186 protein-coding genes, 1 tRNA gene, 1 other RNA gene and 1 pseudogene (1 of these 189 only partly in view) are annotated in these 209,612 nt (G+C 39.5%); 97 read left to right on the top strand and 92 right to left on the bottom strand.

The window, feature by feature from the left end; genetic code table 11:
* Positions 1-923: 923 nt before the first annotated feature.
* Entirely contained in the window at positions 924-1,994 is a 1,071-nt protein-coding gene (locus ESY88_RS07260; protein WP_147085856.1) for an endonuclease/exonuclease/phosphatase family protein, read from the bottom strand.
* Between the two features lie 272 nt (positions 1,995-2,266).
* Here ESY88_RS07260 and ESY88_RS07255 point away from each other — a divergent pair, with 272 nt between their 5' ends.
* The 3 genes from ESY88_RS07255 to ESY88_RS07245 all read left to right on the top strand — a co-directional run bounded on the left by ESY88_RS07255 (position 2,267) and on the right by ESY88_RS07245 (position 7,964).
* Positions 2,267-3,013 (top strand): DUF3891 family protein, encoded by a 747-nt coding sequence (locus ESY88_RS07255; RefSeq protein WP_147085855.1) that lies wholly within the window; start codon positions 2,267-2,269, stop codon positions 3,011-3,013.
* 220 nt (positions 3,014-3,233) lie between these two features.
* On the top strand, positions 3,234-6,212 hold the full coding sequence (locus ESY88_RS21370) for an Eco57I restriction-modification methylase domain-containing protein (protein ID WP_147085854.1): 2,979 nt from the start codon (positions 3,234-3,236) through the stop codon (positions 6,210-6,212).
* A gap of 882 nt (positions 6,213-7,094) precedes the next feature.
* On the top strand, positions 7,095-7,964 hold the full coding sequence (locus ESY88_RS07245) for an alpha/beta fold hydrolase (protein ID WP_147085853.1): 870 nt from the start codon (positions 7,095-7,097) through the stop codon (positions 7,962-7,964).
* A gap of 1,114 nt (positions 7,965-9,078) precedes the next feature.
* Here ESY88_RS07245 and ESY88_RS07240 read toward each other — a convergent pair.
* A complete protein-coding gene (locus ESY88_RS07240; RefSeq protein ID WP_147085852.1) occupies positions 9,079-10,386 on the bottom strand; it encodes a GIY-YIG nuclease family protein in 1,308 nt (435 codons plus the stop codon).
* An 83-nt stretch (positions 10,387-10,469) separates the two neighbouring features.
* Here ESY88_RS07240 and ESY88_RS07235 point away from each other — a divergent pair, with 83 nt between their 5' ends.
* A complete protein-coding gene (locus tag ESY88_RS07235; protein WP_147085851.1) occupies positions 10,470-12,506 on the top strand; it encodes an ATP-dependent helicase in 2,037 nt (678 codons plus the stop codon).
* Positions 12,507-12,788: 282 nt separating this feature from the next.
* Here the strand turns inward: ESY88_RS07235 and ESY88_RS07230 are convergent, their stop codons facing one another.
* The 8 genes from ESY88_RS07230 to ESY88_RS07195 form a co-directional block, all read right to left on the bottom strand.
* A complete protein-coding gene (locus ESY88_RS07230; RefSeq protein ID WP_147085850.1) occupies positions 12,789-13,994 on the bottom strand; it encodes an NAD(P)/FAD-dependent oxidoreductase in 1,206 nt (401 codons plus the stop codon).
* A gap of 337 nt (positions 13,995-14,331) precedes the next feature.
* Positions 14,332-15,819 (bottom strand): hypothetical protein, encoded by a 1,488-nt coding sequence (locus tag ESY88_RS07225; protein WP_147085849.1) that lies wholly within the window; start codon positions 15,817-15,819, stop codon positions 14,332-14,334.
* A gap of 637 nt (positions 15,820-16,456) precedes the next feature.
* Positions 16,457-18,028 (bottom strand): T9SS type A sorting domain-containing protein, encoded by a 1,572-nt coding sequence (locus ESY88_RS07220; RefSeq protein WP_147085848.1) that lies wholly within the window; start codon positions 18,026-18,028, stop codon positions 16,457-16,459.
* Between the two features lie 296 nt (positions 18,029-18,324).
* Positions 18,325-18,780 carry a ferritin-like domain-containing protein gene (locus ESY88_RS07215; protein ID WP_147085847.1) on the bottom strand — a complete coding sequence of 152 codons (456 nt, stop codon included), beginning with the start codon at positions 18,778-18,780 and terminating at the stop codon, positions 18,325-18,327.
* Positions 18,781-19,161: 381 nt separating this feature from the next.
* Positions 19,162-19,341 (bottom strand): DUF1328 family protein, encoded by a 180-nt coding sequence (locus ESY88_RS07210; RefSeq protein ID WP_147085846.1) that lies wholly within the window; start codon positions 19,339-19,341, stop codon positions 19,162-19,164.
* Between the two features lie 134 nt (positions 19,342-19,475).
* Complete coding sequence (locus ESY88_RS07205) at positions 19,476-19,964, bottom strand: hypothetical protein (RefSeq protein WP_223270753.1); 489 nt, start codon at positions 19,962-19,964, stop codon at positions 19,476-19,478.
* Between the two features lie 52 nt (positions 19,965-20,016).
* Positions 20,017-20,448 (bottom strand): hypothetical protein, encoded by a 432-nt coding sequence (locus tag ESY88_RS07200; RefSeq protein ID WP_147085845.1) that lies wholly within the window; start codon positions 20,446-20,448, stop codon positions 20,017-20,019.
* A 12-nt stretch (positions 20,449-20,460) separates the two neighbouring features.
* On the bottom strand, positions 20,461-21,537 hold the full coding sequence (locus ESY88_RS07195) for a hypothetical protein (RefSeq protein ID WP_147085844.1): 1,077 nt from the start codon (positions 21,535-21,537) through the stop codon (positions 20,461-20,463).
* 170 nt (positions 21,538-21,707) lie between these two features.
* Here ESY88_RS07195 and ESY88_RS07190 point away from each other — a divergent pair, with 170 nt between their 5' ends.
* From ESY88_RS07190 to ESY88_RS07180, 3 genes are all read left to right on the top strand, one after another.
* Positions 21,708-22,232: an RNA polymerase sigma factor gene (locus ESY88_RS07190; protein WP_189702545.1), complete on the top strand. Its 525-nt coding sequence runs from the start codon at positions 21,708-21,710 to the stop codon at positions 22,230-22,232.
* A 48-nt stretch (positions 22,233-22,280) separates the two neighbouring features.
* Positions 22,281-23,186, top strand: a complete 906-nt coding sequence (locus tag ESY88_RS07185; RefSeq protein ID WP_147085843.1) for a FecR family protein — start codon at positions 22,281-22,283, stop codon at positions 23,184-23,186.
* Positions 23,187-23,364: 178 nt separating this feature from the next.
* Positions 23,365-25,674, top strand: a complete 2,310-nt coding sequence (locus ESY88_RS07180; protein ID WP_189702544.1) for a TonB-dependent receptor — start codon at positions 23,365-23,367, stop codon at positions 25,672-25,674.
* A 423-nt stretch (positions 25,675-26,097) separates the two neighbouring features.
* Here ESY88_RS07180 and ESY88_RS07175 read toward each other — a convergent pair whose 3' ends face one another.
* On the bottom strand, positions 26,098-26,298 hold the full coding sequence (locus tag ESY88_RS07175; protein ID WP_317128670.1) for a DUF1328 family protein: 201 nt from the start codon (positions 26,296-26,298) through the stop codon (positions 26,098-26,100).
* 257 nt (positions 26,299-26,555) lie between these two features.
* The gene (locus ESY88_RS07170; RefSeq protein ID WP_147085841.1) at positions 26,556-26,954 is read right to left on the bottom strand and encodes a VOC family protein; all 399 of its coding nucleotides are present in this window, start codon (positions 26,952-26,954) and stop codon (positions 26,556-26,558) included.
* Positions 26,955-27,231: 277 nt separating this feature from the next.
* On the opposite strand from ESY88_RS07170, the gene ESY88_RS07165 reads away from it, so the two are divergent.
* The 3 genes from ESY88_RS07165 (at position 27,232) to ESY88_RS07155 (ending at position 29,772) form a co-directional block, all read left to right on the top strand.
* On the top strand, positions 27,232-28,152 hold the full coding sequence (locus ESY88_RS07165) for a hypothetical protein (protein ID WP_147085840.1): 921 nt from the start codon (positions 27,232-27,234) through the stop codon (positions 28,150-28,152).
* Positions 28,153-28,634: 482 nt separating this feature from the next.
* Entirely contained in the window at positions 28,635-29,261 is a 627-nt protein-coding gene (locus ESY88_RS07160) for a hypothetical protein (RefSeq protein WP_147085839.1), read from the top strand.
* A 4-nt stretch (positions 29,262-29,265) separates the two neighbouring features.
* Positions 29,266-29,772 carry a photosystem reaction center subunit H gene (locus ESY88_RS07155; RefSeq protein ID WP_147085838.1) on the top strand — a complete coding sequence of 169 codons (507 nt, stop codon included), beginning with the start codon at positions 29,266-29,268 and terminating at the stop codon, positions 29,770-29,772.
* Between the two features lie 132 nt (positions 29,773-29,904).
* Here ESY88_RS07155 and ESY88_RS07150 read toward each other — a convergent pair whose 3' ends face one another.
* Positions 29,905-30,525, bottom strand: a complete 621-nt coding sequence (locus ESY88_RS07150; protein ID WP_147085837.1) for a DUF998 domain-containing protein — start codon at positions 30,523-30,525, stop codon at positions 29,905-29,907.
* Between the two features lie 394 nt (positions 30,526-30,919).
* Positions 30,920-30,993, bottom strand: a tRNA-Met gene (locus ESY88_RS07145).
* Positions 30,994-31,120: 127 nt separating this feature from the next.
* On the opposite strand from ESY88_RS07145, the gene ESY88_RS07140 reads away from it, so the two are divergent.
* Together ESY88_RS07140 and ESY88_RS07135 are read left to right on the top strand one after the other, a co-directional pair.
* On the top strand, positions 31,121-31,513 hold the full coding sequence (locus ESY88_RS07140; RefSeq protein WP_147085836.1) for an START-like domain-containing protein: 393 nt from the start codon (positions 31,121-31,123) through the stop codon (positions 31,511-31,513).
* 69 nt (positions 31,514-31,582) lie between these two features.
* Complete coding sequence (locus tag ESY88_RS07135; protein ID WP_147085835.1) at positions 31,583-32,434, top strand: aminotransferase class IV; 852 nt, start codon at positions 31,583-31,585, stop codon at positions 32,432-32,434.
* On the opposite strand, the gene ESY88_RS07130 is transcribed toward ESY88_RS07135, so the two are convergent.
* From ESY88_RS07130 to ESY88_RS07110, 5 genes are all read right to left on the bottom strand, one after another.
* Positions 32,425-32,985, bottom strand: coding sequence for a YqgE/AlgH family protein (locus ESY88_RS07130; protein ID WP_147085834.1), 561 nt, complete (start codon positions 32,983-32,985; stop codon positions 32,425-32,427). The two genes, ESY88_RS07135 and ESY88_RS07130, sit on opposite strands and share 10 nt — an antisense overlap.
* A 176-nt stretch (positions 32,986-33,161) precedes the next feature.
* A complete protein-coding gene (locus ESY88_RS07125; protein WP_147085833.1) occupies positions 33,162-33,434 on the bottom strand; it encodes an HU family DNA-binding protein in 273 nt (90 codons plus the stop codon).
* A gap of 194 nt (positions 33,435-33,628) precedes the next feature.
* Positions 33,629-34,582, bottom strand: coding sequence for a methionyl-tRNA formyltransferase (gene fmt, locus ESY88_RS07120; protein WP_147085832.1), 954 nt, complete (start codon positions 34,580-34,582; stop codon positions 33,629-33,631).
* A 106-nt stretch (positions 34,583-34,688) separates the two neighbouring features.
* On the bottom strand, positions 34,689-36,599 hold the full coding sequence (locus ESY88_RS07115; RefSeq protein ID WP_147085831.1) for a RecQ family ATP-dependent DNA helicase: 1,911 nt from the start codon (positions 36,597-36,599) through the stop codon (positions 34,689-34,691).
* Positions 36,600-36,601: 2 nt separating this feature from the next.
* Positions 36,602-37,141, bottom strand: a complete 540-nt coding sequence (locus ESY88_RS07110) for an AAA family ATPase (protein WP_147085830.1) — start codon at positions 37,139-37,141, stop codon at positions 36,602-36,604.
* A gap of 249 nt (positions 37,142-37,390) precedes the next feature.
* Here ESY88_RS07110 and ESY88_RS07105 point away from each other — a divergent pair, with 249 nt between their 5' ends.
* The 3 genes from ESY88_RS07105 to murA all read left to right on the top strand — a co-directional run bounded on the left by ESY88_RS07105 (position 37,391) and on the right by murA (position 39,756).
* Positions 37,391-37,684 carry a DUF493 family protein gene (locus ESY88_RS07105; protein ID WP_147085829.1) on the top strand — a complete coding sequence of 98 codons (294 nt, stop codon included), beginning with the start codon at positions 37,391-37,393 and terminating at the stop codon, positions 37,682-37,684.
* Positions 37,685-37,770: 86 nt separating this feature from the next.
* Positions 37,771-38,430, top strand: a complete 660-nt coding sequence (locus tag ESY88_RS07100) for a DUF4290 domain-containing protein (RefSeq protein ID WP_147085828.1) — start codon at positions 37,771-37,773, stop codon at positions 38,428-38,430.
* A gap of 9 nt (positions 38,431-38,439) precedes the next feature.
* On the top strand, positions 38,440-39,756 hold the full coding sequence (gene murA, locus ESY88_RS07095) for a UDP-N-acetylglucosamine 1-carboxyvinyltransferase (RefSeq protein WP_147085827.1): 1,317 nt from the start codon (positions 38,440-38,442) through the stop codon (positions 39,754-39,756).
* Positions 39,757-39,849: 93 nt separating this feature from the next.
* Here murA and ESY88_RS07090 read toward each other — a convergent pair whose 3' ends face one another.
* The 7 genes from ESY88_RS07090 to pepT form a co-directional block, all read right to left on the bottom strand.
* Positions 39,850-40,242 (bottom strand): hypothetical protein, encoded by a 393-nt coding sequence (locus ESY88_RS07090; RefSeq protein WP_147085826.1) that lies wholly within the window; start codon positions 40,240-40,242, stop codon positions 39,850-39,852.
* Positions 40,243-40,300: 58 nt separating this feature from the next.
* On the bottom strand, positions 40,301-41,608 hold the full coding sequence (locus ESY88_RS07085) for a cryptochrome/photolyase family protein (RefSeq protein ID WP_147085825.1): 1,308 nt from the start codon (positions 41,606-41,608) through the stop codon (positions 40,301-40,303).
* A 43-nt stretch (positions 41,609-41,651) separates the two neighbouring features.
* Positions 41,652-42,119: an SRPBCC family protein gene (locus ESY88_RS07080; RefSeq protein WP_147085824.1), complete on the bottom strand. Its 468-nt coding sequence runs from the start codon at positions 42,117-42,119 to the stop codon at positions 41,652-41,654.
* 30 nt (positions 42,120-42,149) lie between these two features.
* Entirely contained in the window at positions 42,150-42,611 is a 462-nt protein-coding gene (locus tag ESY88_RS07075; protein ID WP_147085823.1) for a TspO/MBR family protein, read from the bottom strand.
* A 137-nt stretch (positions 42,612-42,748) separates the two neighbouring features.
* Complete coding sequence (locus ESY88_RS07070; RefSeq protein ID WP_147085822.1) at positions 42,749-42,919, bottom strand: Lacal_2735 family protein; 171 nt, start codon at positions 42,917-42,919, stop codon at positions 42,749-42,751.
* 4 nt (positions 42,920-42,923) lie between these two features.
* Entirely contained in the window at positions 42,924-43,466 is a 543-nt protein-coding gene (locus ESY88_RS07065) for a glutathione peroxidase (protein ID WP_147085821.1), read from the bottom strand.
* A 662-nt stretch (positions 43,467-44,128) separates the two neighbouring features.
* Positions 44,129-45,370 (bottom strand): peptidase T, encoded by a 1,242-nt coding sequence (gene pepT, locus ESY88_RS07060; protein WP_147085820.1) that lies wholly within the window; start codon positions 45,368-45,370, stop codon positions 44,129-44,131.
* 117 nt (positions 45,371-45,487) lie between these two features.
* Between pepT and ESY88_RS07055 the strand changes: the two genes are divergently transcribed.
* Positions 45,488-46,522 carry a quinone-dependent dihydroorotate dehydrogenase gene (locus tag ESY88_RS07055; protein WP_147085819.1) on the top strand — a complete coding sequence of 345 codons (1,035 nt, stop codon included), beginning with the start codon at positions 45,488-45,490 and terminating at the stop codon, positions 46,520-46,522.
* A 46-nt stretch (positions 46,523-46,568) separates the two neighbouring features.
* Here ESY88_RS07055 and ESY88_RS07050 read toward each other — a convergent pair whose 3' ends face one another.
* A complete protein-coding gene (locus ESY88_RS07050) occupies positions 46,569-48,317 on the bottom strand; it encodes a zinc-dependent metalloprotease (RefSeq protein WP_147085818.1) in 1,749 nt (582 codons plus the stop codon).
* Positions 48,318-48,937: 620 nt separating this feature from the next.
* On the opposite strand from ESY88_RS07050, the gene ESY88_RS07045 reads away from it, so the two are divergent.
* From ESY88_RS07045 to guaB, 8 genes are all read left to right on the top strand, one after another.
* A complete protein-coding gene (locus tag ESY88_RS07045; RefSeq protein WP_223270752.1) occupies positions 48,938-49,564 on the top strand; it encodes a LysE family translocator in 627 nt (208 codons plus the stop codon).
* Positions 49,565-49,602: 38 nt separating this feature from the next.
* Positions 49,603-50,466 carry a hydroxymethylglutaryl-CoA lyase gene (locus ESY88_RS07040; protein WP_147085817.1) on the top strand — a complete coding sequence of 288 codons (864 nt, stop codon included), beginning with the start codon at positions 49,603-49,605 and terminating at the stop codon, positions 50,464-50,466.
* A gap of 736 nt (positions 50,467-51,202) precedes the next feature.
* Complete coding sequence (locus ESY88_RS07035) at positions 51,203-52,405, top strand: DUF4856 domain-containing protein (protein ID WP_147085816.1); 1,203 nt, start codon at positions 51,203-51,205, stop codon at positions 52,403-52,405.
* A 71-nt stretch (positions 52,406-52,476) separates the two neighbouring features.
* A complete protein-coding gene (locus ESY88_RS07030; RefSeq protein WP_147085815.1) occupies positions 52,477-53,595 on the top strand; it encodes an imelysin family protein in 1,119 nt (372 codons plus the stop codon).
* Positions 53,596-53,661: 66 nt separating this feature from the next.
* Entirely contained in the window at positions 53,662-55,029 is a 1,368-nt protein-coding gene (locus ESY88_RS07025; protein WP_147085814.1) for an HTTM domain-containing protein, read from the top strand.
* A complete protein-coding gene (locus ESY88_RS07020; RefSeq protein ID WP_147085813.1) occupies positions 55,010-57,436 on the top strand; it encodes a TonB-dependent receptor domain-containing protein in 2,427 nt (808 codons plus the stop codon). Before ESY88_RS07025 ends, ESY88_RS07020 begins: the two co-directional genes overlap by 20 nt.
* A 224-nt stretch (positions 57,437-57,660) precedes the next feature.
* Positions 57,661-57,909, top strand: coding sequence for a hypothetical protein (locus ESY88_RS07015; protein WP_147085812.1), 249 nt, complete (start codon positions 57,661-57,663; stop codon positions 57,907-57,909).
* A gap of 169 nt (positions 57,910-58,078) precedes the next feature.
* Complete coding sequence (gene guaB, locus ESY88_RS07010; protein ID WP_147085811.1) at positions 58,079-59,551, top strand: IMP dehydrogenase; 1,473 nt, start codon at positions 58,079-58,081, stop codon at positions 59,549-59,551.
* 484 nt (positions 59,552-60,035) lie between these two features.
* On the opposite strand, the gene ESY88_RS07005 is transcribed toward guaB, so the two are convergent.
* Positions 60,036-60,620 (bottom strand): SET domain-containing protein, encoded by a 585-nt coding sequence (locus tag ESY88_RS07005; RefSeq protein WP_147085810.1) that lies wholly within the window; start codon positions 60,618-60,620, stop codon positions 60,036-60,038.
* A 48-nt stretch (positions 60,621-60,668) separates the two neighbouring features.
* Here ESY88_RS07005 and ESY88_RS07000 point away from each other — a divergent pair, with 48 nt between their 5' ends.
* Both ESY88_RS07000 and ESY88_RS06995 read left to right on the top strand, forming a co-directional pair.
* Positions 60,669-60,920, top strand: coding sequence for a hypothetical protein (locus tag ESY88_RS07000; protein ID WP_147085809.1), 252 nt, complete (start codon positions 60,669-60,671; stop codon positions 60,918-60,920).
* Between the two features lie 21 nt (positions 60,921-60,941).
* Complete coding sequence (locus tag ESY88_RS06995) at positions 60,942-61,391, top strand: hypothetical protein (RefSeq protein WP_147085808.1); 450 nt, start codon at positions 60,942-60,944, stop codon at positions 61,389-61,391.
* Positions 61,392-61,498: 107 nt separating this feature from the next.
* Here ESY88_RS06995 and ESY88_RS06990 read toward each other — a convergent pair whose 3' ends face one another.
* The 3 genes from ESY88_RS06990 to ESY88_RS06980 all read right to left on the bottom strand — a co-directional run bounded on the left by ESY88_RS06990 (position 61,499) and on the right by ESY88_RS06980 (position 64,053).
* Positions 61,499-63,286 carry a M1 family metallopeptidase gene (locus tag ESY88_RS06990; protein ID WP_223270751.1) on the bottom strand — a complete coding sequence of 596 codons (1,788 nt, stop codon included), beginning with the start codon at positions 63,284-63,286 and terminating at the stop codon, positions 61,499-61,501.
* Positions 63,287-63,368: 82 nt separating this feature from the next.
* A complete protein-coding gene (locus tag ESY88_RS06985) occupies positions 63,369-63,605 on the bottom strand; it encodes a hypothetical protein (protein ID WP_147085806.1) in 237 nt (78 codons plus the stop codon).
* Complete coding sequence (locus ESY88_RS06980) at positions 63,598-64,053, bottom strand: SRPBCC family protein (RefSeq protein WP_147085805.1); 456 nt, start codon at positions 64,051-64,053, stop codon at positions 63,598-63,600. The genes ESY88_RS06985 and ESY88_RS06980 overlap by 8 nt, the downstream gene beginning before the upstream one ends.
* Positions 64,054-64,358: 305 nt before the next feature.
* On the opposite strand from ESY88_RS06980, the gene ESY88_RS06975 reads away from it, so the two are divergent.
* The 7 genes from ESY88_RS06975 (at position 64,359) to ESY88_RS06945 (ending at position 73,847) form a co-directional block, all read left to right on the top strand.
* Complete coding sequence (locus ESY88_RS06975) at positions 64,359-66,299, top strand: peptidylprolyl isomerase (RefSeq protein WP_147085804.1); 1,941 nt, start codon at positions 64,359-64,361, stop codon at positions 66,297-66,299.
* 37 nt (positions 66,300-66,336) lie between these two features.
* Positions 66,337-67,158: a peptidyl-prolyl cis-trans isomerase gene (locus ESY88_RS06970; RefSeq protein WP_317128671.1), complete on the top strand. Its 822-nt coding sequence runs from the start codon at positions 66,337-66,339 to the stop codon at positions 67,156-67,158.
* Positions 67,142-68,575, top strand: coding sequence for a peptidylprolyl isomerase (locus ESY88_RS06965; RefSeq protein ID WP_317128667.1), 1,434 nt, complete (start codon positions 67,142-67,144; stop codon positions 68,573-68,575). Before ESY88_RS06970 ends, ESY88_RS06965 begins: the two co-directional genes overlap by 17 nt.
* Position 68,576: 1 nt before the next feature.
* Positions 68,577-69,530: an AAA family ATPase gene (locus ESY88_RS06960; RefSeq protein ID WP_147085801.1), complete on the top strand. Its 954-nt coding sequence runs from the start codon at positions 68,577-68,579 to the stop codon at positions 69,528-69,530.
* 24 nt (positions 69,531-69,554) lie between these two features.
* The gene (locus ESY88_RS06955) at positions 69,555-70,691 is read left to right on the top strand and encodes an acyltransferase family protein (protein ID WP_147085800.1); all 1,137 of its coding nucleotides are present in this window, start codon (positions 69,555-69,557) and stop codon (positions 70,689-70,691) included.
* A gap of 230 nt (positions 70,692-70,921) precedes the next feature.
* Positions 70,922-73,186, top strand: coding sequence for an aconitate hydratase (locus tag ESY88_RS06950; protein WP_147085799.1), 2,265 nt, complete (start codon positions 70,922-70,924; stop codon positions 73,184-73,186).
* 70 nt (positions 73,187-73,256) lie between these two features.
* Positions 73,257-73,847 (top strand): TlpA family protein disulfide reductase, encoded by a 591-nt coding sequence (locus ESY88_RS06945; protein ID WP_147085798.1) that lies wholly within the window; start codon positions 73,257-73,259, stop codon positions 73,845-73,847.
* 147 nt (positions 73,848-73,994) lie between these two features.
* Here ESY88_RS06945 and ESY88_RS06940 read toward each other — a convergent pair whose 3' ends face one another.
* The 11 genes from ESY88_RS06940 to ESY88_RS06890 all read right to left on the bottom strand — a co-directional run bounded on the left by ESY88_RS06940 (position 73,995) and on the right by ESY88_RS06890 (position 84,257).
* Complete coding sequence (locus ESY88_RS06940) at positions 73,995-75,146, bottom strand: lycopene cyclase family protein (protein ID WP_147085797.1); 1,152 nt, start codon at positions 75,144-75,146, stop codon at positions 73,995-73,997.
* Between the two features lie 186 nt (positions 75,147-75,332).
* The gene (locus tag ESY88_RS06935) at positions 75,333-75,782 is read right to left on the bottom strand and encodes a sterol desaturase family protein (RefSeq protein ID WP_147085796.1); all 450 of its coding nucleotides are present in this window, start codon (positions 75,780-75,782) and stop codon (positions 75,333-75,335) included.
* 5 nt (positions 75,783-75,787) lie between these two features.
* Positions 75,788-76,627, bottom strand: coding sequence for a phytoene/squalene synthase family protein (locus ESY88_RS06930; protein ID WP_147085795.1), 840 nt, complete (start codon positions 76,625-76,627; stop codon positions 75,788-75,790).
* A gap of 1 nt (position 76,628) precedes the next feature.
* Positions 76,629-78,092 (bottom strand): phytoene desaturase family protein, encoded by a 1,464-nt coding sequence (locus ESY88_RS06925; RefSeq protein WP_147085794.1) that lies wholly within the window; start codon positions 78,090-78,092, stop codon positions 76,629-76,631.
* 54 nt (positions 78,093-78,146) lie between these two features.
* Complete coding sequence (locus ESY88_RS06920; RefSeq protein ID WP_147085793.1) at positions 78,147-79,046, bottom strand: MerR family transcriptional regulator; 900 nt, start codon at positions 79,044-79,046, stop codon at positions 78,147-78,149.
* A 256-nt stretch (positions 79,047-79,302) separates the two neighbouring features.
* The gene (locus ESY88_RS06915; RefSeq protein ID WP_147085792.1) at positions 79,303-80,868 is read right to left on the bottom strand and encodes a hypothetical protein; all 1,566 of its coding nucleotides are present in this window, start codon (positions 80,866-80,868) and stop codon (positions 79,303-79,305) included.
* Positions 80,869-80,917: 49 nt separating this feature from the next.
* A complete protein-coding gene (locus tag ESY88_RS06910) occupies positions 80,918-81,373 on the bottom strand; it encodes a hypothetical protein (RefSeq protein WP_147085791.1) in 456 nt (151 codons plus the stop codon).
* Between the two features lie 68 nt (positions 81,374-81,441).
* Positions 81,442-81,777 carry a hypothetical protein gene (locus ESY88_RS06905; protein WP_147085790.1) on the bottom strand — a complete coding sequence of 112 codons (336 nt, stop codon included), beginning with the start codon at positions 81,775-81,777 and terminating at the stop codon, positions 81,442-81,444.
* 23 nt (positions 81,778-81,800) lie between these two features.
* Positions 81,801-82,523, bottom strand: a complete 723-nt coding sequence (locus ESY88_RS06900) for a carboxypeptidase-like regulatory domain-containing protein (protein WP_147085789.1) — start codon at positions 82,521-82,523, stop codon at positions 81,801-81,803.
* A 97-nt stretch (positions 82,524-82,620) separates the two neighbouring features.
* The gene (locus ESY88_RS06895) at positions 82,621-83,010 is read right to left on the bottom strand and encodes an acyl-CoA thioesterase (RefSeq protein ID WP_147085788.1); all 390 of its coding nucleotides are present in this window, start codon (positions 83,008-83,010) and stop codon (positions 82,621-82,623) included.
* 215 nt (positions 83,011-83,225) lie between these two features.
* Entirely contained in the window at positions 83,226-84,257 is a 1,032-nt protein-coding gene (locus tag ESY88_RS06890; protein ID WP_147085787.1) for a glutaminyl-peptide cyclotransferase, read from the bottom strand.
* An 87-nt stretch (positions 84,258-84,344) separates the two neighbouring features.
* On the opposite strand from ESY88_RS06890, the gene ffs reads away from it, so the two are divergent.
* From ffs to fsa, 3 genes are all read left to right on the top strand, one after another.
* Positions 84,345-84,443, top strand: an RNA gene (gene ffs, locus ESY88_RS06885) — signal recognition particle sRNA small type.
* Positions 84,444-84,630: 187 nt separating this feature from the next.
* Positions 84,631-85,434 (top strand): SDR family oxidoreductase, encoded by an 804-nt coding sequence (locus ESY88_RS06880; RefSeq protein WP_147085786.1) that lies wholly within the window; start codon positions 84,631-84,633, stop codon positions 85,432-85,434.
* Between the two features lie 297 nt (positions 85,435-85,731).
* Entirely contained in the window at positions 85,732-86,385 is a 654-nt protein-coding gene (gene fsa, locus ESY88_RS06875; RefSeq protein WP_147085785.1) for a fructose-6-phosphate aldolase, read from the top strand.
* Positions 86,386-86,522: 137 nt separating this feature from the next.
* Here fsa and ESY88_RS06870 read toward each other — a convergent pair whose 3' ends face one another.
* On the bottom strand, positions 86,523-87,938 hold the full coding sequence (locus ESY88_RS06870; protein WP_147085784.1) for a TlpA family protein disulfide reductase: 1,416 nt from the start codon (positions 87,936-87,938) through the stop codon (positions 86,523-86,525).
* 239 nt (positions 87,939-88,177) lie between these two features.
* Here ESY88_RS06870 and ESY88_RS06865 point away from each other — a divergent pair, with 239 nt between their 5' ends.
* Entirely contained in the window at positions 88,178-89,803 is a 1,626-nt protein-coding gene (locus tag ESY88_RS06865; RefSeq protein WP_147085783.1) for an ABC-F family ATP-binding cassette domain-containing protein, read from the top strand.
* A 149-nt stretch (positions 89,804-89,952) separates the two neighbouring features.
* Here the strand turns inward: ESY88_RS06865 and ESY88_RS06860 are convergent, their stop codons facing one another.
* A complete protein-coding gene (locus tag ESY88_RS06860) occupies positions 89,953-90,204 on the bottom strand; it encodes a putative signal transducing protein (RefSeq protein ID WP_147085782.1) in 252 nt (83 codons plus the stop codon).
* 252 nt (positions 90,205-90,456) lie between these two features.
* Between ESY88_RS06860 and ESY88_RS06855 the strand changes: the two genes are divergently transcribed.
* Both ESY88_RS06855 and katG read left to right on the top strand, forming a co-directional pair.
* The gene (locus tag ESY88_RS06855) at positions 90,457-91,113 is read left to right on the top strand and encodes a fasciclin domain-containing protein (protein ID WP_147085781.1); all 657 of its coding nucleotides are present in this window, start codon (positions 90,457-90,459) and stop codon (positions 91,111-91,113) included.
* Positions 91,114-91,323: 210 nt separating this feature from the next.
* Positions 91,324-93,576 carry a catalase/peroxidase HPI gene (gene katG / locus ESY88_RS06850; protein ID WP_147085780.1) on the top strand — a complete coding sequence of 751 codons (2,253 nt, stop codon included), beginning with the start codon at positions 91,324-91,326 and terminating at the stop codon, positions 93,574-93,576.
* Between the two features lie 148 nt (positions 93,577-93,724).
* Here the strand turns inward: katG and ESY88_RS06845 are convergent, their stop codons facing one another.
* The 5 genes from ESY88_RS06845 to ESY88_RS06825 all read right to left on the bottom strand — a co-directional run bounded on the left by ESY88_RS06845 (position 93,725) and on the right by ESY88_RS06825 (position 98,690).
* Positions 93,725-93,982 (bottom strand): DUF6952 family protein, encoded by a 258-nt coding sequence (locus ESY88_RS06845; protein WP_147085779.1) that lies wholly within the window; start codon positions 93,980-93,982, stop codon positions 93,725-93,727.
* Between the two features lie 274 nt (positions 93,983-94,256).
* Positions 94,257-94,565, bottom strand: a complete 309-nt coding sequence (locus ESY88_RS06840) for a thioredoxin family protein (RefSeq protein ID WP_147085778.1) — start codon at positions 94,563-94,565, stop codon at positions 94,257-94,259.
* 81 nt (positions 94,566-94,646) lie between these two features.
* The gene (locus ESY88_RS06835) at positions 94,647-95,291 is read right to left on the bottom strand and encodes a peroxiredoxin (protein ID WP_189702543.1); all 645 of its coding nucleotides are present in this window, start codon (positions 95,289-95,291) and stop codon (positions 94,647-94,649) included.
* Positions 95,292-95,502: 211 nt separating this feature from the next.
* Positions 95,503-97,176, bottom strand: a complete 1,674-nt coding sequence (locus tag ESY88_RS06830) for a Na+/H+ antiporter NhaC family protein (protein WP_147085777.1) — start codon at positions 97,174-97,176, stop codon at positions 95,503-95,505.
* 314 nt (positions 97,177-97,490) lie between these two features.
* Complete coding sequence (locus ESY88_RS06825) at positions 97,491-98,690, bottom strand: aminotransferase class I/II-fold pyridoxal phosphate-dependent enzyme (RefSeq protein ID WP_147085776.1); 1,200 nt, start codon at positions 98,688-98,690, stop codon at positions 97,491-97,493.
* A gap of 161 nt (positions 98,691-98,851) precedes the next feature.
* Here ESY88_RS06825 and ESY88_RS06820 point away from each other — a divergent pair, with 161 nt between their 5' ends.
* From ESY88_RS06820 to lpdA, 4 genes are all read left to right on the top strand, one after another.
* The gene (locus tag ESY88_RS06820; protein ID WP_147085775.1) at positions 98,852-99,316 is read left to right on the top strand and encodes an Lrp/AsnC family transcriptional regulator; all 465 of its coding nucleotides are present in this window, start codon (positions 98,852-98,854) and stop codon (positions 99,314-99,316) included.
* Positions 99,317-99,333: 17 nt separating this feature from the next.
* Positions 99,334-99,960, top strand: coding sequence for a CPBP family intramembrane glutamic endopeptidase (locus ESY88_RS06815; RefSeq protein WP_147085774.1), 627 nt, complete (start codon positions 99,334-99,336; stop codon positions 99,958-99,960).
* Positions 99,961-100,060: 100 nt separating this feature from the next.
* Positions 100,061-101,713, top strand: a complete 1,653-nt coding sequence (locus ESY88_RS06810) for a S41 family peptidase (protein ID WP_147085773.1) — start codon at positions 100,061-100,063, stop codon at positions 101,711-101,713.
* A 106-nt stretch (positions 101,714-101,819) separates the two neighbouring features.
* Positions 101,820-103,220, top strand: a complete 1,401-nt coding sequence (lpdA, locus tag ESY88_RS06805) for a dihydrolipoyl dehydrogenase (RefSeq protein ID WP_147085772.1) — start codon at positions 101,820-101,822, stop codon at positions 103,218-103,220.
* 187 nt (positions 103,221-103,407) lie between these two features.
* Here lpdA and ESY88_RS20925 read toward each other — a convergent pair whose 3' ends face one another.
* From ESY88_RS20925 to ESY88_RS06775, 9 genes are all read right to left on the bottom strand, one after another.
* Positions 103,408-103,557, bottom strand: coding sequence for a hypothetical protein (locus ESY88_RS20925; protein ID WP_189702542.1), 150 nt, complete (start codon positions 103,555-103,557; stop codon positions 103,408-103,410).
* 921 nt (positions 103,558-104,478) lie between these two features.
* The gene (locus tag ESY88_RS06800) at positions 104,479-104,784 is read right to left on the bottom strand and encodes a hypothetical protein (RefSeq protein ID WP_147085771.1); all 306 of its coding nucleotides are present in this window, start codon (positions 104,782-104,784) and stop codon (positions 104,479-104,481) included.
* Positions 104,785-104,950: 166 nt separating this feature from the next.
* A complete protein-coding gene (locus ESY88_RS21365; protein ID WP_223270750.1) occupies positions 104,951-105,442 on the bottom strand; it encodes a BsuBI/PstI family type II restriction endonuclease in 492 nt (163 codons plus the stop codon).
* The gene (locus ESY88_RS21360; RefSeq protein ID WP_223270749.1) at positions 105,439-105,969 is read right to left on the bottom strand and encodes a hypothetical protein; all 531 of its coding nucleotides are present in this window, start codon (positions 105,967-105,969) and stop codon (positions 105,439-105,441) included. Before ESY88_RS21360 ends, ESY88_RS21365 begins: the two co-directional genes overlap by 4 nt.
* Positions 105,944-106,336, bottom strand: coding sequence for a DNA cytosine methyltransferase (locus tag ESY88_RS21680; RefSeq protein ID WP_262713087.1), 393 nt, complete (start codon positions 106,334-106,336; stop codon positions 105,944-105,946). Before ESY88_RS21680 ends, ESY88_RS21360 begins: the two co-directional genes overlap by 26 nt.
* A gap of 68 nt (positions 106,337-106,404) precedes the next feature.
* Entirely contained in the window at positions 106,405-106,920 is a 516-nt protein-coding gene (locus ESY88_RS21350; RefSeq protein ID WP_223270748.1) for a DNA cytosine methyltransferase, read from the bottom strand.
* A gap of 250 nt (positions 106,921-107,170) precedes the next feature.
* Entirely contained in the window at positions 107,171-107,764 is a 594-nt protein-coding gene (locus tag ESY88_RS06785; protein WP_147085770.1) for a hypothetical protein, read from the bottom strand.
* A gap of 69 nt (positions 107,765-107,833) precedes the next feature.
* Positions 107,834-108,553: a LytR/AlgR family response regulator transcription factor gene (locus ESY88_RS06780; RefSeq protein ID WP_147085769.1), complete on the bottom strand. Its 720-nt coding sequence runs from the start codon at positions 108,551-108,553 to the stop codon at positions 107,834-107,836.
* Positions 108,537-109,601, bottom strand: coding sequence for a sensor histidine kinase (locus ESY88_RS06775; RefSeq protein WP_147085768.1), 1,065 nt, complete (start codon positions 109,599-109,601; stop codon positions 108,537-108,539). Before ESY88_RS06775 ends, ESY88_RS06780 begins: the two co-directional genes overlap by 17 nt.
* 327 nt (positions 109,602-109,928) lie before the next feature.
* Here ESY88_RS06775 and ESY88_RS06770 point away from each other — a divergent pair, with 327 nt between their 5' ends.
* Positions 109,929-110,384: a MotA/TolQ/ExbB proton channel family protein gene (locus ESY88_RS06770; protein ID WP_223270747.1), complete on the top strand. Its 456-nt coding sequence runs from the start codon at positions 109,929-109,931 to the stop codon at positions 110,382-110,384.
* Positions 110,385-110,505: 121 nt separating this feature from the next.
* On the opposite strand, the gene ESY88_RS06765 is transcribed toward ESY88_RS06770, so the two are convergent.
* Positions 110,506-111,285, bottom strand: coding sequence for a S1/P1 nuclease (locus ESY88_RS06765; protein WP_147085767.1), 780 nt, complete (start codon positions 111,283-111,285; stop codon positions 110,506-110,508).
* Positions 111,286-111,414: 129 nt separating this feature from the next.
* A complete protein-coding gene (locus tag ESY88_RS06760; protein WP_147085766.1) occupies positions 111,415-112,776 on the bottom strand; it encodes a DEAD/DEAH box helicase in 1,362 nt (453 codons plus the stop codon).
* An 83-nt stretch (positions 112,777-112,859) separates the two neighbouring features.
* Here ESY88_RS06760 and ESY88_RS06755 point away from each other — a divergent pair, with 83 nt between their 5' ends.
* The 6 genes from ESY88_RS06755 (at position 112,860) to ESY88_RS06730 (ending at position 122,075) form a co-directional block, all read left to right on the top strand.
* Positions 112,860-114,167: an anthranilate synthase component I family protein gene (locus tag ESY88_RS06755; protein WP_147085765.1), complete on the top strand. Its 1,308-nt coding sequence runs from the start codon at positions 112,860-112,862 to the stop codon at positions 114,165-114,167.
* A gap of 204 nt (positions 114,168-114,371) precedes the next feature.
* Positions 114,372-115,670, top strand: a complete 1,299-nt coding sequence (gene tilS / locus ESY88_RS06750) for a tRNA lysidine(34) synthetase TilS (protein ID WP_147085764.1) — start codon at positions 114,372-114,374, stop codon at positions 115,668-115,670.
* A 4-nt stretch (positions 115,671-115,674) separates the two neighbouring features.
* Positions 115,675-117,318 carry an adenine deaminase gene (ade, locus tag ESY88_RS06745; RefSeq protein ID WP_147085763.1) on the top strand — a complete coding sequence of 548 codons (1,644 nt, stop codon included), beginning with the start codon at positions 115,675-115,677 and terminating at the stop codon, positions 117,316-117,318.
* Between the two features lie 145 nt (positions 117,319-117,463).
* Complete coding sequence (locus tag ESY88_RS06740; protein WP_147085762.1) at positions 117,464-119,323, top strand: CocE/NonD family hydrolase; 1,860 nt, start codon at positions 117,464-117,466, stop codon at positions 119,321-119,323.
* Between the two features lie 784 nt (positions 119,324-120,107).
* Positions 120,108-121,067 carry a YheT family hydrolase gene (locus ESY88_RS06735; protein ID WP_147085761.1) on the top strand — a complete coding sequence of 320 codons (960 nt, stop codon included), beginning with the start codon at positions 120,108-120,110 and terminating at the stop codon, positions 121,065-121,067.
* Positions 121,068-121,079: 12 nt separating this feature from the next.
* Entirely contained in the window at positions 121,080-122,075 is a 996-nt protein-coding gene (locus tag ESY88_RS06730; protein WP_147085760.1) for an aldose epimerase family protein, read from the top strand.
* A gap of 144 nt (positions 122,076-122,219) precedes the next feature.
* Here the strand turns inward: ESY88_RS06730 and ESY88_RS06725 are convergent, their stop codons facing one another.
* From ESY88_RS06725 to ESY88_RS06710, 3 genes are all read right to left on the bottom strand, one after another.
* Positions 122,220-123,689, bottom strand: coding sequence for an SLC13 family permease (locus tag ESY88_RS06725; protein WP_147085759.1), 1,470 nt, complete (start codon positions 123,687-123,689; stop codon positions 122,220-122,222).
* Positions 123,690-124,184: 495 nt separating this feature from the next.
* A complete protein-coding gene (locus ESY88_RS06720) occupies positions 124,185-124,487 on the bottom strand; it encodes a HigA family addiction module antitoxin (RefSeq protein ID WP_147085758.1) in 303 nt (100 codons plus the stop codon).
* A 316-nt stretch (positions 124,488-124,803) separates the two neighbouring features.
* Positions 124,804-125,040: a type II toxin-antitoxin system RelE/ParE family toxin gene (locus tag ESY88_RS06710; RefSeq protein WP_147085757.1), complete on the bottom strand. Its 237-nt coding sequence runs from the start codon at positions 125,038-125,040 to the stop codon at positions 124,804-124,806.
* Positions 125,041-125,339: 299 nt separating this feature from the next.
* On the opposite strand from ESY88_RS06710, the gene ESY88_RS06705 reads away from it, so the two are divergent.
* The 9 genes from ESY88_RS06705 to ESY88_RS06660 all read left to right on the top strand — a co-directional run bounded on the left by ESY88_RS06705 (position 125,340) and on the right by ESY88_RS06660 (position 134,356).
* Complete coding sequence (locus ESY88_RS06705; protein WP_147085756.1) at positions 125,340-126,878, top strand: YifB family Mg chelatase-like AAA ATPase; 1,539 nt, start codon at positions 125,340-125,342, stop codon at positions 126,876-126,878.
* Between the two features lie 522 nt (positions 126,879-127,400).
* Positions 127,401-128,522, top strand: coding sequence for a DUF2891 domain-containing protein (locus ESY88_RS06700; RefSeq protein ID WP_147085755.1), 1,122 nt, complete (start codon positions 127,401-127,403; stop codon positions 128,520-128,522).
* A complete protein-coding gene (locus ESY88_RS06695) occupies positions 128,515-129,741 on the top strand; it encodes an Nramp family divalent metal transporter (protein WP_147085754.1) in 1,227 nt (408 codons plus the stop codon). The genes ESY88_RS06700 and ESY88_RS06695 overlap by 8 nt, the downstream gene beginning before the upstream one ends.
* Before the next feature lie 5 nt (positions 129,742-129,746).
* Positions 129,747-130,484, top strand: a complete 738-nt coding sequence (pxpA, locus tag ESY88_RS06690; RefSeq protein WP_147085753.1) for a 5-oxoprolinase subunit PxpA — start codon at positions 129,747-129,749, stop codon at positions 130,482-130,484.
* Entirely contained in the window at positions 130,484-131,224 is a 741-nt protein-coding gene (gene pxpB / locus ESY88_RS06685) for a 5-oxoprolinase subunit PxpB (RefSeq protein WP_147085752.1), read from the top strand. The genes pxpA and pxpB overlap by 1 nt, the downstream gene beginning before the upstream one ends.
* On the top strand, positions 131,217-132,059 hold the full coding sequence (locus tag ESY88_RS06680; RefSeq protein WP_147085751.1) for a 5-oxoprolinase subunit C family protein: 843 nt from the start codon (positions 131,217-131,219) through the stop codon (positions 132,057-132,059). Before pxpB ends, ESY88_RS06680 begins: the two co-directional genes overlap by 8 nt.
* Before the next feature lie 282 nt (positions 132,060-132,341).
* Positions 132,342-132,866: a hypothetical protein gene (locus ESY88_RS06670; protein ID WP_147085749.1), complete on the top strand. Its 525-nt coding sequence runs from the start codon at positions 132,342-132,344 to the stop codon at positions 132,864-132,866.
* A gap of 9 nt (positions 132,867-132,875) precedes the next feature.
* On the top strand, positions 132,876-133,583 hold the full coding sequence (locus tag ESY88_RS06665) for a hypothetical protein (protein WP_147085748.1): 708 nt from the start codon (positions 132,876-132,878) through the stop codon (positions 133,581-133,583).
* Positions 133,538-134,356 (top strand): sensor histidine kinase, encoded by an 819-nt coding sequence (locus ESY88_RS06660; protein WP_147085747.1) that lies wholly within the window; start codon positions 133,538-133,540, stop codon positions 134,354-134,356. Before ESY88_RS06665 ends, ESY88_RS06660 begins: the two co-directional genes overlap by 46 nt.
* 260 nt (positions 134,357-134,616) lie before the next feature.
* Here the strand turns inward: ESY88_RS06660 and ESY88_RS06655 are convergent, their stop codons facing one another.
* The 6 genes from ESY88_RS06655 to ESY88_RS06630 all read right to left on the bottom strand — a co-directional run bounded on the left by ESY88_RS06655 (position 134,617) and on the right by ESY88_RS06630 (position 140,360).
* A complete protein-coding gene (locus ESY88_RS06655) occupies positions 134,617-135,309 on the bottom strand; it encodes an RluA family pseudouridine synthase (RefSeq protein ID WP_394343949.1) in 693 nt (230 codons plus the stop codon).
* Between the two features lie 408 nt (positions 135,310-135,717).
* A complete protein-coding gene (locus tag ESY88_RS21675) occupies positions 135,718-135,849 on the bottom strand; it encodes a hypothetical protein (protein ID WP_262713084.1) in 132 nt (43 codons plus the stop codon).
* A complete protein-coding gene (gene panB / locus ESY88_RS06645; protein WP_147085745.1) occupies positions 135,830-136,648 on the bottom strand; it encodes a 3-methyl-2-oxobutanoate hydroxymethyltransferase in 819 nt (272 codons plus the stop codon). Before panB ends, ESY88_RS21675 begins: the two co-directional genes overlap by 20 nt.
* Before the next feature lie 357 nt (positions 136,649-137,005).
* A complete protein-coding gene (locus ESY88_RS06640) occupies positions 137,006-138,433 on the bottom strand; it encodes an L-serine ammonia-lyase (protein WP_147085744.1) in 1,428 nt (475 codons plus the stop codon).
* Positions 138,434-138,528: 95 nt separating this feature from the next.
* The gene (locus ESY88_RS06635; RefSeq protein WP_189702540.1) at positions 138,529-139,476 is read right to left on the bottom strand and encodes a T9SS type A sorting domain-containing protein; all 948 of its coding nucleotides are present in this window, start codon (positions 139,474-139,476) and stop codon (positions 138,529-138,531) included.
* A 353-nt stretch (positions 139,477-139,829) separates the two neighbouring features.
* Complete coding sequence (locus ESY88_RS06630) at positions 139,830-140,360, bottom strand: collagen-like protein (protein WP_147085742.1); 531 nt, start codon at positions 140,358-140,360, stop codon at positions 139,830-139,832.
* A gap of 199 nt (positions 140,361-140,559) precedes the next feature.
* Between ESY88_RS06630 and dnaK the strand changes: the two genes are divergently transcribed.
* On the top strand, positions 140,560-142,470 hold the full coding sequence (gene dnaK / locus ESY88_RS06625; RefSeq protein ID WP_147085741.1) for a molecular chaperone DnaK: 1,911 nt from the start codon (positions 140,560-140,562) through the stop codon (positions 142,468-142,470).
* Between the two features lie 335 nt (positions 142,471-142,805).
* Here dnaK and ESY88_RS06620 read toward each other — a convergent pair whose 3' ends face one another.
* The gene (locus ESY88_RS06620; protein WP_147085740.1) at positions 142,806-143,708 is read right to left on the bottom strand and encodes a Brp/Blh family beta-carotene 15,15'-dioxygenase; all 903 of its coding nucleotides are present in this window, start codon (positions 143,706-143,708) and stop codon (positions 142,806-142,808) included.
* 108 nt (positions 143,709-143,816) lie between these two features.
* Here ESY88_RS06620 and ESY88_RS06615 point away from each other — a divergent pair, with 108 nt between their 5' ends.
* The 4 genes from ESY88_RS06615 to ESY88_RS06600 all read left to right on the top strand — a co-directional run bounded on the left by ESY88_RS06615 (position 143,817) and on the right by ESY88_RS06600 (position 148,708).
* Positions 143,817-144,557, top strand: a complete 741-nt coding sequence (locus ESY88_RS06615; RefSeq protein WP_147085739.1) for a bacteriorhodopsin-like — start codon at positions 143,817-143,819, stop codon at positions 144,555-144,557.
* A 128-nt stretch (positions 144,558-144,685) separates the two neighbouring features.
* Positions 144,686-145,915 (top strand): class I SAM-dependent rRNA methyltransferase, encoded by a 1,230-nt coding sequence (locus ESY88_RS06610; protein WP_147085738.1) that lies wholly within the window; start codon positions 144,686-144,688, stop codon positions 145,913-145,915.
* Between the two features lie 355 nt (positions 145,916-146,270).
* Positions 146,271-147,218 carry an NAD(P)H-dependent flavin oxidoreductase gene (locus ESY88_RS06605; RefSeq protein ID WP_147085737.1) on the top strand — a complete coding sequence of 316 codons (948 nt, stop codon included), beginning with the start codon at positions 146,271-146,273 and terminating at the stop codon, positions 147,216-147,218.
* A gap of 209 nt (positions 147,219-147,427) precedes the next feature.
* The gene (locus ESY88_RS06600; RefSeq protein WP_223270746.1) at positions 147,428-148,708 is read left to right on the top strand and encodes a hypothetical protein; all 1,281 of its coding nucleotides are present in this window, start codon (positions 147,428-147,430) and stop codon (positions 148,706-148,708) included.
* 2,264 nt (positions 148,709-150,972) lie between these two features.
* Here the strand turns inward: ESY88_RS06600 and ESY88_RS06595 are convergent.
* The gene (locus ESY88_RS06595) at positions 150,973-151,482 is read right to left on the bottom strand and encodes a hypothetical protein (protein WP_147085736.1); all 510 of its coding nucleotides are present in this window, start codon (positions 151,480-151,482) and stop codon (positions 150,973-150,975) included.
* A gap of 163 nt (positions 151,483-151,645) precedes the next feature.
* On the bottom strand, positions 151,646-153,097 hold the full coding sequence (locus ESY88_RS06590) for a TonB-dependent receptor (RefSeq protein ID WP_147085735.1): 1,452 nt from the start codon (positions 153,095-153,097) through the stop codon (positions 151,646-151,648).
* 124 nt (positions 153,098-153,221) lie between these two features.
* Here ESY88_RS06590 and ESY88_RS06585 point away from each other — a divergent pair, with 124 nt between their 5' ends.
* From ESY88_RS06585 to ESY88_RS06575, 3 genes are all read left to right on the top strand, one after another.
* Positions 153,222-153,983, top strand: a complete 762-nt coding sequence (locus tag ESY88_RS06585; protein WP_147085734.1) for an MBL fold metallo-hydrolase — start codon at positions 153,222-153,224, stop codon at positions 153,981-153,983.
* Positions 153,984-153,986: 3 nt separating this feature from the next.
* Positions 153,987-154,490, top strand: a complete 504-nt coding sequence (locus ESY88_RS06580) for a hydrolase (RefSeq protein ID WP_223270745.1) — start codon at positions 153,987-153,989, stop codon at positions 154,488-154,490.
* A gap of 288 nt (positions 154,491-154,778) precedes the next feature.
* A complete protein-coding gene (locus ESY88_RS06575; RefSeq protein ID WP_147085733.1) occupies positions 154,779-155,930 on the top strand; it encodes a hypothetical protein in 1,152 nt (383 codons plus the stop codon).
* A 182-nt stretch (positions 155,931-156,112) separates the two neighbouring features.
* Here the strand turns inward: ESY88_RS06575 and ESY88_RS06570 are convergent, their stop codons facing one another.
* From ESY88_RS06570 to ESY88_RS06545, 6 genes are all read right to left on the bottom strand, one after another.
* Positions 156,113-157,579 carry an oligosaccharide flippase family protein gene (locus tag ESY88_RS06570; RefSeq protein ID WP_147085732.1) on the bottom strand — a complete coding sequence of 489 codons (1,467 nt, stop codon included), beginning with the start codon at positions 157,577-157,579 and terminating at the stop codon, positions 156,113-156,115.
* A gap of 52 nt (positions 157,580-157,631) precedes the next feature.
* Positions 157,632-158,918 (bottom strand): glycosyltransferase family 4 protein, encoded by a 1,287-nt coding sequence (locus ESY88_RS06565; protein ID WP_147085731.1) that lies wholly within the window; start codon positions 158,916-158,918, stop codon positions 157,632-157,634.
* Between the two features lie 204 nt (positions 158,919-159,122).
* The gene (locus ESY88_RS06560) at positions 159,123-159,464 is read right to left on the bottom strand and encodes a DUF2853 family protein (RefSeq protein WP_147085730.1); all 342 of its coding nucleotides are present in this window, start codon (positions 159,462-159,464) and stop codon (positions 159,123-159,125) included.
* Between the two features lie 86 nt (positions 159,465-159,550).
* Positions 159,551-161,317 carry a 2-succinyl-5-enolpyruvyl-6-hydroxy-3-cyclohexene-1-carboxylic-acid synthase gene (gene menD / locus ESY88_RS06555; RefSeq protein WP_147085729.1) on the bottom strand — a complete coding sequence of 589 codons (1,767 nt, stop codon included), beginning with the start codon at positions 161,315-161,317 and terminating at the stop codon, positions 159,551-159,553.
* Positions 161,318-161,465: 148 nt separating this feature from the next.
* Positions 161,466-162,599 (bottom strand): chorismate-binding protein, encoded by a 1,134-nt coding sequence (locus tag ESY88_RS06550; protein ID WP_147085728.1) that lies wholly within the window; start codon positions 162,597-162,599, stop codon positions 161,466-161,468.
* 2 nt (positions 162,600-162,601) lie between these two features.
* Entirely contained in the window at positions 162,602-163,027 is a 426-nt protein-coding gene (locus ESY88_RS06545; RefSeq protein ID WP_147085727.1) for a PaaI family thioesterase, read from the bottom strand.
* Between the two features lie 39 nt (positions 163,028-163,066).
* Here ESY88_RS06545 and ESY88_RS06540 point away from each other — a divergent pair, with 39 nt between their 5' ends.
* A complete protein-coding gene (locus tag ESY88_RS06540) occupies positions 163,067-163,717 on the top strand; it encodes an alpha/beta hydrolase (protein ID WP_147085726.1) in 651 nt (216 codons plus the stop codon).
* 851 nt (positions 163,718-164,568) lie between these two features.
* Here the strand turns inward: ESY88_RS06540 and ESY88_RS06535 are convergent.
* Together ESY88_RS06535 and bcp are read right to left on the bottom strand one after the other, a co-directional pair.
* Entirely contained in the window at positions 164,569-165,120 is a 552-nt protein-coding gene (locus ESY88_RS06535) for an HNH endonuclease (RefSeq protein WP_147085725.1), read from the bottom strand.
* Positions 165,121-165,356: 236 nt separating this feature from the next.
* Positions 165,357-165,812 (bottom strand): thioredoxin-dependent thiol peroxidase, encoded by a 456-nt coding sequence (gene bcp / locus ESY88_RS06530; RefSeq protein WP_147085724.1) that lies wholly within the window; start codon positions 165,810-165,812, stop codon positions 165,357-165,359.
* Between the two features lie 35 nt (positions 165,813-165,847).
* Between bcp and ESY88_RS06525 the strand changes: the two genes are divergently transcribed.
* Together ESY88_RS06525 and ESY88_RS06520 are read left to right on the top strand one after the other, a co-directional pair.
* Positions 165,848-166,504 (top strand): endonuclease III domain-containing protein, encoded by a 657-nt coding sequence (locus ESY88_RS06525; RefSeq protein WP_147085723.1) that lies wholly within the window; start codon positions 165,848-165,850, stop codon positions 166,502-166,504.
* A gap of 56 nt (positions 166,505-166,560) precedes the next feature.
* Positions 166,561-167,103 carry a hypothetical protein gene (locus ESY88_RS06520; RefSeq protein ID WP_147085722.1) on the top strand — a complete coding sequence of 181 codons (543 nt, stop codon included), beginning with the start codon at positions 166,561-166,563 and terminating at the stop codon, positions 167,101-167,103.
* 400 nt (positions 167,104-167,503) lie between these two features.
* Here ESY88_RS06520 and ESY88_RS20915 read toward each other — a convergent pair whose 3' ends face one another.
* Together ESY88_RS20915 and ESY88_RS06515 are read right to left on the bottom strand one after the other, a co-directional pair.
* Positions 167,504-167,650 (bottom strand): hypothetical protein, encoded by a 147-nt coding sequence (locus ESY88_RS20915; RefSeq protein WP_189702539.1) that lies wholly within the window; start codon positions 167,648-167,650, stop codon positions 167,504-167,506.
* 62 nt (positions 167,651-167,712) lie between these two features.
* The gene (locus ESY88_RS06515) at positions 167,713-168,297 is read right to left on the bottom strand and encodes an RNA polymerase sigma factor (protein WP_147085721.1); all 585 of its coding nucleotides are present in this window, start codon (positions 168,295-168,297) and stop codon (positions 167,713-167,715) included.
* A 232-nt stretch (positions 168,298-168,529) separates the two neighbouring features.
* On the opposite strand from ESY88_RS06515, the gene uvrA reads away from it, so the two are divergent.
* A complete protein-coding gene (gene uvrA, locus ESY88_RS06510) occupies positions 168,530-171,313 on the top strand; it encodes an excinuclease ABC subunit UvrA (protein WP_147085720.1) in 2,784 nt (927 codons plus the stop codon).
* Positions 171,314-171,644: 331 nt separating this feature from the next.
* Entirely contained in the window at positions 171,645-171,869 is a 225-nt protein-coding gene (locus ESY88_RS06505; protein WP_147085719.1) for a hypothetical protein, read from the top strand.
* 49 nt (positions 171,870-171,918) lie between these two features.
* Here the strand turns inward: ESY88_RS06505 and ESY88_RS06500 are convergent, their stop codons facing one another.
* Positions 171,919-172,980, bottom strand: a complete 1,062-nt coding sequence (locus ESY88_RS06500) for a DUF3667 domain-containing protein (protein ID WP_147085718.1) — start codon at positions 172,978-172,980, stop codon at positions 171,919-171,921.
* A gap of 357 nt (positions 172,981-173,337) precedes the next feature.
* Positions 173,338-174,423 (bottom strand): 3-dehydroquinate synthase, encoded by a 1,086-nt coding sequence (gene aroB / locus ESY88_RS06495; RefSeq protein WP_147085717.1) that lies wholly within the window; start codon positions 174,421-174,423, stop codon positions 173,338-173,340.
* Positions 174,424-174,516: 93 nt separating this feature from the next.
* Between aroB and ESY88_RS06490 the strand changes: the two genes are divergently transcribed.
* On the top strand, positions 174,517-175,698 hold the full coding sequence (locus tag ESY88_RS06490) for a proline dehydrogenase family protein (RefSeq protein ID WP_147088569.1): 1,182 nt from the start codon (positions 174,517-174,519) through the stop codon (positions 175,696-175,698).
* Between the two features lie 441 nt (positions 175,699-176,139).
* Here the strand turns inward: ESY88_RS06490 and ESY88_RS06485 are convergent, their stop codons facing one another.
* From ESY88_RS06485 to porX, 6 genes are all read right to left on the bottom strand, one after another.
* On the bottom strand, positions 176,140-177,264 hold the full coding sequence (locus ESY88_RS06485; RefSeq protein ID WP_147089832.1) for a DegT/DnrJ/EryC1/StrS family aminotransferase: 1,125 nt from the start codon (positions 177,262-177,264) through the stop codon (positions 176,140-176,142).
* A 75-nt stretch (positions 177,265-177,339) separates the two neighbouring features.
* Positions 177,340-177,720: a DUF4258 domain-containing protein gene (locus ESY88_RS06480; protein ID WP_147086518.1), complete on the bottom strand. Its 381-nt coding sequence runs from the start codon at positions 177,718-177,720 to the stop codon at positions 177,340-177,342.
* Between the two features lie 111 nt (positions 177,721-177,831).
* Positions 177,832-179,031 (bottom strand): alanine dehydrogenase, encoded by a 1,200-nt coding sequence (locus ESY88_RS06475; protein WP_147086519.1) that lies wholly within the window; start codon positions 179,029-179,031, stop codon positions 177,832-177,834.
* A gap of 66 nt (positions 179,032-179,097) precedes the next feature.
* Positions 179,098-179,658: a hypothetical protein gene (locus ESY88_RS06470; protein ID WP_223270744.1), complete on the bottom strand. Its 561-nt coding sequence runs from the start codon at positions 179,656-179,658 to the stop codon at positions 179,098-179,100.
* Between the two features lie 276 nt (positions 179,659-179,934).
* Positions 179,935-180,357, bottom strand: a complete 423-nt coding sequence (gene tsaE / locus ESY88_RS06465; protein WP_147086520.1) for a tRNA (adenosine(37)-N6)-threonylcarbamoyltransferase complex ATPase subunit type 1 TsaE — start codon at positions 180,355-180,357, stop codon at positions 179,935-179,937.
* A gap of 301 nt (positions 180,358-180,658) precedes the next feature.
* Complete coding sequence (gene porX / locus ESY88_RS06460) at positions 180,659-182,212, bottom strand: T9SS response regulator signal transducer PorX (RefSeq protein ID WP_147086521.1); 1,554 nt, start codon at positions 182,210-182,212, stop codon at positions 180,659-180,661.
* A 55-nt stretch (positions 182,213-182,267) separates the two neighbouring features.
* Here porX and ESY88_RS06455 point away from each other — a divergent pair, with 55 nt between their 5' ends.
* From ESY88_RS06455 to ESY88_RS06350, 23 genes and pseudogenes are all read left to right on the top strand, one after another.
* Positions 182,268-183,491, top strand: a complete 1,224-nt coding sequence (locus ESY88_RS06455) for an HD domain-containing protein (protein WP_147086522.1) — start codon at positions 182,268-182,270, stop codon at positions 183,489-183,491.
* A 537-nt stretch (positions 183,492-184,028) separates the two neighbouring features.
* Complete coding sequence (gene lpxD / locus ESY88_RS06450; RefSeq protein WP_147086523.1) at positions 184,029-185,057, top strand: UDP-3-O-(3-hydroxymyristoyl)glucosamine N-acyltransferase; 1,029 nt, start codon at positions 184,029-184,031, stop codon at positions 185,055-185,057.
* A complete protein-coding gene (locus ESY88_RS06445) occupies positions 185,044-186,450 on the top strand; it encodes a bifunctional UDP-3-O-[3-hydroxymyristoyl] N-acetylglucosamine deacetylase/3-hydroxyacyl-ACP dehydratase (protein ID WP_147086524.1) in 1,407 nt (468 codons plus the stop codon). The genes lpxD and ESY88_RS06445 overlap by 14 nt, the downstream gene beginning before the upstream one ends.
* 95 nt (positions 186,451-186,545) lie before the next feature.
* Positions 186,546-187,334, top strand: coding sequence for an acyl-ACP--UDP-N-acetylglucosamine O-acyltransferase (gene lpxA / locus ESY88_RS06440; RefSeq protein ID WP_147086631.1), 789 nt, complete (start codon positions 186,546-186,548; stop codon positions 187,332-187,334).
* Between the two features lie 88 nt (positions 187,335-187,422).
* Positions 187,423-187,989, top strand: a complete 567-nt coding sequence (gene efp, locus ESY88_RS06435; RefSeq protein WP_147086525.1) for an elongation factor P — start codon at positions 187,423-187,425, stop codon at positions 187,987-187,989.
* A gap of 311 nt (positions 187,990-188,300) precedes the next feature.
* Complete coding sequence (locus tag ESY88_RS06430) at positions 188,301-189,236, top strand: UDP-3-O-(3-hydroxymyristoyl)glucosamine N-acyltransferase (protein ID WP_147086526.1); 936 nt, start codon at positions 188,301-188,303, stop codon at positions 189,234-189,236.
* On the top strand, positions 189,237-189,641 hold the full coding sequence (locus ESY88_RS06425) for a nuclear transport factor 2-like protein (RefSeq protein ID WP_147086527.1): 405 nt from the start codon (positions 189,237-189,239) through the stop codon (positions 189,639-189,641).
* A 106-nt stretch (positions 189,642-189,747) separates the two neighbouring features.
* Positions 189,748-190,626: a succinate--CoA ligase subunit alpha gene (gene sucD, locus ESY88_RS06420; RefSeq protein ID WP_147086528.1), complete on the top strand. Its 879-nt coding sequence runs from the start codon at positions 189,748-189,750 to the stop codon at positions 190,624-190,626.
* A 257-nt stretch (positions 190,627-190,883) separates the two neighbouring features.
* Positions 190,884-191,630 (top strand): 3-oxoacyl-[acyl-carrier-protein] reductase, encoded by a 747-nt coding sequence (gene fabG / locus ESY88_RS06415; protein WP_147086529.1) that lies wholly within the window; start codon positions 190,884-190,886, stop codon positions 191,628-191,630.
* A gap of 67 nt (positions 191,631-191,697) precedes the next feature.
* Positions 191,698-192,312 carry a hypothetical protein gene (locus ESY88_RS06410; protein WP_147086530.1) on the top strand — a complete coding sequence of 205 codons (615 nt, stop codon included), beginning with the start codon at positions 191,698-191,700 and terminating at the stop codon, positions 192,310-192,312.
* Positions 192,313-192,408: 96 nt separating this feature from the next.
* Positions 192,409-192,582 carry a hypothetical protein gene (locus ESY88_RS20910; RefSeq protein ID WP_189702538.1) on the top strand — a complete coding sequence of 58 codons (174 nt, stop codon included), beginning with the start codon at positions 192,409-192,411 and terminating at the stop codon, positions 192,580-192,582.
* A gap of 40 nt (positions 192,583-192,622) precedes the next feature.
* On the top strand, positions 192,623-194,656 hold the full coding sequence (locus ESY88_RS06405; RefSeq protein ID WP_147086531.1) for a VWA domain-containing protein: 2,034 nt from the start codon (positions 192,623-192,625) through the stop codon (positions 194,654-194,656).
* 12 nt (positions 194,657-194,668) lie between these two features.
* The gene (locus tag ESY88_RS06400; protein ID WP_147086532.1) at positions 194,669-195,481 is read left to right on the top strand and encodes a prohibitin family protein; all 813 of its coding nucleotides are present in this window, start codon (positions 194,669-194,671) and stop codon (positions 195,479-195,481) included.
* A 259-nt stretch (positions 195,482-195,740) separates the two neighbouring features.
* Entirely contained in the window at positions 195,741-196,598 is an 858-nt protein-coding gene (gene hisG / locus ESY88_RS06395) for an ATP phosphoribosyltransferase (RefSeq protein ID WP_147086533.1), read from the top strand.
* A gap of 407 nt (positions 196,599-197,005) precedes the next feature.
* A complete protein-coding gene (gene hisD / locus ESY88_RS06390; protein ID WP_147086534.1) occupies positions 197,006-198,298 on the top strand; it encodes a histidinol dehydrogenase in 1,293 nt (430 codons plus the stop codon).
* Between the two features lie 66 nt (positions 198,299-198,364).
* Entirely contained in the window at positions 198,365-199,420 is a 1,056-nt protein-coding gene (gene hisC, locus ESY88_RS06385) for a histidinol-phosphate transaminase (protein ID WP_147086535.1), read from the top strand.
* Between the two features lie 30 nt (positions 199,421-199,450).
* Positions 199,451-200,584: a bifunctional histidinol-phosphatase/imidazoleglycerol-phosphate dehydratase HisB gene (gene hisB / locus ESY88_RS06380; protein WP_147086536.1), complete on the top strand. Its 1,134-nt coding sequence runs from the start codon at positions 199,451-199,453 to the stop codon at positions 200,582-200,584.
* A 114-nt stretch (positions 200,585-200,698) separates the two neighbouring features.
* On the top strand, positions 200,699-201,283 hold the full coding sequence (gene hisH, locus ESY88_RS06375) for an imidazole glycerol phosphate synthase subunit HisH (protein WP_147086537.1): 585 nt from the start codon (positions 200,699-200,701) through the stop codon (positions 201,281-201,283).
* A gap of 84 nt (positions 201,284-201,367) precedes the next feature.
* A pseudogene (locus tag ESY88_RS06370) lies at positions 201,368-201,730 on the top strand (four helix bundle protein).
* A 74-nt stretch (positions 201,731-201,804) separates the two neighbouring features.
* Positions 201,805-202,521: a 1-(5-phosphoribosyl)-5-[(5-phosphoribosylamino)methylideneamino]imidazole-4-carboxamide isomerase gene (gene hisA / locus ESY88_RS06365; RefSeq protein WP_147086538.1), complete on the top strand. Its 717-nt coding sequence runs from the start codon at positions 201,805-201,807 to the stop codon at positions 202,519-202,521.
* A 125-nt stretch (positions 202,522-202,646) separates the two neighbouring features.
* Positions 202,647-203,402, top strand: a complete 756-nt coding sequence (hisF, locus tag ESY88_RS06360) for an imidazole glycerol phosphate synthase subunit HisF (protein WP_147086539.1) — start codon at positions 202,647-202,649, stop codon at positions 203,400-203,402.
* 171 nt (positions 203,403-203,573) lie between these two features.
* Positions 203,574-204,173, top strand: a complete 600-nt coding sequence (hisIE, locus tag ESY88_RS06355; protein ID WP_147086540.1) for a bifunctional phosphoribosyl-AMP cyclohydrolase/phosphoribosyl-ATP diphosphatase HisIE — start codon at positions 203,574-203,576, stop codon at positions 204,171-204,173.
* Positions 204,174-204,306: 133 nt separating this feature from the next.
* On the top strand, positions 204,307-205,089 hold the full coding sequence (locus ESY88_RS06350; protein ID WP_147086541.1) for a tRNA pseudouridine synthase A: 783 nt from the start codon (positions 204,307-204,309) through the stop codon (positions 205,087-205,089).
* 264 nt (positions 205,090-205,353) lie between these two features.
* Here ESY88_RS06350 and ESY88_RS20905 read toward each other — a convergent pair whose 3' ends face one another.
* Both ESY88_RS20905 and tsaD read right to left on the bottom strand, forming a co-directional pair.
* Positions 205,354-205,512: a hypothetical protein gene (locus ESY88_RS20905; RefSeq protein ID WP_189702537.1), complete on the bottom strand. Its 159-nt coding sequence runs from the start codon at positions 205,510-205,512 to the stop codon at positions 205,354-205,356.
* A 128-nt stretch (positions 205,513-205,640) separates the two neighbouring features.
* Complete coding sequence (gene tsaD / locus ESY88_RS06340; protein WP_147086542.1) at positions 205,641-206,663, bottom strand: tRNA (adenosine(37)-N6)-threonylcarbamoyltransferase complex transferase subunit TsaD; 1,023 nt, start codon at positions 206,661-206,663, stop codon at positions 205,641-205,643.
* Positions 206,664-206,769: 106 nt separating this feature from the next.
* On the opposite strand from tsaD, the gene ESY88_RS06335 reads away from it, so the two are divergent.
* Positions 206,770-209,612 carry the 5' portion of a translocation/assembly module TamB domain-containing protein gene (locus ESY88_RS06335; RefSeq protein ID WP_223270743.1) on the top strand. 1,549 nt of this gene lie beyond the right edge of the window, so only the first 2,843 of its 4,392 coding nucleotides appear in the window; its start codon is at positions 206,770-206,772; its stop codon lies off the right edge, out of view.

Genomic DNA, 209,612 nt, shown 5'->3' with positions numbered 1-209,612 from the left:
TTTATCAGAAAGCAAAAATCTGCGAAGATCTGCGCAATCTAAGGGAAACCAACTGAAGCGCATGAATAATGCCCCCGCAGATGTCGCAGATTGACGCAGAAAAAACACCTACTTATCCTGCTTATCATTATAAGGAATAAAAAACGGCGCTAGATGCTGCGCTAAAAAGGCATGAAAGCTGTTGAGACGACACGCAATTGAGCTATTCAATTGTACATTCGTGATGTGTCAGAAAAAACACCTACTTATCCTGCTTATCATTATAATGAATAAAAAACGGTGCTAGATGCTGCGCTAAAAAGGCATGAAAGCTGTTGAGACGACACGCAATTGAGCTATTCAATTGTACATTCGTGATGTGTCAGAAAGAACAAATCTGTGAAGATCTGCGCAATCCGCGGGAAACAAACCGAAACGCATGGGAAATAGCTCCCGCAGATATCGCAGATTGGCGCAGAAAAGTACACCTGCTTATTTTATCAGAAAGCAAAAATCTGCGAAGATCTGCGCAATCTAAGGGAAACCAACTGAAGCGCATGAATAATGCTCCCGCAGATGTCGCAGATTGACGCAGAAAAAACACCTACTTATCCTGCTTATCATTATAATGAATAAAAAACGGCGCTAGATGCTGCGCTAAAAAGGCATGAAAGCTGTTGAGACGACACGCAATTGAGCTATTCAATTGTACATTCGTGATGTGTCAGAAAGAACAAATCTGTGAAGATCTGCGCAATCCGCGGGAAACAAACCGAAACGCATGGGAAATAAACTGAAGCGCATGAATAATTCTCCCGCAGATATCGCAGGTTGACGCAGAAAAAAACACCTGCTATTATTTTTTCGATAAACTGAAAATCGCCCTTTAATGCAACCATTTACAGCTTGGCGTCTGTATAAATACAATTGATGCATTTGAAAATTCAGGAATCTTCTTCCTTACCATCCTTGACTTTTTTAGATGCCCAGTCTTCCTCGTCTTGATTAACTTCCAATTTGTCTTGTTCCTCAGTTTTTTCGGGTGTGTAATTGAGTTTGATATACATGGGGAAGTGATCTGATCCAATATTCTTTTCTCGGGATATATCAATGAGCGTAAAGTCATCACTGTGAAACACATGGTCTAAAGGCCAACGCATGAAAAAATGTTCGGTACTGTAAGTGTTGAAAAATCCACGTCCGCGTCTCGGGTCCAACAAGCCGCTTACTTTTTGAAAAATTTTAGTGGTTCGGGACCAGGCGACATCGTTCAAATCCCCAAAAACCAAAGTGAGGCTGGGATCGGCTTCTATCTGTTTTCCTATCAACATCAATTCGGCATCGCGACCTGTGGAGGTCTTGCTTTCCGTAGGACTTGGAGGTCTGGGATGCAAGCAATGAATCCTGACTTTCTTCCCGTTGTCTAACTTGATATAGCCATGAATGGATGGGATATCGTCTTTGATCAAATACTTGACCTGCATGCCTTCTAAAGGCAGTTTAGAGTAGAGGTGCATTCCGTATAAATTATCGAGAGGCACTTTTATGGAGTGGGTATAGTCATCTTCGAACGGTTCTAGCGCTTCTTCCCATTTTTTATCAGACTCTAAAGTCAGAAAAACATCGGGATCTTTGAGTTTTATCAAATCAATAAGGCGGCTGTAATCCCGATTGGTCATTAAAACATTGCTAACCAGTATGCTTATTGGTGCTTTTTCAGTCTTGCCATCAAATTTCAAGGTTTGTTTTTTGGCAAGATAAGTATATGGGAAAATGAGCCAGCATTGATAAATTAAACAAATAACCAGCGCGCATACAATGATAAAGTGCCAAGGCTGCTGAAACGAATACACAAGCCCAGCCGCTATGAGATTTACACACAGCAAAAAAGAAATCTGTATTCTGGGAAAATCGAAATCCCGTACCAACCAATGATCAAATTTTGTGATCGAAGCTAAGGTAGGAATACAAATAAGGATATTAAAAACAAGCGTTATGATTTCTAAATAGTTCACTTTTATATTTTATTTAAAGAATTTTTGGGTCAGCTACAAATGGCAATCCAAGCGTGCATAGTTAAGTATATCTTCTCATTGAGGTTTGCAAGGTATTGAAAAAAAAGTAAAAATTTACCCTAGAAAAAAGGCTAGAACTTAGGAGATGAACATAGGTCAACTTTTTTCATATCTTTTAATTGAACCTTAACTAAAATGTGGATTATATTTGTATAAAGAGTGGGGCAGAAGGATTTTATGCCTTAAAATTCAACTTTAAATTTAGATTTAAAATGATTGTCAATAAATCGGTAGTAGGTATACACATCATTTCTCATGAAGCGCACGGCTTATTGGCGGGAAAAATTGCCAATGAAATCAAACCGGAATTTAGACCAAGGCACTGGTTCGAAACACTCATTGCCATTTGTGAGCATGATGACCGGCAGCTCAATTTCAAGGAGAAGGATTATTTGTCTGATATGGGCGTCCCGATGGATTTTAATGAAGAACGGTCTTCCGTTCATGAGGTAATGACTAGGATGCAGCGGGTCTTGAAGGCTGCTGGCGACAAATCATCATGGGTCAAGCTGCTCATTTCCTATCATTTGGAATTCATCTATGCCCACATGAAAGCAGACAGCAAACGAATAAGCCGTTTTTTTACTGAAGAAGAAAAAGCACGTGGGCACATTTTGGAACAGTTTAAGGTTTCAGATAAAACGGGGCGAACCTACTACGAGGTTTTGCGATTTTGCGATAGGCTGTCGCTCATTTTATGTAAGGATCAAGCACCTGAAGCCGAGCGGCTTTTAGAAATCAATACTTCCATCAATGGGGAGACCTACTTCATCAAAAAAACCGAAAACGGCGTGTTGACCATCACGCCATGGATTTTTAGTGCCACGGAATTTGAATTATCTGTAGAAGAACGCATCTTAAAGGAAACCAAATTCACGTCTAACCAACACTTTGAAACGGTTTTGATGGGCAGTAAGCCACAACCTAAAAAATGGCTGCTCAAGAAGTCCGAAGGCTGATTCTTTTGGTGTTATTCTGTGAAACCAGGATTTTAGAAATGCTTTGGTGTAGGTGTTTTTACCAATCAAAAAAACCTTTAGCTCTGGTTTGGAGTTGGACGCCTTCAGCAAAAAAAAATGTCGCGCTACTTTTCAAATCAATTAAAGCGGCCAATTGTTAAAATATCAATATCTTCATCCTCCTTGATCGTGCAACCAACTAACGATTCCTGTATGACTTATGGCATTATTTCAAGCTTCCGTTCTTAAATCACATCTCGCTTTGTTGGATCAATCTGCTGTTGATAGGGCTTACAAAAAATATCAAAACTACTTTTGGAACGCCAACATTCAGGACAATATAAAAAGTGCCAAAGAGGAGCAGTACCAAGCCTCATTTCTGCACGAGTTATTTGTGAACATCTTGGGCTATACGCTGTTTCCAAACCCAGATTCTAATTTAACCACTGAGTTTAAGAACGAGAAAAATTCGCGAAAGGCCGATGCTGCCATATTGAAAGATGGCGTGGCCATTGGCGTTATCGAGCTAAAAGGCACCATTACCAAGGACCTTGAAAGCATTCGCCTACAAGCCTTTGATTATAAGGCCAACCAAAAAGGCTGCGTGTATGTGATCACCTCCAATTTTGAGAAACTGCGTTTTTACATCAATGATGCCACAGAATTTGAGGAGTTCGATTTGTTCACGCTCTCGCAAAACAGATTTAAATTGTTGTATCTGTGCTTGCATATAGACAAACTTCTTAACAATACAGCGCTTAAAATCAAGGAGGCTTCCATTGTTGAGGAGGAAGAAATCACCAAGGCTTTTTATAAGGATTATTCGGTATTCAAAAGGGAATTGTATCGGGATTTGGTAAAAAACAATGCCAAAACGGTCAAGGCCAAATTGATTGAACAGGAGCGTGCCGAAGACCAGAACGATATCGTTCAACTTGAGAAAAATGTAAAACTGACCTTATTCAAAAAATCACAAAAGCTCATTGACCGCTTCTTGTTTATCTTTTTTGCTGAAGATAGAACCTTATTGCCTTCCAACTCCACCAAACAAATATTAAACAAATGGAAACACGACTGGGATTTTGGCGACGAACGCCCTTTATATAGTTTGTTCAAGCAATACTTTCTGTATTTGGATCAAGGCCGAAAAAGCACCCCAAGTCGTGCCGAAATATATGCCTACAATGGCGGTCTATTTAAACCGGATGCCATTCTCGATGCCCTGGAAATCAACAACGACTTGTTGTTTAAGCATACCAGCAAATTATCAAATTATGATTTTGAAAGTGAGGTGGATGCCAATATCCTCAGACATATTTTTGAAAACGCACTCAACGAAATCGAAAGTGTAAACGCCGAGATTGAAGGTGGTGATTTTGACCAGCAAACGATTAAGCGCAAAAAGGATGCTGTGTTTTATACGCCAAAATACATTACCAAATACATTGTTGAAAACACGGTAGGTAAACTCTGTGTGGAAAAAAAGATAGCCATTGGCTTTAAGGAAGCCGATTATTTTGAGGTCAAAAAAGGCACTCACCAAAGCACCAAAATGCAACTTTTAGAAACGCTTGACGCCTACCGCGAATGGCTACTGCAGCTTACTATTTGTGATCCTGCTTGTAGCTCGGGCGCATTTTTGAACCAGGCACTCGATTTTTTAATCAAAGAACATCAATACATTGATGAGCTTAAAACGAAGGTTTTGGTTGGCGGGCTGCAGTTTCCAGATATTGAAAACACCATTCTCGAGAATAATATCTATGGGGTGGATTTCAATGAGGAAAGTGTTGAAATCACAAAACTTTCCCTTTGGTTGCGAACCGCAAAACCCCGACGTAAACTCAACGATTTGAGTAACAATATCAAATGTGGCAACAGTCTCATAGACAGTAAGACCGTTGCGGGTAATAAAGCTTTTAACTGGTCCGAGGAATTTCCGCAGGTATTTAAAACCAAAGATCTAAAGGCCTATCACATCACGACAGCCGTGCACGACAGCAGAACTTCGGACCGGATGGTAAAATACGAGGTAAGAAAGAAACGGGACCTGGGCACAAACCCGTATCCAAACGTGGTCTATTTTACAGATGCCGATGATCTAATCATAAGTCAAACCATTGCCCAGATTGTAAAGGAAGATGGACTAAGGCTTTTGGCCTATAACATTTGCGGAGACCACATCCATTTACTCTTGGTTTGCGATATTGCGGATATCCCACGCATCATGCAGAAAATAAAATCGGTAACTTCTAAGATCCTAACGCGGGAGAAAACACAGGCACAGGGGACAAGGGAGCACGCTCCCTTGGCAGAGGAAACGGGGCGGGAGACAAGGGAGCACGCTCCCTTGGCAGAAGAGGAAGGGAAAACAAGGGAGCACGCTCCCTTGGCAGAAGAGGAAGGAACAAGGGAGCATGCTCCCTTGGCAGAAGAGGAAGGGGAAACAAGGGAGCATGCTCCCTTGGCAGAAGAGGAAAGAACAAGGGAGCATGCTCCCTTGGCAGAAGAGGAAGGAACAAGGGAGCATGCTCCCTTGGCAGAAGAAACAGGGAAAAAAAGGGAGCATGCTCCCTTGGCGAAAGAAAAAGCAAAAAAGCCCTTATGGGGACAAAAGTACAGTGTGCCAAAAGAGATCACCAGCACGCAGCAATTGGACAATACCCTAAATTACATACAGAAAAACAGAAGCAAACACGAATTGCCAGAACACAGTGCCCAACTCCAAACTGTGATAGATGGCATGCTCACCTCTAAAGCCGATGCCTTTAAAACGGAAATCACTGGTGGCTTTGATGTGGTTATTGGTAACCCGCCTTATGTGAGGAAACAAGGACTTATGGAACATTATCCTGAAACTTGTGTCTTTTATGAAAAGCGATATAAATCTGCCACGGCAAATTATGACATCTATGCATTGTTTATGGAAAGATGTTATGATTTGATAAATAGAAAAGGAATTGTTTCGTTTATTTTACCACATAAATTTTTGGTATCAGATTTTGGAGCAGGTATCAGACAGTTTTTTAAGGAAAAAACTGCGGTTAAAAATTTAATTCATTTTGGTTCGGAAATTATATTTTCAGAAGCTTCCACATACAACTGCATTATCGACTTAACTAAAAGTCGAAAAGAAAAAATTCAATTCAAAAACTTAAACCAGAAAATTTATTTGAGCCTTTTGTTTGGGACTCTATGAAATATGATACATTAAATGCAGAAAACTGGGATTTACAAAGTGAAGAAGTCTTGCATGTGATTGAAAAATTAAAAGAACAACCTTAACGAGTTGAGGATGTATTTAGTAGGATATTTCAGGGTATCGCTAGTGGAGGTGATAAATTTTTCACTGTAAACTTTTAAAGGACAATGGAAATCGAGGATTATTTTATTCAGGAATGTTGGGACAAACAGTGGAACTCGAATTTGATTTTTTCAAACAAATTTTAAAAAGAAATCAAATTTCCAAATATGCAAAACTCAAAACTGATTTATACACGCTGTTTCCCGTAAAATAGAAACGACAGGAGTAAATCGCTTTAGTTGAAGGCTCATAATGAAAACGAAATCATGAACAAGCGATTCACGACTTCCCCTGCAATAGAAACGACAGGAGTAAATCGCCATAGTTGAAAATTCATAATGAAAACGAAATCATGGACAAGCTATTCACGACTTCCCCTGCAATGGAAACGACAGGAGTAAATCGCTTTAGTTGAAAATTCATAATGAAAACGAAATCATGAACAAGCGATTCACGAGTTCCCCTGCAATGGAAACGACAGGAGTAAATCGCCATAGTTGAAAATTCATAATGAAAACGAAATCATGAACAAGCGATTCACGACTTCCCGTAAAATAGAAACGACAGGAGTAAATCGCCATAGTTGAAAATTCATAATGAAAACGAAATCATGAACAAGCGATTCACGACTTCCCGTAAAATAGAAACGACAGGAGTAAATCGTCATAGTTGAAAATTCATAATGAAAACGAATCATGAACAAGCGATTCACAACTTCCTGTAAAATTGAAGTTAAAGGACTAACTTGCCATACTCGAATCTTTCTTAAAAAAACAGATGCAAGAACAACCCATTCACGTACAAACCAAAGATGATGTAAGCATCGCAGTTTGGAAATCGAATCCAAAGCAAAGCAATGGCAAAGTTGTTTTTCTAACCCATGGCGCGTTTTCCAATCGGCAAATATTCAATGGTATTGTTGGCGCATTGACCCAAAACGGCTTTACCTGTTGGAGCATGGAGTGGAGAAATCACGGGGAAAGTGAACACAGTCCAAGTAAATTCAATCTCGAAACTGTAGCGGAGTTCGATTTGAGCGCTACCTTAAATTTTCTAGTAAACAAACAGGGTTTGAAAAGCTTCGATTGCATCACGCATAGCGGTGGTGGCTTGGTGCTGACTATGTTTTTAATCAAAAATCCAAGTTACCGCGCTAGCATAAAAAGCATTTCCATGTTTGGGGTGCAGGCGTTTGGTGCCGGATCTAAGTTAAAGAACCGGATGAAGATTTTTGCGGGAAAGTACGTCTCTGCAATGCTGGGGAAGGTGCCTTCAAAACCAGCGGGCTCCATCGAAAATAGCGAAAGCTATCACACCTTGAAACAGTGGTTCGATTGGAACCTGAAGAAAAATTTTGTGGGCGAGGACGGATTCGACTATCGTGAAAAAATGAAAAGCATCCAAATCCCCATACTGTCCATCTGTGCCAAAGGCGATCATTTCATAGCGCCCAAAGAAGGCTGTCAACAGTATTTGGAAGCCTTCGAAAATCCACAAAACAAACTCATCTATTTTGCCTTGGAAAACGGGAATTTAGAAGATTACAGCCACAGTAGGATCATACTTTCAAGGAATTCAGAAAAGGAAATCTACCCGGTGGTATTGAAATGGATCCATGAAAGCGCAAGTTCCAAAAGCAAGGCCTAAGCACATCCATCACAAAGAAGTTTCGGCCTATATCTTTATGCGTCATTGCAACCAAATTTGATTGATCCAGAAAATCTGCATTTTGGTTTTTGCTTCGGAAAAAAAATCAGCTTTTTTTTTCTGCGTCAATCTGCGAGATCTGCTGGCTAAAGTTCGTGTTCGCTTCTGATAATTCCATGAAAATGAGATTAATTTCCGCAGCTTCGGCATATATCTTTACGCGTCATTACAACCAAATTTGATTGATCCAGAAAATGTGCATTTTGGTTTTTGCTTCAGCAAGAAAACGCAGCTCTTTTCTCTGCGTCAATCCGCGATATCTGCGGGCTAAAGTTCGTGTTCGCTTCTGATAATTCCATGCGAATGAGATTAATTTCCGCAGCTTCGGCATATATCTTTATGCGTCAATCAACCAAATTTGATTGATCCAGAAAATGTGCATTGTGGTTTTTGCTTCAGCACGAAAACGCAGCTCTTTTCTCTGCGTCAATCTGCGAGATCTGCGGGCTAAAGTTCGTGTTCGCTTCTGATAATTCCATGAAAATGAGATTAATTTCCGCAGCTTCAGCATATATCTTATCGCGTCATTACAACCAAGTTTGATTGATCCAGAAAATGTGCATTTTGGTTTTTGCTTCAGCACGAAAACGCAGCTCTTTTCTCTGCGTCAATCTGCGAGATCTGCGGGCTAAAGTTCGTGTTCGCTTCTGATAATTCCATGAAAATGAGATTAATTACCGCAGCTTCGGCATATATCTTTACGCGTCATTACAACCAAATTTGATTGATCCAGAAAATCTGCATTGTGGTTTTTTGCTTCGGAAAAAAAATCAGCTTTTTTTTTTCTGCGGCAATCTGCGATATCTGCGGGCTAAAGTTCGTGTTCGCTTCTGATAATTCCATACGAATGAGATTAATTTCCGAAGCTTCGGCATATATCTTTACGCGTCATTACAACCAAATTTGATTGATCCAGAAAATCTGCATTGTGGTTTTTGCTTCAGCACAAAAACGCAGCCCTTTTCTCTGCGTCAATCCGCGAGATCTGCGGGCTAAAGTTCGAGTCCGCTTCTGATAATTCCATGAGAATGAGATTAATTTCCGCAGCTTTTTTTCAGGGTAATGAAAAAATGTGTTCTGCCTTGACCTTTCGTGACAAATCACTCAAAATCCGCGAGGTATCGTAATTATTGGTTTGGGGGGTCAAATGCCCAAGAATATCGTTTTCATTCGCGATGATTTCGGTTTTGTCAATAAATCCGTAACCTTCATAAATGCCATTGACCATATAAATAAAGGCGTCTTCTTCAGTGTGCCTGCCCTTCAGCTTATAGATCACACGGGATTTTCTGTTTTGAAACTGTTCAAAGGCGCGTTCAAATCGTGTGTTGTAATCTTCGGTCGATTCGGTACCGGCACACACACAAGCCTGATGTTTTTTGGTATGATTGCTACAAGGGCCTTTGACGCGTTCAAGGGCGCAATGCTTTCGGCATAACTGGTGTTCCGCACAAAATTGCTCCAAGGATTGCTTTACCGATGTTCTGTTAAAATACCGCTCGGGCATGTTGTTGACGATCTCCTTTCGGGTAATTTGAAGTTTATTTATGCCCGAAGCTGTTTTGCCTTTATTGATGATGTAAGGCGCAGGATCTTTCACTTGTTGCGTATTGTAGATGGGTTTCAAGGCTTTTATGTTCGCCGATTCCATAAGTTGCGCCATGAGATCGTTACCCGAATAGTCCACGTTGATGGCGTTCACTTCAGCATAATTGATATTGCTCAAGCTTGCTGTGGAAAAATGACTTTGCAAACGCTTCCTAATGTTCTTAGCCTTGCCAACGTAGATGACATCTTCAAAGGGATTCAGAAAATAATACACGCCGGCTGCCATTTTGTATCTGGAAAGGTCCAAACGGTTTGTGAGAGCTGCTGTGGGTTTTGGCGCTGGGCTATCCATATTCCGATTGCATAGAAACTGCTGCATCACCTCCAGAAAAGCTTCGGCATATTCCAAACTTTGGGCACAAAGGTTTCGAGCATCTCTCAAAACGAGTTCCACCGCATTTTCGGTATCCTTATCCGCACGGTGCCAAACAAATTTGGGGCGAACATTGAAATTATAACCAATGGCCTTGAATTGGGATTTGAGAAGTTTGAACTGCCGCACTTCAGAAAAAACAAGCGCTTGCTCTTGCAGCAATTCTATGAGCTCATCGGCAATATCGCAAAATGGAGGTGCTGCCAAAAGGGCCATGCGATCCAGATTATGTTGTTCATAAATGCGTTTGGGAACGGACACTTCCGGTCTAAAATCAAAAGACCGCACAGCCTGCGGATGCTCGTCATTTTTAAGGCTTATGCGGTAAGGGATTTCCGCTTTTTTACCGGTACTTAGGGTTTGAATGTAGATGGATGTCATTAGAGCAAAAATAAGAATTATTCAGGCTATTCAAAACATTCTTAAAGGCACAATAAATCAATATCTTTACAAAAAAGGGCATTTTGGAGAATCATAAACTTAACGAAAAACAGAAAAAAGCGGTTGGCTATGAAGGCAAGCACTTGCTTGTTCTTGCTGGTGCGGGCACAGGAAAAACACGCTGCATCGTAGGCAGGGCGGCCTATCTTATTGAGCAGGGCATCGCGCCAGAAAAAATACAAATCCTAACCTTTACCAAACGATCTGCCAGTGAAATCGTTGAGCGTGTCAAAGCCTCGCTCACCAATAACCAGGCGCAGAGTTTAAATGGGTCCACGTTTCACTCTTGGTGCAATCAATTGATTGTGCGCTATCCCAATCTTTTTGGAGCGGCTGGCTACACGGTTATTGATCCCGACGACCAATTGAGCGTCATGAAAATGGTGTGTGGCGATCAAATCATCGAGTATAAGGGGATTAGGATCAAGCCACAGCAGTTGATTGATATTTATTCCTACGGAAGGAATACGCGTCAAAACCTTAGTAATGCCATTCGGGAAAAGGTCTATAAAGGCAAAACCGATGCAGAAACCACCGATGAGATTGATATCATTCGGTCGCGGGTTGAAGTGCTGCTGAAGGCTTATCAAACCAAAAAAGGGGAGGGCCGATACATTGATTATGATGATTTGTTGTTGGTGGTGGCCAATCGGCTTAGAAACGATGCTGAAGCACGGGACATTTTGAGCCATCAACTCAAGCATTTATTGATTGATGAGTTTCAGGATACAAATCCCTTGCAATGGTATTTGTTGGAGCCCTTTTTAGAGATCGCAAAATTCTATTGTGTGGGCGACGATGCCCAATCCATTTACTCCTTTAGAGGTGCCGATTACAAAAATGTGCACCTGTTCAAACAGCGGGTACCCGAGTCTGAAATCCTAATCTTGGATAAAAACTACAGATCCACGCAGGAGATCTTGGATGTTTCCAATTGGCTCATTGCCCAATCGCCGTTGGACTACGATAAGGAGTTGCAGGCCTCACGTGGATCTGGCATGACCCCAAAATTGGTCAATGTTGCGAGCCAATGGGAGGAAGCCAATTTTATTGCAGAAAACATTCTGGAGAATTTTACAGAAAACAACAAGCAGTTTGCAGATCATCTCATACTGTCAAAATCCACTTATTATACCAAACCCCTGCAGGCGGTTTTCATTCAGAAGAAAATACCTTACGTGACTTATGGCGGAAGAAAATTCATGGAAGCGGCACACATCAAGGATGTGATCTCAGCCTTGAGGGTGGTCAATAATCATTTTGATGAAATTGGCTGGATGCGTTTTTTGACCTTTTGGGATGGGATTGGCGAAATAAAGGCTGGCAAGTACATCTCGCAGCTCGTGGCCTTTGAAGATCCTCTGGGATGTGCTCAAAACCTGGCCGATGTTATTGGTGGCCAGGAAGGTGAGACCATTGCCGATATCTACAATACCATTTACCGCAATGCTGGTAACGTCAAGCAGGCGCTTCAAGAAACCTATTCTAAAATGGAGCAGGCTCTGGCCTTCAAATACCGTAAGGATTGGGAGGAAAAACGCAAATCAGATTTCCCGGTGCTCGAGATGTTGGGCGATAATTATGCCTCTATTGGGCAGATGATTTCTGAAGGCATTTTGGAAAACGCGAAACAGTTGAATGGAAATCCCGTCTTGGAAGGCTCTCAAATCAGTGACAGCGAAATCAAGGATCATGTGGTTATTTCAACCGTACATTCGGCCAAAGGTTTGGAGGCAGACGTGTGCTACGTGCTCAACGTGTCGCCAAAAGTTTATCCGAGTGCATGGAATTTGGATAGTGAGGAAAAAGTGGAAGAGGATAGGCGTGTGCTTTACGTGGCTTTGACCCGGGCTAAAAATGAGCTTTACATCACGCGGGATACCAATTCCATAAACACCGTCAATAAAACGAAAAACGCCGGGTTCAGTTCCAAATACTTTTTGGAGGAATTGCCAAATCAACTCACAGAGCAACTCATAAATCCTTACAGCTTGATAAAACCCAGGGACATTTCAAAACCCAATAGCATCGACCTTTCCTTTGGGATGGACTTTTCCTAGGGATTGCTGAAGTTGGTTTGCTTCGGAAAAAATATTTCGCAAGCACTGGCATTGGTTTTTGATGAAAGAGCAAAAACGGAAGCCGTACAACACGGAATGTCTTGTGCTGAAAACAGCAGCTTGTTGGTTCTTAAATTTTCTGCAGATTTTTTCTGAATTTATAAAACAAGACCTCAACATCAAACAAGGCTTCGGAATGATGCTTAGTTTCTAACTCCACGGAAAATCGCTCAAAGTACAAACGCATCAAAGCATTTTGAAAGCGCTGGTTTATTCGAATTATTAGCGGCCGAATTGATAATATTTGGTCAACGGATGCTTTTTACCTTTTAAAAGCTGTGAGATGATGTCCATCCCAATTACCGAAAACGTGATGCCATTACCGCCAAAACCCAATACAAAATAAGTGCTTTCAAAATCCTTGTGCTTGCCAATATAGGGAAGCCCATCTTCGGTTTCGCCAAAGGTGCCTGCCCAGGCAAAATCATTGACAAAATCATAATCGGGTAGTATTTTTTTGAGATAGTTCTGGAGCTTTTCGGCTTTCTTACCTATGTTTTTGTTTCTCTTTTCAGGATTGACGTAATCCTCATCTTCCCCGCCAATCAAAAGTCGGCCATCATCGGTGGTTCTCATGTACATGTAGGGATCGGCGGTGTTCCAGAAGAGCGTGCCTGCCAACTGGTCTTGGTTGTCTTCCAGCTGTTCCCCTACCATGGCAAAGGTGCTGAGTAGCTTGACAAATTTTTCTTTGATGATGCTTGTACTTTCAAAGCCGTTGCAATAGAGAATTTTTTTGGAAGTGATGCTGCATCCGTTTTTAGTGATTGTGGTCACGCCATTTTTTTTATAGCTTACTTTTTCAATGACTGTTTTATCAAATATGTCCAGCCCTTTTTTATGATTGTAAGCCAGAATATCGTGTGCCAAACGGAAAGCATCAATGCTGCCGCCCTGTTTGGAGAGAATCCCACCATGGGTATTTTGCAGGCCAAAGCGTTTTGTGATCTCTTCCGCTTCCAACCACACTACGGGAAAGCCGTGCGTTTTTCTGGCCTCAAACTCTTTTTTGAGTTTCGGGACGTCTTTTTTAAAAGCAGCGAAATAGAGCGAGTCTTTCTTTTCAAAGCCACAGCCAGACTTGACCTGTTTTGAGATCTTTCCTAGGGTATCAATGGCTTCGGAACATCCTCTGTAATTCGCCACCGCAGCTTCAGTCCCAATTTTTTCGATCAATTCAAACAAAGGCACATCAATTTCATACTGAAGCATCGAGGTGGTTACCGAGGTGCTCCCGTGAGCGATTTCGCGTTTATCTATTAAAACAGTCTTGTAGCCATCTTTGATGCATTGGTGTGCAATGAGACTTCCCGTGATGCCGCCTCCAACAATTAAAATATCTGCCTTCACGTTTTTTCGCAAAGACGGGTAGGAGTGAAGGATGCCATTTTTTTCTAACCAAAAAGGTTCGCTTGAACGTAGTTTCATTTGGAGATTTTTTTATTAAAGCTAAGCAATTTATCCTCACAAAATGGACCGTATTTTTTTGAGTCAATCATTTATTGTTTTGGAGCTGAAATTAGATGAAACGGGATACTTTTTGAAAGTCTCTAGACAAAAACGGAATCATAAGAGACTGAATTGGAAACTTGAAATTATGGGTTTTTGGGTTTGGAGGAAGTCTTTAGTAGGCGTTTTGAAGTTATAGCTCGGCACTATTTTGGTTTGTAAAGACTCTTTAAAACAAAAAAAACCTTCGGTGTTTGAAGCCGAAGGTTTTGGGGTATTGTAAAAAATAAATAGGGTAATTTTAAATATATGATTATTACTGAAGCGTAACATTTAGGGATACGGTAAGCATGTCTCCGCCTCCTGTAAATCGCTCAGCCCAAACTTCAATATAATCGTCTGTATCTAATTCTATAGTGCCTATTATAGGAAGTGCTATAATATCACTTTCATCTGAAGCTCTTCCATAAACCTTAGTTTGAGTAATTACTGAAGCTGAACCTGTGCCTTTCCCTTTGGCAATGTATAGAATATAAATTGTCGGAATTGTGCCGTCTGTATTAGATGTCAAGTCCCTAGCCTGAAAAGAAATAGAGGCATTAGCTCCGAAAAATCTTGTTTTATTTCCTTTATAAATAATTCTGTTATTCCCGCTTTTTTCAAACCTAAATAATTCACCTGAAGCGGTAGTCCCAGTGACTTTTTTCCTAAACCCTGATCCTGTACCACTGAATGTAGTTAACTCGCCATTACCAACATTTGCCGAAAAATTAATATCGCCAGTAGCCACATCGTCGCTTTCCCTCGGGATGCCAGGAGCACTCACTGTCCAGGCATTACTAAAGTTATAACCTGTGTAAGAGCCAGAGGTATAGGCTTTAACGTATCCAGAAGACGCACTAGTAGTACCTGTAAAAACCGTGCCTTGCAAAACACCCGTTGCTACATTAGGATTGCTACTAACGTCTAACGCGACATCTGATCCATTGACTGAGCTAAAACCACTGACTTTTTCGATTAAACCGAAGTTATCGGAAAATGTTTCAAAAGTCCCGTTATTCGAATTTGGCCATGCTTGATTATTCAGTAGTAAATTCCCAATATTGGAATAGGTAATCCCGTTGGTATTATTCAAAAACTGAACGATGTTACCAAAGTATAATCCAAAACCTGAGATGCTTCCAACACTGTTCATCCCATCGATAATTGTGTTTTGTATCAAAAGGGAGGAGTTTGTCGCAATTCCAGGCCCTGCAATCTCAAAAGCTTTAGTGCCAATCAAAGTCACATTTCTAATGCTTCCTCCGGTGCTTCCTTTGAAAACGACTCCAGAGGAGGAGAGTACATCTTCATTGGGATCCATTCCAGCAACGTAAGCGTTGTTTAAATCAATTGGGCTCGATAATGCGATTGTTCCGTTTATTTCATAAAATGTATTGGTGTCCAATTTATAAGAAGACCCTCCACCCGCAGCTAATTCTACAGTTAAATCGGCAGCAGATTTTACGAGTTTATAATTACTGCGTTTGTCTGAAGTATCATTGGCCAATGCCGACCAAGAAGTCGTTGTGGCATTGTAGAAGTAAAACGTATCTTCATCGGTATCAAATACCAACAAACTCTCGGCAGGACTTTCTATATCCTCACGTTGTAAAGTGGTCATGCGTGGGGCTAACAAGCCTTGAGACTCAGATTTTAATTCTAACAACGCAGATGCATCTGGTTCTTCAGTTCCGATGCCAACTTGGGCATGGGAAAATCCGGTTAATAATACACTTAAAAAGAGTAATTTAATAGGTCTCATAAATTTGGGGATTTTGAGGTTAAAAATTATTTTAGTACAAATGTATACCATTCAGCCAATAAACAAGTATTATAACCTATAAATACCATAAAATCCATTTATTTTAACTAAATGAAATTAATAGTATCATAAAATATGTGAATACTCTTACAGGCAATCTTAAAACTTTGGTTTGTAGCCAATGCCGCATCTTAGCCGATCTATTACTTCTGTTAAATTTCCAAAGCTTAAATGGTCTCATTTTGGAAACAGGCTAAATTGCATCTAAAAATACTGGCGCTTTATGCTGCGAAAATCTGCGAAATCAGCGGGAAATGAAAAGGTGTTAAGGTGTCCCGCAGATGTCGCAGATTGGCGCAGACTTTTTTCTTTATTGGAGTTCAAAATACTGCCGGTGTAATGAAACAAAACATCAGACTTTAAATCCGAAGCATTCAGCAGCAGAATTTGTGATCCTTCTACAGCATTTTGATGTTATGGTAATTCACGGCGGTACTTCCGCAATGCTAAGTCTTAATTACTCCCAAGAATTTCTGAAGCGCTTTTATGAGTGCACATGGAAAGCGAAAGGTTCAAACACTACAAACAAAAAAAGACTGCTTAAAAAAGCAGTCTTTTACATCAAAAAAAATTAGATTTATTTGAAGATCACTTTCTTCGTTTGCTGTTGTGCTTCGTTATTCAACTTCACAACATAGATGCCGGTGTTGAGAGCCGAAGCGTCTATTTTGTTTAGGTCCGATGCTTCATCCAAGAAGGAAGTCATGACCAAACGGCCTTGAATATCGTAAATGGAGACCTTCGTTTCGGACAAAAGTGGCCCGTTGACAAAAAGTGTTTGCTTGCTTGCAAAGATTTGTAAGCTTCCGTTTTCAGGGACAATGTTTGATAGTGTACTGTTTCCAATCCTAAGGAAAAACCTGCCAGTTCCAGAAATGTTGCTGTTAGCGGTAAAGGTGTACTCAGAGGCATTCAATAAGGTAAAGGTGTTGGTTTGATTGTCTTCCAAATACACATCAATAGTTTCCGGCAGGGTAGAGGTCTCAATGCTGAAAGTGACTTGTTTTCCTTGAGCGGTTTTTAAGCCTAAGGGAATCGTGATGTCATTTAGATCATTAGATCCAAGGCTTTGGATGGCCATATTGCGGCCTTGGTTATTTTCCACCAATTGGGAATATAAGAAGAAATCACCACCAACACCGTTAAAGAGAGCAGCGTCATAGCCAGGATCTAAACCTAAAGTGGAATTGCCATTAAAGTAAATCTCAGTGGCAAAATCACCAGTGGCATGTTGCGCTCGCAATCGTAATTTCTGAACTTCGTTATCCGTTCTACCCAAAATAAAATCATCTGTTCCGGCAGAAGTCTGCATGGCGGTTGTGAAGTTTATCTGATGGGTGGCATTGTCGGGAGCATTCGCAACCAAAAATCCTTGTCCGGGCGCAATGTTGACATCTGTATTGGTTAAATTATTAATAACCGTAAAGTTGCCAAAGGTTCCAGAGCCTACTTCAGGATTAGTACCACTATTATAACCGTAGACTGCTGTGGCATTAGGATCTAAGGCTATTGAATTTTCGGTTAAGAATTTTTGAGAATCAATAAATGTTGGATACGGATTACCTACACCGTTCCAGTAATTGTTGCTTGTGGAGATCTCAACAGTTTCTGTAACGGTTGATACCGTACCTGTAAATCTTAGTGTTTGTCCGCTATTAGTAGCAGCAGCTCTGTAACCAACTCCTCTTTCCAGCAAAGCGGCTGCATTTGCAACAGCATCGTAGTTGGTGTAAGATTGGTTGCTGTTGTTATAAGGTCCAAAGGCATAAAGCGTCGTAGAATTTGCCAGCACATCTGAATTTATGTCTGAACCATTTGAATAGTCCAAGAACTCAACAAAAGTAGCATCTCCAGCCACTTTAACCGGCATTGAAATTAAGTCGTTGCCACCATTCACGCCAGATTGACCAACCTTATTGACATGGCGGTCATAATTTACAATCGTGGAGGCACCTAAGTCTCCTTTCAATAATAAAATCGCATAACTATTGGATCTGGATTTGAGATTTAAATTAGAAGGAGCGAGTGTTGTGCCTGAGGATACATAAACTGTAGATCCTGGTTTAACCGTCATGGTTGTTGAAAGTTCTTGGGCATTAGCGCTAAGACAAATCGCCACCGAACATAGGATAAGGTAATAATTTTTCATTTTTTTTAGATTTGGGGGGACTCGCAAGTAACAGCATAAATTCTAATTATTCAAATTTTATGTGCTTTAGTTTCCGAATCTGAGGTTTAATTAAGTAAGTTCTTACAGAATTGATGCTTGTTTTTTGATTTCAGACTGGAAAAGATATCTAGACTTTTATTTAAAATTTCAGATTTCAAGCATCTAAAGGAGTGTATTTTCGGAAGGGCATATGCAGAGACGAAGCATTAGATTTTGAAAACAAAAAAACCGATGGTTATGTTCCATCGGCTAAAATTTTTGAAAAAAAACTGGTATTAATTCAAATCCTCTAAACGTTTCACACGGTTGAGCGTGGCGTTGATTTTGGTCAATTGGTTTTGAACAGTTGATCTTAAATCGGCCGAAAGCGCGGGATAATCCTCTAAAAATTCTTCATATTCCTCTTTGCTGGCCTTGTCGCCACGAATGCATTCCTCTAAAAGTGATTCATCATCATCCATGGAAAGTGCTGCTTTGACATCCATCCAGGTTCTATGCATGGCTCCAGTGGCGCTGCCATCGGTATCCACATCAAACTCTGGGTTATAAGACTTCAAGCCCGAAGTCAGCTCAAGTGCAAAGGTTTTTCGCTCATTCGCTTGGTGCGACAGAAAAGTTACCAAATCCTTATGTTCTGCATTTTTAGCTGCTTTTTGATATCCTTTATCGGCATCGTTGTTTTTCTCGATAAGTGCATTTACTTTTTTTGATATTTCTTTGGTGTTATCCATTATAATGTGTTTTTAGTTATTGATAAGACGCAAATTATCTCTTATTACAACGAGCGCTTATCACTATACAACGAGTTTTTAGCCCAAAAAAAATGCAATACGTGATAGGGTGGTTAGACCAATTTATAGTTACTTGACAGATTCTTTACCACATAAACTTTTAAAATATCTATCAAAAAACGGCAACAGCTTTTGTATTTGAATGGGATCTAAAAATCGGGAAGTCTTATAAATGAAATGGCAGATTCCTTTGGGATGACTAAGAGGTTTCTGCGGAAGGTCTAATCTAATTTGTTTCAATTCATAACAGACAATACGAAGTGCATCAAGAAATTTAAAGCTTTCCTAAATGCGTAATAAGCCCTTCAATCTAATTGAGATTTAGGCGAAAGAGCAATAAATTTTTTTGAATGCCGGAAAGACAATGATGCTAATCATAATGAAAATCACGAAGATTATTTTTGCGATTCCTGCTGCGGCTTCAGAGATACCTCTAAAACAGAGTGGTAATAAAAATTTGACGCTCAAAAGAAATGCTGTCAACTTGTAATTGTATTTCATTTAGATTCAGCTAAAACCGACTTTCAAAACTAAAAAACCAACCATGAAAATAATCACGGTTGGTTCTCTAGTAATCAAACATTATGAGGCTGATAGAAAGGGGTGTTTGATTAGATTTCAGTTCTCTTTTTCACTTAATTTTTCTCAAAAGTCAGCAAATCTGTGCCACCATTTCCACCACTTATATCAATAAGTTCGATTTTGGTTGATGACGTTGATAAAATATCCCAATCATCATTTAGGTCTTCAAAGTCATTGGTATCTGGTACAGGAAAGAAAATATTGAATTCAATACCATCATCGTTACTACTGTCATCATCACTATTAGTATCATCTGTAATAGACCATGTACCAGTCATTGTAATAGTGCCGTTGATAGCGACAAGAGAACCATCAGAATTGAAAGTGAACTCATAACCAGCGAAGTCTGATGTTTCATCTTGACCAGAATCATTGAGATTGGTAATTCTCCATGAGCCAGACACAGCAGTTGTCTCAATTAGTGCAATTTGCTGGCTATTATCATTTGGGCTTGCATCGTCATCAGAACTACAAGATGTGATCAGAAGGCCAATCAATAAAGCGTATATAACGGTATAGGTTATTAAATGTGTGTTTTTCATGATTTTTATATTTTTTAGTTAAAGTGTTATTGGTTATTCCCTATTTATTATTCTAATCTCCCGCACTTAAAGAAAAACTTCCATCTCCATTAAAATTAGACACAGTAATTGTTACGGTCCACATTCCCGCCTGTCCCGCAGAGGTTACTCCAGAAAACGAATCTGGCTCGACATTGCCATTCAAGGACCTATCTAGCACCGTAGTTCCTTCTGAATCTTTAATTATCATTTGAAATAATCCAGTTGAAGACGCTGTAATATCAGCATTATAGTCAGCGGTGGAAAGGCCGTTTTGCCAATTGAAAGTTTCAGAAGTACTGCCACCGTTTCCTGTAAAATCACCACCTATATCTCCATCAATGCCTTCTGTTAAAGTTACATTAGCTGATACATTGTTATTGTCATCATCATTACTACAACTTATAGCTAAAAAAGCTAATGAAATAATAGTCAGAATAATAAATTTGTATTTAAAGTTTTTCATAATCGTTATTTTTTAGTTACAATTATCATTTTTAAAGTCCAATTCGTCATCGTCACCAATTTCAAACTTTACTTCTACTTCATCATCGTCATTCTCAATTTCATATAAATTCCAAGTATCATTGATATCCTCAAATCCAGGAATATTAAAAGTTACTGTAATATTATTTCCTGTACCACTCGCAGACCAAGTACCATCGGCTGTATTGCCATCCCAAGAAACTGTTATGGTATTGTCTGCAAAGAAATTAAACAGATAACCGCTATAGTTGTCTTCTAAATCTTGGTCATTTCGTTCCAATTCGTCAATGTACCAATCAGAGCAAGCCGTCAAAACGGACTCTAATTGATCTGGGGTACAATTATTACAGTCATCATCATTATAATCGTAATCATCATCATCATCACAATCATCTTCATAAATATCAATCGCGTCTTCAAGTTCATTGAAGTTATTGATAACAAGCACGCTGCCATCAGAAATCACAATACTTACAGGAAAATTAAAGCCTACAAAATCGTCGTCCTCGATATCGTCGATAAACCCATAAAGATCAGAATCACTATTAAATGTAACAGTTGCAATAACTTCGTTATTTGAATTAAAAACAGAAGCTGTAATTGGATACACAAAATCGATGCATTCTATGTCATCATCATCTTCATTTTCATCATTGCAGTCATCAGCATAATCTTCTAACTCATCTAAACTGTTGATTTCAATTTCGGTATAGTCTGCAAGGATAATGCTGATCGGAAAATCAATGTCCACAGTATCGTCATCATCATCAAATTCGTCAAGGAGATCTTCAATATCATCATAATTGCCAATGTCATTAATCGTAATTACAACACTATTAATGGTGACCGTTATTGGAAGTTGAATGGTAAAACAATTCGCGTTGTAAACGATATTATCAACAGAACCATCATTCATTGCAATGCGTTGCATCTGACTTGCCAAAGCTGAATTAGCCGCCAAGGTGGTTTCTTGTGGTGGATCAATGCTTAAATCGTCTTCGGTTCTACAAGACGTAGTAGTGAGCAATAGACCTAATGCTAAGAGCAAGATGGGCTTAAATGTTTTCATAATTAATTTGTTTTTGGTTAACATTTTGGATGACAATTCTGAATTTCATTCGTTCTAATTAGAAAATAAATTATCTCCTTTAATATTAAAACAACTCAATAAAACAATGTCCCAAGAAAATTATGTTTTTTTTTATATACCTTTCTATTCTGAATTTAAAAAACTCATAATTGGCCAAATCATTGCATCAAAATATCTGTGATAAATTACGGTTTTCAAAACTATATGAAAAATATGCCCAAAGTTTGAGCAATATCTTTTATTATAAATATGGTGAATTATTGAATCCTTCAGATAAAGTGCAGGATGCCTTTATTAAATTATGGGAGAATTGTGCTAAAGTAGCACCAGAAGCAGCGAAGTCCTATGTTTACACGGTGACAAACAATATGATGCTAAACGAGGTCAAGCACCAAAAAGAAGTACTTAAACACCAACAAATAAAGCCTAAAGATTATACCAATGAGACTCCAGAATTTGTGTTGCGCAAAAAAGAATTTTTAATTCGCTATGAAACTGCTTTGTCAAATCTAAAAGAAGAGGAACGAGTTGCCTTTCTTTTGAGTAAGGTCGATGGAAAGACGCATAACGAAATTGCCGAGTTATTGGATATCACAAAAAAAGTAGCAGAACATCGAATATATGCCGCCTTTAATAAACTGAAAGACCAATTGGAAGAACTTAAAGGAAAATAAGTTGGGACAATATAGAAGTTAGTTGTTTTATAAGTATAGCACGTAGTTATGGACAAAGAATACTTAATAAAAAAGTGGTTGGATAATGAGTTATCCGAAGCAGAGACCCAAGCGTTCAAAGCTTTGGAGGATGCGGATTTTTATAAAGAAATCATTCAAGAAGCACAACGGTTTGGTGGTGAGCAACATGCTAAAGTCAAGCCATTTGAAACTATAGAAAGTAAACTATACACTAAAGATGTGCCCGCAAGACATTGGCTAAAAATCGCCTCTGGAATTGCCGCTGTTTTTGTTTTAGGCATCGCTGTATTTATGCTGTTGGACAAAGATAAAATCAACATGTTTGATACAAATTATGCACAAAGTGAGACGATTACACTTCCTGATAATTCTATTGTAAAATTAAATCAGCTATCCCACCTTGAATATAATGCATCAAACTGGGATAAAAACAGAATCGTAGTACTCAAGGGAGAGGCACTTTTTAATGTAGAAAAAGGCCAACGTTTTGATGTTACCACTCAATTTGGCAAGGTAAGTGTCCTCGGGACTGAATTTAATGTTCTGTCGAGAGATAGTATTTTTAAAGTCTCTTGCTATGAAGGACTTGTGCAAGTAAGTTATGGAACTGATTCCATTAAACTTCCGGCAGGTACTGAATTTGTATTAAAATCGGGAAATGCCAAAACAACAGAAATCGCCATAACCGAACCATATTGGCTTAAAAATATGAGTGTTTTTGAGAATGCCTCCATCAATGCGGTAATCAAAGAAATTGAAACACAGTTCGACATTGGCATTCTGAAAGAATTTGACGAAAAAGATGTCATGTTTACTGGCGCATTTGAACACAACAACCTTGAGAATGCTTTAAAGTCAATTACGCAGCCCCTTAATTTGACCTATGAAATCATCAATAATAAGGAGGTCATTATAAGGAATGTTAAAGATTAAGCATTACATACTTTTTTCATTTTTTGTTCTCAATACCTTTTGGGTAATAGGACAAAATAATACTCAAAAAATACCTATAATTAATATACTTGACGAGATAACTGCGACTCATAATGTGACGTTTAATTATGAAAGTCGGCTTCTGGAAAACATCACAGTAATTCCTCTACCTAAAAATTTGAGTTTAACAAATAAGATTAAAAATCTAGAGAAACAAACAAATCTGATCTTCTCAAAGATTAGCGATGTTGTCATCAGCATCACAGAAGCCATTACGATTTGCGCATATATTCGTGACACCTCGCAAAAAGTGCTTTCTGGTGCAACTATTAAAGGGGCAACTGCTTATGCTATTAGCAAGGACGATGGGTATTTTGAAATTGAAGTAGCCTCATTGAGCGACATCATAACAATTCGGTTTATGGGTTTTAAGACGATTGAACGCAAAGCCCAGTTTTTCAATTTAAATAGCTGTGAAATCATATCCATGTTGGAAGAAGAGCAAGTGATCAGCCCAGTAGTTCTTAACGGATACCTTGTTCAAGGTATTGATAAAAGACAAGATGGAAGCACGTTAATTGATTACAGTAAATTCACCTTATTGCCAGGGCTCATTGAATCTGACGTGCTCCAAACCGTTCAAGCGCTACCAGGTATCATTAGTGTTGACGAGACGGTTTCCAACATTAATATTAGAGGTGGTTCACATGACCAAAATTTAATGCTTTGGGATGATATTAAAATGTATCAATCTGGACATTTCTTCGGACTTATTTCAAGCTTCAATCCGCAAATCACACAAACGGCGACGGTCATCAATAACGGAACAGATGCCTCATATAGCGATGGTGTTTCTGGCTCCATTTTTATGGAATCTGACAAGAAATTACAATCGAAGTTCGAAGGGTCGTTTGGTATCAATCTTTTAAATGCCGATCTCTTTGCAGACGTTCCATTAGGCGAAAAATCTTCTGTCCAAATTGCAGCAAGAAAATCTACTGACGACCTTTTGAGAACCCCAACCTATGACACCTATTTTGACAGAGTGACCCAAGAGACTGAAGCACAAAACAATAGTTCTGAAGTGAGTAATTCAAATCAGGGATTTGATTTTTATGATACGTCCCTAAGATGGCTGTATCAACCAACTGATAAGGATATCATCAGATTGAATTTCATCCTAATAAATAATAATTTAAGCTTTGATGAGACCGCAACCCTGAATGGTGCATTAGAGACAAGAGAAAGTAGCGTGTCTCAAAACAGTATGGCTGCAGGCTTAAATTATAAAAGGGAATGGAATAGCAATTTAAGTACAACCTTGAATATTTATAATACCGATTATAAGTTACAGGCCATTAATGCCAATATTTTGGCTGGCCAGCGCTTCTTACAAGAAAATTCCGTTTCAGAAACTGCCATAAAACTTGAAGCTTTATACCATCAAAATCTATGGAAATTTATGCTGGGATATAATTTTGTCGAGTCTGAAGTGGTCAATCTAAATGATATTGATTTGCCAAGGTTTGTTAGACGTGATTCAGAAGTCTTGAGGGAACATGCCGTTTTTGGGCAGACTTACTACGAGAATGAGGCTAAAGATTTTTCAGTAAGATCTGGTGTGAGACTTAACTATATTGATGAATTTAATGAACTTATAATCGAACCGCGATTAAACATCCGTAAGGCACTGGGAAATCATTTCGAAATTGAAGCTTTAGGTGAATTTAAGCACCAAAATGTATCACAAATCGTCAATTTTCAAAATGATTTTTTAGGCATTGAAAAAAGACGATGGCAACAAACAGACAATGATAGCATCCCTATCCTAAAAAGCAAACAAGCTTCATTAGGAATCCTTTACAAAAATAAAGGCTGGTTGGTTGATGTTAAAGGCTACTTTAAAACTGTTGCTGGTATCACAACCCAAAGTCAAAGTTTCACAACCAAATATGAGCTTGAAAAAGAGAAAGGCAGCTATGACGCTTATGGAGTTGAAGTCTTGTTTAGAAAAAAATTTAAACATCTAAATAGCTGGTTGAGTTATTCTTATATAAATAATACCTACACTTTTGAAACACTTGAAGACAAGGAGTTTCCAAGTAATTTTGACATTACGCATGCTTTTACAATGGGAAGTACCTTTAGCAATACCCATTGGAATATTTCAGCAGGCCTCAATTACCGGACAGGCCAGCCTACATCGATTCCTTTATTAGGCAATGAAGTGATAGATGATGCCGTAAATTTTGATACAGCGAATAGCAGTCGATTGCAGGACTACATGAGAATTGATGTCTCTGCCTTATACAAATTTAAGATCAGCAATAGTTTTAGGTCTGAAATAGGCGCTTCGGTTTGGAACCTATCGAATAGAGAAAATCCGATAAACAATTTTTATCGCGTTAACGACAACAACGATCCCATTAAATTTTCAAGATTTTCGCTGGGTATCACAACAAATGCCGTTTGGCGTCTCTATTTTTAGTAACAAAAAAGAATGTCACACTGCATACTTCTTACACACTTGATGGGATAATCTTAATTAGGATATCTCATTTTTTCCTTTTCAGATTGAACATGAGTGTTATTCATATTTTTCCATTTTAAGATTGAAACTTGGCGCTTTATAATCTTTAGGTAGATGGTTTGTAGGAATACTTGTGTTAGTTCCTTCTCGTTCCGCACGCTAATGTGGAGTAAGTATCTCAATGCCTATTTCGTTACAGACAGCTTAAAACTTTTAATAATTGCTTGCCATATCTTTGGCACATGCGGTTTCTGCCGAAGGTCTAATCTAATTTTGGGCAAATCATAACAGCAAGCATCAAATGCATCAAGTGCACCAAGGAATTTGAATTTTTTCTAAATGTGTAATCAGCCCTCACTCTAATTGCGATTTGGCGGAAGGTCAAAAAATCTTTTTGAATGCCAGAAAGACAATAATGCTAATGATAATGAAAATCACGAATATTATTTTTGCGATTCCTGCTGCAGCATCAGCGATTCCGGCAAAACCAAAAATACCAGCAATAATTGAAATCACAATGCAGATAACGAGCCATTTTAACATAGTAAAGTGTTTTTGAGTTAATGGTTTAAAATTAGCCATACCTTGCATGAGGTCTTAGCACAATTGATTCTTCTTTTAGCGTAAAAAAAACGATTCGTTTGTCTAGTTCTTGACTCATAAAACTTTGGTAAATAAAACCTGAAAGCTTTAGTGTTTGTTTTCCAAGCTAGGCTTACTATTCAAAGGGTATAAAGAAGTAAACTAATACAAGAATGTGAGTCCAGTGATTGGGCTACGCATTGAATTCTTTATCCATTGCACCGTGTTGCATGCTTATTGTTGATGCGAGTTGGGGATTAAGTATCGCAATTGACCATCCAGTTAATACCAAATTTATCTGAGCATCTTCCAAAATGCCCCCATTCCCTTTCTCTGAAATTATGATGAACTTGACCTCCGTTCGAAAGTTGGTTGAACATGTCTTCAGCCTCTTCGGTATTTTTCAGGTCAACGCTCATATGAATCTGGTTACCGTGATTTATGGGAGTGTCGGGTGCCGCATCGTAAGCCATAAAATGCAATCCTTTTCCTTTCAATTCTGCATGTTGCAGTTTTTGACGGAATGAGGACGGCACATCTATTTTACGATCTTCATAGGTTTGACGATTTTTGATTTCTGCGCTGAAAATTTTACTGTAAAAATTGAGCGCTTCTTGACAATTGCCGTTAAAGGCTAAATAAGCTTGTACATTCATGTTTTTAAATTTTACTTAAAATACGATTTATTTTGAGTGTATTTTGATTTAAAAAAAATAACTTTTACTTTAAAAATAAGTCCGATTGAAAAGCCATGTTCTCTTGATGTTGACTAAATCAATTCCAGATTTCATTCTGGTATTTTAAAAATCTCAGGCATACATGCTAAAACAGTGGGCCGTTTTTTCTCTAATTTATTGTGTAACTTAGTTAGATCAAACAGATATTCAGTTTGAACTAAACCGCCTTTAATAATCATCGGCAAAAATTAATCGCATGCAGCAAGACACTGAAAACTACTATCTGATCTTTGAATCGTGGAGTATGGACCCAAATCAATGGTCTATGTTAATTGATTCTGTTGCCATGTTATTGGCGATCTTTGGAGTCATGATCGCCTTTTTTCTATATAAAAAACAACGCAGCGATAATGCCAAAGACGCGTTTGAATTTTTTCAGTCCTCATTGCCAGAATTAAAGCAATCCATAGAGAAAGCTGCTGTTGATCTCAAAGAATTCAATCAATCCCTTGATCTGGATAATTTCGTCAACCCAATTTTATCTGCAGCATTGAATGATAAATTTTTGAGCAAAATAAGTTTGGTGCATTTAAATCGGTTTTACCGCAACAATAGAAAAAACAAACTTTCAAATTTTAAACAGTTGTTGATCGATTCCAACTTTTTTGGTAATTATCACTCTTATATAACTAAAGAAATCAATTATTTCAGAAGTAATTATTTAAAAAAGAAAAGCACCTATTCCCAATGGCAACTTTTACGTTCAAATCAATTTTTTTCTACAATTGCCAACGAAAGTGACAGTAGAGCGTATAAAGAATATTACTTAAACTGGGTGGCAAATTTTAATCTAGACCTATCTGATTTTGAATTTATTGACCAAGCAGATCCTGCAAGGGTCGAACGCAGGCAAGTTTTTGTGTACGACCAAATCAAAGAGTTGGCTCAAGATAGTTTGCCATTTATTGAGTTCAGCAAAAGCGCAAATGAAGTGAATATCCTTGCGAATGAAATAGTTTCAGCCTATAAGGAAATGACCGAAATGAAAGCTAAAATCAAAAGGGTTTTGGATAAGGATATTTCAAGATTTGAAACCGTGTTATCCAACATGAATAATTTATTGGAACATGAATACGACGCTAAATTCATAAGGAATAAAGATATCCAAAGTGGTTGAACCAATTAAATTCCAATGCGATTAGCACCTAATATAAATTCTTTTTACCACTTTAGGTCTTTTTAAAATCCCTCTAGAGGGATTTATTTCTCGAGGCTTTCTCGCAATACAAAGCACATCTTTCAATGCATAGCTTGAGGGCTTGCCCCGAGGTTACTGATTTTGAATTTTATGTTTTGACTATGGTCGCACTGCTTTGAGGTAATTTCGCTGCTACCATTGTACCTATATAGCCTTTAGCGGGAGCTTTTCGCCACGAATGGTTTCTTTCAACATTGATTCTTCATTTTACTGACTAGGGAAGAAGCCCTATAATTCTTCTTTACAAATTAAGTAAGTTGTTCAAAATTAAACGGCTAGCCCCAAATTTTATGGGTGATGATTATTTTCAGGACAAAAATTGGGCTTTTTGCATCAAGATGTTGTCGTATTTGATGATACCTTGATGCCATTGATAATTCCAAAAACTAAAGAACAAAATTATGGCAGAAATTAAAATTAAAAAAAAGACATCCATATGGCCTTGGATTGTAGCGATTCTCGCAATTCTCGCAATTCTATATTTCGTATTCATTTATAGCGACGATGATGCAGAAGCAGACGACGTGTCAGACAATGACATAGAAATGGTAACAGACGATGTAGATAATACAGCAAACGACGCTAAAAATGTATTTTCTGAAACGGCAATCTCAAAAATCGCGGAGTTTAAAACCCATATCGCCGAAGGAGCTGAAATGGGTCTTGAGCATGAATATTCACATGCTGCACTAGACAAACTTATAGATGCTACCCAAGCCGTGGCAAACACCCTGAATGTGGATATAGCGGCCGATTTGGAAACCGCACGTAGTATTGCAGGTTCTGTTGAAGACGATACTTATGCAGTGGACCATGCAGACAATATCAAAAATGCCGGAAACACCATTGTTAAGGTCTTGAAAAAAATACAGATGCAGAGATTCCCAAATTTGGATGAAAGCTGCACCGAACTTCAAAACTCGGTTATGGCCATTGCTCCTGGCACTCAAACCCTTGAGCAAAAAGCTGCTGTCAAAAACTTCTTTGACCAAGCGGGAGAATTATTGACTAACATGAAAAACAAATAAGATTATGGGTACAGATAAAGAAAGAAATTTATATTATTTAGAAGAACTGTCAGATTATAAGGTAGCCGACAGCGACATGGATGTTCGTGGCTGGGAAGTGAAAGATAAAGACGAGAGAGTAATAGGCACAGTGGATAATTTACTCGTAAACAAAAGTACGGAGCGTGTGGTATATTTGGATATTGAGGTTGATGCTTCCATTATTGAAGCAAATCACAAACCCTATAATATCAGAGAGAAAGATGGCGTGCATGGCTTCCTCAACAAAGATGGCGAAAATCATCTAATTCTTCCCGTAGGTTTAGCGCAACTCCATTTAGAAAGTGAACTTGTTTCTACAGAAAACATTAACCATAAAACCTTTGCAGAAACGAAACGAATCAAAAAAGGAACGGCCATTGATAGAGATTATGAGGTAGTTGTTCTCGATTCTTATGTACGAAGCGATGAAGCCAAGGCTTATCCTAAAGACGATAAATTTTACCAGAGCGAGGCGTTTGGTGGAAAATAATTTTAGAGTCACATAGATCGTAATAAAACCCGGATGTTGCGATTCGGGTTTTTTTATGTTGCAGCGACTAAGAAATGGCGTTCTGCTTATACTATTGAATTATCGTTATGAAGAATTAGTTTCAAGAGAGACTTATTTAAACGTTTCGAAATCCATAGTTTTTTCAGGATATTTTATCATTTGATAGCCCATCGCACAAAACCATATCAAGACTATTTGTATCACTCCCCGTTCATAAGCGCCTTGATACGCTTGAGAAATGACCAGAAAGCCAGAGCAGGAAACAAGAAATAGTATACCCATACCAATACTGGCATAGTACCAATTTTTATTGATTTTCTTGAAAGCAAGACCAATGAGAAAAGTACAGAGCATAAATAAAACCCCTATAAACACTGCAAGAACAATGTGAACTGTCGTGCCGGGTGTTCCGGCAAATTCATTAAACTCGGCTAGCACTACGATACAAATACCCATAATTGATAGAAGCGTTGCTCCCCATTCACATTTAAAGGCATCTGATTTCCAAAGATAAAGTGTCGCGCCAGCAATTAAAATGCCCACACCAAAAAGAGCGAGGCCTATATCTTGTATATAGGCATATTTACCATGCGCCAATTGACTCACGGTTTGTCGTATGGGGTTGTGGTCTTCAACTACCAAAATACCTACTACATCGGCTACTAGCGCAAGTATACTCCCCGCAATTAGAGCAATTCCACCATATTTAATTATCTCGTGTTTATGAATCATGCGCTAAAGATGAAGCTATTATGCAAACGATGTTATTCCAATTGGGTAAAGTTTTAACCTAAAACCCCTCGTGCCTGATTATCACAATTTTCAAATAATTAAATTGAAGGGGCTGCGTCTCTAATCAAACTATTCGTTCTATAGGATATCTATAAACCGAAAATCTTACAGACTGAGAAGAGGAAGCCAACGACTTAATTTTTATCAGCGTGCGTATACGCAGCAAACAATGAGCAAATTTGCTAGCTTTAAGACATAATTTATATATAATATATTGGTTTTGTGATAATTAACCTAATTAGAATTTAACAAATAGGTAATGATATACGCAATTGATAATGTACCCAAAATAAAAAAGACAGTTACGAACCAACGTAACTGTCTTTGTATTAAGTAGCGAGAGGGGGGCACGATCCCCCGACCTCCGAGTTATGAATCCGACGCTCTAACCAGCTGAGCTACCTCGCCATTATAAGGGTGCAAATATAAAAACAATATTATTGTGCGCAAACATAAAATGTGCAAATTATTTATTTGGGCAATTAGTTTTAAACTTAACAATTAATGTATATATTGAGCACATAACATGAAAACTATGGAAGAAAAAGTCAAGATAGAAATGGAGTTTGTCGTGCACGCGTCACCACAACTTCTATATCAATATATATCAACACCTTCAGGCTTATCGGAGTGGTTCGCAGATAACGTGAATTCTCGAGGTGAGTTCTTTACCTTTATTTGGGACGGCAGTGAGGAAAAAGCAAAGCTATTGAGCAAGAAAAGTGGTGAGCGCATCCGTTTTAGATGGATGGTTGATGAAGAGGAAGGCGATGCTTATTACTTCGAGATTAGAATCCAAGTGGATGAAATCACAAAAGATGTTTCAATAATCGTTACAGACCATGTGGAGGAAGATGAAGTGGAGGAAGCCAAGATGCTTTGGGATAATCAAATTTCAGATTTAAAACAAGTTTTGGGCTCTGCTTAATTAAACCAAAAATATATATTTTATCTTTGTCTCGACCCGAATAACAATCGGTAAATCGAGACTTTTTTTATGATAAATTTCAACGGAAAATTAGTTGCTGAAACCAATGTGATCAGTTTAGAGAATAGAGGCTACAAATATGGAGATGCTATCTTTGAAACCCTAAAAGTAGTCCACGGAAAAATTTTCTTTTGGGAAGATCATTATTTTAGGCTTATGGCTTCCATGCGCATCATGAGAATGGAAATCCCAATGGATTTTACCATGGAATTTCTTGAGGCCGAGGTTCTAAAAACCATCAATACCAATGGTTTGGCAAAATCATCGGCTCGCGTTCGAATCAATGTAGATCGTGGAGAAGGAGGGAAGTACCGCCCAATCTCCAAAACCATTTCCTATACCATGGTTGCTGAAGCACTGCCTTCGAGTTTTTATGAACTTTCAACAGCCAAGCCTTACCTTGTAGACCTTTATAAAGACTTCTATGTGGCGCCTGGACTTTTGTCTACCTTAAAGACAAACAATAAGGCCATCAATGTTTTGGGAAGCATTTATGCGGAAGAAAATGATTTTGACAACTGCCTATTGCTCAATACCAACAAAAATGTGGTGGAAGCCTTAAATGGAAACATATTTTTGGTCAAAGGCGAACACATTAAAACACCACCTTTGGAGGATGGATGTCTTAAGGGCATCATGCGGAAACAAATTATTGAAGTGATTGCAAACTCGGGGGACTATATGGTGGAAGAAGCATCCATTTCGCCTTTTGAACTTCAAAAAGCAGACGAGCTGTTCATTACGAATGTGATCGTGGGGATACAGCCTATCCTAACCTATCGAAAAAAAGAATTTTCAACATCGCTTACAGCCGATATTCTAAAACGACTCAACACCAAATTGCGTTTGGCTCAATTGTAACTGGGATCTGCGGGTGAATTGGACCATAATGAATAATCGCCACCAAGCTCTATCATTTTTTCTTTCCAGAAGGTCTCTTGACACTTTTCAATAAGGTCACTTTTATAGATGTTTTCCAATACAATCCAGGCCCGGGATTGAAGTTCGTTCTCCAATTGGTCTGAACCCCAACCAGAATAGCCTAAGAAAAAACGAATGTCACTACTTTCCAGACTGCCAGCGGCCAAAAGTTCTAATACCGATTCAAAATTGCCGCCCCAAAACACACCGTTCGAGATTTCTACACTTTCAGGGATCAAATGCGGCACCTGATGAATAAAATAGAGATTGTCCTGTTCTACCGGGCCGCCATTATGGACTTTAAAATCAGAGTTGGTTTGGGGAATCAGGTCTCTTAATTCAAAACTCAAGGGTTTATTCAGTATAAAACCAACGGAGCCCTCTTTGTTATAATCGGCCAAAAGAATCACAGATCTATTAAAAGATATATCACCAGTTATGGAGGGTTCTGCAATTAATAGGGTGCCTTTTTTGGGTTGTGTTATAATCATATTCATCATGATTTGTTTTAAAACTAAAACATATTTTTATACTATGCAATTTTTTTTAACATAAATAAGCCCGTAAAGGGCTAACCGTTCTAACTAATTTATAGCTTTTGAACTAAATTTGACAAAAAAAAGCCTACTCAAAAAGTAGGCTTTCTATAATTTATCTCAGAGAAATATTAGTTTACTGCGTTGCTCAAATCAGAACCAGCTTTAAACTTCACTACGTTTTTCGCTTTGATTTGAATCGTTTTTCCAGTTTGTGGATTTCTACCTTCTCTAGCCGATCTTTTAGATACCGACCATGATCCGAAACCTACCAAAGAAACTCTGTTTCCTTTTTTCAAAGCTCCTTCTACGTCAGATAATAAAGAATCTAATGCTTTTTTAGCAGCTGCCTTTGTGATACCAGCGTTTTCTGCCATGCCATTGATTAAATCTGTTTTGTTCATAAAATTAAAATTTAAATTATTAAAAAATAGTTGGGTTAAACGTTATGTTAAATCCTCTTACAAATTTATACGTAAATTCCACCTACACAAGTAACAGCAAGGGAAATGCAAGTATTTGTTGATAACTTTGCCCATTTGTTGATAACGACGGTGTTTTTTACGCAATTTTTAAAATTGTCAGTAAACATGAGGGTTTAAAGCATTTTAGCATTTTCCTCAAATTCGTAACCGTTCAAAAGTGAATTGATATCCATTTTGCGTTTTCCAGGAAGTTGGAGTTCTTTAATATGTATGAAGCCATTTTTTACGGCCACCTTTAATGCTGTTTTGGAGTTTATGATTTTTCCGAAGTCATATTTGTGGGAAACAGCTTCCTTAGTAATGTCAAAAAATTTCACAGACTGTTGCTCTTCGCCATTTTCAAGAAAGCTCCATGCGGAAGGAAAAGGGTTTAAGCCACGAATCTTATCATAAACCGTCGCCACATCTTTTGTCCAATCTATCTTGCAATTGTCTTTGTTGAGCTTGTATGCTGTTTTTAGATCTTCGTTTTCAGGCTGGATATAGGTCTTTACCTCACCTTGCGCGATCTTATCGACCGTTTCAAGCACTAAGTGACTGCCCAAGTGCATCAAGCGATCATGAAGCTGCCCCACGGTCTCGGTAGGTTCGATACCTATTTCAGTTTGGGCAATAATGGCACCGGTATCAATCTTATCATCGATAAAAAAAGTACTGACCCCAGTTTTGGTTTCGCCATTGATGATGGCCCAATGTATGGGTGCCGCTCCTCTATATTGGGGCAACAAGGATGCATGCAGATTGAAAGTGCCATATTTTGGCATATCCCAAACCGCTTTGGGCAACATTCTAAAGGCCACAATGACCTGTAAATTGGCATGCAGCGCTTTTAATTCTGAAAGAAAGGCTTCGTCTTTGAGATTGGTGGGCTGCAAGAGCTTTAAACCTTGGGATTGGGCGTAGGTTTTCACTGCAGATTGCTGCAGCTTTCTGCCACGGCCTGCAGGTTTGTCGGGCGCAGTGATCACACCAACAACTTCGTGCTTGGCTTCTACTAAGGCTTTCAAATTGGCTACCGCAAAATCTGGAGTGCCCATAAATACAATTCGTAAGGCGTCTGTTTTCATGTGTATAAATCTATTGTTTTTTTATGGTCACAGCTGCCTGCCGGCAGGCCGGTGCTGTTCGCCATTAATCATTTCGTTGTGTGATAAAATTTTGAACATGCTCGTTTCATAAGTTTTTTAATCTATAGGTGTTGGCTTCGGTACATTCAATCTTTTGAAGTTCCAGAAGATTTTTGATGGCTTTTAAGACCTGTTCTTTAGGGGCTTTGCATTGCTCGGTTAATTGTCTGGAGTTGCAAGCCCTTGTGCTTAGAATTTGTACAAGCGTTTGCTCTAGCTGTTTTTCACTGTGTACTAATGCTGTTTTTTTAGCCCCCTTTGCAGTGCATACCGAACATATTCCGCAAGGTTTACCTGTTTCTTCCCCAAAATAGCTCAATAATTGCACACTTCTGCAAACATCATCATTTTTGATATACTCCAAAACGGAATTGACCTGCATCGTTTTGAGTGCCATTTGTTGCTCAACCGTTTTGGCAATTCGGTTAATGGTCATGTCGTCTTCCCTGGGCTGGATGAAAACAATTTCAGAATCGGTGTTGGAAAACATAAACTCTGCCACACCATCGCGCTTAAGCGTATTGAGAACTGCAATGATTTCCTTTTCCGAAGTGGACGCCTTAGTGGCGATCAAATGGAGATTGATGGCAAGCTCGTGCTCGAAAATACCGCCATAGGTTCTCAAAATCGATTTCACAATGGTTTGGAAACTTTGGTGACGCTCGAGATAATGAAATACTGCGGCATTGCTTAAAATAAACTGAAGCCTGGTTTTATAATTGAACTGTTGCGATAATTTAATAATGCTGTTACGATCCAATAACTGAAGTATCGCGTAGGTTTGCAAGGGATTGAAATCATAGGTTTTGCAAAAATCATTGAAATCAAACTGATGCATCGATGTTTCTCCCTCACCAAAAGGGATTTGAAAATAGTTGCACAATTTTCGATAAACCAACTTAATCGCGTCAATAGAAGGCAAGCTTCTAATGAATTGATTTTTCAGTAATATTTCATCTGAAGCATTGTAGAGTAAAATGGCATGGGCCTTCTCGTTGTTTCGTCCGGCACGACCAGCTTCTTGATAATAACTCTCCAGACTTTCGGGCAAATTCATGTGCACCACGGTTTTGACATCGGGTTTATCAATGCCCATCCCAAAAGCAGTGGTGGCCACCATGATGCGTTTGCGATTGTTCATCCAATGGTCTAAACGTTCCTGCTTTTCCTTGTTGGGGATGCCTCCGTGAAAAAAGGTGGCATCAAAGCCGAGTTTGGTCAATTGGTCATGAATTTCCACGGAAGCCTTTCTGCTGCGTACATAAATTATGGACGCACCTGGGTATTTTTTAAGAACTTGCTCGAGGTCGTAAAGTTTATCCTCACTGTAAAAGACCTTATAAGCAATATTAGGCCTTTCAAAAGAGGCTCTAAAGACTTTGGGAGCGATAAAATCCAATGCGCTCATGGTTTCTTCAATCACGTTTGGTTTCGCGGTTGCTGTAAGCGCAATTACGTTCACGCTGGGTAGCAATTCGCGCAAGAGCGCTATATTTAAGTAGGCAGGTCTAAAATCATTTCCCCACTGACTTATGCAATGCGCCTCATCAACCGCAATTAGGTTTACGTTCATTTGTGCGATGCGCTGCTGCACGATATCCTGTTGCAAACGCTCGGGCGAGAGATACAAAAATTTGTAATTTCCGTAGATGCAATTGTCTAAAAGCGTATCCAAGTCTTGATAGCTAATGCCACTGGTCAAGGCCATGGCTTTGATGCCTTTCAGCTTCAACGCATTCACTTGGTCTTTCATCAAGGCAATCAATGGTGAAATCACAATGCAAATACCATCCTTTACAAGTGCGGGAACTTGAAAACATACCGATTTGCCGCCGCCAGTTGGTAATAGTACAAAGGTGTCTTCATTGTTCAACACTGCGGTAATGATCTCCTCTTGCAAGGGTCTAAATGAAGTGTGCTGCCAATAGCGCTCTAATATGTTTATGGGATGTGACATATTTATGGGCTGACAAAGTTCAAGATGAAATCGGCACGTTTTTCAATGCTCTCAAAAGGGACATCAATCAAATGGTAGCCAAAACGTTCGTAGGTTTTTACCAATTGCTCATGTATTTGCACCGCTTGATCAAAATCTTCGTAGCGCTCGCTATCCGAAACAAAAATAGTTTCCCAAGGGGCAAGGTTAAATACGCTGTGATAGCGATGGGCTTCACAGGTGCTTGTAAAATGATCGGGATAATTGGCACTGGCATAGTCCATATATGCCAAAACGTCTGGCATCCCTCGATCGATAAATATATAAGGAATCTCTGCGTTTTGCGAGTCGTGAAATTGCTTTAGGCGAGCCTCTAGTAATAGTTCGCTAAAACGTAGTGGCTCAGTTAAGAAGAGTTGTTCTATGCCGTTTTCTCTGGCTTCTAGAGTGACTTGTCTGGAAACCTCTTCCATACAAGGGTAGCCGCGCTTTAAAAGTTCATTAATGATTGAGGATTTTCCAGTACCTGGGCCTCCGGTTATGACAATTTGCTTTGTATTCAATTTGGCAAGGTTTTGGCTGTAAATTTAGTGAATACCAAGCGAAACCCGAAATTAGGGCCTTAAATCATTCCTGTAGAAAATTTTGCGCTGTTTTTTGTTTTAACGCCATGGCGCGGTCAAACACTCAAGTGTTTTAATGCATTTTGGAAACGGATGGTACTACAGCCTCAAATTTAAGTTTCGATTTCAACCAATGAGAAAACTTGAGCAGGGTAATCGCTATCTTTGCTAATGAATTAATGAAGCATTATGAGTACAGAAAAAAAAACCGAAGCCTTTTATAACAAATTAAGATCACAATTATACGACACATCCAGCTGGCCAGCTGAGTATCTTTATAAGTTTATTGTGCCATCCGATCTTTCTAAAATTGATCAAATTGAAAATCTTTTCAATAATTTAGGCGCAGTCATTTCTACTAAGGAATCCAAAAAGGGTACCTATACCAGCGTCTCTGTGAATGTAACCATGGCCGATCCAGATGCGGTCATCAAAAAATATAAAGAGGTGGGCGATAAGATAGATGGCGTAATTTCTTTGTAAATCTTGAGCTTGCTAATAAATTTTTTGTATTTTGCACACGTACAGAACTACTTCGTACACGCATTACAAACACTACACCACATTACATGTTAACAGACAATTTAGAATACAATACAGAGCGTGAGCATTTGATCATTCCAGAATATGGACGACATCTTCAAAAAATGATCAATTACGCAAAAGAACAACCAACCAAGGAAGAACGACTTAAAGTTGCAAATGCAATCATTTCGGTCATGGGCAATTTACAACCGCATTTGCGTGATGTGCCAGATTTTCAGCATAAACTTTGGGATCAACTCTTTATGATGGCCGATTTTGACTTGGACGTTGATCTGGATTTCCCAAAACCGACGCGCGAGGAAGTGTACGCAAGGCCTGAACCTTTGGAATATCCGCAAAATTTTCCCAAATATCGTTTCTACGGTAACAATATCAAGACCATGATTGATGTGGCCAATACCTGGGAAGATGGCGAACTCAAGGAAGCCTTGATCTATACCATTGCCAACCATATGAAAAAATGCTTTTTAAATTGGAACAAGGATACGGTTGAGGATGATGTGATTTTTAAGCATCTTTACGAACTTTCTGATGGCAAGATCAACTTGAACAAGGAAGAAGAAGATTTATCTGATGCTTCTAGTCTTATGCGTGGCAACACCAAATATACCAACACCAAGACCAGCTCCAAAAAGGCACATCACAAGAAAAACACCTCCAACCGAAGCCGAAAACGCTACTAAACTTACTTCATGTCAACATTTATAATTGAAGGTGGACATCAATTAAAAGGAAAGATCCAACCGCAAGGCGCCAAAAACGAAGCGCTACAAATCCTGTGTGCAGTGCTACTAACTGATCAGGAAATTAAGATAGACAACATTCCAGACATCATCGATGTCAATAAACTCATTGCGCTGCTCAAAAAACTGGGCGTTAAGATCAATAAAATCGGTCAAGGGTCCTATACCTTTAAAGCCGATGATCTCAACTTAAAGTATTTGGAGTCTGCAGAATTTAAAGAGGATGGCAAAGGCCTTAGAGGTTCCATAATGATCGTAGGTCCTTTGTTGGCACGCTTTGGTAAAGGGTATATCCCGAAACCTGGAGGTGACAAAATTGGTCGTCGCAGATTGGATACCCACTTTGAAGGTTTTATTAAATTAGGTGCCAAGTTTAGATACAATAAAGAAGATTATTTTTATGGTGTGGAAGCCGATAAGCTTAAAGGCACATTCATGCTTTTAGATGAAGCTTCTGTAACCGGCACCGCGAACATCTTGATGGCTGCGGTTTTGGCTGAAGGTACAACCACACTTTATAATGCAGCTTGTGAACCTTATTTGCAGCAACTCTGTAAAATGCTCAATAGAATGGGCGCCAAAATAAGCGGCGTTGGTTCTAACATGCTTATCATTGAAGGTGTTGATACCTTGGGCGGAACAAGCCACCGCATGTTACCAGACATGATTGAAATTGGTAGCTGGATTGGTTTGGCAGCAATGACCCAAAGTGAATTGACCATTACCAATGTGAGTTGGGACGATTTGGGACAAATACCAGACGTTTTTAGAAAAATCGGTATTACCGTAGAGCGTCGTGGTGATGATATTTACATTCCCGCCCATACTAATGGCTATGAAGTACAAAGCTATATCGATGGCTCTATTTTAACGTTTAGCGATGCGCCATGGCCAGGGTTTACTCCAGATTTGTTGAGCATTGTGCTCGTGGTTTTGACCCAGGCTCGAGGAAGCGCCTTGGTGCACCAAAAAATGTTTGAGAGCCGATTGTTCTTTGTTGACAAATTGATTGATATGGGCGCTAAGATCATTCTTTGTGATCCCCACAGAGCAACCGTTATTGGTCACGATTTTAAATCTAAATTGAAAGCGACCACCATGACCTCGCCAGATATTAGAGCTGGGGTTGCGCTACTCATTGCAGCCTTATCTGCAAAAGGCACATCAACCATTCATAACATCGAGCAAATTGATCGCGGTTATGAGAATATAGACGAACGGCTTCGAGCCATTGGTGCCAAAATCACTAGGGTAGAAGGAAATTGATTTTTCTTCGGAAAGCAAACAATTAAAAAAAGCCTCGTTCACTGAGGCTTTTTTTAATGCTTAATCTGAAGCAGGGAAACACGAATGCCAGTATTAAATGCGTTTATAGGCTTCCAAACGTTTTAAAGAGCCATTGGCTTTTTCAGTGAAAAGGATCACTTTTTTATTGGTAATTTGTGAGATCCATTGCTTATCGGGAATGCTGTCATTTACAATTTTTGTATGCTCATAGAAATCGCCGACCTTCTCTATGATTCCGTAAGCTGTTTCTGGCTCATAATTTCTGTATTCTGTTCTGCTTTTCCGGTTCTCGAGCTTATATTTTTTGAACGTATAGCTAGAATCTGAGTGTATAATGAGCTCACACACATTATAGCCATTGCCATCATGGCTATACCCTTGCCTGAGATAAGTTTTATCTTGTGATTGTGCGTAAAGGCCGATTTGTAAGAGGACGAAAACAACCAAAATTATATACTTTTTCATAATGCATTGATTTTGGTCTTCTTGGTAGTCGTCACGCAGATACTGTTTCAACTTAATCTTAATTACTAACGGCTTCTTTATACACTTTCAAACAACGTTCACGTGCTTCCTTATGATCTACCATTTTATCGGGATAATTAGCAGTTTCAAATTCTGGGACGTATTTTTTGATAAACTTTCGGTCTTTGTCAAATTTGTCGATTTGGGTGCTGGGATTGAAAATCCTAAAATAAGGTGCTGCGTCAACGCCAGATCCTGCTACCCATTGCCAGTTGCCCACATTGCTTGACATTTCGTAATCGTGCAATTTTTCAGCAAAATAAGCCTCTCCCCAGCGCCAATCAATCAAAAGATGTTTACAAAGGAAACTGCCCACCAACATACGCACACGGTTGTGCATGAATCCGGTTTCGTTGAGCTGTCGCATCGCCGCGTCGACTAGCGGATACCCTGTTTGGCCCTCACACCACAATTTGAATTCGGCTTCGTTGTTACGCCATTCAATACGATCGTACTTGGTCTTAAAACTTTCATCAGCCGTTCTTGGAAAGTGCCAAAGGATTTGCATAAAAAATTCGCGCCAAATCAACTCTTGCCAAAAGATCTCGTTTTTTTCAGCAATGGCTTTTTTGATCATTTTCCTTATGCTTACAGTTCCAAATCTCAAGTGCGGGCCTAATCTAGAGGTGGCATCCAATGCCGGAAAGTTCCTGGTATCTTCGTAGTTTTGAATGAGTGTAGGGGTCACTTCATAATCCGCAATGGCCTGTTTAGAGGATTCGAAACCCATATCGGAAAGGCTTAAATTTGGCAAACGCGTGTTTTTGACCAAATTGTCCAGATGCTCATTCGTGTAATAAATTTTAAGATCATGCCCTTTGAAATTTTCTTTCCATACCTTCATATAAGGCGTATAGACCACATAAGGATCGCCATCTTTCTTGACCACTTCATCCTTTTCGAAGATGACTTGATCTTTAAAGGTATTGAACTTGACATCTGCTTCTAAAAGCAATTTTTCTATGGTTTCGTCGCGCTCGGTGGCGTAAGGTTCGTAATCGCGATTGGTAAAGACGGTATTGATCTCGTAATCTTTCAGCAATTGCTCAAAAATAGCTTTCGGTTTACCATGGTACATCGCTAAACTACTGTCGTGCTTTTCTTGTAGCTCTGAGCGCATCTTCTGTAGCGTGTTAAAGATAAACGTAAGCCTTGCGTCATCTTTAGGAAGTTTGTCCAATATTTCAGAATCGAAGATGAAAATAGGTAACACCGGATGATCGCTTTTGAGCGCTTCAAAAAAACCAAGGTTGTCATCTAATCTTAAATCGCGTCTAAACCAGAATATGTTTAAGGGTTGTTTCATGTGGGATTTTCAATTCAAGGTTCAATGTTCAATGTTAGGAATTTTATTTCCCATAGGTTCCAAACATCTCTTCAAGTTTGGTGGTTCGGTAGTTGAAAATCTCTTCCAATTTGGGTTTGACCAAAAAAGGATGCACCAACTGTCCTAAAAAACCAAAAGGGACTTTGTAATCAATAATATCTTCCATTTCAACGCCTCCCTCAATTTCCTTGATAAAATGTTTGTGATGCCATAGAGCATAGGGTCCATAACGTTGTTCGTCCACAAAATATTCGTTTTTGACACTATGCGTGATTTCGGTGACCCATTTGGTCTTGATGCCTAAAATAGGGGTTACAATGTATTGAATAAGCTGCCCAGCATACATGGGTCTATCGGCTCCAGAAATGATGTTGAAGCCCATATATTCAGGAGTTATGGTTTTGAGATTTTTTGGATCTGAAAGAAAATCCCATGCGGTTTCCAAAGAAATCGGAAGTTTTTGGGATTTGTGTAGCGTGTATATTTTCATGTGTTGTTCCGCCCTTACGGGGCTCTTTAATTAGTTGTAAATGAAGACGTATAGATTGAGCGAGGTTGCGATGCCCAACCAAATGAGGTAGGGGAGGATCAACAGTGATTTCCACTTGAGATCGTTTAGATAGGTCACAAAAAATGCAGCTACAATGAGAGTCAGCGCTGTAATAACCGCCAAACCGATAGCAATGAGTTGCTGGTTGAAAAACACCAAATTCCAACTAATGTTGAGCAGAAACTGCACAAAAAATAGGATAATGACTTTCTTGGTGGTTCGCGCATTGATTAAAAACGCCATGTAAATGGAAAACAAGATCATGATGCTGGTCCAAGCAGCGCCAAACACCCAGCCAGGTGGCGTCCAAGGTGCTTTATTCAAAGCCAAATACCACTGGGATTGTGCGCCATCGCCCATAAGCCAAGCGCCTAGGCCTAAAGCAGCAAAATTAAGAATGAGAAATACTATAAATGCTTTCCAGAATTTCATATGATCCCTTCTAGTTGAGTTTAGTGATTCACAAATCTACTTAAGTTCATCTGATTTTCCGAACGGAAGCCTTTGAAATGAAACCTCCTTTTCATATTTGAGCTTTTGCAAGCTAAAGGATGTTGCCTTGAGACTGTTTATTTGTCTTGTAAAGCTACGATTTGATCTTGGACCTCCTGCGCCTCGGCATATTTTTTATCGCTTTCGCCTCTGTTGGTGGTGGAAAGTGCATGCCACTCTTTCATGAGTTTTTCGTATTTTTTCTGAAGTTTATCTGCTTCGGAAGTCTTTTTGAATAAATTGAACATGATTTTAGTTTTTTAAATGTTTAGTAATCTTTGAGCTCGCAGGGCTTGTTGTAGACAGGTAATAATCTACATAATCGCCTTTGGGGTCGATGAGGTATTTTTGAAAATTCCATTTCACGGAAGAATCCATCTGCCCATTGTTGATCTTTTGGGTAAGCCATTGGTAAAGCGGATGCTGCTGCGATCCCTTGACATCAATTTTTTCCGTGATTGGAAAACTGACCCCATAATTGACCTCACAGAATTCAGCAATGGTCTCAGACGATCCAGGTTCCTGACTGCCAAACTGATTGCAAGGCACACCAATCACTACGAGGTGTTCTTTATGTGCATCATATAATTCTTGCAACTCTTTATATTGTGGCGTAAAGCCACATTTGGAAGCCACGTTGACAAAAAGTAAGTATTTACCCTTATACTGGGATAAGTCTAAGGCTTGATCTTGCAAACTCTTGATTTTGATATCGTAAATAGAATCGACTGCCATCTTGGTTTCGGTTTTCGGATTTTTAAATAAGGTCTGAAAAAATAGTTTCATAGGGTTCATGAGCTTCCGTTGTACAACAGTTTTAAATTCTAAAATAGCTCTCAAATCTTTCCGCAGAAAAATCATTTACCTATCTACTGAATCTTACTCAAAACTGTTTAATGTTTATCGTGTAAAGTTAAACAATTTACAGGGAAATAGCTGGGATATCCCAAATCAATTTTCAGAAGTTATCAAGCCATTGACTTCGATTCTTATTCATTTTATAATTTGTTCAGCTTCTAGGTCTTCGCAACTCTGCGTCTTTGCGTCTTCACAGCTTTGTGCCTTTGCAACTCTGCGTCTTTGCGCCTTTGCGTCTTCACAACTCTGCACCTTTGCACCTTTGCGTCGTCACAGCTTTGCGTCGTTGCACCTTTGCGCCTTCAGAACTCTGCGTCTTTGCGCCTTTGCGTCTTCACAGCTTTGCGTCTTTGCGCCATTGCGCCATTGCGTCTTCACAGTTCTGCGTCGTTGCGCCCTCACAACTCTGCGCCTTTGCGCGTTTGCGTCTTCGCAACTCTGCACCTTTGCGCCTTCACAACTCTGCGTCTTTGCGCCATTGCGTCTTCACAGTTCTGCGTCGTTGCGCCCTCACAACTCTGCGCCTTTGCGCCTTTGCGAGAAATTCTATTTTATAGACATCCTCGACTTCATCTTCATCTTCATCTCCATCCTCATCTTCATCGATGTTTTTCCGCAGTCAACTCCGCAATCTTACAAATCACTTCCGTAGCCCTAATCATACTTTCAACAGGCACATACTCGTAACGGCCGTGAAAATTATGACCACCTGCAAAAATATTGGGGCAGGGCAAGCCCATATAGCTCAACTGTGAACCATCGGTGCCCCCTCGAATTGGTTTTATAAGTGGTTTAATATGTAATTGCTTCATCGCTTCTTCTGCAATATCCACAATATGCATGACCGGTTCAATTTTCTCGCGCATGTTAAAGTATTGGTCCTTGATTTCGATACCAACCACTTCACGCTCGTATTTGGCATTGAAATCTTCGGTCAGTTTTTGCATCACTTCTTTTCGCGCTTCAAAATGGTCTTTATCGTGATCTCTAATGATGTACTTCAAAACAGTTTCATCAACACTGCCATCCATATCCTGAAGATGGAAAAACCCTTGGTAATCTTCAGTATGTTCTGGCGTCTCCATGCGGGGCAGGGCGTTTATGAAATCGGTGGCAATGTACATGGAGTTTACCATTTTACCCTTGGCATAGCCAGGATGCACTATTTTACCTTTAATGGTCACTTTGGCGCCAGCAGCATTGAAGTTCTCATACTCGAGTTCGCCAATTTGGCTGCCATCCATGGTGTAAGCGTATGCTGCACCAAACTTGTCGACATCAAATTTATGGGCGCCACGGCCAATTTCCTCGTCTGGCGTAAAACCCACGCGGATTTTCCCGTGCTTGATGTCTGGATTTTGAATGAGATATTCCATGGCAGAGACAATTTCGGTAATGCCAGCCTTATCATCTGCTCCCAATAGCGTAGTGCCATCGGTCACAATCAAGGTCTGACCTTTATAGAGCAGCAGATCCTCAAAATAATCTGGAGATAAGATCACGTTTTGCTCTGCATTGAGCGTGATGTCCTTACCGTCGTAATTTTCTATGACCCGTGGTTTGACATTAGCACCGGTAAAATCTGGCGAGGTGTCAAAATGTGAGACGAAACCAATGGTGGGCACTTCATGTTCAACATTGCTTGGCAAAGTTGCCATAATGTAGGCGTTGGTATCTATTGTAACGTCTTTCATGCCAATGGAAATAAGCTCCTTAGCGAGCGCGTTGGCCAAATCCCATTGATTGGCCGTACTTGGGGTGCTTGTGCTTTCAGGATCCGATTCGGTATCGACGGTTACGTAACTTATAAAACGTTTGATGATATGTTCTTTAGAAATCATTTGATGCTTTGAATTTTGAGGATTTGTATGTGTTTATCAAAAGTACCATAAATTTCCAAAATGATTAAGCGGATGCTATGCTTATGAATGCTATTTTTGCGGAATAATACTGTAATCATGTACAAATCTGTAATCCGTCCCTTATTATTCCGTTTTGATCCTGAAAAGGTGCATTATTTTACATTTTCGATGCTTCAGAAGGTATTCAAGATTCCTGGAGCACAATCTTTCTTCCGAAGCAATTACCTTATTGAGCATAAATCTTTAGAACGCGAACTTTTTGGCCTGAAATTCAAAAACCCCGTAGGTCTTGCCGCAGGTTTTGATAAAGATGCCAAGTTGTATAACGAACTGTCCAGCTTAGGTTTCGGCTTTATTGAAATTGGGACACTCACACCAAAAGCCCAAGCGGGAAATCCCAAACAGCGTTTGTTTAGATTGAAGGAAGACCAAGCCATCATCAACCGTATGGGATTTAATAATGCTGGTGTTGCCGAAGCGGTTGAACGTTTGAAAAAGAATAAAAATGTCTTGATTGGAGGTAATATAGGTAAGAATAAAGTCACTGCCAATGAAGATGCGGTTGAAGATTACCGAATCTGTTTCAATGCGCTTTTTAAATACGTGGATTATTTTGTGGTCAATGTGAGCTCACCAAATACGCCCAATTTGAGGGCTTTGCAAGATAAAGCGCCCTTGACAGCACTTTTAAACGAACTTCAAGTTGAGAACGCTAAGCAGGAAAGGCAAAAACCCATCTTGCTAAAAATCGCACCAGATTTGACCGACTCACAATTGATGGACATCATAGACATTGTTGCCGACACAAAAATAGATGGCGTAATTGCGACAAACACTACCATTGCACGTCAAAATTTGCAGAGTGAGCACAAAGCCGAAATGGGAGGTTTAAGTGGCAAACCTTTGACAAATCGCGCTACGGAAGTGATTCGGTTTTTGGCTGAAAAAAGCAATAAAGCATTCCCAATCATAGGTGTGGGTGGCATTCATAGCGCTGCAGATGCCATGGAGAAATTGGAAGCTGGAGCCGATTTACTGCAGCTCTATACCGGTTTTATTTATGAAGGTCCGCAATTGATCAAAGACATCAACAAAGCCATCATAAAAAAAGCGAACCAGGACAAGGCCTGATTCGCTTCAATAAAAAACACTTAAAAACACTTAAAAACTCTACTTTTTATGCTTTCACAAATGGGATGGATATCAAGCGGTCGCTTTGCGATAATTTGATAAAATACATGCCATTAGACAATGAGGATATATCGATCTTTAGATCAGCATTGGATCGCACGGCTTTTTGCAATACGGTTTGACCTAAGATATTATAGATTTTGAAAGCATCTGGCAATTCGGTCTGATCTGAAAGTTTTACATTCAAAACAGAACTCGCGGGATTTGGAAATACCGCAATATGGTTCGTGGTAAAGAAGCTTTGCGTAGATAAAACGGCATTGGACAAAAGCGTCACTTCACCGGAGCCATAATCGGCGCCAGAAATGATAACATTGCCAGTAGTATCTTTCAACTCATAACTACCACTGCCTTCAGAACAGCAAATACCATCACCAAAGCTATCTTCAATTTCAAAGCTATAACAGCCAGAACCATTGATGTTCATTACCTGGGTAAAGATGGTATTCTCGTCTTGACCTTCAATATATGGCCCTCCAGAGTATAGGATGTTGCCATCGCCGTCTTTGAAATTCCAAGTGGTTTCTTCAGGAAAATTATCGGTTGTCAAGCTCAGTTCAATACTCGAGGTCTCAAATTGGTTAACGCCAACATTGATAAACTCAGGTTTGGTCATGGTAATTGTTGTGGACTGCTCGTTGGAAATGGTCAAAGCCACATCGTATTTACCTGCTGCATCATAAGTATGCTCTGGATTTTGGGTCGTGTAATCTATGGTACCATCACCATTCACATCCCATTCCCAAGCCGTGGCGCCAACACCGTCATCGCTAAAGTTAACGGTAAGGGAGTTGCTACAATCCATACTCAAATCACTGTCAAAAGCGATGTTGAAACTAGGGCAGGTCAAATTACTTCTTGAGGTTTGATAGGTGGCTTGGATTCTCGCATATTGTTGTTGTGTAAACAATGTTCTACACTGTTTGCGGGAATAAGACATAACGTTATTTGGGTCTGGGGCATAAGTGTCGTTGTTGGCATCTGTTGAAGTGCCTGTATAAACACAAGAACTGCTTACGTTGCTATATCCCAATCGCGGATCGGCTGCGGTATCACAAATATAGTCACCGCTGGCGCTACAGTTAGATCCATTGACCAGTTCATTTGTGCTGGTGCCAGCGCCATGTGTATGTCTCAATGAGAAGAAATGACCCATCTCGTGTGCTAGGGTACTGCCATTGGTGGTGCATGAATTTTTCATCAAAATTCGCTCTGGGCCACCAGGATAATAGGCATAACCACATAAACTGTTACCCGTATTGGAGGCAACGCTATTTGCGAAATAAATATTCACGACGTTGTCAACATCACGCGAATTGGTCAGGCTATATTCCTCTGAGGGTTCAAAATCATAAAAATCGGTATCATCAATATAGTTGATGGCATCACAGATAAAAAACTCCATTGAGGCATTTGCATAAAACACATTCATTTCTGCAATGGCATCATCAAGTTGTGATTGGGTCAAGCCACCAGTACCGTCACTTCTTCTAAGGATATGAGCTTTGATGGGCACAAAACTTTTGCTGCTTGGAGTTCGTGACATTGAACTCTGCATGTAATTGCTCTCAATGTTTCTGAGTCGTGGCAACATATCCTGAAATATGGTTTCAGATTCTGGCGTTTCGAGTGTACCGCATTGTGCTTCATCTTGTGCGCTCATTAGTGATACGCAACACATGATCATCACAAATACGCTCATTTTTGGGACTGAGTGTAGTAGTTTCTTTAACATGAATTCTAGGTTAAGTTATGAGGCAAATATAAAATTAATATCGATAAAAGGGTAAATAATTCGTCAAAATACATGAATAATATCGACAAATTTTTCTTACAAATATTAATACCACTGATTTACAGTCGTTTAAAATTATGTATAATTTACAATCGATAATTTTAATAAGTTTATTCCTACAACTAGCATAAAACTAATTTGTATCTATCAATCCTGAAGCCTGATTTTGAAGCCCATTCGGTATTTTTTGAGTCTGAATCCTTCCGAAAAAATCGATAAACGACAGCTTTTAGAATTTAATTGTATCGTGTTCCAATAAAAATTCAGCTGACTCGTCAATTTTTAAAAAAAGGTTTTCTATTTTTTAGAAACTGAATGCTTGTACGTTCATATTGTGGCGACTGTAACAATCCACGAGATTGAGTGCTGGGGTAGCTTGCAAAATCTGTATTTAATAAGTCTTAAGTCTTAGGTCTTAGGTCCTAAATACTGCGTCTCAAATCTTAAGTCTTTCCTCACGCTTCAGAATTAGATCCAGCAGTCTTGGATTTTGAGATGCTCTGGATTCATTATAGTCGCCCAATCATATTAAATAGTATTTTTACTGAAAATCCTTCAGTTTGCATTACGACCTATTGATTTCCTTTATGCTAGCAACTTCCGCACTGGCCATTTCACCTGGACCTGACAATATTTATGTGCTGATGCAAAGCCTTGTGAATGGAAAAAAGTCTGGACTCGCCACTGTTGCAGGCTTGATTTCGGGCTGTTTGGTGCATACCAGCTTAGTGGCTTTTGGCGTTTCGGCACTTATAAAGGCCAACGATACCCTGTTCTTTCTGCTTAAATTATTTGGAGCAGTTTACTTGCTCTATTTGGCCTATCAAGTGTATAAATCGGATGCCGCTTTGGATCTGGGCTCGAATCAAATTAAGAAGAAGAGCCTCAGCCAACTTTTCAAACAAGGTGTCATCATGAACGTGCTTAACCCGAAGGTCTCTATTTTCTTTTTGGCATTTTTTCCTGGATTCTTATTTAGTGATACCATGGGCACTGTGGCTCAATTTTATATTTTAGGCTTACTTTTTATGCTGGTGTCTCTAATTATTTTTAGCAGCATAGCACTTTTGGCGGGTTCGATTTCCTCATATATCAAGGGACATAAACGCATTGGTTTGTACTTGAAGTGGTTGCAGATTGTGGTGTTTGTTGGGATTGCTGTTTTGATATTTACTTCGGAAAAATAGCAGGTCTAAAACCATCTGAATTATTATCTTTGGCAAAGATGAATCAACCAGTCAAAATAATCGAATGTCCGCGTGACGCCATGCAAGGGATCAAGGCTTTTATTCCCACGGAAAAAAAGGTGCAGTACATCCAGTCCCTTTTGCGGGTTGGTTTTGACACGATCGACTTCGGAAGTTTTGTTTCGCCCAAGGCAATCCCGCAAATGGTTGATACCGCTGAAGTCTTGGCACAACTGGATTTGAGCAAAACCTCAAGTAAACTCTTGGCCATTATCGCCAATACCAGAGGTGCAGCCGATGCCTGTCAACATCCTGAAATCGATTATTTAGGCTATCCTTTTTCAATTTCAGAAAACTTTCAAATGCGTAACACCCATAAAACCATCGCAGAATCGGTGGTCACTTTGGGCGAAATCCTTGAACTTGCCAACAAACACAATAAAGAAGTGGTGGTTTATATTTCCATGGGGTTTGGCAATCCTTATGGCGACCCTTGGAATGTGGACGTTGTGGGCAAATGGACTGAGACCTTGAGTAATATGGGAGTTAAAATCCTATCCTTGAGCGATACCATTGGCAGTTCAGAACCTGAGAGTATCGCTTATCTGTTCTCCAATCTCATCCCAAAATATCCTGCGATAGAATTTGGTGCGCATTTGCATACCACGCCAACCACTTGGCACGAAAAGGTAGATGCAGCCCATAAAGCAGGTTGTCTAAGGTTTGATGGTGCCATTCAAGGTTTTGGAGGCTGCCCAATGGCAAAGGATGAATTGACCGGCAATATGCCTACTGAAAAATTATTGTCCTATTTTACTACACATCATAAAAATGAGCTCAATGCACTTAGCTTTGAAAGCGCTTATAATGAGGCTACGAAGGTTTTTACTGCTTATCATTAACCAAATCACTGCGCACTAAAGTGCCATAAGTTTCTCAAAACAGACTGCGAGTCTGTTGCATTCGTGCGATTTTCAGCGAAAGATTTATGCTAATGATCTCAGGGAACGAGCCATTCATAAAAAGTGCTACGCACTAAACTGCGTAGGTCATACCTTATTAGAAACCAATCAACAAGTCCTCCTTTAAAAACAAGCGCTTGCTATTTTCAACTTCTGCGTTGAAATATTTAAGGCATGATCAAAAAACAAAGATCCATTTATTTTAGGGTAGAGGTACGAAGGGAACTTTTGAAATGTACCAAGATGTGATGTATTAGGCCTTTGTTCAAAAAGGAAGGCTTAAGCATCAACATGGCTTGGTCAAAAGAAGCTAAGTAAAACCTGTATGTGCAAGATTTGATTATTGATAAGCCAATTTCATCGCCAAACTCTCTAAATAAGAGAGGTGTCTTTATGAATTGCGATTGCGTTATCATGCAGAATCGCGTTTTGGAAACCTGATATAAGATTTCGAGATTAAAATTTCAGCTACTGTGACCGAATTAATAATCGAAAACCATTTGAAATGGTTTATAGTTGAAAATTAGTCTGTTAGGCCCCGTCAAATCTAAGCGATCACTTTTTATTTAAATTTAATCTAAATAAACTTTGAAGTTTGAATTATGACCTTTATTTTTGCATTCGAAGCTTCAAATTATTTATATCAAGACTAAATAAGAATAATAAAACGCTAAAAATGATAAAATCAACTCTAAGTCTTCTCATCGTTGCAGGATTATGTTTCTCCTGCTCGAGTGATGACTATAACAATACAATCCCAGTGCAAATCGAAACTCCTGCAAGCTACAGCTTTGAGAGAAATGCGGAATCCAGCGTTAGTTTTGACGGACAAACGACACGCATCCTTATGGCCGAGGAATTACTCAATGGTTTGATGGACAACACAAAAACAGAAGCCCAATTAGACGCCATGTTCGCGCATGTTGAAGGAGCCAATGATTTTTCTGACGCCAATCTAAACGCATCAGGAAAAAACGTACGCTCTAAAGTGGCAGCGTCCCAAGATTATTTTTCAGCAAATACCACTTTATCAAGTGTTATCAAGTCCGATTTTGATTTGTGGATTTCAGAGCAAGCCAACACCGTTTTTCCTAATTGGAATAACGTTGCCAGTGCAGGAACTGCCGGTCAATTGCAGCAAACTGGTGGCGGAACGATTCGGTACATCAACGGCAAAGGTTTTGAGTACAATCAATTGGTTGCTAAAGGCCTATTGGGCGCATTGATGACAGACCAAATACTTAATAATTATTTGAGTCCAGCAGTTTTGGATGTAGGCGCCAACAGAGACAACAATACAAACAATGTCTTGGAAGAAGGGAAACCCTATACTACCATGGAGCACAAATGGGATGAGGCCTTTGGATATCTATATGGTACCGAGGCAGACCCAAGCAACCCGGTATTGGGTGTAGATGAATTTTTAAACGAATATTTAGATCGCGTTGAAGCTGATGCTGATTTTACCGGCATTGCACAAACAATTTTCGATGCCTTCAAACTAGGTCGTGCTGCGATTGTGGCTAATGATTATGAACTACGCGATGCTCAAGCAAACATCATCAAAGAACATATTTCAAAAGTTATTGCCATAAGAGCTGTGTATTATTTACAGGGCGCTAAGAGCCAATTGGCAAGTGCCGATTTTGCAAGTGCTTTCCACGGGTTGTCTGAAGGCTACGGGTTTATCTACAGCTTACAATTTACAAGACAGCCTAACAGTGACGCGGCTTACTTTTCACATGACGAAGTTATGGGCATGACTGGCCAACTTAGCGAAGGCAATGGCTTATGGGATGTGACCCCAGAAACCTTAGACGATATATCACAAAGCATTGCCACGCGTTTCAACTTTAGTATTGAAGCCGCGAGTAATTAAAACCTTTTGAGAACCGAGGCTCAAATAAATGGGAGCCTCGATTCTTTCACATTTATAAAAAATCAATTGCCATGATTAGAAAATCCCTTTTAGCGTTTTTTACCTTAAGTTTACTATTGGGCTGTAGTTCTTCCGACGAAGGCGATTCTGGCTCGCAAAATGATGGTTTTGACCGTCAAGTCATGCTGAGCAATTGGGCAGACAATATCATCATTCCTGCATATCAAGATTTGAATGCAGATTTAATGGACTTGTCCGCTCAAAAAGAAGCATTTGTCAACTCGCCAAATCAAGCCAATTTAGAAACGCTTAGAGCCTCTTGGTTGAGCGCTTATAAAACTTGGCAGTATTTGGAGATGTTTACTAGTGGCAAGGCCGAAGAGACAAATTATGTCTTCCAAATGAATGTGTATCCTACCAATGTGGATGATATTGAAGCCAATATCGCTTCTGGTAATTACGACCTTTCCAATCCCAATAATAACGATGCCGTTGGTTTTCCTGCATTGGATTATCTGTTGTTTGGTTTAGCCGAAACGGATGCGCAAATCCTCAATGCTTATACAAGTAACACAAAAGCAGAAGCAAACAAAACCTATCTTTCAGATGTGGTCAACCAAATGCAATCTTTGACCGCCACCGTTTTAAACGATTGGACTGGTACCTATCGCGATGCTTTTGTAAATAGCACTGGTAATACGGCAACGAGTGCGACCAATAAAATGACCAACGATTTTATCTTTTATTATGAAAAAGGACTTCGTGCCAATAAAATAGGTATTCCAGCAGGAGTTTTTTCTGCCGCGCCCCTGAGTTCTAAAGTGGAGGCGTTTTACAATGAAGAAATCTCAAAAACATTGGCTTTAGAAGGTTTAAATGCCGTTCAAGATTTTTTTAACGGAAAGGCTTATAACTCCAATGCAACATCTGGGAGCTTTAAAGCCTATTTGGAGTATCTCAACACCATAAATAATGGCGAGGATGTCAGCGCGCTCATCAACTCACAATTCAATGCCGCAAGAACCAAAATTGAAAGCTTGGATAACAATTTTGTACAACAAGTGGAAACTGACAATACCCAAATGACCGAAGCTTTTGATGCCTTGCAAAAAGTGGTCGTTTTGTTGAAAATCGATATGGTACAGGCCATGAGTATTAGACTGGACTATGCAGATAGTGATGGCGATTAACACATTTTAAACCAATTCTTAAAAGATTCTTCGGTGAGGCATTTCACTAAAGAATCTTTTTTTATTATGAAATTCAATCTTAAAACATACTTTTCTAAAACTACCAATGCCGCACCATTGGCAGTGTTTCGTATTGGGTTTGGTCTCATGATGTTGGTCAGCATCATTCGGTTTTGGTGGCATGGTTGGATTGAGACCATTTACATTCAGCCTACATTTCATTTTAAATATTACGGGTTTGATTGGGTAAGCTCTTTGGGCGCCTATAATTATGTGCTGTTTTTTATTTGCGGCCTCTCAGCACTCTTTATTGCCTTGGGTTTCAAGTACCGCTGGGCGATGCTCGCATTTTTTCTAAGTTTTACCTACATCGAGCTCATCGATAAAACCACCTATCTCAACCACTATTACTTTATTACGGTGCTTAGTTTTTTGATGCTGTTCTTGCCAGCAAACGCTAAATTTTCCATAGATAATTTATTGCGGAAAAAAAGCTACGATACCATTCCGCGTTGGTGCATCGACAGTATCAAGCTGTTATTGGCCATGGTTTATTTTTATGCTGGTTTGGCAAAAATCAATAGTGACTGGCTGTTTCGCGCCATGCCTTTAAAAATTTGGTTGCCTTCTAAATATGATTTGCCTTTTATCGGTAATTCACTCATGCAGCAAGAATGGTTTCATTTTGCCATGAGTTGGTCTGGCATGTTTTACGACCTTACGATTCCGTTTTTATTGCTCTATAAGCGCACCCGACTATTCGCTTTTGCTTTGGTGGTGTTCTTTCACATATTTACGCGGGTTTTGTTCCCAATCGGGATGTTTCCGTACATCATGATTGTCGCCACGTTGGTGTTTTTTGATGCCAGCGTACATGAGAAGATCATTGCCTTTATCAAGCGTTTGCTTAAACCCTTCCGAAGCCATTTTTCTGAACCGAAGCTAGTTTCGAACTATTCAATCGCTAATCAAAAATGGATTTTACCAGTGCTCACAGTGTTTCTGGCATTTCAAATGCTATTTCCGTTTCGTTACGCCTTTTATAAAGATGAATTGTTTTGGACAGAAGAAGGCTTCCGTCTCTCGTGGCGCGTGATGCTCATGGAAAAAATGGGCCTGACCACTTTCAAGATTGTCGATGCCAAAACCGGCGATTATTTCTATGTCGATAACAGCGATTTCTTGACCAATTTTCAAGTAAAGCAAATGAGCTTTCAGCCTGACTTCATATTGGAATACGCACATTATCTCGGCGACCATTTTAAGGAACAAGGGCATAAAAACATACAGGTTTTTGTAGAAAGTTATGTGGCACTCAACGGGCGGTTGAGTCAGCAATACGTGAACCCAGAAGTAGACTTGTACCAAGAAAAAGAATCATTTAAACGCAAAAATTGGATTTTACCATTCAAAGATGAGATTAAAGGACTTTAAATTATTAATTGCCACAGTATTAACGGCTTTTCCAATGCTGGCCCAGAACAAGCTCTCTGGTTATGTTACCAACCAAAACGACAATAGCGTGGTGGCTAATGTGGAAGTTTACGATAAAATTTCTGGCTTGTTAACCAGCACCGATAGCAAGGGGTATTACGAATTTTCTTCGGAAAAAAATGAACTTACCCTAGTGTTTTATAAGTCCGAATTTGAAATTTGGGAACAAGAATTCTCGCTTGACGGAAGCCAAACCCTAAACATCATCTTGCAACCTTTACAACGGGAACTTTCAGAAATCGTCATCAATGCCAGAAAAGCCAAGGTTTTTGAATTGAATAGACTCAAAGACGTAGAAGGCACCGCCATTTATGCCGGTAAAAAGACCGAAGTGGTTTTGGTGGAGCAATCCTTGGCAAATCTCGCTACCAATAATGCCAGACAGGTGTTCAGCCAGGTTGCGGGACTCAATATTTACCAAAATGACGACGCCGGTTTACAATTGAATATTGGCGGTAGAGGTTTAGACCCCAATAGAACCGCCAACTTCAACACCCGTCAAAATGGCTACGATATCAGTGCCGATGTTTTGGGCTATCCCGAAAGTTATTACACGCCAGCCACTGAGGGTCTAAAGGAAATCCAAGTGATTCGTGGTGCAGCCTCCCTGCAATACGGGACTCAGTTTGGCGGACTCATAAACTTCAAGACCAAAGACCCAAATCCCAATAAGCCCATTGAGTTGATTACTAGAAATACCTTGGGAAGTTTCGGACTTTATACCAATTTCACGAGTTTGAGTGGCACCAAGGGTAAATTCAGTTACTATACCTATTTCAATTACAAGACAGGGGATGGGTTTCGGCCAAATTCAGAATTTGAATCCAAGAACGTGTTTGCACATTTGGGTTACAAGTTTGATGAGAAGACTTCTGTTTCCGCAGAATTTACCCATTTATATTATCTCGCCCAGCAAGGTGGTGGTTTAACCGACAGGCAATTCAATGAAGATGCCTTCCAAAGCAATCGGGAGCGCAATTGGTTTAAAGTCAATTGGTTGTTGTATAATTTTAAATTGAAGCATAAATTCTCCGAAGACACCAATTTTACGTTCAATGCCTTTGGTTTGAACGCCTCCCGCGATGCTTTGGGCTTTCGGTCCAATCGTGTGGATTTGATTGACCCCAATGAGGAACGAGACCTTATTAAAGGCGAGTTTAGAAATTATGGGGCAGAAGCCCGATTGTTGAGCAAGTACGATATCTTCGGGAAAAAGGCCACCTTCCTCATCGGATCCAAATTTTACAAAGCAGATAATAAAGAACAACAAGGGCCGGGGTCTGATGGTTTTGGTCCTGATTTCGATTTTTACGACAACGAATACCCTAATTATCCCGATCAATCCCGATTTGAGTTTCCCAATTTGAATGTTGCAGTATTTGGTGAGAATATTTTTTATGTGAACGACAAATTTTCGGTCACACCCGGTTTTCGTTTTGAGTACATCAAGACCGAAAGTGAGGGCTTCTACAAACGCATCAATACCGACGCTGCAGGCAATGTCATCTTTGAGGAAACCTTGGACGACAATCGCGATTTCGAGCGAAACTTTGTCTTGCTGGGCTTGGGCTTGAGTTATAAACCTAGTACTGCTTTGGAAATCTACGGGAACATCTCGCAGAATTACCGATCGGTAACCTATTCCGATATCAATATTACTAATCCTGCCTTTGCGGTCGATCCCAACATTACCGACGAGGACGGATTTACGGCCGACTTGGGTATCCGCGGAAATTATAAAAACGCGATATCCTACGATTTGGATGTTTTTGGGCTGTATTATAACGGAAGAATTGGTTTTGTGCAGAAAGTGCGCGATGATGGCCGCACCATTAGTGAACGTGGCAATGTGGGAGATGCCAGAATGTTTGGCGTGGAATCATTGGTGGATTTCAACCTGAAGCAAATCTTAGGGATGACCAATGATTTTAGCTTTAACTATTTTGTGAATGCCTCCTTTATCAATTCCGAATATACAGACTCAAAAGAATCTGGTGTCGTTGGAAAAAAAGTAGAATTTGTGCCAGATGCCAATATTAAATCAGGCCTGAGATTTGGCTATCTCAATCTCATGGCAAATGTGCAATATACCTATTTGAGCAAGCAATTTACAGATGCTACCAATAGCGAAGTCGCCAATTTGAGTGGTGTGATAGGTGCCATCCCGCAGTATGATATTTTGGATTTTTCATTATCTTATACTTACAAACGCTTTAAATTGGAAACAGGCGTCAACAATTTTTTAGATAACAGCTATTTTACACGACGCGCCACAGGTTATCCTGGCCCAGGCATCATTCCTTCAGCGCCCCGTAATTGGTATGCGACCTTGCAGATCAAGCTGTAACTAAGCCTTTTTCTTCGGAAATGATTGTGCTTATGTTTTCTGGATAAAATTATCTGAAGCTCAGCGTTGTTTTGTTTCCGGTCCCGATAGCGCTCGGGCTGAAATTTCCTTTTAGGGCTTGTTTTAAAACAGTCTAAATATAAATAATTGGATCTCAATTATTTATATTTGTTCTAAGTGTTCTTTATCCTATTTTAGTAGTGAATCAATAAACACTTAAATATATGTCAATACGAATAGGAAATAGTTGCATCAATTGCGCAAATCTTGGCGCAAATGAGCTATGCAAGGTTCATGGCGTAAAAGTTTCAACCAGTTACACCTGTGATAGTTTTGAAATGAGAGCAGCCTTAAAGAATGATCCAAATTGTGTGTCCTGTGTACGATATGAAACCGATAGTTGTGCCAATCCACAAAAAGCGGCACCAGGGATGCTGTGCTCTCAATGGGCACCTCAAAGTGCACAAGCATGATATAGTAAATTCTTAAACTATAGAAGGTCGGCAATTCGCTGGCCTTTTTTATGTTCAAACAGTTCTGAAGTTTAAAGTTTTCGATAAAATATTGTGTAAAATCTAACAATAAGCCAAGAACTTGACTGAAAAGCCGTAATTTTGCACGCAATTAAACCGTAATTGCAACATGACAGCACACGAAAACAAAATCGTTGGCGAAGGGCTTACCTACGACGACGTACTTTTAGTTCCGGCCTATTCGGAAGTCTTACCAAGAGAGGTCAACATACAAACCAAATTCACACGCAACATTACCATTAATATCCCTATCGTTTCCGCAGCGATGGATACGGTGACCGAAAGCAAGATGGCCATTGCCATGGCGCAAGAAGGTGGCATTGGTGTGCTTCATAAAAACATGAGCATAGAGCAACAGGCAGAAAAAGTGCGTCGTGTAAAACGTGCTGAAAGTGGCATGATCATCGATCCAGTTACTTTGCCCATGACTGCAAGGGTAATTGATGCCAAACAAAACATGGCCGAACATGGCATTGGAGGTATTCCAATTGTTGATGAAAACGGCAGGTTGAAAGGGATTGTGACCAATCGCGATCTTCGTTTTGAGCATGCCAACGATAGGCCAATTGTGGAAGTAATGACCTCAGAAAATCTGATCACTGCGGCTGTTGGCACTTCATTAAAAGGTGCTGAAAAAATTCTTCAGCAGAACAAAATTGAAAAACTCTTGATTGTTGACGACAATTACAAGCTTGTAGGTCTCATCACGTTTAGAGACATTACAAAGGTCATCCAAAAGCCAAATGCCAATAAGGATTCCTTCGGAAGGTTGCGCGTTGCAGCCGCCATTGGTGTCACGCCAGATGCGGTGGAACGCGCTTCAGCATTGGTGCATGCTGGGGTGGACGCTGTGATTATTGATACCGCCCACGGCCATACCAAAGGTGTGGTGTTGGTTTTGAAAGACATAAAAAAGAAATTTCCTGAACTGGAAGTTATTGTGGGAAACATCGCCACTGCAGAAGCTGCCAAATATTTGGTTGATGCTGGTGCCGATGCGGTTAAAGTTGGGATTGGCCCGGGTTCTATCTGTACCACTAGAATAGTCGCTGGAGTTGGATTTCCTCAGTTTTCTGCAGTGTTGGAAGTTGCAGCTGCCATCAAAGGTTCTGGAGTTCCCGTAATTGCCGATGGCGGTATTCGCTACACCGGCGATATCCCTAAAGCCATCGCAGCAGGTGCCGATTGTGTGATGCTGGGTTCCCTCTTGGCTGGCACGAAGGAGAGTCCGGGAGAGACCATTATTTATGAGGGGAGAAAATTCAAATCCTATCGAGGCATGGGCTCAGTAGAGGCCATGAAACAAGGCAGCAAGGATCGTTATTTTCAAGATGTGGAAGACGATATCAAAAAACTGGTGCCAGAAGGCATCGTTGGTCGTGTGCCTTATAAAGGTGATTTAGTGGAAAGCATCCACCAATTCATAGGCGGTTTACGGGCAGGAATGGGTTACTGTGGTGCTAAAGATGTGGCGACTTTGCAAAATACAGGACGCTTTGTGAAAATTACCAGTTCTGGCATTAATGAAAGTCATCCCCACGATGTCACAATTACCAAAGAATCGCCTAACTATTCCCGTTGACATGTACCTGCGAAAGCAGGTATCTCATGAATCGAAGGAAAAATTTTTCTCGTTGAATTAATTTATGCGCAAGAGTGTTCAGGAGTTGAAAACGCTCAGTCCAGTAAGAAATACCTTGAGTAGGAAAGTCTTTTGGTTCAAAAACAAAAGGAGTATATCTTAAAAATCGTAAAATAACAACAAGAGACTGGTGGCAAACACCATGCTCTGCTTTTAGATGGTCTTGAACATTTTTAAACCTTACAGGCTGTTATGCATTCAAACCTACAAGCAAACCTACAAGGTTGAAAATAAACCTTGCAGGTTGGGCCAAACTGATATTTAACGGGCTTGAATTTTTTATATTCAAACATTCAAATATTCAAACATTCAGGAAAATCGCTTCGTGCCTCGCCATGACGTTCAGGAGGTTAGTTTGGAGCTTAAAGCTGTTCATGAATCAAATCCTAAATCCAAAATCGGATATCGCAAATCGTAATTCACTCTATTGCGGAAAATAATTTTTCACGATAGAAGTCATTTCCTCTTTGTTTGTTGAAACTCGTTGTACTTTGTCCCAAAGCGCATGAGAAATAAATGTCCTTAATGGCTGCTCAACTTTCAAAATGTGATGAAAGACCTTTTTGAGCTGTTCGTCCCAAATATGATGGTAATTCAAAAGATCATCGGGATAAACGATTTTGCGATAAGTACCTTCGTCTATACCTTCAAAGGGTTCAGAAATATTTAAATAGCCATAATCATCGGTCAATTGTTCTCCGGGCTGTATATCCCTAACCGCGATTTCAAAGTCGTAGGCGGTGGTCAAGCAATTGGAATCGAAGCTGTGATTTACAAATTTTCCATTGTCCCAACACAGCACCAAATTACCCTTATTGTTGCGATATGTGTAGGTTTCCAAAATATCCTGATACACTGCAGCCATGGACTCGAATTGTTCTGGAGAAAATTCACGATCTAAATCATCTAAGGCCCAAGTAATGGTTCCCGCAGGAATTAATTGGGTGGCAACTAGGCCATAACCCACGGTTTTATTGATGAATTTGACTTCGGTATGTGGATGGATCATTTAGTTTTTTATTATTGATTTTCATTTTAAATGTATGAAATATTTCAAATGTACAATGCAAAAGACACTATTTTTATAAGTCTGTATATTTTTAGAAAATGGAATCCAGCTGGATTATTTAGGTTTGACGAAAGATGGAATGGAATCAATGGTTCTGTCAAATTATTCAAATTTTTCTTAGCTATTGGAAATTCTATGCGTTTTCAGATAGGTAAAATCAGAAATTTTACTTCGATATTAAACAAAGCAATTAACTATTTTAGCGGCTTAAGCATCAAAAATGAAATCAATCTTCTCTAACCACCTATTATCGATCTAATAATGAAAAATACTGAATTTTTACTGGCCTTTTTAGCAATTTGTTTTTTGACCTCTTGCGGTTTAAAACCAATTGCTTCGGAATACTCTTTTATCAAAACAGATATGGGAACTGTCGATTTAGAAGGCCTCGGTAATGGGACTGTCCTAATCTACAATGCTGCCGACATGCTCCATAAAATCGATAATACTGCGCGATTGAATGTTTGGATCGATGAGAAACCAATGGGTCAAATCAAGCCAAGCGAATATGTGATCATCAATTTGAAAAATGGGAACCATCAGTTTAAATTGCTACATAAAGATGTAGTTAACATGAGAAGCGACCATGAAGTTCAAGTTAGTGATAGCACTAAAGTGATAAGAGTAAAGCCGAATATTGCTTCCAATAAATTAGAAGTCACGAATGAACTGCCATTGAAATTTGAAAAGTTCAAGTATGCTGAAAACTAATCAAACCTAAGTACATCGTTTAATTTCCATTCAAGTATTTCCGATAACTCCTTGAATTAAATCTCAAAGACAAATGGGTTTGTGCCATGATTTGCGAGCAAAGTTTTTCACTCAAACTCTTCGGCCTCAAACCCCAATAGATCATCAATGGTATTTGCAGTTACCGAATGATAATTAGGTCTTGCTTTTTTATAGATCGCTAGAGCTGCTTCGGTTTTATCATTGCGCTCAAACGCTTTATAAAGTGTGGCAACATACCAACGTCTTCCCACATGGGTTAGAAAATCCTCGATTTTCGCATCCACATCATTACCGTGATAATCGTGATTGATGGCCTGCTCATACCAAACCATGGCGATGTGTGAATTGCTCGCATTGGTAAAGTCAAAAGCATTGTCCAATCGCTGTAAATCTTCGGTTGAAATGCTTTCAGGAAAGTTTCGTATAAAATGCACCCATTCATCTGTTGTCCAATCTTTGGTTTTGGAGGCGTCTATGGATTTGCTGTCTAGAAAAGTGTTCAAGACCGTTTCCGTTTGCTCAAACTTATCGGAAACAATGACCACTTGGTTGTCTGGGATACCTGGTTCATAAATCCATTCCTCAACATTGAAATCGATATTATTGGGCTCTAAAAGATTCAGATTGAGATAATCCACGAACTTTTCAGTCGTCATGGTTTTGAAGGCGTTTTTACTGAAATACGCTTTTAAGAACGAATCCAATTTATCGCGGCCTACCTTTTCTTCCAAGGTGCGCAAAAACAGAAAGCCTTTGTCATAAGCAATACTGTTCATACCATCATCTGGATTTTTGCCTTCAAGATCCAATTTCAGACGTGTCATTTCTGGCGCATCCTTAAAGTTTTCGATCTCATCTGCCAGATCCTGTCTACCAATGAGCGCAATCATATTGGCGCGATCTTTTCCGTAGAGGGCTTCCATGATGCGATTTTCAAAGTACACTGTAAACCCTTCATTGAGCCAAAAGTCGTCCCAAGTGGCGTTGGTCACCAAATTGCCAGACCAAGAATGTGCCAATTCGTGAGCCACCAAAGAGGTTAAGCTTTTATCGCCAGCAATTACGGTTGGAGTGGCAAAGGTCAAACGCGGATTTTCCATCCCTCCAAAAGGAAAGCTGGGTGGTAAGACAATCACGTCAAATTGTTCCCAGGCATAATCGCCATAAAGTTTTTCGGCTGCGGCAACCATTTTTTCCATATCACTAAATTCTTCCTGGGCTTTATCTACCATTGATTTTTCGGCATAAACCCCTGTGCGATCGCTAATGGGCTTATATTCCAAATCGCCAACTGCGAGCGCAATGAGATAGGGAGGAATGGGCTGTTTCATCTTAAACTGATACACGCCATCTTCGGTTTTTTGTTTCGGATTCTCGGCACTCATCACAGCCATCAAATTGTTGGGCACTTTCACTGTGGCATCGTAGGTAATCCTAATTTGCGGACTGTCTTGAATCGGGATCCAAGAGCGCGTTAAGATCGCTTGGCCTTGAGTGAATAAAAATGGCTGCTCTTTATCTAAAGTTTGTTGAGGGGCCAACCATTGCACGGCTTCGGTTTGGGAAGTGGTTTTATAAAAAACGCTTATTTTATTCGTGTCTTCCGTAATTGCGATTTTCAAGGCTTGACCTAAATCTTCATTGAAATCGCCCATAGAAAATGTTGTGGCATTTCCATTTGCTTCTACTTTTTCAATATCCAAATATTTTGAGTCCAGAATAATTTCCGAGGCATCGTTGGTGTCAATGTCATAAGTCGCAACGCCTGCAATGGTCTTACTTTCAAAATCTACCTTGATGTCCAAATCCAAATGGGTGATCACTGCATCATTAGGTTGGGCGTAGGAGTGCGGTTCTTCGACGTATTTTGTCACTGTTTTTTCTGGTTTTTGCTCAGTCTGGCAACTTAAGCTTAAAAGTAATATCGCAAGTAGCGAAATTTGTGATTTCATAAAATTAGTCATTGTAAATTTCTCCGCGATGTGGTTTGAGTGCGTCGCGAATGGGTTTCATCTCCTCTTGAGTAACCACCATATAAGCAATACTGTGCATCTCATGGACTTGCTGAAAATCTGTGATATTTAAATCTGTTTTTTGAATAGCGATGTATTCGTTTAAGTGCTTCACGTGATGCTCTGCAATTTTTAGTGCATCTGGACCTCTAAAGTCCCATATTAATTTTAATTTAGACATTGGCGACTGAAATTTCGTTTTCAACAAAGTTCTTAAAATCTTTCATATATTTTTCAGATTGTTTTCTAAACATATTTGGTGATACTAAAATCATTACCCTCATGAAAAAATTCAAAGGTAAGAACTCGCATTTAATAACCCATTTAGTAAAACCTTCTGGTGTTTTCTCAAAATAATTTTCTTGAATGCTGTGTATGCCTTTCGTGTCATAAGACGCATGGAACTCGTTGGGAAGATTGCGTTTGGTGATGGTTTCCACAACTTGCATGGATCGATTTCCAAATCTATAATTGAATTTCATTTTAGAACCCAATGCCCCGGGCGCTCCAATGATGTGCTCTGCCGACACCAAACCGCGTTGCCAATGTTTCAAATTCTCAACATTGTCTATTTTTTTGATGACTTGTTCAATAGGTAAGCAAATCTTGATCTCTGTATTGTATATCATTTTTTACTATTGCTGTGATCAGCTATCTTGGTATTTTAATAGGTAATGATTGTAAAGATAAAAGAATTTTATGGTCGCAGGTATTAAGCGCACTGTACTGCATATTTAATTGATGAGTGACACTTTTGAAAGTGAATCCAATTCATTTTTACCTTATGGGCTGCTTTAGGCATTTGATGAATCCTGTTGAGTCAAAATAATAAAAACAGCTTTGTACACGTTTCAAATAAGGCATTGGTTTACTGTTTGAATTATATTACTTTTACGGCCAAGAATTTGTTTCCATTAATTCATATCCTATCAAAATGAAGTTATTAATTACCGCTATTTGCCTTAGTTTCTCTGTGTTGATATACGCACAAGAAGACAAAAAAGATGTTCTGTTTACTGTTGATGGTGAGCCAGTCATGACCTCTGAGTTTCAAAGGGTTTACAATAAAAATCTTGATTTAGTCAAAGATGAGTCCCAAAAGGATATCGATGCCTATCTGGAACTTTTTGTCAATTATAAACTAAAGGTAAAGGACGCCAAGCGTTTGGGATTGGATAAGGATGCCCAATATGTTAAGGAGTTCAACAATTACAAAAATCAGCTCAGCAAAAATTACATGACCGACAATAAGGTCACAGATAAATTGGTGAAAGAAGCCTATGATCGCATCTCAAATGAGGTGAAAGCCTCACACATCTTGATTATGCTCGATGAAAATGAAACCGATACAACCCAAGTTTACAACCGACTTCTAGAGTTGAGACAACGTGTTTTAGACGAAGGCTTTGCGCCAGTTCAAAAAGAAGTTCACGATAGAGAAACTGTTTTTGCAGAGGATTTAGGCTGGTTTTCTGGTTTTAAAATGGTGTATCCATTTGAAACTGAAGCTTACAATACCAAATTAGGAGAGGTTTCCATGCCATTCCGTTCAAAATTTGGTTTTCATATTGTGAAGGTTTGGGATAAGCGCAAATCTTTGGGAGAAGTTGCCGTAGCACATATCATGATTGCAAAACAGCAACAAGACAGTACGATAGATCCCGAGACGCGCATTCAACAAATCTATGGAAAAATAGAGCAAGGCGAAAAATTTGAATCCTTGGCGAAGCAATTTTCAGATGATAATAGCTCTTCATCAAAAGGAGGGGAGTTGGCACCTTTTTCCGGCGGGCAATTGAGCTCTAAAGCTTTTGAGGATGTGGCTTTTAGTTTAGAGAATAAGAATGATATTTCAAAACCCTTCCAAAGTGAATATGGATGGCATATCATCAAATTGATCGATAAAAAAGAGATGCAATCTTTTGAGGACATGCAGAGCGAGTTGGAAAGCCGAGTCAAAAGAGACTCCAGATCGCAATTGATAAACTCGGCCATGGTTAAAAAACTTAAGGAAAAGTATCAAATCAAGGATCATCCAGAGGCATTGACCTATTTTGCCGGCACTATCAACGAGGATTTCTTCAAACGTACTTGGAACATTCCAGAACAAATTGAAAGCGACAAAATCATATTAAAAATAAAGGACGACAGCTACACTTACCGCGATTTTGCAGATTATTTAATGTCGGCCCAACGCAATTACAGCAACAAACCTTTAAAGCCAGAAGTGGTTGTCAATAAAGAATATGAGGCTTTTTTAGAGCGCAAATTGCTGCAATATCAAGAAGCGCATTTAGAAGAAGAAAATGAAGATTTTGCCCATGTGCTTCAGGAGTATAGAGACGGACTCCTTTTATTTGACTTGATGGAACAAGAAATATGGAATAAGGCTACAAAAGACAGCTTAGGGTTGCAAGCCTTTTTTGACACGCACCAGTCTGATTATGTCTGGAAGGATAGAGCTGATGGCAGCTTGCTCACTTCCGCTTCAGAAAAAGAAATTTCAAAAGCGAGAAAGGCCTTGAAAAAAGGCGATTCAATTGAAGCGGTCTTGACTGAAAGAAATAAAAACAATGCCTCTAATATCTTAGCCACCAACCAAGTGTTTGAACAAGGGGATCAGGCCTTGCCGGAAACTTATAATTTTAAAAATGGTATCTCAGAAATTTTTGAGCATAATGATGCTTATCATATCTTGATTACCAATGAAATCCTGCCTGCGGGTGCCAAAACCTTAAAAGAGGCACGTGGTAGAGTAGTTAGTGACTACCAAAACCAGCTAGAGAAAGATTGGTTAACAAATCTTCATGAGCGTTATACTGTAGAAATCAACAAGGCAGCATTGCAACAAGTTAAATTAAAACTTCAGAAATAGTTTGATTAAAAATAGGATTTTATTAGTTGTTTCAATTGTGCTCTTGAACAGTTCCTGTGACTTTTTTAAAGACCCCACAGATGATCAGCCAATAGCAAGAGTGAATGAAGCCTATTTGTATAAGAGAGATTTGGAAGGTTTGGTGAAAGAAGGCACCTCTAAAGATGACAGCACCGTGATCGTTAACAATTTCATTACCAAATGGGCGACCCAACTCTTACTTTTGGATGGCGCAGAGCGAAACCTTCCTGAAGCCAGACAAATTGAATTCGACAAGCTGGTAAAACAGTATAAAAGTGATTTGTACAGCAAATCCTATTTGGAGGCTTTGGTAAATAGAAGCGTAGATACGGTAATCAATGACGCCGAAGCACAGTTGGTTTATGAAACCAATCTGGCCACATTTAAGCTCAATGAGGATTTGGTAAAATTTCGGTACTTAGTGCTCAACGAAAAAGCCAGTAACAATGACGAAATTGAAGAACGTTTCAAACGTTTTGATGCAGAAGACAAAAACTATCTAGATTCCATATCCATACAATTCAAGGATTATTGGCTGAAGGATTCATTGTGGGTCAAAAAAACCCAAATGGTGGATCGCATTCCGGTACTCAATGCTGAAAACAAAAGTGAACTGTTAAAAAAAACTAATTATATACAGCTCAAAGATTCATTAAACCTATATTTGATGCAAATAAAGGATGTGTTGTCCCAGAACGATTTAGCGCCTTTAGAGTACGTAAGACCTACTATAAAGCAAATTGTTGTGAATAAAAGAAAACTGGAACTCATTAAAACCTTTGAAAAAGATATTACCAAGGATGCTATTAAAAACAAACGATTTGAGATTTACAATTAAAACCATGGTTTTGACTGCGCTAATTAGCGCATTCTCAGTTCATACCTATGCTCAAGAAATCATTGAGGATGAAACTGACAATAGTGGTAAAGTATTAGATTCTACACAAACCGCAGCACGTCAAAAGGTTGATGGGGTGGCGGCAGTAGTGGGCGACTTCGTGATTTTGGATTCCGATATTGATAAGGAATACATGCAACTGCAAGCCAGAGGGGTCTCTATCGCAAGATTCACTAGGTGTGAACTCTTCGGAAAGCTCTTAGAGGATAAATTATACGCACATCATGCCATTCAAGACAGTATCACGGTAAATGAATTGGAGGTTCGATCAATGGTAGAACAGCAAATCAACTCCATTTTAGAGCAGAAAGGTGGCTCTATGGCAGAACTTTTGGAGTTTTACAGTAAAGACAATGAGCAAAGCCTTAGAGAGGAAATGTTCGAGATCAACAAGAATGGCAAGTTGGTGGCAGACATGCAGCGTAAGATCGTTGCAGATTTAGAGGTGACCCCAGAAGAAGTAAGGGAGTATTTTAATGACATCCCAAAAGATTCACTCCCGACGTTTGGAACTGAATTAAAAGTGGCACAGATTGTCATTATCCCAGAGGTTTCTGAAGAAGCTAAAAAAGCAGTCATCCGCAAATTAAAGGATTTTAAGGCTGATGTCATTGAGAATGGCGCGAGTTTCACAACCAAAGCCGTTTTTTACTCAGATGATGTGGCTGCACGTAGCAAAGGAGGACTTTACACTTTGAACAAAAAGCGCCCACAAATGGTAAAGGAGTTTAGAGATGTTGCTTTTTCATTACAAGAAGGTGAAATTTCAGAGCCTTTTGAGAGTGATTTTGGATATCATATCGTTCTCTTGGAAAAAATTAGAGGTCAGGAATATGATGTGCGCCATATTTTATTACGCCCTGAATTATCAGACGAAGCGATTATTGAAGCTAAAGACGAAATCAATAAAATTAGGGAACGCATAGTTTCAGGAGATTTGACTTTTAACGCTGCTGCCCGCGAGTTTAGTGATGAAACGGAAACTAAAAACGACGGTGGCCAGTTGACAAACCCAATGACTCAGGATTTCAATTTTGAGTTGACCAATATGGATCCCGAATTATACGGGCAAATCCAGGATTTAAAAGATGGGGAGGTAAGCCTAGTGTTGCAAGATCAAGATCGTGTGAACCGCATCAAATTCAAAATCATGAGCGTTACCGATAGAATCAACGATCACAAAGCAGATTTTGCTAAAGATTACCTTAAGATCAAAAATTTAACCGAACAAGAAAAACAGTACGAAACCATTAAAAAATGGCAAGACGAAAAAATCAATGATACCTACGTAAAAATCAGTGAAGATTATAGATCTTGTAAATTCGATGGAAACTGGTTAAAACTTGATAAGGAATAATATGTCTGACGTTGCTGCTATTGAAAATTTTGTAAAAAAGTATAACGCCCTAAAGTCTGAAGTTGCTAAAGTGATCGTAGGCCAGGATGAAGTGGTCAATCAAATCCTGATTTCCATTTTTTCTGGGGGACACTCCCTCTTGATTGGAGTGCCTGGTTTGGCAAAAACCCTAATGGTCAATACCATTGCTCAAGCGTTGGGATTGGATTTTAAACGCATTCAGTTTACGCCCGATCTAATGCCCAGTGATATTTTAGGAAGTGAGATCCTTGACGAAAACAGACATTTCAAATTTTTAAAAGGGCCTATTTTTGCCAATATTGTTTTGGCAGATGAAATTAACCGTACCCCACCAAAAACCCAAGCAGCTTTATTGGAGGCCATGCAAGAACGTGCTGTGACTGTTTCTGGTCATCAGTATCAATTAAGTTTACCCTATTTTGTGTTGGCCACGCAAAACCCAATAGAGCAGGAGGGAACTTATCCCTTACCCGAAGCGCAATTAGACCGGTTTATGTTCGCTATCAATTTGGAGTATCCCTCTTTTCAGGAGGAAGTTCAAGTAGTTAAAACCACCACAACAGATGTTACACAAACGGTGAATGCTTTGTTCACAGCTCAGGAAATCATAGATTTTCAAAATGTGATTCGGCGCATTCCAGTGGCCGATAATGTGATTGAGTACGCCGTAACCATGGTAAGTAAAACAAGACCTAATACGTCATATGCATCAGATCTTGTGACCGAGTTTGTAGATTGGGGAGCAGGCCCAAGAGCCTCTCAAAACCTTATTTTAGCAGCAAAGACTCATGCCGCTATCAATGGTAAATTTTCTCCAGATATCGAAAACGTACAAGCGGTGGCCCAAGGTATTCTTCGCCATAGAATCATTAAAAACTATAAAGCCGAGGCAGAAGGTGTGAGTGATCAGCAAATCATCGAAAGTTTATTTTAAATTGCAGGCATTGAAAACTTCAGGATGCCTATAGACTATAGTAAGCGTATTTATGGATTGGATGTGGTTAGAGCAGTGGCCATTCTTTTGGTCATGTTGTCGCACTCTACTTTTTTGATTTTTCCCAATGGGGGGCATCCCATTATTTCGATATTTCAATTTTTTGGTGCCATTGGCGTGGATTTGTTTTTTGTGCTGAGCGGCTTTTTGATTGGTGGTTTGTTGTTGCGACAGATTGAGCAGCAAAAAGTCCGATTCAAGGATGTGTTTTATTTTTGGATTCGACGCTGGTTTAGAACGCTGCCCAATTACTTTTTGATTTTGTTGCTTAATATTTTAATGATTTACCTGCTATTCGGAATCATTATTGATCAAATTGGCGATTTCTTACTTTTTATCCAGAATTTTTCCGCCCCACATCCCAATTTCTTTACCGAAGCTTGGAGTCTTTCCATAGAAGAATATGCCTATTTGATTGGCCCCTTGTTGCTATTTCTATTGGTCTTGATATTTAGTAAAGTCAATAAATTCCGGCTTTTTCTGGTCACGACGCTGCTTATCATCGTTGGAGTGAGCATGGCACGCTATCGTTTTGGTCTAAGCCATGATTATGTGGATTATAGCGATTGGAGCCAGCATATTAGAAAAGTGGTCATTTTCAGAATAGATAGTATCTACTATGGGTTTATTGGAGCTTATGTGGCCTACACGTTTAAATCTTTCTGGGAAACGCATAGAATCAAATTGTTCTTCACTGGCGCCTTACTTTTTATTACGGTGCACGCATGTATTTTGTTATTCCAAATTCAGCCGCAACACGCAAATCTTTTCTACACCGTTTTTTATTTGCCGTTGGTTTCTGTGAGCATACTACTATTGTTTCCGCTGTGTTCCAGTTGGCGGGATCGAACAATTTTTGAAAAGCAAATCACAAAAATTAGCATACTTTCTTATGGGCTCTATCTCGTTAACCTTTCGCTTATCCTATTGCCGTTACAATTGTGGCTCAAATCCATGACAACCTCAATAGGTTTTAATTTTGTGATTCTAGCAGTTTATTGGGTGCTGTCTTTTGTGTTTGCCCAGCTCCTGTATCGCTATTATGAGAAACCAATGACAGATTTACGTGATAGCAGGCGAATCAAAAGTTATTTTAAATGATTTTGGCATTATTGATTTCCTAGATACAACTTCGCATTATTGGGTATTTGTGAAAATAATATAAAATTCTTTGGTGTTTATTGAATTATTTTGATTCGAATGAAGTATCCATTCTAAATTTCAGAAATTCTTTAAAAATCCGTAATATTGTTATACTTTTTTTAAGAGAATAGTCTCTCAAAAAGATTATCTTAAGGAAGAAATTTCAACTAACAATTTAAAATATATTTATGGCTTTTGATATCGACATGATCAAAGACGTTTACTCCAAAATGCCAGAGCGCGTAGATGCAGCTCGAAACATAGTGGGTAAACCGTTAACACTTTCAGAAAAAATTCTTTATGCTCATCTTTGGGATGGCAAAACGGATAAGGCGTTCACACGAGGAAAAGACTATGTAGATTTCGCACCCGATCGTATTGCCTGCCAAGATGCAACTGCTCAAATGGCCTTATTGCAATTTATGCAGGCAGGTAAACCAAACGTAGCTGTGCCAACCACGGTGCATTGTGATCACTTGATCCAAGCTAAACAAGGGGCTGTTCCCGATTTGAAACGTGCAAATGAAAACAGTCACGAAGTTTTTGATTTCTTGGCTTCTGTATCTAAAAAATATGGTATCGGTTTTTGGAAGCCTGGTGCAGGGATCATTCATCAAGTGGTCTTGGAAAATTACGCCTTTCCGGGCGGAATGATGATTGGTACCGATTCACATACCGTTAATGCTGGTGGATTAGGAATGGTAGCTATTGGGGTTGGCGGCGCAGATGCTGTTGATGTTATGGCTGGTATGGCGTGGGAACTTAAATTCCCTAAGCTGATTGGTGTTAAATTAACCGGAAACATCAATGGATGGACATCTTCAAAAGATGTGATTCTAAAGGTTGCTGGAATTTTGACTGTTAAAGGAGGAACCGATTCCATTGTAGAATATTTCGGCCCTGGAGCCAAGAATCTATCGTGTACAGGAAAAGGCACCATTTGTAATATGGGTGCTGAAATTGGGGCAACTACATCAACCTTTGGTTACGATGACTCTATGGAGCGTTATCTAAGAGCAACCGATAGAGCTGAAATTGCCGATGAAGCCAACAAAATTAGAGAATATCTTACAGGTGACGACGAAGTTTATGCCAACCCTGAAGCCTACTTCGATCAAGTCATTGAAATTAATTTAGATGAATTGCGTCCACATCTCAACGGTCCATTTACACCAGATTTGGCAACTCCTGTTGGTGAACTTGGTAAGAAAGCAAGAGAAAATGGGTGGCCAATCAAAGTAGATTGGGGTCTTATTGGGTCTTGTACCAACTCGTCTTATGAAGATTTAACACGAGCGTCCTCTATTGCACAGCAAGCGGTTGATAAAAAGATCAAGCCTAAATCAGATTTCGGGATCAATCCAGGTTCTGAGCAAATTCGATTTACTGCAGAACGCGATGGCATCCTAAAAATATTTGAGGACCTTCAAGCTACCATTTTTACAAATGCTTGTGGCCCTTGCATTGGTCAATGGGATAGAAGCGACAGAAAAGGTGATGAAAAAAACACAATTGTGCATTCTTTCAACCGTAACTTCTCAAAACGAGCAGATGGGAATCCAAATACGCACGCCTTTGTAGGCTCTCCAGAAATGGTTGCAGCCATTGCAATTTCAGGACGATTGGATTTTGACCCTATGAACGACACTTTGATCAACGAAGATGGCGAGGAAGTGAAATTGGAAGAACCAAGAGGTATTGAATTACCACCAAAAGGTTTTGCGGTAGAAGAGTCTGGTTATGTAGCCCCTGTTGCTGATGGTAGCGAGGTTGATATTTCTGTTAGCAAGGATTCTGAACGTTTACAATTATTAGCACCTTTTGAACCCATTGGGAATCAAATTAAAGATGCAAAATTGCTGATCAAAGCTTTTGGCAAATGCACCACAGATCATATTTCTATGGCTGGACCTTGGTTACGTTTTAGAGGACATTTGGATAATATTTCAAACAACATGCTCATTGGCGCTATCAATGCCTTTGGTAAGAAAACCAATTTTGTCAAAAATCAATTGACTGGCGAATATGGAGGTGTGCCAGATGTTGCGAGAGCCTATAAGGCTGAAGGTGTAAAATCCATCGTAGTGGGTGACCACAACTATGGCGAGGGATCTTCACGGGAGCATGCAGCTATGGAACCAAGACATTTGGGGGTTGTTGCGGTAATTGTAAAATCCTTTGCACGTATTCATGAGACCAACCTCAAAAAACAAGGGATGTTGGGTCTAACGTTTGCGAATGAAAATGACTATGATTTGATTCAAGAGGATGATACCTTCAACTTTTTGGATTTAGACCAATTTGCACCAGATAAGCAATTGGCCATTGAGATTGTGCACAGTGACGGTAGTAAGGACACATTTAAAGTGAACCATACTTACAACCAAGCACAGATTGATTGGTTTAATGAAGGCTCTGCATTGAACTTGATTAAAAAAGAGAATGCTGCCTAATACTATATAATTTTGAAGAAAAGCTCTTGAACCTATCAAGAGCTTTTTTTTGATTAAAAAATAAATCCCCATGGCTAAGCCAAGAAAAATGAAATGGTCTACCATACTATTTGTGGTAGTTCTTTTACTATTGATCATCCCACAAACCCGCAAGCCTATTCAAATTTTCTTGCAAAAGGGAATGGCGAAAGTGGTCAAGCCCTCTGCTATCGAAAACTCAGAAAGGGCTTCCCTGTCTACATTTAACTGGAAACTCAAAAATGATCAAGGGGAAACCGTGAATTTTAAGTCTGCGGAAGGCAAAGTCATCATCATCAACTTTTGGGCCACTTGGTGCCCACCGTGTATTGCTGAAATGCCCGATTTCGAAACCCTATATCAAGATTATAAAGATAATGATGCCATTGAATTTTGGTTTGTCTCCAATGAGAAGCAAAGCGTCACTGCGAACTTTTTGGAAGAGAAAGGCTATAGTTTTAAGTCCTATCAGCCAAGCACACAGCCACCTTCTAATTTCAATGTGAGTTCCATACCCAGAACTTTTGTGATTGATACCGCGGGTAAAATCGTATTGGACAAAAGTGGTGTTGCAGACTGGGATAGCGATAAAATGCGGCGTATTTTGGACGGATTGATTGAAAACAAATTCACTATGGACTAAAAGTGACATGCGTTTTTTTATACAGAGTGAAAGTTGTATTCGCGAGATTCGTGGCAAAACTTTTGAATCAGAAGTGATTATAAGAAAGCGAGATGTGCTAAAGGCCATAGTTTGAAGGCCATTTGAGACCATTCAAAACCAGAGATACTAAAGTGTCTTAAAAAACGCCTTTATAAAACTCCAAGAAAATAAAGAGGACATGATGCTCAATTCTTCAGCAAATGTGGATTCCTCATCCAAAAACCTAAACATAGTCTGTACTTTATTTTTGGTGTAAAAGCGCTCAAAAATCCATTCGCCCTTTTCATTTTCCTCGGAAAGGACTTTCAGAAATATTTTATCGTAAACCTTATATTTATTTCGGAATAAGCCTTCGGAAGGATTCCGGCTAGCTTTGATATTCTCAATTATTCGAGTGACTTTTTTTTCAGTAAGTTTGAAGGAATATCCCGTAGAACCTTTAACCCATCCACCAGCAGTGCCAATTTTAGTGAGGTGTTTTGTGGAATAGCTGTCAAACGGAAAATTGGTCATTGGGATCACGCCTGTTTCAACTTCTAAGATTTGATAGTCTTCAATTTTCAAATATTCTGAAATGTAGTGTTCCAAATACTTGTCATAAGTGCTTTCGGGAACCGTTTCCGCAGTAAAATAGGTAAACTCCACGAGCGCTTCTGTTTCAGAAAAAGGTAGGACATAGGTAAAAGTAGTCTGCTCACCATCTTTCAAACGATAATCCATCATTGTAATCGCTGAAGTCTCAAATTTAGGACGTTCTGTTTTGATTACTAAACCCTTAAAATGCTGTAGGATTTTTATGCTTTTATTGGCTTCCGTAGAAAAATAAGCCTCCGGCATCCTGCTATCAAAAATATGATTGGCCGTATATTGGTTTTTATCGGTTGTGATGAGGGAGGTCTCGCTTTCTACCACGGAAAGCACTTTTTCTAAAATAAAGTTGAAATTGGCTTTTGCTGAAAGTTTCGTTTTAGCATGTTCATAAAAGTCGATGGAACGGATTGTTTTATAATGATACGGCGCCAAATCCAATAGTGCCTTCTGTTGTGAAGACTGAAAAATAGCATGATCCCAGCTTTTGTGAATAATGGCATCCCACTGCCCTTTGCCAATTTCCCAAAATGACCAAGATCTGTCGTTCTCGTCCTTTTCCGAAGGGTCAATAAGTGCAATACGCATAGAATTGAAATAAACGTCTTTAGCCATTTTTAAAGCTAACTGTAAACCAGATAAGCCATTACCTATAATCACATAGTCATAATGCTTGGAAGTTTTGGTCATGGGAGACATTTAAGATTGAAGGCAGCTGCTGTTTTTTTTCTACGATATTAAACAAAAGAACTCATTTCAGTAGAAAAATAAGAACTAACAATTGTTATTAGTTAATTGGATTCAAGTCTTTGATCTTATGCCTAACAGCGACGTGCGCTGCGCCTTGGCGAGGTAAATACGCAAAGACAGAAAAAACTATCTTTTGAAATATTTAAATGGCACTAAGAGCATTCCGAAGCATTCGCCATCCCCTTTACCCAGATGTTTATGGTGAATTTTATGCGCACGTCTCACACCTTTGGCATACCAATTATTGGCGTTTCTAAAAACCTTAAAGCGTTGGTGTATGAATATATCGTGTACCAAAAAGTACGCTGCACCATAACCCATGATACCAAAAGCGATTGGCAAAAAGTACCACACATTTTCATAGCTCCACAGATAAAAGCAAATCATGCTTACCACGGCGTAAAAAATAAAAAAGGCATCATTGCGCTCAAACCAGTTTTTATGGTCTTTGTGATGGTGGTCTTTGTGGAGACTCCATAAAAAACCATGCATGATGTATTTATGTGTGAACCAAGCCATAAATTCCATGGTGCTAAAAACGCCTAGAAATATAAGGATCCAATATAGGGTATGCATAATAATTACATTAAATTAAGTTGATACTTGACGTAGCTTCTAGTGAGAAGTTCAAATTTTTTGTAGTTTGGGACTCTAATACGAGTGGATTTTATTTCCAATGCTGGTGTTTTTTTGAGCCTTTTAAGTAATTGGCTGTAATAGCGATAGGCCATAAACACCCCAAATTTTGCTTCAATGGGCAAATTCTTGATGCCCTGAAGTCCTTTATAAAAATCATTTTCTATATCAGTGATAATCGCCTGTTTTGAGGCCTCATCCAAATGATTGAGGTCGGTGTTTGGAAAATAAGTTCTACTCAAATCCTCAAAATCTGCTTTTAGATCCCTAAGAAAATTTACCTTTTGAAACGCCGAGCCCAAACTCATGGCAGATTCTTTTAGTTCGTCGTATTTCTCTTGATTGCCTTTCACAAAAACTTTTAAACACATTAACCCAACCACGTCGGCAGAGCCATAGATGTATTGTTTATACTCCGCATCGGTAAGGTAGGTGTTCTTATGTAAATCGGTTCTCATGCTTTTCATAAAGGAATCAACCAAATGCTTATCGATACTGTATTTATGATAGGTTTCCTGAAAGGAATTCAAAATTGGATTAAGACTAATCTTATGTTCCAAAGCCATTTCAAGCGCTCTATTGAATTCGGCAAAGAGCATTTCCTTATCGTAATCGTGAAAGGAGTCTACAATTTCATCTGCAAACCTCACGAAACCATAGATGTTATAGATGTCTTGACGTATGGAGTCAGACAACATTTTTGTGGCCAAGGAAAATGAGGTGCTGTAAGAGTTGGTGACAACCTTAGAACACTTATGGGAAACGCTATCAAAAATTGATTTCATATTACAAGTTGTGATGTTTTTTTATGAGTTCGGACACCAACTTACCGGAAATCAGTGCCGGAGGAACTCCTGGGCCTGGAACCGTTAATTGTCCTGTGAAATAGAGATTTTTTATTTTCTTACTTTTTAATTTGGGTCTTAGAAAAGCAGTCTGAGAGAGCGTATTTGCCATCCCATAGGCATTTCCTTTATACGAGTTGTATTCGCTAATAAAATCCTTTACACAAAAGGACTCTTTAAATATAATATTTTTTTCAATGCTTTGTCCAGTTAATCGCTCAAAACGTTCCATAATCTTTTTAAAGTAAGTTTCCCTAAGTTCTGGTGTGTCTTCTAAATCAGGAGCGATGGGTATCAAGAAGAAGCCTGTTTCACAGCCTTCTGGTGCCATTGACGCATCAGTTTTTGATGGAAAATTAGCATAGAACAACGGCGCTTCTGGCCATTTAGGATCATCGTAAATGGCTTCGGCGTGGGTCTCGAAACTCGTATCGAAAAAAAGATTGTGATGCTCAATATTTTTTAATTTCTTATCATAGCCCACGTAAAACAAGAGTGATGAAGGGGCGAAGGTCTTTTTGCTCCAATAGGCTTCGCTATACTGGCGATGTTGTTCTTCAAGTAAAGTTTCAGAGTGGTGATAATCGGCACCACTCAGCACCACATCAAATTGAAGTGTCTTGCCATTCACAACTACAGAAGTCGCTTTTTTATCGCTCACGTTGATTTGTGAAACGGGACTTTCTGTATGAATCTCAACTCCCAAACTTTTCGCCAAAGCGGTCATGGCTTTAACGATCTCGTACATGCCACCCTTAGGATGCCAAGTGCCGAGGCCAAAGTCGGCATAATTCATAAAACTATAAAAAGCGGGAGTATTGCCTGGTTTTGCGCCTAGAAATAACACTGGAAACTCTAAGGTGGAGATCAACTTGGGGTTCTTAAAATTCTTGCGCACCTCCGAAGAGATGGTCTTGAAAAACTGGTCTACCCTTGTGATCGTGTCTTTAGTGACCAACTCAAAAGGGGAGATGCCGGGCTTTAAAACCACTTTATTGATGGCAATGTCATAATTGGAAGCTGCTTTAGCAATAAATTTGTTGAGTGCTACGGAACTTCCGGATTCTATACGTTCAAATTCTGCAGAAATCTTTTCAAGTGTATCTCCAATAGTTATGGTATCGTCATCAAAAAAAATCTTGTAAGCTGGATCCAATTTATCCAATTCATAATAATCTGAAACCTTCTTTCCGAAGTCGTTGAAGAATTTTTCAAAAATATCTGGCATCCAATACCAACTGGGGCCAATATCAAAGGTAAAACCTTCTTTTTTAAATTGTCTGCAACGCCCGCCAAGCGTGTCATTTTTTTCATACATGCTTACGTGATTACCCGCTTTTGCAAGATAGCAGGCTGCAGATAAGGCAGAGAAGCCAGAACCGATGATACCGATGGATGTTTTCATTGTTCAACAAAAGTACATAAATGCTAAACAAGGTTAGCTTTTACGCATTTTTTTTTAAAGTTTTTTAACTAATTCTTCAATGGATTTGAAGGATACGATCTGCTTATTTAATTTACTAAGATCAATTTCTTTTACCATACGACCAAGCAGCCATAAGTTTATTTTTTTGCTCATCAAAAGCTTTTGCTCAAATTCCTTAATGTAATCGTTGATATGAGCCTTTTCTGGCTTTACCGTGAAATAAGATATAAATGTGATTTCATCATAATAATTGAGCAAATCCTTAAGACTGTCAATGGGCACGCTTTGACCAAGGTAAATGGCTTGGTAGCCTTTGGAGATGACTTCATAATTGACTAACATCAAACCCAACTCATGTACTTCGTTATCTGGGAGAAACAGTACAAATATCTGTTTATGATCGATTTGATTGCGTGATTGTAATTCTTCAGTACTAACCAAGAGTTTCTGCCTAATGAGATTCATTAGAAAATGTTCATGGGCAGGCGTTATCGTATCGGTTTGCCATAATAAGCCAATTTCTCCCATGAATGGCACGAGATCTTCATGGAAAAGTTGTAAGAACCCTTTTTCTTTTTCAAGGCTAGCGTAGGTTTCATAAAACAATTTTTGGTCAAAATTTAGCATGGCCAACTTGAAAGTGCTCATGGCATGGTTATGCGTTGAATCTTTCTTGGCAATTTCTTTTACTAATTCTGGAATGGCATTAATCTCAAGTTCTGCAATTTTTGATATTTTGTATCCATTGGCTTTGAGATAACTTATGTTGAGCAACAACTGCAGGTTTTCTAGACTATACAGACGAATGTTGGTATCGGTGCGATCTGGCTCAATCAATTTATACCGCTTCTCCCAAATTCGGATGGTATGTGCTTTGATCCCGGTTAGGTTTTCAAGATCTTTTATGCTAAAGCTGCTTTTTATATTGTTCATTTTTTTTGTCAAGAAGTTAAACAAAAATAGTTATTTTTTACTAATAAAATCCATGTAACCACAAGGATCTTGATTAAAATGTGTTAAATAATTACCATTTTTGAAATTTATTTGCGCAGTGATTCAAACCTATTTGCGATTTTTGATTTACGACTTGAATGTGTAACAGGAGTCTTGTTTTTGTGTAGTAATGTGCTGCGATACTTTAGGGGGCGTTTGTCTATTGCCGTTGTTTTTAGGGCATGAAACCAGATTCTCAATCCTCGTCCTCAAAAGTAAGGTGTTGATAAGCGCCCAAATCTGGAGAAGCTGTTCTTCCTGTATTTAAAATGTCAAATGGCACTTGATTGGCAAAATCGCTATTGCCTTGGCCATTGGCGGCCGAAGCGTTACCAATCATGAGTTCGTTTTCAAAAGGGGCTTTAAAATCAGGTTCGCCATTTAGGATACAATTTTCGTAGCGGTCAGTATTACTGAAATTATAATTCTCACCAATGAAATTTCCATTGGTATCCTGAAAACGAATCAAACAATTTGTGAATTTGAAATTGAGATCAAAACCATTCAGTTCATCAAAAGTGAGTTCCGGATTGTCGTTACCATAGATGATGCAGTTGTTGAAATTTGCTTCTGCGAGATTGTTGCCCACATCATTGCCATCACTACCGGTCACATAATTGGTTAGAAATAAAGATGGGAACTGCCTAAAACCAGTGTTCCAGTAATTGGCAATGCTGCAATGCGTAAAGTTATAGCGACCGCCACCTGTGCCTGCAAATGAGGATTGCCCAGAATTGTTGAGGACAAGGTTTTTCGCAGTGATTGAGCTTGCGGTGGCCAAAATCCCAAACGCACTTGAGTTATAAATCTGTGAGTTGCGAATGCTTAGTTTTGGGTTTGGTGCGTCTTGATTGCCTTCCGTTAAAATACCCACCGTTGCGTTTTTTATTGTGGCATAATTGATCTCATTGGCAACACTTCCATTAAATAAATAAATGGTAGACCATTGGCCGGGAACATTTGCAAAGCCAGGTTCTAAACGGTCACTTTCAAAAATAACCTCATTTTCCAAGAGCTCTTGATCGATGCTTAACTCACCATTGACTTTTAACGAGGCATTATTAGTAACCAATAAGCCTGAATTCGCATGAAAATGCACGCGCGCACCAGCATCTATAGTGAGCACATCACCAGCATTCACTGCAGCAAATCCGTAAATCACATACGGTTTTTCATTGGTGAACGTGAGTTCATCGGCCTCGAGAAAACGGCCCTGTAAATTGGTTTGATCAATTTCGCCATCGCCGTCCACGTCAAAGCTCAAGGTTTCAATAATGCCTGTGGCCGCGTTTTTATTGGGATAAATAAAATTGGCATCTTTGACCAAGGTCACTAACTCTACCTTTTGGAAATTTGTTCCAGAATCAAACGCTATGACATCTGTATATAAAAACTGCAAACTGTTTTGTGACAGGCTCTGAATATCTGCGGTGGTTTCAACGAAGATATACAGGCTATCTTTGGCCAGAAGTTCGACGTCATTAAATTCTTTTCCTGCAATTCCGTCTACATTGAGACGGTATCTTGAGCCTTGGCCTTCGCCTAGACGAACGGTTGGTATGGAAATATCTTCGTTGCTTCGGTTGTAAACCTTAAGATTGTAGGTGCTGGAGCCAATGTTGCTAAAAACCGTATCCAAGTAAATGGTATCCTTTGAGAATTCAAGGCCTCCGGTGCTTGGAGAAAAATCGAAATCGTTTCTGCAGGAACTCCAAAAAAGGATAATAAAGCCAGTAAACAGAAAGTATAAAATGCGTTTCATTAAGTCGAATCATAAGTTGGGATAAAAATATAACTTTTGAATGCAACATCTAGTATTGCCCGTTAAAAATTACGACTCCATCTTTTGGATTTTCAAGCAGGAAACTTTTAAAATCTCTGCTATAAGCCATAAGCAATTCCAATAATTCCAAGGATTTCTTTTCTGATATCAGTTGCATATCGATTTGCTGTGCGCTGCAAAACTCGAAAAACAGAAATTGGTAGTCTTCAATAATGTTCAATTCTTTAGAAATCATTTTCTTGGTAAAGAATGAATTCGAAGCGAACAAGCTCTGAAGATCCTCTGGTTTCACATAAATAATTTCAGATGAATACTGCTTCCTTTTAAAAAGGCTGGCGATGAGTGCGCCAATTTTATTGAAATCCGAGTTACCACTAGGAACGGGTTCATAGAGCCAAGGTCTGTTTTTGATATCATAAATCAATAACATCGGGGCAAGCCCACAAGGTATAAATTGAAAGATGTCCCTTGTGTTTCTAGGCAAGCCTCGGGGAATAAAACCCTCTGGAGGGATTTAATTGTAGCTGCACCTCAGTATTGATCTGTACGCTGTCAAATTTTTTTTTCGACCACATTCATGAGCTGTACTTCATCGAGTTCATTGGTAACTTTTTTTAGTTCAAACACCACAGGAGCATCAAAAAATGAAGATTGAACTGTGACGACCAGCGGTTCATGAAACAAACTGATGACAGATAATTGGTCCCCAACGGAAGCTTCGATTTTGAAATTTCCCCTGGCATCACTAAAATCGACTTTGTTTTGGGTGTCATTAAAAATTTTCACGCCCTTAATAGTGGTTTCTGCATCGTAAATGATTCCTGTAATGCTTTGCGCCATCAATGAAAATGGACAAAATATAAGCAGGAGAACGTAGAATGGTTTCAAGTGGCGGTGTTTTCATAGGGGATTCAATTTGTATTGGGAGACTCTTTGGCAATTCTAAAATTGGCACTGCATTTTAAAAGTGCCTCCACCATTAACAATTGATTGTTGAGTAGGGCAGGAGCGAGTTTTTGATTGGCACAGTATTCAAAAAACAGATACTCCTTTTTTTCTTCGATCTGGAGATCCTTCCGAAGAAAATCAATGGTAAAAAATGAATCGGTCTTAAATAGTTTCTCAAAATCCGCTGCTTTGATTGTTGGCACGTCGATTTTTTTCCTTTTAAAAAGCCGGCCAATAGCGCTCGCCAGACTTATTAGATTTAGGGTGGGCTCATAATTGGAACCGCTTCGAAGCACTGGTGTTTTGGGCGCTCTTGCGGGAATACTCAAATCATTTTGAAAGGCGGTGGAATCATATTTTCGCTCAATCACTTTATGAACTTCCACCTCGTCCAAAGCATTGGTGATTTGCTTGAGTTCAAAAACCACCACATCCTCGTAAAACTCGGGCGTAACGGTCACTCTTAATTTTTGATGGAACAAACTGTAGATGATGAGCACATCTCCCAAGGTTGCTTCTAATTCAAAACGGCCATCGTCTTTTGTGTAATTGAGCTTGTTTTGGGCTTCATTGTAAAGGCGAGCGCCTTTAACGGTGTTTTCTGAATCATAGACAATCCCAGAAACGGTTTGGGCGCTAACCATGGTAGACAGGATAAAAAATGAAACAAGTAGAATTATCCTCATAGATTCAACTAAAATGATTGGCTATCTGTAAATAAAGTCATTTGTTCTTACGGAAAATTCAGCTTTAAGAGAATTTAACAAGGCATTTAGTGTTCTTTTAACTAAAAAGGGATTGAATTTCTTCAGTGATGCGTGTAGGCCGATTGGTTTTATGAGACATGAAACACCACATGGTCTCAGAGCTTGTGAGCAGCTTATTGGTGTTTTTATCGTAAATGCGCACTTGGCGGGTAGAACGCACACCATCTGCCTTGGTCACAAAGGTTTCCAAACGCAGCACGTCTCCCAAAATAGCTTCTGCCTTGTATTCGATGAAATGGCTCAACATGATCCAATAATAGGTCTTTTTTAGCTTTTCAGTGATTTTAGAATCCCAATGTTCTTGTGCGATATCCTGCACCCACTCCACGTAACGCACATTGTTCACATGACTGCGAATGTCAATATCTTCTTGGGCTACAACAATATGTTTCTCGTACGTTTGCATGATTTTCGATTTTAATATCCTAAAATTATAGATTAATTAGCTTTTTTGAAAACTATAGTACTTATTTATCCCTCGTTTTTACTGCGGAAGGCTGAGCCACAAGATTCAAAATTTAGGTTGTTTTTGAAGCACATTGCTAGTGTTGGCGTTTTTTTAATTAGGGTACCGCGGAAGCTGGGTTGTTAAAATTCAAAAAATGATGAATTCACAAAAACTCACTTCTTAAAAACCTCCACCTCAAATAATTTATCCCAACGTTTTCCAGTCACAAAGATGGTTTTGGTCTCTGGGTTATAGGCAATCCCATTGAGTACATCTAGATCTTTATGTTGAGTTACCATGTTATGGAGCGGTGAGAAATCAATCACGGCTTCAACCGCACCATTTACCGGATTTATGATCGCGACCCCATTTTTTTGATAGCGGTTGGCATAGATTTTTCCGTTGATCCATTCCATTTCGTTGATGCCAACGATTTTGCCTTTGTTGGTGTAGACTTGCGTTTTGGAGATTTCTTCCAAAGTTTCTGGGTCTAGTGTCCAAATATCCTCGGTGCCATCAGATTTGTAAATGACCTTACCATCTTGGCAAAGTCCCCAGCCTTCCTCGCTTTTTCCGTATTTGAAACTATTTATCTTTTCAAAAGTCTCCACATCATATACAAAACCTGTATTTTCCTGCCAGGTTAGTTGGTAGATTTTATGATCTAAAATTGTAATGCCTTCCGCGAAATATTGATCGGCCAGATCGATGTTTTTTAAGACCTCGCCGGTTTTGTAATCCACTTTACGCAATTTGGACTCTTTATATTGGCCCGTGCTTTCATAAAGTTCGCCTTTGTGAAACTCCAAGCCCTGGGTGTAAGAAGTGATGTCATGCGGATACTCGTTTATAATTTTAAAACCATAAATTTCAGGAGTTTTGTTATTGAGAATCGTGATTTGGGTATTGATTTTTTCTTCGGAATCTCCTGTATTTATAATGGCAGTGAGTGTTTGTTGGCCCAATTTTTCGTTGGCCAAGGTAATGGATTCCCCAACCGACTTTCCGTTTAGCTGATAAGAGACGGCACTAATCTCCACATTTTTCGGGTTTTTGAGTGATAAGTTCAAGGTTTCGCCCAAAGAAATCACGTCTTCCTTGGCGTTGGTCTTGATTTCGAAGCGGCTTTTATTGGCGACTTGATTGCCACAATTAATAAAAAGCAGGCTTAAGCTTATGAGAATGAAACTTTTAAATGAGATCATTTTTTAGATAATTTTGACGCAAGTTATTTAATAAAATTCAGTTTAAAAAATCATTGCATAAGTATTAAAAGATTGTATCTTTGCTGCTGGCAAGTCCTACACAACCAGCTCCTGTTGAATCCTCCAGGTCGGGAACGAAGCAAAGGTAAATGGTCGTAGCGGTGTGATGTAGGTAACTTGCCTTTTTTTTGTGCCCAATTTCAAAGTCTCCAGAGCTCAGTCTCCAGCTTTCAATCTTCCATTATTTACTGGTTTTCAGTTTTGAAATAACCACCTCACCATTATTTTTTGTTGCTTCGCCTCTTAAAAAAACCTTGTCTTAATTCTGGTTATGGATGGAATTTGTAATTTGTAACTCGTAAATTTATACGGTATGTCTAAAGTAGTTTTAATCACAGGAGGGTCCTCTGGAATTGGAAAATCCATTGGTGAGTTTTTATCCGATAAGGGTTTTGTAGTCTATGGCACGAGTAGAAACCCAGAGCGCTATGCAGATTCCAAATTCAAACTGGTAAAGTTAGACCTGTCCAATACCGATTCCATTTCACAATCGGTAAATCATATTCTTGAAACCGAAGGTCGCTTAGACGTGCTCATCAATAATGCCGGTGCCGGGATTACTGGACCCATTGAAGAAATACCCGAAGCGGAGATCAAGCGAAATTTTGAGACCAATCTTTTTGGGCCAATTAAGGTCATCAAAGCGGTATTGCCACACATGCGAAGCCAAAATAACGGGATGATCATCAACGTGACTTCCATTGCGGGATACATGGGCTTGCCTTATCGTGGCGTATATAGTGCCAGCAAGGGCGCGTTGGAATTGATCACGGAAGCCTTCCGCATGGAAATCAAATCGTTCAACATTCACATGTGTAATGTGGCGCCAGGGGATTTTGCCACTAATATTGCCGCAGGGCGTTATCATGCGCCAGTTACAGAAGGGTCGCCTTATCAAAAATCCTATGGCAATGCGCTGGAACTCATGAATGCCCATGTGGATCAAGGCGAAAATCCTGAACTCATGGCGAGAGCAGTGTATCAAATCATTCAAACAAGGCATCCAAAAATCCATTATAAGATTGGAAACTTTATGCAGAAATTTTCTATCGTCCTAAAGCGAACACTTCCCGATAAAATCTATGAAAAAATGCTGATGAAGCATTTTGAGTTGTGAACGACAGTTAGAAGCTAGAAGTTGGAGCTTGGAAAAATGTCCAAAAGAACGGTTTCAGTAGAATTACTTGATCTTGGTAAAAAAATAAGAAAGCAACGCATGCGTGCAGCATCGAGTTTAATTGCTCCTAACTTTTAATATTGAGCTTTGAGCTTTGAGCTTTGAGCTTTGAACTTTTTTATTTCCCAACATTTTCTTTAGTTCCCTACATAATATCGTAAATTCGTAGCCGATTATAAACCATAAAACTAGCTAACAGTTTCCGCGAAAGCGTGACTGCATTAAAACACAATTATTATGAAATTTTTTATCGATACAGCTAACATAGAGCAAATCAAAGAAGCCCAGGACATGGGGATTTTAGATGGTGTAACCACCAATCCGTCGTTGATGGCCAAGGAAGGTATTACCGGTCATGACAACATTATGAAACATTATATCAGTATCTGCAATATTGTGGATGGCGATGTTTCTGCAGAAGTGATTGCCACCGATTATGAAGGCATGGTAAGAGAAGGAGAGGCGCTTGCCGATCTACATGGTCAAATCGTTGTGAAACTTCCCATGATCAAGGATGGCATTAAGGCTTGTAAGTATTTTTCTGATAAAGGAATAAAAACCAACATGACCTTGGTGTTTTCTCCGGGGCAGGCCCTTTTGGCAGCTAAAGCAGGAGCTACTTACGTTTCGCCATTTATTGGCCGTTTGGACGATATTTCAACAGATGGTCTCAACCTGATTGCCGAAATTAGATTAATCTACGATAACTACGGTTTTGAAACTGAGATTTTGGCAGCTTCGGTGCGCCATACCATGCATGTGATTGATTGTGCCAAGTTAGGCGCAGATGTGATGACAGGCCCTTTGAGCTCGATTACAGGTTTATTGAAACATCCTCTAACCGATAATGGCTTGGCTAAATTTCTGGAAGACTATAACAAAGGAAATTAACACGAAATCGCTCAACAGATCTCATTAGATCTGTAATTCAAAATCCACCCAATCTGGTCAATACTTACCATTGGGTGGATTTTTTATTTGAGAACCACAGCCTTTGATGGCTTATCCCAATGCTTTGTTGGAGACTTTTATTCTTTGATAAGCTTCTCAATACTTTCTGCAATGTTTGGGCTAAATAAGTTGGCATTTGATTCTATGAGTATTCCATCGGCATCCACCAAGATTACCTTGTGGGAATAGGCAATTGCGAAGGTTTGCACGGCTTCATTGGGATTTTTGAAGAGATATTCGTTCTCTGTAGGATACTCCAGTTGTTCCAAGGTTTTTTTCCAAGAGCTGGAATTCATGTCATTGATATTGATGGCGATATAGTCCATTTCAGGATACCTTGCCTTCAGGGACCGCATCATATAATGACTGTTGCGGTAATGCATTTTGAAATTGGAAGACCAACAGTAAATTACCGTAGGGCGTTTTATCAAAGCACTTAATTTACGCGTGTTGCTATTATAATCTACCACGTCTATCTCTGGTAACTTGTTGCCAGGATACAACTTAATGGTTGATGACGCCAGATTGGTTAAATAGGTCTTATCATTCAAATCGGTGCTCTTTTCAATATAAGAGTCTAGCATTGCTAAAGATTCATTTGCACTTGAGCTATTGAAGATAAATTCACGTGTGGCATATTTGAGCACGTAGTTTTGAATGGTCTCATTTTCAATTACGCTATCAATTAGTCTCAATTTCTCGAGGTTGTAATCTAAGGCCTGTCTATTGAAGGCTAGGTGTTGACCATTGTGATAATATTTTTTGAGCGCTGTATTGTGAAAATACCAATTCAAAAAATTATTGTAGGCATAGACACCCGTCAAATTGATATCGTTGAAGTTTACATTGGATCGATAGTCATAAAAGCCATCTGGTAAATCTTTGACGTGTATCAATTTGTTATTCCCATAGTAACCAAAGGGGTACATTTCTTTGTAAGCGTAATAATTATAGGCAATCCCAGCATCGGCAATTTTATAGAAGAGCTCAGAGGTTTCATAACTTGCATAAAATCGATCTAGATTTTTTTGCTTCAAGCTTTTTAAACTGTCGAGGTGTTTCTCAAATGCTTCTGGTTCTAGTTGATGACTGTTTTTAAACGCCTTATTTTCAATTTCGTCTCTTAAAAATGCCTGGATCAAGAAATTGTTCTTTTTGGACCCCTTTCCAGTATAAACCAGGGATTCGTCAAAATCGTTGGTATTTAATCTAAAAAGCAAGCTGTCTCTAGGCTCTAAAAGCACTGTTTGCATCTCACCACCATGAGTAAAGGTGTACAGGCCAGGGGTTAAATCCTTGATTTGGTAAGAAAATCTATTGTTTTGATCTAGAAAAATGGTGTCCTTTTCTGTATTGGGATTGCTGAGTGTTATGTAGTTATTGTTCGGGTTTACAATTTGGCCGCCCAAATAAACAATGTTTTTATCCTTTGACTTACCATCACAACTAAGTAGAAGTGAGGCCGTCAAAAAAGCAACTACGTAAAATTTCACAGGAGTACCGATGGTCAGATTAGTTTGAATCTAACAAAAATAGAGTATGCTTTAAAAAGTCTTGTTAATACGTTGTTAAATGTTGTATAGACTGTGTTTATAGTCCATTTTGTGTAGTAAAAATACCGCTTTAAGTTTCTTACAATGGAATGGATTTTTTACTTTTGCAAAATCAAACTTTGAAGTTTTTTCTTCGGAATAAGGAGCGTTGTCAAAGTTGAATTTTAAAAATTTTAGATATGCTATCAGTTTCAAACTTATCGGTTCAATTTGGTAAACGTGTGCTTTTTGACGAAGTGAGCACAACTTTTCACAATGGCAATTGCTACGGAATCATTGGCGCCAATGGTGCTGGGAAATCCACTTTTTTAAAAATATTGGCAGGGAAGCAGGATCCAACCTCTGGTCATGTGCATTTGGAGCCAAGCAAACGCATGTCGGTTTTAGAGCAAGACCACAATCTTTATGATGAACATTCCGTTTTGGAGACCGTTTTGATTGGTAACAAGCCCTTATTCAAACTGAAATCGGAAATTGATGCACTCTATGCCAATTATACCGATGACAATGCTGAAAAAATTGGGGAGCTTCAAGTCGAGTTTGAAGAAATGAATGGTTGGAATGCCGACAGTGACGCAGCTGCAATGTTGTCTAACCTTGGCATTAAAGAAGAGAATCATTATACTTTGATGAAGGATTTGGATGGTAAACAAAAAGTGCGCGTGCTTTTGGCTCAGGCTCTTTTTGGAAACCCAGACGTTTTGATCATGGATGAGCCTACAAATGATTTGGATTATGAAACCATCTCTTGGTTGGAGCACTTTCTTGCCAATTATGAAAACTGTGTGATTGTTGTCTCTCACGACAGGCACTTTTTAGATTCGGTCTGTACGCATATCTCCGACATTGACTTCGGAAAAATCAATCATTTCTCAGGAAACTACTCGTTTTGGTATGAGTCTTCGCAGTTGGCCGCCAGACAGCGTTCACAACAAAACAAGAAAGCCGAGGAGAAGAAAAAGGAACTGGAAGAGTTTATTAGACGTTTTTCTGCAAATGTCGCCAAATCGAAACAGGCGACCAGTAGAAAGAAGATGATTGATAAATTGAATATTTCAGACATCAGACCGTCCAGTAGACGTTATCCCGCAATCATTTTTGATCGCGATCGTGAGGCAGGAGACCAAATTCTAAGTGTTGAAAATTTATCGGCCTCGCTTGACGGTGAGGTTCTATTCCATAACATTGATATCAATTTGAACAAAGGCGACAAGGTGGTGGTTTACTCCAGAGATTCTCGCGCCACAAGCGCTTTTTACCAAATAATCAATAATAAAGAGAAAGCAGATTCTGGCAAATATTCTTGGGGTGTGACCACTTCACAATCCTATTTGCCATTGGATAACAGCTCGTTTTTTGATAATAATTTAAGCTTAGTCGATTGGTTGCGTCAGTGGGCAACGACTGAAGAGGAGCGCGAAGAAGTGTACATTCGTGGCTTCTTGGGCAAAATGATTTTTAGTGGTGAGGAAGCCCTGAAAACTTCCAATGTATTGTCTGGTGGAGAAAAAGTACGCTGTATGCTTAGCCGAATGATGATGGTTAGAGCCAATGTTTTGATGTTGGATGAACCCACCAACCATTTGGATTTGGAGAGTATTACCGCTTTTAACAATTCCCTAAAAAACTTTAAGGGCACCATCATGTTTACCACCCATGATCATGAATTTGCTCAAACCTTGGCCACCCGGGTTATTGAGTTGACTCCAAATGGGGTTATTGATCGCTTCATGACTTTTGATGACTATATGGACGATAAGAAAATCAAGGAACATCGCGATAAAATGTATGCGGTCACAGCTTAGTTTCCTTTGAAGCTCTTAGGGTCAACTGTTGAGCCATGTCCTGCAAAGCACCAGAAACGCCTAGGTCCTATTTCCTCAATACTTTTAAATTGAAAAACGATTATTAAATTGTTGCTTCAAATCAAAGGCAACAATAAAGGGGATATGGATCAACCCTCCATATCTCGTGATTCCAATTCTTCTTTTACCGCGCTTATGATAGGTCTGGCTTGATCCAGCTCATCATTATTTACAAACAATTCTTGATAGCCTTGGATGGAAGATCCAAAACCTGCGAGTCGCCCAGATTCAGATTCGTCTTTTAGAATGGCCTGTATTCCAGCACTGTGAAGTCTATCCATAGCGAGTTGAACGATGATGAAGTTGCCTTCAAAAATCTTTGTATAATCTGTTTCAGACATGATGTTTAGTTTTATTGATTAATAATCAAGTTACGAAAAAATAAGTATACCTAGTTAAAATAAATAATGCTTAATTCTAACTTAAATGGCAATACTATTGAATCTTTTTCGAATATTTAGGGGATTTATTGCAATTATGACAATTTCCCAAGCTTAGGTTAATAAACTGTTAATATCGTACTTGAATGGAACCATGACTTTAATTGATGCGTAGATAAGGCAAACAACAATTAATTAAATCAAAAACGCATTATGAAAACTTCAAAAAAATTAGTCGGAATTGCATTACTTTCTGCCACCATGTTTGTAGGATTTAACGGTACAGCCCAAGAGAAAAAAGAAACCAAAAAGGAAATGGCCAATAAGGTGGAAAAGAAAATGGATAAAAAGATGTCTGTTGAAAAAACAATGATGCCAGACGCAGAGGTCAAAACTGTTGGAGGCGCTAAAATGTTTCCAACCCGTAATATTGTGGAGAACGCCATTAATTCTAAAGATCATACCACATTGGTAGCAGCAGTAAAAGCAGCAGACTTGGTAGAGACTTTAACAAGTGAAGGTCCATTTACGGTCTTTGCGCCAACTAACGAAGCATTTGAAGCTTTACCAGAAGGAACAGTGGCGACTTTATTAAAGCCAGAAAATAAAGATCAATTGCAAAGCATTCTTAAATATCACGTCGTTGCTGGAAACTATTCGGCAGCATCAATTGGAAAATTGATAGCGGACAACAACGGGGAAGCTAAATTAGCAACCGTTGCTGGTGGAAATTTAATCGCCACTGCAAAAAACGGAAAAGTCTATATTACCGATGAAAACGGAAATTCTGCTGAAGTGACTATCGCAGATGTTAACCAATCCAATGGTGTAATTCACGTTGTGGATGCTGTTGTTTTGCCAAAAGCATAAGACTTTCATTGAGATTAGTATATATTTCATTAAAATCCCGTCATTATTTGGCGGGATTTTTTTGTTTAATGGATGGCGATAGTTGCGCCTAAAACCCCCTTTATTCATTTCCTCAATCTGCGAATAATATAATAATATGACAAATTAATTAGCATTTTGAGTGTTTTTATCTAATTTAGTTAAAAATAATCTCAAAAATAACCTTCAATTATGGAAAATAAATCAGAAAGCAACGCTGCTCCCCAAGGAAAAAATTTCGATATCAATGAGCAAGCGCCTCAATGTCCGTTTATGGGGAGTCCGCATCAAAAAACTGCAGGTGGTGGCACAACGAACCGCGATTGGTGGCCAAATGAACTTAAACTGAATATATTAAGGCAGCACAGCAACAAATCAAATCCTATGGGAGATGATTTTGACTATAAAAAGGAATTCAACAGTTTGGATTTTTCAGCATTGAAGCAGGACGTGATTGATTTAATGACCGATTCCCAAGAGTGGTGGCCTGCAGATTATGGTCATTATGGCGGACTCATGATTAGAATGGCTTGGCACAGCGCCGGCACCTATCGTATTGGAGATGGAAGAGGAGGAGCTTCAGCGGGAAATCAACGTTTTGCACCAATTAATAGCTGGCCAGATAATGGTAATTTAGATAAGGCGCGCTTGTTGCTATGGCCGATAAAACAAAAATACGGCAGAAAAATATCTTGGGCCGATTTGATGATCTTGGCAGGTAATTGTGCTTTGGAATCTATGGGTTTCAAACCCTTCGGATTTGCAGGAGGGCGCGAGGATGTTTGGGAGCCAGAGCAGGATATCTATTGGGGAAGTGAGACCGAATGGGGTGCCAATGACGAGCGCTATGCTGATGGTGAATTGGAAGCACCACTCTCTGCAACTTTAATGGGTTGGATCTATGTGAACCCTGAGGGGCCAAATGGCAATCCAGACCCGATGGGCTCAGCGGCAAATGTTAGGGAAACCTTTGGCAGGATGGCCATGAATGATGAAGAAACCTTGGCTTTATCTGCTGGCGGACATACCTTCGGAAAAGCGCACGGTGCAGCAGATCCATCAGTATATGTGGATGTGGAACCCGCCTCGGCAGGGATTGAGGAAATGAGTATGGGTTGGAGAAATTCCTATAAATCTGGAGTTTTGGATGACGCCATTACCAGTGGACTGGAAGGGGCGTGGACGCCAAACCCAATTCAATGGGATCACGATTATTTTGAGGTCTTGTTGAATTATGATTGGGAATTGACCAAAAGTCCTGCTGGCGCACACCAATGGCGACCAACTGAAGCTTCTCAGGCTAGAATGGCACCCATGGCCGGCGATGCTTCCAAGAAACAGCAATTGATGATGACCACGGCCGATATTGGTTTCAAAGTGGATCCTAAATATTTGGAGATTTCAAAACGTTTCCATAAAGATCATAAAGCCTTTGAAGATGCTTTTGCAAAAGCCTGGTATAAATTAACCCACCGTGATATGGGACCCGTTTCACGTTATTTAGGTCCTGATGTGCCGCAAGAAGAACTATTATGGCAAGATCCCATCCCTAAAGTGGATCATGATCTTGTAGACGCTAGCGATATCAAACATTTGAAGCAATTGGTGTTGGATTCAGGTTTGTCGGTTTCAGAATTAGTGACCACAGCTTGGGCTTCCGCTTCTACCTATAGAGATTCCGATAAACGAGGTGGTGCCAATGGGGCTCGAATTTGTTTGCTTCCGCAGAAAAATTGGGAGGTCAACAACCCAGAACAATTGGATAAGGTATTGACAGCATTGAAACGTGTTCAAGCCGATTTCAACGGAAGCCAATTGGGCAACAAAAAAATCTCAATGGCAGATTTGATCGTGTTGGCAGGTTGCGCCGGAGTTGAGAAATCTGCTAAAGCTGCTGGTCACGAAATCGAAGTGCCTTTTCATGCAGGACGAACCGATGCTACTCAAGAGCAAACGGATATCGATTCCTTCGGCTATTTAGAGCCCAAAGCCGATGGCTTTAGAAATTTCATGAACGAGCATCAAAAGTTGGCTCCAGAAGAGGCGCTTGTTGATCGTGCTCAATTATTAACCCTTACCGTGCCAGAACTCGCTGTTTTGGTGGGTGGTTTACGCGTATTGGGCGCTAATCATAGCGGTACCAACTATGGCGTGTTCACTGAGCGTGTTGGCACATTGAGCAATGATTTCTTTAAGAATCTCTTAGATCTTTCTTTGACCTGGAAAGCAGCGACTTCTGAAGACAAAGCTTTTATAGGTCGCGACCGTAAATCGGGCACAATGAAATACACAGGCACTCGAGCCGATTTGATTTTTGGATCCAATTCTGAACTGAGAGCGGTTTCTGAAGCCTATGGCAGCGTAGATTCTGAAGCAAAATTTGTGAAGGACTTTGTCGCAGCCTGGAGCAAGGTTATGAATCTAGACCGTTTCGATTTGAGATAACAGTATTGGAATAAACCGAAAAAAATCCACTTTACAAATTAATGTAAAGTGGATTTTTTTTCGTTTTTGAAGTACAAAGTTTAGGATTTGACGAATCTAAAATTACTACATTCCTAATTCCTAATCCCAAATTCCTCACAGCTCATACCTACTTATCAATGGAGCCCAAAACCCGTTTCATAAACGCATTGAGCGCTTCTTTTCGCGGTGTGCCATCCTTGATCATTTTATGAACTTCAAGTGCACCATACATGTTGGAGATTAATTCACCAATCACATCGAGCTCTTCGTCCTTTAAAGAAGGTACTTCCGTCAAAGCCTCCAAGGTTTCAATGGTTTCATTGATAAAGTCCTCATCGTTGGCTTCTATAAAATCGGTAAGGTGTTTTATTACTGGTAGTTTCATAATAGTTCTTCCGAAGTAAATCGGGTGGTTTAAAAGTTATGTCAATAGATTTAAATAAGTACTCAGGACGAATAAGCTTATGACTTAAGACCAATTGGAGCTCATTTTTTTAATTGCACTTATCTTCCGTCTTAAGTCTTAAGTCTTAAGTCTTCAGTCTTCAGTCTTCAGTCTTCAGTCTTCCGCCTTCAATCTTCCGTCTTCCGTCTTCCGTCTTCCGTCTTCAATCTTCCGTCTTCCGTCTTCAATCTTCCGTCTTCCGTCTATTTCGCCCTCAATTCATTTCAGCCACCAACTCCTTCAGTACGTCAAATTTGTTGGTTTGTACTTGATTTACCAATTCGCCATTCTTGAACAAAGCAAAGGTTGGAAGATTGTCCACTTTTGCCAAAGTTCTACTTTCTGGAAACTTTTCAGCATCAGCGATTACAAAACTCGCATTCTCGTGTTCTGTTGCCAGTTTTTTGAACTTAGGCTTCATGATTTTGCAATTGCCGCACCACGTCGCTGAATATTGTACCATTACAATATCATTTTCTGAAATGATTTCCTTTAAATTATCTTTTTCTAATTCCTGTACCATGTGTCTTGTTTTTAGTTGTTAAAAGTCAAATCCCAAACTAAATTAATTTGGGATTTGAAAAATGATTTAAGCTATCAAAGCTTAGTTCAATTGAGCTTTTAAATATTCTTTTGTGCTATTTGCATTTGGTTGCATGGCTGCTTGGCCATCTTCCCAATTTGCAGGACATACTTCACCTTTTTCTTGAACGTGTGTGTAAGCATCAATCAAGCGTAAATATTCATTTACATTACGACCAAGTGGCATATCATTAACACTTTCATGTACAATCTTACCTTCTTCATCGATAATATAAGTTGCTCTATAAGTGACATTGTCACCTTCAACTTGCATACTATCTGTTTTTTCGTCGTAAACTTCGTTTTGGATATCCAAGATACCTAGAACACTTGAAAGATTTCTGTTTGAATCTGCAAGGATTGGATAAGTTACACCTTCAATACCACCGTTATCTTTGGCAGTGCTCAACCATGCGAAATGTACTTCTGGAGTGTCACAAGAGGCGCCAATTACTAGCGTATTTCTTTTTTCAAATTCTTTGATAGCAGATTGAAAAGCGTGAAGTTCTGTTGGGCACACGAAGGTAAAATCCTTTGGATACCAAAATAAAACCACTTTTTTCTTATTGTTTACTGCTTCTTCTAGAACGTTTAATTTAAACGTGTCTCCCATATCATTCATTGCGTTTACATTGATGTCTGGGAACTGTTTTCCTACTAATGCCATTATCTTAAATTTTTTGTTATTTATGTTTGTTTTAACTACGACAAAGATAGACAACAAAGGAGGCTGTTTCCATAGGAATTGATTATGAAAAATTATAATCGAATAGCAAAAGTTAATAGTTAAGTGAAAGTATGGCAGTTTGTGCTAAATTCATGATTTTAGAGGTCGGAATATTCGAAAACACGAATAATGGCTTTTGTTTATTGAGAATTTAGGAATTAGTCTTTGAGCGCATTCGTATCTTAATTGACAAAGCTGCAAAAGTTAAGGTCATAAACGGACTCAACCAATTGAATATTGCATAGAAAAAGTACTCACCAACACCAACACCCAAAACACCAGATTGATAGGCGCCACAGGTATTCCATGGAATAAGTACTGAAGTTACCGTCCCAGAATCTTCCAAGGTACGACTCAAGTTCTCAGGCGCCAAATCGCGGTCCTCAAAGGCTTTTTTGAACATCTTGCCAGGGATAACGATGGCTAGGTATTGGTCTGAAGCCACTATGTTTAAGCCAATACAACTGGCAACGGTACTGGCGAACAATCCGAAAATAGACGAAGCCACCGAGAGCAGCGCCTTTGTAACGCGTGCAAGTGCGCCAATAGCATCCATAATACCACCAAAAACCATGGCACAGCAAATCAATAGTATCGTCCAAATCATGCCTTCCATGCCGCCGGAACCAAAAAGTTGTTTCAGTTTATCGATGGTCAATAATTTACTAATGCTATCCACTTTTTCATCCAAGGTGGCTTGGTCATAAGTGGTTTCAGAAAAGAGTTTTGCCAATTCTTCATCGCTAAAGTTTTTTTCGATACCACCCTCTTTAAATAAAGGAGCGAGATCGGCATTGTTGGCTATGGCCTCACGATCTTGTTCATTGAGGTTAGCCGTGTAAGATTTGTCATCAATTGGGATATTAGTATCGGTAAGTACCGCTTTTACTATGGTTTCGGTTTTTGAACCCGTCACATTTTCAAGAACCTCTGGTTGAAAAACGAACGCAAAGATGCCGGCTAATACCACGCCAGTCCCCAGTGCGATAAGTGGTTTGGTTTTTAAAAGAATCAAACCCACCACTGCAATTGGCACTAAAAAAAGCCAAGGTGTGATGTTGAAGGTTGCAGCTATGGTTTCGAGAATTTGCGAGATATCAGCATTACCGGTGGTTTGCAAGGAAGCGCTAATGATTCCGAAGACAATTAGCGTAATCAAAATTGTTGGCACGGTGGTAAATGCCATGTATTTTATGTGGGTGAACAAATCGGTTCCCGCCATGGCAGGTGCCAAATTGGTTGTGTCACTCAAAGGGGACATTTTATCTCCAAAATAAGCGCCGGAAATCACTGCTCCAGCAATCATCCCAGGATTGATGCCCAAAGCTGTGCCAATGCCAACTAAGGCAATGCCAACGGTGGCCGATGTGGTCCAGGAACTTCCAGTGGCTATGGAAATGACCGCCGCAATCACTACGGAAGCCGGCAAAAATATCGCCGGACTCAAGACTTGGAGACCGTAATAGACCATGGCAGGGATGACGCCACTAATAAGCCAGGTGCCTGCCAAAGCACCTACGAGGAACAGAATCATGATGGGTACAAAAACACTTTGGAGATTTTCCCAGATTTCCTTTAGCATCCTTTTAAATCGGACTTTATTGAAAAATCCAACCACGGCGGCAACTCCACCACCCAATAACAGGATAATTTGATTGGTATAAGTGCCAAACCATTCTTGGCCTTCAACGAAAAAAATATTATAGGCCAGCATTCCCATCAAAATCACAACCGGAATGAGCGCCTCAAAAAGATTAAGTTCCCTATTTTCAACGATATGCTGTCCACCTGCTTCGAATTCTGAACTATTTTTATCGTCTTCCATAAATAAGATTTAGTTTTTGGTCTCGTAATGTTACAATAATGTTGGCTATTCTGCAAATTGCGACATTGTGTTCTAAATCCTAACGAATATAAAAATCAAGTAAATTGGAGTTTTAGGTTGTTATTTTAGAGGCTATGTTTTAATAAAAAACAGACTCGAGTTATGAGTCTGTTAGTTGCTAGGTTTTATTAAGGACTTATGACAGAAACCCTAAAGCGAGTAAGTAGCCAATTTATGTTTTCTGTCCTTTTGCTGTAATGTTTGAAGCCAACTCACAATGAGCCCATTTAAAGTAAAAAGTCTTGTTTTTTGATTTATAAAATATCCAATTTTTCCATACAAGAACGCATCACTTGATAGGTACGCTCAATATCGGCATCCAAGCCAATTGAAAATCGAATGAGGCCGTCGCTTAAGCCCATTTCAGCCTGCTCTTCTTCAGAAATTTCAGAAGATGTAGAGCTGCTTGGAGCAGAGAACAAGGTTTTGTAAAACCCAAGGCTTACTGCCAAATACCCCAGATTTTCGTTTTGCATCATCTCCATGAGCGCATTGGCCTTATCCAAACTGCCAACATCAATGGTAAGCATACCGCCATATCCATATTTTTCGTTCATCATCGATTTGAATAATTGGTGCGATGGATGGGAAGCTAAACCTGGATAAACGGTTTTGAGTCCGTCGTGTTCAAATTTTTCAGCCAAATAATTGGCGTTGTGACTGTGCTGTTGCATGCGAATGTGCAGCGTTCTCAAGTTTTTTAAAACCGAAGCCGCGCGCAAGCTGTCCATTGTAGAACCCAACAGCATAGAAGCGCCATCGTTTACGCTTCGCAATTCGTTGATGAATTCCTGAGTGCCACAAACCACACCACCTACAGTGTCACTGGAGCCATTGATGAACTTGGTCAAACTGTGAATTACAATATCAGCGCCCAATTGCGCGGGTGAAATGGATAGCGGCGAAAACGTATTATCGACCACTAATTGCAAATGGTGACGTTTAGCGATTTCTGCCAGACCTTTAATATCTGCAACTTCCAATAGGGGATTGCTTACCGATTCGCAATACAAGACTTTGGTGTTTTTGTTGATGGCAGCCTCAACGGCTTCCAAATTGGTAATATCCACAAATGAGGTGCTTACCTTAAATCGAGGGATAAAGTTTTTTAGAAAGGCATAGGTGCCTCCGTAAATCGTTCGGCTAGAAACAATATGTTCGCCAGCCCCACATAATTGCATCAATACCGGAGAGATGGCGCCCATGCCAGAGGCCGAGACATTTGCTGTTTCGGTGCCTTCCATAGCTGCTAAGGCTTCGCCTAAATACAAATTGGAAGGCGAGGAGTGCCGTGAGTAGAGATAACACCCGTCGGCATTGCCCTCAAAGGTATCAAACATGGTCTTTGCAGACAAAAATGTATAGGTGGAAGAATCGGAAATTGAAGGATTGACGCCTCCAAATTCGCCAAAATATTGTAAATCCTGGATATTATTTGCGGGTTTAAATGCCATTGCTAATAAATTTATAGTTAGACACCAAATATGCGAACTATTAGATGATTTATCAATGGAAGACTCATTATTCAGCATATAAAACTAATTAAACGGATTGTTATAGATTTTAATTGTTATTTTGTTGAGATGCAAAACCCAATCCCGAAAATCTTTCAAAAATGACAAACTTAGATCCCATAGATAAAATGCTGCTGAAGATATTGCAGAACGACAGCAAACAAACCAACAAACAACTGGCACTGCAACTTAATCTTTCCGTGACCGCGGTTTATGAGCGCATCAAAAAATTGGAGCGTGCCCAGGTCATTTCCAAATACGTGGCCTTGGTAGATAAAAGCAAGGTCAACAAAAGTTTTGTGAGCTTTTGTAGCATTAAATTGACGCAACATACCCAGGATCATGTGAGGCAATTTGAAAAGGAAGTCATTAAACTCAAGGAGGTTTTAGAGTGTTACCATACCAGTGGTGATTACGATTACTTGTTGAAAGTGCTGGTTGGCGACATGGAGGAGTTTCGGAAATTCATGGTTGAGAAGTTGACCAGCATTAGTCATATTGGGAGTACCCACAGCGCTTTTATGATTAGCGAAGTCAAACATACCACTGCAATTAGTGTCGTTTAAATTTATAACTTTAGAAAATGCAATCCTACGTTTATAAAATTTCCGAATTATTTATAATTTTTATTTTTATACCGGTAAGTTTCGCCATTGATTATGCAATTTGGTTAAAAATGACGATTGGGACGATCGGGTTTTTATACGTCTTGTTTGTGTTGATGCGCGTTGAAAAGATCAAGTTTGAAATCGCAGCACAAATTAATTGGAGGTCATTTTTGCAACGTACTTTCAGCCAATTGGTAATCATTGCTGTGCTCACCACCTTGTATATGTGGTTTGTAGATCGCCAAAATCTTTATATGGTCGTACTTAATAAACCTTTATTGTGGCTCGCCATTCTGTTTTTTTACAGTCTTTTTTCGGTGTATCCTCAGGAGCTCATTTATAGAACCTTGTTTTTTAAGCGGTATCAATCATTGGTTAAAAATGAAATGGGCTTCATACTTTTAAATGCTGCTTTATTTTCTTTGGCGCATCTGTTCTTCGGCAATGTGCTGGTCATGGTCCTGACCTTCGTTGGTGGACTATTGTTCGCCTTAACTTATAAAAAAACAAAATCAACGCTATTGGTTTCTTTAGAACACGCCATTTATGGGTGCTGGTTGTTTACGGTAGGGATGGGTGACATGCTTGGGTTTCCGTCGTAACTATTTCAGTATAAAAAAAATGTCAAAGCAACCATTATCCATTTTTTTGCGTCTATAAAGTACAAACCAGTATCACAATCCTTAATTACATATAGTCAACATGATTAAAAAAATAGTATTAACGCTTTGTACGCTCATCGTTTTGGTCTCTTGTGGAAGTATAGAAAAGTACAACTTACAAGTTACACAACTTCATCCCGTTAAAGATGTGCATGAAGATATTGATAAAGCATACACGCAACTCCAACGTCATCACCCACGATTATATCAATATGTCCCTAAAGAAACGTTGGATTTTAAGTTTGACAGCCTAAAAAAGGCGATCAATGAACCCATGGATGGTCGTACGTTTTATAAGCAATTAGCAATGGTTACTAAACATATTGGTCAAGGTCACACGTCAATTTCACCTCCTAGTACAAAATTATCTAGGGATCAACGAAAGGAACTCCTAAAGACTCGTTTTGATATTAGTTATCTAAGTTTTGAGTATTTGGACGGTAAGCTATTTATCACTGATGCTGTGGGTAAGGATTCTGTTTTAATCAATGCTGAAATTTTAAAAATTGAAGACGAATCATCTCAAGATTTGATTAGAAAGTATAAAGATTTGATTGCTTCGGATGGCTACAATACCACATTTCATAACCGTGTAGTTGGCAATCGTTTTTTACGCTATTATGCAAGTGATAAAGGACGTTTTGATAGTATTTCATTAACCTTAAGAAATGCAGATTCTACATTTGTTAAAAATTATAAGAGAAGACCTTTGAGAGACCAACTTCAAATAAAGAACGATTCCATCAAAAGAGATTCTATTAAACTGGCAAATAAGACAAAGCCAAAACTGACTAAAGCTGAACGAAAAGCAAAAAAATTAGAGAATAAAGCCAAACGAAAATATAATAGCAAATATGGTTTTGTGCCAACACCAAACATGCCAAACGTGAAAAACTACACTAGAAACTTAAACTTTGTAGGTAAGGACAGCACAGTGGCAATGATTAAGATCAAAGGATTTCAAAATGGAAATTATAAGGGGTTTTACGATGACACCTTTACAGTATTGGATTCACTCAAAACCGAAATACTTATCTTAGACTTGAGGAATAATTTTGGAGGACGTTTAAATGAAATCGAGTATTTGTACGGGTATCTCACAGATGAAAATTATACATTTTTAAATAAAAGTGAAACCAATACTAGATTTCCCATTCTAAAAAGTTTGATGAGTAATTCAAATTCGTTAGGTCTTAAGATGTTTGCTGGCCTGTTATCACCTGGTTTGGCTATGGCAGATGTGCTTCGGGTAAGTAAAAAAGATGGTCAGCTTTACCGTAAATTTAAATCGGCTCAAGAGCAAGAACCAAAACCATTGAATTTTAACGGGAAAGTTTATGTGTTAATCAATGGAAATTCATTTTCAGCCTCATCGGTACTTGCATCACAATTGCATGGAACCAATAGAGCTACTTTTGTAGGAGAAGAAACAGGAGGTGCTTATAATGGTACAGTAGCGGGATTATTTAAAATCTACGAATTGCCTAACACAAAGGTGGAAGTAAGAATAGGCTTGATGAAAATAGACACAAAGCAAAAAGTAGATACAGATGGTTATGGTGTAAAACCAGATGTTGAGATTATCCCAACTTACCAAGATAGGCTCAACCATATTGATCCAGAGTTAGAATGGGTTTTAAAAGATATTGAAGCAAAAAAGGGAATCAATAATGCTGCTAATTATAGGTTTTAAAAATTCGCAAATCTTTAATCAAAGTCGTATTTTTGCACCGCAGTTCTCAACATCCCAAGAACTATTGGGAGGGAATCGCACTATAAAATCTAATAAATATTTTCTTATGAAATCTTACGACGTCGCAATTATCGGTTCTGGACCTGGAGGTTATGTTGCAGCCATACGTTGCGCACAATTGGGTATGAAAACCGCAATAATCGAAAAATATTCAACCCTTGGCGGCACTTGCCTCAATGTGGGCTGCATCCCGAGTAAGGCGCTATTGGACTCGTCCCATCACTATGATGATGCCATCAAACATTTTGAGGAGCATGGCATCGATATTCCAGGTGAGATCAAGGTTAATCTAAAACAAATGATCTCGCGTAAACAAGCTGTGGTAGATCAAACCACCAGTGGGATTGATTTCTTGATGAAAAAAAATAAGATAGATGTCTATGAAGGTATGGGTAGTTTTAAAGATGCCACACATATTAAAATAGAAGGGAAGGAATCTTTGGAAATTGAGGCTAAAAACATCATTATCGCCACAGGTTCCAAACCGGCTAATTTACCATTTATCAAATTGGACAAGGAGCGAATCATCACTTCGACTGAAGCCCTAAAACTCAAAGAAATCCCTAAACACATGATCATCATTGGTGGCGGTGTGATTGGGTTGGAATTGGGCCAAGTTTACAAACGTTTGGGTGCGGAAGTCACGGTTGTGGAGTATATGGACCGCATCATTCCTTCGATGGATGCTGGCCTCTCCAAAGAGCTCAACAAGGTCTTTAAAAAGGCAAAATTCAACATCAATGTTTCACATAAAGTAAAATCGGTTGAACGCAAAGGTGATGAAGTCATCGTCAAGGCCGATAACAAAAAAGGCGAGGAAGTAGAGTTTAAAGGCGATTATTGCTTGGTTTCAGTAGGGCGACGACCATATACCGATGGGCTCAATGCTGAAGCTGCTGGCGTGAACATCAACGATAGAGGCCAAGTGGAAGTCAACGGCCATTTACAAACGAATGTGAAGAACATCTATGCCATTGGTGATGTTATCAAAGGTGCGATGCTGGCACATAAAGCCGAGGAAGAAGGCGTTTTTGTTGCTGAAGTTTTAGCAGGTCAAAAACCGCATATTGATTATAACCTTATTCCAGGTGTGGTTTATACTTGGCCAGAAGTCGCTTCTGTCGGAAAAACCGAGGAAGAATTGAAAGAAGCTGGCACCGAATACAAAACAGGACAATTCCCAATGCGAGCTTTAGGCCGAAGTCGCGCCAGTATGGACACCGACGGATTCGTAAAAATCCTTGCCGACAAGAAAACCGATGAGATTTTGGGAGTACACATGATTGGCGCACGTTGTGCCGATTTGATTGCTGAAGCAGTCGTCGCAATGGAGTACAAAGCCAGTGCCGAGGATATCGCGAGAATGTCGCATGCACATCCAACCTATGCCGAAGCTGTAAAGGAAGCAGCATTGGCGGCTACTGAAGATAGAGCGCTTCACGTCTAATATTCCTGCGAACCTTTCTGCCGATTGGCAGAGGCAGGAATCCAATACTATGATAACGAACCTCCATACTATCGAAAAGTTAGTGGAGGTTCTTTTTTTTATATGAGTTCGGCAATTCTAAAATTAGAAATTGACGGATAAACTGAACTGAATAAATTGAGAGGATTATCAAAAGTTGAAAATAGCCTTATAGAAAAGTCATTACTTCATCCTTGGTTTTCTTTTGATGCATAAGCTCTGGAATTCTATTCTCTAAATCCTTTGACAATTGAATGAGAACAAAGGCACCGTTTTTAATTATTTCCTTGTCTATTGCTAAGGTCAACTTTGTATTCATAACAATGAGATTATGAGTGGCTGTTTACAAATTCAAAAATAATTTCCAAATACGTGCAAATAGTTTTATGTTAACACGTGTTTAGAATCAATGGTCATGTATAAGATTAGTTGTTGGCTTAGGAACTAAATTAGTAAATGAAAACGAAACAGAGGGAAATCTGAAAGAATTTCCGAGTACGCAGAACCAGCAATTTACTTTACACCTTAGCCATAGTACTTATTCTAAGAGCTCACTTGATACGAATCCTTGAAATTCATTCGAGTATATGACTTTTCTGTTTTTTTGATATAGAACGAGTCTAAATGTTGTTTCTACATTACCATCTAAACACGGTATAACAAATATTAAGGAGCTATTGGCATTGATAGTTCTTTTGCTCATATAACTATTTCCACATACGCGACTTGGAGTCTTATTGAAAGATTTTACGTTTTCCCATTTGTTTTTGTAGAGCGCTTGCCGAACAATTGTGATTCTTCCATCCTTATTCGATAGACTTACTTCATTCCTGGAAGAGTTAGTTAGAATTGCTGTAAATCCAACAAAAAGACGTTTTATGCTATTATAGGAAGATTTCGAGGATTCAACCAAAGAATCTTTAAAAACGGTCAAGTCTATTGCGTTTGATTTTGAACTAGTTTTAAAAGATGCCGGATCCTTTGATTTCTTATCAGTTATCTCAGTTACATCGTAATCAGCATTGTAAAGTTTGTAGTTCAAACAAACTAAATCTTGAGAGATTTACTAAAGCTAAAAATCACTAAAAGTAAAACTAGGGTTGGTTTTTTCATGAAAATGGTTTGATTAAAGGAATCAAAGTTCATTCCGTTTTCAGAATAGTTTAGGGGAAATCGGTATTATGGATAGCGTATTCGTATAGATATAGTAGGTAAATATAGTAGGGCGGAAAAAGCGCGACTAAAATTCATAATGTCTTTGTTCTTTAGGTGTTTTTCTCACGCTGTCTATATTTTCAGTAATGCGATCAAGTGTCAAATTTAAAGATTTGATGTCGGGAAGATTCCCGAAAAAAATATAAATCAAATCTTCTTTATCGCATGATCGAAGCTCAGAAATCAGCTGTTCGGATTTGTTTAAGTAGTCTTCTTCGTCTTTGCAGGCTGATGCTAAAACTCCGAACTGAAGTGTCAAATCACGATTGAATTTTTCTGATTCTATTATTATTCCCTTGTACGCTTCTGTCGATAAGTCGTCTGTATCCATACTTGTAAATTTTACCTTGCTGCCAAGGTTTATGTGTGAGGAAAGTTGCGTGTCCCAAGCAGTAAATTTAGCAAATAAAAACGAACTTGGAATTCCGCGAGGATTTTCATGAGCATGACAAGCCCAAGCAATTAATTATACGCGACTTTGTTGTGCCTAGTGCTTTTTATTCCGGTTTGTATGGTCCGAGAAATTTGTCTCCATTAAAATGTATTAAATGGTCTGGATTATCAGCAATCCATACTTCCGTTTCCCAAGCAACATCAGTCATAAACTGTCTGAACTTTGGTCTGTTCAAAAATGCTGTGACATACACTATGTCAGCTTCACAGTCTTTTGTTAGTTTTTGAAGTTGGATTGGTCTCAATTCGCTAATCGGACCCGGGTAGTGAACTGCTTCTATTAAATAGAGCCAATTTTTTTTCTTTGAATAAGCGATAACATCAGGTAATTCTTCGTGTGATATTTTAAAGAAGTTTAGTTCTTCAAGCTTTTCTTTTTCCAAATAGAGGTATTTGTCAGAGGTATCTCCAACATAAAAGATTTCTGCACCGTGCCCATATTTTGGTAAAAAATCTTCAATAATCGCTTTTTGTAAATCATTGTGTTCTCCTGCTGAAAATGTCAGTTCGCCACCTGAAGGAAGGGTAACATTCACTTTAACAATTTCTCTCTCTCTTTTTTTAGTTTTTTACTTAATGGCTCAATATTCTTCAACTTTTCGGAAACTTTTTTCTCCCAATTTTTTGAGCCAAAATCTCTAACGAGTTCAGCATAAGTTGGATTAATTGAATAACCTCGTGTTGAGTCGTTTGTCGCAGAGTTTGGACTTGATTGCAAAATCACTTCTGCCACTGTTAGTAATTTCAAGTCTTTTCTACGAATGTCGTCATAAGAACCTGAACTTATACTTTCTCCAAAATGATTATTGACGTAAATTATTATATCTCTTGTTTTATGAGCATATCCATTATTTAAGTCTTTTGCCTTTTTAAAATCTGCTGTTTTCTTTACATCAGCACTAGCTAGAAATGCAATTGCCATTCTTTCTAGTCTTCTCGGTGTAGTATCTAAAGGAATTCCAAAAGTTTCAAGGATATAAAGTGTTGTATTTATCAGTTGCTGAACCTGTGGTGTTTTTTTTCTAAAAGTTTTTGATTCATCGGGACTGATATATTGCTTCATTCTCAAATAATTTTAATTGTTCATTTTCTGCTAGAATATAAGGATAGTCATTATCGCACATTAAATAATTTTTGATGTTTAAAGCTAAATTATATGCAAAATTTGGTGCTACAGCATTTCCAATTTGGTTATATTGGTTTGTTTCTGTTCCTGAAAAGTCAAACCAATCGGGAAAACTTTGAAGTCTAGCGGCTTCTCGAACTGTAATCCTTCTTCTGCGACCATCTTTCAATCTAACTCGGTGCATATCTCCTGTTGCACCTGCCAAATTTCTGCAAGTCAGAGTTCTTGCTGGTCTATCTAAATACAAATCTCTCGGATTAATGCATTTTGATGCTGTTTCATATTTAGCAACATATCTGTCCATAGATTCCGTAAAAAACTTGGATTTTTCGTCAAATTGAAACGCAAGTTCTCCTAAAGCTTGACCTGCGGTTACTTGTTTATTAATTTTTTTGGAAGATTAATTTTTTGCTTCGAGCCAATTACGATTACTCTCTCTCTATTTTGAGGAACTTCGTAATTTTTTGCATTTAAAAGGCCATAATTAATGTAATATCCTAAACTTTCAAGTTCTTCAATAACTTCTTTTAAATACCATTTGTTTTTGTAGAGCATTCCTCTAACATTTTCAAAAAGAAGAACTTCTGGTTCAAGTTGTTTAATCGCAGATAAAAATATAGGAAAACCATCTCTAGAATCCTTTAATCCCAATTGTTTTCCACCCACACTAAAAGGTTGACAAGGTGGGCCACCAATTACTATATCAGCTTTCTGGTATTTAGATTCAATTGTTAATTTTTCGTTGACACACTCTCCGATTAAATTTTCATTATAAGTATTAGAGGCTTGCTCATCCATTTCATAGCCTATAGTCTTAAAACCATTAGCTTCGAAACCAAGGGAAAGTCCACCGCAACCTGCAAAAAGGTCAAGCACTGTTTTATTCAATTCAGTGTCAATCCAAGGTTATAGTTTGTTATTTATTACTTCCCAATATTCCATTTTCCAAAGTTATGGATTTTTGTTGTGTTAACGGATTTTTTTGCCTTAGGCACCAAACCCTATTAAACAAACAAATTGCAACTTTTCAACCAAAACTATCTAGAAACACCAATATTCTGCAATTTCACAACCCATAACCCACAGCCCAAAACCCACGACCCCCGACCCACAACCCACAACCCACAACTCAAAACTATTACCCCAACTCCTTGATCAAATCCCAAATACGCAGTCGGTTACTGTAATCAGCTTCATTGATATCGCGCACAAAACAATAGGCACTTATGTCTTCTGCCTTTACTTTTTCAGAGAGCTCTTCAACCGTAAACGGACCAAATTCCTTGAAGTTTTCGATATAATAGAATTTGTGGGCATAGATGAGCCTGGTCACTTTTTGTTTGTACTTATCACGTAAGAATTTCCGAACATCGCCTACCGTGTTCAACTCTTCCTCGTAATTGCTTTCGTTGATAAAAAGCGCAAAGTCGGGTTTGTCTTGATGGTCCAACACCAAAACATCATCATCCTTAAAATACGCTTTTACGGTGATGAGTCCATCTTCAGTCTCGATCGAAAAGACGTCTTTGATGTCTATGTTCCAAGAGGTTTTGCTAACCGATTCTGCCTCTGAAATTTTAAGGATATTATCATCTTCAAATACATAAACCGACTTTTTCTCACTCAGTCCATTGACTAAAACCCAGTGTTTACCTATAAAAACCGAATTTAAGTGCAAGTCGTGGTTGAAGGGTTTTAGGTTAGGGATACTATTGAGCAGGGCATTTTTCATAAAAGCAGGTTTACACAAAAATAGGAATTATTAGCTCAACTTAATTATTCTTTAAAAAATGAAAGCGGTTTAGAATTTTTCCAAGTAGTTGAGCACACTCTTTTTATAACTTCGGCTAATGGGCAAAGCGCTATTTAAAATAGTGATGTGTTCACTGGTAAACGACTGCAGCTTTGGAATATTGATTATAAATGAGCGATGAATGCGCATAAAATGTGCATTCGGCAATTTGGCCTCCACAACGGTCATGGTCTCCCGTGTTACTATGGTTTTTGAAGCCAAATGGATTTTCAAATAATCCCCAATACTTTCAATGTAAAAAATGGCTTCAAAATCTATTTTAAGCATTTTTCGGTCGGCGCGCACAAACATGAATTCTGAAGCATTTTCAGACTCTTGTATTTTCGGACTGGCTTGCTCCTGAATTTCAAAATAGCGCTGCACTGCCTTTTTTAAACGCTCAAATGAAATGGGCTTCAGTAAGTAGTCCACCGCTTTCAATTCAAATCCTTCCACGGCATAATCTCTGTAAGCGGTTGTAAAAATAACTTGGATGCTCGAATTGATGGATTTTGCGAATGCTATTCCCGAAACCTCGGGCATATTGATATCCAAAAAAATCAAATCTATGTTTTGCCGCTGTATGTGTTGAAATGCTTCCACCGCCGATTCGCATTGGGCAATCACCCGTATGTTTTCGATTTGAGAGAGATGCATCGCGATGATGTCCCTGGCAGCAGGCTCATCGTCAACAATTAGGCAGGCGATGGGTTTAGTTTGAGTGCTCATTCAGAAATAATTTCAAGGTTATTTTGAATTCGTCTTTATTGGTTTCAATTTTTAAATCATGATGCTTAGGGTACAGCAACTCCAAGCGTTTTTTGATGTTCTCCAAACCAATACCTTCCGAAGTAATGCTCTCAACACGAGCGGAGTTTTTGATACTGAAAACAAGGCTGTTGGGGGTTGTTTCAATTAAAATGGCAATGTGAAGTTTACCATGGATTATGGCACCATGTTTAAAACTATTTTCCACAAAAGGGAGTAGGAGCATGGGTGGTATGGCTAGGAGTTCATGGGGTGGCTGCATTTCAAAATCGATAAGCAGCGTCTCATTAAAACGCATTTTTTCTAAAGCGATATAATCTTTGATATGTTGCACTTCTTCCTCTATGGGCACCAATGGCTTGTCACTTTGATAGAGTAAGTAATCCAAGAGATTTGATAATTTCAAGATCATATCTGGCGCTTGCTTCGATTGTTTTAAGCTGAAGGCATATAAGGTATTGAGCGTATTGAACAAAAAATGCGGATGGATTTGCATTTTGAGATAGGCCAACTGCTGCGCCTTGAGTTGTAATTGGGTTTCTAGGATTTTGGTTTCCAATGCCTTGGTTTTCTTGGCGATGTTCAAGTTGATTTTGAGAATCTTGAAGGCGCTTACCACAATAACAATCAAGTAAACGGCAATGGCCACGAACAACAGGTTTTTACTGATGGGCGCCATCTTGTGCGACTCAAAATTGGAAAGATAAACCAAGCCGAAGAAAATGGAAATTACAATCAAATAGATTGAAATAATGAGCGTATAAAGGCTATACACCCCAAATTGCAAATAGCGTTTTGTAATAAGATAATCGGGAATGAGTTTATAAATGCTCACATAAGTGGTTGCCATCGTAATAGGCATCAAAAACAATGAAAACGAAAGCACATAAGAAACAGCCTTAGTGCCGAAACTGAAAAAATAGGTATAGAAAAATAGCACGCCTGCCCAGAATAGCACATGTAGCAATAATTGGCCAAATTTTTTAAGAAGAAATTCTTTGCTGTACACCGTTTCTCGTTGGTTTATAATTATAAAGTAATGCTGAAATATCATCACCTAAAACCCAAGACGCGTTCTTAGTGAGTTCAAATCAAATCTGTGTTTTTTGATTCTAGCAGTCCTGATAGCGATCGGGACGGTCTGGATTCTTTTTTTAATGTACCACAATGATACTATAATTCTGAAGGCTCTAAAAGCTTGTGAGACGAATAACGGATTTAGCGGTGGATTCTGCAAGATTGTTATAACGCGTTCTAATTTGGCTGCTGGTCGCAAAAGAAAAATTAGAATGTGTTTAATTTTTAAGTTTGGGGATGTTTAACTAAATTCAATATCATGAACACAATCTCAATGTCAATCTCAATGTCAATCTCAATGTCAATCACAAGTTTACAATCTCATTTTCTAATCGTCAATATTTTTAATGATGGCGGACCAATTATGATGTCGCTCATCTTGATCTGTTTATTGATTGCGCTTTTTTTCCTTGTCAGAGGCTTTTTGAATGCCAAAAAGAATCCAATGCTTGCCCATAAAATGCGCGAATTGGCCAGCGATGCCAGTCTTTTAGGTTTGGTGCTAGGCTTTTTAGGATCAATTTTAGGGATGATCTCCGCCTTTGATTCCATCGAAATGCTTGGCGATATTAGTACAGGAATGATGGCCAGCGGCTTAAAGGTGTCTTTTTTAACGGTACTTTTTGGCGCCTTTGTGTTTTTGCTGTCGCGACTGGGGATACTCATCTTAAGGGCAATGCTCAAACAAAAGTCTGAACTGGAAGTAAAAGTATAGATGAATTAACTCCAGTAAAAGACAAATGCCACTGCTACGAATCTCGTAAAAGTGGCATTTGCTGTTTTGCAGAATAAGAAGAAGCTATGGCATGGCCTTAAACATTTATCCAATCACAGCATCATAAAATATCGTTCAAAACCACAGCCAACCGTATTCCGGCTTTCTGCATTTGTTCCCTAGCTAAGCCTAGATATTTAAAAGCATATTCGTTCCGAAGGTTGTCGCCCTTTTCCGCAGAAGCGTAAACAATCTTGGTCAATTTGTGGGTTTCAGTAACCCAGTCTGAAAGGCTTCCTCTTTCAATGGCCTCAATCTCATCTTTGCTAAGGTATGGCGAATTCGTGACGAGTTCAGAATAACTCATGTCATAGCCCTCAACCATCTGTGAATCCCAAACTTTGTGCAGGTTGGAATCTTTGTAGAACCATTGCACATCAAAATCGTTACCACCACGGTCTTCCTTAAGCCCCAAGTGCATAGGTTGGTGCAAATCGCCAATCAAATGAATGAGCATCTTAAGATAAAACGCCTTATCCGCGGCAGTGGAATTCTCATTGGTCAAGACTTGTTTGCAAAATTCAATCCCGGTCACCATGTCTCCTTCAGGATTTTTTTCTGAAGTGCCATAGGTCTCGTCCAGGCTCATATTCACATAATGCCAAGTCTTGAATTGGTCATAACGCTCATCGTATTTAATTTCATCGGGGAAAGTGGATACCAAAGCCAAAGACTCATGGTTGAGAATTTTTTCAATTTTCCGTTTGGTGCTGTTGTTTAAATAGTTATCGGCTATAGCTCCAACCACGCGATGCCCCGTTCTGCCCCAAGTGGGTTGGGTGTTTGCATAAGTTGTAAGTATTGAAATGGTAAATAATAGAGCAAAAAAACTGGATTTCATTGAGTTGTATTTTAAATGTTTTTGTATTTCTTAGAAGACCGAAGACCGAAGACCGAAGACTGAAGACTGAAGACCGAAGACCGAAGACTGAAGACCGAAGACCGAAGACTGAAGACTGCAAACTGAAGACTACTTCTTATTCCGTTTATTGTAATTCTTATCGCCTCTGGTTTTGGGTTTTTTGTATTTCGCGGCAATCTTAAATTTATAGGAGCCACCAAGATTCTCTTTCTTGTTTTTATCTATTTTATCGTGATAGGCAGGGCCCACGCTATCGTCATCAATTCTTTTGAAGGGATTGTTGTGCTCCTTGATTTGCGGACGTTCTTCTGCAATCAATTCTTTTGAAATTTCCACAGCTTCAGGCAACTCCAGCAATGCAATGCTTTTTTCCATGTATTCTTCGATGCTCTCAATGTATTCCTGTTCGCTTTCCGTAGAAAAAGTAAGCGCATGGCCTTCTAATTCGGCACGACCGGTTCTACCGATGCGATGCATGTAATTCTCGGGATATTTTGGCGTGTCAAAATTGATGACATGGCTAATGTTTTCAATATCGAGACCTCTGGCCATCACATCTGTGGCAATAAGGATGCGGTTTTCGCCTGCGCGAAATTGCTCAATACTTCGCAACCGATAATTTTGGGTCTTGTTGGAATGTATCACGCAAACCGTATCGGGAAAATGGGCTTCCAATGCTTCAAAAAGCTTGTCGGCCATTTTCTTATAGGCCACAAAGATAAGCACGCGATGAAACGCATCTTTATCTTGAAGCAAATGCTCCAAGAGATTGACCTTCGTGTAAAAATTGGCCACTTCATAGCGCTGCTGCTCAATATTATGCAATGGTGTGCCCGAAACTGCAACCGTGACCCATTCGGGTTTGGTAAAGAATTCATTGATAAGTGCATCCACATCCTCGGTCATCGTGGCAGAGAACATAATGTTTTGTCGGCGCTCTGGCAAGATGTCAAAAATATTGAGCAGTTGGTGTCTAAAGCCCAAATCGAGCATCACATCCACTTCATCAATCACTAGTTTTTGTATGGATTTTAAATGCAGCACATGACTTAGCGCCAAATCAAAAAGTCGGCCAGGTGTGGCGACAATAATGTCCTGTCCTTGCGCAATCGCCTGTTTTTGGGTATTGATATTGGTGCCGCCGTAAACGCCTAAAACCCTAACATTGGTATAGGCCGCGAGTTTTCCAATTTCATCCACTACCTGAACCACAAGCTCACGTGTTGGTACTAAAACCAAAATACGTGGATTTTCTTGCTGCGAGTATTTGAGATGTCTCAAAATGGGCAACATGTAGGCAAAGGTCTTTCCTGTACCTGTTTGTGCAATGCCAACCACATCTTTGCCAGATGCGACTACATTAAAGGCCTGTGCTTGGATGGGTGTGGGAATTTCAAAACCCAAATCGCCCAAGGCATTGTACAATGGCGTATTGAGGTTCAAATCGTGAAAAGTGGTCGTTGCTTCCATGCTGCAAAGATAAATTTTACTTCGGAATATTGGGCTTGTTATTCATCGCATTAATTCGGTTCTTTGTTTTTCAATTTTCAGCCTTGAGAAAAACACATTTTGAGCATATCGCCAACCCGGAACAATTCAAGAACAAGCTCTTGCAATGGAGCCAGCAATTTGACGAGCTGCTTTGGTTGGATAGCAATGATTATAAGCACAGCTATCCCAGTTACGATGCGGTTTTGGCGGCAGAAGCCTTTACGGTGCTTCAAACCGATTCCCACAATGCTTTTGAGCAGTTGAAGGACTACCAAACATTGACCAAAGATTGGATTTTTGGCTACCTGTCTTACGATTTGAAGAATGATGTGGAGCGCTTGTCCTCTCAAAATCACGACGGACTAACATTCCCCGAACTTTTCTTTTTTCAGCCAAAAAAACTGTTTTTGCTTAAAGGGAATGCTTTGGAAATTCAGTATCTCAATTTGGTAAGCGATGAAATCACTCAGGATCTTGAGCAGATTTTAGCTATGGAAAGTCAGAGTTTTGATAAAACGGAAATGCCTTCCGAAGTCCTACCAATCACCATTAAACCGCGTATTTCAAAAGACGCCTATCTTGAAAAGGCAACTCAAATGCTTACCCACATTCATCGTGGCAATATTTACGAAGCTAATTTTTGTCAGGAGTTTTATGCGGAAGGTTCTAAAATTCAAGCCTTCGAAATCTTCAAGAAACTCAACGCGATTTCAAAACCGCCATTTGCCTGTTATCTCAAAAATCACGATCAATTCTTGTTGTCGGCCTCGCCAGAGCGCTATCTCAAAAAGGAAGGCGATCGCATCATTTCCCAACCCATAAAAGGCACCGCCAAACGTGCCTCGAACCCTTCGGAAGATGAACTGCTAAAACAAAAACTTTCTGAAGACCAAAAGGAACGCAGTGAAAACATCATGATTGTCGATTTGGTGCGCAATGACCTTTCCAAAACGGCCAAAAAAGGAAGTGTAAACGTCGTAGAACTTTGTAAAATCCATTCGTTTGAGCAGGTACACCAAATGATTTCCACGGTCACGTCAACGGTAAAAGCCAGCGTGCACCCTGTAGATATTCTCAAAACCACCTTCCCGATGGGCAGCATGACCGGAGCACCAAAAATCTCTGCCATGCAGCTCATTGAGGAGTTCGAGGCCAGCAAACGCGGACTCTATTCTGGAGCGGTTGGCTATTTTTCTCCAGAGAATGATTTTGATTTCAACGTGGTCATCCGCAGTATTTTATATAATGAAACCAAGCAATACGTATCTTATTCTGTTGGCAGCGCGATCACTTCTAAAAGCGAGCCGCTCAAGGAATATGAGGAATGTATGCTCAAAGCCAAGGCGATGCGCGAGGTGCTCGAGTCTTGATTATCTAGTCGCAGTTTCAGTGTGCTGTGGTGGCCTACTTAGATATTCAGTAGTATTTAGGTTTCAACTGTGATTCGTGTAATCTGGTTCAAAAACGTGGCAATTCGTAATAATTCATATAAATTCGCCGTAATTCCTGTATAATAATTTTGAAACGTGCAAACAGCATTCGACTCACATATCCGCCAAAACCTCAGTTTCCTCATGGAAAGCAGACTGCTCATAGCCATTTCTGGCGGCTTGGACAGTGTGGTATTGACACATTTGTGCCATAAGTTGGGCCTCAGTTTTGCTTTGGCGCATTGTAATTTCAATCTCCGCGGAATGGAGAGCGACAGCGATGAGGATTTCGTTTTGGAATTGGCTGAAAACCTAGACCTTGAAATTTTTATAGAAAGTTTTGACACCGAAGCTTATGCCAAAAACCAGAAACTTTCCATACAAATGGCAGCACGAGAACTACGTTATAACTGGTTTTCTGAAGTATCAAGCAGTCTGGGTTTTGACTACATCCTAACCGCGCATCACGCCGGTGATAACCTCGAAACGGTTTTAATCAATCTAAGTAGGGGCACTGGCTTAAAAGGCTTGACAGGGATTCCTGAAGTGAATGGCAACATCGTAAGGCCGTTGCTTCCTTTTTCTCGTGAGGCTTTAGAACATTATGCGCATGAACACAAGATACGATGGCAGGAGGATAGCAGCAACGCGACCAACAAATACCTTCGCAATAAATTGCGACACGAAGTGATTCCTATCTTAAAGGACATCAATCCTGAATTGCATAAAAATTTTAAAACAACCTTAGAACACCTCAACGCTGCTTCCGAAATCATCGATGATAGCATCAAGGCGCTCTCAAAGCGTGCCATTGATTCTTCTGAAAACGCAATTTCAAAATACCGTATTTCCGAATTGAAAACGTTGAAAAACCCCAAGGCATATCTTTACGAACTGTTGAAAGATTACGGGTTCAAAGCCTGGGAGGATGTTAGCGATTTACTCGATGCACAATCTGGGAAACAAGTGTTTTCAGCAACACATTGTTTATTGAAGGATAGGGATTATTTGATCTTAACAGAAATTTCTGAAAAGGGCCAGCATAAAGAAATTCTAATCTCAGCTCAAACTGAAACCCTCCAAACACCTGCAGGAACAGTCACTTTTGAGAAAAATGCTGAAATTTCGGCGCTTACTAACAACACTATTTTTGTTGATAAAGACCGCCTGAAATATCCGTTGAAACTGCGCAAATGGGGAACTGGGGATGCTTTTCATCCCTTCGGTATGACTGGCAAAAAGAAGCTCAGTAAATTTTTCAAGGACGAAAAACTATCGCTCATTGAGAAGGAACAGGTTTGGCTCTTGTGTTCTCAAGACAAAATCGTCTGGGTAATTGGAATGCGAGCCGATGAGCGGTTTAAAGTGACAGAACAAACGAAACATATTTTAAAAATTGAACTGGCTGTACCTTCCAAGGAGTTTGGAACGCCAAAAGATTGAATCCATGAAGATCAAAGGAAACATTGTCGATATTAAAAACAGGCGCATCTATAAAGGAGAAGTAAGTATTATTGAAGGTAAAATCACAGCCATCCAAGCGCAAGACCATGATGTGGAAAACTATATCATGCCGGGCTTTATCGATGCACACATTCATATTGAAAGTTCAATGCTCGTGCCCAGCGAATTTGCTCGAATAGCAGTAACTCACGGTACGGTGGCAACCGTTTCCGATCCTCATGAGATCGCTAATGTGCTCGGCATTGAAGGCGTAAATTTCATGATTGAAAACGGGAAACAAAGTCCGTTTAAGTTCAACTTTGGTGCGCCTTCCTGCGTGCCTGCGACCACTTTTGAGTCGGCAGGTGCTGTAATCGATTCCGAAGGGATCAAAGAATTGATGGCAAATCCCGACATAAAATACCTTGCCGAGCTCATGAATTATCCTGGCGTTTTATTTGATGATCCCGAAGTGCTTAAAAAAATCGCCTGGGCCAAACACTATCAAAAACCGGTTGATGGCCATGCGCCTGGAGTTTTGGGAGATGACATTACAAAATACATCAATGCCGGCATTTCTACAGATCACGAGTGTTTTACCTATGAAGAAGGTCTGGAAAAGTTGAACAAAGGCATGAAAATCCTGATTCGTGAGGGGAGTGCAGCCAAGAATTTTGAGGCTTTGATTGATTTGTTGCCCGAGCATTTTGAAAATATCATGTTCTGCAGTGACGACAAACATCCCGATGATTTGATGATTGGTCATATCAATACCTTGTGCGCTAGAGCCGTTGCTAAGGGTATGGATGTGTTTCAGGTATTGCAGGCAGCCTGTGTGAATCCAGTAAAGCATTATAATCTAGAGCTTGGTCAATTGGAAATTGGCGATGCAGCAGATTTCATCGTTGTCGAGAATCTAACCGATTTTAAAGTGCTTGAAACTTATATTGATGGCCATTTGGTAAGTGAACATGGGGTTTCTAAATTGAAATCCCTGCCTTTTGAAAATCTCAATAATTTCAATACTTCAGAAAAAGAAGTTTCAGCGTTTAGGTTGCCTTCCGAAGCCAAACACATTCGCGTTATCGAAGCTATGGAAGGGCAATTGGTAACCAACCAGCTTATTGAAAAGACCACTATCAAAAACGGAAACCTCATTTCAAACACCGCAACCGATGTTTTAAAGATGGCAGTGGTAAACCGTTATAATGATGATGCGCCAGCCTTGGGGTTTATCAAGAATTTTGGTTTGAAGGAAGGTGCTATCGCCTCATCTGTAGGTCATGACTCACATAATATCGTTGCCGTTGGCGTTTCTGACGAGATGCTGTGCAAAGCAGTCAATCTCATCATCAAAAACAAAGGTGGGATTTGTGCCGTGAACTCTTCCGAAGACCTGTCTGCCGAGAAGATGGAAAAAATTGTACCGCTGCCAGTGGCAGGCATCATGAGTGATAAAGACGGCGCGACCATTGGAAGGCAATACGCCGATTTGGATCGTATGGCGAAACAGTTGGGAAGCAGTTTGAATGCGCCTTACATGACATTGTCGTTTATGGCTTTGTTGGTAATTCCGTCCTTAAAGCTAAGCGATAAGGGCTTGTTTGACGGCAAAGCTTTTGAGTTTGTCTCACTTGAGGTGGATTGATTTTTTCTGTGCCCACAAAAATGGTTATTTATGATGGTTTCTGATTTGTGCCGTTTGGTAATCCCCAAGATGTGCGACGATTTGATACGGTTTCAGGAAAATAGAAGTAATAATTTTACATATCTTTAGGGTCTAAAAAACATCTATGAAATTTATACAATGTCTGGTTGTGGCGTTTTTGGTCACGACATCTTCCGTTTTTTCTCAGGAAACCTTATCAAAAAGTACTCAAACCTATCAGGTTGAAGACCATTACAACAAGCAAGAGGTCATGATTGAGATGCGCGATGGCATCCATTTGCACACCAGCATTTACACGCCTAAGGACAAGGCTCAAAGCTACCCAATGCTTATGATGCGAACGCCCTACAGCAGCCAGCCTTACGGTGAAACTACATTTCGTAAAAAGATTGGACCCAATGAGTACCTTATGAAAGAAGGTAACATCATGGTTTACCAAGACGTTCGTGGGCGCTGGAATAGCGAGGGTGTTTATGATAACATGCGGGCTTATATTCCCAATAAAACCGGCAATGAAGTGGATGAAGCCAGTGATACCTATGACACGATTGAATGGCTGATCAACAACGTTGAAAACAATAATGGCAATGTGGGCACTTGGGGTATCTCCTATCCTGGGTTTTATGCGACTTACTCTTTATTATCGGGACATCCCGCCTTGAAGGCTGCTTCACCTCAAGCCTGTATCGCCGATTTCTTTTTTGATGATTTTATTCACAATGGTGCATTTTTGTTGAGCTATTGGAGAGCGACTTCGGTTTTTGGGTACATGAAAGATCAGCCAACCAAAGAAGCTTGGTATAAGTTTCCCGAAATAGGAACCGAAGATCAGTATCAATTCTTTTTAGATGCTGGGCCTTTGAGTAATCTAGACCAATACTATGGCGATGAAAATGTATTTTGGAATCAAATTCAAGCACATCCCAACTATGACGAATTTTGGCAGAGCAGAGGCATCATTCAGCATTTAAAAAACATAAAACCTGCGACATTGATTGTGGGCGGACTTTTTGACGCTGAAGATTTATACGGTCCGTTTACCACTTACAAAACCATTGAAGAAAACAGCACTAACGAAAACACCGTTGTTTTTGGACCTTGGAGCCATGGGGATTGGGCGAGAGGCTCAGACCGACAGGTTATAGGAAATATTGATTTTGGGGACGGTCTATCCGATTATTTTCAAAAGGAGATTGAGACCAAATTTTTCAACAAATATTTGAAGGGCGTCGAAACAAGTGCATTACCAGAAGCCAGAATGTTCAATACAGGCACCAAAGAATGGGAGTCTTTTGACAGCTGGCCGCCAAAGAACGTCAAAAAACAAACCTACTTTATGCAGCCTTACGAACAATTGACCCAACAGGCCAATCGCATGTTTGCGACTTCCGATTTTGTAAGCGATCCCAAAAAGCCAGTACCTTATTCCGAAGCTATTAAAGTGGTGTTCACACCAAGAAAGTTCATGACCGACGATCAGCGTTTTGCTGCCAGACGTCCTGATGTTTTGGTTTTTGAAACTGAAGTATTGGAAAAAGACATCACGCTTGCAGGCGCTATTTTAACGACGCTTAACGTCTCAACAACAGGCACAGCAGCCGATTGGGTTGTAAAGGTAATAGATGTGTTTCCTGCAGATACCAAAAACACCAGCGATGTTCAAGACCACTTAAAACTGAGCAATTATCACATGATGCTGCGCAGTGAAGTGATACGAGGCCGATTTAGAAATAGCATGAGCCAGCCCGAACCCTTTGTACCAAATCAAAAAACGGCGGTGCCTTTGAAATTACAGGATGTATTCCATACGTTTAAGAAGGGGCATAAGATACAAGTACAGGTTCAAAGCACGATGTTTCCTTATATAGATGTGAATCCGCAAACCTATGTCGATAATATATTTGAAGCAACAGAAGCCGACTTTAAGAAACAAACCCATAAGGTTTATAATGATTCGGCTATTGAATTTATGGTGTTGGAGTAGTGGCTGTTTCGCTGAGATACGCAGAGTGAGCACAGAGCTGCGCAGAGATTTTATTGAGTTCTGATTCTAGTTTAATTGTGTTGGCTTGGCTTGGCTTTCATCGGCGAGCATAAGTCGCAGAGACCTATTTGGAGTCGCAGCTTATTGTTTTATGGCGAAGTAATCAAGGTTGTTTCGCTGAGATACGCGGAGTGAGCACAGAGCGGCGCAGAGATTTTATTGAGTTCTGATTCTAGTTTAATTGTGTTGGCTTGGCTTGGCTTTCATCGGCGAGCATAAGTCGCAGAGACCTATTTGGAGTCGCAGCTTATTGTTTTATGGCGAAGTAATCAAGGTTGTTTCGCTGAGATACGCGGAGTGAGCACAGAGCTGCGCAGAGATTTTATTGAGTTCTGATTCTAGTTTAATTGTGTTGGCTTGGCTTGGCTTTCATCGGCGAGCATAAGTCGCAGAGACCTATTTTAAGTCGGAGCTTATTGTTTTATGGCGAAGTAATCAAGGTTGTTTCGCTGAGATACGCGGAGTGAGCACAGAGATATATTTGAATCCTGATTCCTGGTTAATGGCAATGAAGTGAAGTCTCTCTCAAACTAGCTTACTGTAAAATTTAATTTGCAATGTGTTGGGAATTGTTATGAAGTTTAAATGAAAATAATAGATAATGATTACCTCGAGAAGTTCTTACTTTTCGCAGTACACAACAGACAACAGACAACAGACAACAGATAACGGGCAACACACAACACACAACCGATAACCGATAACCGATAACTGATTAAAAAAAATGCCAATATTAGATTCTACCTACAAACCACCTTTTCAATTCAAAAACGGATTTCTAGCCACCATATATTCTGGTTTGGTTCGTAAAGTGCCACTTGAGCAGCAACGCGAGCGCATGGATACTCGGGATGGTGATTTTTTGGATTTGGATTGGAGTTATGCTGAAAGCTCTTCAGATACCTTGATTATTCTTTTGCACGGTCTTGAAGGTCATGCCCAGCGTCCCTATGTGACCGGTGCTGCGAAGTTGTTCAACCAAAATGGGATGGATGCGGTTTGCATGAATTTTAGAGGCTGTAGCGGTGAGGACAATCGCTTTTATAGGAGTTATCATTCTGGCGCAACCGATGATCTGGATGACGTGGTCAAGCATTGCCTTCAGCAGAAAAACTATTCGAAAATCATTTTAAAAGGCGTCAGTCTCGGCGGCAATGTGATTCTAAAATATTTGGGTGAAGACCGAATGCTTCCGAAGCAAATCAAAGCGGCCATAGCCATTTCGGTACCAATGCATTTAGACGGTTCTGCTACCGAGTTGCATAAAATGAAGAATAGAGCCTTTGCAATTCGGTTTAGAAAACACTTGCTTGATAAATTGCGAATCAAACAAAAGCAATTCCCTGATAGACTGAAAGATGAAGACCTGGATCAAATCAAAACATTAAGAGAGTTTGATGAGTTTTACAGCTCAAAAGCACACGGTTTCAAAGATGCGATGGACTATTACACGCAATGCAGCAGTCTCCAGTTTCTAAAAAATATCATCGTGCCAACGCTCATCATCAATGCCTTGAATGATTCGTTTTTATCTTCGGAATGCTACCCAATAAAAGTCGCCAAAAAGAATGATAATGTCTATTTGGAAATGCCAAAATATGGCGGACATGTTGGGTTTATTTTAAAGAACAATGTATATTACAATGAGAAACGCGCTTTGGAATTTGTTAATTCTGTCATCTGATAATTCACAAAAATGTCAACACTAAAAACGGCTATTATAACCAACAGAAATGGCATGGAACTCCATGTCTCCAATTTTGGGGCAAGCATTTTGAGTTTGAAGGTACCCAACAAAAACGATGGCCTAACCGAAGTGGTTGTTGGCCTGTCTTCGCCATTGGATTATCTTAAGGAAGACTATTTGGAGCAGAACCGATGTTTGGGGAGTTCTATTGGTAGATATGCGGGACGGATTTCAAAGGGTGGATTCACCATTGACGACACCTTTTATGAGCTTTCACAACGTAACGGACATCATTTGCACGGCGGTTTCAAAGGATTTGACAAACGCTATTGGCATTTTGAGGAAGTGATTCGGGATGAAAATCCTATGATGACCTTGACTTACCATAGTGAGGATGGCGAAGAGGGGTATCCGGGAAATTTGCAGGTCAGTGTGTCCTACCAACTTACTGAAACCAATGCGCTCATCATTACCTACAAAGCAACCACAGACCAGCCGACGCATGTCAATTTGACCAGCCACGCTTATTTTAACCTCAACGGAGAAGGATCGGTACTTGAGCATCAGCTTCAGGTGCAAAGTGATCGTTATTTGGAAGTGGATGAACACACAATTCCCACTGGTAAAGAGTTGTATTCCTTGGAAACGAACAGAAGTCGTATGGAACTTTCCAAATTGGGGCGTGACGATTTTTCAGGTTATGACGATACTTTTATTTTGACTGCTGAAGAAGCTTCCACCACACTCATTTCCGAGGAGACTGGTATTAAAATGACCGTGGGCACCAACCAACCGGTGCTTGTTATTTTCACACCAAAAGCCTTCAGTAATTTATCGTTTAAGGAAGGTTTGACCTATACAGACTATCCGGCGATTTGCTTCGAAGCCCAGAATTATCCCGATGCGCCCAACAACATTCATTTCCCTTCGAGCCTTTTACTGCCAAGTGAAACGTATGAGAACAGAACGGTTTTTGGGTTTACTTTGGAAGGATCTGAATTTTAACAAGTCGCATTAAGCTTGAATTGACAAAGTTTTCGCACTAACCTAACGACTATTTCGACTATGACATCGTTAAACATTCAGGTCTTAGTTCTTGATTTTAAGAGCGCAGCGCCTGCCTGCCGGTAGGATCTATATTCTTTTTTCTCATTGCCTTAATTCTGCCGGAAACCCCTCAACCACAATACCCCAAAGCTCTGGCAACACAAAATACACGAATAAAGTCAACACAATGATGGAAATCACATTCATCACAATCCCTTTGCTTACCATATCTGGAATGCGCAAATAGCCCGAACCAAAGACCACCGCATTGGGAGGCGTCGCCACAGGTAGCATAAATGCACAGGATGCTGCAACCGCTGCACCAACCATTAAGATAAATGGGTGTATGTCAACAGTGATTGCCATGGGTGCCAAAACGGGCAATAACATGGCAGTTGTGGCTAAGTTGGAGGTGATTTCAGTTAAAAAGTTGACTGCGGCAATCAACAGGAAAATCAATAAGATCGTGGTCACACCAGCGAATAAGGTCATCTGGCTGCCAATCCAAGCTGCGAGTCCGCTGCTCTCAAAACCTTGGGCCAAGGCCATGCCGCCACCAAATAACAAAATGATGCCCCAAGGTAATTTTACGGCTTCGTCCCAATTGATCAAACGCTCCTTTTTGTCCTTAGACGGAATCAGGAACAGTACAATTGCGAAAAAGACCGCAATGATGGTATCATCTAAAGCAGGCAAAAAGCCTTGCAACAAGAAGGAACGTGTAATCCAACAAAAGGCGGTTAGCGCAAAAATGATAGACACCAATTTCTCTTCATAACTAATATTCCCGAGGGCTTTTAGAAGCCGATTGATTTCCTGTGTTCCGCCGGGAAAAGTTTTCTGTTTAAATGTAAAGGCGACACTGGTAAGGTATTTCCAACAGATAAAAAGCAGCAACATAGAAATGGGAAACCCGAATATAAACCATTGCAAAAAAGTGATTTCATAGTTGTAAATATCATGCACAACGCCGGCCAAAACCAAATTGGGAGGAGTGCCAATGAGTGTCGCAATGCCACCAATGGAGGCACTGTAAGCAATGGCCAACATAAGCGCTTTGCCAAAAATCTCGTTTTCATCTTCGGCAGTATCAGGGTTGTCCTTTAGTTGTTTAATGATGGCGATACCAATGGGCAGCATCATCACAGAGGTTGCGGTATTACTAATCCACATCGATAAAAAAGCGGTCGCCACCATAAAACCCAAGATGATCTTGCGCACATCGCTACCTATGATCTTTATGATATTGAGTGCGATACGGCGGTGGAGATTCCATTTTTCGATGGTGATGGCAATAATGAACCCGCCTAGATATAAAAATACATATTTATGCCCAAAAGCGCTGGTGGTAGTGGAGAGCTCCAATCCGCCAGTCAAAGGAAACAGCACAATGGGCAATAGGGCAGTAATGGCAATGGGGATGGCCTCGGTAATCCACCAAACCGCAATCCAGGCGGTGGATGCCAATACGGCATTGGCTTCGGCTGAAAGGCCTTCCGGTTTGAAGAACAGTATAATCAAAACGAATAAAAGCGGACCCAATAGGAGGCCGATGCGTTTGGTAAGAGTCATGGATGGCTTTTTAAACAGACTAAGGTATTAAAATTAACCACAGACTAGAAGATTTTATTTGGCGCCAGTAATGTTCGTACATTATCGTGGCTGTTCCGCTTTTAGTAAAAACACTAAAATTTCGTCAATGACGACTTTGGCAGATTGGAGATCGATACGCCATTAGCACCAAGACCAACTATCTCAAATGCTTAGACCTTACCGGCAAAATCGCCTTTAAGTTTACGGAAGATAAAGTGTCGCCGATAGTATTGTTGCATAATTTGGAAGCAGTCGTTAAACAATTGCAACAGTTCAAAAACACAATCTCACGGGGGCTTAAACACATTTCTAGACCATGAAACCACTTCTAAATGGTTAGAAGGGCTTTCGACGCACCAGAATTTAGAGGCTGTGATTGATGCGGTTTTGGCTTAAGAAGACTTAAATTAACAACTAAACGCCAATTTGAACATGCATTGGACAAAAGATTGACGTACGCCAAGTGAAGCATAATTATGCGACGTTTTTATCGCTGTAATGTTTGATTTGATTCAATTCCGATGCTTTTGATTGCTGTCCTTCTTCGATGTCAAAATCATTTTGGAGACCGAGCCAGAATTTGGCTGAATTTCCAAAATACTTGCTCAATCGTAAAGCGGTGTCTGAAGTAATTCGGCGTTTTCCTTTTATAATTTCCGATATGCGCGTCTGCGGGATGCTCAAATCTTTTGAGAGTCGATAAGCGGTAATCTCTAAAGGCTCAAGAAATTCTTGATTTAATATTTTGCCAGGATGTATATTTGCTAATTTTTCCATGTTTTTGTGTCTTAATGGTAATCGATTATTTCTACTTGACTTGCATTTCCTTTTTCCCAAATGAAAATAATTCGTCATTGTTTATTGGTCTCAAATAGAGTTAAAACTATGTATTTTAGTGCATTTCGCTTTAGCTTCTAAAAATGCTTTGCCACGAATTTCACGAACCTGCCTGGCCGGTAGGTAGGTAGGTAGGTAGGTAGGTAGGTAGGTAGGTAGGTAGGTTTTCACGAAACCGCTTGTTATCTAAACGCGTTCACAGTGAGATACTATTCATTTCACGAATTCAACAGACTTTCAGTCTGTTTCAAAAAACCTATGAACTTAAAGGCCATAGTGATTTAGTAATCCAGATACTGTAAAAATCACTTAATTTTCCACTCAATTTTTCAAGCCGGTTTGATGGCGGAATTCTTAAATCTGCAATATCCTGGGAATTGTTCAGCATTCTCAATTTTCTTCGTCCTGTGTTTTGGATGTCAATTGGCAGTGTCTTGATTTTAACCCCGTTCCAAATGTTCTGGGTATTTTTTGAACCAAAGGATGTAATCATATCGTTTTATGTTACTAACGCCAAAAGTAAGTAAACTTGATCATTTTGAACTATTTTTTAGAAAATGATATCTATTAAGTGTTAACTAAAAATAAGGTTTAACTGCTTGACTAGGTATGTGTTCAGCATTAGGGGGTCAAACAAAAGCTACTTAGACTGCTGTATTTTTTTGACAATACTAAGTTCAAGTGATTTTAGATATTTTTGGAAAAATCAAATTAAAATTAAACCATACAATTTTTTTACCCAATTTAATCCCATCCTAATTATTTACGTACATTTAAGCAAACCAACAGATTATGCTGAAAAAAGTATTTGGGAGTGCGGTGTTTGGCGTTGAAGCCACAACAATTACTGTGGAAGTCAATGTAGATTCTGGAATTGGTTACCATTTGGTGGGACTTCCAGATAACGCCATAAAAGAAAGCAGTTTCCGTATCGCTGCAGCTTTGCAGAACAACGGTTATAAAATTCCCGGAAAGAAAATCATCATCAACATGTCTCCTGCCGATTTGCGTAAGGAAGGTTCTGCCTACGACCTCACTTTGGCCATTGGCATCCTCGTGGCCACCGATCAAATCAAGGCGGAAGAACTGGAAAAATACCTTATCATGGGCGAGTTGGCGCTCGACGGAAACCTACAACCCATTAGAGGTGCGCTTCCCATTGCTGTGAAAGCTAAGGAGGAGGGTTTTAAGGGATTTATCCTTCCGAAGCAAAACGCCAAGGAAGCCGCTATTGTTGACGGATTGGAAGTATATGGCGTCGAAAACATTTCTGAAGTCATCGGTTTTTTCGATAGAAACGAACCAATGGAACAAACCATCATCAACACCCGCGAAGAATTCTACAAAAATCTCGATTTTCCCGAACACGATTTTAGTGATGTCAAGGGTCAGGAAAGTATCAAACGTTGCATGGAAATTGCAGCCGCTGGCGGACATAACATCATTCTTATCGGGCCGCCGGGCGCGGGAAAAACCATGCTGGCAAAACGGTTGCCAAGCATTTTGCCACCCATGACCTTGCACGAAGCTTTGGAAACCACAAAAATTCATTCCGTCGTTGGGCGGGTTAAGGCACATACGGGATTGATGGCGCAGCGGCCGTTTAGGAGTCCACATCACACAATTTCGAACGTCGCCCTGGTTGGCGGCGGCAGTTACCCGCAACCGGGAGAAATTTCCTTATCACACAATGGGGTTCTGTTTTTGGATGAATTGCCAGAATTCAAACGTGAGGTGCTGGAAGTGATGCGGCAACCTTTGGAGGATAGGGAGGTAACCATTTCCAGAGCAAAGTTCACGGTCACTTATCCCTCGTCCTTTATGTTGGTGGCGAGTATGAACCCGAGTCCGAGTGGGTATTTCAACGATCCGGGGTCTCCTGTTACCTCGTCGCCAGCCGAAATGCAGCGTTATCTCAGCAAGATTTCTGGCCCTTTATTGGACCGTATCGATATCCATATTGAAGTCACGCCGGTTCCGTTTGAGAAATTGGCAGATGAGCGTAAGGGCGAGTCTTCAGTGGACATCAGAAAACGAGTGACTGCCGCCCGTGAGCTTCAGACCCTTCGCTTTGAAGATTCTGAAACCGTGCATTACAACGCCCAAATGAACACCAAGCAAATTAGAAAACATTGCAAACTCGATGACGCCTCCATGCAACTGCTAAAAACCGCTATGGAACGATTAAACCTTTCCGCAAGGGCTTATGACCGTATTTTAAAAGTCTCAAGAACCATTGCCGATTTGGAAGCTGCAAACGATATCAACGGATCGCACATTAGTGAGGCCATTCAATACAGAAGCATGGATCGGGAAGGCTGGCTGGGCTAAAATTCCTGCGCACCCGCCTACCGATAGGTAGGGGCAGGAGTCTCATGATGAACCCCTGAATTCCCGAACTTTACGGTGATAATTCAGAAACCATCATCAGTAAAAAATGGAATTAGTCAACTCAAATTCAGACCTAACAGGTTTTCAAAACCTGTTAGGTCTAAGCGAGAATCCCATTGAACGATTTCGCAATTCGATACTTTACGCAGCGAATTCAGAAACCCTCATCACTCAAAAAATCCCAGTTCACAGCAAACCAAGCCCAATTAATCAGTCTAAAATGACAATTCCATTCATTTCATGCTTCGTTACAGAACAATCAGTTCGCCATAACGAATGAGGTTTATTCAGCAACCAAAAACCGACAACACATAATTTATTTAGTTTTTAATTTCATTAGCTTTACGACATTTCGTGCCAAACCAGTCAGGTTTTCAAAACCTGAAAGGTTTAATCCACAACACCAATCAAAACGGAATGCGCTCAAGATGATTATCCAGACAGCCTAACTAAAATTCAAAAATGAAAAAACAATTGCTTCTTATCCTTCTAACACTTACACTTTTCAACTGCAATACTTCCGAAGAAAAGCAAACAACAGCTAATCAACAAAAACTTCAAATGGAAGTCGCCAAAACGCCTATAATCAATTTAGAACAAGCAAATCGCTTAGCGCAGTTACCACTCAATTGCATCCAAACCGAATACCCAAACAAGCTCAATCAAACCATCGGGAGTGAGGCCGATTTACAATCGCCCAAAACCTTGCATCCTGCGTTTTATGGTTGTTTTGATTGGCATTCTTCCGTGCATGGACATTGGAGTTTGGTTAACCTTTTGAAGCAGTTTCCAGAATTGGAAAATCGAGCAGCGATTGAGAAAATGCTTTTGGAAACTATGTCTGAAGCCAACATCAAAGCCGAAGTCGATTATTTCTACGGAAAGCACAATGCAACTTACGAGCGCACTTACGGTTGGGCCTGGCTGCTTAAACTTGCGGAAGAGCTGCATACCTGGGACGACCCACTGGCGAGACAGTTGGAGCAAAATCTACAGCCACTTACAGAGCTAATGGTTGCAAACTATGAAGCATTCCTTCCGAAGCTGAACTACCCAATTCGTGTTGGAGAGCATCCCAATACAGCCTTCGGACTCTCATTCGCCCACGATTATGCAACCACTGTTGGGAATTCACAATTAAAATCACTCATAGAGCAACGTGCAAAGGATTTTTATCTCAAAGATGCTGCCTGTCCCTTAAGTTGGGAGCCAAGCGGATTCGATTTCTTGTCGCCCTGCTTTGAGGAAGCTGCCTTGATGAAGCGGGTGCTTCCGATGGATGAATTTAAAAATTGGTTGTCCGATTTCCTTCCGCAGTTAAAAGATGAAAAATTTACACTAGATACTGGAAAAGTAAGTGATAGAACCGATGGAAAACTGGTGCATCTCGATGGCGTGAATTTCTCAAGGGCCTGGAGCCTAAACGAAATTTCGAGGGATTTGCCGGAGTATGCACATCTTCAAAATATCGCCAATCAACATATCAACTACTCATTGCCCAGCATTGTGGGCGATAGTTATGAAGGCGGTCACTGGTTGGGCAGTTTTGCACTTTATGCGCTAAATTCGGTAGCGCGTGATTAGAAACTGGTTTAAAAATATTGGCCCAGGACCCTTGGTTGCTGCTGCGTTTATTGGTCCAGGAACGGTTACAGTATGCACCTTGGCAGGCGTTAATTTTGGCTTTGCCTTGCTTTGGGCAATGTTGCTATCTATTCTGGCAACGGTGGTGCTGCAGGAAATGTCGGCACGTCTGGGCATTGTGTCGCAAAAAGGATTGTCGGAAGTCATAAGAACCGAAATCTCAAACCCAATTCTAAGAACCTTAGCCATTCTTCTCATTTTAGCTGCCATTGTCGTAGGAAACGCCGCTTACGAAGCAGGAAACATCAGTGGTAGCGTGTTGGGTTTGGAGACTTTAATAGGAAATCCCACATTGCAGATCGGCGCTTTAAAACTGAATGCATTGAGCCTCAGTATTGGCGTCATCGCTTTCGTAATACTCTATTTGGGAAATTATAAAATACTTGAAAGGGCACTCATTTCACTGGTCATAGTGATGAGTGTCGCGTTTTTGGTCACTGCGATCTTGACCAAGCCAGATTTAGGTTTGGTGCTTGAAGGCTTATTTGTTCCCAAGGTGTCCAGTGAGAGCATTTTAACCATTATTGCGCTGGTTGGCACTACGGTTGTACCTTATAACTTATTCTTGCATGCCTCACTGGTTAAGGAAAAATGGACTCAAACCTCTGATTTGAAATTCGCTCGAAAAGACACCATAATCGCAGTGGTTTTGGGAGGGGTTGTGTCAATGTGCATTATCATTTCTGCTGCAGCAATAAAAGATGCTCAGGTTGACAATGCCGCAGACCTGGCCAAAGGCTTAGAGCCATTTTTTGGCAATTACGCCTCATACTTTTTATCCGTTGGTCTCTTTGCAGCAGGCATTACCAGTGCCATTACAGCGCCTTTGGCTGCAGCTTATGTGGCGACGGGGTGTTTGGGCTGGGATTCTCAAATGACCTCCAAAGGTTTCAAAGCGGTTTGGATGTTCATTTTGGTTTTGGGCGTGCTATTTTCTTCAATAGGTTTTAAATCGATCGAAATCATCCAGTTTGCCCAAGTCGCCAACGGATTGTTACTACCAATCATCGCTGGATTTTTATTGTGGATCATGAACAAGTCGGCTGTTTTGGGTAAGTATAAAAACACAGCGATTCAAAATGTGTTTGGAATTCTTATCTTAGCGATAGCGCTCTTTTTGGGGGCGAAAAGTATTTTAAAGGTATTTGAATTGATCTAGAAGGCATGAATAGTAGCATTGACATCAATTGTGATTTAGGTGAAGGCATGGGCAACGAAGCTAGCATCATGCCCTTGATTTCGTCCTGCAACATTGCCTGTGGCGCTCATGCGGGCGATCTTGCAACTATGGAAACTGTGGTGGATTTGGCGCAAAGGCATCAGGTCAAGATTGGAGCGCATCCCTCATTTCCAGATAAAGCTAATTTTGGGCGCAAAGTCATGCAAATTCCTGCGGAAGAACTGCGGAAGAGTTTGACCTTTCAAATCGAAAGTTTGATGACGATTCTAAAACAGAAAAACGGAAACCTGCACCACGTCAAGCCTCATGGCGCTTTATACAATTTGGCAGCAAAAGACGAGGCAACAGCGAAAGTAGTGGTGGAGGTGGTCAAAGGTTTTGGCGGAAATTTCATCCTTTATGCGCCTTATCAATCGGTCATTGCCAAAGTTGCCAAGGCGCAGGGTGTTCCAGTCATGTTCGAGGCTTTTGCCGATAGGCATTATAATGCAGACTTATCTTTGGTGGCCAGAACTCACGAACAGGCGCTCATCCATAATCCGGACGAGATGTTTGCCCAGGTGTATCGCATGGTCTCTGAGGGAAAAGTAAGAACCCGCGATGGGGTAGAGGTGAGCATGAAAGCCGATACGTTTTGCGTGCATGGCGATGGCAAAAATGTTGTGGAAAATCTTGAGCATTTGCGAACTAAATTAATGGCACATCACATAACTATGTCTTGATGGAAAAAACTGATTTTAAACTGATTTATAAACGCTTTACTGAGCGCTCTATTTTGGTGCAATGGCCTCCAAAAATCAATCGCATTATTCTCGAAGATGTGCTAAACTTCAAAAATGAACTGCTTAAAAACAATGCTAAACAAATACTTCAAGTAGCTAACGCATATAATTCGATATTAATTACTTACCATGTCACTATTGACAACCTCAATACTGAAGTTTCAGCCCTAAAACAGATTTATGAGGCTTGTGTCTCTACTGAAAAAGGAGATACAAAACTATGGAACATCCCCGTGTGTTATCACGAACACTTCGGATTGGATTTGGCTGAAATTTCCGAGTTGAAAAAGCTATCCATTGCGGATATTATCAAGCGACATTCCGAAGCGATTTATACGGTTTATTTTATTGGGTTTTTACCCGGCTTTTTATACTTGGGCGGATTGGAGGAACAGCTTCATGTGCCGCGGAAATCAAAACCAAGACAACGCATCGAAAAAGGTGCGGTGGCGATTGGCGGTTCTCAAACTGGGATTTATCCCAATGCGAGTCCGGCAGGTTGGAATGTGATTGGCAATTGTCCGTTGGAACTATTTGATGTTAATAAGGAGCCACCTTGTTTTGCAAGAGCTGGCGACCAAGTACGGTTTTATCCAACAGATCTGGATGAACACGCTAAAATTTCCGAAGCCATAAAAAATGGAAGCTATAACCTAGAATTCGAAAATAGTGATGATTGAGCTCTTAAAAGCAGGTTTATACGACAGCATACAAGATTTAGGGCGCTTTAGCCTGCAGCAATTTGGTGTGCCATATTCTGGTGCGATGGATCAGTACTCGGCAAAACTCGCCAATTTGATTTTAGGAAACCACCATGATGCTGCGGTTTTGGAGTGGACGCTCTTGGGGCCAAACTTAAAATGCCATAGCAATGCTTTGATTTGTGTTACTGGCGCGGTTAGCGATTTGAAAATTAATAAACACGCTGTCAAACAAAATATGGCCTTGCGCATTCAAGCTGGCGATACCTTGACATTTGGTGCTGCGCAGAAGGGCTGTAGAGGGTATCTCGCGGTTTTGGGAGGCTTCCAAACCGAATTGGTCATGGGCAGTAGGAGTCAGTATGCCAATATTACAGCCGAATTCAGATTAAAAAAAGGAACGCGTTTGCCTATTAAGGAACAGACCTTGCCCAAACAATTGCAAAAAGCTTCGGTAAAAACACCGACTGCACATTTTGACACGAAGCTCATCGAGGTCTTCAAAGGCCCGGAATATGATGCCTTAAGCGAAACCCAGCAACGTGCGCTTACTTCCAAAACCTTTACAGTGTCAAAAGACAGCAACCGCATGGCTTATCAATTAAACGAGCACTTTGAAAATGAATTGGAACCCATATTCACTTCTCTGGTCTTACCGGGCAGCGTGCAATTAACGCCATCTGGGCAATTGGTGATTTTGATGCGCGACTGCCAAACCACGGGCGGTTATCCCAGAGTACTTCAGCTTAGCGAGCAAGCCATCGACCGACTGGCGCAAAAGAATATTGGGGCTGAGCTTCGGTTTGAGTTTTGAGCTTTGAGTCTTGAGCTTTGAGTTTTGAGCCTTGAGTCTTGAGCTTTGAGTTTTGAGCCTTGAGCTTTGAGTCTTGAGCTTTGAGTTGTGAGTGGTGAGTTTTGAGCCTTGAGCAAGTAAATTTTAGTCCTACGTCATTAGTCAAAGCGTCCTAAGTCAATTTAGTCTTACGTCTTATGTCATTTTTTAGTCCTACGTCCTAAGTCAATTTTTACTTCATTTCATAAGAAAACTCTTAAAATTTTAATACTTTAGTCGCGCAATTAATCAAACCAACCAATAATGAAAAATTTCGGATTACTTATTTTGGGCATCATCATCGGTGCCATTGCCATGTATTTTTATGTGCAACAAAACAGTTCAGACCTTGAGGGTGTGGACCCAACCGAGCCAAAAGGCTTGATTACCGCTGAAGAAGCCAAAACACTTGATCGCGCTTACGACCCGCGCTACAAATTAATTAGCGACTCCATCGTAACCCGTGAAGGTGGCGATAACCGCTCGTCTTGGTATGCTTTGGAAGAAGTAAGAACGTTTTTGGATTATGCTGAAGACCAGGCCAAGAAAAACAACTATACCATGAATGGCATTCGCATTTATTTAGGTGCTTATCCAGAATCTAACGAAGGCCAAGGCTACACCACCATGTTTATGATGCCAACGGGGTATAGTGCCAACCAGAACAAATCTGAAGGCAACTTGTTAGGGCTAAGTTTAAAAAGAGGTGATGATGGCGATATTCCTGGCGTTGGTGGATTGAACCACGGTTCAGAGGGGAAGCCTCCAGGTGCTAATTATCCTCAATAAAATTGCAAGGTGCAGGATTTTCTCATCAATAACGATGAATTTTTTACTAAGTTTTTTGAATTAGCTGCTGCCGTATCTGGTAGTATTTATTTAAATAAAACAAAGCATAAAACCATAAGAATATTTGTTTATTACTTATGGCTAACTGTGGTTGTGGAAACTTTAGGTGTTTATACTCAAATTTTGCAAAACAACTATGATTATGAGTGGTATATTGCTTTAAAAAATTCTGTGTTTTGCCCAAATACTTGGCTTTATAATATTTACTCTTTTTTAGCAATTGGACTGATTGGTATTTTTTACTCGGGCCTACTAAGCTCTAAAAAGTTTAAAATCATCATTCGAGGTTCGATAGTGGCTTATAGTCTATTTACAATTGTATTTTTCCTTCAAACAAATGCATTCTTCGTTATGAGTTTACCCTACAATATGTTGCTGGGAACAATGATTATTTGTGTTTTTGTGGTTTTGTACTTTTTGGAATTAATCAGGAGTGAGGTTTTGCTTAAATTTTACAAACTGCCATCTTTCTATATTAGTGTGGCATTGTTATTTTGGTATCTGTGTGTTGCACCTCTTTTTATATTTGGTAGTTATTATAGAGCTGTAAATACAGATTTCATTCAATTCAGAGTTTTATTATTACTCATTATTAATATCTTGACCTATTCATGTTTTTCATTCGGTTTTATCTATTCGCTTTACAAGAACAAGTAATCAAAGAGGAAGAAATAGCGCTCATTGGTTATATGACCATTGTAGTGCTGCTCTTATCTGCCATGGTTATTATTTTCTTTGTGACCTTTCAAAAACGAAAAAACAAACTGTTGTTAGATCAAATCGCGCAACAAAAAGCCTATGACGTTGAAATTGCCCGCACCCAGTCTGAAATCCAAGAGCAGACCTTAATGTACGTTGGCAGGGAATTGCACGATAATGTCGGGCAGATGCTGGTCTTGGCCAAAATGCAGTTGGGCATGCTCAACGCCAAGGTAGATACTAGTTTATCGGCCAGCTTTCAGGAGACCTCACAAATGGTGAGCGATAGTCTTGAAGAGGTGCGCGCGTTATCTAAATCCCTTAATAGTGAGGTGCTGCTCAATACTAGTTTGGTTGAAAGCCTTCAGAATGAGTTGGACCGCTTAAAACGTTTGGTGTTTTCTTCTGCGGAATTGATTATTAAAGGTGATCAAACAGCATTGCCCAACCGACCTCATGAACTTGTTTTATTCCGCATTTTACAGGAATTCTTTTCCAACAGCATGAAATATTCCGAAGCTGACGGAATTAAGGTCATTTTGGATTATCAAGAAACACAGCTTCTAATTACTGCCAGCGACAATGGCGTTGGATTTGATATCGCTTCCGCGGAAAAAGGCTCGGGGCTCATCAACATGGAACATCGAGCGCAACTGATTGGGGCGCAATTTGATTTGAAATCGAAACCGAATGAAGGGGTGCTGCTTGTGATCGCGTATGCTTTGGAATAGTTGTGATTGCGAGGCCTCTTGGTTCGTCATTGCGAGCCTGCCTGCCGGCATAGGCAGGGGAGGTACGACCGCGGCAATCTGCTGAATCAGAATCTAGATGCTATCATGAGATTGCTTCGTCGCCCAAAAGCTCCAAATCTTGCGATAGGCGGGCTCGCCATGACTGTACACGGTTCCTGAGATTGCTTCGTCGCCTAAATGCACCAAATCTTGCGATAGGCAGGCTCACAATGACTTGACTATACAGGCTCTCAATGGCCTTAGAGACAAGCATTCCAAACGGCATCTTCGGGCAAAGGCGCCTCAATATCAATGGCTTCATTAGAAACTGGATGCACGAACTGCAAACGCCTGGCGTGTAAACTGATGCTGCCATCGGGATTGCTTCGGTTGAAGCCATATTTCAAATCCCCTTTGATGGGCGACCCGATGCTGGCCAGTTGCACGCGTATTTGATGATGACGCCCAGTTTCCAAAGTGACTTCCAGCAAGGTATAATTGTCTAAGGTTTTTAGGGTGGTATAATGCAGAATGGCTTTTTTCCCGTCGGAAATTTCCTTGTGATGTGCCGCCGATTTATTGTTCTTGGGATTCTTTTTCAGCCAATGCAGCAAGGTGTCTTCCGTTTTCACTGGCGGATTTTTGACAATGGCCCAATAGGTCTTGTTCGTTTTTTTTTCAGCAAAGAGCTTATTGAGTCGTGGTAAGGCTTTACTGGTCTTGGCAAACATCACGATGCCTGTGGTTGGGCGGTCCAAACGGTGCACCACGCCCAAATAGACCTTGCCGGGTTTGTTGTACTTATCCTTAATATAACTTTTAACGACTTCGCTCAAAGGTTTATCGCCAGTCTTGTCGCCCTGCACAATATCCCCAGCGCGCTTATTCACGATGATGATGTGGTTGTCTTCGTAAAGGACTTGTAAATTATTTTTATCTGAATGTTTAACCACGAATTTAGACACGAATTTCACTAATTATCACTAATTAAAACGAACCTGCCTACCGTTTTTCAGGTAGGTTGAAACGAATTATAACGAATCTGGTTACCGTTTTTCAGGTTGGTTAACACGAATATGTTATCCGTTGTTATCTTAAGTTTCAAATGCTAAGAAGGAATGAATAGGTTGTAATTTACTAAACAGTCTTCATCTTCATCTTCACCTTCATCTTCAGTTCAAGTTCAAGTTCATCTTCATCTTCATCTTCATCTTCGTCTTCGTCTTCAGTTCAAGTTCATCTTCATCTTCAATTTCATCTTCAGTTCAAGTTCAAGTTCAAGTTCAATTTCAATTTCATCTTCATCTTCATCTTCATCTTCATCTTCATCTTCATCTTCATCTTCGTCTTCGTCTTCGTCTTCAGTTCAAGTTCATCTTCGTCTTCATCTTCATCTTCAGTTCAAGTTCAAGTTCAAGTTCAATTTCAATTTCATCTTCATCTTCATCTTCATCTTCGTCTTCGTCTTCGTCTTCAGTATTGCTCCGAATCACTGGGAAAATCCACCGTTTTCACATCATCCACGTATTGGGAAATGGCAGTGGTCATATCGTCGTAGAGATTCATGTAGCGTCGCAAAAATCGCGGTTGGAACTCGTAAGTCATGCCAATCATATCGTGTAGAACCAGTACTTGTCCGTCAACACCATTGCCAGCGCCAATGCCAATGACTGGGATAGAGACACTTTTGGCCACTTCTTCTGCCAATTTTGCAGGAATTTTCTCCAGAACAAGCGCGAAGCAACCCGCTTTTTCCAGCATGAGCGCATCATCCTTAAGGCGTTGTGCTTCTTCCTCTTCTTTGGCACGAACGGTGTAAGTCCCAAATTTATAGATGGATTGCGGCGTTAAGCCCAAATGGCCCATCACGGGAATGCCAGCATTCAGAATACGCTTGATGGATTCCTTGACTTCCTTGCCGCCTTCCATCTTAACCGCATGTCCGCCAGATTCCTTCATGATTCTAATGGCAGAACGCAAGGCTTCTTTGGGGTCACTTTGGTAACTTCCGAAGGGGAGATCAACCACTACCAGCGCTCGTTCTGTAGCTCTTACCACCGAGGAGGCATGATAAATCATTTGGTCTAAGGTAATGGGCAAAGTGGTTTCATGGCCAGCCATCACGTTGCTTGCTGAATCGCCCACCAAAATCACGTCCACACCAGCGCCATCCACAATTTTGGCCATGGTATAATCGTAAGCAGTGAGCATGGAAATTTTTTCGTGGTTTTGTTTCATCTCCACCAAGGATTTCACGGTAATTCTCTTATAGTCTTTTTTTGCGGTTGACATGTGTTGTTTTTATATGAATTGTAAAAATACAGTGTTTTTAATGAATTCAAGGTTCAATATTCAAGGTTCAAGGTTTTGCCACGAATTTCACGAACCTGTAGGCCCGGTAGGTTGGTTTTCACGAACCTGTATGACCAGTAGGTTGGTTCACTCGCTCCCTGAAATTGCATGCGTAAATTGGTCACCAAAAATTTCACGAATTCAACAGACTTTCAGTCTGTTTAAGAAAACCTATGGCACTATAATCCTTAGTGGTTTAGTTCGAAATACTAACAAACATCCATGTGAGTGAATCTCCGCGCCTTTGCGCCCCTGCCTGCCGGCAGGTTTGCGAGAATTCAACGCTTTGACTTAAAATTAACAATCGGATAAATGCACCCCAACGGCCAAGCCACCTTCACTGGTTTCCTTATATTTAGAGCTCATGTCTTTTGCGGTTTCCCACATGGTTTGCACCACTTTGTCCAAAGGCACTTTTACGTTTTTTGGGTCGGTGTCTAACGCCAATTCGGCAGCATTTATGGCTTTGATGGCGCCCATGGAGTTGCGTTCAATACACGGGATTTGCACTAGGCCACCAATGGGGTCGCAGGTAAGGCCAAGGTGGTGTTCCATAGCAATTTCTGCAGCGACCAAAACCTGTTCTGGCGTACCGCCCAGCAATTCGGTAAGCGCAGCAGCAGCCATGGCAGAGGAAACGCCAATTTCAGCTTGACAACCACCCATGGCCGCCGAAATCGTAGCCCCTTTTTTAAAGATGCTCCCAATCTCGCCAGCCACCAATAGGAATTTTTTGACATGCTCAAAAGTGGCTTCATGGTTTTCAATGGTCATATAATACATCAATACCGCAGGAATCACACCGGCACTTCCGTTGGTGGGGGCTGTGACCACGCGACCCAAAGAGGCGTTCACTTCGTTGACCGACAAAGCAAAACAGCTAACCCATTTTAGGATTTGTCTGAATTTGACTTCATTGTTTCTGATGCTTTCCAACCATTCCAAAGGCGTTTCATAAGGGACATCGTTGTTTATTAAATTCTTATGCATATCAAAAGCACGACGACGCACATTAAGTCCGCCAGGAAGATGGCCTTCGGTATGGCAGCCCACGTACATACATTCCAACATGGTGTTCCAGATGCGCTCAAGTTCAAAATCAATAGTCGCTTCATCCCGAATGGATTTCTCGTTTTCCAAAACCACACCCGAAACGGGCAAGTTCAACTGCTTGCAGAACTCCAACAATTTCACGCCATTTTCAACAGGGTAGGGGAAGGTGCAATAGAAAATGATTTTATTCATTTTAGAGATCTTCCGCTCTTCCTGCACTACGAAGCCGCCCCCAATGGAATAATAGGTTTCCTTGTAGTGTCGTCCATTAATGGTTGCGGTAAAAATCATTCCATTAGAATGAAAGGGGAGGAATTTTTTATTGAAAACAATATCGGCTTTGGCGTCGAAGGCGACCTTCCGCTCATTATTGAGCATTAGCGAGTTACTGTTCTTTATGGAAGAAATAATGACATCAATGGTATCTACAGGAATGTGTTCGGGATCGGCACCACTAAGGCCCAGCATGACCGCAAGATCGGTGGCATGCCCTTTCCCGGTAAGGGACAGGGAACCGTAAAGATCGACCTGGATGTGTTCCAACTTATCAAAACGTTTGGTCTCTTTAAGTTTCTTGATCCAACGTTCTGCAGCCCGCCAAGGACCGAGTGTATGTGAGCTGGACGGACCAACTCCAATTTTAAGCATATCAAAAACCGAAATACATTCCATTTGCGCAATCGTTTAAGTGAGCCAACAAAGATACAGTTTAGACCTTAAGAAAAAAGCCATTCGCCGTCTTTGCCAAATCTTTGCTGAAATTGAAATTATATTTTCAAGATCTTCTTGGAAACTGTTTTAGAATCGATGTTTAATGTTAAGTAATACAAGCCCGACTGTAAATTATTTAGTGCCAGTTCTTGATTGTTGTTTACCAATCCATTCAATAGCAGTTGGCCTTGCATGTTATAGATCTTGTATGCCATTGGCGTATTTGAAGATCGATTGTGTTGCAGTTTGATTTTGCTGGAAAATGGATTAGGATAAACCGTGATTGAAGAGGTGTTCAAATCCTTATTGCCAGTTGATAATGTCACTGAAGATAAGGCACAAACCGCGTCAATATCTGCTCCAGGCGTGGTGCCACCGCAAGATCCGTCTGGTATATCTTTAATCTCAATGGCATCAAATCGCAAAGTGCCTGCTTCAAAACCCATCAACACATCGTCTATGTCAATGCCATTTGTTGCGCCACCTATAGCACCGAATTCATAAAACCCGTCTGAATCAACATCGGGAACACCACTGTTGATCAATTGGGTTTCGGTATAATCGTCTGCAGGTCTCAATGCAATATCGCTGGCTTCAACCGAAGGCCCCACTTCAAAGACCCAAACATCAATACCACTATTGCCAGAGTTGGCCAATAGGTTATTTGTGAAGCCCAATTTTATAAATCCCCCTTGACCCAAAGCGACAAAAGTAGGAGAATCATTGGTACTGCCATCGTAATCACTCATACCTAAGGCGCCTTCTGGTTCTGGATCCACAAAAGCACAGCCAGATTGAAATTCGATAAGCTCATCGGCAAACGTGATGCCTTCGGTGCATATTTGGCAGGCTTGACCTGAGAATCCCAAGCAATCCTCATCAATGCAATCAATGCGCCCATCGCCATCATTATCAATGCCATCAGCACAAGCGATTGCATTATTTTCTGCGGTAAATTCTTGAGCATAACTTAAACTCATAAACACCAGACACACTAAAGTCATAACGGATTTAAAAACGTCTTTCCCCATAATTTATAAATTAAAAAACTGATTAATAGCGATTTAAGTTAGCGAAAAAAAATCAGCAGAAAAAATGTTTTTAAGTGTATTGCATGGACTAGCAGAAATAAAAATTCTGGTCTGAAATTTTTCAGATTCAATTTGAGTGCATCAAGTTTTATTAGATGCTTTATTAGTGCAAAATTTCAAAATAGCCTTCCTGCATTAAAATTTGGTTTGACGACAGAGCTCCAATTATGGATCGATTAAACCGAAGAAATTTTCGGCCATGGTTTAAATGAAAAAAGTCCGAAAATTAACTTTTTCGGACTTTTGCGTGTATTATTTAATTTTTTTTAGAGCGTTTTAAATTCTGTAATATTCACAGCTTCCATAACATTATCAATATTTGAGGTGTCTAGACCATTAATAGCATCTGCTGGTAATATCACTATTCTAAAAATTTGATTTTGAGTAAAGTCAGCATCCAAAGTTGAAAGATCAAAATTGCCATCTATCAATAATTTAACATCGGCAAAAGTATGGTTAAAAACATATTGAATAACATCGTTATCATTAAGAAAAAAGTTTTGGGGTAATGGTGACCAAGCATCAGTAGCTTGTCCGTCAATAGTAACAACTTCATCTAATCGATATACTAATACAACATCACTGTCAAGTATGTCATAAGGTAGAGAAACTTCAACTTCTTGTAAACCAGAATCATTGAAGTACTGAAAATTAATAGGTGGTGTTTCAAATGATAAAGCAGCATATTCATCTGCATTTATTCCATTAAAACCTGGAGGTCCTGGAGGGCCTTGATCGCCTTCACAGGCTGTAAATAAAAGAGCAGTAATAGCTACTAAGGATAAGATCTTCTTCATGATGATTTTTTTTTGTTTAGGGTAAAATTACGATTCGTTTTCAAGAACAGCCATAATCATGCCGAAGTTTTTCAGATGAATCTGACAAGGTGTCAGATTGTTTTGACTGGCACAAAGATTGACATAAGCTAACCGAAATTAATCATGAACATCACGTTTCCGTAGAAATCGGAGACAGATAATAATTAAACATAAAATTATGAGTAAAATAATTGGAATTGATTTAGGGACAACCAACTCATGTGTTTCCGTAATGGAAGGTAATGAGCCGGTTGTAATTCCCAATGCAGAAGGTAAGCGCACCACGCCATCAGTAATCGCTTTTGTTGAAGGCGGTGAAATCAAAGTGGGTGATCCAGCAAAACGTCAAGCGGTAACCAATCCCATAAACACGGTCTATTCGATCAAGCGTTTTATGGGTAACAAATATTCTGAATCCAAAAAAGAAGCAGAACGCGTACCTTACAAAGTAGTGAAAGGTGATAATGATACGCCAAGAGTTGATATTGACGGTCGTTTGTACACACCTCAGGAATTATCGGCCATGATTCTTCAGAAAATGAAGAAAACTGCTGAAGATTATTTGGGACATGAAGTGACTGAAGCGGTAATTACCGTACCGGCTTACTTCAATGATTCTCAACGTCAAGCCACAAAAGAAGCTGGTGAGATCGCAGGATTAAAAGTACGTCGTATCATCAACGAGCCTACAGCAGCAGCTTTGGCTTACGGGATGGACAAAAAAGGAATCGATCAAAAAATCGCAGTATTTGATTTTGGTGGTGGTACACATGATGTATCCATATTAGAATTGGGCGATGGTGTATTTGAAGTATTAGCTACAGATGGTGATACCCATTTGGGTGGTGATGATGTGGATGAGAAAATCATTGACTGGTTGGCCGATGAGTTTAAAGCAGATGAAGATATTGATTTGCGTAAAGACCCAATGGCATTGCAACGTTTAAAAGAAGCTTCAGAAAAAGCGAAGATTGAATTATCATCTTCCGCACAAACCGAAATCAACCTGCCTTATGTCACTGCAACGGCGAGCGGACCAAAACACTTGGTGCGTACCTTGACCCGTTCAAAATTTGAGCAATTGATTGATGATTTGGTAAAAAGAACCATTGAGCCTTGCCAAAAAGCATTGAAAGCTGCAGGTCTTACTAAAAGTGATATTGACCAAGTGATCTTGGTGGGTGGATCTACACGTATTCCAGCAGTACAGCAAGCAGTAGAGAAATTCTTCGGAAAAGCACCAAGTAAAGGGGTTAATCCAGATGAAGTGGTATCTCTAGGTGCAGGGATCCAAGGTGGTGTATTGACAGGTGATGTGAAAGACGTTCTTTTATTAGACGTGACGCCATTGTCTTTAGGTATTGAAACCATGGGTAATGTAATGACCAAATTGATTGAGGCAAATACAACGATTCCTACCAAGAAATCACAAGTATTCTCAACAGCAGCCGACAATCAGCCTTCCGTGGAAATCCACGTTTTGCAAGGCGAGCGTCCAATGGCAGCAGACAATAAAACAATTGGTCGTTTCCATTTAGACGGATTGCCACCAGCACAAAGAGGCACACCTCAAATTGAAGTGACCTTTGATATTGATGCCAATGGGATCATTAAAGTGTCGGCTACGGATAAAGCGACTAATAAAACACAGGATATTAGAATTGAAGCGTCTTCTGGTTTAACTGAAGAGGAAATCAATAAGATGAAGCAAGATGCAGAAGCAAATGCTGATGCCGATGCCAAAGCGAAGGAAACCGCAGATAAATTGAACCAAGCCGATGCCATGATTTTCCAAACCGAAAGTCAGCTGAAGGAATTTGGTGATAAATTATCAGACGATAAGAAAACGCCAATTGAAGAAGCGCTCAAAGAGTTGAAGGAAGCTTATGCAACTAAAGACATTGCAGTGATTGATCCAGCCTTGGAGAAAATCAACGAAGCATGGAAAGTAGCTTCAGAAGAAATGTACAAAGCACAAGCAAGTGATGCCCAAAACGGCGGAGATGAGCCAGCAGATGATGCAGGTGCAAACGAAGACGGAAAAGCAGATAGCGACGTGGAAGACGTTGATTTTGAAGAAGTGAAGTAAGCAGAGAGCCAATTTTCGCCAAAAGCGAAAATTGTGCGAATCGCTTATGCCCACGCAGGTGGGCATCCCAGAGAGCCAATTTTCGCCAAAAGTGAAAATTGTGCGAATCGCTTATGCCCACGCAGGTGGGCATCCCAGAGAGCCAATTTTCGCCAAAAGCGAAAATTGTGCGAATCGCTTAGGCCTGCGCAGGTGGGCATAAAAGCAAACGCTTCGCAACTAATTTTTAAAGAACGCAATCATTTTAAAAAAATGGTTGCGTTTTTTTTGTTTACCACTTCAAAGTGTTCAGGCTAGTCTAAGGTAATCTCGTGGAAATCTTTTGATGTTTGGCTTTAAGAATTGCCTTTCCGGATACGTTTAAACATCGTGTGAATCGCAAAAGTATGTGGAAAAGTAACCGCTGCTAAAAACGAAAAGAACAAGGCATAAAAAATATCCATGGATTTAAATACAAAATAGAAAGCCACCATGGCAACGACCGAAATCAACCAATAGGGGAACGCTGCTTTTGTATAAGCCAGTGCATTCTTTGTATTGAAATCCTTATAAACAAAAGTAATTTGATCGTAAAGTGAAGGGAGGCTGTGCCAAAAAATAAAATAGATGGCAAAACCCCAAATTAGCGATGAGATCTTAAAAATGATCGAAAACACAAGTAGATAGAGTAGTTCTTCAATTCCGTTTTTACGAAAATTCTTCTGCTTAAACGCTAGATAGCCGGTAATGGCCAAAAACATCAGACTTATGATTATAAAGCCATATTCCAAAATTTTCGGCGAGAATTGGTAGCTTGAAATGCTGTAAACAATTTGGAGCACTTCCGTAGCATTCAATACAAATAACAAAGCCAGTACAAATAGGCCGTAAATTCCGAAGAACAGTTTCTTAATCCATACAGGGCTGTTTAGAGTGGAACGCTCCCAATGTTGTTCACCAAAATGATAGGCACTAAAAACAATAAATACACTAAGTGCCCACAAGGGAATCACTAAAAACAGTGAGAATACCAAGATTACCAAACCTATATAAATGGCCAGAATTATAAAATGCGTGCTTTTTCCTTTGCGCAAGGCCATTTTGTCAAAAAGCAACAAATCATTTGCTCCATGCAGGATTCCGAAGGAAAATATCAGTATGAATCCGCACACCGTCTCCAAATCACTCGCTAACAATGAGGCCAGCCATAAACATACAAAACTGGATACAATTGAGATATTCCTAGTCTTAACGGTCATAGATTAAGTTTTTTGTAAAAATAGAATATTTTTTATGGTAATATATGATTAGTTTTGTTTAACTTTATTGAAAATTAACTAAACAATCTATTAATTAAAACAAATCTTATGAAAACAATGTTTTTATTTGCTGAAGTCAGCACAAAACTAGATCCAACAGATTATGTAGGATTTACCTTTTTCGTGGGCAGTATGGCTATGATGGCTGCTTCTGCTTTTTTCTTTCTATCGCTTAGCCAATTTGATCGCAAGTGGAGAACTTCCATTTTGGTATCTGGCCTAATCACTTTTATTGCAGCAGTACATTATTTTTACATGAGAGATTACTGGTTTGCCAATGTCGAATCACCAACCTTTTTCAGGTACGTAGATTGGCTCTTGACTGTACCATTGATGTGTGTTGAGTTTTACTTGATACTCAAAGTAGCTGGTGCGAAAACATCGTTGATGTGGAAATTGATTGCCGCATCGGTAGTTATGTTGGTCACTGGGTATTTTGGTGAAGCAGTTTACATGGATCAAGCAGCATTTTGGGGTGGTGTCTCCGGATTAGCTTATTTCTACATTGTTTATGAAATATGGCTTGGGAGTGCTAAAAAATTGGCTGTTGCCGCTGGAGGCAATATCCTTACCGCTCACAAAATACTATGCTGGTTCGTGCTCGTAGGTTGGGCCATTTATCCATTAGGATACATGCTTGGCACCGACGGATGGTACACTAGCCTTATAGGTACTGGAAGTGTGGATGTGGTGTATAACATTGCAGATGCCATCAACAAGATTGGATTTGGATTGGTTATCTATGCTTTGGCAACTAAAATGCAGGTAACACAAACACACAATGCTTAACTTTTAAATTTGCTCTAAATTGAAAAAGCGTGATCTCCTTTTAAAGGGGGTCACGTTTTTTATTTTTAAGTTTGTAAACTCTAGAAAAATAATTTAGACGCATTTCATCCTTATTCTGAGTTACGCACATGAACCTTAAATTTCCCAAAGCTCAATCTGAAAGTGCTAATGCCAAAACCTTAGCCACAAAACTCACTGCCAAAGGCGAAAACTACGTGCAGCAAGGGCATCCCTGGGTGTTTTCCGATAGTATTGTAAAAATCAACGATGACGCAAAAACCGGTGATTTGGCGATTATCTTCGGAAAGCGCAAAAATGCCATGATTGGGATTGGACTTTATGATGCCGATTCCCCGATTCGCATTAAAATGATTTATAATGCATCGAAACCAATTCAGATCAATTCCGATTTCTTTCTTCAGAAAATTAATAGCGCCTATCAAAAACGGGAGCCGCTTTTAAAAACAAATACGACAAGTTACAGACTCATTTTTGGCGAAAACGACGGATTTCCATCACTTATTGCCGATGTATACGAACAGGTCTTGGTGCTGAAACTGTACTCTGAAATCTGGCTGCCGTACCTGGAAACCATTCTGGAAAGCCTGATTCAGGTTTCCAATACTGAAACCGTTGTGCTGCGTTTGAGTAGAAGTCTGCAACAATCAGATTCGCACCATTTTAAAGACGGCGATGTGGTTTATGGAAATTTGAAAGCTGAGGTTGTGCAATTTGTAGAGCATGGGGTGAATTTTTCAGCAAACGTGATCAAAGGGCATAAGACCGGGTATTTTTTAGACCATCGTGAGAATAGGAGGCAAGTGGGCGAGTTGAGTAAAGGCAAAACGGTCTTAGATGTGTTTTCATACGCTGGCGGATTTTCAGTACATGCACTTGCCAACGGAGCGACTGACGTGACTAGTGTCGATATCAGTGCCCAAGCGCTGGAAATAGCACTTCATAATGGAAGTCTCAATGATTATTCTGGTCAACACCACATCCTTGCTGGCGATGCCTTCAAGATTTTAGAACAGCTCATTAAGGACCACCAAACTTTTGATGTGGTAATCATAGATCCGCCAAGTTTTGCCAAGCAACAAAGTGAGATCCAACTTGCTAAAAAAAAATATGCGCAATTGGCGGCGTTGGGAGCAAAGCTTACCGCCCAAAACGGATTGCTGGTGCTGGCTTCCTGTTCCTCAAGAATGTCAACAAAAGCCTTTTACGATATCAATGAGCAGACCTTAAAAAAAGCGGATCGCCCATTTAAAGTAGAACAAAAAACGCAACATGACGTCGATCACCCCATCGGTTTTGAAGAAGGCGCGTATTTGAAATGTGGGTATTATCGGTTTTAGTTCTCAGATCTCAGTTTTCAGTCTTCAGTTGGCAGTTTTCAGTCTGCAGTCCCAGTCCCAGTCCCAGTATTCAGAATTACTAATAAAAGATTCAGAAAATATCAAACACCAAATAAAGACCTTGAAATTAGAGTGAGCTCTGCGCCCCAGCCTACCGGCAGGCAGGTTTGCGAGATAGAAGAGTTCTCAGTATTCAAATTCAAATTCAAGTTCAAGTTCAAGTTCAAGTTCAAGTTCAAGTTCACTTTCATCTTCGTCTTCATCTTCACCTTCATCTTCATCTTCATCTTCATCTTCGTCTTCCTATGCACGCATAATAAAAAAAACTATATTTGTTTTTAGAAAAACGACGTTCATGAGCACAAAATTGACCCAACTCCTTCAAATCAAATATCCAATCATCCAAGCCCCTATGTTTTTGGTTTCCAACGTGGCCATGGTCACAGAAGCCATGAATAGTGGGATCGCTGGCTGTATTCCGGCATTGAATTACCGTACTTTGGAAGAACTGAGAGCGGCCGCAAAATCCCTGAAAGCCAATAAAGTGGGGCAGGGTGCCTTCGGCTTCAATTTAATTGTGAACAAATCAAACCTAAAATATAAAGATCAGTTAACCGTAATTTGTGAGGAAGGTTGTGATTTTATAATTACCTCATTGGGAAGTCCGGAAGAGACCATCAAAAAAGCTCACGCTGCTGGCATCAAAGTATTTTGCGATGTTACCGATTTGCACTTCGCCAAAAAAGTGGAAAGTCTGGGGGCAGATGCAGCCATAGCTGTGAATAACGAGGCTGGCGGCCATAGAGGCAATCTCTCTCCCAAGGATCTGATTCAACAGCTCACGGCAAACATTTCAATTCCGGTGATTTCTGCGGGAGGTGTCGGCACTAAAGCAGATCTTGATTTGATGCTGAGTTATGGTGCGGAAGGTGTCTCAATAGGGAGCCCCTTTATCGCTTCCGAAGAGGCTGAAGTGACCAAAGAGTATAAGCAGGCCTGCGTGGATTATGGCGCTGAAGATATTGTGATGACACAACGCATTTCGGGTACGCCGTGCACAGTGATCAATACGCCTTATGTTCAGAAAATTGGAACCAAGGCCACCTGGTTGGAAACTTTACTCAATAAGAGCAAGACCTTAAAAAAATGGGTCAAGATGATTCGTTTCGCCATTGGGATGCGAGCAACCGAAAAAGCTGCAACACAAGCCACCTACAAAACCGTTTGGGTCGCGGGGCCTAGCATCTCCCATACCAATGCTATTTTACCGGTCAAGGAAATCGTTAAGAATTTGACGGTTTAAAATCAAATGCGCTAAAAAATGTTGCGTATCTATTGCATTGCGTCTTATTTTTATAATAACTTTCAATCTGAATTTTGTTTCGTGCAAATATGCAACAGCCTTATATTCATCGCATTTACTGAAATCATTACTAATTTGATTTCGAATCTTTGATTTTGGGTTGTTGCTAAGATCTTAATTCAGCTATTATCAACCAATCCATTTGTATTTTGAAAACCGTTTTTAAAGCTCTAATCGTTTTAATTTTACTTTTCGTGGCATTGCTGTATTGGTCGGTTTCCAGTACGAGCAAAACCTTCGGCAGAAGCAAGATTTTAAGTCCGAAAAATAGTGAAACGGTCAATTTTAAATTATACGACTCTGTCTTGATTGCTGCGAGCACCAATTACAACAGCAATCTCGTGAAAAACCTAATGCAAGGGGAACAGTATCGCAAAGCGTGGTCTGAGCCGGTTGCAGTTCAAATCCTGTTTTTAGATACTTTATTTGGTGGTGGCGTAAAGATACTTGAAGAGGGTGGAGGCAATCAAACCCACTCTCTAAAATTGGAAGGCCCTAACGGCATTGAATATAGTTTACGAAGCGTCAATAAAGATCCCACACCATTGATTCCTGATATTGCCTATACCTTAGGTTTGAAAAATATAGTGGTAGATGGAATTGCTGCCCAACATCCTTTTGGCGCACTTTTGGCCTCCCAATTGGCAGAAGCGGCCAACATACCCCATACCCATCCAAAAATGGTATTTCTTCCGAAGCAAGATTTTTTAAAGGATTATAATGAGAAATATGGCAATCGGCTTTTTCTATTGGAATATGAGTCCGATAGCTGGGTGGATTGGACCAAGTTCGATAGTATTACTGAAATTCGGGATACTGAAGACCTTCAGAAACTGAAAATGGAGCAAGGCAGCCATTTAAGTATTGATAAGAGAGCGTTGATAAAAGCACGACTGTTCGATTTTTTGATTGGAGATTGGGACAGGCACACCAAACAATGGGGCTGGGCGATTAAAAAAATTGATAGTAATTATCTGGCCATTCCCATTCCAGGAGATCGCGACAATGCTTTTTTCAATGCTGAAGGGATTATTCCCTCCATTTTAGGCCATCCCATGATTATTCCAACCCTGCGTTCTTTTGATGATAAAATTGATTTCATGGAAGGCCTGGTTTATCCGTTTGATCGCTATTTCTTGATTGATACGCCAGAAAGCATATTTACTGCGGAAGCCAAAGCACTTCAAAAGTTAATGACCAATGAAACCATAGATGCCTCCTTAAACGTCTGGCCAAAGTCAATTGCTAAGTTAAACGGAAGCGAAATTACCCGTAAAATCAAACAACGCCGGGACGATTTGGTAAAATATGCTAAGGAATTCAAAGCAGAGATCGATAGGCAAGGTATAGTCACGGAAGCGCTAAAAGGCTCAGAAGACAATAAACTCAACCCAAAACTGCTAAAATGTTTTGATTGCAATCGCAACTAATGTCAATTAGCAAGTAGTTTGCAAGTTTCCTAATGCTGAGTTTGGTGTTTTTCAGTGCTGTTTTTCATCTTGACATGCGTTAAGTGTTTTAGTACAGTTTTGAGAAATAGAATCCAATCTTTCAATATTCAAATCAGCACTCATTTTACTTGGTCAATAGTATTGGAGGGGAGTTCCAGCTGCGTTGTCAGTACTAAAAAAAGACCTCACAGGTTTTGATAACCTGTGAGGTCTAATCTTTTCAGACACCAACATCTTCTCGCTAATGGGAATTTTGGTTCATTCAAAAAACAGAGATGTCCCTTTCTGTAAACCATTTGAATTGCAGAGGCTCATTTAAATCTGACATATTTGGCTTCCGTCAATTAGGTTTTTAATTTTGTAAAAAAGAGTATCTGTAGTTTTGATATTGGCAGTGGGCTCACTCGATTGGGATTGTTGGTGGAAAACACCAACAATGGCTTCGCTCAGATGGAAATCTCGATTTAAGATCTCTGTAATTATTAAAAAAAAACGATATAATTTAAACCCTAAACCTGCGTGCTGTTATTGTTTGTTGTTGAAGTGCCGATGTTGGTGTTTTCCACCAACATCTTCTCATTGTCTTGGATTTTGGTTCATCCAAAAAACAGAGATGTCCCTTTCTGTAAACCATTTGAATTGCAGAGGCTCATTTAAATCTGTCATATTTAGCTTCCGTCAATTAGGTTTATAATTTTGTAAAAAAAAGTATCTGTAGTTTTGATTTTGACGGTGGGCTCACTCGATTGGGATTGTTGGTGGAAAACACCAACAATGGCTTCGCGTTTGTGATGGGATTTCGTTTTTTAATTGGTTTTTATCTCACTCGATTGGGATTGTTGGTGGAAAACACCAACAATGGCTTCGCGCTTGTGATGGGATTTCGTTTTTTATTTTGCTTTTATCTCACTCGGTTGGGATTGTTGGTGGAAAACACCAACAATGGCTTCACGCTTGTGATGGGATTTCGTTTTTTATTTTGCTTTTATCTCACTCGGTTGTGATTGTCTGTGAAAAACACCAACAATGGCTTCACGCTTGTGATGGGATTTCGTTTTTTATTTTGCTTTTATCTCACTCGATTGGGATTGTTGGTGGAAAACACCAACGATGGCTTCGCTCAAATGAAAATCTCGATTTGAGATCTCTGTAATTATTAAAAAAAACGATATAATTTAAACAGTAAACCTGCGTGCTGTTATTGTTTGTTGTTGAAGTGCCGATGTTGGTGTTTTCCACCAACATCTTCTCATTGTCTTGGATTTTGGTTCATTCAAAAAACAGAGATGTCCCTTTCTGAAAACCATTTGAATTGCAGAGGCTCATTTAAATCTGACATATTTGGCTTCCGTCAATTAGGTTCATAATTTTGTAAAAAAAAGTATCTGTAGTTTTTATATTGGCGGTGGACTCACGCGGTTGTGATTGTTGGTGGAAAACACCAACGATGGCTTCACGCTTGTGAAAATTTCAGTTTAATGTCTGAGGGTTTACTAAACATCAAAAACGATTTATTTCAAACCCTAAACCTGCGTGCTGCTATTGTTTGTTGTTGAAGTGCCGATGTTGGTGTTTTCCACCAACATCTTCTCATTGTCTTGGATTTTGGTTCATCCAAAAAAATAGAGATGTCCCTTTCTATAAACCATTTGAATTGCAGAGGCTCATTTAAATCTGTCATATTTAGCTTCCGTCAATTAGGTTTATAATTTTGTAAAAAAAAGTATCTGTAGTTTTGATTTTGACGGTGGGCTCACTCGATTGGGATTGTTGGTGGAAAACACCAACAATGGCTTCGCGCTTGTGATGGGATTTCGTTTTTTAATTGGTTTTTATCTCACTCGGTTGTGATTGTCAGTGCAAAACACCAACAATGGCTTCGCGCTTGTGATGGGATTTCGTTTTTTATTTTGCTTTTATCTCACTCGGTTGGGATTGTTGGTGGAAAACACCAACGATGGCTTCGCTCAAATGAAAATCTCGATTTGAGATCTCTGTAATTATTAAAAAAAACGATATAATTTAAACCGTAAACCTGCGTGCTGTTATTGTTTGTTGTTGAAGTGCCGATGTTGGTATTTTTCACCATTATCTTCTGCTAAAAAAAGTGGAATTACCATTGATCTTAATTACCAATATAAAATCTAGAATTCTGAAGCGAAGTGAACATTATAAAAACAAAAAAACCCAAATTCCGAGTTTCGAAATTTGGATCTTTTTGTTCAGATTTTAATCGCCTAATGTTAGGATTTTACCTTATCCTTATTCATTTCATTAGCCATGTTATCTTTCAGCTTTTGATGGTCGTCCATCATGGTTTGTTGCTGGTCCATAATTTCAGATTGGCTACTCTTGACCTTATTATGATCTTCTTTCATTTGAGTGATTTGCGTTTCCATTTCAGCTTCGCTCATTTGATCGAAATCTGAAGTCAGCTCTTTATGGCCTGCCAACATGGTCTCGTTTCCTTTCGCTTCAGCTTCATGTCTTTTGAGCATCACATCATGCTTTGCAATAACTTCCAACATAGAAGAATCTTTCACTTCCATGCCTTTCAGTTTTTCAGAAAACATTTGGTGGGCTGCCATCATCTCTTTGTGGGCTGCCATGATTTTGTCCTGATGAGCATTGATGCTGTCATTTTCGACCATTAGGCTGTTGCGCTGCTCAGCAAGATCTTTTTTCTTACTGTTATCTTCACAACTTACAGACAACATTACAGTTGCCATTAATAATAAGAATACTTTTTTCATTTTATGTTCGGTTTTTAATTTGAGGGCGAAAGTAGACAAAAAACAAACGAGCCATAACTCGAATTCATATAATAATTAACGTTATCGAAATGAAGGAAATACCCAGCACTATTTAAGAATGCTACACATAATTTAAACGGCGTAAAGTATCTATGATTGAATCCTATTCATCCAAATACACCTGCTCGGTTTCACAGCCAAACAGACTCTTTTCCTTGATTAATTTTGAAACGCCTGGAGGCAACATGTGGTCCCAGTCGTCTTTGCCATCGGCAATGGCTTTGAGCACATTTCTTGAGAAAATAGTTAGAATGGATTCATCATAATCTGTAATATCCACTACTTTTCCGTTATACTTGAAGAATTTGTAGAGCTCTTTCATACGTGGGTGAACCTTCAGATTTTCACTGTCGGTAATGGTGCCATCGTCGTTTTTCATTGGGTAGAGGTAGACACGAAGGTCCTTGAAGAAGAGTTTTCCGAAGGCTTCCAAAATACCACCGCTCAAATGGCGATAATATTTCTCGTCAAAGATATCAACTAGGTTATTGACGCCCATGGCAAGACCCATTCGGCTTTTGGTGTATTGTGAAAAATATTCGACCAATTTATAATATTCCTGAAAATTGGAAATCAGTACCGTTTGCCCTAAAGAACACAACAGTTTGGCTCTATCCATGAAATCCTGCTCATCGATCTCGCCTTCCGCACGCAGGTTGGAGAGGGTTATTTCAAAAATCACTTGGGTTTTATCAAGATCAACTTTATTTTCGTTGATGAACATATCATAGGATTTCTTATACATGTCCATATTGACCTTCGTCACCGGTCTAAAGCTACCGCGTAGTGCCAAGATATTCTTTTTGTAAAGTACTTTTGCTGGTAATACATTATTGCCATCTGGAGCGAACATAACGGCATCGGTCATCCCGTTTTTAACCAATTGCAAGCTCATTAAACGGTTATCTACATTTTCAAAAACCGGTCCTGCAAAATTAATGGTGTCAATTTCGACTTGATCCTTGTCCAAATGATCATAAAGGTAACGCAGTAATTTTTTGGGTTCATTGTATTTATAGTAAGCACCATAAATTAGATTAGTGCCCAAGACCCCCAAGGTTTCTTGTTGCAATCGCGCATCATTTTCCTTGAACCTCAAATGGAGCACGATCTCATTATAAGCTTCCTCCGCATCCACTTGGTATTTGATGCCAACCCAGCCATGGCCTTTGTATTTCTTTGCAAAATCGATGGTGGCAACGGTATTGGCATAGGAAAAGAACATTTTGTTGGGATGTTCCTCACGCGATAAACGTTGTTCCATGAGATTGATTTCGTGATTCAGCATTTTTCTAAGTCGTGCCTCGGTAACGTAACGCTTATCATCCTCAATACCATAAATGGCATCACTAAAGGCCTTATCATAGGCAGACATTGCCTTGGCAATGGTTCCAGAACCTCCACCAGCCCTAAAGAACTGCCTTACAGTTTCTTGACCTGCCCCAATTTCGGCAAAAGTACCGTAAATATTCTCGTTCAGGTTAATGCGAAGACATTTGGTTTTTAATGAGGGAATCTCATCAAATTCTTTGTCTCCCTTTAAGGTTATTTCCATTTCTAGCTTGGGTTTGTAAGTACAACAAAGATATCAATTTGACAGGGGAAACAAAAAAATAAGTTTATTTTTGTTCTATCTTAAAATACGCAGAAAATTTCCTTAGCGCATAAACATATTTATTTTGAAAATTAGATTTTTAGGAACAGGCACATCACAAGGCATACCTGTAATTGGAAGTGAACATCCCGTTTGCCTGAGTAACGATACAAAAGACAAACGTTTACGGGTTTCTGTATTGGTGGAATGGGACGAATTCAAATATGTGATTGATTGTGGTCCCGATTTTAGACAACAAATGTTACGCGCCAATTGCACAAAAATCAATGGTATTGTCTTTACCCATGAGCATGCCGACCATACCGCAGGTTTAGATGACATTAGACCTTTTTACTTCCGGCAGGGCGATATCCCATTCTATGCGCACAAACGCGTACTTGGTGAATTGACCAAACGTTTTGATTACATTTTTACCAGCAAAGACAAATATCCCGGGGTGCCGAGTGTGATACAGCATGAGATAAAAAATGAACCCTTTACCCTTGGTAATATTGAGGTAATGCCCATAAATGGCTACCATCATAAGTTGCAGGTTTTCGGGTTTCGATTTGCTGAATTTGCATACCTCACAGATATGAAGACCGTAGCAACTGAAGAACGTGAAAAATTAAAAGGCGTTAAGGTTTTGGTAATAAATGCCTTACGTGAAACTGAGCACATCTCCCATTTTAATTTGCAAGAGGCTTTGGAGTTCATTGAAGATGTAAACCCAGAACGCGCCTACCTTACACATATTAGCCATTTTCTCGGTTTTCATGAGGACGTTCAGAAAAAGCTGCCCAAAAATGTATTTTTAGCATACGATAACTTACAAATAGCACTTTAGATTATGAAACAACGTCTTTTCATGTACCTTTTTATTTTTACTCTTTTATTGGTTGTTTTTCAATATGTGAATTCCAAGAAGGTTTTAGAGGATTATGACCAACGCCTCAACCGGTTTATGGACACCAATGAAGTTTATAAGGATTCCATTCGTAATATGAATGATCGCGAACAGCCAAACATCTACAGTTTCAATTTTGATACCAACGATGATGCCATGACCTATATTGAAAATGAAGGTTATGTGATTTCTGAATTCATCCCCTTTATCAAAGATCAGTTGATGAGTCTCAACATCTATGAGGGCGCAGAACATCCTTTGGTGCCCTTCGCATCAATGACCGAAAACAAAATGCTCATCGATGAGATCAAATTGCTCAACCACAAATGGATCATTGCCAGTTTTACAGATGGCAGCTATTGGGGCGAAATGCTTTTGCAGTATGATATCACAGATCGAAAGGAGCTTAAATTTAAGGTCTTGGATTCGGTTTTGTACGCAAAATGATATTTTTTTACTTCGGAATGGATTGCATTTAAATCTAAAAATCAATACCCTCGGGGCAAGCCCACAAGGTATGAATTGAAAGATGTTCTTTGTATTTCGAGGCAAGCCCAGGTGAATAAAACCATCTGGAGGAATTTAATGAAACTGGTTTGATTTTAGTTTTCTCAAAATAAAAAAGCCCTTCTTATTGAATATATAATTACATAATATACAGTGTGTTATGTATTAGCCATGGTTTTTGGCACGTTAATTGAATAATTCTAATCGTAACCCTAAAACCTTACGATTATGAAAAACCTAGCACTTCTTATTACTGCCATGTTCCTAATGGGGACATCAGTAAACGCAACTACAACAAATAGCTCCAATTCAAATACATCCAACACGTTTGTGAGAGCTTATGGCAAGTCTTTCATTTTTGTTGAAGGAGGCGTTGAATTCTCGATCTTTGCCGATGGGCAATTCGATTTTTACATGCCCAATTATGGACCAAATGTGAATGCGGGGTTTAGAAATCAAAATGTTTCCATCAGTTTCAATTCAGGATATGACTATAATCCTTATGTACAGTATGATGATTACGGCGCCATCATCCAAATTGAAAATGTGCCCATCTATTATGACCATTATGGTAGGATCGTTAGAGCTGGCGATGTGAACATTAATTACAACAGGTACGGAAACATTAGTCGTCTTGGCGGACTATACGTACACTACAATTCTTACCGCCATTTTTCCCATTACACGGGTTATATCAATGTTTACAATAGAAGTTATGTGTATAGACCATGGCATCACTATTATACAGTGCCTGCTGCCAGTTACTGTATTGTAAATAGGAGACCTTATAGACGTCATTATGTTCCAACAAGATATACGTTTTACAGACCTTATAACAATAATTATAGACAACCGGTACCTGTAAATAGTAGGCGAGGAGCGGTGGCAACTGCAGGACGAAGAACAAGTAGCATTAGTAACCGTTATAATCAAGAAGCTACGCCTAGAAGAGCTAATGCCAATGCAACTCGTTCAAGACGAGCCGCTGTTCAAAATCGAGCGGTTGAATCTCAAAATAATTCTAGAAGAAGCAATTCAAATTTAAGCACATCAAGAAGTTCCAATGATCGGGCTCAGAGGGCTTCAACAAGAAAAAGTGCTGTAAATACTGAAGTTAGAAATACCAGTCGTACTGATAATAGGAGTACCAATACTACGGCCAGAGCGTCAAGGAGTATCGTTAAAAAAAGCCGTTTAAATAACCAGTCAAACGATGTGCGTACTAGCCAAAGGCTTAGAAAACCAAGCAGTGCAAATTCTCGTATAGCTACTGAAAGCAGAAACATAAGGTCTTCAAATGCTGTTGCAAACCCTTCTGCCAGTTCACGTTCGGCTTCAGCTAGAACACAAAGCACATCGGGTTCACGCTCGCGCTCATAATAAGAAGAATATTAACAAATTTTTGGTTGGTTGATGATTGTCCCGTAAGAACTGCACTTTTGCAACTTACGGGACTTTCTCGTTTAGATTCAAAATTCAGAATTCAGAATTCAGAATTCAAAGTTTTGAGTTTTGATTGGACCGCATGAACTATATAACTTCGTTCTTGTTTGTGAGCCTATTTATTTTTTGAAATTCTTCCGTAGTATTTTGCCGAGCATGCTAGAAATATCTTCGGAAAGTTCCAGTCTCAGTATCAGGATTAAGTATACAATGCTAATAAGAACAGATTTTAAAACAATATTCGCAAGCGGGTGAAACGGAAAGTCCCAAAAATAAAAGACCATCAAAAGCAGTGCTAGCAAGAGTCCCCATTTAAAAGTTTCAGCAGTAAAGGGCCACATTTTGAACTTTCGTTTTACAAATAGCAGCTTGGCGGTATTATACACAAAAACCGAAATAAAAGTGGCCATGGCAGATCCATTGATGCCGTATAAGGGTATAAAAACCATATTCAGCAACACAGCCAAAACCGCCAGCATGACGCCAAATACGATGACCATACGGTAGTAGTCGCTATTGAATAGAATAGCGTTGTTGTTTCCCAAAAGATTGTCATACAGCTTGGCGGCGCTAATGAGAAACACGACCAAAAGTCCGCCGCCAAACTCAGGCGGAATGATCTCATAGAGTTGATTGATATTCAAAATAATCAATAAAAAAATCAAGCCGCTAGTGATACATAAGGTAAGCGAACTGCGTTTGTAAAGGTCTTCTAGCGCAACTTTATCTTTGGCGTTTAAAAATTGGGCGGTCAAAGGCAACAAAATTTGATGCATGGCACGTTGGGGAACCGCAATCACAGTGGCAATAAAGACCGCAACACTGTAATAGGCCACTTTCTCTATGGCAATGTAATTGTTGAGCATGACTTTGTCAACATCCAGAATGAGTGTGGCAATGGAACCTGCGACGATAATCAAAACCGCATATTTGATAATCGCACTGAGATTTGAAAGTCGGTCAAATCTAAAAACCGGTAATCTTTGACGAAAGGCAAACAGCATCATGAGCAAGCTGCGTAGGACATAAGTAGCAACAAGACCCATTAAAAAACCATGTACATCAATGATCTCAAAATAAACCATGAATAATAAAACCATGGCAACCACACGATGGAATACCTCCTTCATGAAATTACCAAATACGGTTTTCATTTGTACTTTGACCCAAGCATAGAACACTTCAAAATAGGCCATGGCAAAGGCAGTAATAAAAATATACCAAAGATAAGCGCCAACAATTTCGTTTTTTGAACTCAAAGCTGCTGCAATGAGATCGTGCGCAAAGTAGCCAACGATACCAACAGGAATCGTTAATACTAAAGGTAGGAAGAGCATCAAAGTGAGAAAGCTATTTGCTGAATGTTCAGTCTTAAAACTCGTAAAGAATTTAACCAAGGTATTATGCGCTCCAAATGCCATCAAAGGCATCATGATATTTGAGGCGGAAAGAATATAGGCAACCAAACCATAATACTGGTCACTTATAAAATTTGTGTATAAAAATAGCACATTGACGGCACCCAAGCCAAAACCAGCATAGGTGGTAATGGTGTTTTTTAAGGATTGATTGATAACGATGCCCATGCTGGTCGGTTTAGGATTCCGAGTTTATAATTTAAGGATCAAAATTTCGGATTTAAGATTGATTTTTGACCAGCACAGCCAATTGTTGTGTGAGTGATTTTCGGCTGTATTGCTGCAATCCAATGGCATTTACGCTCAAATCATTGGCTTGATAGGCTTCAAAATACTGCTGAATTTGATACTTGATTTTTTGTTTTTCAGCATAATAAAAATAATGGCCTGTATTTGTTTTTTTAAGGATCTGTTCCACATCGGAGTCGGTTGGACCAATTGCCAAAATGGGCGTGTTAGCTGCCATATATTCAAATAACTTGCCGGGAACAATGACTTTGGTGTCTTCAGAATCAATTTCAATGAGCAATAAAATCTGTGATTCGCGTTGGGCTTTCTGGGCTTGGTCATGAGGCACATAACCTAAATCATGAACATAAGGCTCCAAACCAAAATCAGTAAGGGTTTGCAACACTTCTTCACTTACCAAACCTATAAGTTTGAGTTCAAAGACGGATTTAAAATTTGGAATTTCTTCTATAAGTTCGCTCAGCGCCTCCCATAACACTATAGGATTGCGCCCAGAAAGCAATGATCCAATGTGTGCTAAACTGAAGGTTTTGTCTTTTTCAATGGAAATGGAATGTTGAGTGTCATAACCATTGGTAATTACCGCGATTGGCGTTTCGGTTTTCTGCTGAAACTCTTCTTTTGTATTTTCACTGGTCACTATGATTTGATCGGCGTCATGAAGGATTGATGCTTCCATTTTTAAATGCTTTTCCTTTGCAGAGGACGTCAATTTCAGCTTTTTGTGATACCCAATCGTGGTCCACGGATCCCTGAAATCGGCCAGCCAAGTGACCCCGAGGTCTTGCTTTAGTTTTCGCCCTATGAGATGAAGACTGTGTGGTGGCCCTGTGGTGATCACGATATCAATCTGATGTTCTTGGAGATAATTTTTTAAAAATGCTACGGAAGGTTTTACCCAATTTTTCCGGGCATCGGGTATAAAGAAATTACCACGTACAAACAGCAACAGTTTTTCAACGAGACTTTGCTTTTTTTCCTTCGGAATCATTCCGGAGCTAATGGATTTAGAGCGCTTCTTGGAAAATAATTCAGCAAAACGGTAGGGTTCCTTTATGGGCTGCTTGATTACCGTAACGGCTTCTGAAACCTCTTTCAACAAACTCTCATCGGTAATGGGATAACTGGGGTTTAACGGACAAAAAACAACGGGCTCCAGATCAAATTCAGGTAAATATTTGACAAATTTCAACCAACGCTGTACACCTGGACCACCTGCCGGTGGCCAATAATACGTGATGATCAAGACTTTTTCCATACCTGTTTTGCTTAGTTGCTTTATTTGAAATACTATGGGTAAAAGTAACAATTTAGGAAGACTATCAATTGGTCGTATGTATTATGATGGATAGAATACCGCCACAAGATTGGTTTCCAAATAAAAAGCAGATAAAAATCAATGTTTTAGATTGACTCTACCTGCTTTCTTATATAAATGCCTATTGTAAAAAGGCTTTGAATTTTAGTTGTAAACGGATTCTTTCTTGAAGTGTGTTGCCAATAAATAATAAACCACAACTCTGTACTTATTGCGATTGCTTTGACCATACTTTTCAATGACGGCGCTAATGGCTTTGTCTAGTTCTGGACCATCCTTTAAACCTAATTTTTTAATTAGAAAATTGTTTTTTACGGTAGCCAATTCAGACTCGGTAGTGCCAGAAACCACTGCAGCATCTGCATTGTAAATGGAAGGTCCGCAACCAATAGTTACCTTTTTCAATAAATCCATATCTGGATTCACACCACATTTATCTTTTAAATCTTCAGCATACTTCGCTATTAAATCATCTCTTTTACTCATAATCTTGTTGGGATTTTGGGTTATTGTAAATTTAATTCGTTTAAAGATAATTAAATATTATTAAATTCAAAAACTGGCCAGAGCCATTAGGAGTTTAAAAATTCGAAATAATCCAATAAGATGTCATCATTTTCAGTTCTAGGTGTAAAAATCTCTAAGAGCTTTGGTGTTTTGGATTTATTGTAAAAGGTCTTCAATGATGCATTCAATTGCTCTTGATCTCTTGCTTGATGATATTCAAATTTGAACATCTCGCACAAGTGCTTGGCAGTTAGGTTGTGAGTGGTTTCGAAAAAGTAATCAAAATTCGGCGTGTTTTTGTGTCCGGGTAATATTCTAAAAATACCTCCTCCAGAGTTATTGACTAAAATGATTCTAAAATTTTTAGGGATGTAATTGTTCCAGAGCGCATTACTATCATAAAAGAAACTCAAATCGCCAGTAATAAAGGTAGTTTGCTTAGTGGGAGTGGCCGCCGCACATCCCACAGCTGTTGAAGTACTACCATCAATGCCACTGGTGCCACGATTGCAAAACACCTCTAAGGATTTATTGAGATTGAACAGCTGGGCGTATCGTACGGTTGAACTGTTGCCCAGCTGCAAAATACTTTTAAAAGGAATTGATTTTAATATGGCTGCAAAGACCTTGAAATCAGAAAACGGAATCTGTTTTATATAATCCAAATGTCGCTTATGTCTTTGTTTTTTTATCTCTAACCAATAGGGCAGATAGTTGCTTTTTGCGGTGTGGGTGATTTTTGGCAAAAACTCAGAGAAAAAGGCATTAGGCGCGGCTACAATATGTTTGTCCAAACAAAAGAAGGTGTCATTTGCCGATTTCATATCTACATGCCAATGGTGCTTTGGTTGGTAATCACGCAAAAATTTCTTGATTTTCTTAGATACCACCATCCCACCAAAAGTGAGTAAAATATCGGGTCGTAAGGCTTTGAAATCGGCCTCGGTTAAGTCACCAATCATTTTATCAATGTTGGGGAAAAAATCAGGATGGTGCAGATTGGAAGTGGTTTCGGTAAAAACCAAAACACTGTCGTCATTGGCCAATTCATTCAGCCATTTTTGTTCGATTTGATTGGGTGGCAACACGCCAACCAAGATTATTTTCCGGTTAGCAGCATACCACTCATCTACGCAATCCTTGATTTCAACGTCATCAATTTTTGGCGATTTCAAATCTAGGGTTTTTACTTTAGGTCGTACTGAAAGCACCTCAACAGTTTCATAAAGTGGTTCATCAAAAGGGATGTTGATATGCACAGGGCCTTTTTTTAAACGTGCCAAATCGAAAGCCTCGTTAATGTCTTGCTCATTGTCATTTTGAATGCCTTGCTGAAGCCCCAAGATACGTTCCAGTCTGTTTTCAAGACTTTTAAAAATTGGTAAATCCTCTTTTTCTGAAAGGCGGTTCTCATCTTTTAAGTCCAGCTTTAAATCGGCAGAATACAAGATATGGTTTTCAAACACATTTTTTTGGTTGATAGTTTGCCCGTCACCAATGCCAATTAAATGTTTAGGACGATCTGCGGAAAGCACTATTAAAGGGATATCACTATAAAACGCCTCTGCCACCGCTGGATAATAGTTGAGCAATGCACTACCAGAGGTGCAGATCAAAACAACAGGTTTATGGATTTGTTGCGCAATGCCTAAAGCAAAGAAAGCAGCCGAGCGTTCATCAACAATACTATAACAGGTAAAAAAATCGTCATTTGTAAAACCAATGGTTAATGGCGCATTTCTACTGCCTGGCGAGATGACGATGTGTTTTATATTCTTGAGTTTACACAACTGTACCACAGTTTGTGCAAGCGGTATTTTAGGGTGTATCATAGACTTGCAAAGTTATTGCTTTTTAGGAACTCTATAAACATTAGATGCTGAATATATCCAACATCAAAATAGACTCGACAAAAGAACACAGATGATCTATAAAAACCTTAAGGAGCAGCTGTCAAAGGTTAAGTTAGCAACAACTCACTTAGCCTAAAACACGTTTCATGGTCTGGAGCTTATTCACGGTTTCTTCCCATTCTGCTTCAGGGTTGGAGCTTTGGGTAATGCCGCCTCCAACATAAAGATGGGCATTTTGCTGCTTGATTTGCATACAGCGCAAATTCACATAGAGATGGCTTAGCTTGGTTATGCTGGCATAGGCATTATTTTCCACATTACGTCGATTGGGGTTTCGAGATGTGGTTTTGCTCAGGTTGAGCTCGCCCAAGAATCCTGCGTAGAATTCGCGATTGTAATTTTCGTTTTTCAGGATAAACGCCTTGGCTTCAGATTTTGGTAAGCCGCAAACCGCAGGCGTGGGATGCAATGCTTGCAAGAGGTGTTTGAGTTTATTTCCATCAGATTTCAGTATACCCGAAATATGCGACCTCAAATGCAGCAAACGCCCTGCTTTAATGGTCTCAGCATCCATAATGTTAAGTGTTGCTACCACAGGTTGCAATTGGTCTTCAATGAAATTTGTCACCAATTGTTGTTCCATAATATTTTTTGCATCCCAAACAACGGCTTCCGTATCAATATAAGCTTGTGTACCTGCCAAAGCCATGGTTTTGAAACGCAAACCTTCAACTTGTAAAAGCGTTTCTGGCGTTGCACCAAGCCAAAGCCCCACTTTGGGGTGAAACCAAATGTAAACCATGGCCGAAGGATAGCATTGCAATAAGTTCTCAAACAAGGTGAATGGACTTTGTTCGTCAATAGGCAGCACTTCCTCGCGTGAGATGACTACTTTTTTGAATTTATTGTCGGCAATTGCACTAATGGCTTTTTCCACCAGTACCTTATGTTGCTTTTGAGCGGATGTTTCTGTTTCATCGCCCAAAGTTGAATCTGCTTTTGTGTTTTCGGCAATAGCTTCAACCACGAAATCTGCTTTGAGCAGCTTAGAGTTTTCCGAAGGAAAAATAATCGTTTCTTCTTGATTGTTGAAGGGTGCAAATACAAAACCACTTTCTTCAAAATCTAAAGTGTAGTGAATTTGATCTGATTTTTGCAAAACAGCATTGACCAAAGCGGTGTCGGGTTTTGAATAGGCCACAAAAGGCAGGTTGGAAATCCAATGTGCCTGAACCGATTTTAAGAGCTCATCCTTTGTCATGCTTAACGTTTTTTAGGCAGCGAGATGGTCGATAGCCTACAAACCGAAATCAAGGTATCATTGTCGTCGGTGATTCTTATATCCAATAATTGCGTGGTTCTACCTTTGTGTAAAAATGTAGCTTTGGCATACACATGACCTTCACTAACGCTTTTCAAATGGTTGGCGCTAATCTCAAGACCGCGAACAAATTTATTGTCTATATCCAAAAAGATATGGCTGGCAAAACTGCCCACACTCTCTGCCAATGCAGCCGTGGCACCACCGTGCAATACACCATCTGGTTGATGGACTTTTGGTGTGACTGGCATTCTGGCCACTAAAAAATCTGGACCATAGTCTACAATTTCTATATCCAAGGTTTCCATTAAGGTATTTTTACTGGCTGCATTCGCTTCTGCGAGCACATCTTCTTTAGTTCTTTGCATAGAAAACTGTATTTTTAGATTCTCAAACAAAAGTACAAAATGAATTCTACAGAAAAGGACATTTATTATACCATTAACAACAGTTATTCCACGCTAAATACCCTCACAGAGCACACTAAAAACATTTGGTTTGTATGCCACGGATTGGGGTATTTGAGTCGGTTCTTTCTTAAATATTTTAAAGGACTCAATCCAGACGAAAATTACATCATCGCACCACAAGCCCAAAGTAAATATTATCAATCCTCAAAATTCGAACATGTTGGTGCCAGCTGGTTAACCAAAGAGAATACAGGAGCCGAAACCGAAAACGTCATGGCTTATTTCGATGCCATTTTTGCTGAAGAAGCAATTCTAAAGCATCTGTCTACAACGACTATAAAGCTAAATGTATTTGGTTATTCTCAAGGGGTGAGTGTGGCGATGCGCTATGTGGCAAAACGGCAACTGCAGTGTTCGCAATTGATTTTACATTCTGGAGGCATCCCAAGTGAATTGCTTCGAAGCGACCTTGCATTCTTTAAAGGCAAGGTCACTTTTATTTATGGCGATCAGGACCAATACATTAACCCGAAACGTCTCGAAATTGAAACCGAAAAAGCCAATTCATTGTTTGGAAATCAGGTAAAGATGATTCAATTTGAAGGTAAGCATGAAGTGAATGTAGACTTGATCAAGAGCTTGGCTTAAGCTTAATACATGGTGTTTTCAATGGCGGCAGATTTTGGAATTTGCTCAATAGCATCCGCAGCCCATGTTAAGAAGACCATTTTAAAAGAAATACTGGAACTTTAAATTCCCGAGATGAAGAAATCACTTTATGAAACTAGAACTACATAAATAGACAAATAAGCGTAATTGTGAGTCGGCCCTTGTCCTGATTTAAATGAATAATGAATTTGATATTAAAAATGATGGTACAACGATTTACCTAACACTGGCTGTAAAATCACATAGTATTGGCAAATTTTTATTAAGTCTTGTGATTTGCGTGTTATTTGGACTATTATTCTATGCGCCTAGTCTTATTCCGAAAGAGGAAATCTCAACCTACATTTTTCCAATAGTCTTATTTGCGTTGTTGATTTTCGCCTTTCCGGTACGCTATTTATTGAGGCACTTTTATGGGTAGGAGCATGTGATGATCAATAAGAAGTTTTTGAGCTATTAACATGACTATGGAATTATAAAGACGAATTTAAAAACGAAACTTCACAATCAGCTCAATTTGGGTTTTGAGTGCATCTGCATTAAAGATGCTTCGGAATATGGACAACTTATTTTTGAAACCAGCAATGCCCAAAACAATTTGCCTGAGCATCTGTTTGAAACGTCAATACTTATCAATAAAAATCTATTGGAATGCCTTCATGTAGAACTTAGCAAGCTATATGAAGCAGAGATGCGAAAAGAGTTCGGTTTTCACTCATTTTCCTATAAATCAATAACCTCGGGGCAAGCCCACGAGGTATGAATCGAAAGATGTTCTTTGTATTCGAGGCAAGCCTTGGGGAATAAAATCCTCTTAATAAGCAATTCCATCAATAGGCATCCACATAGCCCCAATTCTCACCAGTCTTGATGCGGTGTAGTTGCATTTCAGAAATACCAAACTGTTTGGCGATCATCTTTAAGCGGGTTCTTCTATTTGGGTCGTTGAGTTTCCGTTTTATCAATTTGACCTTTGTTTCGGTCAATTTAGCATTGTATGGGATTCTACGCTTCCTATTTTTATATTCCGGATTGGTAAATTGGTGAATCTCTTTCTCACGTTTGGTGGCCCATTTGAGATTGTCAATGTGGTTGTTGGTTTTGTCGTAATCACGATGAATCACGCACACGCCATCATTCTTATCCAAAAAATGCTGCGCTACCAATTTGTGAACATAGCGACTGGTTTGTTTACCGTTTAATTTTTGCTTTATTGGCAAGTTCTGGTAACCGTTGATGTAATATTGTTTTACCAAAATTTCTTCTGGGCCACTACATTTGAGTAATCTTCCGTAGTTTGAAATCTTGAATTTTTGATTCTCTGCGATCTTCTCGTCAAATTGAATGACTTTCCATTCTTCTTTATAATAATTCCGTATCATGATATGATGTACTTGTTCTTTTTTTAAAGGTAATTAAATGCTTGGCATAAAACCAATTGCCAAAGCAAAATTACGCGAAATTTGTGTTATGAGATTTGTTTTTTATGAATTCATAAAAAACGTTGTGGTTTTACCGTTCCTGTATCCAATGGTTTTTTCTCTGAAAGCTATATGAATCCGAAAAATTAAGCGGTCAAAAAGTTAGCTTTAGAATTGAGCATTCAAAAGTAATAAATCTATTCAGAAAGGATTTGAGCCGTATGATCTTTAGTCTTCACTTTGGAAATCACATCTTCAATCAAGCCTTTCTCATCAATAATGAAGGTAGTGCGGTGGATGCCATCATATTCCTTCCCCATGAATTTTTTGGGACCCCAAACGCCGTAAGCCTCGATGACTTTCTTATCTTCATCTGCCAACAACGGATATTGAAAATCGTATTTATTCTTAAAACTGCTTTGGCGTTTCTCACTATCTGCACTTACACCCAAAATCGCATAACCTTGATTTTTATAACGTTCAAAATTATCGTTTAGATTGCAAGCTTCTGCTGTACAACCTGGGGTACTCGCTTTTGGGTAAAAAAACAGCACCAGCTTTTTTTCTTTAAAATCTTGGAGTGTTATGGTATTACCTTGTTCGTCTTTTGCTGAAAAATCTGGAGCTTTATCTCCTACTTTTAATTCTGTCATAATGTGTAACTTTGTTTGAAGTAAAAATACAATTTATGACCAAGCCAGAAAAGGTGGAATTTGTTATTAATACGTTAAAAGAACTCTACCCCACGATTCCCGTGCCTTTAGACCATAAAGATCCTTATACGTTGTTGATCGCGGTGTTGTTGTCTGCCCAAAGTACAGATGTTAGGGTCAATCAAATTACGCCGCTGCTATTTCAAAAGGCAGATAATCCTTATGATATGATCAAACTTTCTGCTGAAGAAATAAGGGACATCATAAGGCCTGTGGGTTTGTCCCCCATGAAGAGCAAAGGGATTTATGGACTCTCGCACATTCTAATTGATAAACACGACGGTCAAGTGCCACAATCCTACGAAGACTTGGAGGCCTTGCCCGCAGTGGGTCATAAAACGGCTGCGGTTGTCATGTCGCAGGCTTTTGGTATCCCGGCATTTCCTGTAGATACACATATTCATCGCTTAATGTACCGTTGGAATTTGACCAATGGTAAAAACGTGGTCCAGACTGAAAAGGATGCCAAACGTCTTTTCCCTGAAGCTATTTGGAATGATCTTCATTTGCAGATCATTTGGTATGGCAGGCAATATTCACCAGCACGCGCATGGGATTTGGAAAAGGACATCATCACGAAGACTGTAGGGCGAAAATCGGTTCTGGATACGTATTATAAATCGAAGCGCTGAAACCCAATTTCTCAATACGGAATAATAATTGTGGATAAGAACAAAATTTTCAACTTATGAAAAACATTACCATCTTTTGCTTGCTGCTCATATTTAGTGCTTGTATTCCGATTAGGATTGCGCCAAAAATAAAGGATCACAAATTGATGGTCGCTAAGAAATTCAAGCGAAGCTTACCGCGTGAAACTGCTTATATTTTTAGCGATCCTAAAGACGCCAACGAATTTTATAATTATATCAACACCAAATTTAAACTCCAGGACCTTGATGTGGGCTATAACTCACCTATCAAAATTGGTGATAAAACCTACTATCTAACTTATCACGAAACCGAAATCCCAAACAAAACTTTAAACCTTCCTTTGATAGTGGCCGATGCGGCTCTTGAGAAAGAAGGTTATCCTACTTTATTTGAAAACAATCATATGAGACGCGTGGGGAATTGGTATTTGGTGCTCACAGTTTACGATGAGGACATTAGAAATTGCCTGTTGAAAAAACATCCAGACCATCAAAAAATACTCGCTTACCTTAATGAAATGAAAACAGAATACCTGCAAACTTCAAATTATATGGAAACGCTTTTTGAGACGAAGTGATTTAGCTGCGAAAAGCCTTCCGAAGGACTAAAAGTCTTCGAATACGAATGCAATCAGTAAGATGGATATCAAATTAGATGGCGTTTTTTCGGAAGGATTCGAAACTTAATCGAATTTTTTGGTTTCATTCATGAAAAAACCAATGACTATTCCAATTTTTGATGAAAGTAAAATAATTTCATATCGCGGTAATTCCTAGACTCTAAATTAAGTTTGAAACCTGAAAAATAATATCCTTTTTCTACAAATTAGAAGATCTAGAAGCGCTATAAAATGCTTCATCTGAATATTACAAGTCGTTCCACGAAAGAATCCCTTTCCCTTAATAAAAAGTTGGAGCTATTGACAAGTGGAGAACACATAAAAAAAAGTCCCGAATAACGCTTCAGGACTTTTCCATTTAATTTTGAAGGACTTCAAACTTCAAATCATTACACTTAATAACACTTAAAGCCTTAGAGTAATTCAAAAGAAAATCAATGGTTGCTTCTTTTGGATTTAATAATGCATCCTTTTTGCTAGGACATTCAGAGTATAGTTTTGCCATGTTGCGTTTTTTTTGGTTAATTATGAGTATAGTGTAAACGCAAGAAAACTAAAGTTATTGTTTCAATTGCTCAAAACGATATTTTTTTCCTCGATAATCTTTCTCAGGTTAATAAGTGCGTAGCGCATGCGGCCCAGAGCAGTATTGATACTAACATCGGTTTGCTGGGATATTTCCTTGAAACTCATCTCTTTGTACATTCGCATGATCAACACATCTTTTTGGTCCTCGGGCAACTCTTCAATAAGTCGCCTAAGGTCACAGTCCACTTGTTCTTTAATGAGTCGCTTTTCTGCATTCATCGCTGGATCGCCCAACACCGTAAAAATATTGAAGTCGCCAGAATTGTCAAATTTAGGCATGCGATTGCTTTTTCTAAAATGGTCTATGACCAAGTTGTGGGAGATACGCATGACCCATGGTAAAAATTTACCTTCTTCATTATATTTACCAAGTTTGAGGTTTTTGATTACCTTGATAAAAGCATCTTGGAAGATATCTTCAGTAATATCCTTGTCAAATACTTTAGAATAGATAAAACTGTAAATTTTCTGTTTATGGCGGTAAATTAAAATGGAAAGCGATTGTTCGTCACCATTAATATACCGGTTCACTAAAACAGCGTCTGAGATGTCCTTATGTTTCATAATCATTACTTTTAGGGCAAAGAGTTAAATCTTGGCTAGGGGTTAAATGTTCTAAAGTAAAATTATGAAATAGGCAACTATGGTTTAATGGGTTAACTGCCCAAATATAACAACAATCATTCCTAAAAAACAAAAATAAATAACAAACTTTAACTATTTAACACACAATAAACCATTTTAAAGGCTGATGTAGATGTGTTACCTTTGCACATTCCAATTCGCTCAATCTCCTATGAACAATACTCTATTAGACGTAAATCCAAAACAAAACATCATTATAAAGGGTGCTAAACTGCACAACCTCAAAAACATAGATGTGGTTATCCCAAGAAACAAGCTGGTGGTAATTACAGGGCTTTCGGGCTCAGGAAAATCCAGTTTGGCATTTGATACGCTTTATGCTGAAGGTCAAAGACGTTACGTTGAAAGCCTTTCCAGTTACGCGAGACAATTTTTAGGCCGTTTGAACAAACCTAAAGTAGATTATATCAAAGGAATTGCACCCGCAATCGCCATTGAGCAAAAAGTGAACTCCACCAATCCAAGATCTACCGTAGGCACAACCACCGAGATTTATGATTACCTCAAATTGCTTTTTGCGAGAATAGGCAAAACCTATTCGCCTATTTCTGGCGATCCAGTCAAAAAACATCGCACCAAAGATGTCTTGGACCATGTGAAATCTTTTGAAGAACGTGAGAAATTGTTGTTGCTCGCACCGATTGTTTTGGAGGAAGGTCGCAGCATGGAAGACAAGCTAAAGGCTTTGAAACAACAGGGTTATGCCAGAATACAATACAAGGAAGAGGTCTTGAGAATTGATGATGCGATTGAAAAGAACATCGAATCAGAGGTGTTTCTGGTGGTGGATAGAATCATCGTCAAACACGAGGATGATTTCTTCAACCGCTTGGCAGATGCCATTGAGACGGCTTTTTTTGAAGGCAAGGGAACCAGTATCATTGAATCACTCGGCACTAAGAAACGCAGGGAATTCAATAACAAGTTTGAATTGGATGGGATGCAGTTTTTAGAACCAAACCCGCATTTGTTTAGCTTCAACAACCCTTATGGCGCCTGTCCCAAGTGCGAAGGTTACGGCGATGTGATTGGGATTGATGATGAGCTGGTAATTCCAAATACCGCGCTGTCGGTGTATGAAAATGCCATCTTTCCTTGGCGAGGTGAGAGCATGAGTTGGTACCGTGATCAATTGGTCAATAATTCACATAAGTTTGATTTCCCTATTCACAAGCCATTTTTTCAATTGACCGATGCGCAAAAGCAACTCATTTGGGATGGAAATAAATATTTTGAGGGGCTCCATGCTTTTTTTGCTGAATTGGAATCAAAGGCTTACAAGATCCAAAATCGGGTCATGTTATCGCGTTACCGTGGAAAAACAAAATGCAGCCTTTGCAAAGGGAAACGTTTGCGCCAAGAGGCCAATTACGTTAAGATAACCAACGTAACCATTACCGATTTGGTTGAAATGCCTTTGGATAAGCTCAGTCAATTCTTCAAGGAATTGGAGCTTAATGAGTATGACCTTCAAATCGCAGAGCGTTTACTGCAGGAAATCAATAATAGATTGGCTTTTTTAAGTAATGTGGGTCTCGATTACCTTACTTTAAACCGAAAATCAAATACGCTTTCTGGCGGCGAGAGTCAGCGAATCAATTTAGCGACTTCGCTTGGAAGTAGTTTGGTGGGCTCTATGTATATTCTGGATGAGCCAAGTATTGGATTGCATCCCAAAGACACTGAAAAGTTAATAGATGTCTTGAAGGCCTTACGGGACTTGGGCAATACAGTTATCGTGGTTGAACATGATGAGGATATCATGCAAGCTGCAGATGAAATCATTGATATTGGTCCAGAAGCTGGCACATTGGGAGGAGAGGTTGTTGCAGTGGGAACTTTTGAGGACATCCTCAAATCGAGTTCGCTAACAGCACAATATCTTAATGGAACCATGGAAATTGAGCTGCCTAAAAAAAGGAGAACTTCAAAATATCAAATTGAGGTCTTAGGCGCAAGAGCAAATAACTTGAAAAATATAGATGTGGTTTTTCCTCTGAATATGCTCACGGTAATCACAGGCGTTTCAGGCAGCGGCAAGAGTACTTTGGTCAAAAAAATCCTGTTTCCTGCCATTCAGAAAGAACTTACTGGATTTGGCGATAAAGCAGGCCAGTTTTCAGAATTAAAAGGAAACTATAAAAACATAAAACACATTGAGTTTGTAGATCAAAATCCCATTGGGCGATCCTCACGTTCCAATCCGGTAACCTATATAAAGGCTTATGACGATATTAGGGCTTTGTTTGCCGATCAAAAATTGAGTCACATTCGTCATTTCAAAGCCAAACATTTTAGTTTTAACGTTGATGGCGGCCGATGTGAGACCTGCAAGGGAGAGGGTGAAGTGACCATTGAAATGCAATTCATGGCCGATGTGCATTTAACTTGTGAAACCTGTAATGGCAAACGTTTTAAAAAGGAAGTGTTGGAGGTAGCTTTTGAAGGCAAGAATATTGACGATGTGCTAAGCATGACCATTGATGATGCCATTTCCTTCTTTGCGGCACAGGGCCAAACTAAAATCCAAGGCAAACTGCAACCGCTTCAGGACGTAGGTCTGGGATACGTGACCTTGGGCCAAAGCTCATCAACCTTATCTGGTGGTGAGGCGCAGCGTATTAAATTGGCTTCCTTTTTGGGCAAAGGAACAAAGAGCGATAAAGCCTTGTTTATTTTTGATGAACCTACCACAGGCTTGCATTTTCACGACATCAAAAAATTGTTGAAATCCTTTCAGGCATTGATCGAGAAGGGCCACTCCATCATTGTTATTGAACATAACTTGGAATTGATCAAGTGTGCCGATTATGTGATCGATTTAGGCCCTGAAGGTGGCAGCCGTGGCGGAGAACTAGTCGCACATGGCACTCCAGAAGAAATTATCAAGAACAAGAAATCCATAACGGGAAGGTATTTGAAGGCTAAACTTTAAGAATCGCCAATGTTGGGTGTTGCTCAAGTCAAGAAAAAACGCCCATTAAGCCTTTTGTGACGGGTGGAGTCAATTTTGAAGCCCAAATACTACTTAAAAGCTCTGATTTTAAATATGAATTTAACCATCACTTGGCCACGCTATTTTTAGCAGGTTATTTGTATTGATGCCTTCCGTTTTTATAGCGTTAGGGATCAAAATGCTTATAGATAGCGTAAGTTTGGCCTTTTTAATGAATTATTAATTCATGTCCTTATAGACCCTTATTTTTTCGACAGGTGGTGCGTTTTTGATGCATAATTTTTTTAGGCTTAGTGCCGTTGATAAATTATTGAATCGTTTTTACAAAGGGTTTTTCAGTACTAAAACTAAGGATGCCAAGTGTAACATCGAACTTTCAAGAATTATCGCGATTCAAATCATTGGTGAGATCATCAGGGGAGATAAAAACAAATACAATGGTTTTGAGCTCAATTTAGTCGTGGACGACGCCAATAGACTCAAGGTCATAGACCACGGAAACCTCAAGGCATCATTGCAGATAACGAGACCTTGAGTCACTTTTTAAACGCATCCATTTGGACTGCCGAAAAACCCTGAATAACTTAGTAAAACAAGAACGCATAAACAAAAAGTATGGTTGCTGTTGCCGGGAGTATAAATACTAAGAACAAAAATGAGATCACATTGGCCTTAAAGAAACTAACAAACCAGCCTTGATGATAAAACCGTTTAAGTGCAATAAGAAAATATACGAAGGCGGAAAAAAGCAACAAGAAATCAAGCCAGCCTGATACGTTCCAAATTAGATTTATGCCAAAAATGATACTAAATATCAAAAACAAAAAGGAAAAATAATAGAAACTGAATACCAAATGGTGAGTGTAATTGCCCTTTTTGGAATAGAATAATTTTAAGAGCAGAGCAAATAGGGGCAATAGAAAAAACAGAGCAATGGGTATCTTATCATAAATCACCTTCAATATACTTCCGCCATCTCGAGATTTATAGAACTTTAAAATCTGTCCATAAAATTTTCGTTTTAGCCAGCCAGCGTCGTCATTCATTTCCATGGCTTTAAAAATTTCTTTATCACTGGCATTAGCCGCAATTAGTGAATCCAATTTTAATTCATCAAACCCAAAAGAAATATCGTTTTTATTAACATTAGGATCGGCAAGAATCGAATCAATCTTCTGTTCTGGCACACTACCAAGCCATTTATTGTTTTTCAAAAATGCTTTTGCTTCCGCCCTGTCAACAGAATCTAGTTGTTTTGCCTCTATTGAATCTTGTAGCACCGAGGCTTTTTCGGATGATTTTGTGCGTAATAATTCCTGATTGATTTTTTCGGGTTGGGAATTGGTGGAAAGCGATAATATAAAAAAGAAAACCACCGAAATAAAAAGATATAACTGCGCAGGATGCAAGTACCGTGATCGTTTGCCTTCAATAAATTTTGTGGGCAAAAAACCTGGCTTGAAAACTAAGGGAAGAAACGACTTTAGAAATCGGGCATCTACAGAAAAATAATTGCTTACCGTATTGTAAAACAACACCTTCAAGGTCAACTTTTCGTTTACTTTTTGTCCGCAATTTGGGCAAAACTCAAAATCGGCTTTTAATTGGTAATCACAGTTTTGACATTGTTGCAAGTCTTGATCCATAGTATTGATTGGTTGATGTGCTAAATTTACTAAAAATTTACACGCACGGATATGGTGGATAGAGTCTTCAGTAGAAATTCAGTAAAAAAGGGTGAACATCTAAAAATCAAATGCAATTCCTATTAATACTAGCTTAAAACCGTCATTTTTGATTGGCAAGCTTGGTTCTGGCACGCATCTTGCATCACTCTTAATGCAAATGGATTTCTAAACGGCAAGCACTTTTTAAAAATCTAGAAAACATAAGCATTTAATTTGATTGAGTGTTCACTTTTTTAAAAGTGGCCAAATAAAACCCTAAAGATGCCCCCAAGTCTTTAGGGTTTTTGGTGTTTGAGACACAAACCCAGTTTTAAGTTAAGCCTTCAAACGAGAACTGTTCTTGTAGAACTCAAAGCTTTCCAAAATGAGCTCATTGTCTACCAAGCAATCGATTTTTGGTTTTCCAATGGCTTCCAATAGTACGAAATTGATGTTTCCGTGTTCATTCTTTTTGTCAAATTTCAGTAAATCGATGATTTTTCCGTAGTCAGTTACATCGATACTCACAGGTGGGTAGATTTTATTGAAACTTCGCGTTATGTAGTCTAAGTCATTTTCAGGAAAACCAAGAAGCTTCCCAGAGATAAAAGTCTCTAGAATCATCCCGATGACAATGGCCTCCCCATGCAAAAGCGCTTTCTTCTCTAAATGCTCCAAAAAATAAGATTCGATGGCATGCCCTAAGGTATGGCCAAAATTTAGGTGTTTTCTGATGCCATGTTCTAAAGGATCTTTAGTGACAATATCATTTTTAATCAATACCGAATCGTATATGAGCTGGTCAAGATCATTTAAAGTGAGTTGAGACAAATTGGTCAAGCTCTCAAAATAACTGCGATCGGCAATGAGGCCGTGCTTCAACATTTCTGCCAAGCCAGATTTCAATTGATTTTGAGGAAGTGTATCCAAGAAACTGGTATCGATCAAAACCAGATCACCAGAACTGATAACACCAACCTGATTTTTTATACTACCAAGATCAACGCCAGTTTTCCCGCCAACCGATGCATCTACCATCGCCAGCAATGAGGTTGGAATATTGATGTATTTTATGCCACGCTTAAACGTACAGGCGACAAAGCCTCCAAGATCGGTAACAACACCACCACCAAGATTGAGCAGGATGCTTTTGCGATCTGCCCCCAAACTGGATAAGGATTCCCAAACGCCAACGCAAGTGTCAATGGTTTTGTGCGCTTCTCCAGCTTCAATCTCGATGATTTCGATTTCAAGATCCGTTTCTAAATGCGATAAGAAGTGAGACAAACAATGTTCATGGGTATTTTGATCAACAAGTACGAATATTTTTGAGAAATTATTTTGTTTCAAATAAGAGCTTATGGCTTCGTAAGCAACTGAATTAAAGTGCACTGTGTAATCTTTAGTTTCAATAGAATTCATAAGGATTGGTCTTGTTTTAAGGAAGTTGGAAAATTAGCGGTTTTTAACAAAATAATCGTCTGTGAATAATTATTTTTGCAATATATTTTTTTTATGACAGAACATCATCTTTTCGAAAACACCAAAACCGCTTTCAGTTTAAAAAGAGACTCCGAATTACAGCGAGCTTACTTGCTTTTTAAAATGATTGGATACGCACCTTTGGTAAAAATAGGCACTATGGTCACACATTTTGCCTTAAAGTTACATCTCCCTGTGGAAGGCCTGATTAGATATACAGTATTTGACCATTTTTGCGGTGGCATCAATGAAGAAGATTGTAATGATGTCATCGATGCTATGTATACCAAAGGTGTGAGCTCGGTACTGGATTATTCTGTGGAAGGCAAAGCGATAGAATCTCATTTTGATGCTGCTGCGGAAAAAATCATGAAAATAATAAAATTTGCCGATGAGAAGGAGGCCATGCCAATTTCGGTGTTTAAACCTACAGGCTTTGGTCGTTTTTATCTGTATCAAAAAAAGGGTGAGGGCAAAACCTTCACTACAGAAGAACAATTAGAATGGGAGCGTGTTATAGATCGTTATGATCGCGTATGCAAACTGGCAGAGGAACGTGATGTGGAAGTATTGATAGATGCAGAGGAAAGTTGGATGCAGGATGCGGCCGATGAAATTTGTGAGGAGATGATGCGACGGTATAATACTAAGGTTCCTGTGGTTTACAATACCCTACAAACCTATCTTTGGGACCGCTTGGATTATCTAAAAAAGGTGCACCAACGCGCCAAACAGCACAATTTCAAACCTGGATTTAAAGTGGTGCGTGGTGCCTATATGGAAAAAGAACGCGAAAGGGCAGAGGAGAAGGGGTATGCGTCGCCAATTTGCGAAAATAAAAAAGCCACAGACGACAATTTTAATGCCTGTGTGCAATATATTTTGGAGCACCTTGAAGAGATTTCGATCTTCATTGGAACCCACAACGAATTTAGCTGCTACATCGCAATGGATATGATGAGAACGCTCAATATCGATAAAAAAGATAATAATGTATGGTTTGGCCAATTGTATGGTATGAGCGACCACATAAGTTTCAATCTTGCCAAGGAAGGTTACAACGTCGCCAAATATGTGCCTTTTGGACCCGTAAGAGAAGTCATGCCGTATTTGATAAGACGTGCTGAAGAAAATACCTCAGTCGCAGGTCAAACCAGTAGAGAGCTCAATTTGATAACCACAGAGCAAGCCAGAAGAAAGTCTGAAAATAAATGAATTTTATTGGTCTTAAAGAAAGTCAAAACTATGTACTTTAGTGCATCTCGCTTTAGCTTCTACAATATCTTAGCCAAAAATTACACGAATCCGCCTGTCCGGTAGGCAGGTTTTCACGAAATCTGTTGTTCTCCTTAGAGCGCACGCAATGAAATACTTTTCATTTCACGAATTCAACATACTTTCAGTCTGTTTCAAAAAATCTATGGTACTCTAGGCCATAGTGGTTTAGTTTGTTCGCTCTCAGGTCGTAAAATTTTTTTTTCCTGAATCAGACTCTGAAAAATTCTACTTCTTGATAATCCTAGATTTTGAAATTTTCAATTTCGATGCAACGATTTGTAATGGTTGCTCACGTTTGAAGAAGGCTGATCTTGCAGCAGTTCACTTTTACTTCAGAATTACTGACCTATACTATTCTTTGCAGTTGGCTTTGTTTCTCTAAACACGAAAGAAATCCTTTATGCCATTTATGACACGATTCAAATCGGCTTCACTAAGATTTGAACCGCTTGGCAAACACAATCCCTTCTTGAAAAGGTTTTTAGAAACACCATTCACATAAGCCGGGGCATCTTTAAAAACTGGTTGAAGGTGCATGGGTCTCCAAAAGGGTCTGGACTCGATGTTCAAAGATTCGAGATGTTTTCTTAAGCCTTCTCTTACTTCTTCGGAAGGCGTCAATACACAAGTCAGCCAACGGTTTGAAACACAATTCTTGGGTTCTTGCTGAAACTTAAGTTCACTTAAATGTGCCAATGCTTCCGAATAAACTTTAAAATTGTTGCGACGTGCAGTGACGCGACTATCCAGAACTTCCATTTGGGCGCGACCAATTCCTGCCAATACATTTGACATTCTGTAATTATAGCCAATATTTGAATGCGTGTAGGCTGCATGATCATCCTTAGCCTGAGTCGCCAAGAAGACCGCTTTATCGCGCAAAAATTTATCTTTAGTGATTAAAGCACCACCAGCAGAGGTGGTGATGATTTTGTTTCCGTTAAAGGATAGAATAGCCATACTCCCAAAAGTACCACACATTTTGTTTTCAAATCGGCTGCCAAAAGCTTCGGCACTGTCTTCTATGATGGGAATGTTGTAATGCGCAGCGATTGCTTGAATTTCATCTACCTGATAAGGCATGCCGTAAAGATGCACTGCAATAATAGCCTTAGGGGTTTTACCTTTTTTAATGCGATCCTTGATGGCCTGTTCCAGTAGTTCCGGACATAAATTCCAGCTCAAGGCTTCACTGTCAATAAATATGGGGGTTGCACCTTGGTATATGATGGGATTTGCCGATGCGGCAAAGGTGTGACTTTGACAGAGCACTTCATCACCAGCAGCCACGTTTAATAAAACAAGCGCCAAATGAATGGCAGCAGTCCCTGAGTTTAAGGCTGCTACGTGTTGCTCGTTACCTAAATAATTAGAAATATCAGATTCAAAACCATCCACCAATTTCCCAGAGGGAGCAATCCAATTAGATTGAAAGGCCTCGTTGATGAATGCGCGTTCCTTAGTACCCAAATGTGGGGAGGATAACCATATTTTTGAATCCATTGCTAGGTCTGCTTCGGGGTTTAGGGTTTAAGGTTTAAAGTTCAAAGTTCAAGGTTCAAAAAAACTAAAAATACTTCAATCTTCTTTCCTCAAAACTATAGACTGTACCGTTGCGACGGAGTCACAATTTTCAATCCACAATTCCATATCTTGATTTTCAAATTCATTTTCTATGAGATAGGTATGGCAAGCATCACCTTTGGTATCACTTTCTGAAAAATTGACATCACCAGAATTTATAAGCTCCGAAACCTGCAAGGTGTCCAATTGGAATTGGCTCATGTTCAAACGTGCTTCTTCAGAATATAGGCGTTTCTTTAAATTAATGTTCTTAATGGTTCTTGCATCGGGACCATAGGAGCACGAGGTACGCTTTCCGCTTAAAAAAAAGGCGAGCAATAGCAAACCAATGGCAAAACCGCCTAGATAGTAACCTAATCTATGAATAAATCTCATTTTAGTTCTTCACTTTGTTGTTTGAGCACTTGGAGTTTTTCCATGAAAATAATATGATCTCAATCTATAATGGCAATTATTGAGACCTGGAAAGGGAATGCTTAAAGATTTTTAGAAAATCAACAAATTAACGTCGCTACAGTCTAAATCAAACCAATTGGCAACGGTTTTGTTGGTTAAAACTCCGTGGTAAAAGTACAACCCATTTTTTAAACCGCGATCAAAACGGATGGCATTTTCAATTCCGCCGTCTTCTGCAATTTTGAGCAAATAAGGTGTGAAAATATTACTGATAGATACCGATGCCGATCTCGAATATCGCGCCGGAATGTTAGGCACACAATAATGCACCACATTGTTATATTCAAAAGTGGGCTTGTCGTGGGAAGTCATTTCACTGGTCTCGAAACAACCACCAGTATCAATGCTCACATCTATCACTACAGCCCCAGCTTTCATGGAACTTACCATAGATTCAGACACCACGATTGGTGCCCTGTTCTTGCCTTTGACCGCACCAATAACCACATCGCAGCGTTTTAGCGCCTTAAGCAGATTTTTGGGTTGTAGTGTTGATGTATAGATGGTTTGTTTCAATTCACTTTGAATGCGTCTCAAACGGCTAATGCTATTATCAAAAACCTTGACATTGGCGCCAAGGCCCATGGCAGATCTTGCTGCAAACGTACCCACCGTGCCAGCACCGATTATCACTACTTCAAGAGGTGGCACACCAGGTATATTGCCAAATAGGAGTCCGTTACCACCGTTAACGTTAGACAGCAATTCTGAAGCGATCAAGACCGAGGCAGTCCCAGCAATCTCGCTTAAAGATCTTACCGCAGGATAGGCGCCCTCTTCATCCTTAATATATTCGAATGCAATCGCTGTGATACGTTTGGAAGCCAAGGCTTCAAAATAAGATTTTTTTTGAGTTTTTAATTGAAGCGCAGAGATCAATAGGGTTTGTGGATTGATCATTTTGATTTCCTCCAAAGAAGGAGGTTCCACTTTAAGAATGATAGGGCAGGAGTACACTTTTGCGGTGTCTCGTGTTACTTCCGCACCGGCATCGCTGTAGGTTTTGTCCTTGAAATTGGCGCCTTTGCCTGCACCAGCTTCCAGCATCACTCGGTGCCCGTTGGCCACTAAAGCCGACACCGCATCTGGAGTTAAACAGACTCGTTTTTCTTGAAAGTAAGTTTCTTTTGGGATACCAATAAATAAGTCACCCTTCTTTTTATAGACCTCAAGCATTTCTTCTTGAGGCATTAATTGTGCCTTGGTAAATGGAGATAAAGCTTCGCTCATTGCTTTTTAGATTGAAGACTCAAAATACAAAAAAAATTGGATTAATAAAGTGAAGTGGGAAGGTTCTCAAAAATACTGTTTTAAGGTATTCATAAGGCCTTTGGGTTTGATCATGAATTCTTCCTCAATTTCTTTCATGCTTTTGTCTGCATTATTAATTTTGTCAAACATTTTGGCTCTTATGAGATAGATGGAAGGAATAATGACAGCCATTATCGGAACCATATAGATGAGATCAAAATTATCGAAGAAGATGATATCGTCATTAATCACACCAATAATTTGATAGGTAAACATTGAAATGGGAACTAATATTGCATGAAACCACCAATGACGACAAGTGAAAAACCAAATAAATAGCAAAAATAAGGGCACGAATTTGCCTAGAATAGACCACATTCCCGTCCTAGCGTTATTGTAAAAACCACTATGATATGTAAATAAGAATGCATCCCAATGACTTTCCTCAGGAATATAAATATAAGAATAAAACAAAAAGGGAGTCAAGGCAATTAAAACGCCAATAAGACTCCCTATAACAATAGCTTTATACTGTTGTTTTTTTTGATTAACCGTGAGTTGGGATTCTAACGAGTCTCTTGTCAATTTGTGTAGTAGTTTGTCCATTTAGGTCAATTAGATCAGTTGCCTGAGCTGTGAACAAAGCGCCACCGAAAATTGCTAATGCAATTAAATACTTTTTAGTTTTCATAATTTTAAGGGATTTAGATTAATTAATTATTTATTTGAGTCAAATATAATTGACGCACATTAATTAAACTGTTAAAACGAATGTTAAAATTCGTCCTAAAACGACCCTTCAATTACGGTTTTACCGTACTCTATAAGTATGTCCTGCTCTCCCGAGGGAAATTATTTTCGGTTTTTGCTGCTCTTTTTCAGTCAGATTTGGGTTTTTAGTAGGTTATGGCTCATTATTAGAGCCCGTTCGTCTTGATTTATATGTTTTATCAATATGCTCTCCCAAGATTCAGGCAGCAAATTGAAAGCCTTTTCTGGCCATTCTATAAATATCCAATTGTTGGTGTTGATGTAATCTTCAAAACCTAAATCTAAAAGCTCATCTTCAGAATTAATACGGTAGAGATCAAAATGAAATACCGCGCCGTCTTCTAAAAGATACTCGTTCACTATTGAAAATGTTGGACTGCTTACCTCATCAACACTACCCAATCGACCTACCAAAGCTTTTACGAGTGTGGTTTTGCCAGCACCTATTTCGCCTTGAAATAGGATGACTTTACAGTTACACTGCTCCAAAACTTGTTTGGCAATGGCATCAACTTGTGACAAATCATAACTCATGTTAACTTGATTAGGATAAGATGTGCCCATTGTTCGTATTACATTCCATTTTCAACTTACAATGATAAGTAATATTTCTGTAAAAAACTAGAAAAAATGTATTTCAACGGCTTTATTTGCATTACACGGAAAAAGCACTACAGTAATTCCAATAAAGCACAAGCTCCAACAAAACATAAATTTTGTGTTTTAGATGGCATTCGTCAAACAAAGATAAATAAACCAAGAAATTCAATAGCAACTATTTAACATGCAATTAAGTAGACAAACCTTGTGCTGCTTATATCAAAACAGAGCATGTCTATTTTGGACTCATTACCACAAAAGGGATGATCATCTCTTCCAAAGAAACACCGCCATGCTGATAGGTGTTGCGGAAATAGCCCACATAATGATTGTAGTTGTTGGGATAGGCCAAAAAATAATCACCCTTGGCAAAAATAAAGGAGCTGCTCATGGTCAGGGATGGTAACTTAATGCTTTTAGGATCCTTGGCCACCAACACATCTTTGCCCTCATAAGTCAAACTACGACCGGTTTTGTAGCGTAAGTTCAAACTGGTATCGCGGTCACCAATTACTTTAGAGGGGTTCTTCACGTTAATGGTACCATGGTCTGTGGTAAGAATCAATTTGAAACCCAAGTGTTGTGCTTGTTGTATCATTTCCAAAAGTGGCGAGTTTTTAAACCAGCTTTGAGTTAAGGATCTATAGGCCTTGTCATTGGATGCCAATTCCTTGACGACGTCCATTTCGGTTTTGGAGTGTGAGAGCATATCCACAAAATTGTAAACAATCACCGACAGGTCATTGCTCTTCAAGGTTTTGAAGTTTTCAACCAGCTTTTTACCCGCTTTTAGGTTGGTGATTTTATGATATTCGGTTTTTAGGTTTTGAAGTCCGAGTCGCTTGAGCTGGGCTTGTAAAAAATCGGCTTCATGCATGTTTTTCCCGCCATCATCGGTATCATTTTTCCAGAATTCTGGATGTTGTTTTTCCATATCGCTTGGCATCAATCCAGAAAATATGGCATTTCTTGCGTATTGCGTGGCGGTTGGTAAGATGCTAAAAAAAGGGGTCTCATCGGTCTTCTTGTAGTAATTGCTCACAATGGGCTCAAAAGCACGCCATTGATCGTAACGTAGATTGTCTATAACCACTAGAAGTGTGGGTTGGTCATCGCTAAGTTCTGGCACAACTTTCTCCTTAAAAAGGGTATGTGACAAGATGGGCGCATCGCTATCCTTATCAAACCAATGGGGATAATTCTTTTCTATGAACTTTCCAAATTGTGTATTTGCTTCGGTTTTTTGGGATTCCAAAATTTCAGTCATCCCAACATCTTCAATGTCTTCCAATTGCAATTCCCAATAGATCAATTTTTGATAAAGGTCTATCCATTCCTTATAACTGTTGACCATAGATAGGTCCATGGCGATTTTTCTGAATTCTTGCTGATAATTGGAAGTCGTTTTTTCTGAAACCAATCGGGAGTGGTCCAAGTTCTTCTTTAAGCTCAACAGGATCTGATTTGGGTTTACTGGCTTGATCAAATAATCGGCGATCTTATTGCCAATTGCTTCTTCCATGATATATTCTTCTTCACTTTTGGTGATCATCACAACAGGAAGGTTGGCGCGTCTTGACTTGATCTCATTCAATGTTTCCAATCCCGTGAGGCCTGGCATGTTTTCATCCAAAAAGACGATGTCAAAATTGGTGTCGTCAATAATCTCTAAAGCTTCTGTGCCACTTTGGCAAGTGGTCACCTTGTATTGTTTTTTTTCAAGAAAAAGAATATGTGGTTTTAATAGGTCAATTTCGTCGTCAACCCAAAGAATATTTATAGTGTTCATGTATATTTGTTTAGAATTAATAAGACCATGTATATATGGTGTAAAAATGCAAAGTTTGAAGTTAAGTAACAAACTCAAGATCTTTAACGATCCAATTTACGGATTTATTACCATACCCAATTCGTTGATCTTTGATTTAATAGAGCATAAATACTTCCAGCGCTTACGTCGCATCTCACAAATGGGCTTGTCTTATTTGGTCTATCCAGGTGCACATCATACCAGGTTTCATCACGCCATTGGATGTATGCATTTAATGCAGAAAGCTGTGAATGTGCTTCGTTTTAAAGGGGTTGACATTTCCGAAGATGAAGAAAACGCCCTTTACATTGCCATTTTATTGCACGATATTGGTCATGGTCCATTTTCACACGCGATGGAAAACAGTATCGTAAGTGGTGTTTCACATGAGTATATTTCAACGCTATTCATGGAAAATCTCAATCGTGAATTTAACGGAAGATTAACGCTGGCCATCCAAATTTTCAAGGGCAATTTTCATCGGCCTTTTTTATGCCAGCTCATCTCCAGCCAGTTCGATATGGACCGGGCCGATTACCTCAAGCGCGACAGTTTTTATACCGGTGTCGCCGAAGGCAATATCAATAGCGAACGGCTTATTACAATGCTTAACGTCAAGAATGACCGCATCGTGGTTGAGGAAAAGGGCATTTATAGTGTAGAGAAGTTTTTGGTCGCAAGGCGTTTTATGTACTGGCAAGTATACCTGCATAAAACCAGCGTAGTTGCAGAGCAATTGTTGACTCGGGTTTTAAAACGCGCCAAGGAATTGACAGAAAACGGAGTGGCTCTTTCTGCCAGTGCACCACTTCAATTCTTTTTATCCACCAAAATTTCTTCGGAAAACTTTGACGATTCTATTTTAGATACGTTTTCCCAATTGGATGATACCGATATTCTTGCAGCCATGAAAGCTTGGCAATATCACGATGATTTTGTGCTGCGTCATCTCTGCAGCATGATCATCAATAGGGATCTGCTCAAAATTAAACTGAAGAATAATCCAATTAAGCCAACAGTGCTGCACCAGAAAATCAAAACCTTGATGCTGCGGTATCCAATTTCCGAAGCAGAGGCAGATTATTTTGTCTTTACAGGAGAAGTATATAATCAGGCTTATCAATCAGATATTGAGCAAATTCAAATCCTTCAGAAAAACGGGAAAGTGGTTGACATCTCAAAGGCTTCAGATCAATTCAACATTGTGGCGCTCTCTAAACCTGTCACTAAATTTTATATCTGTTATCCGAAGAAATAAGACTTTGGTAACGATTTTCCGTAGCCTTTAAAATTAGTCGAGATCTGCTTCTAGACATAATGATTAAAAATTTCGTCAGTCCATCCTAATTTTTGTTTGCCCCCGCACTAGGGCGCAAACAGGCTCTAATAAACAAATAATTTTAGAATAAGCCACCCGCCACGAAAGATAGAAACCAAGAGGTATTCAGCAATAAAAAAAACGATATCAGACAATTATGATTGATTGCGAACATTCGAAAAATTATTAACGGGATACAGTCCAATTAAAACCAAGATGGATTCGTGGCTATCGTTATATATCAAGTATTTAAAAAGCTTCAGTTTTGATGCATTTCATTGAACTACGACATCCATAACCCAATGATTCAAAAAACCATAACCCAAAAGCTTATAAAATGATAGGCTGTAAAATCAACAATTCATAAAAAAAATAGTCGCATCAAAAACGGTTTCCGCAGTAGGGCTTAAAAATAAACCGAGACACACTTTATTGCAAATAGAACGTTTTTGATACATTTTTGCTATTTTTGCGAGGATGAACTTTACAGCACAACAAATCGCTGGAATTTTGGAAGGAGATATCGTGGGCAATCCCGATGTTGAAGTTTCTAGACTTTCCAAAATTGAAGAGGGCACAGAAGGATCTTTGACCTTCATGGCGAATCCTAGGTATAAGTCTTACATGTATTCTACAAAAGCATCGATTATAATCGTCAATAGAACTTTTGAGCCAGAGAGCGAGATTTCAACTACCTTAATAAAGGTAGATGATGCCTATAAAGCGTTTTCAAAGCTATTGGAATTTTACAATCAAATCAAACTGAACAAGGAAGGCATTGAGCAACCTGTGGTTATTGCCGATTCTGCAATCTTAGGTAAGGAACACTATGTGGGCGCTTTTAGTTATATTGGCGAGCATGTAAGGATTGGTAAGAATGTGAAAATTTTCCCTAATACCTATATTGGTGACAATGTGAAAATAGGAGACAATACTATAATTTTTGCGGGTGTAAAGATTTATGCGGCATGTGTGATTGGCAACAATTGCGTCATTAATTCTGGTGCTATCATAGGGGCCGATGGTTTTGGCTTTGCGCCAAATGGGGATGGTGAATACATCAAAGTGCCGCAAACCGGAAATGTTATTTTAGAAGATTTTGTGGACATTGGAGCAGCGACAACCATTGACAGAGCCACTCTAGGTTCAACAATTATAAGAAGAGGTGCTAAATTGGATAATCAAATCCAAATCGCCCATAATGTGGATATTGGAAGAAATACGGTCATTGCCGCCCAAACTGGTGTGGCAGGCTCTACCAAAATTGGCGAAAATTGTCAAATTGGTGGACAAGTTGGTATTGTTGGTCACATTACAATAGGCAATAATGTGAAAATCCAAGCCCAGTCAGGTATTGGTAGAAACATACAGGATAATGAAATCATACAAGGATCTCCAGCTTTAGGCTATGGGGATTTCAATAAATCTTATGTGCATTTTAAGAATTTACCTAAGATCATGAAACGAATCAACGATTTAGAAAAGAAATTAAATGGCGATAATTAAAACAGACGTTAAACAAAAAACCATCAAGGAAAAAATCTCCTTGACTGGTGTTGGATTGCATACAGGCAAAAATGTAACGCTAACTTTTTGCCCGGCGCCATCAAATACGGGTTTTTGCTTTAAACGTACAGATCTTGAAGGTTCTCCAGTGATTGAGGCAGATGCCAATTATGTGACCAATACAGAAAGAGGGACTTGTTTAGAAAAAAATGGTGTGACCATTCAAACCTCAGAGCACGTTTTGGCTGCATTGGTAGGTATGGACCTCGACAACATCATTGTTGAACTCGATGCCTCAGAACCGCCTATTATGGATGGCTCGGCAAAATTCTTTATTGAAGCGCTTGAAAAAGCAGGTTTGGAGAATCAGGATGAGTTTCGGGAAGAATATGTGGTTACTGAAGTGATTTCCTTCTGTGATGAAGTATCTGGAAGTGAAATCATTGTGATGCCAGCAAAAAACTACCAAGTGACCACCATGGTCGATTTTGGCACCAAGGTCTTGGGCACTCAAAATGCAACAATGAACCATATTTCAGAATTTAAGACTGAAATATCAGATTCCAGAACCTTCAGTTTCCTACATGAGTTGGAAACCCTTTTGGAGCACGGATTGATAAAAGGCGGGGACCTTAACAACGCCATTGTTTATGTGGATAAGGAATTATCCCCAAAAACAATGGAAAAGCTCAAGATAGCCTTCAAAAAAGATTCCATTGCTATAAAACCCAACGGTATTTTGGATAATCTCACCTTGCATTATCCCAACGAAGCAGCACGTCATAAATTATTGGATGTTGTGGGTGATCTTGCTTTGGTGGGCACACGTATAAAGGGGAAAGTGATTGCCAACAAACCAGGGCATAACATCAACACCTTGTTTGCAAAAAAACTATCCAAGATCATAAAAAACGAAAAACGCAACAACGTACCATACGTTGATCTAAATCAAGAGCCTTTGATGGATGTCAACAAAATCATGGAGATGTTGCCACACAGACAACCGTTTTTACTTTTGGATAAGGTTTTCGAGTTGACAGATACTGGTGTTATTGGCATGAAAAACGTGACCATGAACGAAGAGTTCTTCAAAGGGCACTTTCCTGGGGCACCTGTAATGCCTGGTGTTTTGATCATTGAAGCCATGGCGCAAACTGGTGGTATTTTAGTGCTTAGCACCGTGCCAGATCCAGAAAATTACTTGACCTTTTTCATGAAGATAGACAAAGTGAAATTCAAGCAGAAAGTCGTGCCTGGAGATACATTGATATTTAAGTGCGATTTGATTACGCCAATTCGGCGTGGCATCTGTCACATGCAAGGCTATGCTTATGCCAACGGAAAACTGTGTGCTGAAGCAGAATTGATGGCTCAAATCTCTAAAGTAAAATAATAAAAGACCTTAATATTGTGTTTAAGTTTCAGCAAAATAAAGCCGATAAACAAAGCAAACCTGAAACCAATGCCAAATCCCATAAAAAACTAAAAATGAACCAACCTTTAGCATACGTACATCCTGGCGCAAAAATCGCAAAGAATGTGGTTATAGAACCATTTACAACTATTTACAGTAATGTTACCATTGGAGAGGGCACCTGGATTGGCAGCAATGTCACAATTATGGAGGGCGCTCGTATTGGTAAGAACTGCAGTATTTTCCCGGGTTCGGTAATTTCTGCGATTCCGCAAGACCTTAAATATAATGATGAGGATACTTTGACTGTTATTGGAGACAATGTAACCATAAGAGAATGCGTGACCATTAATAGAGGTACAACCGATAAAATGAAAACCGTCATTGGCGATAATTGTTTGATCATGGCCTATTGCCATATTGCGCACGATTGTATTGTGGGCAACAATTGTATTTTCTCAAATAGCAGTACACTCGCAGGTCATATTACAGTAGGTGATTATGTGGTTTTGGCGGGTATGACCGCGGTACACCAATTCTGTTCCATTGGCAACCATGCTTTTGTGACCGGTGGATCTTTGGTGCGAAAAGACGTTCCGCCTTATGTGAAAGCTGCCAGAGAACCATTATCTTACGTCGGAATCAATTCCGTAGGGTTGAGACGTCGCGGTTTTTCTGCGGAAAAAATCCGTGAAGTACAGAATATTTATCGTATTCTCTATCAGAAAAATTACAATAACACACAGGCTTCAGATTTGATTGAAGCTGAAATGGAAGCCACTCCCGAACGTGACGAGATCCTTCAGTTCATAAAAAATTCCCATCGTGGCATCATGAAGGGGTATTTCAAATCGAGTTCTTAAAAGGCTTATCCATAAGTAGCAAATCTTCCGCGGAAGCGCAAAAGCTGTGCAACACTAAACAAATTAACAACAAACAACTTCACAAGATATGGCATCAACATCAGACATCAGAAACGGATTGTGCATTAGGTATAATCACGACATCTATAAAATCACAGAATTTTTACATGTTAAACCTGGAAAAGGGCCAGCATTTGTGCGCACCAAAATGAAAAGCGTAACAACTGGTAAAGTTTTGGACAACACATTTTCCGCAGGACATAAAATTGAGGACGTGCGGGTGGAGACTCATAAATTTCAGTATCTATATCACGATGGCGAGTTTTTTCATTTTATGAATCAGGAAGATTACACGCAAATCCGTTTGACCGAAGCAGCCCTTGATCGTCCCGATTTATTAAAGGAAGGTGAAGTCGTAACTGTTTTGATCAATACCGAAGACAATATGCCATTATCGGTAGATATGCCAGCAAGCGTTGTGCTCGAAGTGACTCATGCCGATCCAGGAGTGAAAGGCAATACCGCAACCAACGCCACAAAACCCGCAACGGTGGAAACAGGGGCAGAGGTTAACGTACCGCTGTTTATCAATGAAGGTGACAAAATTAGAATTGAAACCGAAAAAGGCACCTACAAAGAACGCGTCAAGGAATAACAACGCGATGTATCGCAATGTTATCCCGTAGCGACGCGATTCATCGCGTCGAACAGAAGCAGACCAACAACGCGATTCATCGCGTCGAACAGAAGCAGACCAACAACGCGATTCATCGCGTCGAACAGAATCGGACCAACAACGCGATTCATCACATCGAACAATGTTATCCCGTAGCGACGAGATTCATCGCGTCGAACAAAAACAGAACAACAACGCGATTCATCGCGTCAAACGGAATCGGTACAACAACGCGATTCATCGCATCAAACCCCAATAACGATTCGCATCATCAACCAAACGCCCATAAAATGAAATTCCCAAAACCACATACCCTAAAAGAGATTGCCGAATTGATTCATTCGGAATATGTTGGTGCCGAAGATTTTCCAGTGCTTGGTATGAATGAGATCCATGTTGTGGAACCTGGCGATATTGTTTTTGTAGATCATCCAAAATATTATGACAAAGCGCTCTTATCTGCAGCGACAATTGTGCTTATCAATAAGCAAGTGGATTGTCCCGAAGGAAAGGCGCTCTTGATAAGTGATGATCCATTTAGGGACTTCAATAAGCTAACTCAGCATTTCAAACCGTTTCAAGCTTCTAAATCCGCAAAGGCCGAATCTGCCAAAATTGGAAAAAACACCATTGTGCAACCCAATTGTTTTATTGGCAACAATGTGAAAATTGGCAACGATTGTGTGATCCATTCTAACGTGAGCATCTATGATGATACTATTATTGGCAATCATGTAACCATTCATGCAGGTAGCGTTTTAGGCGCCAATGGATTTTATTATAAAAAGCGTCCAGAAGGTTTTGACCAACTGAAGTCAGGTGGTCGCGTAGTCATCCATGATCACGTTGATATTGGCGCGCTTTGTACCATTGATAAAGGAGTCACTGGCGACACTACAATTGGCGAGGGCTCTAAATTGGATAACCAAATCCAGGTTGGCCACGATACCATTATCGGAAAAAAATGCTTGATTGCAGCGCAGGTTGGCATTGCAGGTTGCGTCGTCATTGAGGATGAAGTGACCATCTGGGGACAAGTAGGCATTGCTAGCGGTTTAAGACTCGCAAAAGGAAGCGTAATCCTCGCACAATCAGGCCTAGGTCACGACACTCAAGAAGGCAAGAGTTATTTTGGATCACCCGCCAAATTGGCTCGTGATGAATACAGGGAAATGGCTTATATCAAGCAAATTCCAGAACTAATTAAAAAATTAAATCAACAATAAATGTCAGCAAAATCAGTAGTCCAAAAATTTTTAGATTCAGATTTGGCCAAAGATCAAGAAACAATCGATTTATTTCACAAGGATTGTAAACTAAATTGGCACAGCAGCAAAGGCTTTACCGAGATAGACTATAACGGTATTGCCAGTAAGTTAAAGGCAATTCAAAAATCTTATGAGTCTTTTACATATAGCTATAGCCATATTTTGCAAGATGGCCACTTTGTCACATCGCGAAGTACGATTTACGTAACCTCCATTGAGCGTCGGGAAAAGGAAGATGCTTTGGCCCATTTCATCTCTATATGGGAAGTTAAAGATGGCAAATTGTACAAAGGTTATGAAATAAGTCAATTGGCAGATAGTGGTTCAAGCAGTTTAAATTCTTTTGCCGAAATAAAAGTCTAGGAAAGACTTTATAAATACTTCTTAAAACTTTACTTTTGCTTTTAAGGTCGATAGCAGTTGCAAAAGACTTCATTATTTAAAAAATATATAAATCAAATAAGCACTCATGAGCGTATTAGTAAATAAGGATTCAAAAATAATTGTACAAGGATTTACAGGCAGTGAAGGTACTTTTCACGCCGGCCAAATGATAGATTACGGCACCAATGTAGTTGGTGGTGTAACTCCAGGAAAGGGCGGACAAAAACATTTAGATAAACCAGTTTTCAATACCGTGGCAGAAGCGGTTAAAGAAGTTGGAGCAGATACAACAATTATTTTTGTACCACCAGCTTTTGCTGCAGACGCCATTATGGAAGCTGCCGACGCTGGCATCAAGGTCATCATCACGATAACTGAGGGAATTCCTGTTGCCGATATGATCAAAGCTGCCGAATACATTAAACATAAAGCGTGTAGATTAATTGGCCCTAACTGTCCAGGAGTCATCACGCCAGGTGAGGCTAAGGTTGGCATCATGCCAGGTTTCGTGTTCAAAAAAGGCACTGTAGGTATTGTTTCCAAATCTGGGACATTAACCTATGAAGCTGCAGACCAAGTGGTAAAACAAGGTTTGGGTATTACTACTGCCATAGGTATTGGTGGTGATCCCATAATTGGCACTACAACTAAGGAGGCGGTTGAGATGTTGATCAACGATGAAGAAACGGAATGTGTGGTCATGATTGGCGAAATTGGAGGTCAATTAGAATCTGACGCAGCAAAATGGTACCAAAACAGTGGCAGCAAAAAGCCAGTAATTGGTTTTATTGCTGGTGTGACGGCACCTGCCGGAAGAACTATGGGACACGCTGGCGCTATTGTTGGCGGTAGTGATGATACCGCACAAGCTAAAAAAGCGATCTTAAAAGAATGTGGCATCCACGTTGTGGAATCTCCTGCTGAAATAGGTAAAAAAGTAGCAGAAGTATTGAATAAAAAATAAGCTTCTAAAGCACATCAAAATAGAACTTTTCTAAGGTTCACCATTTATAAAACCTCACAATTCCTTTTGAATTTGTGAGGTTTTTTAGTATTAAAACAGCATCTAATTATTATATTTGGTTGCAAGTTTATAAATGGATCCGTATTGAAAATTCAAGGATCTTTTGACGACTAAAGCAAGTTTAAAATTTTATGGATTTCGAAAACAATTCACAAAAGACCAAACGCATTATATTTAATAAGTTATAATTACATCACATGAAACTATTAGAAGGAAAAACCGCCATCATTACAGGTGCCAGTAGAGGCATAGGCAAGGGTATTGCTGAAGTATTTGCCAAACACGGCGCCAATGTGGCATTTACGTACAGCTCCTCGGTAGAGGCTGCCAATGCATTGGAAAAAGAATTAAATACGGAAGGCATCAAAGCCAAAGGCTACAAAAGTGATGCCTCCAGTTTTGATGAATCCCAAAAACTAGCGGAAGACGTCTTGGCAGAATTCGGCAGCATTGATATTTTGGTCAATAACGCTGGGATCACGAAAGACAATCTACTCATGAGAATGAGCGAGGACGATTTCGATAAGGTCATTGAGGTCAATTTAAAATCGGTTTTTAATATGACTAAAGCGGTACAGCGCAGCATGCTCAAGCAGCGTAAAGGATCCATCATCAATATGAGTTCTGTTGTGGGCGTTAAAGGGAATGCCGGCCAAACCAATTATGCAGCCTCTAAGGCAGGGATTATTGGGTTTTCAAAGTCTGTTGCTTTAGAATTGGGCTCCAGAAACATCAGGAGCAACGTGATCGCGCCAGGATTTATAGAGACCGAAATGACCGCAAAATTAGATGAGGAAACCGTAAAGGGTTGGAGAAATGCCATTCCTTTGAAACGAGGTGGCACGCCAGAGGACATCGCCAATGCCTGTGTGTTTTTGGCCAGTGACCTATCTGCTTACATCACAGGACAGACCTTGAATGTGGATGGTGGGATGTTGACTTAGGTACTAATTTTGAATATTGATGATGATCATTGATGTATTCCAATCGAAAATGATAAAGAAAGAAAAGATGAAGCCCTTATGCTTTATTGCATTGGCTCTAATTTGTTTGACGTGTCAAGAAAATCACAGATCCACTAATCAAACTTCACAAACCCCACCTAAGGAATTAAGGGATATGGCGATGGAAGGGATTACGATTGAGTTCATTTTTGATAGAAATAAACCTACCCACGGCGATTTGTTTTTGATGACTGGTGCTGAAGACCCTGATTTCCCACCAGAACATAAACAGTACGAGCAACTAAAATCCTTGGGCTTATCTCAGATTGACGATGCTTATTTTGGAATTCCAAATGAACCGGGCAACATCAATAATGAACTAGGGTTTTTGCTGATTCCAAAACAAATCAATTACGATGGAAATGCGCCTTTTGATTCGGTTTTAATGGATTACGTACCCTTGAGATCTGAAGCCAAAAGAGCCGATTTGGTTAAACGGATATGCTCTGAGTTTAAAGAAAATTTAGATGTGAGCATACTGTTTGAAGGAGAAGAACTAAATGATCTTGAAATTATTAATGACAAAATTGATGCGATCATTGCGTATTGCAGGGCAGAATTAAAAGTAGAACCGGGCTCAGTTGAAGCAATCGCGCTCTTGGAGAGAGACTATACGGAATAGGTTTCCAAATGTTTCACTATATAGTACTGTAATTGTTTTGTGTAGTTGAATGGAGTCATGCTTGCTATTTGGCACATAAAAATAAATTTTCAAATCATGAGATTTTTGAACGTAAAACGAAGCTTAGGTCGCATCGCAGTATTATTAGAACTCAAACTTTATTTTTACCCGAATATGGAATCACAGATTTCAAATACGGAATTTCACTCGGTTAGGGAATTGGATTTGCCCTTACCGCTAATTGTAGGAAACCTAAGATTTAATGCTTAGGTTTGTTCAGACCAACATAAAACCTGATTAAAAGCATATAGTGCAAACCCAAACCCTGATATATATCATTTTAGCAATTTTAGTAGCGCTAGCATTAGCGCTTTTTCAATATATCTATAAGTCAAAAAAGCAAGGCAAAATCTATTGGTTTTTAGCGGCATTACGATTTATGACCGTATTATCGATTCTGTTGCTGCTTATCAATCCTAAGTTTGATAGCGTCACTTATTACAATGAAAAACCTAATTTATTAATCGCAGTCGATAATTCTGAATCGGTTGCGTATTTAAAGCAGGACACAAAAGCCAAAGCGCTTTTAGAGACGCTTAGACAGGATGAAGCTTTGAACGAGCGCTTTGATCTCGAATTTTATAGCTTCGGAAAAGAGCTCATTCCATTAGATACTTTAGCCTTTAATGAGAAGCAGTCCAATTTGGCCAAGGTCTTTGAACGTTTTTCTGAGGTTTTCAATAATGCTGTATCACCAACGGTATTGATTTCCGACGGAAACCAGACTTACGGCAGCGATTATGTGTATCTGGCCAAAAAATACAAACATCCTATTTTTCCAGTGATTTTGGGAGATACCACAAGGTTTGCCGATTTAAAGATCGAGCAGCTCAACGTAAACCGTTACGCATTTCTCAAGAACAAATTCCCTGTAGAAATCATTGCCAACTATAGTGGCACTTCCGCCATAAACACCCAATTGAAAGTTTCGTCGGGGACTGCCACCGTGTTCTCAAAACCTTTAAGTTTCAGTAAGGACAATACCTCACAAATCGTCAACTTTAACTTGCCGGCAAACCGGGTGGGTATTGGAACTTATAAAGCGGAATTGCTTCCGATGGATAATGAACAGAATACCATAAATAATGTCAAGAATTTTGCTGTCGAAGTGATTGATCAAAAAACAAATGTGGCAATTGTTTCAGAAATTATCCATCCCGATTTAGGCACATTCAAAAAAGCCATAGAGCGTAACGAGCAACGTCAAGCAAGTATTTTAAATGTTCAAGAATTTTTAAAACAATCAAATGATTTTCAATTGGTTATAGCATATCAACCTACAAATGACTTTAAGTTGCTTTTTGAGGAAGTTGATCGTTTAAAACTCAATAAAATTGTGGTTGCAGGTACAAATACCAATTGGTCACAATTGAATAAGATACAAACCAATTATAAACAACAAATTACAAATCAAACTGAAGAATTTCAACCTACGCTCAACCAAAACTATGGGGCTTTCATTGTTGATGATCTCAATTTCGAGGATTTTCCACCACTGAAATCAGAATTTGGTGAAACCAATTTTTTAGTGCCAACAGAAACAATTCTGTATAAAACCATCAATGGCATTCAAATCGATGAACCTATGATTGCCACTTTTGAAGTCAATGAGCGCAGAGAAGCACTCATATTGGGCGAGGGGATTTGGCGCTGGCGTGCCCAAACTTATTTCGACGAAGGTAGCTTCAACAACTTTGATGATTTTGTGGGTAAATTGGTGCAGTATTTAAGCAGCAACAAAAGACGTTCTAGATTGAACGTCAACTATGAATCTTTCTATAATGGCAATGAAAATGTGATCCTAAGTGCACAATTTTTCAACAAGAATTACGAGTTTGATGCCAATGCCAATTTAGAGATTTTGCTTGATAATAAGGATACCGATAAAACCACAAGAATCCCTTTTGTGCTAAACACAACTAATTATCAAGTGGATTTGAGTGGATTAGAGGCTGGCGACTACAGCTTTAAAGTGAATGTGGCTTCTGAAAATATTTCTAAAGCCGGTGATCTTAAAATATTGGATTACAACGTAGAACAGCAATTTCTCAATGCCAATGTTTCGAAGATGGAAACGATTGCCATGGACACTGATGGAAGGTCCTATTTCATTGATCAAACAAATGCCTTTACTTCAGATTTATTGAACGATTCTCGTTTCGCTATCGTGCAGAAAAGCAGTAAAAATGTCGTACCTTTGATAGATATCAAATACCTTCTAGCCTTAATGATGTTCTGCTTGTTTGCAGAGTGGTTTATAAGAAAGTATAACGGATTAATTTAAGAAAGAATATTTATGGAAAAATTACCTAAAGGAGGTGCATTTGCACTTATCCTAATTATTGCGCTTGTCATTATAATATTTAAATCTGTGGTTACCATTGACTCTGGTCATGCAGGTGTGCTCTATCAACTTAGTGGTGGTGTTGACCCCGAAAAAGATCCTTTACAAGAAGGCCTCAATTTCGTGGCACCTTGGAACAGTGTGATTGATTACGAAGTGAGACAACAAGCTTTGTCTGAAAAAATGTCTGCACTATCCTCCAACGGTTTGGATATTGCGTTAGATGCGACTGTCTTGTTTCAGCCCGATTATGAGAATTTGAGTAGATTGCACAAAGAAAAGGGTAAAGAATATGTGAGTAGAGTCTTGCAGCCCGCTATCAGAAGTGCCGCCAGAAGTGTGGTTGGACGTTACACCCCAGAACAATTGTACTCGAGCAAACGTGACGCCATTCAGGATGAGATATTTGAAGAAACAAACAAAATCGTCTCAAGTCAATACATTCAATTAAATGATATCCTAATTCGTGACGTGACTTTACCACCAACCATCAAACAAGCGATTGAGCGTAAATTGAAACAAGAACAAGAATCCTTGGAGTATGAGTTTAGATTGGTAACTGCCGATAAAGAAGCTCAAAAAGTACGTATCGAAGCCCAAGGTAAAGCCGATGCCAATAAAATTTTGAGTGCATCCTTGACCGATAAGATTTTACAGGATAAAGGTATTGATGCGACCATGAAGTTAGCAGAATCGCCTAATAGCAAAGTTATTGTGATTGGTTCTGGAGATTCTGGCCTTCCAATTATTTTGGGCAATCAATAAGCTTAAGATAATTTTATGAACATCGCATTAGGGTTTATAAAAATAAATTGGCGATCTTTGCAACACCAAAAGATAAAACATGACAACTATTCAATTTCATCATCATTTTCACACTGGCCATCAAGCGAGCTGAAAATGTATTGAATACTTTCAATTTATATTTTAAACCCGTTTGAGCTAATCGAACGGGTTTTTTTATTTTATTCCTGTGAAAACAGGATTTTCATTTATACTATACCTCAAAAACGAACATTTAAAAATGACTAAACTAAGAATTGCAGTTCAAAAATCAGGACGATTGCACGATGATTCCATGAAAATCCTCAATGAAATCGGAATTTCTATAGACAATGGCAAAGACCAACTCAAGGCGTCTGCCAAAAATTTTCCTTTGGAAGTATTTTACCTTCGCAATGGCGACATCCCGCAGTATTTAATAGATGGTGTGGTTGATGCAGCCATTATTGGGGAAAATGTATTGATTGAGAAAGGTGGCGCCATTTCCATTGTCGAGAAATTGGGTTTTTCAAGCTGCAAGGTTTCTATTGCGGTTCCCAAATCAGCAAAATATAGTGGCGTTCAGGATTTGGAAGGGAAGCGCATCGCAACCTCTTATCCAAACACGGTTAAGCAATTCTTGGAAAAGCACAACATAAACGCACATTTGCACATTATTAATGGTTCTGTGGAAATTGCTCCGAACATCGGTTTGGCAGATGCCATCGTTGATATTGTTTCCAGCGGAAGCACTTTATTCAAGAATGGATTAAAGGAAGTGGAAGTGCTTTTAAAATCGGAAGCAGTGCTGGCGGTGTCTCCCATGATTTCTGCGAAAAATAAAGCAACTCTGGATAAACTTCAGTTTAGGTTACAATCCGTTTTACTCGGAAGGCAAAGCAAATATGTTCTGCTTAACGCACCAAATGAAAAATTAGAGGAAATAATGGCGATTTTACCGGGTATGAATAGTCCTACCATCTTACCTTTGGCAAGGGAAGGCTGGAGTTCTTTGCACTCTGTGATCAACAAAAATGATTTTTGGGAAGTCATCGACGGACTCAAAAAGCACGGAGCTGAGGGGATTCTAGTTTGCCCAATCGAAAACATGGTACTCTAAATTCCAGCTCATTTTACCTACCGACAGGTAGGGGCAGGAATCTTATGAACTGAAAAGCAAATTTTGAAACTAGCAATTACACGTCCAGTTAAGAAGGAGATAAGCGCGTCCAGCGTCTAACACAATTGAGGAAAAAACCCCACGCAGAAATTCCATGAACTGAAAAACAAATTTCAAATCAAGCAATTAAGTACCAGCGCGATCAGTGCCCAATAAATGTAACCAAAGGAAGATGTGTAGGAGGCATGGTTTGAAAACTGATCTAAAATAGAATTTTATACCAGTCTTTTAGTAACCAAACAGAGCGGTCAAGGCCCAAACAAAATGAATTCTTATGAACCTGCCGGCAGGCATGTTTCGTAAAATTCATATCAATTCGTTTTAATTCGTAAAATTCGCATCTAATAATGAACAAAGTATTCAACCCAGATAAATCCACGTGGTCAGCGCTTTTAAAACGCCCTACCCAAAGTTTGGAAAATATTGAGCAAACCGTCAATGATATCTTCAGCGACGTACAACGCAATGGCGAGGCAGCCATTTCAAAATACACCGAAATGTTTGATGCCGTCAAAGTTGAGACGCTTTTGGTTTCCGAAGCAGAAATTATTGAGGCCTCGACAAAAGTTTCCGAAGCATTAAAGCAAGCCATTCAGGTCGCCAAACAAAATATTGAAGTGTTTCATACCGCCCAAAAAACAGAACGAATAAGTCTGGAAACCACAAAAGGCGTACAGTGTTGGCAGGAAAAGCGCCCCATCCAAAAGGTAGGACTCTATATCCCAGGAGGCACAGCGCCCTTGTTTTCCACAGTTTTGATGTTGGCAATACCAGCAAACATTGTTGGCAGTAAGGAGATTGTATTGTGTTCGCCACCAAACAAGCAAGGCAAGATTGCCAATGAGATTTTGTATGCAGCGCAATTGTGTGGCGTAACCAAAATTGCTAAGGTTGGAGGTATCCAAGCCATTGCAGGCTTGACTTTTGGTACGGAAAACATTCCACAGGTCTATAAAATTTTTGGTCCAGGAAATCAATATGTCACGGTCGCCAAACAATTGGCTACCAAACATGGGGTTGCTATTGATATGCCTGCCGGTCCAAGTGAGCTGCTGGTAGTTGCAGATGACTCGGCCAATGCAAGTTTTGTGGCTTCCGATTTGTTGAGCCAAGCCGAGCATGGTGCCGACAGCCAAGTGATTTTGGTTTCTACTTCCAAGCAATTGATTGAAGATGTTTCTGAAGCTGTAGCACAACAATTACAGCAGCTCCCAAGAAAAGACATGGCTCAAAAAGCGATCGACAACTCAAAACTCATATTTGTAGCATCACATGAGATGGCTTTGGAACTCATAAATGCCTATGCCCCCGAACATTTTATCATTTGCACAGAAAATGAAGCTTTTTACACCGAAAATATCATCAACGCTGGTTCGGTATTTATAGGTAATTACACGCCAGAAAGTGCTGGCGATTATGCCTCGGGCACCAATCACACCTTGCCAACCAACGGTTTTAGCAGAGCGTATTCGGGTGTGAATCTGGATAGTTTTACCAAAAGCATCACGTTTCAGAAAATCACAAAAGAAGGCATCAAAACAATTGGCCACAGCATTGAACTCATGGCGGAAGCAGAAGGTTTACGGGCACATAAAAATGCGGTAAGCTTAAGATTAAAGGATTTAGAAAAAGAATTTTAATAGTGCAAGCAAATCGGAAAAGACCTACCAGGTTTTTAAAACCTGTTAGGTCTAATTAACATAACCATGACCAAAAATTTTAACATACAAAACCTACTTAGAGACAACATCAAATCCCTAAAATCCTATTCTTCAGCAAGAGATGAGTTTCAAGCGGCTTCTAGCGATTTGGTGTTTTTAGATGCCAATGAAAATCCGTTTGAGAATGGCGTTAACCGTTATCCAGATCCGCAACAAATAAAACTCAAACAGCGATTATCTCAATTGAAGGGAATTCCTAGCAATCAAATTTTGCTTGGCAATGGCAGCGATGAAGTGCTGGATTTGATCTTCAGGGCTTTTTGTGAGCCCAACCGGGATAATGTTTTGACCTTACCACCAACTTATGGCATGTACAGTGTCTTGGCGAATCTCAATGCCATTGAAGTCATCGAGATTGCTTTGGACACCCATTTTGAACCTAAAGTAGAGGCGATATTAAAAGCTTCAAATTCGCATTCAAAACTACTGTTTCTATGTTCGCCTAATAATCCTACTGCGAACAGTTTTAAGTCGGCAAGCATAGAAAAATTGATTAAAAACTTCAACGGACTCGTAGTCATCGACGAGGCTTATATCGATTTTTCAAAGGTAGAAAGTTGGGTGTCGCGATTGGCAGTGTTTCCAAATCTTATCGTGACCCAAACCCTTTCCAAAGCTTATGGCTTGGCAGGTATTCGTTTGGGGATTTGTTACGCTTCCGCGGAAATTATCGCAATTTTAAACCGCATCAAGCCACCATACAATATTAATGAACTTACTCAGCAAAAGGCTTTGGAACGCTTGAATGATCCAGCTCAAGTTTCTGAGGAAATTCAAAAATTAGTGCAACAGCGGGAATGGTTGATTTCAGAATTAAAGCAGATTGCTTTTGTTGGAACCGTATATCCTTCCGACGCTAATTTTATTTTAGCTAAAGTGGATGATGCCAATAAACGCTATTCCGAATTGATAAAACAAGGGATTGTGGTTAGAAACCGCACCAATCAAGTAGGTTGTGAAAATTGCCTGCGATTTACGGTGGGTACACAAATGGAGAACATAAAATTAATTAAAGCATTACAAGACCTCACAGGTTTTTAAAACCTGTGAGGTCTAATTAATATCAAAATCATGAAACGCATATTATTTATAGACCGCGACGGAACACTGATTAAAGAACCAGCAGACGAACAAATCGATAGTTTTGAAAAGTTGGAATTTTACCCCAAAGTGTTTCAATATTTAAGTAGGATCGCCAAGGAATTAGACTTTGAAATCGTCATGATTACTAACCAGGATGGCTTGGGAACAGCGGTATATCCTGAAAACACCTTTTGGCCGGTCCACAATTTCATGTTGCAGACTTTTGAGGCGGAAGGCATTGTTTTTAAAGAACAATTTATTGATAGAACCTTCGCCAAGGATAACGCAGCCACACGCAAACCCAACACTGGTTTATTGACACAGTATTTTACGGCGGATTATGATTTGGCAAATTCCTTCGTGATTGGCGATCGATTAACGGATATTGAATTGGCCAAGAATTTGGGTGCAAAAGGCATATTTATCAATGACCATACGCATTTAGGAACCGATGAAATCACGGTAAAGCGGGATGCTTTAGAAGACTTTATCGCGTTGGAATCCAACGATTGGGAGTCCATCTATAAGTTTTTGAAAACAGATGCCAGAACCGGAAGCATTATACGTAATACCAACGAAACCAAAATCAAAATCGTTTTAAATCTCGATGGCACCGGAAAAAGTAACATTGACACGGGAATCGCTTTTTTTGACCACATGCTCGACCAAATAGCGAGACATGGCCAATTGGATTTAAACGTTGATGTCAAAGGCGATCTGGAAGTTGATGAGCACCATACCATTGAAGATACCGCGATTGCTTTGGGCGAGGTTTTTGCCAGCACTTTAGGCAATAAATTGGGCATTGAGCGTTACGGATTTTCTTTACCAATGGACGATTGCTTCGCACAGGCAGCCATAGACTTTGGCGGCAGGAACTGGTTGGTTTGGGAAGCCGATTTTAAGCGTGAGATGATTGGCAAAATGCCTACGGAAATGTTTTACCATTTCTTCAAATCCTTTACAGACGGTGCCAAATGCAATCTCAATATCAAGGCAGAAGGCAATAACGAACACCATAAAATAGAAGCGATTTTCAAGGCTTTCGCAAAAGCCATAAAGATGGCGGTAAAACGCGATGTAGAAAAGATGATTTTACCGAGTACTAAAGGGATGTTATAATAAAAAATCCACCTAGTTTTAAGCAGGTGGGTTTTAAAGCATTTCTAAGCCTTGGGAAAGTAGTTCTCAATTGTTGTTATCGCCTGAAGTTTCATAAACAAAATATATCTAAAATTGAAAATTGTAATAATCGATTACGGCGCAGGAAACACCAAGAGTGTTCAATTTGCGATGAAACGTTTGGGCGTGGAAGCTATTTTGAGCGATGATGCCGAAATTATCAAAAATGCAGATAAAGTGATATTTCCGGGCGTGGGGGAGGCAAGCTCGGCCATGAAAATGCTAGCGTCAAAAGAATTGGACAAGCTAATCCCTACTTTAAAACAACCAGTTTTAGGCATTTGTTTGGGGATGCAATTGATGTGCACTTTTTCTGAAGAAGGACAAACAAAAGGGCTGGGAATTTTTGATGTACAGGTCAAGAAATTCAACAATCAGCTCAAAGTCCCGCAAATGGGATGGAACAGTATTTTCAGCTTAAAATCGGACTTGTTAAAGGACATCAAAAACGATGAATTCATGTATCTTGTGCATAGTTTTTACGCAGAAATCTGTGAGCAAACCATCGCCACCACCAATTACGGATTAGATTACAGTTCGGCCTTACAAAACGACAACTTTTATGGGGTCCAATTTCATCCTGAAAAAAGCAGTACAGCGGGAGAACAGATTTTGAGAAATTTTTTAGAAATAAGTTAAGTTAGATGTCAGCTATTAAATATTAGAAGTTTGAAATTGAGCAAGCCATGATGTTTTGAAATAATTAATAGCTTAAATCTTTCAATGATGAAAAACGAACTTATCAAACGCACTCAAAGGTATGCTCTAGACTGTTGGAAATTTTGTTTTAAGGTTCCGAAATCAAGAGCATATAATGCTTTTGTAGATCAATTGATTCGATGTTCAAGTTCTGTTGCCGCGAATTATCGTGCATCACAACGCGCTTAATCTACAGCCGACTTTATAAATAAACTAAAGATTGTTGAAGAAGAGGCTGATGAAACGGTTTATTGGTTAGAGATTTTTGAAGAAGTTTTACCAGAACACAAAGATGAAATCCTTAGGCTGATAAAAGAAGGTTCGGAATTATTGGCAATTACAGTAGCATCAATTAATACGGCTAAAAGGAACCAAAATAAAAAATAATGTCAGAAGCATCAAATAAACCATTTATAATTTTCAACTTTTAACTTCTAATATTGAATATCTAACTTCAGCAAATGAGAATCATACCAGCAATAGACATCATAGACGGAAAATGTGTACGCCTAACCAAAGGCGATTACGACACCAAAAAAATCTATAACGAGAATCCAGTGGAAGTGGCCAAGAAATTTGAGGCTGCTGGTATCGAATATCTGCATCTCGTGGATTTGGATGGCGCAAAGGCCAATCACATTGTAAATTATAAGGTTTTGGAGCTTATTGCCTCAAAAACCACTTTGAAGATCGATTTTGGTGGTGGCCTAAAATCCAACGAGGATTTGCATATTGCCTTTAATTGCGGTGCCAAACAAATCACTGGTGGCAGTATTGCCGTAAAAGACAGTAACACTTTTGAAGCGTGGCTCTCAAAATACGGAGGCACTAAAATTATTTTAGGTGCCGACTGCCATAAGGAAAAAATAGCGGTGAATGGCTGGCAGGAAGAAAGCGATATGGAAGTTCTGCCATTTATCAAAAGCTACGTCAGCAAGGGCATTCAATATGTGATATGCACAGATATTGCCAAGGATGGCATGCTCGAAGGCCCTTCCTTTGAATTATATAAAAAAATACTTTCAGAATCAAAAGACATTAAACTCATAGCTTCTGGTGGCATCACGTCTATAGAAGACCTCAATAAATTGGAAGATTTGGGTTGTGAAGCTGCGATTATAGGCAAAGCCTTATACGAAGGGCATATTGCCTTAAAAGATTTGGAACTGCATGGTTAGGTTTTATTGTTTCTAAGACCTCGTAAATCTAAAAATGAACTGTTATCAGTACCGAAACCTATCCCATTAAGTTTAATTAAAAGAGTCCCGCCTCTACATATTGGCAGACACTGCTCAGGAAAACTATGCTCACAAAACGAATCATTCCTTGTTTGGATATTAAGAACGGAAGAACCGTAAAAGGAGTCAACTTCGTGGATTTACGCGATGCTGGTGACCCAGTGGAACTCGCGAAGCAATACGCCGAGTTAGGTGCCGATGAATTGGTATTTCTCGATATTTCAGCAACCTTGGAAGGTAGAAAGACCATGATTGATATGGTGCTGAAGGTTGCAGAACACGTGAATATTCCGTTTACCGTTGGTGGCGGCATTTCTTCTGTTGAAGATGTGGATGTGCTTTTGAAATCGGGAGCCGATAAAGTCTCTATAAATTCTTCCGCAGTGAAACGCCCAGAACTGGTTACAGAACTTGCCAATAAATTCGGGAGCCAATGTGTGGTGGTTGCCATTGACGCCAAACAAATCAATGGCGAATGGTTGGTGCATTTGGCTGGTGGCACAGTGCCAACAGATTTGAACCTGTTCGATTGGGCCAAGGAAGTAGAAGAACGCGGTGCAGGCGAAATCTTATTTACCTCTATGAACAACGATGGTACCAAAGCAGGATTCGCAAATGAAGCCCTGGCAAAACTGTCTGAAACTTTGAATATTCCAATCATTGCCTCGGGAGGCGCAGGGAGTGTTCAACATTTTGTGGACAGCTTCAAAATAGGAAAAGCAGATGCAGCTTTGGCGGCAAGTGTGTTTCATTTCGGGGAAATTGAAATATTGGATTTAAAACAGGAATTGAGGGCAAACGGGATTGCCATACGACTATAAAAATAAGAGTACCTCGAATTCACCAATTTTTGTAGATTGGCTACGAATAGGGATTTAAAAAAAAATGCAGGCCACTTCATAGAATTTTGGCTTTTGAATAACATCCAGTGCGCGCAAGTTATAGGAGATAAAATAAAAATTCGTGCATTCGTGGCATTAAAAAATAACATTATGAAAGTAGATTACACCAAAAACAACGGACTCATACCAGCCATCATACAAGATGCGTCTACCAAGACGGTTTTGATGCTGGGGTATATGAATGAAGAAGCACTCAAAAAAACCATTGAAACCAAATTGGTCACTTTTTTTAGCAGAAGCAAACAGCGGCTGTGGACTAAAGGCGAAGAAAGTGGTAATGTCTTAAATCTAGTGGATATCAAATTAGATTGCGATAACGACACCTTTTTGGTACGCGTGATTCCAGAAGGGCCAACCTGTCATAAGGGTTCAGATACCTGTTGGAACCAAGAGAACATACAAGATTTTGGATTCATTTCAGAATTGGAGGCCGTTATTGAAAATCGCAAAGATAATGCTTCGGAAGAAGTGTCTTACGTAGCTTCACTTTTTGCGGAAGGCATCAATAAAATCGCCCAAAAAGTAGGTGAGGAAGCCATTGAAACGGTCATTGAAGCCAAAGATGATAACGACGAGCTGTTTTTAAATGAATCTGCCGATTTACTATTTCATTACCTGATTTTGCTGCAAGCCAAAGGCTTTAAGATCAATGATGTTGTAGCTATTTTAAAGGGTAGGGAGAAGAAGTGATTTGAATCTGAAATGAGCTCAAATCAACATGAGGTCAATTTTAATGGTTATTTACATCCAAAGGTTTCGAAGCCTAGTTGCATAATTTGCAGAAATTTTTGTAGAATCCTTTCAAAATAGCGTTCTTGGGTCTATGTTTAAAAAGCGTTTTTACTATCTCATCCGTATCCAATATCTGGGCTATCGCTTTCACGGTTGGCAAAAGCAACCCAAGCTGAAAACCGTGCATTTTATGATTGATAGAACCCTCAATTACATTCTTGAGGGCAAGGAGTTCAAGTCCTTGGGTTCTGGCCGCACCGACGCAATGGTTTCGGCAAATGAAAGTGCCTTTGAGCTATTCGTTTACGAGGAAATCGAAGATGAGTCTGTGTTTTTGGAGCTATTCAATAAAAATCTTCCGCAGGATATAAGGGCTTTGGCAATTGAAGAAGTCGATGCCAATTTCAACATCATCCAAGATTCAAAAATCAAGGAATACGTTTACCTTTTTACCTATGCTGAAAAGTGCCATCCTTTTTGCGCATCGTTAATGACCACCTTCCTTGATGATTTAGATATTGAACTCATGAAAACGGGCGCAAAACTTTTTGAAGGCACGCATAATTTTAAGCCTTATTGTTTTAGAGCGACAGATGAAGGCCTTTACGAAAGAGAGGTACTGCATTGCGAACTTTCTGAAAATAGCTTATTTACCGCAAATTTCTTTCCGAAGAAAAGCTATACGCTCATTGTTAGAGGTAAAGGTTTTGGCCGAAACCAAATAAGGCTCATGATGGGCACTTTGGTTAATTTGGGTAGGGGAGACGTGACTTTGGAATATATTGAAAACTCTCTAAAAACAGATAGCACTTTGAAAATGGAGTTTATTGCGCCTGCTTCTGGACTCATTTTGAATAAGGTGGCATTTGAGTGATTTTTGCTCGCGGATCCAATACTGGCAAGCATGGCCGCCGGGTTGTCTGTGCTCACTCTTAACAAAAAAATTTCTAACTTATTAGTTCATCTTCATCTTCATCTTCATCTTCATCTTCGTCTTCATCTGCTTTAATTTTGAATAAGGAGGCATTTGAGTGTTTTTTTCTCGCAGACCTGCCTGCCGGTAGGTAGGGGCGCAGACCTGCCTGCCGGTAGGCAGGGGCGCAAAGCTGCCTGTGCTCACTCTTGACATAAAAAATTTCTATCTTATTAGTTCGTCTTCATCTTCATCTTCATCTTCATCTTCGTCTCCGTCTTCATCTGCTTTAATTTTTAATAAGGAGGCATTTGAGTGATTTTTTCTTGCGGATCCAATACTGGCAAGCATGGCCGCCGGGTTGTCTGTGCTCACTCTTGACATAAAAAATTTCTATCTTATTAGTTCGTCTTCTTCTTCATCTTCGTCTTCTTCTTCATCTTCGTCTTCGTCTTCTTCTTCATCTTCGTCTTCATCTTCGCCTTCATCTTCATCTTAATCTTCGTCTTCTTTCAAATCTTCAACCGTGCCGAGGCCATCACATTCTGCTGGGCATATTCGCCTTTTAAATATTTCAAATGGCCTACTATGGCAATCATGGCAGCATTATCTGTTGTGTATTCAAACTTTGGAATATAAGTAGTCCAACCAAATTTTGCCTCGCTTTGTTTCAGAGCTTCCCGAATGCCGGAATTTGCGGAGACGCCCCCGCCAATCGCAATATGTGTGATGCCGGTTTGCTTGCTGGCCAATTTCAGCTTATCCATCAAGATGCCAATAATGGTGTATTGAATTGAGGCACAAATGTCGTTGAGCCGTTCTTCAATAAAATTTGGGTTTGCCTTAACTTGCTTCTGAACAAAATAAAGTATCGCAGTCTTGAGTCCTGAAAAGCTGAAATTGAGTCCGTCAACCTTCGGTTTGGTAAATTTAAAGGCCTTAGGGTTTCCTAATTTGGCACGTTTGTCTATTTCTGGACCTGCAGGATATCCCAAACCGAGGAGTTTTCCGCTTTTATCAAAAGCTTCACCCACCGCATCATCAATGGTTTCGCCAATGACCTCCATATCAAAATGGTCGTTTACCTTCACGATTTGAGTATGGCCACCAGAAATGGTCAAAGCCAAAAAGGGGAACGGCGGCTTATTGAAATCCTTTTCTTCGATAAAATGTGCTAAAATATGGGCTTGCATGTGGTTGACATCAATAAGGGGTATGCCCAATCCATAGGCCAAAGATTTTGCAAATGAAGTGCCCACCAATAAAGAACCCATAAGACCGGGACCTCTAGTAAAAGCGATGGCGCTTAGTTGGGATTTATCGATCTTGGCTTTTTTCAAGGCTTGGTCAACCACTGGCACAATATGCTGTTGGTGGGCTCTTGAAGCTAATTCTGGGACCACACCACCATAGGCTTCATGTATTTTTTGATTGGCCACAACATTGCTCAAGATTTGAGCGTTGCACATGACGGCAGCTGCTGTATCGTCGCAAGAAGACTCTATGGCAAGTATGTATATTTTTTGTGATGACATTAAGCTAAGTTAGGCACAATAATTGTTAATTTTGACTCCAAAGTTATAACTTTCAAGTCGCATCAAGAAATTTCTTAAAATAGTATCGAAAATCCTAGCAATAATCTTGCTTCTGTTCATCATTTTGGTGCTCTTCTTCTCTATTCCCGCTGTCCAAACTTATCTCGGGAAACGCGCAACAAAACGCCTCAACGATGCGTATGGCACCAACATTAATATTGGTAAGGTAGGCCTTCAGTTTAATGGGGATGTGGAATTGAAAAATGTATTTATTGAGGATTATAAGCAGGATACGCTCATAAACATTGATGAGCTCAACACGTCTATTATAAGTTTTAAAAATCTTTACTATGGCAAATTGGTGTTTGGCGATATCGATATCATCAATTTAACCTTTAACGTGAGAACTTATCTCAATGAGGAAGATACCAATTTAGATGTGTTCGTACAGAAATTCCAAAGCGATAACCCAGACCAGAATAAAAGTGAATTTCTTTTGTCGTCCAGCGATGTTTCTATTTTAAATGGGAAATTCAACTTCATCAATGACAATAAAGCCAATCCAAAACTATTTGAGTTTTATGATCTCAATATCAATGCGACCAATTTTGTGATCTCAGGAAGTGATGTCAATGCCAGAATCAATACATTGGCATTTAAAGACAGCCGTGGTGCCTATGTCAAAAACTTGATCACCAACTTTGAGTACAGCTTAAATCATATGAGTTTTGGCGATTTGAGTATTAGAACCGAAAAATCCATTCTCAAAGGTAATTTACGTTTTGATTACGACCGAGAGGATTTTGCAAACTTTGCCGATAAGGTCATTGTCACGGCTAACTTTAAAGACTCAGAGCTGTTTTTAAACGATCTCAATGCATTTTACAACGAATTTGGTAAAAATCAAACGGCCTATATGGATGTTGATTTTTCAGGAACCCTAAATGATTTATATGCCAAAAATCTCAAGCTAAGAACAAGCTCTAGAACGCAATTATATGGGGATTTGAATTTCAAAAATCTATTCAATACTGAAGAAGGCAACTTTTCCCTTGATGGTCGCTATGATAATTTATCTACCAATTATTACGATCTCAAGGCCTTATTGCCAAATATTCTTGGCGAAGCTATTCCATCGGTATTTTCAAAATTCGGAAACTTCACGATTAGAGGTCAATCTTACATCACCACTTCTACCATTGATGCCGACCTAAACATATCGACCGATTTGGGCAGGATCATCTCCAACATGAGAATGAAGCAGGTCAATGATATTGACAATGCCTACTATGTGGGTGACATCGTTTTTGAGGATTTTAACTTAGGAAAGCTATTGAATAATCCGAAAATAGGCAATACCTCCTTTGACTTGGATGTGGATGGTAGAGGTTTTACGCTGGACAATTTGAGTAGCCAGATAAAAGGGCGGGTGTATCAATTGGAATATAACGATTATAATTACCGTCGAATTGACGTTTCAGGAAAATTGGGAAATCGTATTTTCAATGGATTTGTAGAATCCTTTGATGAAAACTTCAAATTTAAATTTGATGGTTTGGCAGATCTTTCCGAAGACATCAATACCCTGAATTTTACTGCCAATGTGGACTATGCCAATTTAAGGGCCTTAAATTTTATTTCCAAAGACAGTATTTCAGTATTCCGTGGCATGGTAACCAGTTCCATAAAAGGGTCAAATATTGACGATGCCTTTGGGACTTTGAATTTTCAAAACACCACCTACATCAATGAGCATGATGAGTACTACTTTAAGGATTTTGAGATAGAATCCCAATTTTCTGGCAGTAAAAGAACCATTACCATCGACTCTCCAGATATCATAGAAGGCAGTTTGAGTGGAGACTTCAAATTTAAGGATATTGGAAAGCTCGTTGAGAATTCGGTTGGGAGCATTTATACCAATTACGTGCCCAATATTATTGAAACCGATCAATATCTTGAGTTCGATTTCAGGATTTACAATAAAATCATTGAAGTGTTTTACAGTGAGTTGGAACTTGGCGCCAATACAAGACTCAAGGGGCGCATGGAAACTGATGAAAAGCAATTCAATTTGAGTTTCAACTCGCCACAAATCAAGCTGTTTGATTATTTTGCAGATGATATCTCCATTTTGATAGATAACAGCAATCCACTTTTCAACACCTATATTGAGATGGATAGCTTGAGCACCAAGTACTATGATGTTTCTAAATTTAGCCTCATCAATGTGACACAGCGAGATACCTTGTTTATTAGGTCTGAATTTTCTGGTGGAAAGCAAAATGCCGATAGATTTGATTTAAGTCTATACTATACCATTGACGAAAGCAACAAATCGGTAGTCGGTTTTCGCAAATCAAATGTCACATTCAAGGAAAACACCTGGACCATCAACGAAGATCGAAACAAATTCAACAAAGTTGCCTTTGATAGGGATTTCAAGAATTTTGATATCAGCCAACTGGTTATGAGCCACATGGGAGAGCAAATAGAACTTTCTGGCGTGCTTAGGGACTCCACTTATAAGGATTTGAACCTCGACTTTACCGATGTTGATTTGGCAAAGATCACTCCAAGATTAGACAGCTTGTCTTTGGGAGGAGTTGTCAATGGTAAACTCGACCTATTGCAGGAGGACGGTGTGTATTTGCCCAAGTCAAATGTGATTATTAGCGATTTTAGAGCCAATGATTATGAGCTTGGAACACTTAGGGCCATGATCATTGGGAATCAGTCCTTGACAAATTACACGGTTGACGTAACCCTGAAAAACGACAACCTCAAGTCATTGGATGCCAAAGGAACTCTGGATTTTGACAACAAGGATATTGACATCGATATTGATTTTGACGAATTTCTACTAGACCCTTTGGATCCATTTGGGCAAGGGGTGATAACAAATATTAGAGGTTTGGTCACCGGTAATGCCAAAGTGAGCGGCAAGTT

Origin of the sequence: Subsaximicrobium wynnwilliamsii (assembly GCF_007997225.1) — a bacterium.
GTDB classification, from domain to species: domain Bacteria; phylum Bacteroidota; class Bacteroidia; order Flavobacteriales; family Flavobacteriaceae; genus Psychroserpens; species Psychroserpens wynnwilliamsii.
Note: the sequence above shows the minus strand (reverse complement) of the source record. Positions and strands in the feature narration are given on the sequence as shown.

Excerpts from the sequence above, each read along its gene's own strand:
- ESY88_RS07255 (WP_147085855.1), top strand. The coding sequence starts at position 2,267 with ATGATTGTCAATAAATCGGTAGTAGGTATACACATCATTTCTCATGAA.
- ESY88_RS21370 (WP_147085854.1), top strand. The coding sequence starts at position 3,234 with ATGGCATTATTTCAAGCTTCCGTTCTTAAATCACATCTCGCTTTGTTG.
- ESY88_RS07245 (WP_147085853.1), top strand. The coding sequence starts at position 7,095 with ATGCAAGAACAACCCATTCACGTACAAACCAAAGATGATGTAAGCATC.
- ESY88_RS07240 (WP_147085852.1), bottom strand. The coding sequence starts at position 10,386 with ATGACATCCATCTACATTCAAACCCTAAGTACCGGTAAAAAAGCGGAA.
- ESY88_RS07230 (WP_147085850.1), bottom strand. The coding sequence starts at position 13,994 with ATGAAACTACGTTCAAGCGAACCTTTTTGGTTAGAAAAAAATGGCATC.
- ESY88_RS07225 (WP_147085849.1), bottom strand. The coding sequence starts at position 15,819 with ATGAGACCTATTAAATTACTCTTTTTAAGTGTATTATTAACCGGATTT.
- ESY88_RS07220 (WP_147085848.1), bottom strand. The coding sequence starts at position 18,028 with ATGAAAAATTATTACCTTATCCTATGTTCGGTGGCGATTTGTCTTAGC.
- ESY88_RS07215 (WP_147085847.1), bottom strand. The coding sequence starts at position 18,780 with ATGGATAACACCAAAGAAATATCAAAAAAAGTAAATGCACTTATCGAG.
- ESY88_RS07210 (WP_147085846.1), bottom strand. The coding sequence starts at position 19,341 with ATGAAATACAATTACAAGTTGACAGCATTTCTTTTGAGCGTCAAATTT.
- ESY88_RS07205 (WP_223270753.1), bottom strand. The coding sequence starts at position 19,964 with ATGAAAAACACACATTTAATAACCTATACCGTTATATACGCTTTATTG.
- ESY88_RS07200 (WP_147085845.1), bottom strand. The coding sequence starts at position 20,448 with ATGAAAAACTTTAAATACAAATTTATTATTCTGACTATTATTTCATTA.
- ESY88_RS07195 (WP_147085844.1), bottom strand. The coding sequence starts at position 21,537 with ATGAAAACATTTAAGCCCATCTTGCTCTTAGCATTAGGTCTATTGCTC.
- ESY88_RS07185 (WP_147085843.1), top strand. The coding sequence starts at position 22,281 with ATGGACAAAGAATACTTAATAAAAAAGTGGTTGGATAATGAGTTATCC.
- ESY88_RS07175 (WP_317128670.1), bottom strand. The coding sequence starts at position 26,298 with ATGGCTAATTTTAAACCATTAACTCAAAAACACTTTACTATGTTAAAA.
- ESY88_RS07170 (WP_147085841.1), bottom strand. The coding sequence starts at position 26,954 with ATGAATGTACAAGCTTATTTAGCCTTTAACGGCAATTGTCAAGAAGCG.
- ESY88_RS07165 (WP_147085840.1), top strand. The coding sequence starts at position 27,232 with ATGCAGCAAGACACTGAAAACTACTATCTGATCTTTGAATCGTGGAGT.
- ESY88_RS07160 (WP_147085839.1), top strand. The coding sequence starts at position 28,635 with ATGGCAGAAATTAAAATTAAAAAAAAGACATCCATATGGCCTTGGATT.
- ESY88_RS07155 (WP_147085838.1), top strand. The coding sequence starts at position 29,266 with ATGGGTACAGATAAAGAAAGAAATTTATATTATTTAGAAGAACTGTCA.
- ESY88_RS07150 (WP_147085837.1), bottom strand. The coding sequence starts at position 30,525 with ATGATTCATAAACACGAGATAATTAAATATGGTGGAATTGCTCTAATT.
- ESY88_RS07140 (WP_147085836.1), top strand. The coding sequence starts at position 31,121 with ATGGAAGAAAAAGTCAAGATAGAAATGGAGTTTGTCGTGCACGCGTCA.
- ESY88_RS07135 (WP_147085835.1), top strand. The coding sequence starts at position 31,583 with ATGATAAATTTCAACGGAAAATTAGTTGCTGAAACCAATGTGATCAGT.
- ESY88_RS07130 (WP_147085834.1), bottom strand. The coding sequence starts at position 32,985 with ATGATTATAACACAACCCAAAAAAGGCACCCTATTAATTGCAGAACCC.
- ESY88_RS07125 (WP_147085833.1), bottom strand. The coding sequence starts at position 33,434 with ATGAACAAAACAGATTTAATCAATGGCATGGCAGAAAACGCTGGTATC.
- fmt (WP_147085832.1), bottom strand. The coding sequence starts at position 34,582 with ATGAAAACAGACGCCTTACGAATTGTATTTATGGGCACTCCAGATTTT.
- ESY88_RS07115 (WP_147085831.1), bottom strand. The coding sequence starts at position 36,599 with ATGTCACATCCCATAAACATATTAGAGCGCTATTGGCAGCACACTTCA.
- ESY88_RS07105 (WP_147085829.1), top strand. The coding sequence starts at position 37,391 with ATGAGTACAGAAAAAAAAACCGAAGCCTTTTATAACAAATTAAGATCA.
- ESY88_RS07100 (WP_147085828.1), top strand. The coding sequence starts at position 37,771 with ATGTTAACAGACAATTTAGAATACAATACAGAGCGTGAGCATTTGATC.
- murA (WP_147085827.1), top strand. The coding sequence starts at position 38,440 with ATGTCAACATTTATAATTGAAGGTGGACATCAATTAAAAGGAAAGATC.
- ESY88_RS07090 (WP_147085826.1), bottom strand. The coding sequence starts at position 40,242 with ATGAAAAAGTATATAATTTTGGTTGTTTTCGTCCTCTTACAAATCGGC.
- ESY88_RS07085 (WP_147085825.1), bottom strand. The coding sequence starts at position 41,608 with ATGAAACAACCCTTAAACATATTCTGGTTTAGACGCGATTTAAGATTA.
- ESY88_RS07080 (WP_147085824.1), bottom strand. The coding sequence starts at position 42,119 with ATGAAAATATACACGCTACACAAATCCCAAAAACTTCCGATTTCTTTG.
- ESY88_RS07075 (WP_147085823.1), bottom strand. The coding sequence starts at position 42,611 with ATGAAATTCTGGAAAGCATTTATAGTATTTCTCATTCTTAATTTTGCT.
- ESY88_RS07070 (WP_147085822.1), bottom strand. The coding sequence starts at position 42,919 with ATGTTCAATTTATTCAAAAAGACTTCCGAAGCAGATAAACTTCAGAAA.
- ESY88_RS07065 (WP_147085821.1), bottom strand. The coding sequence starts at position 43,466 with ATGAACCCTATGAAACTATTTTTTCAGACCTTATTTAAAAATCCGAAA.
- pepT (WP_147085820.1), bottom strand. The coding sequence starts at position 45,370 with ATGATTTCTAAAGAACATATCATCAAACGTTTTATAAGTTACGTAACC.
- ESY88_RS07055 (WP_147085819.1), top strand. The coding sequence starts at position 45,488 with ATGTACAAATCTGTAATCCGTCCCTTATTATTCCGTTTTGATCCTGAA.
- ESY88_RS07050 (WP_147085818.1), bottom strand. The coding sequence starts at position 48,317 with ATGTTAAAGAAACTACTACACTCAGTCCCAAAAATGAGCGTATTTGTG.
- ESY88_RS07040 (WP_147085817.1), top strand. The coding sequence starts at position 49,603 with ATGAATCAACCAGTCAAAATAATCGAATGTCCGCGTGACGCCATGCAA.
- ESY88_RS07035 (WP_147085816.1), top strand. The coding sequence starts at position 51,203 with ATGATAAAATCAACTCTAAGTCTTCTCATCGTTGCAGGATTATGTTTC.
- ESY88_RS07030 (WP_147085815.1), top strand. The coding sequence starts at position 52,477 with ATGATTAGAAAATCCCTTTTAGCGTTTTTTACCTTAAGTTTACTATTG.
- ESY88_RS07025 (WP_147085814.1), top strand. The coding sequence starts at position 53,662 with ATGAAATTCAATCTTAAAACATACTTTTCTAAAACTACCAATGCCGCA.
- ESY88_RS07020 (WP_147085813.1), top strand. The coding sequence starts at position 55,010 with ATGAGATTAAAGGACTTTAAATTATTAATTGCCACAGTATTAACGGCT.
- ESY88_RS07015 (WP_147085812.1), top strand. The coding sequence starts at position 57,661 with ATGTCAATACGAATAGGAAATAGTTGCATCAATTGCGCAAATCTTGGC.
- guaB (WP_147085811.1), top strand. The coding sequence starts at position 58,079 with ATGACAGCACACGAAAACAAAATCGTTGGCGAAGGGCTTACCTACGAC.
- ESY88_RS07005 (WP_147085810.1), bottom strand. The coding sequence starts at position 60,620 with ATGATCCATCCACATACCGAAGTCAAATTCATCAATAAAACCGTGGGT.
- ESY88_RS07000 (WP_147085809.1), top strand. The coding sequence starts at position 60,669 with ATGTACAATGCAAAAGACACTATTTTTATAAGTCTGTATATTTTTAGA.
- ESY88_RS06995 (WP_147085808.1), top strand. The coding sequence starts at position 60,942 with ATGAAAAATACTGAATTTTTACTGGCCTTTTTAGCAATTTGTTTTTTG.
- ESY88_RS06985 (WP_147085806.1), bottom strand. The coding sequence starts at position 63,605 with ATGTCTAAATTAAAATTAATATGGGACTTTAGAGGTCCAGATGCACTA.
- ESY88_RS06980 (WP_147085805.1), bottom strand. The coding sequence starts at position 64,053 with ATGATATACAATACAGAGATCAAGATTTGCTTACCTATTGAACAAGTC.
- ESY88_RS06975 (WP_147085804.1), top strand. The coding sequence starts at position 64,359 with ATGAAGTTATTAATTACCGCTATTTGCCTTAGTTTCTCTGTGTTGATA.
- ESY88_RS06960 (WP_147085801.1), top strand. The coding sequence starts at position 68,577 with ATGTCTGACGTTGCTGCTATTGAAAATTTTGTAAAAAAGTATAACGCC.
- ESY88_RS06955 (WP_147085800.1), top strand. The coding sequence starts at position 69,555 with ATGCCTATAGACTATAGTAAGCGTATTTATGGATTGGATGTGGTTAGA.
- ESY88_RS06950 (WP_147085799.1), top strand. The coding sequence starts at position 70,922 with ATGGCTTTTGATATCGACATGATCAAAGACGTTTACTCCAAAATGCCA.
- ESY88_RS06945 (WP_147085798.1), top strand. The coding sequence starts at position 73,257 with ATGGCTAAGCCAAGAAAAATGAAATGGTCTACCATACTATTTGTGGTA.
- ESY88_RS06940 (WP_147085797.1), bottom strand. The coding sequence starts at position 75,146 with ATGACCAAAACTTCCAAGCATTATGACTATGTGATTATAGGTAATGGC.
- ESY88_RS06935 (WP_147085796.1), bottom strand. The coding sequence starts at position 75,782 with ATGCATACCCTATATTGGATCCTTATATTTCTAGGCGTTTTTAGCACC.
- ESY88_RS06930 (WP_147085795.1), bottom strand. The coding sequence starts at position 76,627 with ATGAAATCAATTTTTGATAGCGTTTCCCATAAGTGTTCTAAGGTTGTC.
- ESY88_RS06925 (WP_147085794.1), bottom strand. The coding sequence starts at position 78,092 with ATGAAAACATCCATCGGTATCATCGGTTCTGGCTTCTCTGCCTTATCT.
- ESY88_RS06920 (WP_147085793.1), bottom strand. The coding sequence starts at position 79,046 with ATGAACAATATAAAAAGCAGCTTTAGCATAAAAGATCTTGAAAACCTA.
- ESY88_RS06915 (WP_147085792.1), bottom strand. The coding sequence starts at position 80,868 with ATGAAACGCATTTTATACTTTCTGTTTACTGGCTTTATTATCCTTTTT.
- ESY88_RS06900 (WP_147085789.1), bottom strand. The coding sequence starts at position 82,523 with ATGAGGATAATTCTACTTGTTTCATTTTTTATCCTGTCTACCATGGTT.
- ESY88_RS06895 (WP_147085788.1), bottom strand. The coding sequence starts at position 83,010 with ATGCAAACGTACGAGAAACATATTGTTGTAGCCCAAGAAGATATTGAC.
- ESY88_RS06890 (WP_147085787.1), bottom strand. The coding sequence starts at position 84,257 with ATGATCTCATTTAAAAGTTTCATTCTCATAAGCTTAAGCCTGCTTTTT.
- ESY88_RS06880 (WP_147085786.1), top strand. The coding sequence starts at position 84,631 with ATGTCTAAAGTAGTTTTAATCACAGGAGGGTCCTCTGGAATTGGAAAA.
- fsa (WP_147085785.1), top strand. The coding sequence starts at position 85,732 with ATGAAATTTTTTATCGATACAGCTAACATAGAGCAAATCAAAGAAGCC.
- ESY88_RS06865 (WP_147085783.1), top strand. The coding sequence starts at position 88,178 with ATGCTATCAGTTTCAAACTTATCGGTTCAATTTGGTAAACGTGTGCTT.
- ESY88_RS06860 (WP_147085782.1), bottom strand. The coding sequence starts at position 90,204 with ATGTCTGAAACAGATTATACAAAGATTTTTGAAGGCAACTTCATCATC.
- ESY88_RS06855 (WP_147085781.1), top strand. The coding sequence starts at position 90,457 with ATGAAAACTTCAAAAAAATTAGTCGGAATTGCATTACTTTCTGCCACC.
- katG (WP_147085780.1), top strand. The coding sequence starts at position 91,324 with ATGGAAAATAAATCAGAAAGCAACGCTGCTCCCCAAGGAAAAAATTTC.
- ESY88_RS06845 (WP_147085779.1), bottom strand. The coding sequence starts at position 93,982 with ATGAAACTACCAGTAATAAAACACCTTACCGATTTTATAGAAGCCAAC.
- ESY88_RS06840 (WP_147085778.1), bottom strand. The coding sequence starts at position 94,565 with ATGGTACAGGAATTAGAAAAAGATAATTTAAAGGAAATCATTTCAGAA.
- ESY88_RS06835 (WP_189702543.1), bottom strand. The coding sequence starts at position 95,291 with ATGGCATTAGTAGGAAAACAGTTCCCAGACATCAATGTAAACGCAATG.
- ESY88_RS06830 (WP_147085777.1), bottom strand. The coding sequence starts at position 97,176 with ATGGAAGACGATAAAAATAGTTCAGAATTCGAAGCAGGTGGACAGCAT.
- ESY88_RS06825 (WP_147085776.1), bottom strand. The coding sequence starts at position 98,690 with ATGGCATTTAAACCCGCAAATAATATCCAGGATTTACAATATTTTGGC.
- ESY88_RS06820 (WP_147085775.1), top strand. The coding sequence starts at position 98,852 with ATGACAAACTTAGATCCCATAGATAAAATGCTGCTGAAGATATTGCAG.
- ESY88_RS06815 (WP_147085774.1), top strand. The coding sequence starts at position 99,334 with ATGCAATCCTACGTTTATAAAATTTCCGAATTATTTATAATTTTTATT.
- ESY88_RS06810 (WP_147085773.1), top strand. The coding sequence starts at position 100,061 with ATGATTAAAAAAATAGTATTAACGCTTTGTACGCTCATCGTTTTGGTC.
- lpdA (WP_147085772.1), top strand. The coding sequence starts at position 101,820 with ATGAAATCTTACGACGTCGCAATTATCGGTTCTGGACCTGGAGGTTAT.
- ESY88_RS20925 (WP_189702542.1), bottom strand. The coding sequence starts at position 103,557 with ATGAATACAAAGTTGACCTTAGCAATAGACAAGGAAATAATTAAAAAC.
- ESY88_RS06800 (WP_147085771.1), bottom strand. The coding sequence starts at position 104,784 with ATGGATACAGACGACTTATCGACAGAAGCGTACAAGGGAATAATAATA.
- ESY88_RS21360 (WP_223270749.1), bottom strand. The coding sequence starts at position 105,969 with ATGAAGCAATATATCAGTCCCGATGAATCAAAAACTTTTAGAAAAAAA.
- ESY88_RS21680 (WP_262713087.1), bottom strand. The coding sequence starts at position 106,336 with ATGGACAGATATGTTGCTAAATATGAAACAGCATCAAAATGCATTAAT.
- ESY88_RS06785 (WP_147085770.1), bottom strand. The coding sequence starts at position 107,764 with ATGAAAAATGCCCTGCTCAATAGTATCCCTAACCTAAAACCCTTCAAC.
- ESY88_RS06780 (WP_147085769.1), bottom strand. The coding sequence starts at position 108,553 with ATGAGCACTCAAACTAAACCCATCGCCTGCCTAATTGTTGACGATGAG.
- ESY88_RS06770 (WP_223270747.1), top strand. The coding sequence starts at position 109,929 with ATGAACACAATCTCAATGTCAATCTCAATGTCAATCTCAATGTCAATC.
- ESY88_RS06765 (WP_147085767.1), bottom strand. The coding sequence starts at position 111,285 with ATGAAATCCAGTTTTTTTGCTCTATTATTTACCATTTCAATACTTACA.
- ESY88_RS06760 (WP_147085766.1), bottom strand. The coding sequence starts at position 112,776 with ATGGAAGCAACGACCACTTTTCACGATTTGAACCTCAATACGCCATTG.
- tilS (WP_147085764.1), top strand. The coding sequence starts at position 114,372 with ATGGAAAGCAGACTGCTCATAGCCATTTCTGGCGGCTTGGACAGTGTG.
- ade (WP_147085763.1), top strand. The coding sequence starts at position 115,675 with ATGAAGATCAAAGGAAACATTGTCGATATTAAAAACAGGCGCATCTAT.
- ESY88_RS06740 (WP_147085762.1), top strand. The coding sequence starts at position 117,464 with ATGAAATTTATACAATGTCTGGTTGTGGCGTTTTTGGTCACGACATCT.
- ESY88_RS06735 (WP_147085761.1), top strand. The coding sequence starts at position 120,108 with ATGCCAATATTAGATTCTACCTACAAACCACCTTTTCAATTCAAAAAC.
- ESY88_RS06730 (WP_147085760.1), top strand. The coding sequence starts at position 121,080 with ATGTCAACACTAAAAACGGCTATTATAACCAACAGAAATGGCATGGAA.
- ESY88_RS06725 (WP_147085759.1), bottom strand. The coding sequence starts at position 123,689 with ATGACTCTTACCAAACGCATCGGCCTCCTATTGGGTCCGCTTTTATTC.
- ESY88_RS06720 (WP_147085758.1), bottom strand. The coding sequence starts at position 124,487 with ATGGAAAAATTAGCAAATATACATCCTGGCAAAATATTAAATCAAGAA.
- ESY88_RS06710 (WP_147085757.1), bottom strand. The coding sequence starts at position 125,040 with ATGATTACATCCTTTGGTTCAAAAAATACCCAGAACATTTGGAACGGG.
- ESY88_RS06705 (WP_147085756.1), top strand. The coding sequence starts at position 125,340 with ATGCTGAAAAAAGTATTTGGGAGTGCGGTGTTTGGCGTTGAAGCCACA.
- ESY88_RS06700 (WP_147085755.1), top strand. The coding sequence starts at position 127,401 with ATGAAAAAACAATTGCTTCTTATCCTTCTAACACTTACACTTTTCAAC.
- pxpA (WP_147085753.1), top strand. The coding sequence starts at position 129,747 with ATGAATAGTAGCATTGACATCAATTGTGATTTAGGTGAAGGCATGGGC.
- pxpB (WP_147085752.1), top strand. The coding sequence starts at position 130,484 with ATGGAAAAAACTGATTTTAAACTGATTTATAAACGCTTTACTGAGCGC.
- ESY88_RS06680 (WP_147085751.1), top strand. The coding sequence starts at position 131,217 with ATGATTGAGCTCTTAAAAGCAGGTTTATACGACAGCATACAAGATTTA.
- ESY88_RS06670 (WP_147085749.1), top strand. The coding sequence starts at position 132,342 with ATGAAAAATTTCGGATTACTTATTTTGGGCATCATCATCGGTGCCATT.
- ESY88_RS06660 (WP_147085747.1), top strand. The coding sequence starts at position 133,538 with ATGTTTTTCATTCGGTTTTATCTATTCGCTTTACAAGAACAAGTAATC.
- panB (WP_147085745.1), bottom strand. The coding sequence starts at position 136,648 with ATGTCAACCGCAAAAAAAGACTATAAGAGAATTACCGTGAAATCCTTG.
- ESY88_RS06640 (WP_147085744.1), bottom strand. The coding sequence starts at position 138,433 with ATGGAATGTATTTCGGTTTTTGATATGCTTAAAATTGGAGTTGGTCCG.
- ESY88_RS06635 (WP_189702540.1), bottom strand. The coding sequence starts at position 139,476 with ATGACTTTAGTGTGTCTGGTGTTTATGAGTTTAAGTTATGCTCAAGAA.
- ESY88_RS06630 (WP_147085742.1), bottom strand. The coding sequence starts at position 140,360 with ATGAAGAAGATCTTATCCTTAGTAGCTATTACTGCTCTTTTATTTACA.
- dnaK (WP_147085741.1), top strand. The coding sequence starts at position 140,560 with ATGAGTAAAATAATTGGAATTGATTTAGGGACAACCAACTCATGTGTT.
- ESY88_RS06620 (WP_147085740.1), bottom strand. The coding sequence starts at position 143,708 with ATGACCGTTAAGACTAGGAATATCTCAATTGTATCCAGTTTTGTATGT.
- ESY88_RS06615 (WP_147085739.1), top strand. The coding sequence starts at position 143,817 with ATGAAAACAATGTTTTTATTTGCTGAAGTCAGCACAAAACTAGATCCA.
- ESY88_RS06610 (WP_147085738.1), top strand. The coding sequence starts at position 144,686 with ATGAACCTTAAATTTCCCAAAGCTCAATCTGAAAGTGCTAATGCCAAA.
- ESY88_RS06605 (WP_147085737.1), top strand. The coding sequence starts at position 146,271 with ATGAGCACAAAATTGACCCAACTCCTTCAAATCAAATATCCAATCATC.
- ESY88_RS06595 (WP_147085736.1), bottom strand. The coding sequence starts at position 151,482 with ATGAAAAAAGTATTCTTATTATTAATGGCAACTGTAATGTTGTCTGTA.
- ESY88_RS06590 (WP_147085735.1), bottom strand. The coding sequence starts at position 153,097 with ATGGAAATAACCTTAAAGGGAGACAAAGAATTTGATGAGATTCCCTCA.
- ESY88_RS06580 (WP_223270745.1), top strand. The coding sequence starts at position 153,987 with ATGAAACAACGTCTTTTCATGTACCTTTTTATTTTTACTCTTTTATTG.
- ESY88_RS06575 (WP_147085733.1), top strand. The coding sequence starts at position 154,779 with ATGAAAAACCTAGCACTTCTTATTACTGCCATGTTCCTAATGGGGACA.
- ESY88_RS06570 (WP_147085732.1), bottom strand. The coding sequence starts at position 157,579 with ATGGGCATCGTTATCAATCAATCCTTAAAAAACACCATTACCACCTAT.
- ESY88_RS06565 (WP_147085731.1), bottom strand. The coding sequence starts at position 158,918 with ATGGAAAAAGTCTTGATCATCACGTATTATTGGCCACCGGCAGGTGGT.
- ESY88_RS06560 (WP_147085730.1), bottom strand. The coding sequence starts at position 159,464 with ATGAGTAAAAGAGATGATTTAATAGCGAAGTATGCTGAAGATTTAAAA.
- menD (WP_147085729.1), bottom strand. The coding sequence starts at position 161,317 with ATGATACACCCTAAAATACCGCTTGCACAAACTGTGGTACAGTTGTGT.
- ESY88_RS06550 (WP_147085728.1), bottom strand. The coding sequence starts at position 162,599 with ATGACAAAGGATGAGCTCTTAAAATCGGTTCAGGCACATTGGATTTCC.
- ESY88_RS06545 (WP_147085727.1), bottom strand. The coding sequence starts at position 163,027 with ATGCAAAGAACTAAAGAAGATGTGCTCGCAGAAGCGAATGCAGCCAGT.
- ESY88_RS06540 (WP_147085726.1), top strand. The coding sequence starts at position 163,067 with ATGAATTCTACAGAAAAGGACATTTATTATACCATTAACAACAGTTAT.
- ESY88_RS06535 (WP_147085725.1), bottom strand. The coding sequence starts at position 165,120 with ATGATACGGAATTATTATAAAGAAGAATGGAAAGTCATTCAATTTGAC.
- bcp (WP_147085724.1), bottom strand. The coding sequence starts at position 165,812 with ATGACAGAATTAAAAGTAGGAGATAAAGCTCCAGATTTTTCAGCAAAA.
- ESY88_RS06525 (WP_147085723.1), top strand. The coding sequence starts at position 165,848 with ATGACCAAGCCAGAAAAGGTGGAATTTGTTATTAATACGTTAAAAGAA.
- ESY88_RS06520 (WP_147085722.1), top strand. The coding sequence starts at position 166,561 with ATGAAAAACATTACCATCTTTTGCTTGCTGCTCATATTTAGTGCTTGT.
- ESY88_RS20915 (WP_189702539.1), bottom strand. The coding sequence starts at position 167,650 with ATGGCAAAACTATACTCTGAATGTCCTAGCAAAAAGGATGCATTATTA.
- ESY88_RS06515 (WP_147085721.1), bottom strand. The coding sequence starts at position 168,297 with ATGAAACATAAGGACATCTCAGACGCTGTTTTAGTGAACCGGTATATT.
- uvrA (WP_147085720.1), top strand. The coding sequence starts at position 168,530 with ATGAACAATACTCTATTAGACGTAAATCCAAAACAAAACATCATTATA.
- ESY88_RS06500 (WP_147085718.1), bottom strand. The coding sequence starts at position 172,980 with ATGGATCAAGACTTGCAACAATGTCAAAACTGTGATTACCAATTAAAA.
- aroB (WP_147085717.1), bottom strand. The coding sequence starts at position 174,423 with ATGAATTCTATTGAAACTAAAGATTACACAGTGCACTTTAATTCAGTT.
- ESY88_RS06490 (WP_147088569.1), top strand. The coding sequence starts at position 174,517 with ATGACAGAACATCATCTTTTCGAAAACACCAAAACCGCTTTCAGTTTA.
- ESY88_RS06485 (WP_147089832.1), bottom strand. The coding sequence starts at position 177,264 with ATGGATTCAAAAATATGGTTATCCTCCCCACATTTGGGTACTAAGGAA.
- ESY88_RS06480 (WP_147086518.1), bottom strand. The coding sequence starts at position 177,720 with ATGAGATTTATTCATAGATTAGGTTACTATCTAGGCGGTTTTGCCATT.
- ESY88_RS06475 (WP_147086519.1), bottom strand. The coding sequence starts at position 179,031 with ATGAGCGAAGCTTTATCTCCATTTACCAAGGCACAATTAATGCCTCAA.
- ESY88_RS06470 (WP_223270744.1), bottom strand. The coding sequence starts at position 179,658 with ATGGACAAACTACTACACAAATTGACAAGAGACTCGTTAGAATCCCAA.
- tsaE (WP_147086520.1), bottom strand. The coding sequence starts at position 180,357 with ATGAGTTATGATTTGTCACAAGTTGATGCCATTGCCAAACAAGTTTTG.
- porX (WP_147086521.1), bottom strand. The coding sequence starts at position 182,212 with ATGAACACTATAAATATTCTTTGGGTTGACGACGAAATTGACCTATTA.
- lpxD (WP_147086523.1), top strand. The coding sequence starts at position 184,029 with ATGAACTTTACAGCACAACAAATCGCTGGAATTTTGGAAGGAGATATC.
- ESY88_RS06445 (WP_147086524.1), top strand. The coding sequence starts at position 185,044 with ATGGCGATAATTAAAACAGACGTTAAACAAAAAACCATCAAGGAAAAA.
- lpxA (WP_147086631.1), top strand. The coding sequence starts at position 186,546 with ATGAACCAACCTTTAGCATACGTACATCCTGGCGCAAAAATCGCAAAG.
- efp (WP_147086525.1), top strand. The coding sequence starts at position 187,423 with ATGGCATCAACATCAGACATCAGAAACGGATTGTGCATTAGGTATAAT.
- ESY88_RS06430 (WP_147086526.1), top strand. The coding sequence starts at position 188,301 with ATGAAATTCCCAAAACCACATACCCTAAAAGAGATTGCCGAATTGATT.
- ESY88_RS06425 (WP_147086527.1), top strand. The coding sequence starts at position 189,237 with ATGTCAGCAAAATCAGTAGTCCAAAAATTTTTAGATTCAGATTTGGCC.
- sucD (WP_147086528.1), top strand. The coding sequence starts at position 189,748 with ATGAGCGTATTAGTAAATAAGGATTCAAAAATAATTGTACAAGGATTT.
- fabG (WP_147086529.1), top strand. The coding sequence starts at position 190,884 with ATGAAACTATTAGAAGGAAAAACCGCCATCATTACAGGTGCCAGTAGA.
- ESY88_RS06410 (WP_147086530.1), top strand. The coding sequence starts at position 191,698 with ATGAAGCCCTTATGCTTTATTGCATTGGCTCTAATTTGTTTGACGTGT.
- ESY88_RS20910 (WP_189702538.1), top strand. The coding sequence starts at position 192,409 with ATGAGATTTTTGAACGTAAAACGAAGCTTAGGTCGCATCGCAGTATTA.
- ESY88_RS06400 (WP_147086532.1), top strand. The coding sequence starts at position 194,669 with ATGGAAAAATTACCTAAAGGAGGTGCATTTGCACTTATCCTAATTATT.
- hisG (WP_147086533.1), top strand. The coding sequence starts at position 195,741 with ATGACTAAACTAAGAATTGCAGTTCAAAAATCAGGACGATTGCACGAT.
- hisD (WP_147086534.1), top strand. The coding sequence starts at position 197,006 with ATGAACAAAGTATTCAACCCAGATAAATCCACGTGGTCAGCGCTTTTA.
- hisC (WP_147086535.1), top strand. The coding sequence starts at position 198,365 with ATGACCAAAAATTTTAACATACAAAACCTACTTAGAGACAACATCAAA.
- hisB (WP_147086536.1), top strand. The coding sequence starts at position 199,451 with ATGAAACGCATATTATTTATAGACCGCGACGGAACACTGATTAAAGAA.
- hisA (WP_147086538.1), top strand. The coding sequence starts at position 201,805 with ATGAGAATCATACCAGCAATAGACATCATAGACGGAAAATGTGTACGC.
- hisF (WP_147086539.1), top strand. The coding sequence starts at position 202,647 with ATGCTCACAAAACGAATCATTCCTTGTTTGGATATTAAGAACGGAAGA.
- hisIE (WP_147086540.1), top strand. The coding sequence starts at position 203,574 with ATGAAAGTAGATTACACCAAAAACAACGGACTCATACCAGCCATCATA.
- ESY88_RS06350 (WP_147086541.1), top strand. The coding sequence starts at position 204,307 with ATGTTTAAAAAGCGTTTTTACTATCTCATCCGTATCCAATATCTGGGC.
- ESY88_RS20905 (WP_189702537.1), bottom strand. The coding sequence starts at position 205,512 with ATGTCAAGAGTGAGCACAGACAACCCGGCGGCCATGCTTGCCAGTATT.
- tsaD (WP_147086542.1), bottom strand. The coding sequence starts at position 206,663 with ATGTCATCACAAAAAATATACATACTTGCCATAGAGTCTTCTTGCGAC.